Raw genomic sequence first — 230,686 nt, 5'->3', positions numbered from 1 at the left:
GGAAGAAGGTCGTGGAAATGAACCCGGAAAAGGAAGGCATGGAGCCGTGGGGTGATATGAATGCTACCTCGGACGGTTTTGAGCATCACTTTCCTTCCATTATTAAACGGCTGGAAAGCGAGTTTATCGAAGAAAGGCTGTTTGCCATTTTCCTTTTGAAGCACTCGGTCCATAAACAGAAGTTATTGAAAAACCAAGTGCTCAACCTTAACCAGAATTTCACTGATCTGGAACGGGATTATGCCGACCTTGTCCAGGCTCCTTCCAAAGATCGCCCATTGACGCACGTTGATTTTGCGGATCGAACGGCTGAGTTGTTATACCGGCATTTCCAGCCGATTCAATTGGATGAAGCTGGACTTTATCTTATGTGGTTTTCGGTCTTCATCGAAGCGGTGAAGTCCGAGCAAAAGCTCAACAATCCTGCAGGATGGGCGTCTGCGGTGGAATACGTATGGAATCAGCTTAAAAATGAGAAAGTTAGCAAACAGGCAATTGCAGACAAACATTTCATATCCGTGTCCACCTTGTCGAAGTACGTGAAGTTGGTGCAAACCCTTCTGGAATGAGCAGATATTTGGACGAAAAATTATTTGTTATATAGGATAATAGGTAGGGAACACTAACCGTAGTGAAGGTTCCATTCGTAATGGAATATGGAGGAGTGAGAACATGTCTGAAAAAATTTATGACGTTGTTATTATTGGAGCTGGTCCTGCCGGGATGACGGCTGCTGTCTATACATCACGTGCGAACCTATCAACCTTGATGTTGGAACGAGGCGTTCCGGGCGGGCAAATGGCCAATACGGAAGAAGTTGAAAATTATCCTGGATTCGACACAATCCTCGGACCTGAACTTTCAACGAAAATGTTTGACCATGCAAAGAAATTCGGTGCGGAGTATGCTTATGGCGATGTTAAAGAAATCATCGACGGTGAAGAGTATAAAACGATCATTGCCGGTTCCAAGGAATTCAAAGCGCGCTCAATCATCATTTCATCGGGTGCCGAATATAAAAAAATCGGCGTACCGGGCGAAAAGGAATTGGGCGGACGCGGGGTATCGTATTGTGCGGTTTGTGACGGAGCATTCTTCAAGCAAAAAGAACTGTTCGTTATCGGCGGGGGAGACTCTGCGGTGGAAGAGGGCGTGTACTTGACCCGCTTCGCTTCGAAGGTGACGATCGTTCACAGGCGTGAAGAGCTTCGTGCACAAAAAATTCTTCAGGATCGCGCTTTTGCCAATGAAAAAGTCGATTTCATCTGGAATCATACGTTGAAGGAAATCAATGAAGAGGGCGGCAAGGTTGGCGGAGTCACCCTCGTTTCGACAGTGAACGGTGAAGAAACGAAGCTCGATGCAGACGGTGTATTCATTTATATCGGAATGCTTCCGCTGACTAAACCATTTGAAAGCTTGAACATCTTGAATGCAACGGGCTATATTGAAACGAATGATCGGATGGAGACACGTGTCCCTGGTATCTTCGCTGCTGGTGACGTTCGTGAAAAAACATTGCGTCAAATCGTGACAGCGACCGGTGATGGAAGCATTGCCGCTCAATCTGCCCAGCATTATGTAGAAGAACTTCAGGAAAAATTGCAGCCAAAGGCATAATCGGATCGGTTACAAAAATTTACACATCGTAATTCCGTTTTAACCCGGCTGTAACACGCGTGAAATAATGATTCGGTATAGTTAGAGTAGAAGTTGACCCCCTTTAATTATAAACGTTGGAGGACACAGATTAAGCATCTGTGTCCTTTTTTTGTCTGTTCTTATATTCCAATTCAAGGGAAATGGGTAGGCCTGCATGCAATTCCGATGTTCCATCCCTTTGCATGCAGGCGGGAATTCTGGTGAAGAATAGGAGTGGAGCAGCAGTTGAATACTTGGTACGAGGATCATCAGGAATGAATATTCCCCCAATGCAGGAAGTTTACTTTATTGTTAGCTCATTTCAAAAATAGTATAATGATAAGATATACTAAACATACACATATATCTTTCATAAAAGGATGTAAAATACCATTTGTTTGAACTATCAGCATTTGTAAATCGTCAAATGGATATCGAACGGCGATTTATGGTGAAGGTTCCTATAGTCGAACAGAGGCCAAATCGAGGTGAAGAACATGCAACGTGTCACAAATTGTGTACTGATCAAGGATGGACAAATCCTCTTATTGAAAAAACCTAGACGCGGATGGTGGGTAGCCCCAGGTGGCAAGATGGAGCCCGGAGAGTCCATACGTGATGCCTGTATTAGGGAATATCGTGAAGAAACGGGCGTTTATTTAAAAAACCCTTCCATCAAAGGCATTTTCACTTTCATCATGAAGGACGGAGATAAAGTGCTTTCGGAATGGATGATGTTCACTTTCTTTGCAACGGATTCCGATGGCGTCAACTTGGATGTTTGTGAAGAAGGCGAACTTAGCTGGCATCCAGTCGATGATGTCAAGAAACTGGAAATGGCTGAAGGCGACTTTCACATCCTGGACTATATGGTTCATGGGCGTGGAATCATTTACGGAACCTTTACCTACACGCCTGAGTTTAAGTTACTTTCGTATCGTTTGGATCCAGGCTAATGGTTGCTATATAAAAAAGATTGTTAAACATGGGGGCGGAGAACAATGAATACAGGGCAGATGAATGAAACGCAATTGGTCATCATTACCGGAATGTCGGGAGCGGGGAAGACAGTGGCGGTTCAAAGTTTTGAAGACCTCGGCTTTTTTTGCGTCGATAATTTGCCGCCCACACTATTGCCGAAATTTTTGGAGTTAATGAAGGACTCGGGGAATAAGATGAATAAAGTGGCGCTTGTCATGGACTTGAGGGGGCGGGAGTTTTTTGATTCGTTATTTCTCGCACTTGATAACCTTACGGATACATCATCGGTATCTCCAAGGATCCTCTTCCTTGAGGCTGATGACGATTCCTTGGTGCGCAGATATAAAGAGACGAGGCGAACCCATCCGCTTGCACCATTGGGGCGGCCATTGGAAGGCATTAAAATGGAACGGGAACTTCTGGATGAATTGAAGGGCAGGGCGCAGCTGATTTTCAATACGTCACAACTGAAACCGCGCGAATTGAGGGAGAAAATCGCTTCGGAATTTTCTTCCGATAAAAGGGTCGGATTCACGGTCAACGTGATGTCCTTTGGTTTCAAGCACGGCCTGCCGATAGACGCTGACCTTGTGTTTGATGTGCGGTTCCTGCCAAACCCATATTATATCGACCACATGAGGCCGAAGACTGGCTTGGAACAGGAAGTGTCCAGTTACGTTTTGAAATGGAGCGAGACCCAGAAGTTCTTGGAAAAGGTCACCGATTTACTAGCTTTCATGCTTCCCTACTATAAACGGGAGGGGAAAGCGCAGCTTGTGGTTGCGATTGGATGTACAGGCGGTCAGCATCGTTCCGTCGCTTTGACGGAGTATATCTCGAATCACTTCCAAAATGATTATCGGGTTCAAGTGTCACATCGGGATATCGAAAAAAGTAAGGGGAAAGCAGATGTTAAATAATAAGAAACAGCCTAAGGTCGTGATCATTGGCGGGGGAACGGGCCTTCCCGTTTTATTAAGGGGCCTGAAGAAGCATCCGGTCGATATAACGGCGATCGTTACGGTGGCCGATGATGGCGGAAGCTCGGGCCGCCTTCGTGAGGACATGGATATTCCCGCTCCAGGAGATATTCGGAACGTGCTTGCTGCGTTATCGGATGTGGAACCTCTCGTTGAACAAATGTTTCAGCACCGCTTTCAGAGTCAAAATGAGCTGTCCGGGCATTCGCTGGGGAATTTGATCCTGGCGGCAATGACCTCGTTGACCGGGGACTTTGTCCATGCAATCCAGGAAATGAGCAAATTCCTGAATGTCCGCGGCAAGGTGCTGCCGGCAGCCAACCAAAGCGTGGTCCTCCATGCGGAAATGGATGACGGAACGATCGTTACAGGAGAATCCAAGATCCCCTTCTCAGGAAAGAAGATAAAAAAAGTGTTCTTATCTCCTCGACATATCAAGCCGCTCAGTGAAACCCTTCAGGAAATCAAGCAGGCTGATCTTATTGTCATCGGACCGGGAAGCTTATATACTAGCATTCTGCCTAATTTACTTGTCCCTGGACTGGGGGAAGAGGTCGGCCGTTCCAAGGCTAAGAAGGTGTACATTTGCAACTTGATGACACAAGCAGGCGAGACGCTGGATTATAGCGCAAGCGATCATATTAAAGCGATATATGACCATATGGGCAATGCCTATATTGACAGGATACTTGTGAATAATGAGGAAATACCGGCCGAGATCCAGCAGCGGTACCAAGCTGAATATGCCAAGCCTGTCATGTATGATGTCGAGAGTTTAAAAAGGATGGGCCTTGAGATCATCCAGGAGCGCATTTTCAGCTATGAAGGGAATGTCATCCGGCATGATACAGAAAAAGTGGCCGATTTGCTTTACAATATGCTAATAAATGAAACGAAAAGCCATATAATTCCGTAGATATAGGCAGGGGCGTTTTTTTACTGATAAAAATAGATTACCTGCGTTCGATTGGGGGTGGAATGGATGTCTTTTGCTTCAGAAACGAAAAAAGAGCTTACTACATTAGAGGGAAAGGATTGTTGCGGAAAAGCGGAATTGTGTGCGCTGATCCGGATGAACGGATCCCTTTCATTTTCTAATCGGAAGCTTGTTGTGGATATTCAAACTGAAAATGCAGCGATTGCCAGACGGATTTATACGCTGCTGAAGAAAAGTTATGAGGTCCAAGTCGAGCTTTTGGTCCGTAAAAAGATGAAGCTTAAAAAGAATAACGTCTATATTGTCAGGATGTCATCTGGGGGACAGCGGGTTTTGACCGATTTGGAAATTTTGGGTGACGGATTTGAAATCCTCCATGCGATATCGGATAAGATCGTTGGAAAGAAATGCTGTAAGCGCTCCTATCTAAGAGGGGCATTTCTTGCGGGAGGTTCAGTGAATAATCCGGAAACGTCCTCGTATCACCTGGAAATTTTCTCGCTTTATAAAGAGCATAATGATGCGCTTTGTGAGTTGATGAATAAGTTCGACCTGAAGGCCAAAACGCTTGAGCGCAAAAAAGGATACATCATTTACTTGAAGGAAGCCGAGAAGATTGCCGAGTTTTTAAGTATCGTTGGGGCCCATTCCGCACTATTGAGGTTCGAGGATGTCCGGATTGTCCGTGATATGCGCAATTCTGTGAATCGGCTTGTGAATTGTGAAACGGCTAACTTGAACAAAACGATCGGTGCCTCATTGCGGCAGGTGGAAAATATCCATTACATCGAGGATACGGTCGGATTGAACATTTTGCCGGATAAACTTCGTGAAATTGCCGAACTGAGAATAGCCTTCCAGGATATAACCTTAAAGGAACTTGGCGAAATGGTATCCGGGGGAAGCATCAGTAAATCCGGAATTAATCACCGGCTACGGAAGATTGACGAAATAGCTGACAGGCTCCGTGGGGGAGAGGCTATTGCTGCGAAAAAATAAAGCTTACAGGGGAGATCATGATGGTGGAGAAACAAGTTAAAGTAAAACTGAAAACAGGTTTACAAGCCCGGCCGGCGGCCCTGTTTGTACAAGAAGCTAACCGCTTTCATTCGGATGTATTTCTTGAAAAAGAAGGAAAGAAAGTGAATGCAAAAAGCATCATGGGATTAATGAGCCTCGCCATCAGTTCAGGCGTATCCGTGAAGCTGATCGTTGAGGGGCGCGATGAGAAGGAAGCGCTGGAAGCATTGGAAGAATTCGTTCAGCAAGAGAGTTAAAGAAAGAGGATGCTAAAAGCGCATCCTTTTTTTCATGGCATGCTAAAAGGCCGCGAAGCTCTCGCGGCCTTTTGCTGTGCTGCATTATTTATCTTTTTTATCCTCAAGGATGCTGCGAGTGATGACTTTGTCAATCAAGCCGTATTCAAGGGCTCTTTCGGATGTCATGAAGTTATCGCGTTCCGTATCTCTTTGAAGGACTTCAAGAGGCTGGCCAGTGCGTTCTGCCAAAATCTGATTCAATTTATCTTTCAAGTGAAGGATACGGCGGGCAGCGATTTCGATTTCCGTAGCTTGTCCTTGCGCCCCTCCAAGTGGTTGGTGAATCATGACTTCACTGTTCGGCAACGCATAGCGCTTGCCCTTTTCGCCAGCAGCCAATAGGAAGGCTCCCATGGAAGCGGCCATACCAATGCATACAGTGGATACATCAGGTTTGATATATTGCATCGTATCGTAAATGGCCATACCGGAAGTGATGCTTCCGCCCGGGCTGTTGATGTATAATGTGATATCTTTTTCAGGGTTTTCCGCTTCTAAAAATAGTAATTGAGCAACAATGGAATTGGAAACATTATCGTCGATTCCGCTTCCCAGCATAATGATCCTGTCTTTTAATAAACGGGAGTAAATATCGTAGGCACGCTCCCCACGACTTGTTTGTTCGATAACTGTAGGAATTAAATTCATGTTCATTTCCTCCTTCGATTAAGAGAATCATTTTAAATTCTTTATGTATGTATGATACACTTTTTGGTCAATTTAGGTCAAACAAAACAAATCCTATAAGTGATAATTTGTTCGACAATTTTCTGGTCAAGTCTCCTTCCTCTTTGAATTCATTTGTAATTATGCCGATCAGGGATGAATTTCCACATTATCCATAATACCCAAAAGACAAACTTTTAAACCTGATAACCCTTGCAAAGGAGGGCATTCTATCATATAATGAAGTCTGTCGAATAGATATGAACATTGATTTTTCCAATTCGCCCTCGTAGTGCAACGGATAGAACGCAAGCCTCCGAAGCTTGAAATGCAGGTTCGATTCCTGCCGAGGGCACTGCCAAATCTCCCGCTTAAATTATTTAAGTGGGGGATTTTTTTATGAAAGATGATTTTTGTTGGAATTTCGCGATTTCCATCGAAATCTGTTTGATGGGGACATCCATCGAAAATAAGGGCTTCAGTCTTGAAAAATGGGGATTTTTCAATAAAAGTAGTTGTGAAAATGGCATTCATGACATATAGTATGGAAAACAAATAAACCATTCAGAAAAAAACGTAAGCGTTTTCATGGGTTTTTGTGTAGAATTTTCTCCTGATAATGTAAAATGGAGTGGGGAGGGATGAATCGATGAGTATGAATATGAAAGCAGGATTATTTCAACAGCAAACTTTAAAGATGGCAATGACCCAGGAGCTCATGCAGGCTATTACCTTGCTGCAATACTCCACCCAGGAGCTTTCCGCTTTCTTGGAAAACAAAATGGCCGAAAATCCATTACTGTCCCTAGATCAGCCAACATCTGCATTATTTCAGCCGACCTTTGACCGGAAAAAAGGTAAACGGACCCTTAAAAATACGTATGATGCCAACTATTGGATCGAACAAATCAGTGAAGACACCGTCTCGCTTGAACAGCACGTCATGTCCCAGGTCAATCACCAGCAGCTAACAGGTGAGCAGTATAAGGCGATGCTGCTCTTAATTCATAATCTTGATGAAAACGGTTACTTGCGGATAAATCTGGACGATATTTGCATTGCAGGCATCTCTCCAGCCGTTTTGGAGGAGAGCCTCTCCATTCTACAGCAGCTCGAGCCGCATGGACTTGCAGCGAGAAATCTGCAAGAGTGCCTCTTGCTCCAAGTGATAGCGGAGGGGATCAACCCCCTGGCGGAAAGCATCATAGAAAATCATTTTCTCGACTTTGCCGAAAAGCGTTGGAAAGATCTAAGTAAGAAAATCGGCGCTACAATGAAGGAAATACAAGAGGTATTCGATTATGTGCAAACGCTGAATCCGCGGCCAGCTTCATTGTTCTTCCTGGAAAAACCATCATATATAGTGCCTGATGTCGTTGTCGAGGTCCGTGAAGGGATGCTTCTTGTCGGGAATTACGATGGCAACACACCGAACCTTAATGTCGATAAAGGGTACTTAAACCGGATGAAGAGCCATGGAGATAAAGGAGTACAACGGTTCATTCAGGATAAGTGGCAGGAATACCAATGGATTTCAAGAGGGATTCAACAGAGAAAAGAAACGATATTGAAAGTTATCCAGTGTATCGTCGATAAACAGCCAGCGTGCTTTCATCACGGGCTGAATTACTTGAAGCCGATGACGATGAAGGAAGTGGCCGATGAACTTGGAATACATGAATCGACGGTAAGCCGCGCCGTTAAAGGTAAATATGTGCAGACCCCTTTCGGTACGATCGAGATGCGGATCTTCTTCACAACATCTTTACAATCAGTAGGCCTTGAAGAGGATATGTCCGGCATGCAAGCTAAAAAGGGACTCAAGGCCGCGATCGATGGCGAAAATAAACAAAAGCCGCTATCGGATCAGGATTTGGCTGAACGGCTGAAAGAGGAGCATGGAATCATCCTTGCACGTCGAACGGTTGCCAAATACCGGGAGCAGCTAGGGATACCGTCTTCATCTAAACGAAAAAGATATGACTGAAAAGGGTTGGGTATTTTGGAAACGAATCAGTTTGTTTTATATAGCAGGGCAAGATGTCCGTTATGTGATGAGGCCAAGGTGATACTTGAAGAGGTGAAACGGGAATCAGGCATAGGTTTTAAGGAAATCGATATTCATTCCGATGATGTGCTGCTTGAGAAATTTGCTTTGATGATCCCTGTGATTGAATGGAAAGAAGAAATCGTTCAGTATGGAAAAGTTGATAAATCAGCTCTAAATGGGCTTTTGCAAAAATAATTTTTCAAATCATTTGAAGAAACAATCCGTTCCTGCTAGAATAAAATATGTAGCAGGAATATTTTTTTTATTTCAGGTGGGACATAAAATGACTACGCGGGACATATAGTGTCCAATCAGACTTTTTAGGAGTTTTATCTATGCGTACATTACTCGAGGTACAAAGAAAATTATTACCTGATTTCCTTATGGTTATGCAAAAAAGATATGATATCCTGCGTTATATCAAAATGATGCAGCCGGTGGGAAGGCGAAGCCTGGCCGTGAGTCTTAATTTGACGGAGCGGACGCTTAGAGGCGAGGTCGATTTTCTGAAAAGTCAGAACCTGGTTAATATTTTCAGTTCTGGTATGACACTGACGGATGAAGGGATGGAAATCCTGGAGAAGTTAGAAGGAATAATGCGTGAAGTTATGGGTATAGACATAATGGAACGGCAATTGCAGGAATTGTTGCAAGTGGATGAAGTCATCATTGTATCGGGAAATTGCGATGAAACCCCATGGGTAAAAAAAGAATTGGGCAAAGCTTGTGCAAACCGTATGAAACTCGAGTGGAAATCAAAGAATATCATTGCGGTAACTGGTGGATCGACAATGGCTGAAGTGGCCAATTCGCTGTCGCCTGATGAAGCATCGAAGAAATTGATATTCGTTCCAGCCCGCGGTGGAATTGGTGAAGCGGTGCAGAACCAGGCCAATACGATCGTCGAAAAAATGGCACAGAAGGCGCACGCCTCATACAGAGTGCTATATGTACCCGATCAATTGAGCGATGAAGTTTACGCTTCCTTTCAGAAGGAGCCTGCAATCAAAGAAGTCATTTCACAAATCAAATCTGCCGATATGATCATTCATGGAATTGGTGATGCCATGGCGATGGCAGAGAGAAGGAATTCTCCGCCGGAAATGTTAAAGAAGCTGTTAGATGGTAAAGCTGTAGGAGAAGCATTCGGTTATTACTACGATGAAAACGGAAAAGTTGTCCATAAGGTTTTGACTGTCGGCATCCAGTTAGATGATCTCAGCCCTGAAAAGCGAGTGATAACTGTCGCAGGTGGGAAAACTAAGGCCAAGGCTATCCGTTCTTATATGAAAGGCGCTCCTTCGTCAACCGTATTGATTACGGATGAAGCGGCAGCACTGGAGTTAATTCAGGGGAATTACACCCCTTAATATATTTGCGAACTTTAAAGGAGGAATTTTTCATGGCAGTAAAAGTTGGTATTAATGGTTTTGGACGTATTGGACGTAATGTATTTCGTGCAGCATTGAATAACCCTGAGGTGGAAATTGTTGCTATTAACGACCTAACGGATGCTAATATGCTAGCGCACCTTCTTCAATATGATACAATTCATGGTTCTCTTAATGAAAAAGTAGCGGTTGATGGTGATTTCTTGGTAGTTGACGGCCATAAAGTAAAAGTATTGGCTGAACGTGACCCTGCACAATTAGGCTGGGGAGATTTAGGTGTTGAAGTGGTTGTTGAATCTACAGGACGTTTCACGAAACGTTCAGATGCAGCCAAACATTTAGAAGCTGGCGCGAAAAAAGTAATCATCTCTGCTCCTGCATCCGATGAGGATATCACAATCGTCATGGGTGTAAATGAAGAGAAATATGATGCGGCGAACCACCATGTAATCTCGAATGCTTCATGTACAACGAACTGCTTGGCTCCATTCGCTAAAGTTCTTCATGAACAATTCGGAATCAAGCGCGGTATGATGACGACTGTTCACTCGTATACAAACGATCAACAAATCCTTGATTTACCTCATAAAGATTACCGTCGTGCTCGTGCAGCGGCTGAAAACATCATTCCTACAACAACTGGGGCGGCAAAAGCTGTTGCACTTGTTCTTCCTGAGCTTAAAGGGAAATTGAATGGTATGGCAATGCGTGTACCGACTCCAAACGTATCTGTAGTCGATCTTGTTGCAGAACTAGAAAAAGACGTAACAGCTGAAGAAGTGAATGCAGCATTCAAAAACGCTTCAGAAGGGGACCTAAAAGGAATTCTTGAGTACAGCGAACTTCCGCTAGTATCAACGGACTATAACGGCAACCCATCTTCTTCTACAATCGATGCCCTTTCCACAATGGTAATGGAAGGAAACATGGTTAAAGTATTATCTTGGTATGATAATGAAACAGGATATTCTAACCGTGTAGTTGATTTAATCGACTATTTGGCTAAAAAAGGATTGTAATTAGAATAATAAAAAAACCTCACCAAGGTGAGGTTTTTTTAATCATACTCTAATAAAACCTGGCAGATGATGATATTATTAGTAAGTCATTAAGCATATGAGGCGCTTCCATTCCTTGTTTTTGGATAATTTTCTGGAAACCGACTATAATGAAGTAGAGTAAAGGGGAGATGGGATATGTACCCTCTCCCTTTTTGACTAAAAGAATCAAAAATGTGATAACAATATCTAAGGAGGTTCTTTGGATTATGAATAAAAAGTCGATTAGAGATATTGAATTAAAGGGGAAACGTGTATTTTGCCGTGTTGATTTCAACGTACCGATGCAGGACGGAAAGATTTCGGACGATACAAGAATCAAAGCTGCATTGCCGACGATTTCCTACCTGACGGAACAAGGCGCAAAAGTCATCTTGGCGAGCCATCTTGGCCGTCCTAAAGGACAAGTTGTGGAAGAATTACGTTTAGCTCCTGTTGCCGAACGACTAAGCGAGCTTAGCGGCAAGGATGTGCAAAAGGCTGAGGAAGCATATGGCGAGTCCGTTCAATCCATGATCGACAATATGGAGAGTGGCGAGATCTTGTTATTGGAAAACGTCCGCTTCTATCCAGGCGAAGAAAAGAACGATCCAGAATTGGCGAAGTCATTCGCTGCACTTGCCGATGTTTATGTGAATGATGCATTCGGGGCTGCCCATCGTGCCCATGCTTCGACGGAAGGGATTGCCCACCACCTTCCAGCCGTTTCCGGATTGCTGATGGAAAAAGAGCTTGCCGTGCTCGGAAAAGCTTTATCAAACCCGGAACGTCCTTTTACAGCTATAATTGGCGGCGCAAAAGTAAAGGATAAAATAGGTGTCATCAAAAATCTTTTGGAAAACGTCGATCATTTGATCATTGGCGGCGGCCTTGGTTATACATTCATTAAAGCGCAAGGTCATGAAATCGGTAACTCGCTATTGGAAGAAGACAAGATTGAACTGGCCAAATCCTTCATCGAAAGCGCAAAAGAAAAAGGCGTGAAGCTGCATTTGCCGATTGATGCCGTCGTTACGGCTGAATTTTCACCTGATGCAGAGACTGAAATCGTCAATATCGATTCGATACCAAAAGAGAAAATGGCTCTTGATATCGGTCCGAAAACAAGTGAATTATATGCGGATATCATCAAAGGCTCCAAGCTTGTCATTTGGAATGGGCCTATGGGCGTGTTTGAATTCGATAAATTTGCGAATGGTACAAAAACCGTTGCCCAAGCCTTGGCTGATGCAAAAGATACTTACAGCATCGTCGGCGGTGGAGATTCTGCTGCGGCTGCCGAAAAGTTTGGGTTGGCGGAAAAAATGTCCCATATTTCAACGGGCGGCGGTGCATCTCTTGAGTTCATGGAAGGCAAGGAATTGCCGGGCGTTGTAGCATTGAACGACAAATAGGCGTGAACCGTCAAAAATTTTTCAACTTTAGAAGGGATGAGAAACCATATGCGTAAACCGATTATTGCAGGTAACTGGAAAATGAATAAGACACTATCTGAGGCAACTGCCTTTTTAGAAGAAGTGAGCAATTTAATTCCTAAGCAAGATGTAATCGATACGGTTGTATGTGCTCCTGCTTTGTTTCTGGATCAATTAGTTCAAGCTGCAAAGGGGACCGATGTAAAAATCGGGGCACAGAACATGCACTTTGAAGATAATGGAGCCTTCACAGGAGAAGTCAGCCCGATCGCATTAGCTGATCTTGGTGTCTCTTATGTCATCCTAGGCCATTCCGAACGTCGCGAAATGTTCAATGAAACGGATGAAGCCGTTAATAAAAAAGCTCATGCCGCTTTCGCTAACCAATTAACCCCGATCGTTTGCTGCGGTGAAACGCTTGAGCAGCGTGAAGCTGGCGAAACGAATGATTTTGTTGCCTGTCAGATCGAAAAAGGCCTAGCGGGCTTATCCGACGAGCAGTTGAAACAAGCTGTCATTGCCTATGAACCGATTTGGGCGATTGGCACTGGTAAATCATCATCTGCACAAGATGCGAATGAAGTATGTGCACATATCCGTTCAGTAGTTGCTGACAAGTTTTCTAACGAAGCGGCAGCGGCCATCCGTATCCAGTACGGCGGCAGCGTAAAACCTGAGAATATCAAAGAGTACATGGCGCAACCTGATATTGACGGTGCATTGGTAGGCGGGGCAAGCTTGAAGCCGGATAGTTTCTTACAATTGCTGGAGGCTGGTCACTATGAGTAAGTCGCCTGTGGCACTTATCATCTTGGACGGTTTTGGCTGCCGCAGCGAGGAAAAAGGAAATGCTGTTTATCATGCGAAAAAACCGAATTTTGACCGTTATTGGGAGCAGTACCCGCACTCCCATCTAACTGCAAGCGGCGAAGCAGTCGGCTTGCCTGCAGGACAAATGGGGAACTCGGAAGTGGGCCATTTGAATATCGGTGCCGGACGCATCGTTTATCAAAGCCTGACCCGTGTGAACCTGGCAATCCGCGAAGGCGAGTTTGCAGAAAACCCGACCTTGGTCGAGGCTATGAAGCATACCAAGAAAAAAGGTACAGACCTTCATCTATTTGGGCTTCTTTCGGATGGCGGCGTGCATAGCCATATTGAACATATGTATGCCTTGCTGAGATTGGCAGCCAAAGAAGGAGTCAAGAATGTGTATGTCCATGCGTTCCTCGATGGGCGTGATGTCGGACCAAAAACGGCTCAGGGCTATATCAAGGATGCCGAGGCGAAAATGAAGGAAATCGGTGTAGGCCGCTTTGCAACCATTTCGGGAAGATATTATTCCATGGACCGTGACAAACGCTGGGAGCGTGTCGAAAAATCCTACCGTTCAATGGTATATGGAGATGGCCCAGCTTATCCTTCTGCACTGGAATGTGTCGAGGATTCATATGAACATGGTATTTTTGACGAGTTCGTGATTCCTTCGGTCATTACGGCGGAGGATGGCAAGCCGGTGGCGACGATTAAGGATGAGGATGCCGTTATCTTTTATAACTTCCGTCCCGACCGGGCGATCCAGATTTCGAATACATTCACGAATGAGGACTTTCGCTCATTTGACCGCGGTCCCGGACATCCGAAACACCTTCATTTTGTCTGCCTGACGCATTTTTCGGAAACGGTTGATGGATATGTTGCATTCAAGCCGACAAATCTCGATAATACATTAGGGGAAGTGCTTTCTCAAAACAAGCTTACTCAGCTTCGCATTGCTGAAACGGAAAAATATCCGCATGTGACGTTTTTCATGAGCGGTGGCCGAGAAGAGAAGTTTCCTGGTGAAGAGAGGATTTTAATTAATTCTCCGAAAGTCGCTACATACGATCTAAAACCGGAAATGAGTGCTTATGAAGTGACGGATGCGTTGGTGGAACAAATCGAGGCCGATAACTTCGATGCGATCCTTTTGAATTTTGCCAACCCGGATATGGTTGGGCACTCAGGGATGCTTGAGCCGACCATAAAAGCGATTGAAACCGTTGATGAATGCCTAGGCAGGATCGTCGATTTGATCGTCTCTAAAGGCGGCACGGCAATCATCACGGCAGACCATGGGAATGCCGATGAAGTCGTTACGCTTGAAGGAAATCCGATGACGGCCCACACAACGAACCCTGTGCCTGTCATTATCACCAAAAATCAGGTAACATTAAGAACAGATGGTATATTAGGCGATTTAGCTCCAACGATGCTTGATCTGCTTGGAGTCGAAAAACCTGTTGAAATGACAGGGAAATCCCTATTATCTAAATAAAATTGTGAATTGGAAAAGGAGAGATTTAAATGCCGTACATTGAACATGTATATGCACGCGAAGTGCTTGATTCCCGTGGTAATCCAACAATAGAAGTAGAAATCCAAACTGAGTCCGGATACTTCGGACGCGCCATCGTTCCATCAGGTGCTTCAACAGGAGAACATGAAGCAGTTGAGCTTCGTGACGGGGATAAATCTCGCTACCTGGGTAAAGGGGTACAAAAAGCGGTTGATAACGTAAATGAAATCATTGCTGAAGCTGTCATTGGCTTGGATGTAACGAACCAAGCTGGCCTTGACCTTACGATGATCGAATTGGATGGTACGGAAAACAAAGGAAACCTTGGAGCGAATGCAATCCTTGGCGTATCCATGGCTGCTGCCCATGCTGCTGCTGAATTTTCCGGTTTACCATTGTACCGTTACCTTGGAGGGTTCAATGCAAAACAACTTCCAACTCCAATGATGAACATCATCAACGGCGGATCACATGCCGATAACAACGTCGACTTCCAGGAATTCATGATCCTTCCTGTCGGTGCGCCAAGCTTCAAGGAAGCCGTTCGTATGGGTGCTGAAGTATTCCATGCATTGAAATCGGTTCTTTCTGCTAAAGGCTTGAACACGGCTGTTGGCGACGAAGGCGGCTTTGCGCCAAACCTAGGTTCGAACCGTGAAGCACTTCAAGTCATCATCGAGGCGATTGAAAAAGCAGGCTATAAAGCAGGCGAAGATATCTACCTTGGTATGGACGTAGCTTCATCTGAATTCTATAACAAAGAAACAGGCAAATACGATCTTGCAGGCGAAGGCCGCAATGGCGTTACATCTGAAGAAATGGTTGCTTTCTATGAAGAGCTAGTGAATGAATTCCCGATTCTTTCCATCGAAGACGGCTTGGATGAAAATGACTGGGATGGCCACAAACTTCTAACTGAACGCATCGGTTCTAGAGTTCAATTGGTTGGTGACGATTTATTCGTAACGAACACGAAAAAATTGGCTGAAGGCATTGAAAAAGGCATCGGTAACTCGATCCTGATCAAAGTGAACCAAATCGGTACACTGACTGAAACGTTTGACGCAATCGAAATGGCTAAGCGCGCTGGCTACACGGCTGTCGTTTCCCACCGCTCAGGTGAAACGGAAGATGCAACAATCGCTGACATCGCCGTTGCAACGAACGCAGGACAAATCAAAACAGGTTCGATGTCACGTACGGACCGTATCGCTAAATACAACCAACTTCTTCGCATCGAAGACCAGCTTGGCGACTTGGCTGTTTACGGCGGCTTGAAATCTTTCTATAACTTGAAGAAATAATTACCGTGACACCCTCTTCCGACGAGAAGGGGTGGAGATGATTATCTCTCACCTCCCATTCCATGTGAATGGGGGGTTTTTATGTTTATTTTTTCAAAATATATTTAATAAGTGCTTTTTTGTAAATGTATTTTTGTATAAAATAAAAAGAGAATACAAAATAGAAAAGGAGGAATTATGGAAGAGAACACAGAGGTACCAGACGCATCCAAAGAGTTGATTTCGAGTAAAATAAACTTACTTAAAACCGATTTACAGCCGATTTTCTCAAAGATTCGGACTGGACTTGGGAAAGAAGATTGGGATAAGTATTGGTTGAAATTATATGTTCAGCAACCTAGCTCTAAGAGCATAAAGACACTCCAAAACAATAAAATTATTGCATTTGTTACATTGGCTGCAGGCACATTCCTTGCCTCAAAATTTGCGTCCGGAAACACCTATTAGTAATCCATCATATTGATACAATAATGAATTAATTCAGTAGGGGAGGAATTATAATGCATGGAGCGCGTAATAAAATACGTAGATCGCATAGTATATTACGTTTGAATAAAGATAAAAAGCATAAAGTAGTGTTGGTTTCTGAATGTTCTGTAAATTCGGGAAATAAAGCGGCCAGCGGGCATGTCTTAACCATTAAAATCAGCAATGAGTTAAGCCAAAGAGGTAAAGCGGTAAAATTATATGTAGAAAACGAGAAGGAAGAAATTCTGAAGAAAGCACAATTTATGAATCAAAAGTTTTCTGAATTTCTTCAACTTGTTAATAGTAAATAAATAACAAGAATGGTCCTTCTTTTATAAGGAAGCTCATTTATCTTTTTCTGAATTTGCTCTATGAGCTTGTCCATTTTTTGATTTAGACTTTTAATTCCATGATTCATCTTATCTGATTTATTTTTCATTATTTCTCTTATGCTCTTCATATCCCGATAATTTTTATAATCTTTTACCACATAGAAACCTCCCCGTCCAGATTCCTTCTCTGATAAGTATGTGCCAGAACTAGCTACATTACTATCTTTGACTAATTGTTCACTAATTATCATCTTGAGTAAAAATACTGTTGAGTTAAGTTTTTATGGAAGTAACTGCGCATAACATATTCCATGTCACGTACGGACCGTATCGTTAAATACAACCAACTTCTTCGCATCTGTGAAGGGCTTGGCGACTTGAACTTGAAGAAATAATTACGGTAAAATCTTTTTTCTTTCACCTCCAATTACACCTGAATGGAAGGTTTTTTTATGTTTCATGAGGGTGAGGGTGTGCAACCATTATGGGATGAGAGTATAGCCTTCTATTATGGTTTACTTGTATAGATAAAACATTAATGTTTCTAAATTATTAAGTTTTCATTGAAATATATAGGTAATTTGGTATATAATATATTTATTGGTAGATATTTCATTTATAAAACATAGGATAATGAAACTACTATTACATATTAAAGGAGATAAAAAATAATTATGCTTAAGAAATTATTTGTTTTCGGTACGATTTTTACTAGTTTATCAATTGGAAACAGTACAATTGCAGCAGAAATAGAATCAGAAACAACCGTCACTAACATCTCAAGTTTATCTGAAGTCAGTAGCCTAACCTCAGGTATTGCAGGGGAAACATTTGGTAAGAAAATCAAGTGCAGTTCCAAAGTGAAGGCGAGCAATCCAATATTTGGTTCTCCAAGTGCAACCGCTACTTCATCAGCAGCAGTAAAAGAAGATACTATCGCTGCTAAAGTTAGAGTATATAGCAGTAAGGGAGGGTTAAAAGGACAAAAAACAGATTCTCAGAAAAATTCAACATATGCTGGAGCTACTTTTACTGATAAATCTAATAATATTCCTGCAACTGCTTTTGGCAATCATACTTATGTAAAGAAGAGTTATAAAACAGTAGTACATGAAACTAAAGATAAATTTTAAATATAAGAAAAGTTAAGGCTAACTGATGTTAGCCTTAACTTTATTGTAGGAGCCAGGATAATATGAAAAAAAAGCTTTTGATAGTGACCTCACTTATATTGATTGGAATCTCAGGGTGGATCTTTTACAATAAAACGGAAAATACAAAAGGTGTACAGCCCGGTTTTAAGGCAGGCTCCAATACCATCTCCTACGGCTTGTTAGATGACGATGGAAAAGTAATGAATAATGGAAGTACACTGGAGCCGAAAAATAATAAGCTTGAGTATACGTTTTCGCTCTCGAATTTTATAGAAGTGGAAAGGGAATATGCCGTAATAGTCCTTCGTAATTTTGAACAAACACCCTTTACAGTGGAAGGAAAACCATACAGTGTTTATACCTTCAATGCCAAGCCAAATAAAAGTAACGAGTTTAATCTTAGTGTTGCCACTAACGATCGAACAAGAGAAATAGATTATCTTATATTTAAAAAACCAAATTATCTAATAGATAATTTGGATATATCAAAAATGAGTGCTTTGCAAGAAGTGTTACCTATGCGTTTTAAGGTTAAGAGCAACGGCGAGAAACCAAAGGCAGCTGCTGGTTTTATTCCTGATGACACAATTAAAAAAGGACCCAACGATACTATATTTGTCAGCAAACAAAAAGAGGAACTAAGTATCCTGCCTACAGCAAGAAGTGGTGAGCATGTTTTCATTTCAGTTGGAAATGTTGGCGAGAAAGAGGAAAATTACCATATTATTGCATTAAATCATTGGCAGCAGATCCCATTGGAAAATAATCAATTAGTAGGAAATGTGGCAGTTAAGCCTGGAGAAAGAAAAGTGTTTGAATATAAGCTTCCACAGGTACAGCATGATTCGAATTTCCAGGTTATTGCTTTACCCAAGCCTTATGAAGTCAGTGAAAGTGACTATGAAAGTACAGTCGTTTCAGGTTCATTTCGAACGGTTATCAAACCTTAAGGTGGCATCAATGCTCTTTTAGAAAAGATGGGGCAGCATATTTAATCAAACGTTTGATTAATAGAATTCCAAACAAAAAAAGGTGCCGCATATGGGCACCTTTTACTTATTTATCTACAGCTTCTACTGGAACGGCATTATAGTATTCTTCCAAAGTGCTTTTCGTTTTGAAGATTTCAGTTGCGGCATCGGCGCCAATATAGCGGATGTGCCACGGTTCGTATTTATAGCCTGTAATGTTTTCCTTGCCTTCCGGATAGCGGATGATAAATCCGTATTCATGGGCATGCTCTGCAAGCCAGGACGCTTCATTCGTGTCTCCGAAGCAATCTTGGGCAGCACATGCACCGTCATGGGTCGTGACATCGATGGCCAGACCTGTTTCGTGCTCGCTCGTCCCAGGCATTGCACTGTAGGTTTTCGCTTTTTCTTCCCCGTCCTTGGCCACATAGTTATTAAAGACCGTGATTTGCGTTTGATGTGAACGGTAGGCGGATACGCCGGCGAAGTGCATATTGTCTTTTTCGGCAGCTTGGAATAGCCGTTCAAGCGCTTCTGCCGCTTCTTTGCGCATCATTCTTTTTTCAATTTTATCCTGAAAGATGAAATCCACTTTTGGGTAAACAAGATCTTCAGGTTTGTAATCTTCCGGCAAGCTGTATTGTTTGTTGACAAGTACAGGGATGCTTTCTGGGTTGGCTAAAGTCTGCAGGCCAGCCTGCGCGGGCTTGACCGTTTCATCCACTTCCACCTGGCGTTGGGCCGATTCTTTTGAATCATCTTGCTTATCATCAGTTTCTGTCTCCGTATGGTGGGAGCTCGGGTGTTCTTCTTTTTGCTCTTTTTTTTCATCGCTTGATTGGTCGAATGAACATCCGGACAATAAAATGAACGATGACAGAGCAGTTGCAGTAAATATAGGTTTTAACATATGAAAGGCCCCTTGCTTTTAATATAAGATTTCCTGCGATAGGCGTTTTGAAAGATTATCGTGACAAGTAATCCCTCGTCAATTCACTTTGGTACTTATCGAGGAATAAGCCGATCCAGACCACCATCAATAAAAATGGATAATCATTGCGGACTGCGGCTTCCACGACGGGTGCAGACCAAAAGTGAGATAGGAAACCGCCTGACATCCTGATCGTCTCGAAGGTGACCAGGGCGTGCAGCGATAGCCAGAGAATCGTAAGGGTGTTGGTGCCGAAACCAATGACGGCCGCTATGATGCTCAGCAGGATGGCGGCTGCACCGATCAGCAGCACATGGTAACTTGATTGGAAAAAGTCGATGCCGCTATTGGAAAGTCCATTATAAATAATAGCAGTAAAATAGACGGTTGTCGTGGTATATGCAGCAAATAATAAATATCGATTGCCATGATATTTTGCAAGCAGCAGCAAAAGCGGCGAGAGAATGATCAATAAGACACTGATGAGATTGCTGCCGCCTATCCATAAAGAATAGCCTGCAACCGCCGAGAACAGGATGGTCAATAAATCAAGAATCCGGAGAATGGGCTTGAACATGGTGACACCTCTTTCTTCCCTTTTTGTGAATTATCTCAAACTTTGATTCAAAAAGAAAATGATGAAGCTGCTGTTTAGGAATTCTTACCATTAAATGATAACAAAGATTGTGGATATCTTATGGGTGTGGTAAAGTTAAAGTAATTGTTTATTGGTACTTCAGGAGGTGTGATTGCATGCATGCATTTCTCATAACGCTTTTGGTGATCGTCAGTATCGCCCTTATTGTGACGGTATTGCTTCAATCGGGTAAAAGTGCAGGTTTATCAGGTGCGATTGCCGGCGGTGCTGAGCAGCTATTCGGAAAGCAAAAAGCTCGCGGCTTGGATTTGATTTTACATCGTGCAACGGTAGTATTAGCCATTTTATTCTTTGCTTTAACTTTACTTGTTGCATTCTTTGATGTGTAATCGATCAAAAATGAGTCTAGCTAAATAGCTAGGCTTTTTTCTTTGCACGATAGTTGCATGAATAGATATAGTAATTTTAGTACTTAATGATAGATAGGGAATTTTTTTGGATGCTATTTACTAATGAAGGAGCTAATTATCATGAAAATCAAGCTGCAGCAGCCCTTTACTTTTGAAGGCGGAAAAAGAGCTGTCTTACTATTGCATGGATTCACGGGGAATTCCGCAGATGTGCGGATGCTTGGACGTCACTTGGAGAAGCACGGTTACACCTGCCATGCCCCGCACTATAAGGGACATGGGGTTCCGCCAGAGGAGCTGGTGAAAACGGGCCCTGTTGATTGGTGGAAGGACGTCATGATGGCATTCGATTTCCTGAAGAGCAAGGGCCATGAGGAAATAGCTGTTGCCGGACTCTCTTTGGGAGGCGTATTTTCTCTTAAATTAGGTTACACTGTACCTATAAAGGGTATCGTATCAATGTGTGCGCCCATGTATATCAAAAGTGAAGAGATGATGTATAAAGGAGTATTGGAGTACGCTAGAGAATTTAAGAAGTATGAAGGAAAAACGCAAGAGCAAATAGAGCATGAAATGGACCTCCTGGCCGATAAACCGATGAATACATTGAAAGCCCTTCAGGAATTGATAACGGATGTACGGGAGCATGTCGATTTGATTTATGCACCGACATATGTCGTGCAGGGGCGGCATGATGACGTCATCAATCCGAAAAGTGCCGATATCATTTTTGATTCCATCGAGTCACCTGTCAAGAAACTGAAGTGGTATGAAGAATCCGGTCATGTCATCACGCTGGATAAAGAAAAAGAACAGCTGCATGAAGATGTATTGGAATTTTTAGAAAGTCTGGATTGGTCCGAATAACAAATTTATTATACCCTGAATAGGAGGGGTTTTATGGAAGATAACATTCAAGAACACATGAATAGGCTTTTGACGTACATGACCGACGAAGCATATAAGCCATTGACGGTACAGGAGCTTGAAGAGGCTTTGAAGATCGAAGACTCGGCAGACTTCAAGAATTTCGTCAAGGCGCTAGTGAAGCTGGAAGAAAAGGGATTGGTGGTCAGAACGAGAAGCAATCGTTACGGCCTGCCGCAAAAAATGAATTTGTTCCGCGGAAAATTAACGGGTCATGCAAAGGGCTTCGCATTTGTAACGCCTGAAGATAACCCAGGAATGGATGATATTTTCATCCCGCCAAATGAAACGGGTACAGCGATGCACGGAGATATCGTCATGGTACGAGTATCCTCGGAAACGTCCGGATCAAGGCAAGAAGGCACGGTCATCAGGATCCTTGAACGCGGAATAACGCAAGTGGTAGGTACATACTCCGAAAGCAAAAGCTTTGGTTTCGTCATCCCTGATGATAAAAAGATCGCAAACGACATCTTCATCCCGCAGCATGCTTCCCATGGAGCGGTGGAGGGCCATAAGGTTGTCGTCAAGCTGACTTCTTACCCAGAAGGACGTGTAAGTGCAGAAGGAGAAATCATCGAAATTCTAGGGCATAAAAATGACCCTGGCGTCGATATCCTTTCCGTCATCCATAAATATGGTTTGCCGATGGAATTCCCGGAAGAAGTCATGAAGCAAGCCAATGCCGTTTCCGATACGATTTCTGAAAGTGAAATCGGCAGCCGCAGGGATTTGCGCCATGATGTTTTGGTCACGATTGATGGGGCCGATGCGAAGGACCTCGATGATGCCGTTTCGGTTACCAAGCTAGAAAATGGCCATTACAAGCTAGGTGTCCATATTGCCGATGTCAGCCATTATGTTACGGAAGGTTCGCCAATCGATAAGGAAGCCCTTGAAAGGGGTACGAGCGTTTATTTGGTGGACAGGGTCATTCCGATGATTCCGCATCGTTTATCGAACGGGATTTGCTCCTTGAACCCGCAGGTCGATCGGTTTACACTTTCTTGTGAGATGGAAATCACACCAGACGGGCATGTCATCAATCACGAGATTTTTGAAAGTGTCATCAAGACGACGGAGCGGATGACATATGGCAATGTGAACAAGATTTTGGTGGATAAAGATGAAGAACAGCTGGAGCGCTATGAAGCGTTGGTGCCGATGTTCGAGGACATGGAGAAGTTGGCGGCCATCCTTCGTAAAAATCGGATGAACCGCGGTGCGATCGATTTTGATTTCAATGAAGCGAGGGTTATCGTTGACGAAGAGGGACATCCGACTGATGTCGTTTTACGTGAAAGGTCGGTTGCCGAGAAGCTGATTGAAGAATTCATGCTCGCGGCCAACGAAACCGTTGCCGAGCATTTCAACCGTCTTGACGTTCCGTTCATTTACCGTATCCACGAAGATCCGAAGCCGGAAAAACTGCAGCGCTTCTTCGAATTCATTACGAACTTCGGCTACATCGTGCGCGGGTCGGCCAATGACGTCCATCCAAAGGCATTACAGGAAATCATCGAGGCAGTGGCAGGCAAGCCGGAAGAAACGGTCATATCCACCGTCATGCTCCGTTCGATGCAGCAAGCGAAATATGATCCGGAAAGCCTGGGCCATTTTGGATTATCAGCTGAATTTTATACACATTTCACTTCACCGATCCGCCGTTACCCGGATTTGATCGTGCATAGGCTGATCCGGACTTATTTGGTGGAAGGTAAAACGGATGAAGCTACGAAAGAGAAATGGAATGCGATTTTACCCGAGATTGCCGATCATACCTCGAAGCGGGAACGTCGCTCCGTCGATGCGGAGCGCGAAACCGATGATTTGAAGAAAGCCGAATATATGCTTGATAAAATCGGCGAGGAATATACCGGCATCATTGGTTCCGTTACGAATTTCGGAATGTTCGTCGAGCTGCCGAACACCATTGAGGGGCTTGTTCATGTCAGCTTCATGACGGATGACTATTACCGCTTCGATGAGCGCCAGCTGGCCATGATCGGGGAACGTACAGGGAATGTATTCCGGATTGGGGACGAAATCGACGTACGTGTTTCCAACGTCAATAAAGAGGAACGCGCCATCGATTTTGAAATCATCGGCATGAAGGTGAGCCGTCCGCGTCCATCCGGAGAGAAGAAAATATTCAAAGCCAATTCAGGTGACCGTAAACGCGGCCGCGGCGGGAATGGCGGAAGAAACGAAGGAAAAGGCGGCGGCCGTGGCGGCAATCGCAAGGGAGATTCGCCTTCTTCCGATAAAAAGCCGAAAAAGAAGAAAAAATTCTTTGAAAATGCGCCCGCTGCCAAGCGCAAGAGGAAGCCTAAAAAGAGATAAGATTGATGTGAGGGGATGATCGATTCATCCTCTCACCGCGATCGGATGTAAAAAGGGGAGAGTTAGATGCCAAAAGGCTCAGGTAAACAACTAGCACAAAATAAAAAAGCGTATCATGATTTCTTCATTGAACAAACATTTGAAGCAGGCATCGTTTTGAAAGGGACCGAAATCAAGGCAATCCGTGCGGCCCGAGTGAATTTGAGAGATGCCTTCGCTAAAATTGAAAATGGCGAAATCTATCTTTATAATATGCATGTCAGTCCTTACGAGCAGGGGAATCAGTTTAACCATGACCCGTTGCGGACACGGAAGCTCCTTTTGCATAAGAAAGAAATCAGTAAACTGATCGGTGAAACGAAAGAAGCGGGCTACACCATCGTTCCATTGAAAATGTATTTGAAAAATGGTTTTGCCAAGGTTTTAATCGGGCTTGGAAAAGGGAAGAAGCAATATGACAAGCGAGATGACCTGAAGAAGAAGGAAGCGAAACGTGATATTGAACGTGCTTTCCGTGATCGTCAGAAGATGTAACACTGCCAAGACCTTACAATTGATTTTTCGTTTCAATCTGTTATAATTAATCCTGTACCGATGACAATTGAATATCAGCCAACTTGCTGACTATTCTTCTCTCGTACGCTCCATTTCAATCATGGGGACGTTACGGATTCGACAGGGATAGTTCGAGCTTAAGTTGCGAGTCGAGGGGATCGGCCTCGTTAAAACGTCAACGCCTATAACTGGCAAACAAAACAACAACCTAGCTTTCGCTGCGTAACAACAGTCGTTAGCTGTTCCTCCCTCCATGGCCCACGTGGTAGGGTAAGGGACTCACTCTAAGTGGGATACGCCGGAATCCACCGTCTGAGGATGAAGGAAGAGACCAATCAGACTAGCTGCTCTGCCGCCTGTCGATAGGCTAATGAGTTCGCGAAATGCGAATATATCGACTACACTCGTAGAAGCTTAAGTGCCGTTATGTCTGGACGTGGGTTCGACTCCCACCGTCTCCACCAATACATATATTGGTGGTTTTTTATTTGCCTTTTTTCCTTTCAAGAAGGAATATGAGGATGAACAGGGAATGTAGGAAGAGAGCATTTAATGAAAGCGCATACATATGGAGACGGGGGCATGTTGATGGGATTTGATGTAATTGTGGTCGGAGCGGGTCTCGCCGGGTTGGTGGCTGCGGCAGAGCTTGCGGATGCCGGGAAGAAAGTATTGCTGCTGGATCAAGAACCGGAAGCTTCTCTTGGCGGGCAGGCATGGTGGTCTTTTGGCGGTTTATTTCTTGTCGACTCACCTGAACAGCGGAGATTGGGCATTAAGGATTCACGGGAGCTTGCCTGGCAGGATTGGTTAGGTACGGCTGGTTTTGATCGGGAGGATGATGAAGATCATTGGGGGAAAAAGTGGGCGGAAGCTTACGTCCACTTTGCATCAGGGGAAAAACGGGAATGGCTGACAGCCCAGGGCATCCGTTTTTTTCCGGTAGTTGGCTGGGCGGAGCGAGGGGGTTACCTCGCTGAAGGGCATGGTAACTCGGTTCCGCGTTTTCATATTGTATGGGGAACGGGCCCGGGGATCGTAAAGCCGTTCGAGGATCGGGTCCGTAAAGCGATCGGGAAAGGTCTGGTCGATTATCGTCCCCGTCATCGCGTGAATGAATTGTTAACGGAAGACGACTCTGTCATTGGTGTACGTGGATCGGTGCTTGTGCCGAGCTCGGCAGCTCGCGGCGAGGCTAGCTCCCGGGAAGTGATCGGGGACTTTTCGTTTCATGCTCAAGCTGTGCTTGTGACAAGCGGCGGAATCGGGGCCAATCATGAATTGATAAGAAAGAATTGGCCTGCGCGACTAGGTGAAGCCCCGAAAAATATGATTTCCGGCGTTCCTGAGCATGTGGATGGGAGGATGCTTGCCATTACGGAAAAGGCCGGAGGAAGAATCGTCAATCGCGACCGGATGTGGCACTATACGGAAGGAATCAAGAATCATGATCCCGTTTGGGCCAAGCATGGAATCCGTATCCTGCCCGGGCCTTCATCTCTTTGGCTCGATGCAACGGGCCAGCGATTCCCTGCTCCGAATTTTCCGGGATTCGATACGCTGGGGACGCTTGATGCCATCATGGCGACAGGGTACGACCATTCATGGTTCATTTTGACGCAGAAAATCATCGAAAAAGAATTTGCTTTATCGGGCTCTGAGCAAAATCCCGATTTGACAGGTAAAAGCATTCGGAAGGTGTTATCCCGGGTCCTGCCTGGCGCATCGTCTCCCGTGCAGGCTTTCATGGACAAGGGCGAGGATTTTGTCATAGCGGATTCACTCCCGGAACTTGTGGACGGGATGAATAAGCTCACGGAAGAGAACTTGCTTGTCCTTGCCGATATCGAGCGGCAAATAATCGCGAGGGATAGGGAAATGGATCATAAATTCACGAAAGACCTGCAAATCACCGCAATGCGTGGAGCACGCCATTATATCGGGGATCGGTTAATAAGAGTTGCAGCACCGCATAAAATCCTCGATCAAAAGAATGGTCCGTTGATAGCGGTACGGTTGAATATCGTCAGCAGAAAAACTCTGGGAGGATTGCAAACCGATCTTTCCTGTCGCGTCCTGAATGCTTCCGGACATCCAGTGAATGGCCTGTATGCAGCGGGTGAGGTAGCTGGATTCGGCGGGGGCGGGGTTCACGGTTATCGTTCATTGGAAGGAACATTCGTCGGCGGCTGCCTTTTCTCCGGACGACAGGCGGGCAGGGCGCTTGCAGATTTATGACGAGGACCTGCTTTTGGGGTCCTTTTTTTGTCGGAAAATCGAAATATCGCCGAAATCGCAGATAAATGGACCAGAATCGCAGATAAAATGCCGGAATCGCAGATAAAATGCCGAAATTGCAGAAAAAAAGATCAGTTTCGCAAATAAAATGCCGGAATTGTAGAAAAATCCTCGAATTTCGCAGATAAAAGGGACAAGCGCATTCATTTGAAGGAATATTCGTTATTTTTGTCGAATCCTTTGGGAGAAACCCAAGATAGGAGTGAGGAATATTGATTGTAAAACAGCGAAAAGTCCCGCTTACGATCCTCAAATTACGTGCATTGGTGCGCAGGCTTCCGCCACATCATCCAAAGATGCCTTCAATTATGCAGGATCTCAATAAAAGGGAGGCTGGCTATAAAGGGGAAACCTCCATTGACTTTCCATTAAGTAAGCTTTTTGGAACCGAAAAGTCATTTCATCTTCCACGATATACGGTTGTAGGACCCATCCCTTTTTTTTCAGATGGATACTTTAATCGTGACTTTTGCAATATAACATTCCAGTAATTCCGATCCATTCATTCATTGTCATCAGCAATCCCCAAACCATCATCCGTACCTCTCCTGAAAACCGTACGCTCCAGTATAAAGTCATTCATCGCGAGGCGCTTCCCGCTATAATTAATCAACTCGAAAATTCCATGAAAGAATCGATTTTAGATGATAAAGCTTTAAAGAAAGCTATTCGCGTCATCAATAAACAGCATATCGATGCCGATTTTTCCATTCTTGAACGGTACAAACTTACCGAAAGTGATCTACTAAAAGGGATGATTTGCGAGAATTGTAACTGTCACCAGTTACTTAGGAGATATGGTACATGGATTTGCAAGCCATGCGGACTAGCCAGTAAGGATGCACATGTCCAAGCTTTACGAGATTATTTTTATTTAATCGGCCCGACTATCACGAATCGGCAGCTGCGGGATTTTTTGAATATTTCCTCTGCATCCACTGCAACGCGAATCCTGCAATCATTGAACCTGACAAGCCGTGGCGTGAATAAGGGGAGGGAGTATAGCCTGTTTTTTGATGAGTGAAAAAAGAGGCTGACCCTAAAAAGAGTCAACCTTCCTTCCTATTCCTTCAATTCCTTGCCCATTCCCTTCAGGAAGTGGACGCCGAAACCGATCGCCCGGTTTATGTCGGGATCATTCAACGTTTTCATTAGATCGAGTACGCCGATTTTCTTTTCGCTTTGGAGGAATTTGTTTCCTTCGTCGATTCCGGCGAGTGCACTGTTCAGCAGTTTCGTCGATTGTGCGGCATCGGCTTTCATCAAGGCCCCTGTTGCCCCCATAACGGTATTGATCAGGTTTGTGACAGGTTGTCTTGTGACTTGTTCAAGGGCGATTTTGGCAATCTGTTCTTTTCCTTGAAGCATCGAGGTCGCAGCTTCGAATACTCCGGCGCCATTCAGTTCATTGACGATTTTAAACATATGGTTTAAGGCATCTTCATTATTGGCGATCAGTGTTTTTAGTTCTTCTAGTTTTTGGAGCTTTTCTTCTTCCTCCGTAAGCGGATTATGGATTTCCGTAATGGGAGCTGCCATGAACATCACCTTCCTTGTTATTTTTCCGTTAAATGAACATACCCTGGACGTGCCCACTTCCGCTCAACCTCGACTCCATTTTGGGGATGTCGTTTTTTATTCCGTGGATTTGTATCGGGCAGCGGAGTATCGCCGCTTGCGCATAACACTTCCATGCGGACCATCGTCTGTTTGTATGCCGGCGTGCTTGTGCGCTGATCGTAAATGGGACCGGTCAGGAAGTTAATGGCAGAGTCTTTATCAACGGAATTCATCGGTAAAAATAGCTCGTTGTTTTTTACTCGATCCGTGATCAGCACCTTTAATTTAACGGCTCCGAATGGTGACACCAAGCGGACGAGCCCGCCATCGCCGACTTTGCGCTCACTAGCCAGCTTAGGCGAAATCTCAACGAAAATATCCGGAACCTTTGCTTGGATTCCAATAGATTTATTCGTCATGTTTCCTTCATGGAAATGCTCCAGCATCCGCCCGTTGTTGATGTGAAGATCGAATTCCGCTGGGAACTGAGCCGGCTCGACCCAATCAGATAGTGCAAAACGGGCTTTCTTATCGGGAAAGTTAAAACCATCTACATAAAGGAGCGGCGTGCTTGCTCCGTCATGGCTGCCCCAGAGGAAGCTGTTCCAGCCTTCGAGCACACCATAATTGGCTTGGCTGAAAATCGGTGAAAGGCTTGCCATTTCATCATAGATTTCACCAGGATGTGTGTAATTCCAATCCGCTCCCAACCGTTTGGCGATCTCTTGGGTGATCCACCAATCCGCTCTAGCGTCTCCTAGAGCAGGCAGAGCCTGGTATAGACGCTGTACCCGACGCTCCGTATTGGTGAACGTCCCCTCTTTTTCAAGCGAGGGCACGCCAGGTAACACGACGTCTGCATATTGAGCGGTCCTGGAAAGGAAAATATCTTGTACCACGAAGAAATCCAAGCTGGATAATACGTCATGAACGTGGTTGGCATCCGAGTCGACAAGTGCCATATCTTCACCGACTAGGTACATCGCTTTCATGTCGCCTTTTTCAATGGCGTGAAGCATGTCGATATTGTTCATGCCTGGTTTGCCATCGATTTTTACACCGTAAGCCCTTTCGAATTTGGCGCGTGCCGCATCATCGGAAATATGCTGGTATCCGGGAAGCCATGTCGGGAGGGTACCCATATCGCAAGCGCCTTGGACATTGTTATGGCCGCGAAGCGGATAGGCACCTGCTCCAGCGCGGCGGTAATTTCCTGTAGCCAGCAAAAGGTTGGAAATGGCGGCCGACGTGTCGGAGCCTCCAGTGTTTTGGGTTACACCCATCCCCCATAGGATGCAGGTCCCATCGGCATCACGGATCAATGCAGCAATTTGGATCAATGCTTCTTTTGCAAGGCCTGTGTGCATTTCAGCATATTCAAGGGTGTATTTCTCAAGTACTTCCATATAATCGTCGAAGAAGTTCACATTCTCATCAATGAATTCCTGATCATGCCAGCCTTGGTCGATCATATATTTGGTAACCGCCATCAACCAGACCTGGTCCGTGCCCTGTTTAGGGCTGATGTGAATATCGGAACGCTCCGCCATTTCATTTTTCCTGATATCGGCTACAATCAGTTTTTGGCCGTGAAGCTTATGGGCCCGCTTCACGCGTGTCGCCAGTACAGGATGCCCTTCAGCCGGATTCGCCCCGATGATGATGACCAAACCAGCCGCGGCGATATCCTTGATCGTTCCGGCATCTCCGCCCATTCCGACTGTACGGAACAATCCGTCTGTAGCAGGCGATTGGCAATAACGAGAGCAATTGTCGACGTTATTCGTCTCGAATACTTGTCGTGCCAGTTTTTGAATGACATAGTTTTCTTCATTCGTGATCTTGGAGGAAGAAATGAAGCCTACGGAGTTGCCGCCATGCTGTTGTTTGATCGAACCGAGTCTTGAGGCGACCAGGTCCAATGTTTCATTCCAACTCGATTCGATGAATTTGCCATTTTTCCGAATGAGCGGCTTGGATAATCGTTTCTCGGAGTTTACGAAATCCCAGCCGAATTTCCCTTTGACACATGTGGAAATCGCATTGACGGGAGCTTCATGAGTCGGTTGGATTTTAAGGATTTTCCGGCCCTTAGTCCAGACCTCGAATGAGCAGCCAACCCCGCAAAACGTACAGACCGTTTTTGTCTTCTTCGTCCGTTTCTCACGCATGGCCGCCTCGATTTCCGAAAGGGCGAAAATCCCGCTGTACCCAGGCTCCACTTCTTTGACAAGGTCAATCATGGGTTCGAGCAAATCGTTTTTGATACCTGACATGAACCCAGCCTCACCGAGCATTGACTTCTCCATTAATGCATTGCAGGGACAAATGGTTACACACTGTCCGCAGCCGACACATGATGAGCTGTTGATTTCGGAGCCTTCATCCCAGATGACCCTTGGGCGATCGGCTTCCCAATCGATGGATAGTGTCTCGTTGACCTGAAGGTTCTGGCAGACCTCGACGCATTGCCCGCATGCAATGCATTGATTGGCATCATAGCGGTAAAATGGATGCGACATATCGACATCGGCCAATTTCACTTTCGGTGTGTAAGGGTATTTTTGGTGTTCAATTTCCATTAATTCTGCCGTGTTGTGAAGCGTGCAATTGCCGTTATTATTATCACACACTGTACAGTATAAGGAGTGGTTTTCCAGGATCCGATCCATTGCTTCGGTTTGGGCTTCTTTTGCTTTGCTCGAGTTCATGGCAATATCCATCCCGCTCACGGCCACGGTCGAACAGGAGCGGACGAGTTTCCCATCGACTTCGATAATGCAGGTGTCACAGGTCTGGATCGGATCGACCTCGGGGACATAGCAAATTTGCGGGTGGGCTAGCCCATTTTGGTTGATAACCTCAAGTATCGTCAATCCGGCTTTTGCCGTATAATCCAAACCATTGATTTTAAACGTGCTCGTCGAATTGCTCATAGTAGTTCCCCCTTTTTAGCAAAAACACAACAAAAAACCACCATGAGCACACCTCCGCCTCTAAAACGTTGGTGTAGGTCATGGTGGAATAGTTTAGTAGCAAAACTTGCCAATATACCAATCATACCATTATGTATGGGCGATGAAAAAGAAAGAGACGCAACAACCCATTATTGCATGACCAACTTTCATCCCTGATATTATACCTTTATTTACAAAAAGATACAATACTGCCCAGCAGCGGACGTTCGCCAAATCCCTTTCGTTTTTGAGTTTCGTGATTTATGATAAGGAAAAAAGAAGGCGATTTGGAGTGAGTGCATGATGTCAAAGGTGATTCACGAATTCAATGATATGATCCGTAAGCTGCGCAAGGAACTTTTCGGGAAGGGGCCGGAACGGATCCATACTGTTTTCGTTGAGAATATGGCCGTCACCACATTGCATGGGAATTTAACCCCGACGGAAATATTCATATCCAGCACAGAGGAAGGCAGGGATATGGTCCATTCTGCACGAACAAAAATGATTCAGGATGTATACTCCGTAAATCCTCCGGATGGAATGGAAGAACTGGTGGGAGCCAAGCTTGTTCATCTGTTTTCCGATTTTAAAGTGGAAGAAAATATAGCGATCTCCGTATTCGTTTTCGACAAGGAAATAGCGGGGAAGCATAACGGGCAGTGATCACGGCATGTTCCATGCATGATCACTGGACAAAGTCCTTTGTATTTGTAGGGAATATACCTACTTGAAAAAAGCGATCGGGGGAAGGTCCATGAATGAAAGGGATTGGCATATTTTAAAGATATTGCATGAACATAAGAATATCACTAAAACGGCGCAAAGCTTATATATCTCGCAGCCTTCTTTAACGAAAAGGATCCAGCAGATGGAGAAGGAGTTCAATTTGAAAATTGTCGAGCGGGGAACAAGGGGAGTGCAGTTCACCCCTCAAGGGGAATATTTGGCGATCTGTGCTGATGAGATGCTGATCAGGCTGAGGCAAATCAAAGAGACGGCGTTCAATATGGGACAGGAGATCAGTGGCACATTACGGCTGGGCGTCTCCAATTATATTACGCTGCATAAGCTGCCAGGATTGCTGAAAAAATTTCGTGAACGATACCCGCAGGTGGATTTCCATGTGACTACAGGCTGGAGCAAGGAAGTACTGAACCTCATTTACAAGGAAGAAGTTCACGTCGGGATCGTCCGGGGCGATTATCAGTGGTCAGGAGCTAAGCATCATCTTTTTGAGGAGACGATTTGCATTGCTTCCAAGGAAAAAGTCGAAGTCGGGGACCTGGCTTCATTGCCGAGAATCGATTACAAGACCGATGCACTCCTGAAAACGATGATCGATGATTGGTGGAGGAATAATTTTCAAGGCCCGCCGTTAGTTGGGATGGAGGTGGACAAAGGGGATACATGCAAGGAAATGGTCAAAAATGGCCTCGGGTATGGAATCCTTCCCAGTGTTTTATTGGAGCACGACCCAGCCCTGAGGCAGTTGGACCTGAGGGATGAGCAAGGAAACCCGCTTATCCGGAATACGTGGATGTTATATCATGAAAAGTCCCTCGAACTAAAGCTGGTCAAAGAGTTTGTCGAATTTGTCGAGGGCGTTGATTTCATGAGGGATCTATAGGAGGAGCGCAGAAACTTCTGTGCTTTTTTGTCATTCCGTTTTTGAATGGTTATCGATAATTTATTGGTATTTTGATTATGGTACACACAGGATTATGATGGAAGGAAGGTAGCAATCAACAGGAATCAGCCTAAGAAATGGAGAGGAAGTCAAGTGAGTGTCCTGTTTTTGATCGTATTGAATGTCATTGTGCCGGTCTTTTTCCTGATAGGGGCTGGAGCCATTCTTCATCGTAAATTCAAGCTCGATATGAATACATTATCTAAATTGAATCACTTCCTGCTCATGCCGGCCATCAGCTTTGTCAATATTTATCAAAGCGATATCGGCGGGGGGATGGTTGTCCAAATATTTAGCTTCCTCGCCCTGCAAGCGGTAAGCCTCATCATCGTGAGTACCGTGGTTGCCAAGCTTGCCAGGTTCGATCAAAGTCTCTCTGCCACGTTTAAAAATAGTGTGGTTCTGAATAATTCAGCCAATTTCGGACTGCCCGTCAGCCAGATGGTTTTTCATGGGAATCCACTTGGCCTGTCGATCCAGGTCATCGTGATCATATTTCAAAACCTGTTGAGCTATACCTACGGTTTGATGAATTCCGTTTCCGTCCATACAAAAAGTGTAAAGGGGGCCATTCGGGAATTTTTGAAAAACCCAATCATTTATGCTCTCTTACTCGGGTTTCTTTTACAGGCTGCGTCCTTTGATATCCCTTTGTTTTTATGGACCCCGATCGATAATATCGCCAGTGCATTCATCGCCATTGCCCTGATCACCTTGGGTGCACAGAGCGCCTACTTGAAAATAACGCATTTCCCGCTTCCGCTTATCCTTAGCTTGATTGGACGGTTGATCCTTTCTCCATCCATCGCGTTCCTGATCCTTCTCATGCTGGGCTTGGAGGGGACTGTCGCCCAAGGGTTATTTATCGCAAGCTCATTTCCGACCTCAAGAAACAGCGCATTATTCGCCTTGGAATATGACAACCACCCGGAGTATGCGGCACAGGCCGTCCTGATGTCCACCGTATTCAGCTGCATCACGGTAACATTGGTCGTATATCTATCGAAAATATTATTCTAGCAAGGCCTGCTTTTCACGAAAAAGTCCCTGAATTCAAAATCAAGTGCCTTTGCAGCAGGAAACGACATTCATCCTCGGATCGAGCTTGAAATCGCTTCGTGTTTGACTGCATGATGGAGAAAGCAAGACGTTTGTTAGCTTTAATGAAGTCAAGCAGCGTTCAAGAAAATTAAATCGTACGCAAAAAACCATTGGAATTCCATTGGATGGTTTTTTGCTGATACTTCTTAGTATATACTAGGAATAAAAGAATTAGAGGCGGCGCCATGCAAAGTTGGTATCATATCTTTCCGAAGAATACGGGGCTAAGCCCGTATGTCTGGATCATTTTTTGTATCCTCCCTTTTTATTTCATTTTCAAATCTTCATCGATGCTGGAGATTGTCTTTGGGATCGTCATGATCATTTTATTCTTCATTTCTTACGGTCTCTCTTTCGTGTCTAAGGGATGGCCCGTATACATGTGGACGGCGATACAAATCATCATCTCGATATCGATGACCATCTTTTTCGGCTATATTTACTTTTCCCTTTTTTTGGCATTCTTCATTGGCAATGTTCAAAATAAGGTTGGATTTTTCGTTTTATATTCCATCCAGCTTTTAGCTACCATCGTTTCCGTCAATATTGGCTTCATCATGAAGGACCCTACCTTCTTTTCGCAGTTTCCCTTCATGCTGATTTGTGTAGTGGGCGTGATCCTTCTTCCATTCAACACGTATAATCGCAATAAACGGGATAGACTGGAAGAACAATTGGAAGATGCGCATAAAAGAATATCAGAGCTGGGCAAGATGGAGGAACGTCAGCGGATTGCCAGGGACTTACATGATACACTTGGACAAAAGCTTTCCTTAATTGGCTTGAAAAGCGACCTCGCAGGTAAATTGATTGATTTAAAACCGGACTCTGCCAAGAAAGAAATCAGGGATATCCGCCAAACGGCTAGGACGGCTCTCAAGGAAGTAAGGGAAATGGTATCAGAAATGCGCGGGGCCAAGCTAAGCGATGAAATCATCCGGGTCAAGCAAATACTGAAAGCGGCAGAAATAGAATTCAGTTTGGAAGGGACCACGGAACTGCAAGATACGCCATTGCTTGTTGAAACGGTTTTAAGCATGTGCTTGAAAGAAGCCGTGACCAATATCGTCAAACATAGCCGTGCCGACTCCTGTCATATCGTGATAGAGGAATTGCATACAGGCGTGACGATCAAAGTCGAAGATAATGGCGTGGGCCTTTCACATAAATCGGAATTTTATAAAGGCAATGGCCTTCAAGGGATGAAGGAAAGGCTTGAATTCGTGAACGGCAGTCTGGATATTCGTTCCACTGATGGAACGACACTGTATATCAGGGTTCCGAATGCCATAAAAAATAATGGATAGGTGGGGTTAGCATTGATTTCAATCGTAATTGCCGAAGACCAGCGGATGCTGCTCGGCGCGCTAGGCTCTATCCTCGATCTGGAAGAGGATATGGAAGTTGTCGGAAAAGCGAGCAACGGGGAAGAAGCAATGGAACTCGTCAAACGTTTGCAGCCGGATATATGCATTACCGATATTGAGATGCCTGTAAAAACCGGACTGGATGTTGCAGAAGAAATCAAGAATGAGGGCAATCAGTGCAAAGTCATCATCTTGACGACTTTTGCGCGGCCTGGGTACTTTGAAAGGGCGAGGAAGGCAGAGGTAGGTGGATACCTACTAAAGGATAGCCCAAGTGAGGAGCTGGCGAACTCGATCCGGGTCATCATGGATGGCAGGCGCATTTATGCCCCTGAGCTGGTGGATATGGCATTTGAGGAGGAAAACCCACTCACTGAACGGGAGTGTCAGGTGCTCAAATTGATCGCCGATGGCAAGAATACGAAGGAAATCGCCAGCCAGCTATATTTAACGAATGGAACGGTCCGAAATTATATCTCGATCATACTCGACAAGCTAGATGTAAGCAATCGTGTTGAAGCGATCGTAAGGTTCAAGGAAAAAGGCTGGTCAAAAGATTGACTTTGGGAACACCGAAACATACAGCGGCAGGATTGAAGTATGGTATATTGATTCTTATTACATAAGGGAAAGGAGATGACCAACATGCATAAAGCCACATTTGCTGGGGGCTGTTTTTGGTGCATGGTTACACCATTCGAGGAACAACCGGGGATTGGAGGGATCGTATCCGGATATACGGGAGGACATGTTGATAATCCGACTTACGAGGAAGTGAAGACGGGAACCTCAGGACATTATGAGGTCGTGGAAATTACGTTCGATCCCCAATTATTTCCCTATGAACGGCTGTTGGAATTGTATTGGCAGCAAATTGATCCAACCGACGACGGCGGTCAATTCCATGACAGGGGGAGCCAGTATCGGACGGCCATCTTCTTTCATGATGAGGCTCAAGAGAAACTGGCCAGTGAAGCGAAGGAGAAGGTGGCAGCGAGCGGGAAGTTCGCTAAACCGATCGTGACCGAAATCCTTCCGGCCCAAACCTTCTATCCGGCCGAGGACTATCATCAAGGCTACCATAAGAAAAATAAAGAAGAGTACAAGGCGGATCGAGCGAAATCGGGACGTGATGAATTCATTGACCAGCACTGGGTTGGCAAATAAACCGGATCGGATGTGTTTCGCATCCGGTCCTTTTTATTTGCCATATCATGAGATTTCTCATGATATTTTCATTTTTCTTCAGTACACTAAGGGGGAGGTGGTCGTAACGATGAATAAAAGGATTTTAATAATAGAAGATGAAGAAAAAATTGCAAGGGTGCTGCAGCTTGAACTTAATCATGAAGGCTATCGGACGGAAGCCGCTTATAACGGGAAAACAGGCTTGGAGAAAGCGGAAAGTGAAGAGTGGGATTTAATCTTATTGGATGTGATGCTGCCCGAGCTGAATGGCATAGAAGTGCTTAGGCGTTATCGGAAGAAGAATGCCTTCACGCCAGTCATCCTTTTAACGGCAAGGGATGCCGTTCCTGACAAGGTGAATGGGCTTGATCATGGAGCGAATGATTACGTGACGAAGCCGTTTGAAATCGAAGAGCTGCTGGCACGGATCCGTGCTTGTTTTAGGGCCAATGTCCAGACGGGCCAGCCTGAAGGAAGTGCGGATGAACTTACGGTCCATGATCTGAAATTGAATCTTGGCACAAGGGATATCCTGAGGCAGGGGAAAAGGATCGAGCTGACTTCCCGCGAATTCGACTTGCTTGTGTACCTGTTGCAAAATAAAAATCAAGTGCTGACAAGGGAGCAAATCCTTACCCATGTTTGGGGATATGACTTCGTAGGCGATACGAATGTGGTTGACGTATATATCCGGTATTTACGCAAAAAGGTGGATTACCCCTTTGAATTACAGCTCATACATACGTATCGCGGTGTGGGCTATAGCTTGAAGGAGCCTTTATGAAGATTTCCGCAAAAATTCAATTGTATTCCAGCCTTTTTTTAAGCATCATGCTGGTTTTGTTGAGTGTCATCGTTTTATGTGCTTTCCTTTGGATATCCGTGGAAAGGGAAGAGGATGTGCTGGAAGATCAAGCTTCGTTGATTGGAGAAAACATCGTCGATAGTGATTTGACAGCAGGTGATGCCGGTTTACTGGAGGCTTATACACCTGACGATGCCATGGTGCGCATATTCGGCACGGATGGAAGCTTGATCAAGTCGTTTGCGGATGACGAGGACCTCCAGGGGTTGGCGGTACCGTCCATAAGCAAGAAAGGATATGATTTTACCAAGGTCGACGGGGAATATGTCCTGACCTACCGCTATCCTTATCCGGATGAAGGGAAGAAATTGGGGATGATCGAAATCACCCAGCCGCAGGACACCCTCCTTGATCATTTATCGACCCTCGCACTCGTATTGGGTGGTTCCTCCCTTTTTGTCGTTTTGTTATCGGTCCTTGCAGGCAAGTGGCTGGCCAAGCTTATCCTTAAACCGATATCGATCATGAGCGGAACCATGTTGGAGATCGAGAAGAGCGGTGAATTCAAACGGATCCCGCTAGCGGGTCGATCCAAGGATGAGCTGCAGGTAATGGGGGAATCATTCAACAAGATGATCGGAAGGCTGGAGCGAAATTATGACCAACAGCAGCAATTCCTCTCGGATGCTTCCCATGAATTGAAAACGCCGATCACGGTCATTGAAAGCTACTCCTCCTTATTGAAACGCTGGGGAATGAAGGATGCGGCGATTCAGGAAGAGGCGGTGGAGGCGATCCATCATGAAGCCCTCCGGATGAAACAGCTGACGGAGCATTTGCTGCAGGCGGCTTCCCAATCGGACCCTACTGTCGATACGGAGGAAGAAATCGAGCTTATTTCGTTTTGTGATCAGATTGCCCAAACGTTTAGACGGACGGGCCATCGTGAAATAAAGCTGCAATCCGAGGTTAAGGAAATCCAGGCAATGACCATTCCCGGTAAGCTTGAACAGGTACTGGTCATTCTCCTCGACAATGCAATCAAATATAGTGATTCCGGTATAGAAATCATGATAAAACGGGAGATGGATGATATCTTCATCAGCGTGAAAGACCAAGGTCCAGGGATATCACCAGAACATCTGCCTCATGTATTCGAACGTTTCTATCGAGTCGATTCGTCGAGAGCAAGGAAAACTGGAGGGAATGGTCTAGGGCTTTCCATCGCCCGATCGCTTGTCGAGTCATTCCATGGTAAGTTGGGCATCGAAAGCGAGGTCGGAGAGGGAACAGTGGTGACTATCATCCTTTCTCATCGAATTCTAATCTAACCCTCATGCTCGTTTCATGAAGGATGGTTATTCTTAAGGTAACAAATTAAAGGAGGAACTCATTCATGAAAAAGCATTGGAGTACGATAAAAGAAGGTATCATTCAACGGAAAAAGATGATCGTGACGGTGTCCGCAGCCACGGTATTGCTGTTTGGAGGTGCCGCAGGAACGGCGGTATATGCAGTCAATAAAGGGGCCCTATCCGAGGATGAGGCTGTCAAAATGATTTCGGATAAACTAGGCGGGGAGGTTACTCAATTCGAGAAGGATTGGGATCAGCCAACGACCTATGAAATGACCGTTAAAACGAAAGAAGGCTATCAGGACGTGGACGTCGATGCTGAAAAAGGAGAGATTCTTTCTCAGGAGCCGGAAGATGCCGACGATGAAGATATGAGCACGGAGCAAGCGGTGGAAAAAGCAAAGGTCAGCATGGATGAAGCTGAAAAGATTGCCTTGAAAAAGGTGGATGGGCAAGTGACGGACGCCGAATTGGATTCGGAAGATGGCGGTCTTGTTTATGAATTGGAAATCAAGCAAGGTAAAAAAGAATATGATGTAGAAGTCGATGCAATGACGGGAAAAGTATTGAAAACCGAGTTGGATGATTAAACAATAAAATGATTCCTGCCGTTTGCAGGATCAAAGCTTCGGAATGATTTCATTCCGAGGCTTTTTTTTCATTGGCTGATTTTTTTGCGTCGGTTGCTCAGGGTTCTGGAGGATTTGAACATTGACCGTTCCATTTCAATGCGGTCGCTCGCTTTCCGCGGGCGGTCCGGAAGCCTCCTCGGCGCTTGTGCACCTGTGGTGTAGGACTCGCACTGCCGCAGGAGTCTCGCGCCCTCCGTTCCAATCCACTGTGCTTGAAATTAAACTAGACTCCATTACCCATCGCCGTAAAAGGATTATGTATCATGGTTAAGTTTTATAATTTTATTCACATTTATGATGGAGCGGCATAATGTAAAGGTAAGGTCATATCATTTATTATTTCTATATTGATACGGCGGCATAGCCAAGTGGTAAGGCACAGGTCTGCAAAACCTCTATCATCGGTTCAATCCCGATTGCCGCCTTAAAAAGACATCTCCTATCGTTCTGGAGATGTCTTTTACTTTTTATTGTTTTCTACTTCCAACTTAGGAAGGTGTGAAAAATATCGCTTAGAAGATACGCGTCCTACGGAGACCTGGCTTGCGTAATTGACCGAAGATCGGACCGCCTCTGGAAAGCTTAGTGCGTTCAGCGGAATAAGACGGACAATGTGCACTCAAAATGATGAGGAATGGAAATCTTATTCCGTTTTCACGCGGAGTGGAATGAAACGGAAGGTGCGAGACTCCTGCGGGAAATGCGGTCAAGGTGAGACCCGCAGGCGCATGCGCCGAGGAGGCTCGCCGACCGCCTCTGGATAAGGGAGCACCTGCAGTGCAATGAAACGGTCTTAGGTATAAACCAGCCTAAACTGTGGGCACTCGGAATTCCATATTGTTGTTCGCGCAGAGATCATCGAAACGTAAAGCGAGTGCCGAAGCAGCGATTAAAGTGGGAAATCTTTTAAGAATGATTGTGGAATGTTTTCTATCAACCCTTTCTTCCTTTTTAGAAGAATGAAGCAGGAAATGGTGGTGTGCCTACCGAAAGAGGGGGATGTAAGTACTTTCATTCAATGGAGGAATGTCGGATGGAGAGTTTAGCGAGGGCACTGTCCTTAAGAGCAAACAAAGAATATGAACAATCGAGTCAGGTATTGCAGGAGTTGGCGAAGCGAGATCCCGGCGATGCAATCATCCGGTATCACTGTGCCTGGAGCTTGGATATCCTGGGACTTGAGGCGGAAGCGGTTCCGCACTATGAAGCGGCCATCGGACTGGGATTGCCTGATGAGGAAGCAAAGGGTGCCTACCTAGGATTGGGAAGTACATATCGCACCATCGGGAAATATGCGCAAGCAATACGGGCATTGGAGGCGGGTCTGGAGAAATTTCCTGGCGACAGGGCTCTAGTGGTATTCAGGGCGATGGCCCATTATAATTTGGGGCAGCATGATTTGGCCATGGAATCTTTATTGAAAGTGATAACGGAAACCTCGAATGATCGCGAAATTCAATCATATGCAAGGGCGATTGAATTTTATAGCGATAAACTGGATATCGTTTTCACGGAAAAATGATCAGCCATCCCCAAATTATCCACATAGGGTATAAAAAACAAGATGTGAATGACGTTACGCACAAATTTTATATGGATTAATCAACAAAATGGCACGTTTAGTCAAGGTATCGGGCAAATAGATGTGGATAACCCGGGATTGTGGATAACATTTCTGTTTCATTCCGTCCTTTTCCACAGGTAATCCACATATTCACCATTTTTGCTAAAAAAACAGCAGGGAAGGTTAAGCATTCAGGAATTTGTTTTTGTAATGGCTTAAGGCCAAAAGCGGATAGATATAGCGATAGCTGTGATAGTGGATATATAAAAAATCCGCCATTGCCTGCCCAACAGGATAATCATCGGTCCAGCTGCCGGCTTGACCGGAGCGGATCAGATAGGCGACGCCCTTCTCTATTTCCGCTGTCGGTTCTTCGGATACCGATATCAACGCATCCACCGCCCAGGCTGTATGGGTCAGGGTACTGGCACCTAGCGGAATATACCGTTCCTTGATGTCACTGTAGCAGGACTCACCCCAGCCGCCATCTTTATTTTGGATTTTCTTCAACCAAGCGGCTGCTTTTCGGATGGAATGATGTTCACTTGATTGCCCTGCTGCCTTCAGGCCAGTGAGGGCAGACCATGTGCCATATAGATAGCAGATTCCCCAGCGCCCATACCACGAGCCATCACGCTTCTGGTCGTGCAACAGCCAGTCGATCGCTCTTTTGCTTGCTTCCTCAGGCTTCTTCATGTTTGTATAATTCCCTAGGAATTCAAGCGTCCTTCCGGTCAAGTCAGCGGTCGAAGGGTCTGTCAGGAGATACTTGGAACCTTCCAGAGGCAGTAGCTGGAGCCATGTATGGTCGTTGTTCCGCTCGAAGGCAGGAAATCCGCCATCGTCATTTTGCATGGAAACGGTAAAGGAAACGCCGCGCTGCCAACTATCCCGTTTATCCGTCGCTTCACGGATTTGGTTAGAGAGCGCCCGGAGCGTGGCTGTCGTATCATCGACATCCGGGTTCATCGTATTCAAATCGGAAAATCCCCAGCCACCCGGGATTGCGTCAGGATTATGAATCAACCAATCTCCATACATATAATGCTGGCGTGACAGTAAATATTGATTGGCGGCGTGAACAGCCTCGTCTTCAAATGAGATGCCTGCTTCTTGAAGTGCGTAGCTGATCAATGAGGTATTCCAAACATCTGCATTCGTAAATTGGATATGCGTCTGACCATCAATGGAACAAGCCATCCCCTTCAATCCTTCCACTGCCTTGACGATCACCGGATCATTTTTCGAATATCCAATGGAAAGGAGTGCAAAGATCATGAAGAAGGTGGAACCGAAATAATTATAAAGCGTTCCGTCCGGTTCAAGTCTATCGAGCATATACCGCTTCGTTGAATCCAAGGCCAAGGAATGCAAGTAATCGGGAAACCCGATCAATGCTTTGACGCCGGATTGAATGGTGGAGAAGAATGAGCGATATTCTTCCGTCCGATATTCCTCCCATACGTGCTCCTCGGATCGTTCCTCCCTCGACAGGAACAAATCTTTTAAACTGGGAGCGTTGGAGCTCTTGATCTGAAACCGTTCATGACCAAGTAATAGGATGGGGATCATATTGACGCGCCCATATACGGAAAGATCATAGATGTTGACGAAAAAGGTTGGCGGCAGTAAGACAGCTTCAAGAGGAATCGGGAAAAAGCGCGGCCAGTTATATTGCCCGGTGACCGTGAGCATCATTTTGGTCAATGCTTTGGCCTGCTTGATCCCGCCCTTGGAAAGAATGAATTGTTTCGCTTTTCTCATATGGGGATCATGTTTAGTTCGGATGCCGCTATAGAGCAGACCATAGTAAGCCTCGATCGTTACCGTAACATTCCCATCCAGTTCGTCCGGGAAGAGCTTCCATGATCCGTTTTCGGTTTGCCTGCTTTCGATTCGTCTTACTAGAGCTTCTATAAGAGGAGGATCTTCCATATCCAGGATTTTTAATATGATGATCATATAGGCATCTGCAGTTATCCCGGTATCAAATGGATAATTCCACGAACCATCAGCGGATTGGTCCTGCTTCAAGCATTGAATAAGGCGGTCGATTTCCACTTGTACTTTTTGGCTCAAAGATGTTCCCCCTTAAACACTTTTTAATTAATATATATATTCGGAAGTCGCCGGTGCATTCGGGAAATCGGATCGTTTAAAGCATTTCAGGATGGGGGAACAGAAAACGCCTTGGCGATATAATCAGCCAAAGCGTTTTTTTTTATGAACCAAGATCGATCATTTAGCGGGTAACGAGGATTGGTGCATATAGCGGTAAACCGGAAGTTCCTTCCCTTTTACAGCAGGGATGAAATTGAAGGTCACATAACTGTCTATCCCTTCAGGCTCGAGCGCCAGGGAGATGAAATTGGCATCGGCCTGGGCCATATCGAATACATAGCTCCCTTTTGGGAAATCACGTTTCTTCTTTGTTATGTCGGTGGTGACTGCCCTTGTCGCATGTCCGCTTTCCAGTTCCGGAGATACCTTTATATCCCTGACTTTGTAGCCTTCAACAGATATTTCCATCGGTTTTTTTAATTTTTTCACGTCTACACCCAATAGCTGAAGTTTGTTGGCGATTTCTTTATATTCAGGCGGAAGGATGTAGGCTGTCGGGCGATCCCTGACAAGGGTAGGGTAGGCATCGGTAGAATCGAGCCAATCGATTGGGGTATTGACCAATTTTGCCTTCGCTAGATCGACTACTGCCAGCCGTTGATTCTTGACTAACTTATTCTCGCTGGCAATGACAATCTTGTCCTTATCATTAGCCTTTCTGCCTTTTTCGACGACTTCATGCTCTGCCTGTTTGACCACTTTTTTTACGGTACGTGCCTGATCGGCGGCCGTTTTAATGAATGCTGCCTGCGCGGTGGCCTGGGCAAAAACCCGCCGTTTAAAATCGGTCCGGGCAATATTGATGCCCCTTGTTTCAATTAAATAGGTCATCGTATTTTTCAAACCGAGGGCGTTTCTGCCGATGCGGGCCTCGGTGCTCCCTTCAGTAGCGGTAAGGACGCCGGCATTAGAAGTATCGAGTGTATAGTAATCATGATAGGAGAGCTTTTCCTTTTTCAACGTTTTAAAAACATTCGGTAAAAGCAGCTCATCCGAAGCTTTTCGAAGCGGCTCCGGTATATTCAGATTCTTGGCTGAGGAGATGAGTAGATCATAGGAAGAGATCGATCCATTTGCGCCTACCTTTTTAAGGGGAGCCGGATTGACGGTATATTCATGTACATCAAGAATGACTTCAGGCTCATAATCATCGATCGCCTGATGGATCTTCTGTACTTCAGGATATTCCACTTTTAAATAATCGCGATTCGCATCCATATCATTGGCCGTATATCGTTTGAAATAATAAGAGCCATCTGGATTGACGCGCGGAACGATGGCTACATTCACTTTCTCGAGGACATCGCCAAGCGTACCATCTGCCAGCCATTGGGCAAGGACTAATGTTGATTCACCAGCTGCGGGTTCATTCCCATGAATTTGGCCTTGGATCCAAATCAATGGTTTGTGGCTATCCTTCCGCGGATTTTTTGAATCCTTACTGAAAAGCAGCATCGGGATATCGCGTCCCTCCGTGGATTTTCCTATCGTCTTGAGATGGATGTTCTTATTTTTACGGGTGAGGGATTTGATATAACCAATCAATTCTTCTTGGCTTGTAAAGGCGATCTTGTCTTGCTTAAAGGCAGGGGTCTTGAAAGATACGGCAGGTTCTGGGAAAAGATAAGAGAGATCATCAGGTTGAATATAGCTTGGGCCATTTCCGTAATAAGGGGTGAATTCTTCTGCCTTGGCGACTGGACTCTGGCCAGGCAATCCAGTGACAAGACCTAGTGTGACCGCTGATAAGATGGTTGGAATGATTTTTTTCACGAAGCTCCTCCTTGTTTATCTTTTTCCATAAATTATCATATTTTTCACTAGGTATACAGTATAAAAGAAAGATATGGTAAAAAACAGGGAGAATCTACTAGATTGATAAGGATATTGCGTGGCTTCTGGCCCGGTAGGGGTACTCAGCTTCCAGGCCATTCCCCCCCTTATGGAATGGCTGAATAGCAAGCCCGCAAGTGAAGATTGATTTTGTTCACCCAGCTGAAAATGAAGAAAATGCGAATCAGCCTTTGGCTTGACCCGCATTTATTTTAAAGCTTCTTGCAATTGGTCCAATAGATCATGTGAATCCTTTCCACGCATGATCTGGCCGTTCACTTTTGCATAAGATGTTTCCTTACATAACTTGCATTCACTTAAGCATTCATATTCCTTATATTGAATCCGTGGATTGGCTAGAAACTTACCATATTCAGCGATCGTTTGGTCGGTAGTGAAGCGGTCCAGGTTATTTTGGCAAAATTCAATCTGGATTTTTTCTTTTTTGGTGAACATTTTGGAAAGGAAGGTTTTCATCATATCGCTTCTTTCGTTAGAAGAGTAAATATTTGTTAGTTTGATTTTATCATTTCCAGGAGATAAATGCATGGATGGATTATCCAACTTCATTACAATATGACTAGCTTTAATTAATAAAAGTAATTCCTTTGTATATATTGACACATATCTAAGAAGTGTTAGAATAAGGGTGACCTTGATAATGATAATGAATCTCATTATCAAAAAAATAACATTTGTAGTAGGAATAAGAACATAAGACAGATAAATAGTCTTAATTCATATATTCTTAATTAAAAATAGTATCGCTGTATTTACTGAGATAGGAAGAGTAGGGAATGTAGATGAAGATAAGATATTTAGTTATTGCTTTAGTCATTTTATCCTTTACTTCATTGTTCATTGGCGTAAAGGATATTACCCCCCTCGATTTATTGGACTTAACCGATGATAAAGTGCAGATCATGCTGCAAAGCCGTCTCCCCAGAATGGTTACGATCATCATTGCCGGAGTGGTGATGAGCATAAGCGGACTGATCATGCAGCAATTGAGCCGCAATAAGTTTGTTTCGCCCACCACTGCAGGTACGATGGATTCTGCAAGGCTTGGCCTCCTGCTTGCCCTTATCATCTTTCCATCAGCCGCCCTTATCGAGAAAATGGTATTCGCTTTCATATTCGCTTTGGCAGGTACCTTCTTGTTCATGAAGATTCTTGATCAAGTCAAATATAAGGATACGATCTTCATTCCATTGGTTGGGATGATGTTTGGCAATATCGTCGGTTCCATCTCGACCTTCTTTGCTTACAAATATGATTTGATCCAAAGCCTCAATACCTGGATGAATGGCGATTTTTCGATGATCATGTCGGGAAGGTACGAGCTTATATATGTTAGTATCCCGTTAGTCATTCTCGCCTATTTCTTTGCCAATAAATTCACTGTGGCAGGCATGGGCGAGGAGTTCGCCATCAACCTGGGGCTCAATTATAAATTCGTCGTCAACTTCGGCTTGGTTATCGTGGCCTTATCCTCGACAGTCGTTTTGCTGACGGTGGGGACCATACCTTTCATAGGATTGATCGTACCGAATATTGTATCCCTTTACCTTGGTGATAATTTGAAAAACAGCCTTTCTCATACAGCGTTGCTAGGGGCCGTGTTCCTATTGTTCTGCGATATTCTGGGCAGGATCATCATTTATCCATTTGAAATCCCGATCGGTCTCGTGGTGGGTGTGATAGGAAGCGTCGTATTCATCTATCTGATAATGAGGAGAAAGGCATATGAATAATAAAAGTAAGATCATCATCTTAGCCGTTCTTGCAGCGGTCCTGACGGCAGGTTATATCTTTTGGGATCTTGGTCCGAACTGGGATTATGCACTTCCGAGAAGGGTCATGAAAATTCTCGCCATCATTGTGGTAGGCTGCGCAATAGCCTTTTCAACCGTGATTTTCCAGACGGTCACGAATAATAAAATCCTGACACCAAGCATTTTGGGATTGGACTCCATGTATATGCTGATCCAGACCGGAGTGATTTTCCTCTTTGGTTCTACGCACATCCTGATCATGAATAAAACACTTAATTTCCTGATTACGCTGACTGCGATGCTCATTTTTTCCAGTTTGCTGTTCAAATTCATGTTCAAGAAAGACCGCAATATTTACTTCTTGTTGCTTATCGGGATCATCTTCGGGACACTATTTGGCAGCATGTCTTCATTCATGCAAGTGTTAATAGACCCGAATGAATTTCAGATCATCCAAAATAAAATGTTTGCCAGCTTCAATAATGTCAATACAGATCTATTAACCTTGGCCATCATCCTCATGATAGCGGCAATGATCTATTTCATGAGATTTTTGAAGTATTTGGATGTCATGTCCCTCGGGAGGGACCAAGCCGTAAACCTGGGTGTCGATTATGATTTTGTCACGAAACGGGTCTTGATCGTCGTGACGATCCTGATATCCATTTCTACTGCCCTGATCGGCCCCATCACATTCCTCGGGTTACTTGTTGCCAATGTGGCTTACCAATTCATTAAATCCTATCGCCATAAACACATCATCCCGGGGGCGATGCTGATCAGTGTGATTGCCTTGGTCGGCGGTCAATTCATTGTAGAGAGGATCTTCACATTCTCTACTACCCTAAGTGTGATCATTAACTTCATTGGCGGAGTGTATTTCATCTATCTTCTATTAAAGGAGAATAAATCATGGTAGAAGTGAGAAATTTATTCAAAAAATATCATAATAAGACGGTGGTCGAGGACGTTTCCCTTGAAATCAAGAAAGGGAAAATCACTTCCTTCATCGGTCCCAATGGGGCGGGGAAAAGTACCGTCCTTTCGATGATCAGCCGGCTCATCACCCGTGATTCGGGGGAAGTCCTGATTGATGGGAAGGATATGGGGACATTCACTAGCAAGGAGCTTGCCAAAAAAATCGCCATTTTAAAGCAGGCGAACCATATCAATATCCGGTTGACGATTCGTGAACTCGTCGCATTTGGCCGGTTCCCATATTCACAAGGTAAACTGACTAAAGAGGATTGGAAGTATGTCGATGAAGCGATTGACTATATGGAGCTTGCCGACATGCAGGAGAAATACCTCGACCAGCTAAGCGGCGGGCAGCAGCAACGGGCATTCATTGCCATGGTCATTGCCCAGAATACGGAGTATGTCCTTCTTGACGAACCTTTGAACAATCTGGATATGAAGCATTCCGTTCAAATCATGAAGGTATTAAGGCGATTGGCAGATGAACTTGGGAAGACGGTCATCATCGTCATCCATGATATTAATTTTGCCTCCTGCTATTCCGATTATATCGTGGCATTGAAGGACGGCAAGGTCGCCCATAATGGGCCTACCGAGCAAGTCATTAATTCCGATGTATTGAAGGAAATCTACGATATGGATATTGAAATCCAAAATATCAACAACAATAAGATTTGTGTGTACTTCACATAAGCACCAAACCAATCGGTTTTTAATTACTTCAGTAATCGTAGCCGTTCCATAAGCACTTCGCACATTCAGTTGGCTGTAAAGAGTTGGCGGGCGCCCAAGATTATAGCCGCCTCCTGTTTCAGGGAGAAGTGGCGAAGGTGATTGTGTGATGGTGAGGATGCGTAAAGTGATTTTAAATAAAAAATATTTTTCGAGGTGACCAAAATGATAAAGAAAATATCTATATTGCTTTTAATTGCAATGCTGGCTGTAGTGGCTGTGGCTTGTGGATCAGATAAAGATAAAGAAGAAACAGGTACGAAAAAAGAAAGTGCCAAAAGCGAAGAAATGACCGTTAAGCACCAATTAGGCGAAACGAAAGTGAAAACGAATCCTAAAAAAGTTGTGGTATTCGATATGGGTGCCCTTGATACTCTTGATAAATTTGGTGTGGAAGTGGCGGCCGTCCCTCATGATGGACTTCCGAAATACCTTTCTAGTTATAAAGATACAACAGAGAATGCAGGCGGGTTAAAAGAACCTGACTTCGAAAAAATCAACGAGCTGGCTCCGGACCTAATCCTGATATCTGGCCGTCAATCTGAAGCATATGAAGAATTAAGCAAAATTGCGCCAACAGTTTTTGTAGGTGTCGATACGACAAAGTATATGGAATCCTTTAAAGAAAATGTAACGCTTTTAGGTAAAATCTTCGGTAAAGAAGACGAAGCAGCTAAAGAATTGGCAACTGTTGAAGAACACATTAATGCATTGAAAGAAAAAGTTCCAGCTGATAAAAAAGGCTTAATCGTTCTTGCAAACGGCGGTAAAATAAGTGCATACGGTCCTGATTCAAGGTTCGGAATCATCCATGATGTATTCGGAGTGCCTGCTGTCGATGATAAATTGGAAGTGTCTACACATGGTCAAAGCGTTTCTTTCGAATACATTGCGGAAAAGAATCCAGATTATCTATTCGTTGTCGATAGAGATGCGGTTGTCGGTGATGGCGCAGCAGCAAAAGAAACAGTGGAAAACGATATCGTGAAAAATACTAAAGCATTTAAAGACGGTAACATCATTTATCTTGACCCTAACTACTGGTACCTATCCGGAGGCGGACTTGAATCCGTTGATGAGATGGTGAATGAAATTTCTAAAGGCATCAAGTAAGGGAAACATAAGCAAAGCCTGTCCTCGATTGAGGGCAGGTCAGACTGTAGACAAACTCGATGAAAATCGAGTTTGTCTATTTTTATGGCCTGTACAATTTAGACGTTGATTTCCACTCCAGGCACTCGCTTTCCGCGGGCGGTCGGGGAGCCTCCTCGGCTTTGCCTGCGGGGTCTCCCCTAGACGCGCTTTTCCCGCAGGAGTCTCGTACCTTCCGTTCCAATCAACTTTGTCTTACCTTTTAGATAGAACACTTTTGACTGGAGTCATTTTTGTTTTAAAATTGAAGTATTAAAACTTGAGGTGATGAGGATGCTTTCTAAACATGATTCTATTCAGCGAGATCAACTTGAAATGATTACTTTAGATCAACTGGTGCCACCGAACCATTTGGTTCGTAAAATGGAGGCTGCCATTGACTTCACTTTCATTTATGACTTGGTGAAAGATATGTACTCAGAGGTAGGACGCCCAAGTATTGATCCAGTTATTTTAGTTAAACTGACTTTCATTCAATATACCTTCGGTATTCGTTCCATGCGTAAAACGATTGAAGAAGTTGAAACCAATATGGCTTACCGTTGGTTCTTAGGCTATGGTTTCCATGATAAAGTACCTCATTTCTCTACGTTCGGAAAAAATTATGAGCGACGCTTTAAAGATACAGACCTGTTTGAACAGATTTTCTGTCGCATTTTAATGACAGCTGCTAATAAAAAGTTAATAAGTGTAGAACACGTTTTCGTGGATTCCACACATGTGAAAGCCAGTGCGAATAAACGGAAATTTGAAAAGAAAATCGTTCGTAAAGAAACACGAGCGTATCAAGGACGTCTTCAAGAAGAAATCAATCAAGATCGTGAAAACCATGGAAAGAAGCCTTTTCCACCAGATAAATTTGATAAGGAAGAAACCAAAGCAATTAAAGAAAGTACTACGGATCCTGAGAGTGGCTACTATGTGAAAGATGAACGAACAAAACAGTTTGCCTATTCATTCCATGCGGCCGCAGACGGCAACGGTTTTGTATTGGGAACGATTGTAACACCTGGTAATACACATGACAGTCATATTTTGGAGCCACTTGTTGAGCAAGTGATTGAGAAAGTTGGAAAACCAGAAGCAGTTGCCGCAGATGCAGCTTATAAAACACCAGCGATTACAAGCTACCTATTTAACAAAGAAATCACACCTGCTTTACCCTATACACGTCCTCGTACAAAAGAAGGATTCTTTCGCAAACATGACTATGTTTACGATGAACACTTTGATTGTTACCTTTGCCCTTCGGGAGAAACTTTAAAGTACTCAACAACAAATAAAGAGGGCTATCGCGAGTACAAATCGCCCAAACAAATTTGTGCAACATGCTCATTTTTATCACGGTGTACGGAAAGCAAAGACCATCAAAAAGTAGTGACACGGCATATCTGGCAAGCATATGTGGAAGAAGCAGATCATCTGCGTCATCATCAAGAGGTAAAACCTATATATGCGAAACGCAAAGAAACGATTGAGCGTGTATTCGCAGATGCAAAAGAAAAGCATGGTATGCGTTGGACTACTTTAAGGGGACTTAAAAAATTGTCGATGCAGGCGATGCTTACTTTCGCTGCCATGAATGTAAAGAAGATGGCCACTTGGACATGGCAAGGTCCTAAAATGGCTTAACATAGTGGCTCGAAGAGCCCAAATCTCGTAACCTTTGATCAAAATTTCAAAGGAATTTCAAAAGGGGTTCGGAATTTTTTAATTCCGAACCCCTTTTGTCTACAAACTGGCCTGTCCTCGGTTGAGGGCAGGTTTTTTGGTTTTTATAATAAATTTTAATGAAATTAGATATATGTAACGAAGAGAATCAGGAATCATTGAAAATGTAAAAGGGGATTATAAAAAGGGCCGGGCATGGGTGTAAGGTACGTATCCGGCAGTCGATATGGACTGGGTGCCAATGGGCTAAAAATCGTCCAAATTAGCCGCAAAAAAATAGTTTCTTCCTATTATAATGGAAACAGCCGAAAGGATCGATGTTTGTACGTGAATATGTTCCATCGCAAACGCTTATTGGCAATCCGTTTGGAAATTCCACCCTGGGATGGATTGAAAAATTCCTTCGTGAAATTTTCGTGACATTTTCGGTTTGTTAAAAAGTAAGGAAAAGCAAATAGGATCATTGGATTTATCCTGGAATGATGTCGAAAAAAGGCGGCAGGGGAAAAAAACATGCCGTTATTATTTTGTTAGATTATGGAAGTTGTGAAGAGCGCTGACATATACGAATATAAGGGGGAGTAACTGTTGTGAAGAAATGGAAAATCGGGTGCCGCTGAATGGCCAGGCGAATTTTTACTTGTCGAAATATCTGGAAAGAAAGCGCGGACAATCCAATTGCATGCAAAAGAAACGAAGATTTATATCTTTACATATTTTGTAATGTACTGGTGTTTTTATTAAGAGTCGTTTATAATGGTAAAAGCCTGAAGGAAGTGAACGTAAATTGTTACAGTCATCCATCGTCCCTGAAAAAGTTACGGTTATATTTATTGGAATAAGATCAGGGAATCTTATATATTTGTTATAGTTGTGTTGAACATTCAAGACGGATCCTGTTATTTTTTCGAAGGCTTGTTCATAAGCTAAAGAAGTGTTACATGAGGATAAGCAAATGAGTGACAAAAAGTGGTTTGTCATAATCTTGACTATCCGAGCGAAAGAATGCTATCATAAGTTCTGCGATTTTCCGTCTAATCCTTATGCAAAAGTTTATATAAATAAACCACTAGATTAATAGAGGTGAAAGCATGAATAATTTTCTTAAAAAAAGCCGGCATTTATTTGCAAATAACATACTAGGCTTTTTCTTTATTGCAGTAGTATTGTTTTGGATAAAAACTTATATTGGATATCGAGTCGAATTTAACTTAGGCCTTGAAAACGGCCTCCAGCAGTTCCTGCTGTTCATAAACCCGATTAGTTCAGCCATTTTATTCTTTGGCTTGGCACTATTGGCGAAAGGCAAAAAGTCGTTTAAATGGATTATCAGGCTGAACTTATTGATGTCTTTATGGTTGTTCTTCAATATCGTTTATTACCGTTCATTTACCGATTTCATCACATTGCCGACTTTGACACAAGTGCAGAATGCCGGGGATTTAGGGCCGAGTATTCTGGAATTATTTAAAGGACATGATGTATTTTATTTCCTTGATACGGTCCTGTTGATCGTGTTGTACCGATTCAGAAACTTTAAAATAGAAGAATTCAGAGTAAAACGCCGTACGATTGGATTGGTTTACTTGGCGGGACTTGCGATCTTTGCGATTAATTTGGGACTTGCCGAAAAGGATCGTCCGCAATTGCTATCAAGGACTTTCGACCGCAACTATATCGTCAAGTACTTGGGAATGTTCAACTATACGGTTTACGATGCTGTTCAAAATACAAAAACGTATGCGCAGCGGGCAACTGCAAATAGTACGGATATCGCAGAAGTGGTCAACTATACGAAGGCAACAAGCGCTGAACCGAATCCTAAGTATTTTGGAAAAGCTGAAGGCAAGAACGTCATTTACTTGCATTTGGAATCCATGCAGAATTTCATGATCGATTATAAATTGAATGGAGAAGAAGTAACTCCATTCTTAAACTCACTTGCACATGATAATTCAGATTTCATGTATTTTGATAACTTCTTCCATCAAGTGGGCCAGGGTAAAACAGCAGATGCCGAATTCATGCTTGAAAATTCCCTATTCGGTTTACCGCAGGGGGCAGCATTCACAAACAGATCGCAAAACACGTATCAAGCTGCACCAGCGATTTTAGGGCAAAAAGGGTATACCTCTGCCGTTTTCCATGGTAATTATAAATCCTTCTGGAACCGGGATAAGATGTATAAGTCCCTAGGCTTCAATCAGTTTTTCGATGCTAACCATTATAATATGGAAAACAAAGAAGAAGTGCTTAGTTATGGTTTGATGGATAAACCGTTCTTCAAAGAATCGATTCCGATGTTAGAAACGCTTAAACAGCCTTTCTATACAAAATTCATAACTGTATCTCATCATTTCCCATATGCGATGGATCAGGAAAAAGCAACAATCGGTAAACAAACGACCGGCGATGCTTCGGTCGATAATTACTTCCAAACAGCACGCTATGCCGATGAAGCATTAAGGGAGTTCTTCGATTATCTGAAAAAATCAGGTCTATATGACAACTCGGTAATCGTTATGTATGGTGATCATTATGGTATTTCCGAAAACCATAAAGAAGCCATGTCAAAAGTGCTTGGCAAGGATGTTGGCGCATTTGAAAATGCCCAATTGCAACGTGTACCATTATTGATTCATGCACCGGGTGTTAAAGGTGGGGAAATGCATCAGTACGGAGGACAGATTGACCTCCTTCCGACCTTATTGCATCTGTTAGGTGTTGAATCCAAGGATTATGTACAATTCGGTTCGGATTTATTGTCAAAAGATCATAATGAAGTAGTGCCTTTCAGGAATGGTGATTTTGTAACACCAGATGTCACCTCCATTAAAGGGAAATACTACGATACGAAAACAGGCGAATTGGTCGAGGAAAATGATGACATCCTCAATTATAAAAAGAGAGCTGAAACGATGCTCAATTTATCCGACCAAGTCGTGAACGGGGACTTACTCCGTTTCTACACGCCGAATGGCTTTAAACCAATAGACCCTACTGATTATGATTACACGTATGAAGAAGATGGTTCAAAGGAAGCCGAAACAGGCAAATAAAGCAAAACAAACGAAACAGGCAGGAAGCCATTGCTTCCTGCCTGTTTTTTTTTGTTTGCGATCATGCTTTATTGGTCATCAAGGCGATATATTTTCTAATTTCTGCAGGCTTTCCTGCGTACTTTTCGGCCCGTTCCTCATCCTTTTTGATTTTATCTTTTGCGTGTACCAGGATTTCTTCTCCCCTTGCTTGAGGAATGACCACGACCCCATCTGCGTCCCCGACGATGATGTCCCCCGGGAATACGGCAACTCCGCCACAGGATATGGGGATATTCGTTTCTCCAACGCCTGACTTGCCGCTTGAGGCAATGGTGCTCCCTTTGCAGAACACAGGGAATTTCAGGTCTTTGATCGCCTCAAGATCACGAATGACCCCGTCGACTACGAGCGCACCGATTTCCATCGTCTGCATCATGCCGACGACAAAATCTCCCGCTATCGCCCGGTATGTATCGCCTTTACTATCTACCACGATTATATCTCCAGGCCTTGCCTCAGCGATCGCTTTTAAGACCGCTGAATTATCACCGACAGGCACCTGTACCGTCAAAGCCCGTCCAGCAAAACGATAATCCCCATCCAACGGTTTGATAGCCGAATCCAGATTACTCATGCCCCCCATCGCATCCGAAATGGCCGTAGTGGGTAAATCCCTGAACTGTTGAATTAGCGCATCCATGAATAAGACTCCTCCTTGAAAATGCATGATATAGCTTCATTATACACAATTTTTATAATTTTCCATTTTATTATTTTATCAGCATTTCAAGTGGAATTAGGAAGAGGACTTTGGGACAAAATGGAATGTTTCTTACCTACGTCGGTAATGGGTCAATAAAAGGAACGTTTTTTCTTTTAGATGAGGCGAATATTAAAGCTCCTTAACCTTCAAATGACGGGGTGCTTTCCATCTAGATGAGAGAACGAATGGGGAAATGGTTGGGGAGAAAGGTACTACTGTGCAGGGCTAATCTTTGTTTAATCAATCGTTTGATTAACCTTTTTTTGCGTGGATATCCATTGGCTCCTAAGCTTTTAACTGGCTGAAGGTCGTTATGTTACTGACGGCAGCCAGTGGAGTGGAGTTTTCCTGACAGAGGTTTGTCGAGCGCGTCAAAGCAAGATCAATACAAGGACGGAGGCTGCGAGTGTGATCCAAAGCGGGCTGAAGATTTCTGGATGAATGATCAAAAAAATGATTCCTGCTATAACGGCAGCCTGTTGTATGGTGATATGCCTGATGAAGTGCATCCCAGCCTTGAAGCAGGCTTTGAGTAGCGGCATCTGATTCATGTTCATTCCTCCTTTTTCTTTTAATAATATGACCAGGCATAGAAGAAAATACATGGGGATTCGTTTTACGCCTAGGATTAAGGGTATAGTAAAGATAAAACAAGAAGGAGGAATTTAGGTGATCATTGTCTACATCAGTCTTGCCCTCTTTATCGGAGCTCTTATTTATTTAGCTTTTTTTGCTTTCAAAACATTCAAGGATTCCAAGCCGACAATCGAGAATGTGAATGAAACGGTAACGCGCATCCAGGCAAAAACGGATCAGATCAAATCCGAAACCGATCAGCTCTCCATGACACAGAAGGAGATCACTGAAGATGTTCAATATAAAAAAGAGGCTGTCCAATATACGGTGGATGCAGCCAAACAATCACCAGAACCATTCAAGAATATTTGGTATACGATAAAAGGCGATAAGCTGAGCATCAGAAAAAGAAGTGATGGGTAATCCGTTAGCACTTTCAAGAGTGGAAGGAAAGCCTGGGAAAAGCAACTTAAAGGAGATACTGTCTGTATTTTGCAGACGGTATTTTTTTGTGTTCCCATTTAAGGGGATATCGAAGGCTAAGTGCCTGCAGTGCAATGAAACGGTCAAATTTTAACGCCGTACGAATGTATCGCACTTGATGATATCGATTTTTTCGAATAATTCACCTCCTCCATGCAAATAGTAACGTTAAACCATTAGAGAGGGGTGTAAGGATGAATTATAAAGCGATAATATCAAGTGCGATGGTGGCATTGGTGATAACAGGCTGTAATTCCAATACTAAAGAAGGAGCAAGTGAGAATCTTGGTCTGAATCGCACGAACCAAAATAATTATGAAAATCCAATGAATGTTAGTGACACGAGGCAAAATGTTAATAACATGCAAAATAATGCTAATGACGTAAGCGATATGAGGGTTTCCGATGATATCTCCAACCGTGTCGAGGCTCTAAAGGAAATAAAGAGCGCCAGGGTCATTGTGACGGATCATCATGCATATGTAGGAGCTGTACTCAATGACAATAGTGGAGCTAAAGATATCTCGAAGGACTTGAAGAATAAAGTGGCAGATGCAGTAAGAGGAGCCGATTCATCGGTGGATAAAGTATATGTATCGACGAATCCTGACTTTGTTCAAAGGATGGATGGGTATGCGAATGACATACAAAATGGAAAACCTGTTGCAGGATTCGCTGATGAATTCCGTGAGCTTGTAACCCGCATTTTTCCAAGTTCAAGGTAAGTAAATCGAGTGCAAGGGCCTATCCGTGATTCATGCTTTTAAAAAGGCATGAAATCCGGGAGGCCTTTTCCTTTTTTAGGCAGCTTTGAGTAACTTTAAAGAGAGTGGTTACACTAACAGAAAACTGGAGGATCTGTCATTAGGGGGTGGGAGTGTGAGATTTTTTAAGGTCAAAAAAGAAAATGAGGTAGCCGCTTTTCAGGAAACACCCAAGGATTTTCAGCGATTGCGTAAGCTGTTTGAAGCATCCAATGATTTTCTAACCTTCCAATTCCCCGATGAGGATGGCTATACGATTTCTTTTTTCGATTCACTGGTCAGTGATCAAAAGCTGCATGAACATATACTGGCTGTTATCAATAATCAGCCAATGAAGAGTCTTCAGCAATTAAAAAGCGACATTCCAATGGAAAATATGAAAGTGACCTCGGATATCGTCATCATCCAACGAATGGTCATGGCAGGATCAGTCATGATTCAATCAAGAAAGGCTGATGATTCGTGTTTGCTCATTCCTTGCGTTCAAAGTGTGAAGAGGCAAACCTCGATACCCGAGTCTGAGTATACGGTGGCTGGACCGAAGGAAGCCTTTGTTGAATCGCTCGATACGAATTTGAATCTGATTCGTAATCGGTTACCCTCTCCCGAACTGCGCTCCAGGGAATTTCGGGTGGGGAGCATCTCGCAAACAAAGTTAGTTGTGCTCTATATGGACGGCATCGTTAATCAACAGATTGTAGAAACGGTGATGCAAAGAATCGCTGATATAGATTATGACACGATCGTCGACATTTCGTTTGTGAGCCAGATGATCACGGATAATCGGAATTCCATGTTTCCGCAGCTGATAGATACGGAGCGGCCGGATCATCTCGCCACCGTATTATCGGAAGGGAAAATAGGGATCATGCTTGATGGGTCGCCTCATGCATTGGTCGGTCCCAATACGATCATTTCGTTTTTTTCGTCATTCGAAGATTACTTGCAAATTTGGAACCTCGGCACTTCCTTTCGTTTGATCCGCCTATTTGCCGTTCTCTTTTCCATTTTTTCATCGTCCCTGTATGTTGCCGTCATCACCTATCATTATCAGGTGATACCAACTGATCTTTTGCCGATTTTAATATCGTCAAGGGGAGTGATTCCATTTCCTCCGATCTTGGAGGCGATCGTACTTGAAGGAACGATCGAGCTTCTCAGGGAAGCGGCGGTCAGGCTTCCTGCAAAGGTCGGTTCGACGATCGGCATTGTCGGCGGTATCGTCATTGGCACAGCTGCTGTGGAAGCAGGATTTGTCAGTAACGTCTTGTTGATGCTCGTTGCTTTGGCGGCCCTTGCATCCTTTACGGTACCGATATATCAAATCAGCAATACGATTCGCCTCATCCGCTTCCCTTTCCTGCTTGCAGCCCAGTTATATGGACTGTTCGGCCTGGTTTTATGCAGTGCCTTCATTTTAAGCCATTTGTTGAAATTGACTTCGCTTGGCAGCCCCTATTTAGAGCCGCTTTACCCGATGCGATTTCATGACTTTAAAGATAGTTTAATTCGCCTGCCTTTTTCAAAGCAGAAAAAACGCCCGCAATTTCTGCGAACGGAAGATCGAGTCAGGATAAGGAAGAAGGTTGAATCCAAAAGTTCACAGAGGGATATTGATGAATAAGGTCCGGAAAGCGGTGAGAGGGTATGGAAATCAAACCAAATGAAACGAAGCTGATATCAACATTTTTTGTTTTCTTCCTTATGCCAGGCATGCAGATTGGCGTAGGGGTTTTGGGATTCGAACGGTTCATCGCGAAAGAGGCTGGCCAGGACGCATGGATTTCGATCATCATTTCAGGATTGACCATCAATATCCTGGTTTGGATGTGCTATAAGATGCTGGGCAGAGGTACACAAACGCTAGATTTGGTTGCCATCCATCACGATTTGTTTGGGAAGTGGGCAGGAAATGCCTTCAATATTATTTTCATCCTCTACTTTACCGCCATTACCATCATCATTGTCAGGACGTATTTGGAGGTGATTCAGGTTTGGATGTTCCCAGGGGTGAATATCCTCATGCTTTTAAGCATCATCCTGATACTCGTGTATAGCTTTGTTGTGGGAGGGTTCAGGGTCATTACCGGTTTATGTTTGATCGGACTCGTAATCACTTCGCCCTTAATCCTTTTGAACTATTTTCCGTTAAAACACGCCCATATTGAAAATTTGGGTCCCGTTTTTGATCATTCCTTTTTGGAAATCATGAAGGCCTGCAAGAATATGACGTTGAATTATCTTGGGTTTGAATTACTCCTGATTTATTATCCATTCATCAAAAAGCGTGACCATTCGCAAAAGTGGGCGCATTTAGGGGTGCTGTTCACCATGGCGGTATATCTAAACTCCTTTATCGTTTCCATTGCCTACTACCATCGGGATCAGCTGAAGGATGTCATTTGGGCAACCTTGACCTTATGGAAAATCGCCGACCTTCCGTTCATTGAGAGGTTTGAATACATCGGCGTTTCTCTATGGCTGTTCATGGTGCTGCCGAATATTTGCCTAGGAATCTGGGCAGCAAGCAGGACGGCAAAAAGGGCATTCGGGGTTAGGCAGAGGAAGTTGTTGGTTATGTTTTTGCTCGTCATTTTAGTTGCCTGCCTTTTCTTGGATAACCGTCATAAGATCGACTTGTTCAACACGATCAGTTCACGTATAGGATTTTATATCATTTATGTGTATCTTCCGCTTTTATTCTTATCACAGACGATCGTTTATAAAGTAAGGGGCCATAAACCATGAACTTCAAATTGCTCTTGATTGCATCATGCTGCATCATACTGTCGGCGTGCGGAGTGGAAAAGCAAATATTGGAGGATATTTTAATCGCTGAAATCGTCGGCTATGACGATGCTGGTGAGGATAAAATCAAAAGTACAGTCGTTGTCAGTGTGCCCCAGCCAGGAGAGGAAGCGGATCTAGGGAAAGAGGTATATGAAGCGATTTCCCATGATATAAACGCCACTCGGCAGCAAGAAAATGCCAAAACGCCATTTCCCATCGTCGGCGGGAGACTGACAGTCATCCTGTACGGTGATGAATTGGCTAGAAGAGGGCTGAATGATTATGTAGATACATATCGGCGTGACCCGATGGTGGGAAGGGACCTGTTTTTGGCGATCGTTGATGGCAAAGCGGAGGATGTCGTAAGGATGGAGCCGAAAATGGTCAGGACTCCAGGCGTTCAAGTAAAAGAGTTGATCGAACAGAATATGAGGACGAATTTGACTGATGTAGATTTACATAAGTATTTATATGCAAGTCATGGTAACGGCATCGATCCGGTCATGCCCTTATTGGAAAAGGCGGACGACCAAATAATCGTGAAAGGGATCGCCCTGTTTAAAAGGGATCAATATATTGGCAAATACATTCCTTATGAGGACGGTTTTTTATTCAAGATCCTTAGTGAAAATTTTAAATTGGGGAGTTATGAAATTAAATGGAAGGAAAATGATTATACAACTATCGATAATGTGGAATCACGTGTCCGTTATCGCATCACGAATGCCAATCGGAACCCGAAGGCCAGGATTGAAGTGGAATTGAAAGCAAATCTGCTGGAGGTTCAAGGCTTCGACTTGAACAAACCCGTCGACGTGAACAAGATAGAAGCCAAAGCGGAACGTATCCTCGGTAAGAAACTGAATGAGATGGTGACCATGTTTCAAAGGTATAATATAGATCCGCTGGCACTCGGTGATCATGCTAAAAGTAAAACGAGGAATTTCAATCGTAAACATTGGGAAGAGGTGTACCCTCATATTCCGATCGAAGTGGATTTGAATATCGAAATGATTCAAACGGGAATCTCGGAATGAACGAAGAATATCCGGAAGTTCCCCCTTTTAATAAGGTATTGCTGGATGGGGTGGGCAATTTTAATCGCTGGAGGGAAGCGGAATCGGCCAATGAAATGAGAAAAGGACCCGGCTTCCCCCTAAATGGCGGAGACCGGGTCCTTTATATGGATCATTTCGTTTTAAGATCGCATTCCTCAAGGGGAATGACTTTCGTTTTATGCTTCCATTTATAACCCAACCATAGGGCGAAGAATAAAAACAAGCCGATGTAGGATACGAACATGGAATTCCAGTCGATCCCGTCGCTTGTGAAGGCTTGGTAGCCTTGTCCAATGATAATGATGATGCATAGAACAAGTGCAAAGATGGGACCGAATGGGAATCCTTTGGCCCTATACGGCAATGCATTCAAGTCAAGCCCTTGGGCTGAATATGCTTTGCGGAACCGATAGTGGGCAATCGCGATCCCTACCCAGGTAACGAAGCCGGCCATGCCGGAAGCATTCAATAACCAGATATACACGACGCCATCCCCGAAAAATGAAGCAAGGAATGCAAGGCAGCCAACTAAAGCAGTGACGATAAGTGCATTGACCGGAACTCCCCGTTTATCCAGCTTGCCAAGGAATTTCGGCGCTTTCCCGTCACGTGCCAAGTCCCAGAGCATACGGGTTGAGGCATACATGCCAGAGTTACCGGCAGAAAGTACGGATGATAAGATGATCGCGTTCATGATGGAGGCTGCAAAGGCAAGACCGGCACGCTCGAAGACTAGCGTGAAAGGACTGACGGCAACATCTTCACTAAGCAGACGTGAATCCGTAAACGGAATGATCATGCCAATGACGAAAATGGCAAGGATGTAGAATAAGATAATCCGCCAGAAAACGGATCTGATCGCTTTGGGAATGTTTTTTTCCGGATCTTCGCTTTCTCCCGCCGTCACTCCAAGCAATTCCGTGCCCTGGAATGAAAAACCGGCAGCCATGAAAACGCCTAAAATCGTGAAAAAGCCTCCATTAAAGGGCCCCTCGCCCATCGTGAAGTTGGAGAAACCGATGGGGTCCTTGCCGCCCATGATTCCAAGAATGATCAGAACACCTGTGATCAGGAAGATGATCACTGTTACGACTTTGATCATGGCAAACCAGAATTCGGCTTCGCCAAAACCTTTAACGGACATGTAGTTGATAAGGAACATCATGATCAGGGCAATGGCACTCCAGATAAACGAAGGCGTATCAGGAAACCAGAACTTCATGATCAGGACAACGGCTGCCAATTCGGCAGCAATGGTGATTGCCCAGTTATACCAATAGTTCCAACCGATTGCAAAACCGAAGGAAGGATCGACGAATTTGGATGCATAGACACGGAACGAACCGGCCACTGGCATGTATGCTGCCATTTCTGCAAGACTTGTCATTAAGTAATAAACCATGATGCCGATGACTGCATATGCCACAAGGGCACCGCCGGGACCGGCCGAATGGATGGCGCCGCCGCTTGCTAAGAATAAACCTGTTCCAATCGTGCCACCTAATGAAATCATCATTAAGTGCCGCGCTTTCAGGCTCCTTTTCAATTCAGTGGGGCTTGATGTTGGCTGAGAATTTGACAATTGATGTTACACTCCTTTTTTATTGGAAGGATACGGAAAAAACAAAAAACAGCAGTCGAAAAAGATCGACGGCTGTTTATAATAAACCCGTTTATCCTTCCGAAGATAGCTCCCCACGCTTTTAAAAAACGTGACAGTGATGTTCCTGTTCGGCAACACCGCCAGCGAGAATATACATGGAATATACCCTAACTTCGGCAACTTACCCTTTTTAACGGAGTCTTCAATTTTCCTGAATCTCGTCCGTTATACTCTTGTAAGCTGCAGCCTCTAACTCATCGGTAAATGAGGAAGTATTCAATTATGATGAATCGTTGCGTCTCTTTAATAGAAAACGTCGTACGATTTTTACTCATGCAATCGTTGATAGATTGCTAATGCTTGAGTAAACTTTACTATATTGAAATTATAAAATAATCTCAAAGATATAGCAATGGTTAATTTTAGTGGTTATTTTTTCCTAGGCGGGCAGAATCATCTCCCTACTGCCGACATTACACGGTCTTTCTTTTAATAAGGGCGTAGTCCAGTTTCACATGTTTAATGATACCGGGATTCTCGAATAAATCCACCGCCATTTTTCCGATCCACTCCAGGGGTAAGGAAATGGTCGAGATATCGAGCATCTCACTGAGGCTATCATTATTGAAGCCGAGGATGGCTACATCTTCAGGCACCCTTATGCCGGATTTATTGGCGGTAAGGATGAATCCGGCCGCCGTGTCATCATTCGTGATGATGATGGCCTCCGGCTTGTTTGGCAGCGAACTCCATTGCTGGAACAGCTGGACCCCGTCCTTGATATGGTAACTGCCCTCGAATAGCCACTCTTGATTGTTCATAAGCTGGTGCTTGGTCATGATGTCGTTGAAGGCCTTTGTCCGAAGATAACTGTTCCTGCTTTTTTTACGGCCGAGACTGTAGCCGATCTTCGTATATCCTTTAGCGATCACGTATTCAAGTGCACAGGAAAAGGCTGCATAATGGTCGATGCTGATGGATGACAATTCAGCCTGAGCCGTATCTTCGCATAAGATAATCGGTCCGTATTTTTGATAACTTAGGAGGACTTTCATTTCCGAAATCCGGGAGCAGATGATAATACCATCAAGTTGCTTCATTTGCAGCATATTCAAGGCTTGAATTTCCTTCTCTCTTTCATAATGGGTTTGAAAGATGACGATATGGTATCCGATTGCATTCGCCTGCTTCGTGATTCCATTCACGATAGCCCCGTAATACGGATGATTGGTGAAGGGGAGAATGATGCCCAAAAGGTTCGTTTTCCCCTTTGAAAGATGAATGGCATTGATATTTCGCGTATAATTCAATCGTTCAATCGCTTGTAAGACACTTTCTCTTTTATCTGGGCTAACATACGGATGATTATTCAATACACGAGATACCGTTGAGACGGATACACCGGCAAATTGGGCAATTTCTTTTATATTTGTCATGGGATCACCGTTTTTCTTTTATGATATTGTACCTTATGAAACCCATTTCAGGGCAAGATTGCAGTTGTTTCCGCTGGATATATTTTGGCATGGGGGGTTGTTATGATATGGGTTTCATCCTTTAAGATTGATTTAGGTCTTGAGGGAGGAGGAAATCGAAATGATTCAAACATTAATCACCCTGATCGCGCTTTGCGGAATCGAATTGGGATTGGCGTACTTGGCAATATCCTTGAAACCGGAAAAATGATGATCTTCAAATGCACAGCGCACCTCGGATAATCGGTTTTGAAAAAAGTCCTCTGCTTTATATTCACCTTTCACGCCCCGTTATATAACCCTGTCTCCATCGTTTCGTAAAAACACCATCTTTACTGCTGGGAATGAAGCATTCCGAGCAGTATTTGTGTTGGGGAAAATCATTGGAAAGTAAAAAAGTTGCACTCTTTTCGAATATTTGTGTATAGTATAAAATAAGTTGTGTGAAGGAAACTTTTTAGTATATAGGACAATATAAAAAAATTTACATTAAAATTTGCATTAGGTAAAAAATTTTAGAATGATAAAAAAGGGAGGGTATTTGGATGGGGTTTCTAAAAACGATCGGAGGGGTGCTTGCTGCAGTGCTGATCTTAACAGGATGCGGCAATGACACGGCCAAACAGGATAAAGGCAATGGCAAGTTGAAGGTCGTCGCCACAACAGGAATGATTGGGGACTTGGCTGAGAATATCGGCGGCAAACATGTTGAGGTCACTAGTTTAATGGGACCAGGTGTCGATCCCCATCTATATAAGGCGACTCAAGGTGATGTGAAGACTCTGGATTCGGCCGATATGATTTTTTATAACGGAGTCCATCTGGAGGGGAAGATGACCGATATTTTTGAAATGATGGGCAAGAATAAACCGACGATCGCCGTAACGGAGGATTTTAAGGAAAACCAGCTTCGTAAAGTAAGTGCAACGGAACATGATCCCCATGTTTGGTTTGATGTGAAGCTATGGATCGTTGCTGCAGGGGCGGTGAAGAAGGAATTGATTGCCAATGACCCAGATCATGAAGCGGACTATCTCTCGCATTATGAAAAATATGTTTCGCAGTTGGAGGAGCTGGATCGGTACGTTCAGGACGAAATAAATAAAATTCCGGAAGACCAACGGGTGCTTGTTACAGCGCATGATGCCTTCGGTTACTTCGGGCAGTCATATGGTTTGGACGTAAGGGGGCTTCAGGGAATCAACACATTGTCGGAATATGGATCAAAAGATGTGACGGATATGCGGAATTACCTGGTGAAGAACGAAATAAAAGCGATTTTCATAGAGTCCAGCGTTCCGAGGAAGGCGATAGAGGCTGTCATTCAAGGAGCTGCCAAGCAGGGCCATAGCGTGAAAATCGGCGGTGAATTATTCTCGGATGCGATGGGTGAAAAAGGTACGGAGGAAGGAACCTATATAGGAATGGTCCGTCATAATACAGACACGATCGTCCATGCTTTGAAATAAGGGGGAGAAAAAATGGAGCAAGCGGCTTTGAAGGTTGAGAATTTAACGATCGCTTATCATAAAAAACCGGTTGTGGAGGATGTCTCATTCGAGGTGCCGGAAGGGAATTTAATCGGTATCATCGGCCCTAACGGAGCAGGGAAATCGACTTTGATCAAGGGGATACTCGAATTGGTTCCGAAATTATCCGGAGACATCACAATCAAGGGCTCTACGTATAAGTCGATGAGAAAGAGCATCGGCTATGTACCGCAGCGGGAATCAGTGGATTGGGATTTTCCGACCAATGCCCTCGATGTCGTGATGATGGGGAGATATGGCCACCTTGGCTGGCTGAAGCGTCCTGGCAAGGCTGAACGGCAAAAGGCGATGGAATGCCTCGATAAGGTGGGTATGACCGAATATGCCAACCGTCAGATCAGCCAGCTCTCGGGCGGACAGCAGCAGCGGATTTTCCTGGCTCGTGCGTTGGCCCAGGAAGCGGATATCTACTTTATGGATGAACCGTTCGTGGGGGTCGATGCAGCAACCGAGAAAGCAATCATCCAATTGCTGATGGAATTGAAGGAAAAAGGAAAAACGGTTCTAGTCGTGCACCATGATCTATCGACAGTCAAGGAATATTTCGACTGGACGATGCTATTGAATAAAAGATTGATGAAAATTGGCCCGACTGGAGAAGTGTTCATTCCCGAATATTTGCAGGAAACCTATGGAGGCCGCTTAGCGATATTGCCAGATGCAAAGTCAGGCTTGTTATTGAAATGAGGTGTTCACGATGAATGTACTGGATATCATCACTGATCCAAATACGAGATGGATTTTGCTTGGCACGATGTTCCTCGGGTTAAGCAGTGGGGTCATCGGAAGCTTTGCATATCTCAGAAAGCAGTCTTTGCTTGGAGACACGCTGGCGCATGCAGCGTTGCCCGGCATCTGCGTCGCTTTTCTGCTGACTGGGGTGAAATCGACTTCCTTCTTTCTTATTGGTGCGGCATTGGCAGGTTTAGTGGCTGTTTTTTTGATAAGTGTACTCACGAGGTACAGTAAGATTAAGCAGGATGCGGCTTTGGGAATCGTGTTATCCTCCTTCTTTGGCTTTGGGATCGTCATGCTCACGCAAATCCAGCAGAGCGAGTATGGAAACCAGAGCGGGCTGGATACGTTCCTGTTCGGGCAGACGGCCTCGATGGTCATGTCCGATGTATATATGATGATGACGGTTTCCTTTATACTAATTGTCACTTGTACGTTGTTTTTTAAAGAATTCAAATTACTATCCTTTGACCCAGGGTTTGCCAAAGGAATGGGATTACCGGTCGTTTTCCTTGATTATTTCATCATGATGCTGATTGTGGCAGCTGTCGTGATCGGCATCCAAGCCGTCGGTGTCGTATTGATGGCATCCTTACTGATCACACCTGCAGTTTCCGCCAGATATTGGACCGAGCGCCTGCATATCATGGTCATCCTGTCCGGAATATTCGGAATGCTGAGCGGTGTGTCAGGCACGCTTATCAGCACGTCCGTCAATAATTTGCCGACAGGCCCGTTGATCGTCTTATCGGCGACTGCATGGTTTTTCTTTTCCATGCTTTTTGCACCTAAACGTGGAGTGCTTTCATCTGTATGGAGAAGGGTATCCTTGAAAAAGAATTATTCCCTCGAACAGGATAGAAGGAAAGGGAGACATACATCATGAATGATTTTTGGATTATCTTAGTTGGAGCATTGGTGGCGAGCTCCTGCAGTGTTCTAGGTTGTTTTTTAATCGTGAGGAAAATGACTTTGATAGGTGATGCCATCAGTCATTCCGTGTTACCGGGAATCGTATTGGCCTTTTTGATAACCGGGACCCGTGACTCCATTCCGATGCTGATCGGGGCAGCGGCGCTAGGTTTGCTTACAGTATTCTTGATCCAGCTTTTCCAATCTTCCGGCGTTCAATCCGACGCGGCGATCGGCATCGTCTTCACTTCACTCTTCGCAGCGGGAATCGTACTGGTGAGCTTGTATACACAACAAATAGATTTTGACCTTGAGCACGTCCTGTATGGGGAAATCGCCTATACTCCGTGGAACACGATGACAATTGGCGGAATGGAGGCCGGGCCGAAAGCCGTTTGGATTGTGGGAAGCTGCTTTATCCTGAACCTCATCTTGATTTTCGTTTTCTTCAAACAGTTCAAGCTTGTATCCTTCGATCCTGCACTTGCCGCCGCCATGGGGATTCCGGTTCTGCTGTTTCATTATTTATTGATGAGCCTCATTTCTATGACTACCGTAGCTTCTTTTGATAGTGTAGGTTCGATTTTAGTGGTTGGAATGCTCATCATTCCCGCTGCGACGGCATATTTATTGTCAGAGTGTTTAAGCGGGATGATCAAAGTCAGTATCGTGATCGGCGTGTTAAGCTCCGTCATCGGTTACTACTCAGCTACCATTTTGGATGCCTCGATATCCGGATGTATGGTGGGCGCAGCCGCTTCCTTATTCGGATTGGCCTTTCTCTTTTCCCCTAGCCATGGATTGGTGAGCAGACTCCTGAAACGAAGGAAATCGAAGGGAATTCATGCTTAATTTTCCTGTCTGAAAGGCTTCATGCGGATTGGCCCGTAAACTATTCTTCGATATAGTTGTGATTTTATTTGTTTAAAGTATAATGAATAAGTGTATTTGAAGATGTATCGCAGGAGCCTTTTTAAGGGAGAGTTAAGTATGGAAGAACAAAATAAATTTTCATCACGAATAGATTTTTCTTTAGTCACGATATTGCTGTTATTATGCGTTGGAAGCTGCTTAGCGATCTACAGTGCCCAAACGACTGGACAGTACGCGGAAAACTTTTTAATTAAACAAATTTTTTGGTATATAGTAGGAATTGGAATCGTTTTGGGTTTTATCACGCTTGATTCAGATCAGTTAAAAAAGATATCCTGGTATGCCTACGGCTTCGGATTGTTTTTGCTGTTTTTGCTGATCCTTATGCCAACCACCATCGTACCTAATATAAATGGTGCAAGAAGCTGGTTCGTCATTCCAGGAATCGGCTCGATTCAGCCCTCGGAATTCATGAAGGTTTTCCTGATTTTAGCCTTGGCGAATGTCATCTCGAACCATCATCTAAAAAACACGCTGAAAACCATTCAAACGGACTTTTGGCTGCTCATCAAGATTGGCATTGTCACCGGTGCCCCGCTCATGTTAATCATGCAACAGCCGGATTTGGGCACTGGACTTGTCATCCTGTCCATCATGATCGGCATGATTTTCATATCAGGGATATCCTGGAAAATCCTGCTGCCAATCATTTCAGGCGGGATCGTCGTCGCTTCGACCATCCTCTACTTTGTCCTTTGGAAGCCGGAGATCCTGGAAAAATACCTAGGGGTAAAAACCTATCAGTTTGGCCGGATCTATTCCTGGCTCGACCCATACAACTATGCGAGCGCGGAAGGGTATCACTTAACCAAGTCCTTATTGGCCATCGGCTCAGGCCAGACAACTGGAAAAGGCATCGGCTCAAGGGAAGTGTATCTGCCCGAGAGTCATTCCGATTTCATTTTCAGTATCATCGGTGAAGAATTTGGCTTCATCGGCTCAAGTATCATAATCTCCTTGTTCTTCCTATTGATATATCACATCACCAAGACGGGGATGGATACGAAAAATAACTTCTATACATATCTCTGTGTTGGAGTCATAAGCATGCTGACGTTCCACGTCTTTCAAAATATCGGCATGACGGTCGGCCTTTTACCGATTACCGGCATCCCGCTTCCATTCATCAGCTACGGAGGAAGCTCGCTAATGGGTAATATGATGGCCATGGGCTTGATATTCAGCATCCGGTATCACTATAAGAAGTACATGTTCTCAACCGACATTTAAAGAAAAAACGGACCATCTTGTGATGCACCCCTTTATAAGGGGTGTTTTTTTTTGAACAGAAGAAAAACTTCGCAAAAAGGTTTTGGGGCGTATCTGGGTTAGTGTGGGTGTTGCCTATATTTTAGAGCGTCTTCTTCTGGACGAAAAAGGAGAGTTTACTCGCGGGTTTGGCGGTTTTATTCGCGAAAATGGGGAGCTTATTCGTGAGTTTAGTGGTTTTATTCGCGAAATCGAGGAGTTTACTCGCAAATTCAGAGCTTACCGAAAAAATGCGGCGTTTTCTCAAGGAAAATCAAGCGTTCTGGCCGAAAAAGGAGGGAAACCTGGCGAAGATGGGGAGTTTACTCGCGAGTTTGACGGTTTTACTCGCGAATTTGGAGTATTTATTCGCGAAATCGAGGAGTTTACTCGTAAATTTAGAGTTAACCGAAAAAATGTCGCATTTTCTCAAGGAAATCAAGCGTTCTGGCCGAAAAAGGGGGGAAACCTGGCGAAGATGGCGTGCTTACTCGCGGGTTTGGCGGTTTTTCTCGCGAAAATGGGGAGTTTATTCGCGAATTTGGAGTGTTTATTCGCGAGATTAGTGGTTTTATTCGCGAAATCGAGGAGTTTACTCGCAAATTCAGAGCTTACCGAAAAAATGCGGCGTTTTCCTCGTGCATTATTGCGGGCCGGCTTTGTTTGCAGAAAGGAAAAAGGAGCTGAAAGCCAGCTCCTGCAGTGATCTTTATTGAATGTTCGAGCCGTATGGGAATTGGCTTTTGTATCCTGAAAATTGCTGATAGGATTGGCTTAAGCTGTCAGGCTGCGCTTTTTCTAAGCCGTACCAGCCTTTTTCGAACATGATGTTATAGAGTTCCCGTTGCATTTCCTGGTTTTCTTTCGAAATGGAGAAAATGTCTTGGAATAACATTTGGTTGCTCATTTCATGCAAGGAAACAGATAAGGAGTTACAGAAGTATTTCTCGGTAGTGAGCATATCATTTATAAAGTCCCTGTCGTTCATTTGCGGGGTTTTTGCCACGGGAGTTTCTGGGTTTTGGACTTTGTTTTGATTGGGCATCAAGAACCCTCCTTTATTGGAATTGTTGTTGACTTTGAGTTTGGTTTGGGTCCAGATGGTTCAAAATCGTATCGTAATGACGCTGATGCATGAGTCCACAGCGATTTAATGCGTCAATGATTTGAGGATCTTTGCATTGTGTGGCAAAGAAATGAGCTTTTTTGATCGCATTGAGATTCCATGAAAGCATATCGCTCAGGTATAAGCTGTCTTTTACCGATACCATTTCCGGCGGCTGCTTCATATAGCCTGTGGACTGCTGTTGGCTGTTAAAAGAATTTTGCTGTTCCATTCATCCTGCCTCCTTTGAGTGTTCATTAAACGCCTTTAATTTTCCCCGGATGAAACTTTTTATTCTCGCTTCTGAATATTTGAAAATTGAATTAAATGGTAAAATGATCTTGTGCATCGATTTTCCGAAAAATCATTTGGAGGGGAATGCAGATGGAGCGAATGATGAAGAGACTTTTCTTGTTTTTGTCCAAAAATAAAAGCATGACGAGGGCAGCCAAGAAATATGGGCTGCGGTTCGGGGCATCTCGTTTCGTTGCTGGGGAGTCATTGGAATTGGCCTTGGCTGTCATTGCCGATTTAAACCGGAAGGGGCTTGCTGTAACCATCGATTATTTAGGGGAATTCATCGAGGACGAACAAGAGGCAAGGCAGATGGCAGATCAGTGTATTGAAGCCATTCGCATGATCGGCAGAGAGAAGTTGGATTCACAGCTTTCTTTGAAGTTGACATCGATGGGCTTGGATGTGTCCGAACGAGTGGTCATGGATAATATGAGGAGGATTTTGGAAGAAGCCAAGGACAATCATGTTTTCGTCACTCTAGATATGGAAGATTTTCCGCGCTGTCAGCCGACTTTGGATGTATTCAAAAGCTTAAAGGCTGAATATAATGAATTAGGGACTGTCATACAGGCTTATTTATATCGGACGGAAAAGGATATTGCCGAGCTGAATGCCTATCATCCGAATCTAAGGCTTGTTAAGGGAGCTTATAAAGAATCTAGGGAAGTGGCGTTTGCCGAGAAAAAAGCTGTCGATGAAAATTTCAAGAAAATCATCAAGCAGCATGTATTGAATGGAAATTACACAGCGGTTGCCACACATGACGATAAGATCATTGATTATACGAAGGAACTGGTAAAGACTCACGGAATCGCGAGTGATTCATTTGAATTTCAAATGTTGTATGGCATCCGTAATGAAAAGCAGCTTGAGCTCGTCGAAGAAGGATACAAGGTAAGGGTTTATGTTCCATATGGAACGGATTGGTATGGATATTTCATGCGCCGTCTTGCGGAGAGACCGGCGAATATGGTTTTCGTTTTAAAGGGGTTATTCAGGAGATAGCAATTGGGAGCCGCCCCGGATGTGGGCCGGCTCCCGTGAAGGACGTTTATTTTTTGAACTGATTGTTCTGGCTGTTCACTTTGTTGATCCCATGCTGACGTTCGCCGCCAGGGCCAGCATTGCCTTTGACGCTTGCTGCACTAACAGCCGCTTTGGAAGGATTATTTTTACGTTTCATTTTATAGGTCACCTCCTGCTCGTTATTTTCTACTGAATAGTGAAGAAATAACCAAAGGAAGATGGATAAAAAAATATTTTTTTCCTGTTTAATCATTGCGGAATTTCCAAATATATTCTATATTAGTAATAAGAAAAAATATTCAAAATTTTTTTGGATTAAAAATGAATGAGCATTCATTCAATACATTGCGTAAGGGGGATATGAACTTGGTTCGACAAATACGAAAGGCTGCTGTTCTAGGGTCAGGAGTTATGGGATCAGGGATTGCTGCACACCTTGCTAACATCGGCATTCCGACTTTATTATTGGATATTGTACCTCGTGAACTTACAGAGGATGAAAAGAAAAAGGGACTAACATTAGAACATAAACAAGTACGTAACCGCATCAGTCAAACTGCGATTACTAAGCTTTTAAAACAAAAGCCGGCACCGCTATCGGCAAAGGGAAATCTTGCGTTGATCGAGGCGGGAAACCTGGAAGATGATATTAGCCGTTTAAAGGATGTCGATTGGGTCATCGAAGTGGTCGTCGAGAAGCTGGAAGTGAAGAAAAGTGTCTTTGCCCAAGTTGATGAGCATCGTAAGCCTGGAAGCATTATTTCGTCGAATACATCCGGAATTTCAATCGAGGCGATGAAGGAAGGCCGTTCAGAGGATTTCCAAAAGCATTTCCTGGGAACACACTTCTTCAATCCGCCGCGCTACCTAAAATTGCTGGAAATCATACCTACTAAAGCAACTTCTCCAGAAGTGCTTGAATATATGAAACAATTTGGCGAGGATGTACTCGGAAAAGGGGTCGTCGAAGCCAAGGATACACCAAACTTCATCGCAAACCGGATTGGCACCTACGGCTTGTTGGTCACTCTCCGGGAAATGCAAAAAGGCGGCTACAGTGTTGGTGAAGTCGATTCCGTAACCGGCCCGCTGATCGGAAGGGCCACTAGCGCGACTTTCCGTACACTCGATGTAGTTGGCTTGGATACTTTCGCCCATGTTGCGAAAAACGTTTATGACCAAGTGGACGGGGAAGAAAAAGAAGTTTTCAGCATTCCTGCTTTCATGAAAGAAATGCTAGAGAAGGGATGGCTTGGAAGCAAGTCAGGCCAAGGCTTCTTCTTGAAAAAAGGCAAGGAGATCCTTGAATTGAATCCCGAGACTCTTGAGTATGAAGCACGAAAGAAACTAAAAACGCCTTCCATTGAAAGTGCTAAACAGGCCAAGGGCTTGGCAAACAAAATGAAAGCGCTTGTTTATAGTGATGACCGAACCGGCCAATTGCTGTGGAACGTGCTGAATCCGGTGCTTGTGTACTCTGCCCAACTGCTTGGCGACATCGCCGATGATATCGTGGCAATCGATCAAGCGATGAAATGGGGCTTCGGATGGTCCACGGGTCCTTTTGAAACTTGGGATGCCATCGGTGTAGAGAAATCTGTGGCAAGGATGGAATCCGAGGGTGTCATGGTCCCTCAATGGGTGAAGGAAATGCTCGCCAAAGGAATCACTTCATTCTATAAAGAGGAAAATGGCGTCAATCATTACTATGATAATGGTGAATATAAAGAGCTTGTCGAAAACCCTAAAGTGATCAATCTTAAAGCGATCAAGAAGCAAAAGGGCGTCATCAAGAAAAACAGCGGTGCAAGCTTGATCGATATCGGCGATGGGGTTGCTCTGCTGGAATTCACATCTCCGAATAATGCAATCGGTCTTGATATCATGCAAATGATCAATGCGGCAGTCGATGAAGCGGAAGCGAATTTCAAAGGCTTGGTAATCGGAAATCAAGGCAAAAACTTCTGCGTAGGTGCCAATATTGCGATGATGCTGATGGAAGCGCAGGATGACAATATTTTCGAACTGGATATGGTCATCAGCCAATTCCAAAAGGCCATGCTGAAAATTAAGTACAGTGCCGTTCCTGTAGTGGTGGCTCCGTTCAATATGACTCTTGGCGGCGGTGCCGAAGTATCGCTTCCTGCTGCACGCATCCAGGCGACGACAGAAACCTATATGGGCCTTGTCGAAGCTGGTGTCGGGTTGATCCCAGGCGGTGGCGGAACGAAGGAGCTTTACGTGAAAACGTTGAAGAATATGCCAAAGGGCGTCGACTTTGACTTGCAGAAAGTCGCCAACCAAGTTTTTGAAACGGTCGCGATGGCAAAAGTTTCGACATCCGCCGAGGAGGCACGCGGGAATAATTTCCTCAATTCCACTGATGGAATCAGCGTGAATGCGGACCATCAGCTGTATGATGCGAAGCAGGCAGTACTTTCCATGCATGAACAAGGGTATACCGCTCCAGTCCGGACGAAGATTCCTGTCGTGGGCGAAACGGGATATGCCGCACTTCTATTGGGGGCGGAATCGATGCGCCTTTCCGGATTCTTATCCGAACATGATCTTGTGATAGCGAAAGAGCTTGCATACGTCCTCTCCGGGGGCAAACTTCCATATGGTACGGAAGTGGATGAACAGTATATCTTGAACCTTGAGAAACAAGCGTTCCTGAAACTGATTTCGACTCCGAAATCCCAAGCAAGGATGCAGCACATGCTCGTTAAAGGAAAACCACTTCGCAACTGATGTTTGGCTGGAATAGATGGTGAAAACAAAAAAGAAGCTTAATGGATTGATAGCTTAAAAATGAGTTAGGGGGATCCTCATGAAAGAAGCGGTAATAGTTGCTGGAGCAAGGACTCCGGTAGGAAGAGCGAAGAAAGGTTCTCTTGCTAATGTTCGTCCAGATGACCTAGGAGCATTGGTTGTAAAGGAAACGTTAAAACGTGCAGGAAATTATGAAGGGAACATTGATGATCTGATTATCGGCTGTGCGATGCCCGAGGCGGAGCAAGGACTGAACATGGCGCGCAACATCGGCGCATTGGCAGGATTGCCTTACACAGTACCGGCCATAACCATCAATCGTTATTGCTCAAGCGGGCTTCAAAGCATTGCGTATGGAGCGGAGAGAATCATGCTCGGCCAAAGCGATACGGTCATTGCCGGCGGTGCAGAGTCGATGAGCCTTGTACCGATGATGGGACATGTGACACGTCCGAATGCGCAGCTTGCGGAAACCGCCCCTGAATATTATATGGGGATGGGCCACACGGCTGAGGCTGTTGCAAAAAAATATGGCATCTCCCGTGACGATCAAGATGCCTTTGCCGTAAGAAGCCACCAAAGGGCGGCCAAGGCCATTGCCGAAGGGAAATTTAACGACGAAATCGTACCGGTTGATGTAACCCTTCGCTCGGTTGGGCCAGATCTTAAATTGAAGGAACAGTCATTCACATTTGCACAAGATGAAGGTGTGCGTGCAGGAACGACGACGGACGTATTAAAAAAACTGAGACCAGCATTCTCCGTTACCGGATCCGTCACGGCAGGGAATTCATCGCAAACGAGTGATGGAGCTGCCGCGGTCATGGTCATGGATGGGGAGAAGGCATCTTCATTGGGAATGAAGCCGATTGGAAAGTTCCGTTCCTTTGCAGTGGCTGGTGTACCGCCAGAGATTATGGGGATCGGTCCGATCGCTGCCATTCCGAAAGCTTTAAAACTAGCAGGTCTTGAACTATCCGATATTGGTTTGTTTGAATTGAATGAAGCCTTCGCTTCTCAATCGATCCAGATCATTCGTGAGCTCGGATTGAATGAAGAGATTGTCAATGTGAATGGCGGAGCGATTGCCTTAGGACATCCGCTTGGCTGTTCGGGAGCCAAATTGACATTGAGCCTTTTACATGAAATGAAGCGGAGAAACCAGCAATTCGGAGTCGTGACAATGTGTATCGGCGGCGGTATGGGTGCTGCTGGAGTCTTTGAATTATTAGCATAATTCCATCCTCCCGGAAGCCTTCAGCTGCTTCCGGGGGATTCAATGATCATTATTCATTTAGGAGGAAATAATATGTCCAATCAAACAACAGAAAACCTCATTAAAGGTGGAGCCTTTTTAGTAGAAGATATTACGTATGATCAAGTATTCACACCGGAAGATTATACAGATGAACATAAAATGATCGCCAAAACTACTGAAGATTTCGTTTTGAATGAAATTTTGCCGCAAGTTGAACATATAGAAAACCACGAATTCGACCGTTCGGTAAAATTACTGAAAGATGCAGGAGAAATTGGTTTATTGGGTGCTGATGTTCCTGAGGAATATAGCGGGTTGGGACTTGATAAAATCAGCTCTGCGTTAATAACGGAAAAAATGGCTCTTTCAGGCGGCTTCGGCATTACGCACGGTGCACATGTAGGGATCGGCTCATTGCCAATCGTATTATTCGGTAATGAAGAACAAAAGAAAAAATATCTCCCTTTATTGGCAACTGGTGAGAAAATCGCGGCTTATGCTTTAACGGAGCCAAGCTCTGGATCTGATGCTCTAGGAGCGAAAACGACAGCGAAATTGAATGCCGAAGGCACACACTATATTTTAAATGGAGAAAAACAATGGATCACTAATGCAGGCTTTGCAGATGTCTTCGTTGTATACGCCAAAATCGATGGCGAACAATTCTCTGCCTTCATTGTCGAGCGTGAATATAAGGGTGTATCCACTGGTGCGGAAGAGAAGAAAATGGGCATCAAAAGCTCTTCTACCCGTACTTTAATCCTTGAAGATGTTCAGGTGCCGGTTGAAAATCTTTTGGGTGTAGCCGGTAAAGGACACGTCATCGCCTTCAATATCTTGAATATCGGCCGTTATAAATTAGGTGTGGGTGCTGTCGGCGGATCTAAACGCGCTCTTGAAATTACAGCAGCTTATACGAATCAACGCCAACAGTTCAAAACGAAAATTTCCGATTTTAATTTGACTAAGGAGAAGCTTGCAACGATGGCTGCAAAAATATATGCAGCGGAAAGCTCGGTATACCGTACTGTCGGTCTTTACGAACAAAGGCAAAGCAAGCTGACGGACGAACAAGTGAAAGATGGCAAATCAATGGCGGCTGCGGTTGCAGAATATGCGATTGAGTGTTCATTGAATAAATTCTTCGCTTCCGAAGTATTGGATTACGTAACGGACGAAGGCGTACAGCTACATGGCGGTTATGGTTTCATGCAGGAATACGAAATTGAAAAAGCGTATCGTGATTCCCGCATTAACCGGATTTTTGAAGGTACGAATGAAATCAATCGCCTGCTTGTTCCGGGGACATTCCTGAAGAAGGCTCTTAAAGGGGAGTTGCCGCTTCTTCAAAAGGCTCAAGGATTGCAGGAAGAATTAATGATGATGATGCCGGAAGAGCCTGGCGACGAGCCTTTGGCACAAGAAAAAATGCTTGTTAGAAACGCCAAGAAAATCGGTATTTTGGCAGCTGGCCTCGCTGCGCAAAAGTTCGGCAAAAAACTTGATCAAGAGCAAGAAATCCTTTCCAACATTGCGGACATCGTATCGCTTGCGTATGCTGCGGAATCGGTCGTATTACGTACGGAAAAAGCGATTGCGGCTACTGGTTTGGAGAAGAACAAACAAAAGGTGCTTTACACTGAAATTTTCGTTCAAGAAGCATTCAATGAACTTGAACAGCATGCAAAGGAAACCTTGATTGCCGTAGAAACGGGTGATACTTTACGCATCATGCTTTCTTCGCTTCGCAAGTTGACAAGACATACCCCAATCAATGTCATTGCGAAAAAACGTGAAGCGTCCGTCAAGGTAATCGAAACGGAAAAATACGCGCTATAAGCAATGAAATGGTTCAATGAAGGGAATGTCCGCAATGGGCATTCCCTTTATTTCCTTTGTTCAAATCCGGTGCATTTCGTTGTATTGCTTGGTGAAAACGGGTATTCTATTGATAGGTGGTGAAACGATGGGCTTAATATTATACTGGTACCCAAAATGCGGCACATGCCGCAATGCGAAGAAGTGGCTGGATCATCATGAACTGCAATATGAAGCGATCCATATAGCGGAAAATCCGCCTTCCCGAACCGAAATCGAACAATTGTATAAAACGAGCGGGTTGGAGTTGAAGAAGTTTTTCAATACTAGCGGACAAAAATATCGCGAGCTGGGCTTGAAGGATAAGCTTAAGGAAGCTACCGAAGCCGAAATGCTTGATATATTGGCGACTGATGGGATGCTTCTGAAAAGGCCGATTGTTACGGATGGTACGAAAGTGACAGTAGGTTTCAAAGAAGAGCAATTCGAACAGGTATGGAACTAAAATTATACAAAAATTTGGTTAATTCCTTACTTAAATAATATTTCTACCTTATAATGTAATAGAAAAATAAGCTATACATATGGAGGGAATTAATAATGACAACAACACCAAAAGAACTTCGTTACACGAAAGAACATGAATGGGTCAAAACGGAAGATGGTACTGTGCGTATCGGGATAACGGCTTTTGCCCAATCAGAGCTAGGGGACATCGTTTTCGTCGAGCTTCCTGAAGTTGGAGACGAGCTTAAAGCCAACGAGCCATTCGGAAGCGTTGAATCGGTAAAGACCGTTTCTGAGCTGTATGCTCCGATCAGCGGCAAGGTTGTCGAAGTGAACGATGAGTTAAGTGACAACCCTGAATATGTGAATGAATCTCCTTTTGAAAAAGCATGGATGATCGTCGTTGAACCAACGAACAGCAGTGATGTTGAAGGACTTATGAGCGCGGAAGAATATGAAAGCTTGATCAACGGGTAAAACGAAGGAGAGGGGGCCCTTAAGAGGGTCTGCTCTCTTTTTCCTTTCGTGCTTGGCGGTTGTCCACATAATTCGTGAAATGGAGTGATGACATGGAATGCGGCGATTTCGATAAGGTGATCATTGTAGAGGGCAGTTCCGACAGAAAAAAGGTTGCCTCCGTTTTAAATGAAGATGTGGAAATAAGATGTACGAATGGAACCATTTCCATCACTAAACTGGATGAATTGGTGGAGGAATTGATGGACCGGGATGTGTATCTCCTTTTTGATGCAGATGAATCGGGAGAAAAACTGCGCAAGCAATTTCGAAGGGAAATGCCGGAGGCGAACCACCTGTACATTCATAAAATGTACAAAGAAGTGGAAAGCTCACCGGAACATCATATTGCAACTGTACTTCTGGCTGCCAACATGAATGTTAAAATGAAATTTTTAAGTTAAAGGGTGAACGACTTAGTGATGCAGGAATGGAATGAGGAAGAATGCCGGGTTGCTATTGAAAGCGGGGAAAACTTTTGCCTATATTTATACACGCCTTTATGTGGCACGTGTCAGGTGGCGTCGAAAATGCTGACGATATCTTTGCAATTATTCCCGGAAATGATGGCAGGCAAAATGAATATGAACTATGTCCAAGGGATGGCCGAAACATATGAAATCGAAAGTGTGCCCTGTTTATTGCTGTTCAAGGAAGGACAACTGTACAAAAAGATATATGCCTTTCAATCCGTTCCGTATCTGTATGGATTGCTTAAGGAAATCAGCTGAGAAACCCAAACGGAAACCGGATTGGGTTTTTGGCTTTATAGCAACTAGGTAGAGAGGCAGAATAAAAAAACAAAGAATATTCTAACAATTGATTGACTGGATAATGGTAAAATGCTATATTTTGAATGTGGAAAACTGTTGCATGTAAAGGTCAAAATTTAATAGTTCTTATCAAGAGTGGCGGAGGGACTGGCCCGACGAAGCCCGGCAACCGGTATACATATATACGGTGCTAATTCCAGCAGAGTGTTGACTCTGGAAGATGAGGTGTGTATGAAAGCCTCTTCTTGTGGAAGTGGTTTTTTTTGTTTAAGTGAAGAACCGTTCCCAAGGCCGCTTATATTTTCAATGAAATCCATATAGGAAGAGGAGAAGGCGTATGTCAGATAAAAAATTGCGTTTCGAAACATTGAGTGTTCATGGTGGCCTGCAAGCAGATGAGACTGGAGCACGTGCCGTTCCGATTTATCAAAGCAATGCATACTTGTTCAAAGATACCGATCATGCAGCCAATTTATTTGGTCTAAAGGAAACGGGATATATATATACACGTCTCCATAATCCAACTGTCAGCGTTTTTGAGGAGAGAATGGCATTATTGGAAGGCGGAATCGGCGGATTGGCCACTGCAAGCGGAATGGCTGCCATTTCACTGTCAATCCTCAATATTGCCGGTGCAGGGGATGAAATCGTTTCGGCCTCCACCTTGTATGGGGGAACATATAACCTTTTCGAAAACACCCTTCCTAAATACGGAATTAAGGTGAAATTCGTTTCTCCTGATGATCCTGAGAATTTTAAAAGGGCAATTACGCCAAGAACAAAGGCCATATTTGCAGAAACGATTGGAAATCCAAGTTTGCGGGTCCTCGATATTGAAGCGGTGGCAAAGATCGCCCACGAAGCCCACATCCCATTGATCATCGATAACACCTTCGCTACTCCGTATCTTTGCAGACCGATCGATTTTGGAGCGGATATCGTCATCCATTCCGCAACGAAGTGGCTTTTGGGTAATGGAACGACTTTAGGCGGTGTCATCGTGGATGGAGGCAATTTCAACTGGAACTCGCCGAACTTCCCCGGTTTCACGGAGCCTGACCCAAGCTACGATGGCTTGGTTTATGCCGATGCAGTGGGCCCTGCGGCCTTCATTACCAAAGCCCGGGTGCAATTGCTCCGCGATTTAGGACCTGCGTTAAGCGCCCAAAGTGCTTTCCAATTTACGCTTGGTCTTGAAACGCTTCATGTAAGGATGAAAGAGCATCTTGCTAACACCAAGACCGTCATACAATACTTGAAAAACCACCCTGCCGTGAAATGGGTATCCTATCCGGCCAATGAGGATCATCCAGATAAAGCGCTTGCGAATAAATACCTGCCTAAGGGTGCGGGAGCCGTGGTGACCTTTGGGATTCAAGGAGACCGTGAAGCAGGGGCCAGGCTCATCAATTCGGTGGAGTTATGGTCACATGTGGCGAATGTGGGAGATGCGAAGAGTTTAATCATCCACCCCGCCAGCACCACCCATCAACAGCTGAATGATGCAGGCTTGGCAAAATCCGGAGTGAGCGCCGATCAAGTCCGTCTATCCATCGGAATAGAAAATGTAGATGACTTGATAGAAGATTTGGAGCAGGCAATACAGAAAGCGACGGATATCGTTTCGGTGACATCCCAATCGATTTAAGAAAGTAGTCCTAAACTTTTTTGTGTTAGAAATAATATACATTGCACTCCTTTTTTATCTGTGATAGAATTTCTCCATACTAATGAACGTAATGATGTACAAATATTCTATATATTAGCTCTTATCAAGAGAGGTGGAGGGATGTGCCCGATGAAGCCCGGCAACCGACAAGGAGGTTTTTCCTTGGAAAGGTGCCAATTCACACAAAGTGTAAACACTTTGGAAGATGAGGGGAAGGCCAGCTTTTTTACCTGCCTTTCTGCTCATGCAGAAAGGTTTTTTTATTTTTAAAATTTAGGAAACCATAAGCATGTGCAAGCTTGGTAAAAGATTAAAAGCTGGATAATGTAGATAAATCAACTAAGTTCATAGGTTTTATTGGATAAAAGAGGTGAGCATGAATGATTACATTGACCAACGTCAGTAAGCTGTTTCGAACAGGAAAAGGAAACGGCGGGACGATCAAGGCTGTAAATAACGTGAACGTTGACATAAATAAAGGCGAGATTTTCGGCATCATTGGATACAGTGGGGCAGGGAAAAGTACGCTGATAAGAATGCTCAATGGCTTGGAGGCACCGAGCGAGGGGACGGTTGTCGTAGCGGATAAGGAAATTTCCAAAATTAAAGGGGCTAACCTTCGTAAGGCCCGCCAGGAAATCAGCATGATATTCCAGCATTTCAATTTATTATGGTCCAGAACCGTTCAGGATAATATTTCCTTCCCGTTGGAAATTGCAGGGGTTTCAAAATCGGAACGGATGAAGCGAGTCAATGAATTGATCAAACTGGTCGGACTTGAAGGCAGGGAAAAGGCGTATCCCTCGCAGCTAAGCGGCGGACAAAAGCAAAGGGTCGGAATCGCAAGGGCCCTTGCCAATGATCCGAAAGTTCTATTGTGTGATGAAGCGACTTCCGCTTTGGACCCACAGACCACTGACTCCATCCTTGAATTGCTCGTGGATATCAATCAGCGACTGGGATTAACGATCGTCTTGATCACACATGAAATGCATGTAATCCGTAAAATCTGTCATCGTGTGGCCGTGATGGAAAACGGGCAGGTCGTTGAGCAAGGTCCAGTCCTCGATGTGTTCAGGGACCCGCGGGAAGAGATGACGAAGCGTTTCGTGCAGCAGGTGACGGAACCAGAAGAAACGAAAGAAACGATGGACCATTTGTTCGAACGCTATCCTGCAGGTAAAGTGATTCAATTGACTTTCGTCGGTGACCATGCCGAAAGCCCGTTGATAACCAAGCTCGTACGCAACTTCGAGTTGGATGTCAACATCGTTCAAGGTAAAATATCCCAAACAAGAAGCGGCTCATATGGAACATTGTTCATTCACCTTGATGGCACAGAGGATGAAATGCTCCGCGCAATCGAATTCGTTAAAGCACAGCAGGTAGGCGTGGAGGTGATCACTCATGCTTGAAGAATTATTGCCGAATGTGGATTGGGAAAAAATGATTGAGGCAACAAAAGAAACACTGTATATGACAAGCATCTCTGTAGTGGCAACCTTCTTTATCGGGATACTATTGGGGTTGGTCCTGTTCCTGACAGGGAAGGGCAATATGTGGCAAAACCGGGCCGCTAACGGGATCATCAGTGCTCTCGTTAATATTTTCCGTTCGATTCCATTCATTATTTTGATCGTACTGCTCATTCCTTTCACCAAAGCGCTAGTCGGTTCCATGATTGGCGAGAATGCGGCACTGCCGGCACTCATTATCGGAGCAGCCCCGTTTTATGCACGGATGGTGGAAATCGGTCTCCGTGAAATCGATAAAGGTGTGATCGAAGCCGCTAAATCGATGGGGGCCAAAACGAGCACCATCATCTGGAAGGTCCTTCTTCCAGAGTCGATGCCCGCCCTCGTTTCAGGGATCACGGTAACATCGATTGCATTAGTCGGCTATACCGCAATGGCTGGGGTCATCGGTGCAGGCGGGCTTGGTAACCTGGCCTATTTGGAAGGCTACCAAAGAAGTCAAAATGACGTTACGCTCGTAGCGACAATCGTTATTCTAATTATCGTCTTCGTAATTCAAATTATTGGAGATGTGATTACATCCAAATTGGACAAAAGATAAAGGGAGATGAAGAGGATGAAGAAATTTTTAGGATTTGCGTTAATCTTAGTGTTATCGATTGCTTTGGCAGCTTGCGGAAGTGATAAGGATAAAAAAAGCGGCAGCGAGACCGAGAAATTGGTCGTAGGGGCATCCAATATTCCGCATGCCGAAATCCTTGAAAAAGCCAAACCGATCCTTAAAGAAAAAGGCATCGACTTGGAAATCAAAACATTCCAGGACTATGTTTTACCGAATAAGGCGCTGAACGATAAAGAATTGGATGCGAACTATTTTCAGCACTTACCTTTCTTAGAGTCGGCAATTAAAGAAAATGGCTATGATTTCGTCAATGCGGGCGGTATTCATATCGAGCCTATCGGTTTATATTCACAAAAATACAAAAGCATCGATAAACTTCCTGAAGGAGCAACGATCATTTTAAGCAGCTCCGTCGCTGACCATGGGCGTGCTTTATCCATGTTGGAAAAGAATGGCCTCATCAAGTTGAAAGAGGGCGTTGATAAAACGACAGCTACAACGAAAGATATCATCGAAAATAAGAAAAACCTTAAATTCGATGCTGAATACGAAGCGGCATTACTTCCGAAAATCTATGAAAGCGGCGAAGGCGATGCGGTTTTGATCAACTCCAACTATGCAATTGATGCAGGCTTGAATCCATTGAAGGATTCGATTGCGATTGAAGATTCCGAATCACCATATGTGAATGTCATTGCTGTAAACAAAGGCGATGAAAATAAAAAAGCGATCAAGACGTTAGTGGAAGTATTGCATTCCAAAGAAATTAAAGATTTCATCCTTAAAGAATACAAAGGTGCAGTTGTACCAGCGGATAAATAATTCAACAAAAAGGTTCCCGAATGATTTCATTCCGGAACCTTTTTTGATTAGGCGAAGTTTTACTCGCGAATTTAGACTTTGCATCGAATTTGAGGCCGTTTCTCGTCAATTTCGTGCTTTTACTCTTCAATTCTGACCGGGTTCTTCGTATAATTGTTGAATTTATTCGTGAGTTTCGGGCTTTTACTCGTGAATTTAGCCGTTTTATTCGTGAGTTTGGTTTTTGCATCGAATTTGATGTACAACTCCTCCAAAACTATTTACTTTTCATGTTTAATGATGAAAGTGAAGGGTAAAGGAATAATGAAGGCAATAAATTGATTCACAAATTTGAAAGGATGGTTCACTATCAATACTCTAGATTTGAATGTAACAAGCGAAATGGAAAAGGCGATGCAGTCTTCACATGGGATTGGCTACAGTGAGTACAGTAGAAACTTAGACCTCCGTATCGAGGTTGAGAAAGAACGAGATAGGGAACATGAAAAGTGCAACAAAATGGTCCTGGACCTACAACGCAAAATTCACGGCTAAGCATATAAAAAGAACTCTTTAAAAGATCGGTCTGTAGAGGTAAAATGGTAAGTGGTCCAGAAAATAAGGGTATTCCTTATTTGGTAACTTACATAATGCCTGACAGCCCGATTTTTTTCTTTTTCGAAGCGGAGCGATCATGCCTTACAATCGTAACCTTCCGTTCATATATTAGTAAGGACGAAGATTTCCCGAATAATAAGATAATTTTAACAAAGGATAAAATAAGTCTTATTTTGCTGGAAATGGGCTATAACTGTTAGTATCCTGTCAATAGGACAGGTTTTCACCATGCAAGAAGTGGAAACCCTCTCTATATTAGTTGATTCCAAATTGGATTTGTTATAAAATTGGAATGAGAATAAAGTGAGAATGTTTTTTACGATAATTATAGTTGAGAAAGTAAATTTTACTTTCTGGTAATAAAATAGGAATTAGTTCACGGAGGTATTATTATGTCAGCTTCTACATTAACGGTTAAAGATCTTCACGTATCAATTGAGGGCAAAGAGATTTTAAAAGGGGTAAACCTTGAAGTTAAGGGTGGGGAAATCCATGCAATCATGGGACCTAACGGAACTGGTAAATCCACTTTATCATCAGCAATCATGGGTCACCCAAAATATGAAGTAACAAGCGGAAGCATCACATTTGATGGTGAAGATGTTTTGGAAATGGAAGTCGACGAGCGTGCTCGTGTCGGGCTATTCCTTGCCATGCAATATCCAAGTGAAATCAGCGGGGTTACCAATGCTGACTTCTTACGTTCTTCCATCAACGCTCGCCGTGAAGAAGGCGACGAAATTTCATTGATGAAATTCATCCGTCAAATGGATCAAAAAATGGAATTCCTTGAAATGGATGAAGATATGGCTCAACGTTATTTAAACGAAGGATTCTCCGGCGGAGAGAAAAAACGCAATGAAATTCTTCAATTAATGATGATTCAGCCTAAAATCGCCATTTTGGATGAGATTGACTCAGGGCTTGATATCGATGCACTTAAAGTCGTTTCAAAAGGGATCAACGAAATGCGTGGGGAAGACTTTGGCTGCTTGATCATCACTCATTACCAACGTCTATTAAATTACATCACTCCTGATTTTGTCCATGTCATGATGCAAGGACGCGTCGTGAAATCAGGTGGTCCAGAGCTAGCTGCCCGCTTGGAAGCGGAAGGTTATGATTGGATTAAACAAGAATTGGGCATCGAAGACGAAACTGTTGGCGAAGAAGCGTAAGTAGGAGGATTTGCAATGACTACAGAAACGAAATTACCGTTTGAACAAGAGGATATCAGCTCTTATTCAGCTAAAAATAATGAGCCAGCCTGGCTTTCGGAGCTTCGGATTCAAGCTTTTTCGGAATTGGAAAAGCTGCCGATGCCAAAGCCGGATAAAACGAAAATCGACAAATGGAACTTTACTTCCTTCAAGACTCATGCGGTTCAAAGTGAAGCTTTTGCTTCTTTGGAAGAGCTTCCGGAAGAAATCAAGTCCATCATTGAAGAAAATGGAAACTTATACATTCAACGCAACAACACGCCGGCACATATCAACCTATCTGCCAGCGTGAAGGAACAAGGCGTCATTTTCACGGATATTTTCACGGCGGCTCGTGATCATTCTGACCTCGTGCAAAAATATTTCATGAAGGACGGCGTCAAAGTAGATGAGCATCGTCTAACGGCGCTGCATGCTGCATTAGTCAATGGGGGAGCATTCCTTTATGTCCCGAAAAATGTGGAAATCAAGGAACCGATCCAATCGGTATTCCTGCTGGATGATCCGGATGCTACACTTTTCAACCATGTATTGATCGTAGCGGAAGATAATAGCTCGGTGACATATGTAGAGAACTATTTCTCGACTGTTGAATCTAATGAAGGAATCGCCAATATCGTAACCGAAGTATTTGCCAATGCAAATGCGAAGGTGGAATACGGAGCGGTCGATACGTTATCAAAAGGCTTTACGACCTATGTTAACCGCCGTGGTGTGGCAGCACGTGATGCTCATATCGAATTTGCCCTTGGTCTCATGAATGACGGTAATACGATATCGGATAATATAACGTACCTGATGGGCGATGGCTCACATGGGGATACTAAATCCGTTGTAGTCGGCCGCGGGGAGCAAAAGCAAAACTTCACGACTGCCATCATCCATTATGGCAAGCGTTCCGAGGGACATATCCTTAAGCATGGTGTTGTGAAGGACAGTGCCTCCACGATCTTCAATGGAATCGGGAAAATAGAGTATGGTGCTACTAAAGCCAATGCCGAACAAGAATCACGCGTGCTTATGCTGAGTGATAAAGCACGTGGCGATGCCAATCCGATCCTATTGATTGATGAGGATGACGTAACGGCTGGTCACGCCGCTTCTGTCGGCCGTGTTGATCCGCTTCAACTGTATTATCTAATGAGCCGTGGGATTACGAAGAAAGAAGCCGAACGGCTTGTCATTCACGGATTCTTGGCCCCTGTTGTCAACCAGCTTCCAATTGAGGGAGTTAAAAAGCAATTAGTCGCGGTCATTGAAAGGAAAGTACAGTAATGAACCCATACGAAATTCGTAAGCTTTTTCCAATATTAGATCAAGAAGTCAACGGTCAGCCATTAGTTTATTTGGATAGTGCTGCAACCTCTCAAAAACCGGCTGCAGTGATTGAAGCGATTGAGCAATATTACCGCGGCTACAACTCGAATGTTCACCGCGGAGTGCATACACTAGGAACAAAAGCTACGGATGCGTATGAAGGTGCACGTGAAAAGGTGCGTAAATTCATTAACGCTTCTTCTACTGAAGAAATCATCTTCACGAGAGGTACGACGACTTCTTTAAATACGGTAGCAAGAAGTTACGGTGGAGCCAATGTAAGGGAGGGTGACGAAATCGTCATCTCTTACATGGAGCATCATAGTAATATCATCCCGTGGCAGCAGCTTGCAAAAGAAAAAGGTGCCGTACTGAAGTACCTTCCGCTTCAAGAGGATGGTACGATTTCCATTGATGATGCAAGGGCCACCATTACCGATGCAACGAAAATCGTTTCCATCATGCAGGTTTCGAATGTACTTGGCGTGATCAACCCTGTGAAGGAAATCGCGAAAATTGCCCATGAACACGGTGCAATCATGGTCGTCGACGGGGCACAAAGCACACCTCACTTAAAAGTGGATGTCCGCGATTTGGATTGTGATTTCTTCGCCTTCTCAGGCCATAAAATGGTCGGACCGACGGGCATCGGCGTATTATATGGTAAAAAAGATCTTCTTGAAAAAATGGAGCCGGTCGAATTCGGCGGAGAGATGATCGATTTTGTAGGGCTTCATGAGTCTACATGGAAAGAACTCCCGTGGAAATTCGAAGGCGGTACTCCTATCATTGCCGGTGCCATCGGTCTCGGGGCTGCCATCGATTTCTTGGAAGAAATCGGCTTGGATCATATAGAACGTCATGAACACAAACTGGCGGCATATGCGATCGAGAAAATGTCTGCAGTTGAAGGCTTGACCATTTACGGTCCAAAGGATGCAGAAAAGCGTGCGGGGGTAGTGACCTTCAATATTGCTGACGTACATCCACATGACGTCGCCACCGTTCTTGATGCAGATGGAATAGCTGTCCGGGCCGGTCATCATTGTGCACAGCCATTAATGAAATGGCTCGACGTGTCATCGACAGCAAGGGCTAGCTTCTATCTCTATAACACGGAAGAAGATATTGATAAGCTTGTATCCGGGCTTGTTAAAACGAAGGAGTATTTCAGCAATGTCTTTTGAAAACTTAGATACACTTTACCGTCAGGTCATCATGGATCACTATAAGAAACCACGTAATAAGGGTATGCTTGAAGATGGAAGCATGACAATCGATATGAACAATCCAACTTGCGGCGATCGGATCCGTTTAACGATGAAGATCGAAGATGGAAAAGTCAGCGATGTTAAATTCGACGGTGACGGCTGTTCCATATCCATGAGTTCAGCTTCCATGATGACACAAGCCATTAAGGGCAAAGATATAGATACGGCTTTGGCCATGTCCGACACTTTTTCTTTAATGATACAAGGAAAAGAATACGATGATGAGATAGACCTTGGGGACATTGAAGCCCTTCAGGGTGTTTCTAAATTCCCTGCCAGAATCAAGTGTGCCACTTTAGCTTGGAAGGCCATGGAAAAGGGATTGAAGGAATAATTAATTGGAAAATGAGCTGTTGTAATTCAGCCATTTGAAATGGAGGAATACGAGCTATGGCAAAGAAAATGCCTGATATTGGCGATTATAAATATGGCTTTGCGGATAAAGATATTTCCATCTTCCGTTCAAAGCGTGGTCTTACAGAAGATATCGTGAAAGAAATCTCGCGAATGAAGGATGAACCGCAATGGATGCTTGATTTCCGCTTGAAATCATTGAAGCACTTCTATAACATGCCTATGCCTCAGTGGGGCGGAGATTTGAATAGCCTGAACTTTGATGAGATCACATACTATGTGAAGCCATCAGAGAAATCAGAAAAATCATGGGATGAAGTTCCTGATGAAATCAAGCAGACTTTTGATAAATTGGGAATCCCTGAAGCGGAACAGAAATATCTTGCAGGGGTATCCGCCCAATATGAATCCGAAGTGGTTTACCACAGCATGAAAGTGGAATTGGAGGATATGGGTATCGTATTTAAAGATACCGATTCAGCACTTCGTGAAAACGAAGATATCTTCCGTGAACATTTCGGCAAAACGATTCCTCCGACTGACAATAAGTTCGCGGCATTGAACTCGGCTGTTTGGTCTGGCGGATCTTTCATCTATGTACCAAAAGGCGTTAAAGTGGATACTCCGCTTCAAGCGTACTTCCGGATTAACTCTGAAAACATGGGTCAATTCGAACGTACACTGATCATCGTGGATGAAGGCGCATCCGTTCACTATGTGGAAGGTTGTACAGCACCTGTCTATACGACGAACTCCCTTCACAGTGCGGTCGTTGAAATCGTCATTAAAAAAGATGCTTACTGCCGTTACACAACGATTCAAAACTGGGCAAACAATGTGTTCAACCTGGTTACGAAACGTGCGGTATGTGATGCCAATGCTACAATGGAATGGATCGATGGCAACATTGGCTCCAAATTGACAATGAAATACCCTGCTGTCATCCTAAAAGGTGAAGGCGCTCGCGGAATGACATTATCGATTGCCATCGCTGGTAAAGGGCAGCACCAAGATGCAGGAGCAAAAATGACGCATCTTGCGCCTAATACATCATCAACGATCGTTTCCAAATCAATATCCAAACAAGGCGGAAAAGTAACCTACCGTGGTATTGTCCACTTCGGACGTAAAGCGGACGGAGCTCGTTCGAATATTGAATGTGATACGCTCATCATGGATAATCAGTCTACATCTGATACAATCCCTTACAATGAAATCCTGAACGATAACATCTCCCTTGAGCATGAAGCGAAGGTATCCAAAGTATCGGAAGAGCAATTGTTCTACCTGATGAGCCGCGGAATCTCTGAGCAAGAAGCAACGGAAATGATCGTAATGGGCTTCATCGAGCCATTTACAAAAGAACTTCCAATGGAATATGCGGTTGAAATGAACCGTCTGATCAAGTTCGAAATGGAAGGCTCCATCGGGTAAATTAAATACAACGATCTTGAAACGTGCTATTTTGTGGCGGTTCAGATTACCTTTAGTGAGGAGACGGACTTTATAGTTCGTCTCCTTTTTATTTGTTATGATTTTTGATGGAATGGTGCAATCCGGACCTTGATTCATAAAACTTGATGCGATTTGAAAAGAGTATTATCATTAGACTAAAAAATAAGGACTTAAAAGGTTGTCAGCTTCAATCGATCAAGTTCGAAATGGAAGGCTCCAACGGAGAATGATCGGATGCCTGTAAGGCGATAGAGCATATCCATTCATACGAAAGCCTGCCGGGGAGACTGGCAGGTTCTTTCTTTTTTAAGTGGGATGAGGTTGGCGTTACACCAAGATTAAATGCGCCTTCTCAGGGTAAAAATATAGTAAGCGAAGCCTGTGTAAAGGGGAGGGATGGTACAGATGATTTATGTGGGTGTGACTGGCTGGGGCGATCATGATCGTTTGTATGAGGGCGGTGTGTCCCAGCGTGATAAACTGAAGGAGTACGGGGCCCATTTTCCTGTTGTGGAGGTGGATGCTTCGTTTTATGCGGTTCAGCCAAAGCGGAACAGTGAAAAGTGGGTAGCCGAGACGCCTGCCTCCTTTCAATTTGTCGTTAAAGCTTATCAGGGGATGACAGGACATCAGCGCGGGGAAATTCCATTTGAAAGTAAAAAGGATATGTTCAAAGCCTTTCGTGATTCCCTTGAGGCTTATGATACGGCAGGTAAGCTCGCGATGGTCCTGTTTCAATTTCCACCATGGTTTGACTGTAAGCGGGAGAATGTCGATTATTTACGGTGGTGCAAGCTTGAGATGGGCGACACGCCAGTTGCTATAGAGTTCCGGAATCAAAGCTGGTACAGACCGGGCATGATCCAGCAAACCTTGGAATTCCTCGAAAAGGAAGGCTGGATTCATACGATATGTGATGAACCGCAGGCTGGGGAGGGCTCGGTTCCTATCGTCCTCCAGGCCACGGATCGCGATAAAACCTTGATACGCTTCCATGGCCGAAACCTGCATGGTTGGCAGAAGAAGCATGCGGGGGACAATTGGCGGGAGGTCAGGTATTTATACCGTTATAATCATCGTGAATTGACTGAATGGGTGGCGAATATAAGGAAGTTGGAAGATCAGTGCAAGGATTTATATGTCCTTTTCAATAATAACTCAGGCGGAGACGCCTCCGATAATGCCAAGCAATTGATCGAGCTGCTTGACATCGAATATGAGGGGCTTGCTCCTAAGCAGCTTGGTTTGTTTTAAGCGGCGATATATAATTAATGAAGATGATAGACAAGCTAGCTAAGGAGCGCTTGACTGACAACAAGGTAAAGGCGGATTTGTACATGGTTTGGTTGATATTGATAAGTATTGGTTTGATAGCGGGAACAATCGGCTCTCTTGTCGGTCTGGGAGGCGGCATCATCATTGTGCCTTCCCTTTTGTATTTTGGTACATCGACGCATATGATCGATGAATTGACACCACAAGTGGCGGTAGGCGTTTCTACCGTGATCATGATTTTCACCGGTTTATCCTCCACTTTAGCCTATGTAAAGCATAAGGTGGTCGATTATAAGGCAGGCTTGATTTTCTTCATTGGCAGCGCCCCTGGCGGCATAATTGGGGCCTATGTAAATAAAAGCCTGAATATCGAAGCCTTCTCCTTATATTTTGGAATGTTCATGGTATTCATGGCCATTGTTTTATTGGTGAAGGACCGCTTGAAGCCGATGGTTTTCAAGCCCGGAAAAGGGAAAATCGTTAAAACGCATAAAACGGAAAGTGGACAGGCGTTTACATATGGATACCATCCGTTGGCAGCGGTATTGATTTCATTTGTCGTTGGATTTTGCTCAGGATTATTTGGAATAGGCGGTGGTGCATTGATGGTTCCCGTGATGATGCTGCTTTTCTTCTTCCCGCCGCATATGGCGGTGGCAACTTCCATGTTCATGGTATTTCTATCGTCCATCACGAATTCGATCACCCATATTTCACTTGGGAATATCAATTGGCCCTATGCTTTAGCCCTGATACCGGGAGCGTGGTTCGGAGCGAAATGGGGGGCATGGATCAATACGCGGCTAAAGAGCGCGTCATTGGAAAATATGTTGAAAATAGTTCTGATAATCATTGGTTTACGTCTTATTTACCAAGGGATTACCGGATAAGCGAGGAGGAAGGAAATGATGTCGGAAATCATTCATTTATATCACACCAATGATCTTCATAGTCATTTTGAGAATTGGCCTCGTATCGAGAAGTTTCTTAAGGAAAGAAGGGAACTTCATCAAGAAACGGGTGAAGAAGCGATCATATTCGATATAGGTGATCATGTGGACCGCTGGCATCCTTATACTGAAGGCACCTTAGGTAAGGGGAATATTGAATTGCTCAATGAAGCGGGCTACCAATATGTGACCATCGGCAATAATGAAGGAATCACTTTGCCTCATGAAGGGTTGGATTCCTTATACGATCATGCAAGGTTCAAGGTCTTGGCAGCGAACATCTATTACCGGAATCATCAGAGGCCGGAATGGGCGCTGCCCTATTGGATACATACAACGGCGAAAGGCACGAGGATTGCACTGATTGGTTTGACTGCCTTTTTTCAAAAGTTCTACTCCGCGATGGACTGGGAACTGACTGAACCATTCGAGGAATTAAAAGAACAGCTTGAAGAGATTAAGGCCAAGGCGGATGTCATCATCATCCTTTCACACTTGGGCATCCATGACGATGAAAGGATGGCAGCGGACTTTCCGCAGATTGATGTCATCCTTGGCGCGCATACCCATCATATCCTTCATCAAGGGAAACTGGTCAATGATGTGCTCCTATGCGGTGCAGGAAAATATGGGTTTTACGTAGGGCAGGTCGAAATGACCATTGATCAGGATAAACGAATTTCCAAGAAGAAAGCGATTCTTTATGACACCAATGATTTCTTGGAATTGGAGGATGAACGTTCTTGGGTTGAAGCCATGTACTTGGCAGGCGGGGAAACGCTGGACGAGGTCGTGGTAGACCTGCCGGAAGCGCTGGAAAATGATTGGTTCAGAGTGAGCCCCCTCACGAAAATCCTCGGTGAGGCGCTTAGGGAATGGAGTAAGGCTGATTGTACCTTTTTGAATGCCGGTCTGCTGCTTGATGGATTGCTAAAGGGTCCAGTAACCAAAGGGGATATTCACCGGATCTGTCCGCATCCCATCAATCCTTGTATCGTTGAAGTCAATGGGAATGAATTAAAAGAAATACTCATGCAATCCAGGGATGAGGAATGGCCTGATCTTCAGGTGAAAGGCTTTGGTTTTCGGGGGAAAATCATGGGAGTCATGCATTATGAGCGAATTGAATTCGATGAAATCGAGAACGGGATCGTCAAGACGATCCTGATAGATGGAGAGAAGCTGCGGCCAGATGCATCCTATAAATTGGCCATACCGGATATGTTCACATTCGGGCATTTCTTTCCGAGTATCCAGCGCTCCAATCGCAAGGAGTATCTGTTGCCTGAATTCCTAAGGGATATCCTCGCGTGGAAGCTGAAAAAAATATATACAGAAGCCTAATGCCAAATCACGGTTTCGCCCTTTTTTTCATATTGTATGAGGAAGAAAGGGGCGAAACCATTTTGATTAACATGATACCAATAATACTTGATAGTCATACCTTCTTAGCCATTTCTGTCCGGCTTCCCAAAACGAACTTGCTTGCTGTGGCTTCCGAAAAAGGGTATATAATGTGCGGTGCGTTGGATGTGGGGCTGTTAAATGAAAAATTAAGTGATCGTAAAATCCTAGCAGGCAGGGCCACCGGTGTAAAGTCGATTGAAGAGCTTTTGGATGCACCGCTTGAATCGGTAACGTGGGAAGCGGAGGCTATGGGCATCTATCCCGGAATGATCGGTAAAGAAGCATTAATCAAAATGATCTAAAAAGGCGGGCTTTCTTTTATCCAGAAGGGGGCCTTTATTTTATTTCACCAAGTTTTTCGGATATTTATCAATAAATATTTTTAAACGGATTCATTTATGAAAATATTTTCCGATAATCCTTATAAAGGAAAGAAACGGTTCGATACCAAATCTTGAATGGGGAAATGGAGTACAAGTATGAGGCTAGCTATTACAAAGTCTTTAAGCCCTGGAGCCAGGCTCGGAAAAAACATCCATAATGAGCGGGGCCATATCCTATTGTGCGAGGGTTTGACATTAACACAGAAAATGATCGATCGACTGGTTTCCTTGAATATTCCCTTTGTCTACATTCAAGATCCAAGGACGGATGACATTATTCCAATGCCACCAGTTTCCGGGAAGCTTAGGAGAGAAGCCATTAATACGATTGAAACCACGTTCCAGGATATGAAGGATAAAATCAACCTCGATGCATCTTTCACGATTGAGCAGGCTAGCGTCAAGTTCACCCAAATAGTCCGCAGCATCATGAAAGAGCTGAAAAGCAATAAAGAATTAATGACGTTACTGGCGGATGTTTATACATACGATGATTATATCTTTACTCATTCCTTTAATGTGACCTTATATACGCTGGCGATTGGGATGGAATTGAATATAAATGAAAAGAACTTGGAGATACTCGGTTTGGGAGCGATCTTGCATGATGTCGGTAAAATGCTTGTCCCCTTGGATATCCTTCGTAAGCCCGGTAAGCTGACGGAACAGGAATTTGAACAAATCCAGAAGCATGCCGATTACGGATTCCATCTAATTAAGAATATTCATACGGTTTCGCTTATCGTTGCCAATTGTGCCTACCAGCACCATGAAAGGTTGGATGGCTCTGGATATCCACGCGGGATAAAAGGGGACGAAATCCACTATTTCTGTAAGATCATTGCCGTTGCGGACGTGTTTGATGCCGTAACTTCCAATCGGGTTTACCGTAAAGCGATGCTGCCTCATGAGGGGTTGGAGGTCCTTTATGCCGGAGTCGGCAAAAAGTTCGATAATACGATCATTGAAGCTTTCCGCAGAGCTGTCGCCATCTACCCGAACGGCCTAACGGTAGAATTGAATGATGGGAGAAAAGGGGTCGTTTCCGCTCAAAATGAAGGAATAGGGGACCGGCCCCTGATAAGGATCCTTGAGGAAAATGGGGAACAGATCAAAGAACCCTATGAGGTGGACATGAATAAGAACCTGCATTTGCTGATCATGAAATGCTTGAATATACAAGAACCAGCCTAACCCTATAAAATATACCCTTTGGTAAGTAAGACATGCTGCCTGCATTTTGCAGACGGCATTTTTTTAGGTGCAGTGAAATGGAAGGTCCGAGACTACTCCTGCGGGACATGCGCGTCTACGTGAGACCTCGCAGGCTGAAAGCAGAGGGCGGACCGCGATTCACCTGCAGTGGATTTGAACGGTCTAAGGTACCGTTACTCGCGAGTTTGAGCTTTGCATCCAATGAGGCGGGTTCTTCAAATTGGCTACTCTATAGGCTTACATTTTACTTTAGGGCAGGCTCGTTTTTTCATTGCTTGTTTTCCTTCATGATGGCTGGCGCGACCGCCCCGTTGCCATTACTGAAATAACTTGGTACATCGCCTTCGATCAATAAGCTGCCGACTGTCACTTCCTGGCTTACCTTGGTCTCTTTGGTGAAAGAAGGGATGACGATTTGGATGTTGACATCAAAATCCACGATCAATTCATAATAGACATTATTAATGCCCGCGTTCGTCAGTTTTGTTCTTAGGTCCGATTCAACATTGCCGATCACTGACATTTTCACTGGAATTTCAGGTCCATAGTTGGAGAGGAGGTTATTTCCGGTAACGACGCCTAAAGGTATATAATAGACCACGCTTTTATATTGTTCGTCATTTATTTTAGCTGAACCCGTTTTAAAAGGGTTTCCCTGTTTGATGCCAAGCTTCCTTTGAATGTCTTTCGTGATGTTGGCGCGCAACTCACTGTATATGACTGGATTGAAGCTATAGGAAGAACTGGTACCCTCAGTCCCCTTATTGTTGGTGATGATTTCCTTCATATCAATCTTGGAGATATTCTCATCGACCGATTCATGGATCGTTTCCGTGGCAATCCGTTTGATTTCATTTTCGGCGACATTCATGATTACAGGTTCGATGGTTTTATCGACGTACCAAAGTGTCATGATGCTTGATAGGATGAAAAGGATGAAGGAATAAAGAAAAACTTTACGGGTGGGGAGAGGCCCCTTTTTTCGGAATTTCATTGGGCGAAATCTTTTTCGGAACACGCTTTAGCCCCCTTTACTAATACCTATGCGTCAGCTTCAGGGGAATATGTTGAAATCGAAAAAAAGCAGCGCAAAATTCCTCGCTGCTTAGTTTTGCTTTTTGGCTAAATCTTTCCTTTCCCACATTTTTAAGTATGGGTAAGGGTCAAAGCTCCATTCCGTGCGGCCGTTATCTTTGTACATTCCATAATGGAGATGCGGTGGGAATTTACCTGATGTTCCTGGAGGGCCATAACCTGTACTGCCCACTCCTCCGATGACTTGTCCTGGCTCGACAATATGTCCAACCTTCAGTCCTTCGGTAAACCCGCTTAAATGGGCAAAATAATGATACGTATTATTTAAATCCCGTATCCCTATCCGCCATCCGCCGAATTTGTTCCAGCCTTTCATTTCAATGATTCCATAACTGGTCGATCGAACCGGCAGGCTATAATCAGCAAAGATGTCAGTGCCCTCGTGGATCCTCCTGCCTCCCCAGCCGCGAGCGCTCCCCCATGTATTCAAATACGTATAATGAGTCCGAACAGGGACCGGGAAGGCTTTTTCCTGTAAATCCAGTCGGCCATATTTCTTGTAGATTTCTGCATTGCCCATGATGATGCTGACGGCTTTGTCCCGTTTATAATAATCCCAAAGGGCGATCCTGATATTATCTTCATCGGTGCCATAATTCCGGAGGTGCTTGGAAAACGCATATAAACGGTCCGTATCATTCATGATATCCGCCTTGCCATCACCATTTCCATCCACGCCCAAACCATCAAAAAAGGTGATCGTGAGCGGGTTTACATCATTTAAGTTCGGGTTAAGGATGCCTCTCCATTTTGAAGGCTCGATATTGAGGCCAATCAACCCTTTCGCCGGCTCCAGATCCGGCCGTGCAAGCCGTATGCTATGTTCATATTGATCGGCTCCAGCGAGATAATACCATGGAATCTGGAGTGTCGCCTCCATATTTTTATATAGCTCCATCCTCCCTGCATATGCTTCAGGGATATCGACAGCAGCATTAGCCACTTGGCTTGGACCTTTCAAAATGAACAAACAAGCAAGGGTAAGGAAGAATAATCTTTTCAACGGGGCAGCTCCTTTCATGACACTATCCGTATTTATAAAAACATCAGTCCGTCCATCTTTTATAGTTTTGCTGATTTAGCTTCAAACATGAAAAATAAATAATGGGAATCCAACTATAACTTGTATAAATGTATTTTTATTGTTAAAGTAGGGTGTGTTAATTTCTATAGAATGGAGTGACATTTCCGTGTCTTCTACAAATAAAGAAATTCTTCGAAAACCAGATTGGTTAAAAATAAAGCTTAATACTAATGAAAATTACCTTGGTTTGAAAAATATGATGCGAGAGAAAAATCTCCATACGGTATGTGAGGAAGCGAAATGCCCGAATATCCACGAATGCTGGGCAGTAAGAAGAACGGCGACCTTCATGATCTTAGGGGAAATATGTACAAGGGCTTGCCGTTTCTGTGCGGTTACAACCGGACGTCCCAATGAACTGGACTGGGCTGAACCTGAGCGCGTAGCTGATTCCGTTGTGTTAATGAATTTAAAACATGTGGTCATTACGGCTGTCGCCCGTGATGATTTAAAGGATGGAGGCGCCGAGGTGTTTGCTGAAACGGTTCGTGCCATCCGCCGTAAAAATCCATTCACTTCCATTGAGGTATTGCCATCTGATATGGGCGGGGTGCATGAAAACATCAAAATTTTGATGGATGCCAAGCCAGACATCCTCAACCATAATATAGAGACCGTCAGAAGCTTATCTGACCGTGTGCGGGCGCAGGCGAAATACGAGCGTTCATTGGAGCTGTTAAGAAGGGCCAAGGAGCTGTATCCGGAAATCCCGACGAAATCCAGCTTGATGGTCGGTCTAGGCGAAACTCGGGAGGAAATCCTTGAAACGATGGATGACCTAAGGGCGAATAACGTCGATATCATGACGATCGGCCAGTATCTGCAGCCGACCAAAAAGCATTTAAAGGTTCTTAAATACTACACGCCCGAGGAGTTTTCTGAATTAAAAGACCGCGCTTTGGAAAAAGGCTTCAGCCACTGCGAATCCGGTCCGCTTGTCCGTTCTTCCTATCATGCGGATGAACAGGTCAATGCAGCGGCAAAACATAAGCAAAGCAAAGGCGAAGAACTATTGAAATAGAACGAACGAAAGGACCGAAATATTTTCGGTCCTTTCGTTTTATTGCCGATTAGAGATTGTCCATCTTTTGCTTGATGTTATCATGATGATCTCTTTTATCGTTGATCATTTCCCCGTTTTCATTTTCCACGTCACTCATTTTGTATCCTTGTGGTGACTTGAGCATGCTTTTGATGGTCTGTTCAATCGTATAGTCAATGCCTCTGCTGCCTGATTTCAAGGTAGCGAAATTCTCGACATTTTGGGCAAGGGTGGGATCATCACTAACATATACATGATAATAACGAGGGACGACGGACATGGCAGTGCGCTTCACTTGGTCGGCGGTATCCGTTCTATCCTTGGTATCCGTATCATAAACGACGAGAACCTCCTCATCGGTCACAAGGGTGGATACATCATTGACATTCGGAATCTGTACACTGAGCTTGGAAATGACATCAGAAAGTTGTTCACGATCAATGGAAGCGGTTTTGTTGGAAACATTGCGCCCATTAATGGTCGTCTTATTTGTCCGGGTAAAGCCAAAATCATCGCTTTTATTATCATGGTTCCGATAATCCTCGTCATAGTACTGAGTGGGATTATTTACATTTGTCGGGTTGCCTGCATGGTTCTTTGCACCGAGTCCCTGCTCTTGTTTATCGGAGCATCCCGTCAGTGCAATGATCGAGCTTAAACCTAACGTCATGATTGTCTTTTTCATCAATAACACCCCCGTAACCTTAGGATGGACATATTTCTCTATTTTTCGCTTAGTAATTGATGGGGAATCAGTTATAATTTAAAGAAAGAATGTATGAATGAGAGGTGAAAGCAATGATTACCATCAATAACCTGACCTATGAAATAATCGAGGATGAAAGGGAAGGCTATAACGAAGAAGCCTTTAAAGCCAGGTACAGTGAGATTTTAACGAAGTATGATTATATTGTGGGGGACTGGGGCTATGGTCAATTAAGGCTGCGGGGCTTTTTTGATGATACGAATCAGAAAGCGACCTTTGACACGAAAATCAGCACACTTAGTGAATATTTATATGAATACTGTAATTTTGGCTGCCCGTATTTCGTCGCGAAGAAAATCAAGAAATAAAAAAGGCCAGAAATGCTCTGGCCTTCCAAGTCATGAGCTTCCGTACCCTTTATAGGGCGGCTGTTCATCTTTTTCAGGATCATCATGTGTCGGATGAGCACCAGGGTATTTTCGTGGCAGATCTTCATGCAGTGATTTGTTTTCATAATTGAAGGCACTTTGGTACCGTTGCCCTTCCTGCCATGGTGTGTTTTTATTCTCGACTGGTTCATCTTTTGCTATGGGTGATCCAAAAGGTCCTTCGGGAAATTCTTCAGGAATCAGATAATCCCGCTGCTTTTCGACATTGGAGAAGTCATGGTACTCTTCTTTGTCCAAAGTAATCCCCCCTCAAGTAATCGTACATTCAGTAGGTTTCCCCTTCGGGAAGAAAACTTCAGCTTTTTAGACAATTTCCATTAAAAAGTGACTTAGTTCTTCCGCCTCCGCTTCTGACAGCTGAAAGGCATGCTCAAGGTAGCCTTCCTCTTCTAAATCATCCGGTCCAATGATGGCGAAACGGTTACTCTGCATATTCAGCACGAGTTTTTTTCCATAAAACCGATCGGTTGTCGTGATCGCCAAATCGTACCTTGATTCCTCTCCCATGAAACTGATGAACCGGGTTTTTGAATCAACGACATCGTTGTATAAATAAAAACGATCTTCCAATAGTATCATCCCCTTGTTATTTATTTGTAGTTACATCATAACAAAGCGACTTTAATAGGGGAACAGTCATTTTCAGATTGGGTTTCCTGCTGCCTTGCGTGGGACAAGGCGGGATCACCAGCATGGTTCAAGGGATTTATGTTAAGAATACAAAGGTACATCATGCGCATTATCCAGTGGTCCATCCATGAAAAGAGCACTCATCCGCCATACGTTGAAGGGAATGGGGCTGAAGGAATTGAGAGTGTGGGAGAAGCTATGGTATCATCAAGTAATGAGGCTGGTTTGGCATAGGAATATGATCAGGCTTGCCAATCAATTATAGCAATGATCCCCATATCACCTTAGATCAGAAAGGATCTGGAAAAAATGTACTTTGTAGACCGTCAAAAGATTGAACAAATATTGGTTTTTCTTGAAAAGCAGCTTGGACTTTTTGAAGGGCTGGATAATCGGAATGGAGACCATTCGGAGCTTATCGCAGAAAGGCTGGTACATACTTCCATCGATTCGGTGCTTGATGCAGGAAATGCGATAATCGATGGTTTCATCATGCGCGACCCAGGCAGCTATGATGATATTATCGATATCCTCCATGATGAAAAAGTCATTTCGGAGGATAAAGCGCTGCAATTTAAAAAAGCGCTGCCATTAAGGAAAATGCTGGTGCAGGATTTCATCGAAGTCGATCACCTAGAACTGCATTCCGTATTCAAGGAAAACATCGAGGCATTCAAGTCATTCCCTGATTCAGTGAGGGACTATTTAACGAATGAATTGGGACCTGTATCAGCTTTTAAAAACTAGCAGTGTTAGGAAGGCGAACGAAATGAAGGCGTATAAAGGATATTTAATTGACTTAGATGGCACGATGTATCGCGGGACCGAACAAATTGCGGAGGCGGCCGGGTTCATCAATGACCTAAGGAAAAGGGAGATCCCTTACCTATTCGTAACGAACAACTCGTCCCGGACCCCGGCACAGGTTGCTGATAAATTGAGGAGCATCGGGATTGCAACGGAAGATGATCAAGTTTTCACGACAAGCATGGCGACTGCGAATTACATAGCCCAACAAAAAAAAGACGCTTCCGTGTATGTGGTGGGTGAAGAAGGGATCATCGAGGCCATCAAGGAAAAAGGAATGGAGCTGGTCGATGACAACCCGGACTTCCTCGTGATGGGCATCGACCGCGGCGTCAACTATGAGAAGCTCTCAAAGGCCTGCCTGGCAGTCCGGAATGGCGCTGTCTTCATCTCGACCAATGGGGATATCGCCATTCCTACCGAACAAGGCCTCTTACCCGGGAATGGTGCGTTGACATCCGTTGTTTCCGTTTCGACCCAGGTACAGCCGATTTTCATCGGTAAGCCTGAATCGGTCATCGTCGAGCAAGCGCTTCAAGTTTTAGGGGTACCTAAAGAAGATACGATCATGGTCGGAGATAATTATGATACGGATATCATGGCCGGCATCAATGCTGGCATCGATACCTTGCTTGTCCATACTGGCGTGACGAATGCTGAACGCCTGAAGGAATATGAGCAGCAGCCAACCTATGTGGTCAACACCCTCGACCTTTGGCACTTCGAATGAAAAAAAACCAGGTCTGCCTTGGCAGCCCTGGTTTTTTTTGTCCTTGTTGCCTGATCATTCTACATTCTTGGTTCGATGGGCAAGCCGGCTCGAAGCGGCAGCGGCGATGGCCCCGACGATATCATCTAAAAAGGTGTTGACCTTGCCTGTGCTTTTATCATTTAAATATTTTAGGATACCCGGTTTTTGTTTATCGATGAAACCATAATTGGTAAAGCCGATCGATCCGTAAACATTGACGATCGATAAGGCCAATATCTCGTCGACTCCATATAGCCCTTCATCTATTTCAATGATGCTCTGTAAAGGTTCCTCAAGTAATTTTTTCTCAGCCAGTATATCCAGCTGGATGCCGGTCAGGATGGCATTCTGGACCTCTCGTTTTGAAAGGACCCGTTCGACATTGTGAAGGCAATCGGACATTTGGAGATTTTCATGATAGCTAGATTGTAAATACATGACAAGTTCCGCGATATCCTCCATTTTAACTCCTCGTTCACTTAGCCATCTGCGAGCTGTTTTTTCAGACATTGATTGTTCGATATTAGCCATGTCATCACCCATTTCTCTATAGTATTAGGGATAAGTTCTAGTGTGAATCCAGGAAGTGCTTCGTTTTTCCAAAAGGTTTCGATAATCATTCAGAAAACGGGTTATTCCACATATATATATAAGTATATGATGTCCACTATTTCTATTATATCCATTCAATGAAGGGGGCCATTCCATGATAGAAGAAATCATTTTCAATAATTACGGAATCCAAGTGGAGCGGGAAGAGGCTAATAGCCGGTTTCCGAGCTTTCGGTCAGGGAACATGTTTTACAGCATCGTTCCAATAGAGAATATGGAGCAGGAGGAATTGGTCGAACGCCATAAAATGTCACAACATATGATTTCCCAAGGCGATCGTCACGTTTCGGCGTTCGTCTTGGCCAATCATGGCAGTTATGTTTCGGAAGCCGATGAACAATTATTCATCCTTCTGGGCAACCAGGCGTTGGATGGTCCGAAAAATTTCAATCCAGGAAGACGACTGGCAAGATTCCATCAGCGTGGGAGAGGGATTAATGAAACGATTTCCGCCTGCTCGAGAATCGGTAAATGGAAACAGCTCTGGGAGAAAAGGATCGATCAACTGGAACGGATTTGGAGGGATAAGCTGACAGCCCATCCCGATAACCAGTTTGAAAAATTATTTATAGAAACCTTTCCCTATTATATGGTGCTAGGGGAAAATGCGATTCAATATTTGGTCGACACGGAAATTGATGATACGCCACAAATTGTCGATAGCGGCACGGTTTGTTACGAACGTTTTTTGCACGATACTTGGAAAAGTAATAAATGGGTGAAAAATCCGTTTGATTGGGTATTCGATCACGGTACGAGGGATGTGGCAGAATGGGTGAGGGAACACTACTTTACGAATGTGCATACGCACCAGCGCGGCATCGGCCGCTTTTTTCACGAATATCAAACCATTGAACCGTTCTCTAGTTTTTCGGCACGATTGTTATATTCGAGAATGCTATTTCCGATTCATTATTTCGAAACGGTAGAAGAATATTTCTCCAAGACAACGGAAGCAAGATCGAATGAGTTGGAAGATAAAATCGCACAAATCACGAAATCATCCCAGCAATATGAATCCTTCCTTAAACACTTTTATGATTTGGCCGAAGTTCCGGCCAAACAATATGATTTGCCTAAAATTGATTGGATTTAACTGAAAACTGGAAAGAAATATGATTCATCCAGATTGACTATGTTATGATGATAACAAGATTTTTTTGAATAGTTTGATTTTATCCGCGAATTCAACCAAGATGGGAAAGGAAGAGTCGATGAAAAAAGTGATGATGGCAGGCCTTTTACTTCTGTTGGGCCTTCAAGTGACCTTGCCTGCGCAGGCTGAAACGAAAACGGGCTGTGAAGCGCCACGATTCAAAATCGTCATGAAGACGGCTGCTGATGTGAAAGAAAAGGCTTCTGCTTCAAGTAAAACCTTAAAAACGTACAAGAAAAATGATGAATTATCGGTCAGTGGCAGAAGCGGAAGCTGGTATAAAGTTTGTCACGCGAAAAAGACCGCCTATATTAGCATGAAGCATGCAAGGGAGGTTTTCAGCACCGGTGAAAAATCCCTGCTGAAGAAGATCGATACGAGAAAAGGCGTCAACCAGGTTGTATCCGTGACGGCTAAATCGATGGGTGATGTGAGGGTTTCGATCCAGCCATATGAAAAGAAAGACGGCGAGTGGCGACGGGCCTTGAATAAGATGAAGGGCGTCATCGGGAAAAAAGGCTTCACGAAGAGCAAGAAGGAGGGAGATGGGAAATCCCCGGTAGGAATCTACTCATTCGGGACGGCGTTCGGAAGCGAAACGAAGCCGGACGGCCTAAAAATGGACTATAGGAAAACGACGAAATACGACTATTGGATTGATGATCAATCATCCCAGGATTATAACAAGTGGAAGACCTATAAGGGGGACCCTGATCAAAAGTGGAAGTCCTTTGAAAAGATGAATCATGAACTTTATAAGTATGGGGCGGTCATCAATTATAATACGAATCCCATCGTGAAAGGAAAAGGCAGTGCAATCTTCCTTCATGTTTGGCGAGGGGAAACGAAGCCGACTGCTGGCTGCGTGGCAACTGCGGAAAAGAACGTCCTCGATTTGCTGAAATGGCTGGACCCCGCGCAAAAGCCACACATCATCATGGGTACGGAGGAATCATTGAAACCCGTTAAGTAGCAATGGGGGAAAGGGTTTTCCGTTAAAAATATTCACCATATCCGTGCTTACTGCATCAAGGGTTGAATCCTAAAAGTTCGGTAATGCTTTTTTTCTAACTATTGATAATTATGAGAATTGAACTTATAATGTCTACTATACAAATACAAATGTTTTCTGTAGATAAACAGTTTCTAAGGGGGAGCCAAATATGAAAGTCATCTCGATCGGTTTATTGGGGTTAGGTACAGTCGGATCAGGAGTCGTGCAAATCATTGAAAGCCATCAGGACAAGCTGATGCATCAAGTGGGCTGTTCCATATCCATCAAGAAGATACTAGTCAAAGATACGACCAAGGAGCGGCTTGTCGAGATTGATAAAGGCATGCTAACGGAAAATCCCGAGGATATCCTTTCCAATCCCGAAATCGATGTCGTGATCGAGGTTATGGGTGGAATTGAGGAAACACGCGGTTATCTGACAAAAGCGATAAAAAATAAAAAGCATATCGTCACGGCCAATAAGGACTTAATGGCCTTATACGGACCGGAACTGCTGGAATTGGCCACTGAGAATCAATGTGATTTATTCTATGAAGCAAGCGTTGCCGGGGGAATCCCGATTTTACGAGGACTTGTAGACGGGTTATCTTCGGACAGGATCACGAAAATGATGGGGATCGTCAATGGAACGACGAACTTCATCTTAACGAAAATGAGCAAAGAAGGCAGAGCTTATGATGACGTATTGAAGGAAGCCCAGGAGCTCGGATTTGCCGAAGCCGATCCGACAGCTGATGTAGGGGGACTGGATGCCGCCCGTAAAATGGCGATACTATCCACACTCGGATTCTCGATGAACATCGGCTTGAATGATGTGGAGGTACAGGGAATCACCGAGATATCCGAAGAGGATTTGAAATATAGCAAAAAGCTTGGATATACAATGAAATTGATCGGTGTAGCCTCAAGGGCTGGGGAAAGGGTGGAAGTGAGTGTCCAACCGGCACTGCTTCCGGAAGCACACCCATTGGCCTCGGTAAACAACGAATATAATGCAGTCTATGTGTATGGCGAGGCTGTAGGGGAGACGATGTTTTACGGACCAGGAGCGGGGAGTCTCCCGACTGCCACTGCCGTCGTCTCGGATATGGTGACGGTCATCAAGAATATGAGGCTTGGGGTGAATGGGCGCAGTGCCGTTTCACCACAGTACCCGAAGCAATTAAAAGATGCCACGGAGATTTTCGCGAAGTTCTTCCTTCGATTACATGTCCAGGATGAAGTGGGCGTATTAGCCAGAATTACGAATTTATTCGCAGAGCATGGGGTGGGGTTCGACAAAATCCTTCAATTGCCGCTTGATGAAAAGGAATCCTCTGAAATCGTATTGGTGACGCATACGGCCACTTTGGCCGCATTTGAGCAAATAAAACAGAAACTGCATGACTACAATATGGTACGTGAAGTGAAAAGCACATATAGAGTTGAAGGAGAGGACAGTAAATGAGCTGGCAAGGACTGATAAGCACGTATAAGGATTTTTTACCTGTTAATGAAAACACACCCGCACTATCCCTTTTGGAAGGCAATACGCCTTTAATAAGACTGGATCGCTTATCCGAAGAGTGGGGCATCGACCTGCATGTTAAATATGAAGGAGCGAATCCCACGGGTTCGTTTAAGGACCGCGGAATGGTGATGGCTGTCGCCAAAGCCATCGAGGCTGGCAGCGATACGATCATCTGCGCCTCGACTGGCAATACGTCAGCCGCTGCAGCCGCCTATGCCGCCCGCGCCAACCTTCGCTGCATCGTGGTCATCCCCGAGGGGAAAATAGCCATGGGCAAGCTTGCCCAAGCCGTTATGTACGGAGCGGAAATCATCTCAATTGAAGGAAACTTCGACCACGCTTTGAAAATCGTCCGTTCGCTTAGTGAGAGCTCACCGATAACGCTTGTGAATTCGGTCAACCCGTTCCGGATCGAAGGGCAGAAGACGGCAGCCTTTGAAATTTGTGACGCGCTTGGCTCAGCGCCGGATATATTGGCGCTTCCAGTCGGAAATGCAGGGAATATAACGGCGTACTGGAAAGGCTTTAAGGAGTATAATGAAGCGAAACAAACGGGCCTTCCTGAAATGAGGGGCTTCGAAGCGGAAGGAGCAGCTGCGATTGTCAGGGATAGCATCATCGAGAACCCCGAAACGATTGCAACGGCGATTAGAATCGGTAATCCTGCAAGCTGGGACTTTGCGGTCGAAGCTGCAGAAGAATCCAAAGGTAAAATCGATGAGGTGACGGACGAAGAAATTCTCGAAGCCTATCATTTCCTGGCCAAAAAAGAAGGTGTCTTTGCAGAACCGGCGTCGTGCGCTTCCATCGCTGGGATCTATAAACAGTTAAAAAGCGGTGAAATCAAAAAAGGAAGTAAAATCGTTGCGGTACTGACAGGGAATGGGCTGAAGGATCCGAATGTGGCAGTCGATACAAGCACGATTCAACCGACGTTGCTGCCAATGGATGAAGAAGTCATTTTAGAGCATTTGCAAGGTGTGAAGCAGGCATGAGCGCAGAATCAGAGATGTTCTTGATCCGTGTACCGGCAAGTACGGCCAACTTGGGACCGGGATTCGATTCCATCGGTCTGGCGCTGGGGCTTTACTTGGAAATACACGGATCTTCATCAGATCATTGGGAAATCATCCCGCTTTCAGAAGAGATGTCTGTTTTTCCAAGGGACGAACGAAATTATATCATTCAAATTGCCAAGAAAACGGCTGCCGCATATGGGAAGGAGCTATCTCCATGCCGGCTTTTCGTCTCCAGCGAAATCCCATTGGCAAGAGGTCTGGGGAGCAGTGCCTCTGCCATTGTGGCCGGCATCGAATTGGCAAACATCGTAGGTGAACTCCAATTGACCGATGATGAAAAGAATCGACATGCCTCCCTTTTTGAAGGGCATCCCGATAATGCCGGAGCATCCGTATATGGCGGCTTGGTTGTCGGCCTGCATACACAGCAAAAGACGGATGTCGTTTCGTTTCCAATTGAGGGAGTTAAGGTAATTGCTGTCATTCCCGATTTCGAATTGCTGACTGAGGATTCTAGAAATGTCCTTCCCGCATCTCTGCCTTATAAAGATGCGATAGCCGGAAGTGCGGCTGCCAATGTGTTCCTTGCCGGCGTCATGACGAAGGATTGGAAGCTTGTTGGCGAAATGATGCAAAGCGATCGTTTCCATCAGCCCTATAGAGCAGAGTTGGTTCCTCATCTAGCCCATATCGAAGAGGTTGTTCTTCAGGAAGGCGGATTTGGGACAGCACTAAGCGGTGCAGGACCGACCGTTTTAAGCTTAACTTCCAAAGAAAATTCAGCAGCAGTGCTCACGGCATTGAAGCTGGAGTTCCCGGAATATGTCGTGAAAGAGTTGGAAATCGATAATGATGGCAGTCATACGGCAATCCTCTCGGAACAGGAAAAAAAAGGATTGGAATTTTTGTAACCGTAAGCGATTGAATGATGTGACAAAAAAAAGCTGACCCGTGTCGAGCCGTATCAATCCATTGATAAGGCATAAGCCGAGTCAGCTTTATTTTTCTATAACAGTCCAGGCAAAGTGCCTGTCTGCATGAATTTAATTGGATTCTTCAATCCATACGTGGCATGTTATTTAAAGGGATATTAGAATACCTGTTCAACTTCCACTACACCTGGAACTTCTTCAAGAAGGGCGCGTTCAATCCCCGCTTTTAGCGTAATGGTCGAACTTGGACAGCTTCCGCAGGCTCCCAGTAATCGTAATTTTACAATTCCATCTTCTACGTCGACTAGTTCACAGTCACCGCCATCGCGAAGAAGAAACGGACGAAGCTTATCTAGAACATCTTGAACTTGGACTTCCATTGTTTGGTTAGACATTGCAATCGACTCCTTTCCTAATCATATTATAATGCGAAGGTAGTAAAAAATCCAACTGTAACTTTGCGGAAATATAATCTATATTATATATGTACGATGGAAAAAGGTGAATGTTCTTATAATGTAATCAAGATGCAGCAAATATACTGGAAAGAAGGAGGAAGAGTATGGTAAAGAAAGACATTGAAATAGAGGTGTATGGTGCGGAGCAAATTTGTGCGAGCTGTGTCAATCTGCCCTCTTCAAAAGATACATGTGAATGGCTTGAAGCCGCTTTAACGAGGAAGTTTCCAGACCAAGACTTCAAGATCTCCTATATCGATCTGTATAATCCTCCTGAAGAGCTGAAACAAAAGAGCTTTGCCGCAAAAATGATCGAAGAAGATTTATTCTATCCGCTTGTCCTCATCGAAGATGAAATCATCGCGGAAGGAAATGTACGTCTAAAAAAAGTGGTGGAAGCGATGGAGAAATATGGATATAAGGTGCAATTGTGATATATAATGGAAGCAATGAAAAAACTGACCCATGAGGCGAGCTGTACGCAGCTCTTGGGCCAGTTTTTGATAAGATTAACCGTTATGATATTTATACATCCAGAGGATGCCTGATTTCATGAGGCGCGCCACTCTTCCGGTGATCGGGCGATTCGCTACAAGGCCGAACCCTTGTTTTTTCCCAAGAGAACCTAATGTCCCTTTTAGCTTCATGGCAGGGAAACTTTCAGGAAGCGGTTCATTTGCCCATTTCTTCACAAGGACTTGGGCGATTTGCTCAGCTTGGGACTCCGCTAATTGAGCACTTGGTGCATGCGGCAGGCTTGCACAGTCGCCGACGACAAAGATGCTATCATTAGTTGGAAGGAAATGCTGAGGAGTAAGGACGGCTCTACCTTGACGATCCTTTTCAATATCCATATCACGGATGATCTTGCTTGGCTGAATTCCAGCAGTCCAGACGATGACGTCACTTTGGACAGCTTCGTCGCCATTATAAAGCAGGTTTGGTTCAACTTTGGTGATATTAGAATGATGAACGATTTCGATTGTATGTTTATCAAACCAAGATTCGACAAACGTGCTTAATCTTTCTGGGAAAGCTGAAAGAATATGCGGTCCGCGGTCGAATAGCTTAACGTTCAGATCCGAACGACTTTCGATCAATTCACTGGCCAGCTCGACACCGCTGAGTCCGCCGCCCACGATGGACACGGTTGCACCAGCACCTAAATTATTCAAAGCTGAATATGTGCGGCGTGATTTATCAATCGTTTGGATACTATACGTATGTGTGTCTGCACCAGGAATATCGTGGTATTTATCTTCACAGCCAAGGCCAATGACTAAATCATCATAAACGACAGGTTCTTGATTTTCTATTATGACTTGTTTGTTTTCCATATCGATGGAAAGTACTTCTCCGTATACGTTCTTCAAGCGAGGATGTTCAGGAAATGCAACACGGATGTGCTGATCAGGAATGGTGCCTGCTGCTAAAGCGTAATATTCCGTTTTTAAGCAGTGGTAAGGATTGCGGTCGATAAGCGTGATGCTTACATTTTCAGGAAGCTGATTAGGCAGCAATCTTTGCAGCATACGCATACCACCATACCCACCACCAAGTATGACTAAATTCTTCATATGATTTTCCCCTTTATAAGATCTCTTTGAAAAATTTGATAATCGTTCCACTTGTAGAAAACAACTATTCCACTCTAGGATTCTCCCAAATGAACCTTTGAAATTTTTACTGAATATATATACCCCATTAGTAGTAAGAATAAAAAATTTTTAATCATTTTCTTTTTACATACCCCGACAAAAGTATAACGAATATATAAGGAAATCACAACCGATATCTTGAAATCGGCTGCTTTTTTATGCGTAAATATTGACTGTAAATGGGAAAAGTAATAAGATGGATTGTTAGTAACGGTGAGGTGAAGCAATGTATCCGATCATTGAATTTTGTGTAAGCAATCTGGCCAGTGGCGCGCAAGAGGCTCTGGAAAGATTGGAACGGGATCCGAATTTGGATATCATCGAGTACGGATGCCTGGGTTATTGTGGGAAATGCTCCAGTAACTTATACGCTCTTGTGAACGGCGAAGTGGTTACTGGTGACACAACGGATGAATTAGTTGAAAATATATATAAGTTCATTGATGAATTCGAAATCTGAAAACAGGACGCATCAATGGAACAGCCGGACAGGCTGCAGACAAACTCTTGATGGATAATGGAGTTTGTCTGCAGTTTTTTAGCGTTTTAAATGTAGGAGGAAGCCGATTGCTCGCCGCAGTTTTTAGGGAATTGGACTTATAGCAGGCATTCCCTTTTCCAAAGGCGGACCGCCCTCGGCTTTATGGCGCCTGCGTGGTCTTATGTGGACTTTCCCCTTCCTCTCTGCATTAGCACGAAAATTAGCATCCAATAACTACAGCCTAGCGATTGAATGATGCGGCGATTGTATGGTTTCCTTGTTCGTGCTTGATTTCCTGAAACCGGTCTCTGGCCATTTGGATGAGAGAGGTTTCCCGGGCATTTTTTTGTCTTTCGAATACTAATGAAAAATACTTTATCGCTGCCATGTCATTTCCTATTCTTTTTGAGATGTCGCCGGCAAGATATAAGATCTTGGCTTCTGAGGCCCGGGTACCAATGAAATCCCCTGTCGAATAGGAGGCTTCATATTCCGTAAGTGCGAATTTCAAAAATCTTTCCTCTTGTTTCGAGTTTTGGGTAATCCGGTATAGCCAGGCAATTCGTAAATGGATGCCTGCCAGGATAATGTGTTTTTCCTTTTTTAGTGCACCGCAATAACTCGCCAGCTTGTATGTATTGATTGCGTCCTTGATCGATCGTTCATTGCTGAAATGTTGCGGGACCCACCTTGAACTGACTTTTTCCTCAATGACCTCCTTGGTGGCGGGAGGGAAGTATCGGGAAAAATCCTCGGAATAGGAAAATCCGCAGTGAGGGCAAACAAAAATGGTATAATAAAGTGCATTAATGGATGAATCTGTGTAAATGGGACAAAAGTCCGTGTCGTACTTAGTTACTTTGGCAAAACGTGACCGAACCTTTTTGGTGGTTGATTTTTGTTTGCACAGCAGACATTCCATGCTTTTGTTGTATAGAGGCTGTATATGTTGGATGGAGCATCCCTCCTTGCATCAAGTTTTAATGAGTCCAAATGCTTGATTCTTTATGCCTATTATAAACTATATTAGTCGTCATGTTGGTAAAATGGATGTGGTCATGCCGAATTTTTTCAAGCTGGAAGATTGAGCGCAGGAAATTCTTTGGTATATACTATAAGGAGAAATGGTCTATCTCACATAACATAAGAAGGAGGGATTTATTGTGAGTGAAGTTGTTAATATAACGGAAGCTGCCGCTTTTCAGATAAAAGAAATGATGAAACAAAATGGTGAAGAAGGTTCCTTTTTAAGGGTGGCCGTTAAAGGCGGAGGCTGCAGTGGATTATCCTATGGGATGGGTTTTGAGGAAGAGGCAGGAGAAAAAGATGCCCAACTTGAACAGTTTGAAATTAAGATCCTTGTGGATAATGGGGACGCTGATATATTGAAAGGAACAGTCATTGATTATAAACAGACGATGATGGGCGGAGGATTCACGATCGAAAACCCGAATGCGATTGCGTCATGCGGATGCGGATCTTCCTTCAAAACGGCCAAAAACGCGGGAACGCCGGAGAATTGCTAAGAAACCTTAATAGTTCAGAACAGGAGGGCACTTTAACAAGTGCCCTCCTTCGTTTTGAGTGAAAGGAGTTTCGGAACGTTCTCATACTGAAAGGCCGAAAAAAATGAGGGGAAGGTCGGAAAAAGTAATCGGAAGGTCGGAAAAGTGAGGGGAAGGCCGAAAAACTGCGCGGAAGGTCGGAAAAACTGCGCAAACGGACGGAAAAAGTGAAGGGAAGGTCGGAAAAACTGCGCAAACGGACGGAAAAAGTGAAGGGAAGGCCGGAAAAACTGCGCAAATGGTCGGAAAAGTGAGGGGAAGGCCGAAAAACTACGCAAACGGACGGAAAAGTGAGGGGAAGGCCGGAATACCTACGCAACGGACGGAAAAAGTGATTGAAAGGTCGGAAAAACTGCGAGAAAGGACGAAAAAATACTCGGGCTGAAAACGATTGGAGCTTTTTTAATGAAATCAACAGTGGACAATTTCGATTTGTCCACTGTTGATCACTATTCCTGCTTGATTTCGGCCTTAAATATCGGTCAGAGCTTCCTTGATTGGCAAGTCACCGCTTAAAATTTCGAATGTTTTATTGAACGTGCTTTCCTTTGTGACCGCCTGTGCCAGAACGGAGGCGACATCAGCTCTTGGAATCGATTTATTGGTATGGTCCACTTTTTGTTCTGCAAAGATTTTGCCTAAAGCTTGGTCATTGGTCAAGGCAACTGGGCGGACAATTGTGTATGTCAGTCCGCTTGCTTTTAAATGTTCATCGGCATCGTGTTTTGCTTCAAGATAATGGCGCATCCCGCCTTGCGCTTGCTCCGGAGTATCAGATCCGACGGAGCTCAGCATGATAAAGCGATCGATTCCTTTCTTCTTGGCGGCATCGACCAGTTTAATCGCACCCAGCTTATCCACAGCCGTCGTTTTGTCTGGCCCCGTTTTTGGTCCGGAACCTGCCGCGAAGATGATCGCTTCCATGTTATCCACTGCTTTATCCACATTTTCCTCTAAATCGGCAAGGATGGGATGGCCGCCGAGTTCTTTTATCGTTTGAGCCTGTTCTTCTTTCCGGATCATTCCGTAAACATTCATTTCCGGATTTTTTGATAATTCTTCAATGATCATCCTTCCGGTCGTCCCGTTAGCTCCTGCAATTAAAATATTCATATATGTGCATGCTCCTTTCTGATCTTCTTTTATTCTTTACCCTTTATAGTTTGAGGTTAAGCACTTGTGGACAACTAACGGAAAGAATGTTATCCACAAGGCCGTAATTGGGGATAACATGCGGGATTTAGGAGGAAAGCTAAAGCTTCCTGATTGCCCGCCGTGTTGTGGTGGAGTATTTCGGACGTTGCATTTCACTGCAGGCACTCCCTTTCCGCGGGCGGTCCTTGAGCCTCCTCGGCTTTCAGCCTGCGGTGTCTCACGTAGACGCGCATTTCCCGCAGGAGTGTCGCCGCCTTCCGTTGCATTCCACTTGGTGTGAAACCAAAGTTTGTGTTTTGATTGCCCGCCGTGTTGTGGTGGAGTATTTCGGACGTTGCATTTCACTGCAGGCACTCCCTTTCCGCGGGCGGTCCTTGAGCCTCCTCGGCTTTCAGCCTGCGGTGTCTCACGTAGACGCGCATTTCCCGCAGGAGTGTCGCCGCCTTCCGTTGCATTCCACTTGGTGTGAAACCAAAGTTTGTGTTTTGATTGCCCGCCGTGTTGTGGTGGAGTACTTCGGACGTTGCATTTCACTGCAGGCACTCCCTTTCCGCGGGCGGTCCTTGAGCCTCCTCGGCTTTCAGCCTGCGGTGTCTCACGTAGACGCGCATTTCCCGCAGGAGTGTCGCCGCCTTCCGTTGCATTCCACTTGGTGTGAAACCAAAGTTTGTATTTTGATTGCCCGCCGTGTTGTGGTGGAGTATTTCGGACGTTGCATTTCACTGCAGGCACTCCCTTTCCGCGGGCGGTCCTTGAGCCTCCTCGGCTTTCAGCCTGCGGTGTCTCACGTAGACGCGCATTTCCCGCAGGAGTGTCGCCGCCTTCCGTTGCATTCCACTTGGTGTGAAACCAAAGTTTGTATTTTGATTGCCCGCCGTTTTGTGGTGGAGTACTTTGGACGTTGCATTTCACTGCAGGCGCTCCCTTTCCGCGGGCGGTCCTTGAGCCTCCTCGGCTTTTAGCCTGCGGGGTGGGGTCTCCAAGTAGACGCGTATATCCCGCAGGAGTGTCGCTGCCTTCCGTTGCATTCCACTTTGCGTTTCAAACCAAAGATAGTGTTCTTGGAGAAAATGGAGTTCGGACTCATTTCACTTTGGACGAATACTTCCGAAGCGATTTTCTCCAGCCAATAAAAAAGGTTCCGGAAGGGAGACCAATCCGGAACCTTTTTTTGCTGTATTGCGCTTATCAAAACATCGAGGAGCTGTGCATGGGCTGGACCTTTGCTTTTGGGTCGATATATTGTTTGGCGTGATTGACGGCAGTGGGCGCCTCGCCGAAGCCGCTCGCGATCAATTTAACTTTGCCGTCATAGGTTGCGATATCGCCGGCAGCGTATATTCCGGGAATATTCGTTTCCATTTTGGTATTGACCAAGATGCTGTTCCTCTGGATTTCGAGCCCCCAGTTTTTGATGGGGCCGAGGGAGGATACGAATCCGTAATTGACGATGACTGCATCTACATCCAGCGTTTCTGTATCTTCACCCTTTGGGTCCTTGATGGCGACTGTATGGATCCGTCCTTCCGTTCCAATCAAATCTGCCGGTATGTAAGGGGTGAGTACTTCGACCTTGGAATTTTTAAGGGTTTCCACACTATGTTCGTGGGCACGGAATTTATCTCTTCTATGGATGATGCTCACCTTTTCGGCGATGGGCTCCAGCATGAGGGCCCAATCCACTGCGGAATCCCCGCCTCCGAAAACGGCGACCTTTTTGCCTGCGAAATGATTGAGATCGTCGATGAAATAATGAAGGTTGCTGCTTTCATATTCTTTTGCCTCATCAATTTCGATGCGGCGGGGTTGGAATGCACCATTGCCAGCTGTGATGATGATGGTTTTGGAATAATGGATTTCTTTATCGGTCGTTAACTTGAAGACCCCGTCGGCTTGTTTTTCCACGTCTTGCACGGCTTGCTCGAGGACAACGGTCTGTTCGAACTTTGCCATTTGTTCTTTCAGGTTATTCACTAGCTCCTGTGCGCGCACTTTAGGGAAACCAGCGATATCATAAATGTACTTTTCAGGATAAAGGGCAGATAATTGCCCGCCTAATTGTGGGAGGCTTTCGATGATTTTTACCGATGCCTGCCTCATGCCGCCGTAAAATGCGGTGAATAATCCAACCGGACCTCCGCCAATGATGGTGATATCATAAACCTTTTCGTTAACTTCCAACGTTATCCCTCCGATATACTAGGTTTGCTGAAATATATTCTCTTATTTTACCATAGATGAACTTTGAAAAAACGAGAAAAAAGTTAGAAAGTTTCGACTATTATTTCGGCGTATGGCAACAGCAGCCTCGTTCTCGTTGTTAGCGTCTGGAAATACTCGCGGCTAAGCCTATTAAAATGGGCTCGCTTCAAGGGGAATATGGTCTTGAAGAATCCGGTTTTTCACTTGAAAAAATTATTGAAAAAGACTAATATTTACTTATGATTCATTTATTACAAGTTTGAAGGGTTACGTGAAATGCGTCACATATGTATAAGCGTGCTTTTTATAATGGAGATTAATAATATAGAAAATAGATGTTAGTTATGGAAAGCACCACAAGAAAATATCGTAAAGGTGGACGAAATCTTTTGAAAAAGCCAACTATCGTTGTTTTAGGTGCAGGTTATGGTGGGTTGATGACCGTTACGCGCTTGCAGAAGGCACTGGGGCAAAATGAAGCAGAAATCGTATTAGTCAACAAAAATGATTACCACTATGAAACTACATGGCTGCATGAAGCATCTGCCGGGACTCTTCATCATGATCGTGTCCGCTACCCGATTAAAAGTGTCATTAACGGCAGCAAAGTTAAATTCATCCAGGATTCCGTTTTGGAAGTGAAGACGGACGATAAAAAAGTCGTTCTTGAAAATGGCGAACTCGCTTATGATTACCTTGTGATCGGGCTTGGACCTGAATCGGAAACATTCGGAATCCAAGGATTGAAGGAATATGCTTTCTCCATCTCCAACGTGAACACTGCACGCGAAATCCGTGATCATATTTCGTTGCAATTCGCTACCTACAGCTCTGAGGCAGAGAAGAATGAGGACCGCTTGACCATCGTTGTCGGGGGAGCCGGATTTACCGGGATCGAATTCCTTGGGGAACTGGCGAACCGGGTGCCGGATCTCTGCAAGGAATACGACATTGATTTCCAGAAGGTCCGCATGTACTGTGTGGAGGCCGCACCAGCCGTCCTTCCTGGTTTCGATCCGGAATTGGTGGACTATGCCGTTTCGTATCTTGAGAAAAAAGGTGTTGAATTCAAGATCGGGACTCCCATCAAGGGGGCGACGCCTGAAGGCATCATCGTTTCAAAAGGCGAAGATGAAGTGGAAGAAATCAAAGCGGGCACCGTGGTCTGGGCTGCTGGTGTACGAGGGAACTCCGTGATCGAGGCTTCCGGCTTCGAGGCTATGCGCGGCCGGATTAAAGTGAACCTTGACATGCGGGCACCAGGGCATGACGATATCTTCATCGTGGGTGATTGCGCCCTGATCATCAATGAAGAAATCAACCGTCCCTACCCTCCTACCGCCCAAATCGCCATGCAGCAGGGAGAGGTCATTGCGAAGAACCTGACTAAGCTGGTCCGTAATGAAAGTGCCCTTGAAACGTTCGCCTTCGAAAACAAAGGAACGGTATGTTCATTAGGTGATGACAATGCAATTGGCGTCGTATTCGGTAAGAAGGTGACGGGAAAGACCGCATCCTTCTTGAAGAAGATGGTCGATAACCGAGCATTGCTACTGATCGGCGGGCCTTCCCTGGTCGCAAAAAAAGGCAAGTTCAACATCCTTTGATTTTTTAGGGACATATTAACTGAGCCATTTGGGGAGATTCTCTGAATGGCTTTTTAATGGCATCCATCGCTGATCGGGGCATGAAGCTTGAGTCGAAGATCATAAGCGGGAAAGTGTTCGGCCATCAGCATCGAGTGATTGGTTAAAATGATTATAGGGGAAGTGGAGCTTGGTGGAACGGTGCAAAAATGTATGGCTGGCAGTGTCAGGCCTTGTGATTTCCGATAAGGGAGAATGGCTCGTGGTGAACAAAAGGTATGGCGGGTTGAAAGGGCAATGGTCGCTGCCTGCAGGTTTTGTCAAACATGATGAAACCGTTGATGAGGCTGTTATAAGGGAAGTGTTCGAGGAAACGGGCATCCATGCGGAAATCGAAGGCATGGTAGGTGTCAGAAGCGGAGTCATCAAAGGGGAGATCAGTGATAATATGTTGGTGTTTTTACTTAAACCGCTCAGCTTGGAGGTCACCGCCCAATTGGATGAATTATATGAAGCTAAGTTTTATGATCCTGATTCCTTGATGAAAGAGGGGAAGCAATCTCTATTATTGGAGCAGCTGTTAGCTTTTAAAAAGGAAAGAATGCAGACGATGCTTGATGGATTGAACCCAGGGGATCAATTCGGTTATACATCGTATAAATTATTCATGTGAATTGGGTAAATATATTTTCTTCGACATTATTTGGCATTAAGTCGTTGACGCGGCAATTATTTTTTCAGTAAACTAAAGGTGTCGCTTTTAAGGGGGTCAAGAATTATATGCCATTGCCCGTTTTAATTATCTCAATACTCTTATTTTTCATATTATTTTTTGGGATTGGCTTTTTGCTCAATATGCTTTTTCGTTCATCATGGATCATGGTCATTTTATTTCCCATCGTCTTCATTGTCATTGTCAATGAAACGAAGCTGATCGAATATTTCCGAAATCCGGGAATGTCCTTTTCAAGCCTTGGGTCGAACCTTACATCCTTGCATTCGGCAGATATCATTATTTTATCAAGCGGGCTGCTTGGTGCCGTTTTAGCTGGTGTGGTTATTAAAACGTTAAGAAAAAAAGGATATCAGATGTTTTGATCAAGGTGGATCGTCTTCATGGACGGTCCTTTTTTGTTTGGGAAAAAGGTTGTTTTGCCTGTTTATGAATACTTTCTCTCTGGAAAGGGAACAAATATCCTTGTGAGAGGAGTGGAATGAATACATATGAAGGTCTGTAAGGCATTATTTTTGAGGGTTGCTATTATCATATTGTTTATCTTGGCCATCGACTCGACCTTAAATCATGTTTTTGGGGCTACAACTGAGGTTGACCCATTCGAAGAGACGATGAGACAACATCGATTGCTTGGGCTCGAATACAAAACCATCCATAGGGGGGATCAGGTGGCAACACTAGTTGCATCCGCTTCCAGGAGCAATGGTCCGGCGACGATAGAGGAAGGCATCGAGCTTTTGAAATATCCTAAGCATGAAGTGCTCGCTACAGGGTACACAGCCGGATATGAATCAACCGGAAAATATCCGGAAAGCCCTTCCTACGGCATTACCTATTCAGGAGTGAAGGTGAAGCGGGATGTGTTTTCCACGATTGCCGCCGATCTAGCCGTCTTCCCGCTCGGAACCATCCTATGGATTCCAGGCTATGGTTATGGAGTGGTAGCCGACAAGGGGGGCGCAATCAAAGGGAATCACCTTGACCTCTATTATGAAACGGTGCAGGATGTGTATGATAATTGGGGTAAGAAAACCCTTGAGGTATATGTTGTGCAAAAAGGGAGCGGCGCGTTGTCCGAGGAACAGTTAAGTAGGTTGAATGAGACCAAGATCAGGCAGGTATTCAAGCATAAAATGAACGAACGGGCGTTGAACGAGCATGTATCATCCTTTGCCTTTTAATCATTCAAATGAGTGAATTCCATTTTCAACCAATTTGCCCAAAGCGTAAGGCTGCCCCTAGGGGCAGCCTTTTCATGTCAATGCTTTATGTGATTGTAGGCGTTTGGATGCAGGGTCCTCGCCAATTTTGACAATCCATCCAATAAACGAGGGGATGGACGGCAAAATAATGGTTCTTCCATGATGTGGATAGTATGATGGCGAACTGCTTTCATATCGCTCCAACCATTTCGCTTCTTGACAAGCCCCGGGTTCACTTTGCGTAAAGGAACCCCGACCCATGCTAAGCAAATGTGGTCGGGATCCTTTTCGATGACCTCTTCGGAAGTGACTTGGATGCTGGCCATGTTCACTTCTTCAAAAAGATTATATCCTCCGGCCAGTCGGCTGATTTCGGATAACCAATTGACCCCGCCTGGGCTGAATAAGGGGTTTGGCCACCACTCCCAATAAAGGGAAGGCTTCGTTTCGATTGTATCGGCGACGTCCTGATAGCGGAGGATCGTGTCCCTGAATTTGGCAGCCTGCTTCTCTGCTTCGTTCTTAAGATTTGTCGCCTCCCCCAAGGTAATCAAATCCTGGGCGATATCTTCAAGCGATTGCGGATTGAAGATGATATGGGGAAGGTTCCGCTTTTTTAATGCTTCAATATTTTTTTCCATGCCGGGTACACTTAATGAAGCCAATATCAAATCAGGTTTCAATGCTTCCACTTGATCGATATCGATCGATAAATCTGGCCCGACTTTAGGAAGGTGCTGAATGGATTCAGGCCAATCCGAGTAGTCGTCGATGGCGATCAGCTGATCCTCGATTCCTAGATAGGTGCATAGTTCCGTATTGCTGGGGCATAGCGAGATTATTTTCAACTGTATCACCTACCCTTGAAAAATGAAAAAGTGAAGCACAAGTGCAATGAATACACCGGTCAAGGCTCCGAAAAACACCTCGATCGGCTTATGGCCCAACAGTTCCTTTAATTGTTGTTGTTTTTGCTTCTCCTCTTTTTTTTGCCAATTTTTCGCTTGCTCGACAAATGTATTGAAATCGGTAACGAGGCGGTTCAAGACGGCAGCCTGTTCCCCTGCCTGCCTCCTTACGCCTGTGGCATCGAACATCGTGATGACGGCAAAGATTGCGGCAACCGCGAATACAGGTGAATCCATGCCAGTTTCAATCCCTACGGCAACGGTGAGAGCTGACACGGCTGCCGAGTGGGAGCTGGGCATCCCGCCCGTCGAGTTAAGAAGTGCCCAGTTCACTTTACGAAAAGCGATGAAATGGATGGGCACTTTGATGAATTGAGCAAAGAAAATGGCAATCAATGCTGCAATCAAAGGGAAGTTGAGAAAAAAATCCAAAAGTATCAGCCTTCTTTCCGATTATGAGTAACGTTGAAACCATATAAGGATAAGTAAGAAATCCTGCTTTTGCATGAGCAAACTTATCCGGCATTTATAATTAGTTCCATCAAATCCTGTCGATTCCCTGCTGGATAAGGATAAAATATGATCTTTCTTATACTATTACTCTAAAGTCACCTTTTCTAAACAATATCCTTGATAATATTAATTTCAAATGCCTTTATCGAAAACTTTGGAAGATTTCGTTATAATGAAGGTAATCGAATGGAGGAGATGGCATATGTTCACAGTTAAAGATTCCTTGAATATAGATTTGATCGACGAATGCTTGGTCCTGGGTGTGTTTGACAGACCGATCAAGTTCACTGGCATAGGGGAGGAAGCCGATGAGCAATTGGGCGGGCAGCTAACAGAGTTAGTGAAAGCTGGAGAAATCTCTTCCAAGAAAAAATCAGTGGTTAAAATACATACATTAGGCAAGTTAGGTGTAAAGCGATTGGTATTTGTAGGCCTGGGGAAGGAAAGAGAGCTTACTTTCGAAACGCTCCGCGAAGCATTGGGGAAAGCGCGTAAAACGATTGCGGAATCCAAGCTGACGACGCTGTCGATCGCCTTGGATACATTCACGACTGAAAACCTGGATGCCCTGGACGCTGCGCATGCTTGCTCCGAGGCGTTCGAACTTGCTTCCTATAAGTTTGAAGGCTACAAGCAAAAATCGAACCAGGTCGAAAAAAGCATCGAAGCAATTACGGTTTATAGTGATGCCGATAGTGGTGAGATAGGGGCGGCGCTTCATGTAGGCAGAATTTTCGGCAGGGCCACCAATTCGGCGAGGACATTGGTCAATACACCTGGGAATTTGCTGACTTCCACGGATTTGGCTGACTATTCAGCCGCTTTGGGTGAACGTTATGGCTTTGAAGTGGAGATTCTTGAGAAGGAAGATATGCTCAAGTTGGGAATGGGTGCCCTCCTTGCCGTCAATCAGGGCTCGGTCGAACCACCGAAAATGATCGTGTTGAAGTATCAAGGAAAAGAGGAATGGAAAGATGTTATCGGTTTGGTAGGTAAAGGCATCACATTCGATACTGGCGGATATTCCTTGAAAACGAAGGCAGGCATCGTCGGAATGAAGACGGATATGGGGGGGGCTGCAGCCGTATTGGGGGCAATGGAAATTATCGGTGAATTGGGGCCGGACCAAAATGTAGTTGCCGTCATTCCTTCCACTGATAATATGATCAGCGGCGAAGCCTTCAAGCCGGATGATGTGATCACTGCCATGAGCGGAAAAACGATCGAGGTATTGAATACCGATGCTGAAGGACGGCTCGTCTTGGCAGATGCCATGACCTACGCTAAACATCATGGTGCAGAATACCTGATTGACGTAGCAACGTTAACGGGCGGTGTCATAACGGCGCTGGGCATGGATATGACTGGTGCCATGACCAATGACGTTGAATTCTACGAGCAAGTCCAAAAAGCTTCCGAGGAGGCCGGCGAGCCTATGTGGCGGCTGCCCATTACCGAAAAGGACAAGGAGCGCGTACGCAATAGTAAGATAGCAGATTTGAACAATTCACCTGGCGGGGCCGGGCATGCCATCATGGGCGGGGCTTTCATCGGTGAATTTGCTGAAGCGACCCCGTGGGTCCACCTGGATATTGCCGGGACATCGACAACCTCCAGCAGCTCGGCATTATGCACCGCAGGAGCGACGGGTGTCATGGCTCGGACGCTTGCCTTATTGGTTGAAACCTTTGAAGCGAAATGAACAAAAAAAACCGAAGCCAAGCATAGGCTTCGGTTTTTTGTCATATATCCCTCCATTTTAGACTGATGATGATATGGCAATTAACCTCCCCGGCTTTCGGATGGAAATCAAAACGGATCCCATCTGGGTTATACATGATATCAGGTTCGTTTTTAATGCCGATCTTCCGGATCATTTCCGTCACGAGGCTTTTTTCCGATGATTGGGCAGCGGTCATCAATCCGTTTGCGAAAGGCTTGGATGTCGCTAAAGTGTTCATGACTTTTTGCACATCGATCAATAAGGACTGCGAGGCCTTTGCCGATTTAACCAACAAATCGGGATTGGTAGCCGAGTAGGGACGGATGCTTCCAGCCAGCCCGTCATACATATGAGGGGGATGCAGGCCGAAGGGGAAATAAGGGTGATTTTCCATTAAGATTCCTTCCTTTCCTTCAGGCTTTCTTTAGACCTGTTTTCTTTATACGTTAAACTATGTAAGAACGCCTTGCGATATGATAGCGGCTCGACGACAGCCCTTTCCTGAAACCCAATCCAGGGAATTATAGCGAAAGACACACTATTATTTGTAAACCGCTTCATTGACAGGTATAGTGGATAGTAATATACTTACTTACCTAAAGTAAGGAGTATGCACACTATAAATTAAAAAATAGGTGATGTTATCATGAAAATAAACGAGCAAACAAAAAGCATTCTAATAGATAAAATGACGATCCTGAAAACCCCTGGAAAAGCGGATATATGCTTAGTGGGGCCCGTTAAGCTCCCTGTGGAACAAGGCGATTTCTCCGCCGTTTTCCAATGGTATACATGGCTTGAGCTGGATGGTGCGAATCATGACAAGGAAGCGGTGCTTGAATCGCTTTCGGATGCAAACCTGGCTTTTGGACAACAGTCCTCCGTATTGGTATATGGTGATTTTAAAGAGTCCGAAAATGCACTCGTCCGGATGCATAGCATCTGCCATACAGGTGATATTTTTGGCAGTAAACGATGTGATTGCGGCTATCAGCTCCACCAATCGATGAAGATGATTGCCGAGCATGGCTGCGGCGCGATTTTTTACCTTGCTGACCATGAAGGAAGAGGAATCGGCCTATTCTCCAAGTCCCTTGCTTATTTACTGCAGCAGGAAGGCTATGACACGGTCGAGGCGAACCAGGCATTAGGGTTTGAAGACGATACTCGTTCCTACGAAGGGGCAATACGCGTATTACGGGAATTGCGCGAGAATCCGGTGACATTAATTACGAATAACCCGAAGAAACTGGATGCCCTGATGAAGCATGGTCTCGCGGCAAAGGATCATATACCGCTTTGGGGCGGGCTAACGGAAGATAATAGCTTCTATTTGGACACAAAGGTTAAGAAGTCTGGACATATTCCCCTGCAGAAGCCAACTTTTATCGTATAAGGAGAGCTTAACGTATGAATGATGATCAATATTACATGAAGCTGGCACTAGATCTAGCAGCCAGTGCCAAAGGAAAGACGAATCCGAATCCAGTGGTCGGGGCAGTCATCGTCAAGGACGGCGTGATTGCCGGTACAGGAATCCATCGGAAGGCGGGTGAGCCGCATGCAGAAGTCCATGCGTTCAAAATGGCTGGTGAGTATGCAGAAGGTGCAACCCTATACGTAACGCTAGAGCCGTGCTCCCATTATGGAAAGACTCCTCCTTGTGCAAATTTAGTCAAGGAATCGGGCGTCCATCGGGTTGTCGTGGCTACGCAAGATCCAAACCCGGAAGTTGCAGGAAGAGGGATAGCGATCCTGAAGGATGCAGGCATTGAAGTGGAAGTTGGCGTTTTGGAAAAAGAAGCGCAAAGACTGAATGAACGATTTATCCACAATATGACGAAGAATCGTCCATTCATCATCTCGAAGCTTGCGATGACGCTCGATGGAAAACTTGCGACACATACAGGGCATTCGAAATGGATAACTGGAGAAGAATCCCGTCATTCCGTACATGTGCTGCGTAATGAGGTGGATGCCATCCTCGTCGGAATCGGGACTGTACTGGCCGATGATCCATCATTGACGACCAGACTTCCCGAAGGCGGAGGCAAAAATCCGATCCGGATCATTTTGGACAGTGAACTTCGTGTTCCTTTGGATGCTAATGTTGTTGACGCCTCGGAAGCCAAAACGATAATCGTAACGCAGGAACATGCACCTAAGGAAAAAATCGCCTTTCTGAGCGAAAAAGGGATCGAATTCATTTTTGTCAAAAAAAATGAGGGCGGTCTTGATTTGGGCGCGCTGATGGAAGAATTGTATAAAAAGGGCATTACGGATGTTTTGCTAGAGGGCGGAAGTGAAGTCAATGCCTCTTTCCTAAGGGCAGGGCTCATCGATAAATTCTTGATTTACGTTGCTCCTAAACTATTGGGTGGGAGAAACTCGCTGACGCCGTTTACGGGAGTGAATATAGATACGATGGATGAAGCGCTGGATGTAGCCTTCTCTAGTGTGGACATGTTTGGAGAAGACATCCGCATCACCGCTTATCCGAAATTATAATGGACAACAGGTGAAGAATGATGGTGGTTAAAACTGATGTATGCATAGTGGGGTCTGGTCCTGGAGGAGCACTGTTAGCCTATCTTTTGGCCAAGCGGGGCATATCGGTCGTCCTGCTTGAAAGGCATTCTGACGTGTCAAGGGAGTTCAGGGGGGAGTTCCTGAACGAGGAAGGAGAGGACATCCTTAAAAAGCATGGTTTATTCGAGACTGTGGAAAGGCTCGGCTTGCTAAGGATGGACCGAATCGAATATTGGCAAGGTGGCCGCTTATTTAAACGGATTTTTCCTGAATGGCCGGTAGATCATGTTGGGATACATGTACCTCAAAATCATTTGCTTACAGCGATATTGGAAGAAGCGAAAAAGCTGGATACCTTTCAATTGATGCTCAATAGCCGGGTTACGGACTTGATTCAGAATGACCGGGGCCGGTTTACGGGTGTCAAGGTCCGAAAAGAGGGAAAGGACATGATCGTCGAAAGTCCATTGATCATCGGGGCGGACGGCAGGTTTTCCACGGTCCGGAAAAAAGCGGGGATAAAAGCCGTGATTAAAAATCATGGCTACGATCTGTTGTGGGCAAAAATCCCGGCCCCTAAGGGATGGCAGCCCTCAATCAAGATGGCTCTGGTCAATGACTCCCAAGTCGCCCTCTTCACTCAAACGGGGGGGTCGATCCAAATTGGCTGGAATATAGAGCACGACTCCTTTCCCCAGCTGCGAAAACAGCCTTTTGAGCCCTTCATCGAAAAATTGTTGCTGGCCTTTCCTGAATTGATCGAAAGTGCGCGGGAAAATATCCGCTCCTGGCAGGACTTCATATTATTGGACGTTCACAGCAGCTATTGCGAAACGTGGACGAAGGATGGAGTTGCTTTAATGGGCGACGCGGCCCATACGATGACGCCTACAGGCGCTTTCGGGTTGAATTGCGCCATGAAAGATGCCGATTTATTGGCCGATCTTATCCGGGAATGCATCTTGGATGAGGATGCTGAATTCCTTGGGCTAAAAGCCGCCGAGCCGGAAAGAAAGTCCGAAATTGAAAGATTGCAAGCCATTCAAGTGGACAAGGAGATATCCTTCGCATCACAGTTTGCCGCTTATGTTTGAATAGGAGTGAATGATATGAAATTTGGGTTCGATATTGATGATACCCTGATTAATTTGAGGGAATTCGCGTTCCATCTTTATAATGAAAAGCTGAATAAAAACGTGGAACTGGCGGTATTCAAAGCGTTAAAGACGATAGAAATCCATGAAGCATTCGGGCTTGATAAAGAGGCGGGCGGCAAGATGTGGAATAGTCTTGTCGAGGAAGTGTATTATTCATCGTGTCCCGCTTTCGAGGGCGCAGTGGAAACGCTCCAGGAGCTTGAATTGGCAGGGCATGAGATTTATTACATCACTGCCAGAAAGCCGGAGCATGGTGAACGGACGAAAAAATGGATGATCGAAAACGGCTTTCCGGTTAAGGATGACCATTTTTTCTGCGGCATGAAGGATCATGAAAAAATCGATACGATCAATCAGCTTGAGCTTGATTATTATTTCGATGATAAACCGGCTGTCCTCGAAACCTTATTGGATATTCCAACGAAGGTGTATGCGATCGACAATTCCTATAACAGGGAATTGGATATACCGAGACTTGCAAGCTGGTCCGAATTAAAGGAACTGATCTCCAAATGAACGGATGAGGATGACTTGATCGATTCGGGTCATCCTTTTTAGATGCCGTATTATGAACCGTGATTCATTTTTTTGTCTCTAAATGTTATGATTTACCTGAAGGAAATAAAAAGGTGGGGGGATTGGAATGGAAATCAATATGGATAACTCGTTGATAGGCACGCTTGGAATCGAAATGAAAGAATACGGGGATGGGAAAATCATAGCCACGATGCCGGTGGATGAACGAACGAGGCAGCCTTATGGTTTATTGCACGGGGGAGCATCTGTTGCACTTGCCGAATCCGTTGCAAGTGCCGGGGGAATGCAGCTTGTGGATCAGACGAAACAGGCTGTGGTCGGACTTGAAATCAATGCCAATCATGTAAGGGGAGTTCGCTCTGGGTTTGTTACCGCGGAAGGGAATATCATCCATCGCGGGAGGACTACGATGGTATGGGACGTGAAGATCCGGGACGAAGAGGATCATCTGATCTGCATTTCCCGCTGTACGTTAGCCATCATTGACTTACCAAAGTGACGGAGAAAAAACAGCTTAGCATGGTGAACGCTCCGGGCTGATCCCCGGGCGGCTGATTGAATGGTATACAAATGGTTGCAAAGGAGTTTTTTTATGCTTGTTGGCTCTATACAAGAAATCACCCGGCATCCGGTTAAATCATTCGCTGGTGAACAGGTACAGGCAACGAAGGTGATGGATTATGGGTTATATGGAGATCGCAGTCATGCCTTTAAGGACAAGCAGGGGAAATTCATCACGATAACCCAGGTTCCTGAAATGGTTCGCTATCAAGCTTTCTTTTCAGGTGAGGAAACGTTGAAGGCTTATCCTGAATTGAAAGTGAAGGCACCGGACGGAAACATACTGACATGGGGGGAGAAAGCCTTCCTGGAGGAAATGGACCTGTTGCTGATGCGGGAGGCAGAAGCCGTTGTGTATCCTCCTTCGCATATTCCGTTCGGGGCCATCGAGGAAGAAAATATATTGCTTGTGAGTGATGCTTCCATAGCTGAATTGACGAAGCTTTGGGGAAATGAAGTGGATGGCAGAAGATTCAGGCATAATGTAGTGCTGTCTTTAGTGAACAAAACGCCCTTTCTGGAAGAAAGTTGGTTCGGAAAGCGGATTATCATTGGCAATGACGTCGAACTGGAAATCAAAAGGCATTGCGAACGCTGCATGATCATAACGGTCGACCCTGGAGATTCCCATAAAGATCCTTCCCTGTTAAAAACCGTCGTCAAGGAAAGGAACAATCATTTTGGCGTCTATGCTTCCGTCTTGCGGACAGGTGAAATCAGATTGGGCGATCAAGTGTTTTTAATGGATTAAGCTTGCGTTTCAATTATAAAAATCAGAAAGGCTGCTCCTGTACCCAGGGCAGCCTTTCTTCACTTGATAAGGAAATCACCGGTTCTTCTTCAAATCGTCCTGGACACTTTGATCCCACATTTTAACACCTGTATGGTAAGCGGAGCGGTTGATCAAATGTCCAGCGACGGGACTGGTCATGAAGATAAAGATGATGGCGAGCACGATCCGGAAATCGACATGGCCATGTTGATGATAAAAGTATAACAACGTGCCAATCAGGATGAACATGATTCCAAGCGTCGAGCTTTTTGAAGCAGCGTGATTCCTTGTATAGACATCAGGCAAGCGGATGATGCCGAAAGCGGATACTAGAAAGAGGAAGACACCCATTAAAAGGAATAGGCCGGAAAGGATTTCAACGATTACGGTCATCTTCAATGATCTCTCCTTTCTCGAGGAATTTGGCAAAAGCGACCGTTCCGATGAAGGAGAGGACTCCGAGCAGCAGAATGGCTTCCAGATAGGCGCTAGTGTCCATGACAATGGAGGCAAGCGCCACGATTGCGATCAGATTGATTCCCATTGCATCGAGTGCGATGACCCGATCCGGTACGGATGGCCCTATGATTAAACGGTAGAGGAACCCAGCCATGGAAAGGGATGCACCGAGCAAGGCTATTTTCAGCACTAAATCGAACATGATTTGCTCACCTCCATGATCGCCTTTTCGAATGTATGTTTAATACTGTCCACAGCCTCAGCCTTGTCGGCAATATCCATCGCATGGATATAAAGAATCCGATTATCCTCCGAAACTTCGACGACTAGCGTCCCTGGTGTCAGGGTAATTAAATTCGCGAGGATCGTTATTTCCCAATCCTTCGTCAGCACGGTTTCGAAGGCGAATATGCCAGGCCGCATATCCAGCTTCGGCTTTAAAACGACCTTGAGGACGCTAATGTTGGAAGAGACGAGTTCCTTTGCGAATATGAGCAGCAAGCGGATGACGGCGTTCACCCGGTTCAGGTAGAAGCGGTCCTTGAAAAAATGGCGGAAGACGAACATGATGCAAAGCCCCAATGCATATCCGATGATAAAGGTGCTCCCATCAAACTCATTTTTTAAAAACATCCAAGTAACCGCAAGGACCAGATTCAGTAAAATTTGGAATGACATCAGGCACTACTCCTTTAAAACCGCTTTGATATAAATATCCGGATTCAATAATGTTTCGACTGCTTGAGAAATGAAAGGGTATATCGCTTCCGTTCCAACTCCGTATAAGACGGAAATGGCAACGAGGATTACGGCCGGAATAAGCATCTTATTAACCGGAACGGCTGCCGGGCGATAATCAGCCCTCGGTGTTCCCCAGAAGCCGTAGATGAAGATTTTCATCACGGAATACAGGACCATCAAGCTTGATAGCAGGACAATGGCCATTCCAAGGTAGTCGCCTGATTTTCCAGCTCCCAGGAGAATAAGAAGCTTGCCGGCAAAGCCGCTGAATGGCGGGATCCCAGCCAAGGATATGGCAGCTATGAAAAAGGTCCAGGCAAGGGTGGGATACTGCTTGATCAAGCCCCCCATTTTCCTTAAATCAGCCGAGCCGGTGAGTTTGATCATGATGCCGATCAGCAGGAAGAGTGAAGCCTTGATCAGCATGTCATGGATGATATATAAAATCGAGCCTGATAATGCCTGTTCGTTCATCACGGAGATGCCGAAAACGATGACACCGACAGCGATGATGATGTTGTAAATGATGATTTTCTTTACATCCCAATAGGCGAGCGCCCCGATGACGCCGATGAGGATGGTCAAGATGGAAAGCCACGCCAGGAAGGTATGGGTGAAGCCTTGATCATGATAAAACATCAGCGTATAGGTGCGGAAAATCGAGTATATCCCGACCTTGGTGAGCAAGGCTCCGAATAGTGCCATCACGGGAATCGGCGGAGCATGATAAGACCCAGGCAGCCACTGGAAGAGCGGGAAAATGGCGCCTTTCAAGCCGAAAACGATCAAGAAACCGATGGCTATCACCGAGAGGATCGCAGGCTGATTGACCTCTGCTATCCTTTGGCTGATCTGCGCCATATTCAATGTGCCCAGTACAGAGTAGAGATACGCGACCATGATGACGAAAAAGGACGAGGAGAGCACGTTGACAATGATATACTTCAACGATTCCCTCAGCTGGATTTTCGTCCCGCCGAGTACCAGCAGCACATAAGAAGCCATCAGCATCACTTCGAAGAAGACAAATAGATTGAAAAGGTCCCCCGTAAGGAAGGCCCCATTCACGCCAATCAATAAAAATTGAAAAACGGGATAATAATAGTGTGCTTCACGTTCCTCCCCTATCGAGTGGAACGAATAAAGCAAGATGGCCAGCCCGATGATATTCGTAGTCAGGACAAGCAGTGAGGCAAGCATGTCTGCGACAATCACGATCCCGAAAGGCGCCTCCCAGCTGCCGACACCCAAGGTCAAGATACCCTGGGAATGTACCGAGAATACAAGAAAGCTGGATATTACGATGCCAATAAGTGACGAAAAAAGTGAAACCCATCGTTGGAGCTTGATTTTTTTTGCAATGAAAATGAGAAAGATGCCTGTGAAAAGCGGCCATAAAACAGGCAGGAAGGTTAAGTTACTCATTCGTTTTTGTACCTCTCATTTCTTCCATATCATCCGTTCCGAGCTCCTGATAGGAACGGTAAGCCAGTACCAGCAGGAAGGACGTCACACCGAAACTGATGACGATTGCCGTTAAGATGAGTGCTTGCGGAAGCGGATCGGCATAGACAGCAGCTTCTTCACTCAGTAACGGGACGGAGCCGGCTTTTAGACCGCCCATCGTCAAAATCAACAGATGGGCGCCGTGACTGAGCAGCCCGGTACCGATTATGATTCTGATCATGCTTTTTGAAAGCATTAAGTACGTCGCGCACATGAATAAAATTCCAATGACAATGGCCATTAATAGTTCCATTATTCACTCTCCCCTATCGTTTGAATAATGGTCATCGTGACACCAACAACCACAAGATAAACACCGAGATCAAAAAGCACGGCGGTATGAAGTGAGATATGCCCAAGGAGGGGCAAATCGACATAACGGTAGGCATGGGTCATGAGCGGTACGCCGAACAACAGCCCGCCTGCAACCGTCAGGCTTGAAATGAGCAAGCCTGCACCGATCATCAACTTATAATCGATCGGCAGGATCGCGGTGACGGTCTTTAAATCGAAGGCGAGCAGCAGCAGCACAATGGCAGCCGAAGTCATCAAGCCTCCGACAAACCCGCCGCCTGGCGAATAATGACCGCCCAGGAAGATGGCCACCGCAAAAAGGAGGATGACGAAGGCGGCGACCTTCGTAACCGTTTGAAGAATCAGGTCGTTTTGCTTCATGATTTAGCTTTCCCCCTTGTCAGACGCAATTTGATCATCGCGAAGATCCCGAGCGCGGCGATGGAAAGGACCGTGATTTCAAACATCGTATCAAGTCCGCGGAAGTCGACGAGAATGACATTTACGACGTTTTTCCCGCCGGCCTCTTTATACGCGTTTTCAAGGTAATAGCTTGAGATGGAATCAAATAGTTTATTGCTGTGTGCCGATAAGGCGATCAACGTCACGATGACGCCTACACCAATGGATATCAAGGCGTTATTCAACCTGAATGTCATCCGTTCTTCCTTTCTGCTGGCCATCAATGGCAGGTGGAAGAAGCAAAGCAAGAACAGCGATACGGATATCGTTTCAATGACTAGCTGGGTCAGTGCTAAATCCGGAGCCCGCAGCAAGACGAAAAACAGGGAAATCGCATAACCGACTGCTCCCAAGATGATGATCGAGGTTAAACGTGACTTGGCAAACAAAATCGCAATCGCCGCGACGACGATGACGCCCGCTAGTAGCAGCTCGTAAAAACCGATCGGGGCAAAATGTCCTGTATCCAATGTAAAGGCATCCTTCCAATAAATCGTAAAGCCCAATGAAAGAATGAAAAATAGGAATATGGATAGCAGATAGGTCCGCAATGAACCTGTCATTAATAATTTCATCACGGAGGAGGACGAACGTTCAAGGCCCTTTAATCCGTTATCATACAAAGAATTCAAGGATAAACGTTCTGGAACCACCTGAGTGATCCTCTGCCACTTCGGAAGCGTTTTGTATAAAAGAATTCCCAATGCGATGATGCCGATCGTCATCCATACTTCAGGTGTGAACCCATGCCAGAAAGCAATATGGACATGGAAATCTTCGGTTGCCAAGCTAGGCTGTATGCCAGCTACTGCAGGCTTGATGATCGAAGTAGCAAGCAGGTTTGGGAAAATGCCGAAAACGATGACCAGCAAGGCAAGGATGATGGGAGAAACCAGCATCCCGATCGGTGCCTCATGTGGCTTCCTATCCAATAGGTTTGCCTGAAGGTTGCCTGTAAAGGGTTTGAGCACGACAATCATGCTATAGATAAAAGTGAACACACTCGCAATCCAGGCTATAACAGGGAACAGAACTCCCCATGTGTCCATATTGAAGATATCCAGCTCCAATACATTCACCATGCTGGCCAAGAACATTTCCTTACTTAAGAAACCGTTGAATGGCGGAAGGCCTGCCATTGAAAAGGCGCCGATGATGGCGACGGTGAAGGTGATCGGCATCACCTGCATCAATCCGCCAAGCTTTTTGATATCACGGGTCCCGGTTTCATGGTCAATGATGCCTGCAACCATGAAAAGGCTGCCCTTGAAGGTCGCGTGATTAATCAAATGGAATACAGCTGCAACCGTGGCTGCCAAGTAAATATTTCCCCCCATTGAATCATAATGGAGTGCTGCCGCGCCCAGACCCAGCAACGACATGATCAATCCAAGCTGACTGATGGTGGAAAAGGCGAGGATGCCTTTTAAATCGGTCTGCTTGATTGCCGAGCACGAGCCCCAGAAAAGGGTGATCAATCCGGTAATCGAAACGAGCCAGAGCCATAACCCGGATTCTGCAAAAACAGGGCTTAATCGGGCCACTATATAAATCCCGGCCTTGACCATCGTTGCCGAATGAAGATAGGCACTGACGGGCGTCGGAGCCTCCATCGCATCAGGAAGCCAGATATGGAAGGGAAATTGGGCCGATTTAGTGAATGCCCCAAGCAGGACGAGCAATAGTGCCGGAGTGAAGAGCGAGTGATCCATCAGCTGCCCACTTTGTGCTATCAATTCACGTATGCTGAAGGTGTTGCCCATGATGGAAAGGAGAATGATCCCCCCAAGCAGGCTTAGTCCTCCAAGGACGGTAATCAGCAGGGATTTCTGTGCCCCGTAACGTGAACGCTCCCGTTCATTCCAATATCCAATCAATAAAAACGAGGAGAGACTGGTGAATTCCCAAAATGTATAAAGGACAATCAGGTTATCCGAAAGGACCACACCGAGCATCGCCCCCATGAAGAGCAAAAGAAAGACGTAAAACTGATTCAGCCTTTCCTTCTCCTTCGATAAATAGAAAACGGAGTAAAGAACGACGAGTGAACCTATTCCGGTAATGAGCAAGGCGAACAGAAGCCCTAGTCCATCAACATAGAAATCAACATGGATACCGAGAGAAGGGATCCATGCAGCCCTTTCCGTCATGACATCGCCCTGTTTGGTCAAGGGGATGAACCTTGAAAAATAGGTGAAAAGGAGAATGGGTAATATGAGTACAAACCATCCTGTATGTATGTGTCGAAATAGTTTGTATAAGAGTGGAACAATAAGAGCTAATAAAAACGGTGATAATACCGCCAGATGAAGCAATGACATAAACTTCCCCCCCTTTTTACGAAGTCTTTCGTCTTATTATGCTTTTATTTACGCAATACTAGACGCCAGCAAATCTTCGTTGCTGATGCCATTTTTTTTTATTAATTACATGTCACGATTAAAAGTATAACGCAATTTTTGGGGGTTTGCATGGCTTTAGGAACACGGAAGGTCCACTAAAATGAAGATTTATATATAGGTAGAAAAGGAGCCTCCACCGCTCTGAAAATATTTATTTCAAACGTTTATTTGCGGGGAATTCGTATAGTATCCATTGTGAAATCGTGGTTTATCTTGCATAATATAGGATAAAAGAAGCATGGATGGAGAAAACATGAAAAACACCTATTTACTAAGCTACTTTCCGATCATATCAATCCTATTATTCAGCCTATCCTTTTCCATTTATGGGGAAATGCAAATGCTCAAGTTATTCGGGAATTTGGGCATCTACCAAGGGATGCTGGAGTTTTTTTCTGAAACGGGCATAAAGCTGGCGCTGCTGATCGTATTGCTTCTCCTATTTTTCATGGTTTTTGCCGCCTTGAAATTGATCTCTGACACTGTAATGGAGCTATCTTTGTTATTCTTTTCCAAGGATTCGGAAGGGAAAGCCTTGAACAGTGTAAGAAGGGGCTCGGTCATATATGTCATTGGCGCTGCGTGTTCCTTGTTCAGTGTTCAATACATCATTGGGCTAGGAGTGATCTTCATCGCAACGAATATCGTGGCCTTGATTTATTTCGTCAATAAATTGAGCCCGAACCTGAATTTGGCGAGGTTGGTCGGACTGGTTTTCTTTCCGATCTTCGTTTGGACGGCCTTGATTTCCATCGTCTCCTTTGCCGGCTTGAAGCTTTACAACAGCGTGATTGCAAGCCTGCCCATCTAACCATAAAAAAAGAAGGTGCCAATGAAGGCACCTTCTCAGTTTGTAGACAAAAGGGGTTCGGAATTAAAAAATTCCGAACCCCTTTTGAAATTCCTTTGAAATTTTGACCAAAGGTTACGAGATTTGGGCTCTTCGAGCCACTATGTTAAGCCATTTTAGGACCTTGCCATGTCCAAGTGGCCATCTTCTTTACATTCATGGCAGCGAAAGTAAGCATCGCCTGCTTTTTAAGTCCCCTTAAAGTAGTCCAACGCATACCATGCTTTTCTTTTGCATCTGCGAATACACGCTCAATCGTTTCTTTGCGTTTCGCATATATAGGTTTTACCTCTTGATGATGACGCAGATGATCTGCTTCTTCCACATATGCTTGCCAGATATGCCGTGTCACTACTTTTTGATGGTCTTTGCTTTCCGTACACCGTGATAAAAATGAGCATGTTGCACAAATTTGTTTGGGCGATTTGTACTCGCGATAGCCCTCTTTATTTGTTGTTGAGTACTTTAAAGTTTCTCCCGAAGGGCAAAGGTAACAATCAAAGTGTTCATCGTAAACATAGTCATGTTTGCGAAAGAATCCTTCTTTTGTACGAGGACGTGTATAGGGTAAAGCAGGTGTGATTTCTTTGTTAAATAGGTAGCTTGTAATCGCTGGTGTTTTATAAGCGGCATCTGCGGCAGCATGGAATGAATAGGCAAACTGTTTTGTTCGTTCATCTTTCACATAGTAGCCACTCTCAGGATCCGTAGTACTTTCTTTAATTGCTTTGGTTTCTTCCTTATCAAATTTATCTGGTGGAAAAGGCTTCTTTCCATGGTTTTCACGATCTTGATTGATTTCTTCTTGAAGACGTCCTTGATACGCTCGTGTTTCTTTACGAACGATTTTCTTTTCAAATTTCCGTTTATTCGCACTGGCTTTCACATGGGTGGAATCCACGAAAACGTGTTCTACACTTATTAACTTTTTATTAGCAGCTGTCATTAAAATGCGACAGAAAATCTGTTCAAACAGGTCTGTATCTTTAAAGCGTCGCTCATAATTTTTTCCGAACGTAGAGAAATGAGGTACTTTATCATGGAAACCATAGCCTAAGAACCAACGGTAAGCCATATTGGTTTCAACTTCTTCAATCGTTTTACGCATGGAACGAATACCGAAGGTATATTGAATGAAAGTCAGTTTAACTAAAATAACTGGATCAATACTTGGGCGTCCTACCTCTGAGTACATATCTTTCACCAAGTCATAAATGAAAGTGAAGTCAATGGCAGCCTCCATTTTACGAACCAAATGGTTCGGTGGCACCAGTTGATCTAAAGTAATCATTTCAAGTTGATCTCGCTGAATAGAATCATGTTTAGAAAGCATCCTCATCACCTCAAGTTTTAATCCTTCAATTTTAAAACAAAAATGACTCCAGTCAAAAGTGTTCTATCTAAAAGGTAAGACAAAGTTGATTGGAACGGAAGGTACGAGACTCCTGCGGGAAAAGCGCGTCTAGGGGAGACCCCGCAGGCAAAGCCGAGGAGGCTCCCCGACCGCCCGCGGAAAGCGAGTGCCTGGAGTGGAAATCAACGTCTAAATTGTACAGGCCATAAAAATAGACAAACTCGATTTTCATCGAGTTTGTCTACAGTCTGAGAAGGTGCTAATGAAGGCACCTTCTTTTTTCTTAAAACAAGATGGAGCCCCGAATGCCCGGCGTTCAGGAGAATCAGTACTAAGACCGTTGCATTCCGCTCAGCGTAAAACCCTTTAAGCATTCTTCCTCAGGCTTCCTATTCACTTTTTTTCAGCTAAAAAGCCAAACCCCCGGTACGGATGGATTTGGCTCTTAGTCTTTTTGTCGTTAGTCAACCTTGATATTCGTTAGCTTATTTTTATTGCTCGGCCGTTTGGCTGATGTCTTTCCATATCAGTGTATGCGGTGAGCGTGAATAAATGGCCTGTAGGTTGGCTGGTTTGTCCTTGCCGATCCAGACGCCTGTCGTGTAGTTTGCGGTCAGGCCGACAAACCACATGTCTTTTACATCATTGGTCGTACCGGTTTTGCCGCCGACATATTCCGCAGGGAAGTAGGCTTTGCGGCCCGTACCGGTCATGGTTACTTCATGGAGAAGCGTCCTCATTTTGCTGACGGTGTTTTTGCTCCATACCTCCTTGGGTTTATCCTTCCAGCTATAAACGGTTTTACCTTGTTTGTCGGTGACTTTAATGATCGCGCGCGCTGGCTGGTAGTTGCCATCTTGGAAGGAGGTATAGGCATTCGTCAATTCGAGGGGACTCATGCCGTATTCGAAGCCGCCTATGGCCGAACTGATATGGTGATCCTTCATGGTGATTCTTTTGAAATCGAAGGCGTCGAGATACGAAAAGCTCTTTTTTATACCCGTCTTTTCAAAAAGGCGGATGGCGGGTGTGTTATAGGATTGAGCGAAGGCGGTCCTTAACGTGACCATCCCGTAGCTATCACCGCTATAGTTCTTTGGGCAGTAGCTATTGCTGCAATAGCTCGCTCCGCTTACAAGCTGATTGATGTCAGCCCCGGTTTCCTCAAGGTAGGGAGCATAGTCAAGCAGGGGCTTGATGGCCGATCCCGGCTGCCTATAGCTTTGGTATGAACGATTGAAAGAATTTTTTTTATAATCTTTTCCCCCAATCAAAGAGACAAGCTCGTGCGTATGATGCTGTATAACCACTATCGCTCCCTCGATATCATTGACACCGATTTTCGATTGCAGGGCAGTCTTGGACTGGGTTTGCAGTTTCGTATCGAGTGCGGTATGAATGGTTACACCGGAATGTAAAAGCTTTTCGACTTTGTTAGCAAGCTCGGCTTCCGCTTTTTGACGGACAGACTCATCAGAACTTTGCAGAGGTTTCGAGAGACCTTCAGAGGTTGCCACCAGATTTTTCAATTCCTGATGAACATACGTCACATAATCGGGATATAGCTCGACCGAGGTGGACAAGTTCAATCTAATCGTACTTTTGATAAGCCTATCATACTCCATCTGTTCCAAATCGCCTTCGGCTACCATTTGTTTCAGCAACCTCTCTTGTCGCTTTTTCGTTGCATCAAAATGTTGAAGGGGATTATAGTGTTCCGGATTATTAGGGATCGCGGCCAAGAAGGCCAGCTCAGCCTTGGACAACTCCCGAGTCGGTTTGCTGAAGTAAAACTGGGAAGCGGCTTCGATCCCATAGGCGCCATTACTGAAATAGATGGCATTCAAATATAGCTCCATGATTTCCTGTTTGGATTTCTTGCGCTCCAATTGATAGGCATAGAGGAGTTCACTGAGTTTCCGGTTATAAGTCCGATCATGGGTAAGGAAAACATTCCGGGCCAGTTGCTGGGTGATGGTGCTGCCGCCTTGTTCGATCGCATCATTTTGGGAATTGATAAGAAGTGCCCTGCTGATCCCCGACAGGTCGACGCCGCCATGCTCATAGAATTTTTGATCTTCGGAAACGATGAACAGATTTTCCAGGAATAGAGGGATATCATCAAGTTTTAGGTAGGTCCTTTTTCCGCCATCGGATACCTCGCTGATCACTTTTCCATTTGCGGCCGTCATGTAACTTGTCTGGGCCAATTCAATCGAATCAATGGGAATGCGCTCATCGAGCACATGATAGGGAGATTGGGCCAATGACCATTCTTGATAGGAAAGAAAGATGAATAAGGCCAGAACAGGAACTAACAAGAAAATCGTGATATAACCAAGATACGTGCGCATAGTTCAACTTCCTAACTAATATATTTTTAGTATGTTCTTGGACAAAATAAGGAGTGGAATGGTACTTTTGGTTCATCCATCCATCATAATCCAATTAAGGAAGACAATAAAGACTTTTGGGGAATTTAGGACTGCCCTCCGGTAAGGGTGTTGAAGGTGAGGGCAATTCGAAGAAGAACTTTCTAAATCTTCTGTTATAATATTCTCATGAGAAAAGAAAACTAATATATGGTCATAAATAAACGTCAGGACTAAGAAGGGGGTCATAAAAATGGACGAACAACAGCAATATGTATTCATAGATTTTGAATTTACGATGCCGGAGGGGAAAGCGAATCCAGTAGGCTTTTATCCGGAAATCATTGAGGTCGGCTTCGTCACCGTCATGAATGAGACGATTCAGGAGCAATTTTCTTCTTTTGTCAACCCATTGAAATTTCCAGACTTAACGGGAAGGTGCAAGAAATTCTTGAATATAACCCAAGACCAGGTGGACCGGGGGATTTCATTTGAAGAGCTGGTTTCTTTATTGAGGAAGATAGATGAGCAGCATCCAACGACAATTGTGACTTGGGGGAATATGGACATGAAGGTGCTCCGCCAAAACTGTCAGAAAGCAGGGTTGAAGTTCCCGTTTTCAGGAAAACAGACGGATCTTTGTTTGGAGTATAAACGCTTTTTCGGGGATCAAAATCAAACCGGCCTTTGGAAGGCTGTACAGGCCTATGGGAAAGAAGGGACAGGCAAGCATCATAGGGCGCTGGATGACGCAATCACGACATACAATATCTTTAAGCTGGTAGAGAAGGATAAGAGCTATATGCAAAATCATGAACCGACCACGATTGGCGATCGCATTGATTTATCGAAGGTGCTGAATCATTTAGCGTTATAAAAGCCAAATCATCTACTACTGATTTGGCTTTTATCATGCTTTATTTGAAATAATCCACCGCTAGATCTTCGAGGAGCCGCAAGCTTTTTTCATTCCACTCCGTATCGTCTTCGCTTAAGGTTTGTTTCATTTTCGCAACAGCCTCGTTTAAGGATTCCCGATACTCAGGAATTTCCCCATCAAAGACCCTGACCATATTCTTAGGCACATTGGTTTGCTCCCGGAATGCAAGGGCACGCCGTTGATGGAACATGGACACTTCCGTTTGCTTCGGGTTATGAAGATCTCCCTGCATGGGATGCTTCATGACAGCCAACACTTTAACAAGATATGCAGCAGGCCGGATATCGGTGACTTCGCCGATGTATTTTCCTGTTTTATATATCGCGGTAACCTTATCGCCGATTTTAAAATCTTGTTCTGACATTTCCCTACCACCTTTCTTTAACTTCCTTCATGATACATAAGAACACCGATTTTTCACAGCGATTTTGTTCAATTTTGCAAAGATGCTTTTTTTATGAAAATCGTGTAAAGTGTACAAATGAAGATGAGGCCATTTTATAAAAAAGAAAGAGGGTATGACAATGACAAACTTTCCGCAATTAACAAGTGAAGTATTGGAAAATGAAAAAGCGGTCATCATGCAAACGACGATTGGCGATATTAAAATCAAGCTATTCCCTGAGCTTGCTCCAAAGACAGTGGAAAATTTCTTGACACATGCTGAAAACGGTTACTACGAAGGGATCATTTTCCACCGTGTCATCAAGGATTTCATGCTGCAAGGCGGAGATCCAACAGGAACTGGAATGGGTGGAGAAAGCATTTGGGGAGCGCCATTCGAGGACGAATTCTCGATGCAATTATTCAATTTGCGAGGAGCGCTTTCCATGGCAAATGCAGGACCGGGAACGAACGGCAGCCAATTCTTCGTCGTACAAGCCCAGCACGTGGACAGCAGGATGGGCGGGCAAATGAAGCAAGCCGGTTATCCTGAGGAAATCATCAGTGCTTATATGGAACAAGGCGGCACACCATGGCTTGACCATAAGCATTCCGTTTTTGGACAAGTCATCGAAGGCATGGACGTCGTGGATGCGATTGCTGACGTGGAAACCGTGGCAGGAGACAAGCCAGCCGAAGATGTAGTCATTAAAGGAATCACCATTTTATAAACCATCAAAAGTGAGGGGCCGAGTGTCTCTCGCTTTTTTATGTGCAAGGATGTGCCTGAAGTTATTTGATGCAAGTCCGGAGCCATGAACGCAGTCCACAGTGATGCGGAAACCGGAAAAAGCAGCGGCAAACCGTGCTAGGGGAACACGAAATCCTACTATAATTGAAAAATTCGTCCTACACTTCGTATAATTCGACCTAACTCCGCTTAATCCGTCCTAGTCTCCGTTTATTCGACCTAACTCCGTTTAATCCGTCCCAGTCTCCGTTTATTCGACCTAACTCCGCTTAATCCGTCCTAATCTCCGTTTATTCGACCTAACTCCCGCTTATTCCATTCCGTCCTACACCCAAAAATCCGCCCTGAATCTGGAAATTCCGTCCTACACTTCATCATTCCGCAGTATGATTATGTATGAGCGTGGAAGATCTGGTATATGTTCAATCTAGAAATTCTTCCAATAACGATATTCATAAAACCAAATATGATACTTTGGAATTCAAAATAGAAACGCCCTACTAAAATTTATATGATCTAATGGAATAATTGATAAATGTAACGAAGTGAGTGTTTAAAAGTTTTATCAGCCCATTGATAGAATTTTTTTCTCTCGTCATAAGTCCTTCTACTGTTTGCGATGTCTGAAAACAATCTTCACTATATCGAAACAAAAAGGAATAGAACCACTTTTAACATGGAAACTGTAATGGCAATTTATCATTTGAAGGGAGATGCAAATATGCCTGATTATAAATATGTAGTCCTTCACCCGTTATTTTGTTTGTTTTGTCTCTTTTTCTTATTGGGCATTCTGTTTGTAATGACGGCTGACACCCTTTATATATTGATTGGACAATTAGCAGCCATCCTCGTCATCGCGATAGGATTCCACGAACTGGGTCATTGGCTGCTGGGTACCTTGTTGAACATGAAATTTAAATTCCTTGCGTTTTTCTGTATCTTGCTAACGAAAGAAGAGGGGAAGATTAGATGTGAGTTAAATAATAGCCTGCCGCTCTCTTTTGGAGTGACGAAAATGTATTTTGATGACAGTCTGTCTGAAAGTAATATTAGGCAAAGAAAAATTTGGTATTATGCTGGTGGCCCGTTAGCGAATTTTTTCTTGCTTACCGTAGCCTCTCTGGTACATTTCATGTTGGACTGGGATAAAGGGAGTTTTAGTGATGTATTGCCTTACTTCATCGTTTTGAATCTTGTGATCATGGTTGCCACTATGGTTCCTATTGAAGGAACAGATGGGTGGAGTATTATGGAAATTATTAAGAGGACAGAAGAGCAGGTTAAGGGCGATAGTCAGCTAGAATCATTCTACTTTCGCCCCGTCCAACAGCTGACAACTCATGACATTAGTTGGCTGAAAGCAAAAATGAATGAGGCAGCCAAATCTGACGATGTCTTTAGTATAACGCTTCTGCTACTCCATCATTATCTGGCAGCCCATCGTCCTGAGGAGGGGAATGAAATCCTTCAGGCTGGTCTTGACAAGATTGAGCTAGCGCAGGAACAGACGGTGCTAAGGCAAATTCTGATTTTTTATAAAACATTAGTGGCATTCTACATGAACGATACGCTCTCAAATGATGGCTATCAAGAACTGCAGAAGATAACCTTTTGGTATGGTGAGGCTTTTTATACGATAGCCCAGGCAATCATACAAGAACCAAATAATAAGAGTGGACGAATGGTAGCGGAGCTTGAAAAGGGCTTATCGAAAACAGGTGAGTTAATGGATCCAAATCAACAAGGAATTCTTAGGATGGTTCTACCTTCAATCGGTAAAGGGGGTTGAGTAACAAATGGAATTCCAATATCACTCTTTGTTTTAGCCAATTCGGTCCACTAGTGGATTGTTCTGGGAATTGATATAATAATAGAAAGCAGTGCATATCTCTATCAAGGAGGAAGTATCGGATGGATTTTCTCGATCATGCTTTACTAGGTTTGTTTCTTTATTTTCCGGAAGACAAGTCTGAGTATATTCCGGCTGGCATCACTTGTTTCATCTTTTTGGTTGCCGCCGTTTTTACGATGAGGGCCATTATCAGATATTCAAAAAAAGAAGAGATGAAGACGAAGCAATTCGAGGATGAAGTGACGAAGAGGAACCAGCGTTTAAAGGATGACAGGCTCACTTGACCTAGGATAAAATTAGAATGAATAATAAAAAGTTCCCTTATCAGCATAAGCAATTTATACTATAAATCATAGAGATAGAAATTTTGGGGGCGTAAGTTGTTATGCAAATCGTAGCGAAAAGGATGATTGCGGCAGATACGGTTAAGCGTTTTTTCATAGACCACTGGGAGACGAGCCAAGTCGTTTTTTCAAGGGGCTTATTTCATTATGCCGAACTTGAGGGTTTCGGGGTGATGGATGAGGATGGAGAAATCTCTGGATTGGGCACGTACAAGGTGTCCGATCAAGTATGCCAGATCATTTCTTTGAATAGTGTGCATGGTAATCAAGGTGTGGGCTCATCGTTGCTTTATGTGATGGAGAATATCGCTAAGGAGAAAAACTGCCATACAATTAAAGCGATTACGACGAATGATAATCTACAGGCATTGAAGTTCTTTCAAAAGAGAGGGTATGCCATTTCGGAAATCGTCAAAAATGCAGTGGAACATTCACGGGAAATCAAGCCTGAAATTCCTTTTTACAGCAGAGATGGCATCCCGATCCGAGATGAGATCATATTGGAGAAAAACGTCTAAAAGGGTGTAGTTCACCTGGAATCATGATAGGAGGAATGGAGAAATGTTCAAGAAAATAGCGGCTGATGCCCTTGGTCTAAGTGATATTGGAAGTGTGATAAGTCCTGCCGATTATGACAAGGTCGATGCAGATGATTATATCATGCACGAAGATGGGGAAAAAATTTATTTCCTGATCAAATCGAAAACGGATGAGTATTGCTTCACCAATCAAGCTTTCATCCATTTGGATGGGACAAGTGCAATCAGCAAGAAGCGTACACTTATGAGGTACAGCTACAGCCAGAATACTATTTCCAACGTGACTCTTGAGACGGCGGGTACCGTGGATTTGGATGCGGAGATCAAATTTTCGATCGGTGCAAGGACCTTTTCCATCGATGTCCATAAAAAATTCATCGAAGAATTGAAGGACCTGTTCAAGTCACTCGTGAAAATATCGGAAATTTGCCATGAGAACGAGTATGCCCTGCAATTTGCGCAGCAAAGCGTAAATCTGGCTTCTTCGACCTTGAACCAAGTTCGCACCGAAGGAAATCAAATGGCGGCAAGCTTCAAGGAAATCAATGCCGCAGCGTTTGAATGGTTGATGGATAGCCGGACAAAATACCATGTGAAAGATTTCGGATACGTTTTTGAAAAATATATCAATAATTAAAAGGGAGGCGGGCACAGGTTCATGTGTCCGCCTTCACTTTTTTAACTGTTCAAGTCATACAAACCAGGGCTATGCTCATTTGGCATATCCGGCATTTCAGGAACGGGGTAGCCATTCGGAGGCTCCGTGACAGTAAGCTGTCCGCCATTGCGGCTAGGCGTTTCACCTTGGAAAACCTCACTGATCCGGGTTTGGTCGAGCCTGAAGTTGAACTGGGCATTGTGATAGCCTAAATCCACATATTTGCGGCATTCAGGGTATTTATTCAAATCATAATTCGGTACAGGAAAGATCTTGCCCCAACTGACCCCGAGTGTTTCCAAGGCTTTGGCAAAAGCGTTTTGGTGAGCATTGTCGCGAACCATCAAAAAGGCGATCGTTTCACGCAACGATTTATTGGAGCTCATTTCATAAATCCTCGACTTTTGCAGCACCCCAGTCGATTCAAGAACGACATTATTCAGAAGGTTGGCAACGAGATTTCCATGATCATAAACATATGCGCCAGTCCAAGGATTTCCTCCCGCATCGACGGGGAGGGATGCTTTTGCCCCCATGATGAAATGGTGGGGGTTTGCGCCGCCCTTGATGACATCATCCAATGGGGCGCCATCGATACCGGAATTTCCCGGCATATTCCCGCCTGCATCATTCAGCAATTGGTTGATCGTCGATTGGACCAGTTCAATATGGCTTAGCTCTTCCAAGAATACACCACGGATCAAATCACGATATTGTTTGGCTTTGCCGCGGAAGTTGGCGCTCTGGAATGAATATTGCATCATCGTCCGCATTTCACCGAATTGTCCTCCAAGCGCCTCCTGAAGAACTTTGGCCGCACTTGGATCAGGCTTATCAGGAACGATCATATTGATTAAATCTTCTTTATAAAAATACAATGAAAGGCCCCCTAGAAATTGATATTTCTCAATTAGCTTTTGTCAGCTGATTTATTTTATTCCTAAGGTAAAAAATACCTTTATGGAATGACTCGAAGAGAGAAATACTAGAGGGAGAACAACTTTGAAAGGATGTTGCACATGCTTTCCAATCAGCAGATAAAAGGCTTTCAACAGCAATTGCAGCAAACGAAGCAGGAGCTGAAGGAGCGATTACATGATTCGGGCGACTTCGATTTAAGAAGGAGCATGCACGATTCGACTGGTGAATTATCCAGTTATGATAATCACCCTGGCGATCAAGGAACCGAATTATATGAACGTGAAAAGGATTTGGCGCTTACAGAGCATTATCGCGATGAAATAAGTGATATCGATCGGGCCCTAACCGCCATCGAGGCAGGGGAGTATGGTAAATGCGAGGTTTGCTCAGCCGATATTCCGCTTGAACGGTTGAATGCCATCCCTACGACAACCTTTTGTGTCGAGCATACCCCATCAAGGGAAACCTCGGACAATCGTCCGATCGAGGAAGAAGTGCTGGGGCCATCATTCGGTAAATTCGATAACGAAGAACAAAACGAATCGGTCGCATTCGATGCCGAGGATTCATGGCAGGAAGTAGCATCCTTTGGAACATCCGAAACGCCTTCCGATTTCGCTTATCCGCCAAACGACTACGAAGATATGTACATCGATTCAGAAGAGAACATCGGGTATGTAGAGGATTATGAAAATTTCGTAGGTGTCGATATTTATGGGAAGGAAATAACGGTATACCCGAATTCCCAGTATGAAGAACTGAAGGAAGAGCTTTTTGAAGAAAATATCCAAACCTCCTTTGGGGATTTGCCTCGTTATGAGCATGATCCTTATGTGGAGGAAGATAAAGAATAAATGGCAAAAGGAGAGCGACTGCGATGTGCTCTCCTTTTAACATTTGAAAAACGAAAAGGGTTTCCCAATGAGATCATTCGGAAACCCTTTTGTAACACCTATCGAGACCATTTATGAAAAAGCTCGTTTTAACCGCTTTAGCCCTTCCAGGAGTGTAGCGCGTGAACAACCGATGTTCATTCGGACGAAGCCTTCCCCGCCTGGGCCATATTTGGACCCTGGCTCCAATGCAAGCTTCCCGTGATGGATCAGCCGTTCCTTGATTTCCTCATCGGACAGACCAAGGTCACGGCAGTCTATCCATAATAGGTACGAAGCATCAGGATGCATCACATGCAGTGCAGGAAGTTCTTCAGCCATGAATTTCTCTGCCAGCTTAATATTTTCCTCGATGTAGTCCATCATTTCCGTCAGCCATTCCAAGCCTTCCCGGTAGGCGGCTTCCATGGCTGTCAAGGCCAAGATGTTGAGGCCGTGGAAAGCTAATTTCATTTGAACCTTCTGCAATTGCTGCTGCAATTTCTTGTTGCTGGTGATCAGGAAGGAAGCCTGCATGCCGGCAATATTGAAAGTTTTGCTTGGGGCCATTAATGTCACGGTCATCGCCGCTAATTCTTTTGAAAGCGAGGCAATCGGGTAATGTGTCGATCCCTTGTGGAACAAGTCAGCATGAATTTCATCACTGACTATGATGACATCGTACTTTTGACAAAGTTCCCCGATTCGCAGCAGTTCGTCCTTTGTCCAGACACGTCCGCCCGGGTTATGAGGGCTGCAAAAAAGGAATACCTTCACTCCGTTTTTCAGCTTGTCTTCAAAATCGGTGAAATCGATCGTAAAGCGGCCTTCCTCAAGGCTAAGGGGACTGTTGACCACTTCCCGGTCGTTGCTTTTGATCATATCAAAAAATGGTGTATACACAGGTGATTGAAGCAATATTTTATCACCGGGATTTGTAAAGGCTTGGATCGTCGTGCTGATGGCCGAAACGATACCGGAACTGAAAGAGATCCACTCTTTTTCGACTTTCCAGGAATGGCGATCTTTCAGCCAGTTTTGAATTGCGGTGAAAACTGTATCCGAAGGGGCGGTATAACCTAAAATGGGATGTTTCAAGCGCTCGAACAACGCTTTTTGAATGCCTTCGGGAGCCGGGAAATCCATATCGGCTATCCACATTGGCAGTACATCCTCGCTTCCAAACAATGTTTTAAGCGAGCTTTTATCCCATTTCACGGATCCCGTATTCTCCCTTTCATAATGTTCTTCAAAAATTGATTTATTCAAAATATCCACCACCGAAAAATTTTTTGTCGTTTTCGCTAAGAAGCAGTCAGTATGATACTATGATATCATGTTCTTTGAATTTATCGAGCAGGTGATGATTATATGGATACACAGCAAATGAATATCGCGTTGGTGGCCGTTTTACAAGAGTGGGACCCTTTCCGGATCGGAGGGGACTTATATGAGCCGGAAATTGCCGATACAGTCGTAGCCATCCGGGATATCGATAGCTCGCGGGAGCTCGCGGAAAAAATACAATCCATTTACGAGTTCGCTTTCGATGAATCCATCGATTTCGACAAATGCCTCGAAGTTGCACAGAAGCTGCTCATCATAAAAAATGATGCCAGCTGTTCCTTATAAAGGTCAAAAAAGGTGTCCCCAAATGCAGGGACGCTTTTTTTTATTGATTTTGCCCCATTACTCGTGAGCATGTTCCTTAGGTCCAAAGTCAAGGGCGGCTGTTCCGAGGAATTGTTTGATTAATTGGTAGATTTCCGCAGGCTTTTCCTCGGGAAGCAAATGGCCGGTATCTTCAAGCACAACTAGTTCGGAATTGGGCAGATCGCCATGAAGCCTTTGGCCGATTTCCAGCGGCACGACGCGGTCATGTCTTCCCCATACCAGCAGGCAGGGTGTCAGAATATCGCGAAGTTCATCCTTCAGCAAATCTACTTCCTTATCCCGGAGCATCCTCCCCAGGGCACGGAATATATCATGCTTTTCCATGAATGGCCTTATATATCCTTGGCGCATTTCATCATCGATCAGGGCTGGGTCATGGACAACATTTTTCAAGTTTTTTTCGATGCCCGAACGCTGGAGATACCCCTTTATCCCGAATGAAAAGAAAGGCAGGTAGCTGACCAGCTTCATCTTTTCCGAATAGCTGGGCTGGTAGCCTGATCCGGCAAGGAGAATCGCGTGTTCAACCAAATCAGGATGCGATTGGATGAGCTGCAAGGAAACCTGCCCACCCATGGAATGGCCGATGATGCTGAATTTGCCGATGTTTTTCCCCGCTAAAAAGCGGACAACGGATTTGGCGATGTTGCGGAATGAATACGTATATCGATAATCTTTTCCGCTTTGTCCGAATGGAGGAAGGTCCAATGAGATCACGTTGAATTCCTTGATTAAGTGGGGCACCAACTTACGGAAGCTGAAGCTGGATGACAAGAAGCCGTGAAGCAGTACAAGGGTGGGAAGGGAGTCATCCATTCGGTCATATTCGAAATAGATATCTATATTATCCACCCGTTCCCTGCCGATGATTGTTTGACGTTCCATATTGGTCCTCTTTCCTCGTCATTGGTCAGCGGATAAAATGCCATAATCACCAAATATAGGGATGGTCCTGCTGTTGCATAACAGTAAATGTAATAATCCCCAGTAAAAATGACAAATGCTATAACAGCTCGCCAATCAATTTTGATATAATAGTGTAAGTTTATCCTGACAGAATAGGACTTATTAATTTTTATTGTCATATAGGATTCCGAAAAAGTCTAATGAGATCATTCGTGAGACGATCTGCCAGCCAAAAACCATCACATCTACATTAGTGAATTCCAAAAGGGGGGTTTTCCAATGCACTTGAATGAAGAGGAATTGGAAGTCTTGAGAATCATTGAAAATAACAGCCGGATCGACCTGAATGATTTGGCTAAAATGACCGATTTATCAGAAGCGGACATTGAAATTACATTGAAAAAATTAGAAGATATGCGTGTCATCGTCCGTTATTTAACGGTCATCAATTGGGCTAAGGTGGATGAATACCACGGTGTCACGGCGATGATTGATGTGAAGGTTACACCAAAACGCGGCGTCGGTTTCGATGAGGTCGCAAAACGGATTTACAAATTCAAAGAAGTGCAATCTGTGTATTTAATGTCAGGCGCCTATGATCTTTCAGTCATTGTCGAGGGACGCTCGATGAATGAAGTGGCTAGCTTCGTTTCCGAAAAACTTTCGACGCTTGATTCCGTCATTTCGACGACGACGCACTTCATCATGAAAAAATACAAGCATGATGGCACCATTTTCGATCAAACTGAAGAAGATAAGCGGATCGTGGTGTCACCATGATCAAAACGAGTTATGTTTCAAGAACGATAGCAGAGCTTAGACCATCAGGCATCCGCCGCTTTTTCGACCTGGCAGCCAATTTGGAGGGGGTCATCTCCCTTGGCGTGGGTGAACCTGATTTCGTCACATCGTGGGCGGTAAGGGAGGCGGCGATCAATTCCCTGGAGGAAGGATTTACCTCTTATACGGCCAATGCCGGTTTATATGAGTTGAGGTCGGAAATCAGTCGATATATGGAAAAGCAGTTCCATGTATCTTACAGGCCAGAGGACCAAATCATCGTCACGGTTGGTGCAAGCCAAGCGCTGGACATTACTTTGAGGACCATCTTGAATCCTGGTGAAGAAGTCATCGTTGTCGAACCGTGCTTCGTTGCATATGCACCTTTGGTTACGATGGCGGGAGGGGTCCCGGTCACGGTCCAAACCTCGAGGGCCGATGACTTCAAATTGACGCCCGATCAACTCGAAGCGGCGATTACGCCCAAAACGAAGGCTGTTTTGATTTGCTCGCCGAATAATCCTACCGGTACCCAGCTTGGGCATGAAGAATTGGTGATGCTTGCTGAGATCGTCAAAAAGCACGACTTGCTGGTCATTTCCGATGAAATCTATGCCGAGCTTGCCTACGATGAGCAGTTCACTTCATTTGCCGCCATTGATGGCATGCTGGAGAGGACGATAGTCATCAATGGATTTTCGAAAGGGTTTGCGATGACAGGATGGCGGCTTGGTTTCGTTTGTGCTCCCAAGGAAATTTCCGAAGCGATGCTCAAGCTTCACCAATATGCGATGATGTGTGCGCCGACGATGGCGCAGCATGCTGCATTGGAAGCCTTGAAGCATGGAATGCAGGACGTAGAGGATATGCGTCGCAGCTATCGGAGAAGAAGGAACTATATCGTCAAATCATTTAACGAAATAGGGCTTGACTGCCATAATCCCGGCGGGGCGTTCTATGCCTTTCCATCCATCGAGAAGACCGGGATGACTTCAATGGAATTTGCCGAAAAACTATTGACCGAGGAACTTGTTGCGGTCGTTCCGGGAGATGTGTTCGGCAAAAGCGGAGAAGGTCATATCCGTTGTTCCTATGCATCCTCCATGGAGCAACTTCAGGAAGCGCTGAAGAGAATGGAACGTTTCATGGCCAACCATTGTAAATAAGCAAAAAAATAGGGATCCGGCCATTATGCAGCCGGATCCCTTTCCATAGGGGGAATTAGAAAAAAGAGTTAATCTAATGGATTAACATAGAAAGTGTTAATCATAGTATATCCAGCCTGTTGATAAAAAATACACATACCATGACCATTTTTTTGAATTAAGCTTGTGTATTATATAAAGTATGCATAACATTCAGAATTTGTTCTTCACTGAAATCCTTGGCCGCCCTTAAGATGAGTTCAGCCTTTTTGGTGCCGATTTCTTCAATTAGTTTTTTGATGTCCTCGTCCATGCCACCAGCATTCCCGGTAGGGGCATCCTTCAAAAATTCCGAGGCAGGAATGTCAAGAACGGTGGAAAGACGTAAAATGGTTTGTGTATCAGGGACCGATTCCCCTGATTCATACTTTTCGATTTTTTTGGTGCCGATTCTTAATTTCAAAGCCAGTTCCTGCTGCGTGAGGTTATGGTCTTCTCGATATTGCCGAATATTCTTCGCGACATTTGACATAGGGTAGGCACTCCTTTTTATGGAAAAAATTTAGTTAATGTCATTATTTTACCATATTATAACTTAAGAATAGGAAACTGAATATGTAGGTTTTGTGAAAAAAATCGCTTGCGAAACTTCGAAATGAGCATATCTTAATGAATCAGGCGGTAAAAAAATTCAGTAATGAGGATTTTATAGCTGGCAGACCCGATGTTAGAAGGCTGAAGTTTTGCCATGGAAAAGGAAATCCAGGTTATTTGCAAATTATTAGGATAAGTTATAAATAACGATTTCATCTATTTAATTATTATTTCCAAAAAACAAACATTTTTTATGAGTAAAATCCCAAAAAGTATGGTATACTTAACTTTGATTATTTACCAAATATGTGATATAATTTTTTATTGCGTGAAAAGACGAAAAAATATATATAAAATAGGAGTGTTACCATGTCTGAGAAATTCGAAATTGGTGCGGTAGTTACTGGTAAAGTAACTGGTATTCAACCATACGGTGCTTTTGTTGCTTTAGATGATTCAACTCAAGGTTTAGTTCATATTTCTGAAATCACTCACGGATTCGTTAAAGATATCAACGAACATTTAAAAGTGGGCGATGAAGTGAAAGTGAAAGTTCTTTCAATCGATTCAGCTGCTGGAAAAATCGGCTTATCGATCCGTGCTACAGAAGAAGCTCCTGAGCGTACTGAAGCTCCGAAAAAAGCTCCGAAAAAACGCCAAGCATCTGTTAAAGCAACATCTCACATCGAATCTACTGAAGGATTCAACACATTGAAAGACAAACTTCAAGAGTGGATCGAACAATCTCAACGCGAAGACCTTATCAAAAAATAATTTTTTAAAACCGGCAGATCTTTTGATCAGCCGGTTTTTTTGACTAATGAAATAAAGCCGGGTCAGGATAAACCATGCCCCGGCTTATTTGTTGTACATAAAAGATGTCCAGGAACTTACCCATTCTTTAACGAGTCGGTTTTGTTTCTGGCTCCCTGGATATTTCAGGACTTGGTTTGAAGAGAAGACCAAGATTGACCAAGCCAGCAATTCCAACCAATCCATAAACGATACGGGCCAATGCAGCATCCTGGCCTCCGAAGATCGATGCGACTAAATCAAATTGGAAAAACCCTATTAATCCCCAATTGATTGCACCGATTATTGTAAGAACAAGTGCCGTTCTTTGAATTCCACTCATTGTACAGCCTCCTTTTTAAAATAAGTTCGTTCTTTACTTATCATGCTTTTTCATCATGTAAATATACATCTTTACAAAAGTTCCGGACGGATTTTTTGTATTTATATGTCACATTGGTCATAATGAAGAAAAGAAAAAACTTGCCATTGCCCGCGTGGATGTTTACAAGGCTGCAAAAAAGGTGATGTGTCATAAAAAAGGAGAGAAATCCAATGGAAAATTACACGTTTAAAAATCCCACTAAAGTAATTTTCGGGAAAGATCAGCTTGAAAGCATAAAATCCGAAATTCCGGCTTATGGAAATAAAGTTTTACTCGTATACGGATCCGGCAGCATAAAGAAAAATGGCTTATATGAAAAAGTGATCAAAGCCTTGAAAGAAATCGATGCCGAGGTGCACGAACTATCCGGGGTTGAACCGAATCCGCGCATCTCCACCGTTCAAAAGGGTGTGGATCTTTGTAAGCAGCATCAGATCGACTTTATCCTTGCCGTTGGCGGCGGAAGCGTCATTGACGCTACAAAGGCCATTGCTGCAGGTGCTAAATATGACGGCAACCCATGGGAACTCGTCATCAAGAAGGCGCCGGTCGAGGCGGCATTGCCATTTGGGACGGTGCTGACGTTGGCTGCAACGGGCTCCGAAGCAAATTCGGGATCCGTCATAACAAACTGGGAGACAAAAGAGAAATACGGTTGGGGCAGCCCATTGGTTTTCCCTCAATTCTCCATTTTAGATCCCGAAAACACTTTTTCGGTACCTAAAAACCAAACGGTATACGGAATGGTCGATATGATGTCACATGTGTTCGAAACATACTTCCATCCCGAAACGCATGCACCGCTTCAGGATCGTTTCTGTGAATCGCTGTTATTGACCGTGATGGAAACGGCACCTGAACTATTGAAAGATCTCGAGAATTATGAGCACAGGGCTACGATCTTGTATGCCGGGCATATTGCCCTTAATGGTTCGCTCGGAGTCGGTTACAGTGGTGATTGGGCGACGCATAATATTGAACATGCCGTCTCGGCAGTGTATGACATCCCTCATGCCGGCGGATTGGCCATCCTGTTCCCGAATTGGATGAAACATGTACTTCATGAAAATGTCTCACGCTTCAAACAGGTTGCGATCCGGGTATTCGATGTCGATCCTGAAGGGAAAACGGATGAGGAAGCGGCACTTGAGGGAATTGACAGGCTTCGTGCATTTTGGAGCAGCTTAGGGGCGCCGACCACTCTTTCCGATTATGAAATTGATGACTCACAGCTGGAAGTCATCGCTGATAAAGCGATGAGCAGAGGCGATTTTGGCCGATTCAAGGTCCTGAACCGTGAAGATGTTCTTGCGATATTACGCGCTTCTTTATAATCAAGAAAAATATCCCCATTCCCACCTTTATGAGGTGGGAATGCAATTTATTTAATCGGGAAAATTCACCAATTACTTTATCCAGTTCTTGATTATCAGAAATACATCAGATAAAGTGAAAAGGAAAGTTACAATTGGAGGAGGAATTTGAATGGCCCATATACGTTTCGATTATTCAAAAGCCCTGCCGTTTTTCGGAGAGCATGAAATAACCTATTTGCAGGACGCCGTAAAAGTGGCACACCATTCCCTGCATGAACAAACGGGAGCAGGAAATGATTATCTTGGCTGGATCGATCTCCCTGCCAACTATGATAAAGAAGAATTCTCAAGAATCAAAAAGGCTGCAGCGAAAATCAAGGAAGATTCGGAAGTGTTGCTGGTTATCGGAATCGGCGGGTCCTACTTGGGAGCCCGGGCAGCGGTTGAGATGCTTCAACACAGCTTTTACAACATATTGCCTTCTGAAAAAAGAAAAACCCCGCAAGTTTTATTTGTAGGTAACAATATTAGCTCTACATATATGCAGGATTTAATGGATGTATTGGAAAATAGGGATTTCTCGATCAATGTAATCTCCAAATCCGGTACGACGACTGAACCTGCACTGGCTTTCAGGATCTTCCGGAAGCTTCTTGAACAAAAATATGGCGTGGAAGAAGCAAAAGGCAGGATTTATGCGACCACTGATAAAGAAAAAGGCGCATTAAAAACAGTGGCAACGGAGGAAGGCTTCGAAACTTTCGTCATTCCTGACGATGTGGGAGGACGCTACTCGGTGTTAACCGCAGTGGGCTTGCTTCCGATTGCAGTCAGCGGTGCGGACATCGATCAAATCATGGAAGGTGCCGAAAGTGCCAGAAACGATTTCAGTTCATCCGAGTTAGCCGATAATCAGGCATACCAATATGCCGCAGTTCGAAATGTCCTTTACAATAAAGGGAAAACGATTGAGATGCTGATCAACTATGAGCCGGGTCTGCAATATTTCTCTGAGTGGTGGAAGCAATTATTCGGAGAAAGTGAAGGCAAGGACCAAAAAGGGATTTTCCCTTCGTCGGCCAACTTTTCGACTGACCTGCATTCATTAGGGCAATATGTTCAGGAAGGTCGTCGCGATCTTTTTGAAACAGTCATTAAAGTCGATAATGCCCGTCATGAAATCTTGATCGAGGAAGCGGATAATGATTTGGATGGCCTGAACTATCTTTCAGGTGAAACGGTGCAGTTCGTCAATAATAAAGCATTCGAGGGCACGCTGTTAGCCCATACCGACGGCGGCGTTCCGAACCTTATCGTAACGGTTCCGAAGCTTGATGCGTATACGTTTGGCTACCTGGTCTACTTCTTCGAGAAGGCCTGTGCAATGAGCGGATACCTGCTTGGCGTCAATCCATTCGATCAGCCTGGTGTGGAAGCTTATAAGGTGAACATGTTTGCACTTTTGGGCAAGCCTGGCTTTGAAGAGAAAAAAGCGGAATTAGAGAAGCGCTTATAATAAAGAAAGGCATCAAGCTGGATGATCTCATCCTGGCTTGATGCCTTTTTAATAGGCTCAAAAAACGTCCATTAAGGCAAAGTTAATAATCCTATCCGATACTCATGAAGAACAAAACGAAAGTGAGGATCAGATATGCAAATTTCATCAACGACAAGCTCCGCTTATTCGAGAGCTGGAGCAGGCGATTCGGCATATGCAATCAAGGAGCTGGAGAACCGGAGAACGGAGCTGCAGGCAGATATCCAGGAAGTATACCAAACGGATGACGAAGCAAAAGAAAAGGAAGTGAAGCTCAAGCAGCTGGAGCAGGAGATGCGGCAAATCGAAAGGCAGCTTCAGCAATTGCAAAGGAGCGAATCCAGGGAGGCATCAAAGGGGGAAGAAACGTCGCAAAAGGCTGATGACCGCTTGGAAATCAGTGACGCGGCCAGGCTCCTCTATGTGCAATCGAAGGAAGAATAAGGCCATGCCAGGTTTTTTTAACGGCCATTTGGTTATGCTAATAGAAAAATAGCGAAAGAGGTTTTTTACAATGATCAAGATTTCTTCTGAGTTGGAAGGGAAGACATTCGGCTTGTTCGATCTGGAGACGAAGTTAAAACCGGAAGGCTATGTGATTGGCGGTGGGTGGGATTATGACCACGGATCCTTCGATTACAAAATGGATGACAGCGACGGATACCAATTCCTGCGGGTCCCGTTCAAGGCCATCGATGGCTCACTCGATAAAGATGGGGCGATGGTCGAGATATTACAGCCATTCTTATTGTCCCATAAGTACGAGGACGGCATTGATGATGAAGGGAATATCGGAAACCTTTCTGCGTCATTCAACCAATTTGCCGAGCCTGAAGATCCGGATGCGGAATTTCCGGAAAACTATATCTCTTATGGCAAATCGCTTGTCCGTGATCTGGAAAAGCTATTGCTCCCTTAATCATCAATGATGAGCAGGACGTCATTGCGATGGACGATTTCATCTGCAGGGGGCTTGATGAAGGTCTCGCCTCCTGATAGGATGCCGATGATTAATATGTTCTGTTCCAATAGCTCCGTGCTCAACTGCTTGAACGTCTTTTCTGCCCATTCCGCCTGAATGGGCAGCTGTTTGATTTTCAATCCGGCTCCTTCAACTTGCTCTTCTGCTTCCCCGACTATTCCCTTTGATAAGCAATCCTGCATAAATTCACTCGCGAATTTATTCGTTTCGACGATTCCGTCCGCCCCGGCGCGCAAGGCATTTTCCTTTTGTTCATGGGTCAAGATCTCGACAAGGCAATACACTTCAGGGTTCAGCCCCTTGACGGCCAGCAGCGTCAATATCGAGAACATATCCGTTTGCAGCTCGTCCTGCTTAAGGTCGGCCGTGATAAGAACACGTATCGCCTGGTTTATATTGGCCTTCTTCAGGACGGAATCCAATGTCGCTTTACCGTGAACGAAGTGGATATTCGTCCTCGGAAGCGGATGCTTTTGCAGCGTATCATCGATAAGGACGATGGATTGATGATGTTTGCGCTCATGAATGTTTTGGATGATCCGTTTAGAACGGCCATTCCAGCCCACGATGATAAAATGTCCGCCGCCGGTGAAGTCTTTCCTTCCTGTAAGGAATAGCTGTTCCGTGGAAATGGACATTTTTGCAATGTGTGCAAAATAAGAGGTAATCAATCCTACACCCGATAAAATGAGTATCATGCCGATGATTTTACCAAGGTTGGTCACAGGCGTGTAATCTCCGTAGCCCACGGTTGACATGGTCACGATGGCCCACCAGATGCCATCAAGCAGGGTGGGGAAGTTCTTGGGCTCGACAAGGTGAATCAATACCCCGAATGCTAGTAAGAATAAGGCGATAATCGAAAGTAATCTGATGAAACGCGGAAATCTAGGAACGGCGGTATTGAATGGACCGATTCTGATCATGTTTTTTCACACCCCTTAAGCTGTTCCTTTTAGTATGGACAAGAAAGACTTGGCTCATAAGGCATGGGCGGAAAACTTTGATTCACGATAAAAGCCTTCCGTAAAGCGCCGGAAGGCTTTTATACCTGAGTCACATATCCTGAAATACCTGGACTTCATGCTCGATAGTGGATTATATGCCTGGTCATATTCAATTATTCCCCTGTTTCTTTCCAAAAGGGACGTGCCGCACTCACACTCTTCTGCGTACGTTGAAGTTATCGCTGATGAGCAGCCAGTTTTGAGGGAAGGATAGGCCAAGCTTCCAATAACTCATCCCTCTGAGGTTCAATTCCTTGATTAAATCGAATTTTGCCTGTATCGAACGGGCATCCTCAAACCATACCTCATGCTGCCTATCCTCAATATCCGTATAGTTGAAGTGCGGGGCCTGTGCGGTTTCATCGTATTCGATGGAGACGTCATTGTCGGCAGCAATCTGGATCGCCTGCTGGGGGCTTACCGCCCGGGCTGTGGACCCCTGTACAAAGGGCAGGGTCCAATCATAGCCATATAGATTTTGCCCCATCAGGATTTTGTTGGATGGCATCTCCGTAATCGCATATTCAAGCACCTCGCGAACGGGTCCGATAGGTGAGACGGCCATGGCCGGCCCTCCGCTATATCCCCATTCATATGTCATGATGATCACGAAGTCGACAATCTCACCTTGGGCCCTGTAATCATGGGCCTCATACCAGCGTCCTTTTTGGTCCGCGCTTGTTTTCGGGGCAAGTGCCGTGGAAATGTACCAGCCTTCTTTTTTGAATCGCTCCTTGGCCTTCCGGAGAAATTGATTATAAGCTTCTTTATCGGCTGGCCGTAAATATTCGAAGTCGAAGTGAATATCCCTGAATCCATATTTCTTTGCGGTCGCAACGATGTTGTTGAGGAACTTATTTTGCACGGAAGTATTCGTCAGGATGATTTGCCCGAGCTCATCGCTGAATTGGTCATTTTCCTGATTGGTGATCACCATCATCAGGACGTTTTTATTTTCTCTGGCGATGGCTGGGAAATTATTGAGCAATGGCTCCTTTAAGGAGCCGTCACGAAGCGCCTGAAAGCTGAATGGAGCTAAATAGGTCAAATAGGGTGCCGCTTCCCTTGCTGCCGTTTCTAGGGCCGGCGCGACCGTCGTACCCCTGGGCTCGACATATCCATTGAATTCGGCAGTCCGCTTCCTGCGTGCCGGTATATAGAGCCGATATCCGACGGAGAGGGATTGACCTTCTGGAAGCCCGTTTATATTGGCCAATTCTTGATAAGGGACATCGACCTTTTGGGAAATGGAATAAAGACTATCACCCGGCTGCACGAAATAATAGCTGCCGACGATCGGAATGACAAGGGCCTGCCCCGAGACAAGATTATTTGGGTTAGGAATTTTATTCGATTCCACGAGCCGATCGACGGTTACGCTGTATGTCTGGGCGATGCCATATAACGTCTGGCCTGGCCTAACCACATGTATTTGCAATGCTTTTCCCTCCTACTGAAAGAAAGTTTCCTAACAGTTTATGAGCAGCCAAAGGAAATCATGATAAAGAGCTTTGGAATGAAGGTCCCCAAAGAAAAAATAATTCAATAAATTGGCAATAATAATTTAAGCTCAAAATGCTAATTAATATTAGTAGGAGGTGAAAACACATGGCAAACAACAACAGCAGCAATCAACTAGTAGTAGCTGGCGCAGAGCAAGCTCTACAACAAATGAAATATGAAATCGCAAGTGAATTTGGCGTGAATCTAGGTGCCGACACTACTGCTCGCGCTAACGGTTCCGTTGGTGGAGAAATCACGAAACGTTTGGTTCAAATGGCTGAACAACAACTAGGCGGATCAAACTATTCTCGCTAATTAACTGAATAACATGGCTAAGAAAGAGAAGGGGCATCGGCTCCTTCTCTTTCGCTTTGTTCAGCCGTTCGCCTGCCAGGACTTTAATGCCTTGAGGGCCATTTCCGGGAAATCCGTCATGATCACGTCAACGCCCATTTTGGCGAGCTTGATGATATCGGCCTCCTCATTGGCGACCCACGGCCTGACTTTATATCCGAGGGTTTTCGCGATTTCATTGGTCGCTTCCGTCAGGCTGTTTTTATCGGGATGAAAACCGGATTCTTGTTTATCACGCAAGATTTGCTCCAGGTTATCCGGAAGCCCCTCGAACAATAAGGCGCGTTCAAGCTCTGGAGCGAGCAGCTTCACCTTTTCGATCGATTGATGGTTAAAGGAGGAGAGGATCACCCGCTGCTCCATCTTATGATGGCGGATCGAATCGATAATCTTCTGTTCGATTCCATCATAGGCCAGTTTATCCGTTTTGATTTCGACGTTCATCAATAAGTCATTACCCTTGGCCCAGTCAAAAACCTCGCGCAGGAAAGGGATTCGCTCCCCGGTGAATTTCTTGGCGTACTTGACTCCGGCATCCCCCGTTTTCAGCTCTTGGGACGAATGATCTTTTACATACCCGGTAAGGGAGGTGGTCCGGTCGAGCGTTTCATCATGGATGATGACCAATTCCCCGTCAGCACTAAGATGGACATCGAATTCGATCCCGTCCGCTCCTGTTTCGGCAGCCTTTTGGAAGGCGGCAATGGTATTTTCCGGGTGCGTTCCTTTCGAGCCTCTATGGGCGAAAATTTTTATGTTTTGCAAAATCATCACATCCCCTTTAAACTGATCTAGAACCTATCATACCCTTACCCACAAAATGTTTCAGCAATGTTTAATAGACAATATTTTAAACAACGCGTAAAATACATATGGTATTTCCATAAATAGGTGTTCGAATTAAGAGGTGAATAAAATGAATATGTGGGAAATTTTTGTTGCAGTTGTCCTTGGTCTTGTAGAAGGATTAACTGAATTTGCGCCTGTTTCGTCTACAGGGCATATGATTATCGTCGACGATTTATGGCTGAAATCGACCGATATCTTCGGGAGTGAAGTGGCCAATGCTTTCAAGGTGGTCATCCAGCTTGGCTCGATACTCGCTGTAGTCGTGCTCTTCTGGGGACGGTTCATGGACTTGCTTGGGTTGAAGAAATTGAAAGATACAAGTGCCGTGAAGGGTCCTAGGCTTAACCTATTGCAGATATTCGTCGGGTTGCTGCCGGCGGGCATTTTTGGTCTATTATTCGAAGACTACATCGATGACAAGTTATTCAGGATAGAGACAGTCATCATCGGGTTATTCCTTGGCGCGTTCCTGATGATCGCTGCGGATAAATTCCGTCCGAAGTTGACTGCTGAAACGGTTGACCAGATCACGTACAAGCAAGCACTTGGGGTCGGGTTGATCCAATGTCTGTCACTATGGCCGGGGTTTTCCCGTTCAGGTTCGACGATTTCAGGCGGGGTGCTTTTAGGGATGAGCTATCGGGCCGCTTCCGATTTCACGTTCATCATGGCCGTGCCGATCATGGCAGGTGCCAGTCTGTTGAAGGTCGTCAAGTATTGGGATTCTTTCACTCCTGAAGTTCTGCCATTCTTCATTGCAGGTTTCATCAGTGCATTCATCTTTGCTTTATTCTGTATTCGCTTTTTCTTGATTTTAATCAATAAAGTGAAATTGACGCCTTTTGCCATCTACCGGATCGTTTTGGCAGTGATCTTATTATTCATTATCTGGTAATATGATTCAAAGCGCGAAAAGCTTCAGGAATCCACCCCGTTTGATTGGGGTGGATTTTTTTGCGTTCGAAAATATACAACGAATGATTTAGTTTATTATTAATTTTAAGTTCGCTTTTGTTACGGTAAATACTCAAAATTCTCTAATGGATAAAAAAATATTCGGTTTTTGGAGAAGTTGCGAACATAAATAGGAAAAAAATTTGTAAGAAAAAAAACGCTTTGAGCACAGTGATATCAAGGTATCATTCTTTTTGTAAAAAAATTCAAACTATTCCATAAACTATTCTCGTATAATTTTTATGATATAATTTTAGTATAAAATAAATACAAGTGTACACGCAGGGAGGACAAAATGGGAAATGATCAGTTGAAGAAAACGATTGGCTTTTGGGTCGGAACATCTATAGTAGTCGGCACGGTCATCGGTTCCGGTATTTTCATGAAACCTGGTGACGTGCTTGAGTTAAGCGGCAATTCAACCATGGCCTTATTAGCTTGGTTGATAGGCGGTCTCATTACCCTGGCAAGCGGCTTGACGATCGCTGAAGTGAGTACGCGCATCCCTAAAACGGGTGGCTTATATGTGTACCTTGAAGAAGTGTACGGAAAAGTTTGGGGCTTCCTCTGCGGCTGGGTGCAAACGTTGGTATATGGACCTGCTGTCATGGGAGCACTCAGTTTATATTTCGGGTTATTGGTGTCAGGAATTTTCAATATATCTTCTGATTACACGCTGGCCATTGGAATCATAACGATCGTTTTCTTGGCTGCGATGAACTTGCTCGGGACGAAGTACGGCGGGATCATCCAAACCTTATCGACCGTCGGCAAACTGATCCCGATCCTTTTCATCGCCGTATTCGGGATTGCCCAAGGTGATATGCCAGTTTTCAATGTAACGAGTGAAAGTTCAATGAAAATCAGCATGGCTGGAGCGATATTGGCTACACTGTGGGCGTATGATGGCTGGATGAACGTCGGCTTCATGGCCGGAGAGATGAAGAATCCCCAAAAAACGTTACCGCGCGCAATCATTACAGGCATCCTCGTGGTCATGGTCGCATACTTGGCCGTTAACCTTGCCATGCTTCATGTGTTGGGCGCAGAGGGTGTCGTCGCTCATGGCACGAATGCTGCGAATGTGGCGGCAACGATGCTATTTGGTGAATTGGGCGGGAAATTGATCGCGATCGGAATTTTGATTTCGATATTCGGTTGCTTGAACGGGAAGCTCCTGACCTTTCCGCGCATTACCCTGGCGATGGCGCACGATAAAATGATGCCGGGGCATAAACAAATCGGGAAAATATCGCCGAAGTTCAAAACGCCCATCAATGCGACGATCTTGCAAGTGATCATTGCAATCATCATGATGGTTGTGACAAACCCTGACAAACTTACGAATATGGCGATATTCTCTGTCTTCTGTTTTTATGGATTAGCTTTCTTTGCCGTCTTCATCCTGCGCAAGAGAGATCCGCACGCAAAAACATATAAAGTTCCGCTGTACCCGATCATTCCCATTGTAGCGATTGCTGGTGCCGTCTATATTGTGGCAAGCACATTGATCGATACCCCGCTGGATGCCTTGTATTCGTTAATCATCCTCGTTATCGGCATGCCCGTATACTGGCTGCTTAAAAAGAGCGAGCGGGTGGAAGGCTAAACGGAATATGGACTTAAAACCCTTCACTCCTTATGGTGAAGGGTTTTTTCATGATGCGGACAGCTTCATGCGGCAAAATAGACAACGGGGTCCGTTCGTATTAACATAGGGGGAAAGTTTAAATCGTGAAGGGTCTGAATGAAATTGAATTATATCGAGCCAGCTGGTAAATCATTCAAGATGACAATCTTGGCTTTGTTTCTTGGCAGCTTTGTAACGTTTGCCGATCTGTATAGTACGCAGCCTGTCATTCCGGTATTCGCCAAGCAATTCGGCGTTTCCCCTGCAACGGCAAGCCTGACATTATCCTTTGCGACAGGGGCGCTTGCGATTTGTTTATTGCTCGTTTCCTTTTTCTCTGAAAACATCGATCGAAAAAAAATAATGGGGACAGCGCTCACGCTATCTGCCTTATTATCCATATGCGTCAGCTTCATCCAGGATGATCTATACATCCTGATCGCCATACGGGCGATTCAAGGAGCAGTTCTTGCCGGCTTCCCGGCGATTGCCATGGCCTATATCAATGAAGAATTCCATCCAAAAAGCCTGGGGTATGTCATGGGGATTTATGTGAGCGGCTCAAGCATCGGAGGCTTGGCCGGCCGGCTGATTGTCGGCGTGCTGACCGATCATTTCTCATGGAATGTAGCGATTGGCAGCCTTGGGGCATTAAGCCTGATCATCAGTCTTTTCTTCTGGTGGATGCTTCCCCCTTCCCAGCATGCCATTCGCAATAAAGTGTCATTGTCGCGAATCAAAGCCTCGCTTATCAATAACTTAAGGAATGGCAGGCTCGTCCTCTTATTCAGTATGGCTTTCCTATTGATGGGGTCGTTTGTTACCGTATATAACTTTGTGGGTATACCATTAATGGGACCGCCCTATCATTTATCACAGACATTGATCGGCTTCATTTTCATCATTTATCTTGTCGGGACATTCAGTTCCACCTGGATGGGGAGGCTCGCCGATCAGTATGGCCGGAGGGGCGTCCTTCTCTCCGGGATTGCCATCATGCTGCTGGGCGCGCTAATGACCTTAATGGCACCGCTGCTGCTGAAAATCCTGGGGCTAGCATTGTTTACATTCGGTTTTTTTGGCGCTCACTCCATCGCAAGCAGCTGGATCGGACGATTAGCCGAAAAAAGCGAAAAAGCGCAAGCCTCCTCTTTATATTTGCTGTTTTACTATGCAGGGTCCAGTGTCGTGGGGGCATCTGGCGGTTTATTCCTGATGAAGTTCGGCTGGGGCGGGGTCATCTCGGTTGTGTCCATCCTCATCATCCTGGCTGCCTTTTGTGTCATTATGGTTGAAAAAGTGAAAATCGCTAAATAAATTGAGCTTTTCTATCATGATTTTCCGGATGCTGAATATAATCTAGTGAAAAAAGGATAGGGAAGAATAGATTGATAAGAGAAGAGGGTAATAGATAGAGTGAAACGGAAAGCTGTAATTCTCATTGGGTTGATAGCCGTATTAATTATATTGTTCATTGTCTACTTAACAAGTCCGGGCAGATTGGCAAAGGTGGAGATCGTTGAAAAGTACTATCCTCATTTCTCCGATGGCAAAGCGGTCGGGTTTAAGACGAACAAGGTCATTTCTGTGTCGAAAACCGATGAGGGCTCCAATTGTGCAATGAAATTCAACAATGGGGAAACGTTGGAAATTGATTGTGACCGTTATTTAACCTATAAGATCGGAGAAACGGTCTACATCACTACTGAAGGAAACCATGTGAAGGAAATTAGGAGAAAAAGATAGTCCTGAACCGGTGTACATTCATCCAAGCAAAAACCCAGGCCAAATTGGTCTGGGCTTTTTCATTTTTTATCTTTGTTTTTCGTTTTATCTTTTTTATTACGCCGAAGTACATCCAAGATTCTGCGGCTGTTATTTTTACTGTTTATCAGTTCGACTAAATCGCTCATGTTTTCGGATTCAAAGTCTTGTTGATTCTTTTTCATGGTTATCCCTCCAAGTCATATATCATAATACCCCTTTTGTGAATGGGGTAAACGTCTCTTATCATATTGGTAATAGAAGGATTTTATATCACAATCCATAATAAATTTGATAAAATGTGATAAAAGCCCTGTATGGGAGGTCGAAATGGAACAATTAAGATTGATCGGCGAAAAAATTGAAAAGTTTAAGTACATTTTAGTGGAGCATATCGAATTGTTTGATGAAGAGGATTCCCTCTATGACCTTGAAACGAGTAAACAGGTAAGGTCGCAGCTCATTCAAATTCATGCGGATGCGCTAATGCATGGTAAGGAACAAGCGATGGCAAGCATGAAAGCCGCAGGAATGGAAATCGGAAGGCGCATCGTGGATATGGGGATACCTTTAGATAAAAACATCGAGGAAGCCCAGCTGCTGCGCAATCTTTTTTGGAGTTTCATAGAAGAAGAGGTAAGCAACCGGTACTACTCCATCGAAATATTGCTGAAGGCTAGTGCGATAATCGATTCGATCCTTGACCAATACATTCACTGTATCAGTATAAGCTATGTCAACCATTACAAACAAATGGCCAAGGTGGCAACTGATTCGTTGCAGCAGATTAAGGAAAACCAAGCAGTCATGGAAGAGTTGGCGACTCCAATCGTCCAGACCGTATTAAAGGATGTGCTGCTCTTCCCGATGATCGGCCGCGTTGATGACTGGAGAATGGAGTCGATGCAATCGAAGATCCTGCAAAAATGTGCAGAGTTACAGGCGGAAGTATTGATTATCGATTTCTCCGGGATTACCTTTAGAGAAGAGAGCGATATGCTTTTTCTGCTAGAGCAATTGGTGGGAGCACTGTCGCTTATGGGAACGGAAACGATCGTTGTCGGCTTCACCCCTGATGTGGCGAAAAGGATTGTCAAACTTGACCTTGCCAATCAGGTAAAAGCCTTTCTATCATTCGCGCAGGCCATGAAATTCATCTTTAAGCAAAGAGGTCTGGCCCTTCAGCCGATATGATGGAGATATCCTTGATGGGGTATCTTTTTTTTAAAAGCAACGAAGAAAGGCGGATGAACAATGTTCTCCAAGAAAAATGAGAATCTCGATGAACCATTTCAAAAATGGTATTGTATCGGAATCATGACAGATCACGGATTGGAGGACGAAGAATATGAAGTGTTATCAAAACACATCTGCGACTCGCTCCAAAATGTAAAGGTCATATCCGACCTGATCCGGGTGGAATGGGACCGAGATAAATTACAAAGCCTGAATGAACGCTTTCAGCACCCGGCCCATTCCGACCCTTGCTTCATCATCAACGAATTCATCCCGGAAGATATAAAAAAGGCAAGAAAGCTACTCCAACAAAACCATAAATGGAAGCGGCTCTTCGGCTTCCTCTCTCCGGTGGAATACATGGAAGCAGAGACAAAGGCAGCCCATGACTTTGACAAAGCCCTCCTCCATACCGATGACGTAGATCAAGTAATTGAATACATATTGGCAAATAGCTAATAGACTAAGCACCGATACATCGTATCAGTGCTTTTTCATTTGTGGATGGAGGGCGGAATTCGCGAGTGAACGCCACGATGTTATGAGAAACGGCCCAAACTTACGAATAAATCACTCAAACTCACGAATAAACCGCGCAAATTCACGAATAAATCACTCAAACTCACGAATAAACCATCCAAACTCACGAGTAACCACTCAAATCCACAAGCAAAGACCCCAACCTGCGGGGGCAACTCCATAATTTCAAGAATACTGGCAAAATTCTCGGAGGTTGGTAGGAAAGATGGAGGGAGGCGCGGAATATCTTAAGTAGAAAGAATGAGAGTTTTCAATGGGAGAGGGAGATGAGTCGATGGAAGTTGCCGTACCTCAGCAAAGGCCGAGACGGAAGTGGCGAAGGCGGGCATTATGGAGTTTGGGGATTTTGATTGTGCTTTTGCTGTCTGTCCTGATTGCCGCAAATGTATTTCTTTCAAGGGCTTTGCCTGAAACGAAGGGGGAAGTTTCGCTGCCGGGCCTTTTGAAACCGGTTACGGTGGTGAGGGATTCAAGCGGGGTCCCGCATATCAATGCTGCGAATGAGCATGATTTGTATTTAGCTCAAGGGTATGTCCAGGCGCAGGACCGTCTATTTCAAATGGATTTGAGCAGGCGTCAGGCGTCAGGAAGATTGAGCGAGGTCATTGGCGAGAAAACGGTGAAAAATGATAAGTATTTCCGCACGCTTGGATTGAGACGGGCGGCAGAGGCCTCCTATGCTGCTTATACAAGTGAGGGCAAGGAAGCGTTGGATGTGTTTGCGGAGGGAGTCAATCTTTATATCGATGAGCTCAAGGAGAATGGAAAATGGCCGGTCGAGTTCACTTTACTTGGATATGAACCAGAGCGGTGGACAGCCGTCGATTCGCTGACGATCGGAAAATATATGGCCTTTGATTTAGGCGGAAACTGGGAGGACCAGGCGTTCAGGCAGTATTTGCTGCAAACGTTCCCGAAGGAAAAGGCGTATGATTTATTTCCGGATTATCCAAAGAGTGCTCCTTACATCATCAGTAAGGAGGAGCTGGATATTGAAAAAAGTTTCGCAGCGGCCGTCATTCCGTATGAATTCAACGGCAGCAATAATTGGGTCGTTTCGGGCAGTAAAACCGATTCGGGGAAACCTTTATTGGCGGATGATCCACATCTTGGGCTGGCTACACCGTCCGTTTGGTATCAAATGCATTTGCAAGCCCCGACAGTCAATGTGAGCGGTGTAATTTTTGCCGGAATTCCGGGGATCATCCTCGGCCATAATGAAAAGGTCGCATGGGGAGTGACCAATACGGGGCCGGATGTCCAGGATTTATTCATTGAGAAGAGAAATCCGGAAAACGAGAAGGAATTCGCCTTCAAGGATGAATGGGAAAAAGCTGAAATCGTGGACGAGCCGATCAAGGTGAAGGATGGGAAAACCCTGGATTATAAGGTGACCGTTACCCGTCATGGACCGGTCATCTCCGAGTTTGCCGGCAAAAGCGGCAAAGATACGGTCCTTGCCTTAAGGTGGACGGCACTTGATCCATCCGCGGAGCTTGAAGCGGTATTGAATATGAATAAAGCGGAAAACTGGAACGATTTCGAAAAGGCTCTCTTGAAATTCGAAACGCCGGCGCAGAATTTCGTCTTTGCGTCCAACGATGGGACCATTGCCTATAAGGCGAACGGGAAAATCCCGATCCGGAAAAAGGGCGATAGCATGCTGCCTGTTCCTGGCTGGACGGATGAATATGAGTGGAAGGGTTACATCCCGTTTGATGAGCTTCCTAAAACGATCAATCCAAAGGAAGGTTTCATATCGACAGCGAACAATAAAGTCATCTCGGATGAGTACCCTTACCACATCAGCAATAACTGGGCCCAGCCATACCGTCAGATGAGGATACAGGAGTTTTTGAAGGCCAATAAAAAGCTGACGGCCGAAGACATGCAAACGCTGCAGATGGATCAGGTGAATCTTCAAGCCAAGGAATTTGCCCCTCAGTTCCTGGAGGTATTGAAGGGTTCATCGGGCAAGCAGGAAGAACAGGCAATTAGGATTTTAAAGAAGTGGAATCATATTGATTCCGCGGATGAAGCGGCACCGATGATTTTTAATGCCTGGATGCGGAAAATAGGGGATGTTTTGCTTAAAGAAGAAATACCGGAGGAAACCCTCAACCTCTTTAATGGAAGGCGTTCTGCCATTGATGAACTGCTGCGCCGGGCTCTGGACGGTAAGCCGGGTCCGTGGATCGAAGAGGGCGGCGGATTGGAGCAGGTGCTTGCCAAGTCGCTGCAGCAGACGTTAAAGGAATTGGAAGAAACACAGGGGAACGATATAGCGGATTGGGAATGGGGGGACTACCATCAGGTAAGGTTCAACCATCCGCTATCGAGCGTCACGCCGTTAAATTATTTGTTTAACAGCGACGGCGGTGTGCCGGTAGGCGGCAGCAGCGTCACTGTGCAGGCAGCGGCATTTTTGGAGGACGGTACCGTCAATCATGGCGGATCCTGGAGATTCGTCATGGATCTATCCGACATGAGCAAGGCCTATCACCTCGTTGGACCTGGCCAATCAGGTAACGTCAAAAGCGAATGGTACCACGATCAGCTTGACGATTGGGCAGATGGGACATATCACCAAACGGTAATGAATGATCCAAAAGGTGATAAGCTGACCTTGAAGCCAGCTTATTGATTAAAAAAGCACCAAGTCCGGCATGATCCGGACTTGGTGCTTTTTCATTGTTTTTGCTTAGTCAAGAATTCGGCAAGGAACTCCTCGAAATTGGGTGCTTCGATGGCGGCGATCTTTTCATAGGATTCAATGATTTTGAGCTTGATCTCTTGCTCGAGGTCGCTCCGGTCTTGATAGTTTGTGTTTTTTAATGATTTTTTTATTTTTGGATTCAGAGAATTGATTAAGTTCATCAGCTCTTCTTTAGAAAGTTTACTATCCACAATGGCTTTTCTCCTTTCTATCATATACCTCATCCATATAGTGCTTTCGGAGCTTTTTGAGTGCTTGTTTGCGGATGCTGGAAATATTCTGGGGTGACTCATGGAAATAGGCAGCAATCTCTTTATTGGATAGTCCATAAGAAAAGATCATGGTCAGTACCAGGTTTTGTTTGGCCGTTAACTTCTGCAAGGCCTTTATCATCTCTTCATCACTGATATGTGAGGAGAGATCATTCGTTTCCCCCATTTTTTCAAGCTGACCGTCATAATTGCCGATTCGATCGATCATTCTCACGGCATCGCTCGGTGCGGCATCAAGTACCATTCGATAGCGTTCCCGCTGCTTGCGTACCCTTTTATCAAAATCAACGGAGAAAAAATAAATCAAGGAGCACATGTATTTATATACCTTAGCCCGGTAATAGAAAATTTGGAAAGTCTCGTTGAGATGACATATGTTGTGAGAAGAAGGGGAGTCAAGAGTCTCGGTGAGAATCTTCATATGCTCAGGGTTTTGTAAAAATACGTGAATGATCGGTTGTTCAAAGAAAGATGAGTACTGTTGCTGTAAGAACTCTAATGAATGAGAAAAAAAATGAGAAGTTGATGGGTTCATTGTTATCCCTCCTTTAATTATTAAAGTGATAGACAAGGGGAATAAATCAATTATATACGAACATTCGTTCTTTTTTCCATGAATCAATAGTGCTAGATTGATTTTTTTAAACAAGTTTCACTTTAGATATCAGATACATGAAATGGGGTGAAGAGGATGATGATTGAGGATGCTACTGTGTGGGTGTCATTAGTTAGCGAATTTGGCTATCCATTCGTCGTTTCTATGTTTTTGCTCTTCCGCTTCGGTAAACAATTAAAAGAACTGACAACGGACGTAGAGAACTTAAAAAAGTCCGCTCATAAAACGAAACGATAACCTCAGGACGTCATGTGCTAGGTGGTAAAACCGAGTTTCGGGTTCTTGTGAAAGGGAATCCGGAATTCGGGTATAAAGAAATGGGTCTAATGTGTCTCAATATCCCTCCTTATATAGTCAAATAAAAAAACTCAACCATTATTTGGAATATAACATAAAATAGGTAAAAAATAATCCTCAAATGGAATCATTTTACTACAATAATTCATCCGTCCATGGAATTAGATGTGAAATCCTCCTCTTGTACGATTTTAGTTTTATGAATTAAAGTGAAAATACTTTTAAAAAAACAACATTTTCAAAAAACTTACAAAAACTTTGCGGCATCCCATAAAGGGGTGCTGTTTTTCTTATTTTTTGTAATAAACTGATAGTATGGAAAAGGGGTGACAATCTTGAAAGAAAAACAGCTGGAAGATATTCGAATTCTCCAAGAGGAATGTGAAAGGAGTGAGTTCACATTAAAGCTGAACTGGGAAACTCTTCGCAGTCGTAATGGTGTTCATCAAAATGATTTTTTTCATTATGTTGGCTCGAACCTGGTAGGTTTTCTTGGCCTTTATGATTTTGGGAACAAAATCGAGATGTGCGGGATGGTGCATCCGGAGTTCCGGAGGCAGGGAATCTTCACAAATATGATGGAAGAGGCCATAGGAAGTGCAATGAAGCGGGAAAATAAGTTGATCATCTTGAATTCACCCGCCCAATCACCTTCCGGAAAAGGTTTTTTGGCACAGGTGCCATGTCAGCTTGCTTTTTCCGAATATCAAATGAAATGGGCCCAAATGGAGCTGGGTGAATATGAAGATGTCGTCATTCGCCCTTCCCGGAGAAACGATGAAGAAACGGAAATCCTGCTGGATATCCACTGCTTTCATTTTACGGAAAAAGAGGCACGGGATTATTATCAGCGCATTCTCTACGAGGATACGTTGAAAACGATGATGATTGAAAAGGATGGCCGGGCGGTCGGTAAGATCCGTGTTGATCACTCAGGCGGTGAAGCCTGGATTTATGGATTCTCCATCCTGCCGGAATATCAGGGAAGGGGACTTGGCAGAAAGGTATTGAAAAAGCTTGTGGCCGAACAATCCCAGCTCGGATATGATATTTTCCTCGAGGTCGAGGCAACGAATGATCATGCGTTGAAACTCTATGAATCTTGCGGATTCAAGACGATTCAACGCCAGGATTATTACCGATACGAAGGGCTGAAGTGAATGAGGGGGAGTGGAATGCTGACATTATTCACGTATAACTGGCAGGTGCGAAATGAGTGGATCGAATGGTGCCGGCCCTTGGCGAATGAGGAACTTAACCGGCAGCGAACGGGAGGGGTGGGCACCATTTTACGGACGCTGGCCCATATTATCGATGTCGAATGCAGCTGGATCCGGGCTATACAGGGGAAGGCGGATGTCGAAATAAACCTGGATGCTTATACTACCATCGAAAAAGTGGAGGAATTATCCAAGCGTTACCACCATGAAGTGATAGGTTATTTGAAATCTCCTTCATTCGATGATGGGCATGAAATGATTGAACCAGCTTGGATGGGCGGCCGGCTATATGATAAGAACAGAATATTGAACCATCTGATAGCGCATGAAATCCACCATATCGGACAGTTGTCCATCTGGTCGAGGGAGCTGGGGATCGAGCCGGTATCCGCAAGCTTGATCGAGCGGCATTTGCAGGTTCATTGAGTGTCAGGCTGCAGGAGTAATTTTCCTGCGGTTTTTTTGAGGTTGCAAGACTCGAATGGCAATCTGGTCAAATTATGCTTGAAAAGCTATTTGTCGCTTGGTTCGCCCATATTGAAGCGACTTTTTCCCCAAGTAATTCATGGATTCTGGCAAAAAATACCGGTAAAAGGTGCCAAAAATGTGAAAATAAATAGATAAATAGTACCAATTATCCAAGATTCTAAATATTACCGCAAAATGTGACGTTTTTTCGACAAAATCATGGTATATTATTCTAGCATTTTACAAAACTAGAAGGGTTGTGAAGTATGTCGTTCAAGATTCAAGTTAAAAAAATGCTCGCCCCTATGCTTGCTGTAAGTTTGATTACGGCTCCATTTGCCGTGCCGGGGGAGACATCGGCCAAAGAGGCATCCAAAAAGCCGGCGGCCAAACCATTCGTCATATCGGCTCCTGCCGTTAGTTACGCAAAAGGGACCAAGGCGACTGTAACCGTCACCCCGAAAAAAGGCAACAAAGGAAATGAAAGCGTTGTCTTCCAGCTGATGCATGGGACGAAGGTCGTTTCACAGTCAGCCATTGAGACGGATATTAAATCGGCCCAAAAATTCTCTGCATACTTCAACTCGTACCAATCGGGTGATTGGGTCAAGGTATCGGTGGTTTCCAAGTATAACGGCAATACGAGCAACTTCGGAAACAGTCTGGCAACCTCCGTTTCAGATGCACCATTCGAATTGAGGATCATGGAAACGACCGATATACACACGAACCTGATGGGCTATGATTATTACAAAGATGCCGCATCGGAATCGGTCGGCTTTGCCCGCACGGCGACCTTGATCAAGCAAGCACGAAAAGAAGTGAAGAATAGTGTGTTGGTGGATAATGGCGACCTTATTCAAGGCACGCCGCTAGGTACGTATAAAGCGAAGATAGCACCACTGAAAAAGGGCGAGGTCCACCCTGTCTATAAAGCGATGAACCTGCTTGATTATGATATGGCCACATTCGGCAATCACGAATTCAATTATGGTTTATCTTATTTGGACGAAGCCATCAACGATGCAAACTTCCCTTATGTCAATGCGAATATCTATAAAAAAGATAAAGACAAAGATCCGAAAAATGATAAAAATAAATATACGCCTTATAAAATCGTCACCAAGAAGGTAAAGGATATCAATGGGAATGAAAAAGCGGTAAAGATAGGCTATATCGGATTCGCTCCGCCGCAAATCATGGATTGGGATAAAGCGAATCTTGAAGGCAAGGTCATTACGAAAGAAATCATCGCGACTGCGAACAAGTATATTCCTGAAATGAAGAAAAAGGGTGCGGATGTGATCGTGGCGCTTACACACTCCGGATTCAATGGCGACACCAAGAATACCGAGGATGTCATCTATTCATTAAGCAAGGTTTCCGGTATCGATGCAATCACGTTCTCCCATACACATAAAGTCTTTCCGGCACAAGATGAAGCGTCGTTAGACAGTCTATTTAAGGATGGCCAAGGCAAGGTCCTCAAAGGTGTCGATAATAAAAAAGGGACCATAAATGGGGTGCCGGCCGTTCAAGCGGGATATGGCGGCAGTAATCTGGGCATCATCGACCTGGATATCCAGAATATCAAAGGAAAATGGAAAGTCGTTCATTCGGATTCATCAACACGCGCGATCAACGACAAAGTGACAGGGAAAAAAGCGGCTGAAGATCCGGCTGTCGTCAAAGCGGTCAAAAAGGATCACGAAGGTACGATCAAGTATGTCAATACACCGATTGGAACGACTACAGCACCGATCCATAGCTACTTCGCCCTTGTACAGGATGATCCTTCCGTACAAGTCGTGACAAGCGCCCAGAAATGGTATGTAGAGAAATACATCAAAAACAACCGTCCAGAATACAAAGACCTTCCGATCCTTTCTGTAGGGGCTCCTTTTAAAGCGGGACGCAATGGAGTCGAGGAATTCACGGATATCAAACAAGGCGGTCTGACCATTCGCAGCGCCGGTGATTTATATTTATATGACAATACGTTAAAGGCTATCAAAATCAAAGGTTCCGTCGTTAAGGAATGGCTTGAGATGTCGGCAGGGAAATATAATACGATCGATCCTGCCAAAACTGAGGAGCAGGAATTGCTCAATGGAAAGTTTGCCGTCTATAATTTTGACGTCATCGACGGAGTAACCTATCAAATCGATGTCACCAAGGCTCCGCGCTATGATGAAAAAGGAACGAAGGTGTCGGATTCAAGCAGGATTGCCGAGTTGAAATATAACGGTGAACCAATCGATCCGAACCAGGATTTCATCGTCGTGACGAATAACTACCGCGCTTCAGGCGGGGGTAACTTCCCAGGAGTGAAGGGAAGCGAGTATGTAGTCGATTCTGCGGACGAAAATCGCCAAATCTTGATGGATTACATCACGCAAGAGGGTGAAATCAATCCAACCGCTGATAATAACTGGTCGATTGCCCCGATTTCCGGCAAGGTGAATGTGACTTTCCCATCATCGCCAAAGGGTGCGGAATATTTAAATGAAAACAGCCCGATCTCTTATACAGGGAAAAAGGACGATAAAGGCTTCGGCATTTACAAATTCAATCTAGGAAAAGAAAATGTCAAAGTGCAATTGCTCGGTATTAATGATTTTCACGGCCAACTCGATATGACCTCCGATTTTGGCGGCATCAAGCAAGGGCGTGCGGATTATTTGGCAGCGCACCTGAAGCAGCGTAAAGCGGAAAACCCTGCGAATACTCTTTTACTATCGGCAGGCGATGCAGTCGGGGCAAGTTCCCCGGTATCTTCTTTGGTCCAGGATAAACCGACGCTTCAATTTTTGAATGATATGAAATTCGATGTCGGCACCGTCGGGAATCATGAGTTCGATAAAGGGGTGGAAACCTTGATGGCCCAGATCAATGGCGGCAAGTCACCTACCTCCGATGTCGTGTTTGATAAATTGAATTTTCCATATGTGGTTGCCAATGTTGTATATAAGGATACAAAAAAGCCCATTTTGGATCCTTATGTCATAAAAAAGGTCGGCGGAATTGATATTGGCTTCATCGGAGTGGTCACGAATGCGACACCTCAGAAAGTCAGCCCCGATGGCATTAAGAATGTGGAATTCATCGAACAGGCACCTGCCGTGAATAAGGCGGTTGCTGAATTGAAGGAAAAAGGCGTCAAATCGATCGTCATCATCTCGCATGACCCAGGCACTGAAAAAGACGGAGTCATCACAGGTGAAGTGGCTGAACTAGCTAAAGCCGTTGATGATGAAGTCGATGTGATCTTAGCCGGTGATAACCATGCCAAGGTCAACAACTATGTCGATAATAAATTGATTGTCCAAGCTTATTCCTATGGGACGGCTTTCGAAGATGTCGATTTGGAAATCGATCCAGCGACAAAGGATATTGTCAAAAAGTCCGCTGAAATCGTGACCGTCACACAAGATGGCATCACGGCTGATGCAGGGACGACAAAATTCATCAATGATTATTTGGATATGTTCCCAGAGCTGAAAGCACCGCTTGGGACAACGGAAGAGAAGATCTTAAGAACCAATGCCTACACAGAGGAAACGGCACTTGGAAATTTAATCGCCGATTCAATGAAGGCCGATTTGAATTCCGATTTCGCTTTCATGAATCCAGGCGGAATTCGTGCGGACATTCCGAAGGGTGAAGTCACTTTTTCTGATTTAGCGAAAATCCAGCCGTTCGGCAATGTCTTGGTTAAGCTTGAGCTTACAGGAGCGGAAGTGAAAACGTTGCTTCAACAGCAATGGATCGTGGAAGGAGCTCCGAAAACGCTGCAAATTTCAGGATTGAGCTATACAGCTGACTTCAGTAAGCCGGTCACGGAGCGTGTCACATTATTGAAGAAGGCGGACGGCACCCCGATCAAGGATGACGAAACCTACACAGTGACCGTCAATGACTTCATGGCAAGCGGCGGCGATAACTATACCGTCCTGAAAGGAAAAGAACGTGTATTTGGACACGCTGATCTAGAAGCCTTCGTTAACTATGTGAAAGAAACGTTCAAAGGCGGAAAAATCAAAGCGGAGATCGAGCACAGAATTACGAATATCAATAAGTAATGAAGAAAGGGGGAGCGTTCCGGCATACGTTGGACGCCCTCTTTTTTTGTGTTGGGAAAGCTCGAAGGCGCCGTTTTTTGGTTCAGGCAAAAACAGCTCTGCAAGCAGTGTAACTTTTTTCCATCATTCTCGTCGGTACTAGTAAGAAAAGGAGGAATGACGATGAACCGGAAAAAAATGATGCTTATATTCAGCTTGTTCCTTTTGCTTGCGGCATGCAGCAACAATGAAGGTGATAATTCAGTGTCCGAATCGGGAGATGATAAGGCGAGTAGTAAAATGGATGCTTCCTTTTCCGGCGATAAGGAGCCGAAAGAAGAAGTGGCGAAACAAGAAGATATCACGGCCGAGAGGAAGGTCATCCATCAAGCTCAGCTTGAATGGAAGGTAAAGGACCTGGAAAAGGTACAGCAGAGGATAGAGGAGATGGCGGAGGAATACGGAGGCTATGTCGTCGAGTCCAATGTGTACCGGGAAAATGAAGAAAAGATGGAGGGAACGATAACGGTACGAGTGCCGGAAGCCCGTTTTCAGGATTTTCTTGCCGTTAGCGAAGGGGAAGCTTCGAAAGTGGTCGGAAGAAATGTGACCGGCCAGGATGTAACGGAGCAATATGTGGATCTAAAAGCAAGACTGAAGTCAAAGAAGACTGTCGAGGAACGGCTGCTCGCTTTCATGCAGGAAGCCGAAAAGACGGAAGATCTGCTGAAAATATCCACTGATCTTGCCGCGGTTCAAGAAGAAATGGAGCAGCTGACCGGGCAAATGAAATATTTGGAAAACCAAACGTCCTATTCAACGGTCACGATTACGCTCGCACAGGATGGCATCATTGTACCGGGCATTGATAAAGCGGAATTGAATACTTGGGAGCGAACGAAGAAACAGCTTGCAACAAGTGCGAATCTTTTGCTTAAAGCCGGTTCAGGAATCATCGTATTTATCATCGGAAACTTGCCGATCCTCGTTATTTTAGGGATGGCGGGTCTGTTGGTCCACTGGGTGATGAGAAGAAGAAGGGAAAAATAAGCGTAAAAAAAAGAGAGTGCCCAAACTTGATAGGGCACTCTCCCTTTCTTTATCTTTTTCGTTTATGCAAGCCTGTCACATAATACAAGACTACCAGCAGTATGATCCAAATCGGACCGACGATCAGGGCGATTCTTGTATCTGCCGAAAAGCCGAGTATAACCATTACGAATACCAAGAAAGCAAGCGTTAAATAAGAAGTGAATGGGAAAAGGGGCATCTTATAGGATAAGCCTTGTTTTTCCCCCGGACTCATTTTCCGCCTTGAGATGATTTGCGTGATAAGTATGGTTCCCCATGTCCAAAGTGCACCGAATGTAGCGACACTTGTAACGTAACTGAAAACCTTATCCGCTTCCATGTAATTCAGGTAGACACCGAAAAGAAGCACGACAGCCGAAACGATAATGGCCACGCCAGGAACGCCCGATTTTGTCGTACGCTCGAAGCTTTTAGGTGATTCACCTTGCTGCGCCAGGTTGAACAACATTCTCCCGGTACTGAAGATACCGCTGTTACAGGATGATAGGGCCGCAGTCAGAACGACGAACTGAATGATTCCTGCTGCACCCGGTATGCCGATTTTGTCGAACATCATCACGAATGGACTGTCTTTACCATTCATTTGATCCCACGGAGTGATCGATAGAATGACCGTAAGAGCTAGGACGTAAAAAAGTAAAATACGATAAAAGACCGTATCGATGGCTCTTTTTAAAGATTTTTCAGGATTTTTGACTTCACCGGCGGTTACACCGAGCATTTCAATTCCCAAGTACGCGAACATGACCATTTGGAAAGAGAGCATGACACCGGAAATGCCATTAGGGAAAAATCCTCCGTGTTCCACAAGATTGCCGAATCCAACCGCGATTCCGCCGTTCCCCAATCCGAAGATGATCATTCCAAAGCCAAGAACGATCATAAGGATGATCGTAACGATTTTAACGAGGGCGAACCAAAACTCCAATTCACCGTATGCCTTTACAGCAAGAAAGTTGATGGTCGTCATGATGGCTAGAGCGGCTAAAGCCCATGCCCACTGCGGGGTTCCAGGGAACCAGAATTGCATGTAAATCCCGACCGCCGTAATTTCAGCCATACAGGTGGCTATCCAAACGAACCAATAGTTCCAACCGGTGATATAGCCGGCAAGAGGTCCGACAAATTCGCTCGCATAGCGGCTAAAAGAGCCTGCGACCGGATTTTTTATCGCCATTTCTCCCAGTGCCCGCATGATAAGATAGATCATGAGGCCGCCAATGGCATAGGAAATGATTATGGCAGGACCGGCCAATTTAATTGCTGATGCCGAGCCTAGAAATAGACCGACACCAATGGCTGCACCAAGAGACATTAATGCGATATGTCTTTCTTCCAATCCTCTGTGCAATTGAGATTCTTTGGAGTTTTGCATAGTTTTCCCCTTTTCTATGTTGGAGTTTCATCTTCCTATCTAGCATTTTATCACTAGTAGAGCCGCTTACGTATTATTTATTGATTTTTCACATAATATTACAACTAAATAATATATTTTAATAGATAGATTGTAAAGAAAAAAATGAAAACGCTTACCATTTAAGCAATCTAGTTTATTATTCGTCATGTAAATTTATTAATATCCAATTATATTGTTATTTAAACAAAGTTAAAATATGTGATTTTTCTAAAAATTAAGACTTCGTAAGTGGAAAGGGCTGTCCCATTTTCAAGGAACAGCCCTTTAACATGATTATTGCCAGATGGCGGAGGCCCATTCCGGATGATCGATGAATGGGTTTCGATTATGCTGATATTTATTATAAATGACCTCATTTCTGTTCCGCTCGAAGGCATCCACTGGATCCTGTGCATTCCATTGCAGCAGGACGGACAATTTCCCATGATAGGGGGCAGTGCCATTGTTCACTTGATTATTCAGCTCCAAATCTATTTCCCCGCCATCCCCCTCATAACGGACCGCCATATAAAATAGCATTCTGGCAACGTCGCCCTTGACGCTATCGCGCGGCTCCCATGAATCCGAGTCATAATAGTTCCCTTTCGCTTCCGAGTGTTCGGAACCGCCATTATCGAAATCAAGGTTGTTTCTGGTACTGTTGACCGAAACATCAGCTGGGCGAAGATGATGTAAATCGGTGCCTGGTCCTAAAGTGGTCCCGAAGTTTCCATGTGATTTTGCCCAAACATGCTCACGATTCCAATCATTGACGCCAGATCCATTCACCGTCTTTCCTTGAGAACGGCCTGTATATAGAAGAATGACATTATAGGGGTTATTCGGATCCTCATCGGTTTCCCGTAAAGCGCCCCATACATTATCGTACGATATTTCATCATGGTCATCGATGATTTCATGAAGTGCACTCTTTAGCGCAGAACCTGTTTTTCCAATCGCAGTGTCATAGTATGAGCCCGCCCCTGGTGTCCCTGGAACTGAAGCGTCACTTGATTGTATCGCAGTTACATTCTTTATGCCTGGATGGCTGAAATATGCACCAAGCACACCGGTAATCGTTACTTTTTTCCCTTTTAAAGCAGGGTTCGATTTTAATCCGAATTCAGGGCGAAAAGAGGCGGGAACCTGAATATACGCCATGTTGGTCATGTTTGTTTCCGAAGGGCTGTCAGCTAATGCCAAGGCATAATCGTTTGGGTAGCCGCTCGTTATGACTACATTGGCAGAAGTTGGCTGACCCACCACATACCCAGAGACCGTCTTGATTGCGCCGTCTTGATTGGAAATGGCCTGGGCGACGGAATAAGGAGAGGACAAAGAGCCAGCTCCAGCCGCTGCGGATGATGAGGCGCCGGTAAGAACGGGAATAAAGAAAGCAAGCACGAATAAAAGGGAAAGGATAAATCTTGGTTCATGTTTTCTGAACATGTTATTCCTCCATAAATCGATTCATGTTCATTTCCAGGGGAAATGGCATGTATATGTAAGATTATGGGTGGAACCCGTTTTTTCCTTCTGGTTTGTCAAAAATGAGAGAATACAGCTAGTGATGGCTGGCGGAATATAGGGGAATAGCCCGGGAAATATCGAAGCTTGTTAAGAAAGGTGATCGGATGCGAAAAAACCGCCAGCAGCCTACTGACGGTTTTTTTTATTCTTTTTTATGAGCAGGCTTTGAATGAAACTCAATAACAACGATCCGATTAAAGCTCCCCAAAAGGAATATATGTCAAAGCCACTGACTACGTAGGAAGTGATTTGGAATGTGAAGGCATTGATAATGAACGAAAACAATCCGAAGGTCAGGATGGTGATCGGCAATGTAATCAGCTGTAATATGGGTCTGACCAGCAAGTTCATGATGGATAATATGAAAACCGCCAGCAGGGCTGTACCGTAAGATTTGATCGTGATGGAGTCGAGAAGCCAGTCAATAACGAGCAATACTAACCCGTTGATAAGAAAACGCATGATTATATTCATGAAAAACTCCTCCTGAAGTCACTCTACTACAAGCCATTATACTAAAATTTCATGAAATCAGTTATATGTTTGCAGAATTGTCACAAAAAAAGAGAATCATGGTGCCGATTCCTTTGCCAAAAGCAAAAGACCCCATGATAGGAGTCTCCGTTTGCCGGCAAAAGGGGGATTAATCCTCTTTCGCTTCACCATTATCAAGCCAAGCTCACACGATACAGCTTCACTTCTCCTTAGCTATTGGCAACGATCTTTTCGAATGTACTCAATTCCTCCGTATCCTTAAGCTTTGGGTTGTTACTTAAAGACAGCAGGGCGCTTTCAATGAGAAAGATGCGCGGATCGGTGTTTTGTAGAAACTCCTCTTGGACAAAGTGGATTAATTTCAGGTTTTTTACACGTTCTGCTTCATCATCCTGACAAAGCTTGAAGATCATTTTTTTTAAGGCATTAGCAGAGTTCAGGAGTGCTGTATGAAAATCCTGCTGTGTATGGAACATTTCAGGCAGCCATTGCTTGATGACATCCGGTTCCAAAAGCTGTGCGTTGGCTCGGCTCACATCTTCGAAAATGGTTGTAATCCTATCGACACAATATCGGATGATTTCTGTAGGGTTGAAATCAGGCTCCTTAGCCATCGCGTTAAAATGGATCGTTTGGTGCATCATCCCTGAATAAAGGATGGCACAGTCCAGTATATATGGTTTTTTTTCGGCACCGAAAATTTCGAGAAACCGACTTGAGAGCCAATGTATATTTTGGAATTTAACATGTGTAATGAAGTTTTTCAGATCGGTGTCATTTGAAATCATGATCTCTTCATATAAAGTAAATAGTTTACTACTCTTATTGGAGTGGATTTGCAATTCGGATTGCTTAATGAATATTTCAATATCTGCAAGATTTTGTCCAATAAGCAGTTCATTTCGCTCCTTTTCGAATTTTTCCTGGGCAGAAACGAAGACTGCCTTAAGCAATTCACTTTTAGAAGAAAAATAGTTATAAAATGTTCCTTTCGAAATGCGGCTATAATCTAAAATATCCTGAATGGATGTTGCTTGATACCCCTTTTCAATAAATAATTCGTGTGCATATTTAACTACAAGTTGTTTCCGCTCATTCATCTATATCACCCTTAGTCTTATTGGCTGGACATTTTAACGTAATAGTATCTCATTTTCCGAGCGAACACAAACCAGTATATCCCCTATATCCCTAGTAGATTAAGGGGTGCGGCTGCTTTGTCACATATAAAAGAGTGGATGCCTAGTGAAAATGGCTGCGGTCCAATCATAAAACGAAAGGGGCTTCAGGATAGCCCCGTGGTTGGCCATCCTGTTTCTCGATTACTATGCCATTGGAAGGAGAATGGATAAAATCGATTTTCATGGAGGAATATCGCAGATAAGGGGCGTATACCATTATTAGGAATTCATTAGTGGCATTGGATTGAAAACCCTTGGAATGGATTGTTCAGGTACATGATCATCAATCTATTAATGAATTGATTATTATATTAAAATTATTATAAATAAGTATTGATTTTTTCTTGATAATCTTTATCATTATATACATAAATAATAATGAAAAGGTGGTTCAATTATGACGAATAAGAAAAACCTTACAACAAGCTGGGGCGCACCAGTCGGGGATAATCAAAACTCAATCACGGCTGGCCAACGCGGTCCTGTACTCATTCAAGACGTGCACTTATTGGAAAAACTGGCCCACTTCAATCGTGAGCGTGTGCCTGAACGTGTCGTTCATGCGAAAGGTGCCGGTGCATTCGGCACTTTCGAAGTGACGAACGACCTTTCTCAGTATACGAAAGCTAAACTTTTCAATGGTGTTGGCAAGAAGACGGATTTATTTATCCGTTTCTCAACGGTGGCCGGTGAATTGGGCTCCGCGGATACAGTACGTGATCCACGTGGATTCGCGGTTAAATTTTATACGGAAGAAGGAAATTACGATATCGTCGGCAATAATACGCCGGTATTCTTCATTCGCGATGCAATCAAATTCCCTGATTTCATCCATACACAAAAGCGAGATCCTAGAACACATTTGAAAAATCCAACGGCAGTTTGGGATTTCTGGTCACATTCGCCAGAATCTTTGCACCAAGTTACGATCTTGATGTCTGACAGGGGCATTCCGGCAACGCTTCGCCATACACATGGCTTCGGAAGCCATACATTCAAATGGGTGAATGATGAAGGAAAAGGCGTTTGGGTGAAATATCACTTCAAAACAGAACAGGGCATCAAGAACCTGGATGTTAATCTAGCTGCAAAACTAGCAGGCGAAAACCCTGATTATCATACGGAAGACCTTTTCAATGCCATCGAAAAAGGAGACTTCCCGGCATGGAAACTTTATGTTCAAATCATGCCTTTGGAAGATGCGGACACATACCGTTTCGATCCGTTCGATGTGACGAAGGTATGGTCGCAAAAAGATTATCCGTTAATTGAACTTGGCCGGATGGAATTGAACCGAAATCCGGAAAACTACTTTGCTGAAGTGGAGCAAGCCACGTTCTCACCGGGAACATTCGTCCCTGGAATTGAAGCCTCCCCAGATAAAATGCTTCAAGGACGTCTATTTGCCTATGGCGATGCCCACCGTTACCGTGTTGGCGCGAATCACAACCACCTTCCGGTAAATCGTCCGAAGGTGGAGGCGAACAACTACCAGCGTGATGGATTCATGCGGGCAGATGACAATGGCAAGGGCTCGGTTTATTATGAACCGAATAGCTTTGGCGGTCCTGTGGAATCAACGGAAAATAAAGTCGCTCCTTTTGAAGTGACTGGGCAAGCTGCCCAAGTCGGCCATAATTCCGATGATCACTACACACAAGCGGGCGACTTATACCGGTTATTGAGTGCCGAAGAGAAAACCCGCCTCGTGGAAACGATCGTCGGCGCAATGAAGCCTGTCGAATTGGAAGAAATCAAGCTTCGTCAAATCGGCCACTTCTACAAAGCCGATCCAGAATACGGAACACGCGTCGCCGAAGGTTTAGGCTTGGCGGTCCCGCAAGAAGCGTAATATGTAACCCGTTTAAGCAGGCATCCATTGGATGCCTGCTTTGTTTTTGTGAAGTCAGGATGGGGCGGCACTGCCGGGTTTTGGTGCATTAGCCATAATTCATTAAAATGAGCATACACATATGGGTAAGGGGAGGTGCAATATGGACGTTTATGTGAGGCAGAATGACTCTATATGGTATTATAGCCAATTATTCAAGGTCAACTACCAACTGATCATTGATTCCAATCGGGGAATCGATCCACAGGGCCTCATGATAGGACAGCGAATCAAAATTCCCGGCTTTACGTCGACGGCTTATAAGATTAAGCGGGGGGATTCATTATGGGCAATTGCCAAATCACGTAATCTTTCATTGGATGCCTTATTTGCGGTTAATCCTGGCCTCAACCCGAATGCCCTGCAAGTCGGCCAGACGATTGATGTGCCAGTAAGGATTACGTGGAGGCTCACACAAGGGAATCAGAACTATGACTATGAGACATTGCTTGCCGATATTGGACGGCTGAAAAACATTTACCCTTTTATTCAAACATCCCCGATTGGCGACTCGGTGTTAAATAGGGATATCCCCGAAATCCTCATCGGGCAGGGGGATAAACGCATTCATTATAATGGATCGTTTCATGCGAATGAATGGATTACGACCCCAGTGATCATGACCTTTTTAAATGATTATGTGTTGGCAATCACGAATCAAACGGATATCCGCGGTCTTTCCATGTTGCCCTATTATCAACAGACGCTTCTGTCGATCGTCCCGATGGTGAACCCGGATGGAGTGGAATTGGTGCAAAACGGCCCGCCGGCAGATGAGACATTGAGAGCGAGGCTCGTGGGATGGAATAGTGGCAGCGAGGACTTTTCCGGATGGAAGGCGAATATCAATGGCGTCGATCTGAACGATCAATTCCCCGCAAAATGGGAGCTGGAGCAGGCCCGCAACATGGTAAATGAACCAGGCCCGGCCAATTATTCGGGAACAGGGCCGCTTACACAGCCAGAAGCGATTGCGATGGCAAATCTAACGAGAAAGCGCGACTTTGCGAGAGTCCTCGCATTCCATACTCAAGGAGAGGTCATTTTTTGGGGGTTTGAAGATATGGAGCCGCCAGAGTCTGAAACGATAGTCAATGAGTTTGCGAGGGTAAGTGGCTATGAGCCCGTCAAGTCGGCCAATAGTTACGCAGGGTATAAGGATTGGTACATTCAGGACTGGCGGAGGCCGGGATTTACCGTTGAGCTTGGTAAAGGAACCAACCCGCTTCCTATATCCCAGTTCGATGAAATTTATCAAAAGTCACTTGGGATCTTCTTGGCAGGCTTGTATATGTAAACGCTGAACATGCAAAAACGCTCTGCTCCCAGTCGATGGGGGAAGAGCTTTTTATCTTATCGATTATTGAGATAAAACGATGAGGGCTGCTGCAAAAAATAAGTAAAGGTACGCTTTACTTATCGATTGCAAAAATAAGTCGCTATTAAGCCTAAAAAATAACGGTCATCCGCCATTATTGGTCCAGGATATTGCAGCCCCTGAATGATAGGTACTCTAATCGTTTTGCGGTAAAGAAGTTTACCCTCTTTAGCGCCTGTATCGGCCCCGCCTACGCCAGATACTTTGACGGCCACGCATGCCATCCAACCTATATTCATTATAATAGAAAGCGCTTACATTTACAAAAATATTCGTAGTGCAAATTTCGACATTCCAAGCTTTCATTGAAGGAAAGCTTGAAGTCAGTTTACATTTCCATGAAATCCTGAAGCTTTTTCGTTAGCCCTCCCTTGCCGAATTTTATCGGTTTTGCCCGCCCTATCGTTTGTTCCGAATCAGATGCGTATTCGAGAAAGGCTAAAAGATTGATCCGCCGGTATAGAATATCGATGATGCCATAAGCATGGAACCAATTATCGATCGTATTGTAAACCCCTCTATTCAGGGCATATTGCTGCTGGCACCAATGGAAGAACATTCTGTCTGGAAGGTTAAGGTGCTCCATCTCTTCCAATCGGCCATGATTCTTCCGTTCTTTTTCAGGTAATTTGCAGCCCAGCCTTTCCTTTTGCATAGTGTCTGGCCCCCTTCTTTTTTTGAAAGCGAAAAGCCCCCTATTCAGGTGAATAGAGAGCCTCCAGTTAACTGGTCAGCGTATTTATTTTTCTTATAAGGAAAAGGATAAATCGATTAATCTTAGTTGTCAAGTTGGTATTGTAAATCCGTCACTTTTTAATTATTTGAGTCATATTTTCAGAGTGAGTTACTATAAATACGAATGAAAATTATATTTTTTATGTTATAGTTCGTATATAATTGGTTTGAAGGGGGAGAGGCTGAATGTATAAATCAAAAAAGATTCTATTATTGGGCTCAGGTGAATTGGGGAAAGAAATCCTGCTTGAGGCACAGCGTCTTGGGGTGGAGACAGTGGCAGTCGACCGTTATGAACATGCCCCTGCCATGCAGGTCGCCCACCGCAGCCATGTCATCAATATGCTGGATGCAGCACAGCTTCGGGGAGTCGTGGAAAAAGAACAGCCTGATTTGATCGTCCCGGAAATCGAAGCCATCGCTACTGCAGCATTGGTGGAATTGGAAGAAGAGGGCTTTCCCGTCATTCCGTCCGCGAGGGCAGCAAAATTAACGATGGACCGTGAAGGAATCAGGAGACTGGCTTCCGAATCCTTGAACATTCCGACTGCCGCCTACAAATTCGCTGATACATATGAAGAATTTGTCCAAGCTGCCAAAGAAATCGGCTTTCCGAATGTCATTAAACCGCTGATGAGCTCCTCTGGGAAAGGGCAAAGTGTGTGCCGCACGGAAGCTGACCTAAAAGAGTGCTGGAAAATCGCCATGGAAGGCGGCCGGGTTCAAAATGCGCGTGTGATCATTGAAGAATTCATCCATTTTGATTCGGAAATCACATTGCTGACAGTCCGAGCCGTAAACGGGACCCTGTATTGTGCGCCCATCGGCCATATTCAACAGGGCGGGGATTATATAGAATCGTGGCAGCCGCATGATATGACGGAAGCCCAGATAAACGAAGCGAAGCGGATTGCCCTAGCCATTACGGATGAACTTGGAGGATACGGATTATTCGGAGTCGAGCTTTTCCTTTCAGGGGATAAAGTCTATTTCAGCGAAGTATCTCCCCGTCCGCATGATACGGGACTGGTGACATTAGTGACACAGAATTTATCCGAGTTTGCCCTGCATGTTCGAGCGATCTTGGGATTCCCCATCCCGGAAATCCATTTGATCACCCCAGGCGCTAGCCGCCCATTAAAGGCGTCCGAGGAGTTGGCGGAATATTCGATCGTTGGTGTTGATAAAGCTTTGGCTTTACCGAATACGGAGGTGCGCCTCTTCGGAAAACCAGTCACCAAGATTGGGAGAAGGGTGGCCGTTGCCCTCTCATCCGCTGCTTCAATCGAAGCAGCGAGGGAGAATGCGGCCCGGGCTTTGGAATGCTTAACGGTGAAGAAGTAAGAGGGAAAGGCGCTCCTGTAATGGAGCGCTTTTTTTTATGGCATGAATTTATCACCTCACCTTTAGTGCTTGCTTCTTATTGTCCTCATCAGAATATGCTGCCGGTGTAATGAGCTTCGCCATTAAGCGCTGGATTTACTTTGTCTTCACATTAATCCTACCGTATTTTTACATCCCCTTGACACTGTGTTCATTTTTGCCCTTTATAGTTTAATTAAATATTCAAACATTAAAGGGAGGTCATTCATTTGAATCGTACATGGAGTAAAAAGGTTTTGCCGCTTACGCTGGCATCGGCACTGACAGTTGGAAGTTTAACTTGGTCTGCATCAGAATCTGCATCGGCAAGGGGCAAGTCGAATGAAGATCCGGAAATCAGGAATGTCATCTTCATGATAGGTGACGGGATGGGTGTTTCCTATACGTCCGCTTACCGGTATTTAAAAAATAACCCGAATACCATGGTGGCGGAACGGACAGAGTTCGATAAATACCTGGTTGGTCAGCAGATGACATATCCGGAAGATGCTGCCCAAAATATTACGGATTCAGCTTCGGCCGCAACGGCAATGTCTTCCGGCGTGAAGACTTATAATGCCGCGATTGCGGTGGATAATGATAAATCCGAAGTCAAAACCGTCCTCGAAGCAGCGAAGCAAAAAGGAAAAGCGACTGGATTGGTCGCCACCTCCGAAATCACTCATGCGACACCTGCATCATTTGGCGCTCATGATGAAAACCGGAAAAACATGAATTCGATTGCCGACGATTATTATAAAGAGCTGATCAAGGGCAAGCATAAAATCGACGTCCTCTTAGGCGGCGGAAAATCCAATTTTGTCCGCCCGGACATCAATTTGGCGAAGGCCTTCAAAAAAGACGGATATAGTTATGTGACGGATAAGAAACAAATGCTCAAGGATAAAAATGAGCAGGTGCTAGGTTTGTTCGCTTCCGAAGGACTCCCGAAAATGATCGATCGCCCAAGTGAAACGCCTTCCTTGAAAGACATGACCAATTCGGCGATTAAGCGTCTGGATAAAAATAAGAAGGGGTTCTTCCTGATGGTCGAGGGCAGCCAAGTCGATTGGGCTGGACATGATAATGACATCGTTGGCGCCATGAGTGAAATGGAGGACTTTGAAAAGGCATATAAAGCGGCGATAGAATTTGCGAAGAAAGACAAACATACCTTGGTAGTGGCAACGGCAGACCATTCAACAGGAGGATTCTCGATCGGTGCCAAAGGTATATATAACTGGTACGGTGAACCGATCAAGGCGGCCAAACGCACCCCGGACTTCATGGCGGATGCAATCGTAAAAGGGGCCGATGCTGAAAAGACTTTAAAGCAATTCATCAATCAAAAGAAATTGAAGCTAACGAGCGAGGAAATCAAGTCGGTAACAGATGCGGCCGAAACAAAAAATGTCACGAACATCGATAACGCCATAGAAGCAATTTTCGATAACCGGACGAATACAGCATGGACCACCGGAGGACATACGGGTGAAGATGTACCGGTCTATGCTTATGGACCTTATAAAGAACGTTTTGCCGGGCAGGTCGATAACACGGATCATGCCAAGATCATCTTTGAGCTATTAAAGAAACAGAAATAACATTTCGGGGAGGGATTCCATGAACAGACTGATAATAGGTGCCTTTATATTGACCACATTCGGGGCTCTTAATACCCAACCTGCATTTGAAGAAAAGGCGGCTAAAGAAAAAACGGAGGAGATGGGCGCTCCACTGGTGAAGAAGGATGTCTATGTTCCGAATCCACAGCTGCCTGATGATAGGAAGCTAACCCAAATCGGCCAGGATGTCTCGGATGCAAAGGGCGAACTGACATTGAAGGCCTTTAAAAAAGTGAACGAAGCAATCAATGTTGGACCAATCGAGGTAACGGTCAAAGAAATGAAGGTAATGCACGTTACACCGGATTACAGCATGATTGATTTCTTTCATGGCTATACACATGCTGAGGATTTCGACATCGTAAAAGTGAAGGTTGATATCAAAAACAATAGCGATAAAAAGATCAAGTTCTCACCGGTCGCTTTTCTGGAAACCAATAACGGGGAACACCTTCCATGGGAGGATGATATCTACTTGGAGGAACTGAACGGCGAAATGGCCGGGAACGGTACGAAAAGCGGCAATGTAGGCTTCATTGTAAAAAAAGGGGATGTGACGGGAATTACCTTCATGACAAGTGATGCGGTCAATGGTGAAGGGAAGGTCCTGGCAAAGGGGAAGTCGGTTGAGTTGGAATTTTGAAGGAAATGTTGTATGAAAGAGATGCAAAAATCAAATACTAGAGCAAGTGATAGGGATTCTTATCACGGCTGAAATATCCAAATCCTAATGATGGGGTGACACAGAATGAGTTATAAAGATCATTTAGATCCACATTCTCAAAAGTTTCACCATAATTGGACAAGACCTAAGCGTTCGAAGTCTCAAGTTAATGGCCATACGGAAGTATCGCAAACAAACATTATCCTAAGAAGCAATGCAAAGGCTCACAGGTGGTAACGGATATTTCGACTAAGAAGGAGACTCTTATTGAGTCTTCTTCTTTATATTTCATGGTGATGTGTTAAGAAAAATGGCAAACAACCCCGAACCCATTACGGCATGCATGGCTTTTCGTTCGTAATTATGATACCATTTACCTTTAAGAAAAAAGCGATTGGGCTGTATCACAGGAATTTGAATGTGCTTAGCTTATACAAATAGAGGACGTGAATTGTAATGATAAATATTGAAATCCCTGCAGCGGATATTAGCATTAAACAAAGAAAACAAGTGATAGAGGGAGACGAAGCAGTCATTCCTGAAATATACGGATTTATCGATTTTCATTTGATTCCCCGCGATAAAGGCGGCATCATCTTGTTTTACAATGAACGCGAGGAACTGATTTTCGTCGGTAAAGCTCGTAAGCTGAGACCAAGGGTCAAAAAGCATTTCGAGGATAATGTGTCTCCGATTAAAGACCACCGTAATGAAGTGAAGAAAATCGACATCCTTATCGTCGAGGATCCCATGGAACGCGAAATTTACGAAACCTACATGATCAATACACTTCGAGCTAAATACAACGTCGATAAAGTGTTTTATAAATGAGGAAAAAAAAGCTGGCTGCATGTGCAATCAGCTTTTTTTGTGCGCAATTTCTCTTCTCCCTGATAGAATTTTTTTCATATGAACCGATAATAACAGAAAGGAAGCAAAAGCAAGATGTGGTTTATATAGAAAAGGGGGAAGGCTGGAATGAAATTTTCCATCAAGAAAAAATTGATCATGAGCTCTATGCTCATCTCTATCATATTTGGGGTTTCTGCATTCATTTCTTACACCAGCATGAAAGAAATGAATAGGGATTATGATTATATCATCGATAATATAACGGAAGTGAACACCAACGCACAAAGTATCCAGAACGAGGCCACTCGCCAGGTTTCTTACATAAGGGGATATCTCTTATACGGCACCTCCGAGATGAAAGAAAATGTGTACACTTCCAATGAAAAAATCAATCAGTTAATAGCGCAGGCAAAGGATATTTCGTCGGTGGCAGCAACGGATCGACAGCTGGAGGACATTCAGGAATCGAATGCAGCCTGGATAGCGGAGAACACAAAGCTCATCGAGGTTGCCGCTAAAGACGTAAATGAAGCAAAAAAGCTGGCCCAGGAAAAAGTGGTGCCGATCAGTACGAAATTGGGTGAACAAACCTATGCATTAAATGAATCAACCGAAGGCGTCATCAAGGCGAAGGTGAAAGAGGCGAAAGAGCAATCCGAGAAGGCGACGGACAAAATCATGATCATCAGCATATTTGCTTTTATCTTTGCGATTGCAGCTGGATGGCTGACAGCCAATCTGATTTCCAAGCCGCTTAAAAAGCTGGGGGCTGCTGCCAACCAGGTAGCGGAGGGCAATTTGATGGTCGAGAGAATAGAGTTGAAGAGCAGGGATGAATTATATGAGTTAAATCAATCCTTTGAAAAAATGACCAAGCATCTTCGCGATACACTTACGGCAATTTCAGCCAATGCCGGAATGGTAGCCGCTTCTGCCGAACAATTAAGTTCAAGTGTTAATCAATCGAGCATTGCCGCTGAAACGGTGGCCACATCGATTCAGGAAATTTCGGGGGCATCCGAGGAGACGACAAAACAGCTTGAAGGCAGTCTTGGAACGTTGAATGAAGTTGTCCAGGGAATCGTTCGGATATCGGACAGTACCTCCAGTGTAGCTGAATTATCAAGGGAATCTGCTATGCAAGCTGAAGAGGGCAGTCATTTTGTTGAGGAAAACTTGAATCAAATGCGATTCATCCATGAATCCGTCAATCAATCGAATCAGGTGATCGGCTCCTTGTCCGATCGATCTCATGAAATCGGAAAAATCATCGAGGTCATCACCGGAATTGCGGGACAGACGAATTTGCTGGCACTCAATGCAGCCATTGAAGCTGCTCGTGCTGGGGAACATGGTAAAGGCTTTGCCGTTGTGGCAGAGGAAGTGAGGAAATTGGCTGAGCAATCCCAAACCTCAACTAAGCTGATTGCCGATTTGATTAACGGCATGCAAAACGACACGAGAGATTCAGTGAACATAATGAAAAAAGTGATGGAAAATGCCGAGGAGGGTGTGAAGGTATCTGTCGAGACTTCCAATAAATTCTCGCAAATCCTGGACAGTACGAGAAGCATTACACCTAAAATCGAGGAAATCAAGGCCAGTGTCCAACAAATTTCTGCAAGCATAGATGAAGTGGCACAGGTTTCCAATGATATGACGGCGCACGCCCAGGAAAATGCCGCCAACTCAGAAGAAGTAGCGGCATCGACAGAAGAACAGCTGGCATCCATGGAGGAAGTCGATTCCTCCATCCGTTCGCTTTCATCCATGGCTGAAGAGCTTGAGGATATGGTCGGGAAATTCAATATCAAATAATAAAAATTCTAGACTGAAGACTAACTCGAAATGCATTGGGGTTGTCTTCGGTTTTTTATTGGTTCGGGAAAAATCAGATGCAAGGCCTGAAGGATTTTTCTGAATTTGAACGATAAAAAGAATAAAAAAAACTTGCAAATAGTAATCATTACGTTTTATTATGAAGAGGAGCTTTTTAAAGTGATGGAAATCAGGGGATTAAATCGTAATCATTACGTTTGGTGTTGTGATTAGAAGGAAAAAGGAGGAAAAGGAAATGAGAGTGAATATTACTTTAGCATGCACGGAAACAGGGGACCGTAACTATATTACAACGAAGAATAAGCGGAATCATCCGGATCGAATCGAATTGAAGAAATATTGTCCACGCTTAAAGAAACATACGATCCATCGGGAAACGAAATGATCGCTTTTAAATCGTAATGATTTTGTTTTATGTGAACCAGTTAACGTAAAGGAGATTGAAAAATGGCGAAAAAATCGAAGGTAGTGAAAGCACAAAAACAGTTGGCACTGGTTGAAAAGTATGCGGAGCGCAGGCGGGAATTGAAAGAAAAAGGGGACTATGCAGCATTGGCCAAACTCCCCCGGGATTCCTCCCCGACAAGGATCCATAATCGCTGCGGAGTAACGGGAAGGCCCCGTGGATATATGCGCAAATTCAACATGTCACGAATCGCTTTTCGCGAGCTTGCCCATAAGGGGCATGTACCGGGTGTCAAAAAGTCAAGCTGGTAACAGCCGGCTTTTATTTAATTGTGGTGATGAAATGAGATACCCCATCATTTAATGTCCGAAACTGCGCGAAAATCCATCCGATCCGTCAGATAAATCATCCGATTGGGGGATGAATCGTCCAAACGCGCGAGAAATCCGTCCGAGTCGGAGATAAATCGACCGAAAGTGGAAATAATCCGTCCGAGTCGGGGATAAATCGACCAAACGCGCGAGAAATCCGTCCGAGTCGGAGATGAACCGACCGAAAGTGGAAATAATCCGTCCGAGTTGGAGGTGAATCGTCCCGACGCGGAGTATATCGTCCGGATGAACCTAAACAGTCAGCGTACCAGGATGCAGCGTGGGTGAAGGGCAAAAAAGCAGAAGTCGACTGGACTCTGCTTTTTTAGCATGCGATTTATCTTTGGAAAAATTCAATCCATTCTTTTTCCGGTCCATATATGTAGAAGTAGCGGTAGCCATTTGGAAGGGTGACGATTTCCTCGTCGATCAGCTCGATGTCATTCAGTTTTTTGATTCGTGCATATTCTTTTTCGATATCATCAACGGTAATGGCAAAATGATGGATCGTCGCTTCAGATGGCAATGTATCGCTATACCCCTGAATCAATTCGATTTCCGTTTCTTCCGACTCCTCGTAACCCAGGAATGCCAGTTGGATGACACCATTGGTATGAGGAGTACGCGCTTTTAATTTTAAATCCAGCACGTCCTGATAAAAAGTGATGGACTTTTCAAGATCTCTTACGACAACTCCAATATGATCGATTCTTTTTGCGGGCAATGAAACAGCCTCCTTTATTAATAGTTCAATATATAACATTATTCGGAATTGGATTCCCTTTTTTAACTGTTTTTCAATATTTTTTCTATTGATCATAATGTTTGGAACGATAGGGGTCATCCTGTATAGGCCATTGGCTGGCATTGATTCTAAGTAGCGGAAAAAGAATTTCCCTAGTTTTCAGGGCAAAAGTTTGTTTCTGAAGGAAATAGCCGATATACTATGGAAACAACTCCATTATGAATGGATAAGAGAGGAGAGATAGGATGGGTAACATTCGTGAAGGTGAGGTTTTCACACTTACAGATGACAGTGATGAGGCTCATGAAGTTGAGGTTTTAGGCTCATTGGATGTAGAAGGAACGGAATATGTGGCAGTCGGTTTGCTTGAAGATATTGAACAAGATACAGAGGAAGACATCGATATTTTCTTCTTCAGGGTCGAGGGCGAAGGCGAACTGTTCGATATCGAATCGGACGAAGAATTCGAAAAGGTATCTTTGGCGTTTGAAGCTGCTTTTGAAGCGAAGGCATAATGGACAAGTCAAGGACACGACACACAAAAAGGTTTCGGAATGGCCTCATTCCGAAGCCTTTTTAATTACTTATTGGAATGGAAGCACTTGCGATGCAATCTATACCTGCACCGAAAATCAAAGCTCCAAACACAAAAACCATAAACAGCCTCGATGAATCTTGAGTTTGCCTACAGTTTGGTACGGCACGATCCGCGCCGTTGTCTATGTACAAAAAGTATTGGCCCCGCCTACGCCAAATACCATGATAGCCACGCGTGCCATCCAACCTTCCTTAAGTATAAGGTTGGATTGTTGATGGGACGTGTACGGCATATGAAGGTTTTATTAAAATCGGAGCATCTTTCCATCTCCTGGGCATAGGATAAAAAAAGTGGAGGTGATTGGATGACCGTCGTTAAGCACACTGATGCCGACATTGCTCTGTTGGCGAGATTGCTCAGAGCGGAAGGTGAAGGTGAAGGCGATCAAGGGATGTTGATGATCGGGAACGTTGGAGTCAACCGGATTAGATCGAATTGCTCCGACTTCAAAGGGCTGAGGACGATTCCGGATATGGTTTATCAGGAGCATGCCTTTGAGGCTGTGCAGAAAGGGTATTTTTACCAACGGGCAAGAGATAGGGAAAAAAGGCTTGCACGTCGAAGTGTAAGCGGGGAAAGATTATGGCCCTCGAAATTTAGCCTGTGGTATTTCAGGCCAGAGGGGGATTGCCCGCCTACCTGGTATAATCAGCCTCTAGTCGGCCGCTTTAAGCTTCATTGCTTTTATGAACCAACAGCTACTGAATGTGAAAATATTTATAATACCTATTAAAGAAGTGGCTGAACCTTATGGAGGTTTGGCCTTTTTGTGTATTTTCTGGATAAGCATAACGCAAATAAGCCGTTTAATGTCGTCAATCTTCCTAAAAAGGAGAACGCTGCAAGGGAGTTTGCAAGAAATCCGTTCGAACGCGGGTAAAATTCGTCCAAAAACGCGATAATTCGACCGAACATGCGGTAATCCGTCCGAACACGTGGTAATTCGTCCGAACATGCGGTAATTCGTCCGAACGCGAGTATAATCCGTCCTAACAGGCGGTATTCCTTCCCAACACGCGGTAATCCATCCCACCACGGGATCCTGGCTGTTTGAACAATGAAAAGTGACGGGGGCCTAGCCCGCGTCACTTTTTGGATTATAGTTTTACGATCGTTCTGCCTCTTGCTTCGCCTTTTAAGAGGGTCGGGAGAACGTCAGGCAATTCTTTAAGGGTGATTTCTTGCTGAATGAGCTGTTCCAGGTGATCGAATTTAAAGTCGGTCGCAAGTCGATGCCAGACTTTCAATCTTGTTTCCATCGGGCAATTGACCGAGTCGATTCCTAGTAAATTAACACCTCTTAGGATGAAAGGAAAGACAGTGGCCGGGAGGTTGGTGCCAGCCGTCAATCCGCTGACCGCTACAGATCCGCCGTACTTGATTTGGCTAAGGACAGATGCTAGAGGTTCACCGCCGACGGGATCTACCGCACCGCTCCACTTTTGTTTGCCAAGGGTGCGCAGGTTGCCGTCGTAGACCTCTTTACGAGCTACAATCGTCGTCGCCCCGATTTCCTTTAAATATCCATGCTCGGATTCTTTTCCTGTACTTGCTTCCACCGAGTAACCAAGCTTGGAAAGGATCGAGACGGCAAAGCTGCCGACTCCCCCAGTCGCACCGGTAACAAGAACGCTGCCTTGATCAGGGGCAAGGTTATTTTCTTCTAGGCGCAGAACCGAGAGGGCGGCAGTGAATCCCGCAGTTCCGATGATCATGGCTTCTTTCAATGATAGGCCATCAGGCAGCGGAACGATCCAATCCGCAGGAACACGGGCATATTGGCTGTAGCCGCCTGATTGGGATACGCCGATTCCGTAAGAGGTGGCAATGACCTCGTCCCCTTCCTGGAATCGTGAATCCTCAGATGAAACGACGACCCCTGCCATATCAATTCCTGGGCTGATCGGATACGTGCTGACAATGTTTCCGTTCGGAATGCTGGCTAGGCTATCTTTATAGTTGACCCCAGAATAATGGACACGGATGAGCACTTCGCCTTGCGGCAGGTCATCAAGTGATAGTTGCTGGATATTTACGGTAAACTGATCTCCTTGCTTGTTTACGACTAATGCTTCGAATCGTTGTGTCATGGTTCGTTCCTCCTTTTATCATCCATCTTCCTCATTATAAAAGAAATAACATCGATATGTATAATGAGACAGTTCGAAATAAGAAGCGCCCGCTTTTCATTCTTGTTCGAAAAATGGTACTATTAGAATTGATTCAGTTCATATTAAAGGAGATGTTCTACATGGCTAAAAAAGGATACATACTAATGGGAAATGGAGAAAAGATTGAATTCGATCTTTTCCCGAACGAAGCACCAAACACAGTAGCGAACTTCGAAAACCTGGCGAACACAGGCTTTTATAATGGTGTGGTCTTTCACCGTGTCATCCCTGGTTTCGTAAGCCAAGGCGGAGATCCAACAGGTACTGGTGCAGGCGGAAGCGGCACTCAAATTAAATGTGAAACAGCTGGAAACCCTCACAAGCATGAGGCGGGCAGCTTGTCGATGGCACATGCCGGAAAAGACACAGGTTCAAGCCAATTCTTCATCGTGCATGAGCCACAGCCTCATCTTAACGGTGTTCACACTGTTTTCGGTAAAGTGACTTCCGGGCTTGAAACGGCAAAAGCCATGAAAAATGGCGACAAAATGGAAAAAGTCGAAGTTTTCGACGCTGAATGATCGCAGTGAAAAGAGGGAGCATAGTGCTCCCTCTTTTTTTACATGAATCAGGGTCATTTCGGCATAACGCTCTTCGTGAAACGGTAGTTGACCTCAGTCATGGTTTCCGATATGTCCCATAATCTTTTCGATGTTTCTTCATTATATAGAGTATCGATGATATCGTCTTTCTTAGGGAAGCCCTTCCTGCTTTTCTTGCCATCGGGCCCAATATATTCGCCTCCTGTTAATGAAGGCTCCGTTGCGGCAAACAGGGTGGGAAGTGCGCCCATGCTTGCCGGCTGGGTCATGGATTTCGATAGATAATGAACGAATCGATTGATCGGTTTGCCAGATCCGCGTGACATGAGGTTCGTATGGGAAAGCCCCGGGTGACAGGCTACGCTAATCGAGCTTGCGCCATGCTGGTTGAATTTATGGTGGAGCTCGCGGGCGAATAGGAGGTTGGCGAGCTTGCTCTGTCCATAGTACTTCATTGGTTTATAGCCGTTTTCGCCATTTAGATTGTCAAAGTCGATGAATCCATTGATGGCGGCCAAGCTGCTCAATGTGACTACCCTTGAGCTGGGTGTAGACAGTATTCGCGGAAGAAGGAGTCCTGTCAAAGCGAAATGACCGAGGTGGTTGATACCGAATTGCAGTTCGAAGCCATCCTTCGTTTTGCTGTAAGGCGGGATCATCACGCCTGCATTATTGATGAGGACAGATAAGGAGTCATAGTTTTCCTTATAGGAGTCAGCAAAATGCCGGATGCTGCTAAGATCGCTCAAATCCAGCTGCATGACCCGTATATTCGCGTTAGGATAGACCGAAAAGATTCTATCGAGCGCTCTTTCCCCCTTTGAAGCATTCCGGACAGCAAGGATGATTTCTGCCCCCTTACCGGCCAGGGAAAAAGCCGTTTCAAAGCCAAGTCCGCTATTGGCTCCAGTAATTACAATGGTTTGCTTCGATACATCCGCCATTTCTTCGCCATTCCACTTATCAGTCATCCAACCACACCTTTCCACACATTCTTTACTATCATATACCCAATTTATTCCTATATGTCACATTGTGCGGGAGGATTTTCCGGTTTTATTTTATTTTCTGCATTCCCATCAATCGCCCATTAAGTAATCGACTACATTTTTTATGATCAAGATGACGGTGACGGCGATAAACAACACTCTTACGTAAGCCACGCCTTTCTTGAGGGCGAATTTGGAGCCGGCCAATGCGCCTGCAACCATGGAGATCCCCATCGGTATCCCATATGAAAAGTTGACGGCATCCAGAAATATGAACATGATCAATGCCGCCAGATTACTGCCGAAGTTTAAAAATTTCGCATTCCCGGCCGAATGCAAAAAATCAAAGCCGATCATCAAAAAGGCAAATAAAATGAACGATCCCGTCCCAGCCCCTAAAAACCCATCATAAAAGCCAATAACGAATATAGCGACAACGAATAATGCTGCCTTTTGCAGCGTGAGCTTGGTGTAGGTGGATTTCTGTCCCCAGTCCTTTTTTAAAAAGGTATATATCGCGATTGCGATCAACAGAAGCAAGATCAGCGGCTTCAGCAAATCCGATGAAACAAAGTTAACCACCCATGCCCCTAAAAGCGAGCCTATGAAAATAAGGGGGAAGAGCTTGGAAACCAATCGGAAATCGACCTTTCCCGAGCGGATGAAGGCAATGGTGCTCGTTAAAGATCCCATGGAGCTTGCTAGCTTATTCGTTGCAATCGCAGCAGCGGGGGAGAGTCCTGAAAATAATAAGGCAGGAATGGAAATCAGGCCACCGCCGCCAACTACAGAATCAATGAATGCGGCAAGAAAACCGAAAAACATTAGCAGTAAAAGTGTGGAAATTTGTATATCTTCCATCGTATAGGCCTCCGTATCAATGGCATTAAGAATGAATCGCTTGCTTTCGTTGTCCTTAACCCATAATGTTATATTAGTCACTATTAAGATAGTAACTAAAAAAGCATCGTCTGTAAATAAGAAAATGAAGGCCTATCCTCCCCTCACTTTTGAATTCGAATGGCATTCAACATGAGATTTGGTATGATGGATATAACTTACGGGATGTAAAAAGGAGGTCCTATGCAAGATATCATTGAAAAACTTCAGTCTCTCGGATTCAGCCAATATGAAGCTAAGGCCTATGTTTCTTTAGTTCGTCAGGGCCCAGCAAGCGCCTATCAAGTTAGCAAGGAATCGGGTATTCCGAGGGCGCGTATCTATGAAATTCTCAATGGGCTCCAGGAAGAGGGCGTCGTAATCAAAGAGGAAATCAATGACTCGATCCAATATTCCCCGCTGCCGGTCGATGTGTTCTTGGAATCCGTCCGATCGAGGTGGGACAACACCTACCAATCCATCAGCGATACACTAAAGCAATTCGAGAAGATCGGACCCGTGTCCGACAATCGGGTAATGACTCTCAAAGGAGAAGAACATATCCTATCGTTTTGCCGCACCTTAATTCAAAAAGCCGAGAAAAGGGTCGTCGTTTCCTTATGGAGCAACATGTACGAAAAACTCGCGCCGGAGCTTAAAGAAGCAGCTGAACATTGCACACTTAAGGGAATCGCCTTTCAGGTTGAAAGCCCGTTATCAGGGATAGAAATTCATCGCCAAACGAGTTATGTGGACAATATTGGCGAAAACGAATGGTTCATCTTATCGATCGATGGTACGGAGACGATTTACGGTCCTGCATCGGAAACGAGGGAAACGGCGTTTTACACGGATGATCCGATCCATATCAATTTTCTCGAAAATTACATTTGGCATGATATTCTCGTTAACCGGCTGGTTAAAAAGGATGAAGCGGATGTAGATGAATGGATATCGAGGGAAAGAAATCAGTTTTTCTCCCTGTAGAGGAAAGGGCCAGAAGCAAAATAAAAAAGCTGGTACCCGCCTAAGTATGGGGGGTGTCAGCTTTGGGACTGTAGACAAACTCGATTATAAATGAGACTTGTCTACATTTTTTTTTGCTTTTTTACGAAGTCGCTTCCCGAACTTTATCGAAAGCGAACGGGTCTAGAAGATGGGGACTTGGAGACGCGACTTCGTATGTCTATAAAAGGGTTTTCGGAAATTTAACTGACGCGGGCAGGTCTGACTTATCTCGATAAGATCGATACGACACGATGGTATGGTCATGTGCTTGTACATCCAGCTGTAAAATTTGTGAGTTTCTCATTTCCAGATAATAAGTAACATCTTCTTTTTGCAAATGATAAAAAGAGAAGGGGATTCCTAAAAGGTTTTTCTTGATTAGTATCGTTTCAGGCTGATTGATGATATGTTGGCTCAATTCCGCGATGGTAACAGAGGTTGACCCCGTAATGGCAGATATTTTTTCTTTTGCATAATCGACTGCATGACTGAAGGTATCGGCTAAATTCCTCAAAATTCCGTCCATGGGTGCATCTCCTTTGCATGAGTGTATGTAAGTAGTATGGTACGCCGCCAATGCTTTATGCAAAAAAATACCTTGGCTTGATATAGAATGCCCGGTTTATGAACAAGATGAAGAGTAGTGGATCGAATCCAGGCAGACAGGAGTTTTGAGGTAAATGAATGGTAAAGGCAATGAAGGAAGGGATTTTATAATGGTGGACCGTCAATCGCGAGGCAGGGCATGAAAGGAAAAATATATATGGGTGCGCTTTTCTTCGTGCTCCTTTCGTTTATGGCCATCATGTTCATCCAAAAAGAAGATCATTCCGAAACCGATAAGGAGAAAAGAATGGATGCCATTGCGGAAAACCAAGAGAAAATAGACAAAATGCTTGAAAGCATGACGCTTGAAGAAAAAGTCGGTCAGCTAATGATGATCGGCTTCAAGGGTACAGAAGCGGGCCGTGAAATTAACGAGCTCATCGAAAAAAACCATATAGGAGGCGTCATTTATTTTGATCGCAATATGAAATCGCCAAAACAGGTGGCGATGTTATCCAATTCGCTTCAGCAAACGGCTAAGCAAAGTTCCCTTTCGCTTCCGCTCATGGTGGCGGTCGATCAGGAAGGCGGGGACATCATCCGGATGAGGGAAAGCGTATCGCCGCTCCCTGCACAGCAGGATCTTGGGCAGCATGCATCCGCTGAAGACATGTATAAGGTGGCAAAACTGAATGGGGAAGAACTGAGCTCGATGGGCATCCATATTAATTTCGCTCCTGTGCTTGATTTATCGGAAACCGACAAGCGTTCAGTGGGGAAAGATCCTAAAAAGGTCTATCGGTATGGCAAGAAAACGATTCAAGGCTTGAATGATGCTTCCGTGACGGGCGCCTTGAAACACTTTCCAGGCAACGGACGCAGCGAAGTCGATCCGCATCTTGAAACATCCTCCGTGGAAGCAAACCAGCTCGATCTCGAGAATTCGGATATTTATCCGTTCAAGAGGATCATAAGGGAAATGGATGATCGAAGCTTTTTCGTGATGGTGACCCACATCAAATATCCCGCCTATGATCAAGAAAAACCAGCAAGCCTTTCCAAGGTCATCATCGAAGACCTGCTGCGGGGCAAACTTAACTATGGGGGACTTGTAATTACGGACGATTTGGAAATGGGTGCCGTGAACAAGTACTTCTCCTATGAAGAGATGGGGATGGAAGCGATACTTGCCGGAGCCGATATATTGCTTGTCTGCCATGAATATGCTCATGAGCTTGAGGTTTATGAAGGCTTACTGGGAGCTGTAAAAGCGGGGAAGGTTCCTATGGAGCGGATTGATCAATCGGTCAAAAGAGTCCTGACCTATAAGCTCCACGCATTGGACCGTACGAGGGTTGACCCGGATCAGGCCGAAAAAGTGGTGAAAAGTCCTGAGAGCATAAAATATTTGGAAATCCTGAAATAGGCAAAATAATAGCGGAGGCTTGCATGTTTTTGTTTAAATCCGCTAGTAGAGGGAATGCTATATATAACCAACATGAAGGAGGAAACTCAAATGCCATCAAACAAAATGATTGGAACTGTCGTGATAGGAGCTGCCGCATTTTTAATGCGCAATAAGAAAACTCGTGAAAAAACCATGAGTCAAATCAAATCCTTAGCCACACCAGAAATGATTGAAAAGGTTAAGAGCCAACTCCATTCGATAACAAAATCAAAATCAAGTAACCCATCTGCCCATTAAGGGCCAAAAGCCCCCTTGAGGAATGAATGCCTCAAGGGGGCTTTTTTCATCGGATACAAGCACTTCCGAAGGGAAAATGAAAAGCACCAGTTTCTTGAAACCCTCGTTGGGGAATCAAGAAACTGGTGCTTTCATGGATGATCATTCAGCTTCATCTTCCCCATCGTTTTCCTTGTTGAACCAAAGCGGATCTTCGTTATCGACCTCGCCATTATAATTAATGAGGATTTCTTCTCCTGCTTTTATATCGGTGTAAGCAAAGAAATCAAATGTGTGATTCTTAAAGTTTATATCATAAGTTGCATTGGGTGTATAAGAGTGATTAAACAGCATGCCGTAGCCTAAAAGCATGGCGGTATGGTTGATTCCATACTCGAATGCATAATCGGCCAGCAACGTTTTCTCTATGAAAACATGCTCCTCGTTAGGGTAAGCTATGACAGGTGCTTCATGCAAAAGCTCCCCTTTTTTAATGTCCTGTGTCGCGAATACGCCTCTATTGAACTCCCCATCACTGAGTGTGGAAGTTTTAACTTCAATCATGTTCGTCACCTACTTGTTCTATTCAATATAGTCGAGATTATCTTAGCTTGACAGTTAATAGGAAGAAAAGCAACTATTTTATGGAATTAATCATATTCTACCTGCTTTGTTAGCTTTAATTCACATGCATGGGCACAGAACCATGAACGAACGATCTTGGAGAAGGCCGGAATATTGCAAGGAATAGTCGGAAAAAAGTGAGGATCGGCCGGAATAACGCGCTGAACGGTCGGATCCCGCGTCGAATGTCCGGAAAAACGCGCAGAAAGGCCGGAATATTGTTCCCGACATAGGAAAAAACCTCCCGCTAAAGCTAGGGAGGTTTTGGGTAGGTTGATAGATTGTGTTTTTTAATTCACACCGACTGCCGTAAAGGCATTTTTGACAGTGGTCGTTTCTGCGCTGGTTGCACCATACAAATCAGATGCGGCTTGTACGACTGCAGCCCTGGCTTGAGAGAAGGTGGACGAAGACGTTAGGTAGGTCGTGTTAGCCCGGTAAAAGATCGTCCCCAGTTTATCAATGCCGATTCCTGACACGGTCACTCCATGATGGGTGCCGCCTGCAGAGATCAAATAAGCCGCTTTGTTGATGATTCCGCTATTCGTATGGACACCGCCATTGTCAGCCGATCCAGTATACCGGTTCGAATAATGGTCAGGATCACCATTCAATGTTGGATTTGCCATCGAACGGAGTGCATCGCCGGAAATGTTAGGTGTGTAAATGTCCTCGCCGATCAGGTAATCCGCTTTGGAGCTTTGTGTCTTGAATTCTACGACTGTACCAAAAATATCGGAAATGGCTTCATTCAAAGCGCCGGACTCATTTTGATACGTTAAATTGGATTCGCTGGAAGTCACGGCATGAGTCAGCTCATGTGCAACGACATCCAAGCCGCCTGACAATGGGATGAACGTCGTGCCGTCTCCATCACCATAAACCATTTGCGTGCCGTCCCAGAAGGCATTATTGTATTTGGAGCCGTAATGGACGGTCGATTTCAGGCTTGTGCCATATCCATCATAGGAGTTGCGGCCAAAAGTCGACTTGTAATAATCATAGGTTTTGCCAGCATAAAAATGAGCATCCACGGCCGCTTTGTCAGTGGACGTCGTGAAAGCGTTTGTCGTATTGGACATAAGTGTGCCAGGTAAGCTCGATTTGTTATTGGCATTATAAGTGAAGATGCCCTGACCGCGAGTGTTGTCCTGTAAATAGTATTTGCCGCTCGATAAGGTCGTGTTCAAAGGAGATACCGTATTATTCAAAACGCCTGTTCCTGTACCGACGGAATTAGTCCCTGTCACTTCATCCAGGGTATTATATTTATTCAGGATTTCACCTGTTTTGACTGATATGAAATAGTTATGATTGCCTGGTTCCGGGCTCAAGAAATTCAAATTGACTTTGTAAACATAATCGGCCTTATCGCCGCTTGCGTATACAAACAGTTCCGATTCTGGGGCGTGGTCGTAGGTAGGCTTGAATCCAAGATCTTTTTCAGCAATTTTGATGGCTTCTGTTTTACTGATCCCTTTTTTAGCCTTTTTCCCCAATTTAGTGTTTAGGTTGGCTTCAACCGTACCGGAGACGACGGATAAAACACCTTTTGCGTCAATCAATACAGCTTGTGTGGAATTCCAGACAGGAACGCCTTTATAAGTTTGCTGCAATCTTACGACGGTATTGCCAAGTTCATCCTTGTTTTCTTTCTGGATAATGAAGGAGTCTTTCGCCTTTTGATTTTCTAGCTTGTAAGATTTTGTGTTTTTATCAAAAAAGGTAAGAATGATATCTTCCGCCGTTTGCTTCGATGGATCTGTAAGCTTACCAGACTTGAATTCTAGCGAATCTTTGTGCTTATTATACTTCTCGACACTCAACACATTTTTTGCCGCCAAAGCTTCTTGATGGGGAATAGCAGAAAATAAAAGACCAACGGATAAAGCAGTTCCTAAAAATACCTTACCTTTCATAACACTCAACTCCTTCATAAGAATACCTTATTTTTGCATCATTTGCGTTTATTATCAAATGGTGAAAAAGTGCGAAAAAGATGACATTTTAAGGATAAAAATGGTGAAAAATGGTTTTTTATAGAGAAATTATTTCTAGATATTCCTCTAGTAATAATTCCCGTAGGTCCGAATCGGAGATTGGGAGGGAAACGATCCATCGTTTCCCCGTACTTTCCGCCTGCAAAAATAATTGGCGTAAAGTGCAAAGGATCATGGCATCAAGTGCAAAAAAATTCGTCTTTAAAACGGGCTTATTTTTATGCAAGGGTTGATTGGCGGGCTTGCTATTTTTGGCATGGGAATTGCATATATATTCAGAAAAGGAATATTCGATTGTAAATTGGGTCTATTTGCAGGTTCATGAAATAGGAAAATTTATTAAATGGATTTCCCCATATATGTAAGCGCTTGTATAGAAAGGGATGAAAGCTTATGCTACCAAAACATGAAAATGACATCTTGCAACATCCTCCGCAGCACGAAGAAGAACAGGGATTGAAGCGCGGTTTGAAATCGCGGCATTTGACGATGATCTCGATTGGAGGGGCTATCGGGACCGGGTTATTTCTTAGCAGCGGGGCAGCCATCCATACGGCTGGGCCCGGCGGCGCCTTGCTTGCTTATGCCTTGGTCGGGGCGATGGTGTACTTCGTGATGACCAGCTTGGGAGAACTGGCGGCCTTCATGCCGACAAGCGGTTCTTTCAGTACCTATGGGTCGAAATTCGTCGATCCGGCATTTGGTTTTGCGTTGGGCTGGACGTATTGGTTCAATTGGTCGATGACGATAGCCGCGGAACTGGCAGCCTCGACGATGATCATGAAATTCTGGTTTCCGAATAGTCCATCCTTGTTATGGAGCTCATCATTCCTGGTGCTCATTTTCCTATTGAACTATTTATCCGTTAAAGGGTATGGCGAAGGGGAATATTGGTTTTCGTTCATAAAAGTAACAGCCATCGTCATTTTCATCATCGTGGGAATTTTGATGATTGTCGGCATTATGGGTGGAGAAGCAGTAGGTTTCAAGAACTTCACGATCGATGACGCGCCTTTCCCTGGTGGTTTCATGGGTGTCTTCATCGTCTTCATCGCAGCCGGCTTTTCTTTTCAAGGAACCGAAATCGTCGGTGTGGCTGCCGGTGAAAGTGAGGATCCGGCACGGAATATACCGAAGGCGATTAAAAGCGTTTTTTGGAGAATCCTTCTCTTTTACGTCTTGGCAATCTTTGTGATAGGACTGATCATCCCGTATACGAACCCGAGTTTACAAGGGGACAACGTTATGGTAAGTCCATTCACGCTCATATTTGAAAAGGCTGGGATCGCCTTTGCCGCTTCACTCATGAATGCAGTCATTTTGACGGCTGTGCTGTCAGCGGGTAACTCCAGTTTATATGCCTCGACACGGATGTTATATTCAATGGCAAAGGATGGACAGGCACCGCGCATTTTTGCCAAACTGAATAAACGGGGAGTGCCGGTTGCGGGAATGGTTTTAACCTGTGCCATCGGTATGCTTGCCTTCTTAGCCTCGATATTCGGAGATGGCAAGGTGTACATCTGGTTAATGAATGCGATTGGAATCACCGGTTTCATCTTTTGGCTTGGGATTTCCATCAGCCATTACCGCTTTAGAAAGGCCTACATCTCTCAAGGGCACTCCTTGGATAAATTGCCATATAAAGCCCTTTGGTTCCCGATAGGACCTATTTTTGCCATACTGATTGGCTTGATCGTCATTCTGTCGCAAAATATCCAAGCCTTTTTTTCAGACCACATCGATTGGGGCAGTGTCGTCGCTGCTTATTTGGGAATTCCGCTGTTCCTTGGCTTGTGGTTTGGTTACAAACTGGTAAGGAAAACGAAATTCGTTAAACTTGATGAAGTCGAGTTTGACTTTGACAAAAAATACGAATGAATCCCGTATAGTGAAATTTGCCGGACAATGCTCATACGTTGTCCGGCTTTTTATGTAAGTTGATGGAAATTTATTCAAAATTCATATAAGATGAGCATACACTTTATGGATAAGAACAGGGCAGCAGGAAATGGAAGGTATCCAACCGGTAGAAAAGGATGTGCACGGCAGATGACCTTATTGTCTCATTTGAAAGTATTGGATTTTTCAACGTTGCTGCCAGGACCTTTTGCGACTTTGATGCTGGCAGATTTGGGAGCGGACGTTGTGAAAGTGGAAAGGCCGGCAGCGAGCGATGTATGGGGAGTCGATCAGTACCTTAACAGATCAAAGAAGTCGATCACCCTTGATTTAAAACTGCCAGAGTCCATCGAATCCGTCAAAAATCTGGTGAAGGAATACGATATCGTCGTCGAGCAATTCCGGCCAGGTGTCATGGAACGTTTAGGTCTAGGTTATGAGGCCTTAAAACGAATCAACCCGAAGGTCATTTACTGTTCAATCACGGGATATGGCCAGACTGGTCCCTATAAAGACCGCGCGGGCCATGACATCAATTATCTTTCGATTGCCGGCTTATCTAGCTATTCCGGTACGAAAAAGGAAGGGCCCGCGAAAAACGGAACCCAAATTGCCGACCTTGCGGGGGGATCACTGCATGCAGTGATCGGCCTATTATCCGCTGTCATCTATAGGGACAGAACAGGTCTCGGCCAAGCCCTCGACATTAGCATGACCGATTGCAGTTTCGCATTGAATGCGATATCGGCACCGCTTCATTTCCAACGCGGGCTGGAGCTTGAACCGGAGGAATTGATGTTGAATGGCGGGTCGTTTTATGACTTTTACCAAACGAAGGACGGGCGTTATTTTTCGATAGGAAGCCTGGAATCGCCATTCAGAAAAGCATTATGCGATGCCATCGGAAAACCGGAATTGCATGAAATGAGCAAGGACAGTGACAAAGCGAGCGGCACCGCCTTTAAAGAAGCCGTCCAACAAGCTATCCTGACAAAGGACTTTCATCAATGGCAGGAGATATTCGCTGAGTACGATGCCTGCGCAGAACCAGTGCTGACCTTTGCCGAGGCGGCCGATCACCCGCAATTGAAGCAGCGGGGGATGATCGTGGAGGTACCCGATGGACAGGGAAATCTACAAAAACAAATTGCCTGCCCGATCAAAACATCCGTTTTCACTCCTGAATATAAACATGCAGGTCATAAGCCAGGACAAAACAACGCGGAAATCCTTCGGTCCCCCAATCAAAAATCTCGTTAAATCATCAAAAAGAGGGTCAACATTCTCCATGGATTTTTGGAGCGTGCGGGCCTCCTTTTCCTCTCTTGCTGTGATAAATGACTCGATTATCAGGAATCTTGCAGGGGTATCTTTGTAAAAGGATTCTAGGGGGGATGTATTATTTTAGGTCTATATGACATCATGAAATTTCTTTGAGCGGGCATATTTTCTTCGTTACGATTTTTGGCTGAAAAGAAAATTGTGATCGGTTGCGGCAATAAGCTATTCTCCTTATTGAATAAGAGGTACGGAAATATTATTTTTGGAATGGAGCAAGCGAGTTTAAGGGACTGAAACATGATAATCGCTTGACGAATATGCTCATTTATTTAGGTGGATCGATTTTTAATCTGGTCAGTATGCTTACCGTATATAGCCTGGTGTACCAAAATATTTTGGAAAGCTCGGTAATATGGTATCAATTCATCTATTTCTCTTTCTACATCATGTTTTTCTCTTTATTTCCGATGTATTTTTCAGACGGGTCGCCCAGTGATGGAAAGGCTGCCGAATTGGCCTTACGGAATAAGCTGGAGGACAAGGTGACGGATGACATATTCGTGAAGAAAATCGAAAATGAAGATAGCTGCAAGTAGGACAAGGACGTGCATGATGCTCGTTCTTTTTTTTTTTTTTGAATGTATTTTCCCCCTTACGTTACCATCCGCCAATTTCCGCTTGAAGCCTTGGTCATTCATCCGAACTACGAAAAAAATGAATAACGAGGATAATAATTATGGGTTGTATTTCAAGAGGAAAAATGTATAATAAAAAAAGCACTTTAATTAAAGTACTAAAATTAAAGCATAGGATGGTTTATATGAAATTTATAGAATTTTTGAAGACTAGAGGAGCTATAGGAGCCATCTTTATGGGGATTTTTTATCAAATCGCAATGCTTGGCTCATTTATGCCTGGCTATTCGGCAATGCCAGCGAATATCGATCAATTGCCAGTTGCAATCGTTAATGAGGATACAGGCGAAATTGGTGCGACGATTGCAGCCCAATTAGGGGAAAAGCTTCCTTTCGAAGATATAAAAACGGATTTAACGAATAAACAGGCATTAAAAAAATTGGATAAGAATGATGTGAAATTAGTTGTTCATATTCCGAAATCTTTTTCCGAAAATGTCGAGAGTGGCAAAGGGGCATCAAGCATCGATTTTACAATCAATGAAGCCGGGCCAACGATCGTCACGTCTACAATGAATTCTGTTGTAACGGAAATCGAGTCGACGTTAAATGAACAGTTTTCAGTTCAATATGCGAAAGGCCTATTAATGAATTTAAACGTTCCGGAAGAACAAGCGAAGGAAATGGCCTCAGCGATGCAGCATCAATTTAGTGCAAACACTGTGAAAATCAATGAAATCCCAGCAGGCATGCATAATGGGATGGCGCCGATGTTCTTAACGATGGCGGCATATGTAGGAGCAATGATTGGGGCGATGCAATTAGGGGCCGCGTTCAATGAAAGCAAAGGGAAGGCAGGCAAGTGGAGGCTGTTTGGCTACATGCAGCTTGCGGCGCTTCTGATTGCGGTCGTAGCACCGGCAGTAGGTCTAGGAATCACCTATGCCGTACAAGGACATGGACTTGAAACATTCTTTACATTATGGGGACATCATGCACTTGGCTATTATGCATGCTGGCAATTTACATCCATCTTCATCCTGTTGGTCGGGGAAGGGGGCATGATCTTGAATATGCCAATCCTACTTATGCAAACCATTGCCAATGGGGCTGCAATCACACGGGAAATGATGTATGCACCATATCAGTGGCTAAGCTATATTTCCCCCATGTATTATTCGATACAAGCGGACTTCGCGATCATGTATGGTGGTGGAGATCCGTTACATGCTCACGTAATGATGTTGATGGTGGGGGCAGCTGCGTTGCTCATCAATATCATGATCGTGGCAGTGCGCCATAAGGAATTACCGCTAAAGACGGAAGAGACGGATCGCCTTGCAGCTGAAATGAAGGCTTTAGTTTGATAAAATAAAGACAGGTGACGATTGAAGGGAGTTTTAACCGTGTCGATCCAAATTTATATCCTGGGTATTTTAGCTGAAGAAAAAAGCTATCCATATATGTTGAAAAAGCGATTATCCGAACCGATTCCAATTGATAAATTTACCGGAATTACCGAAAGTAAATTGTATTACCATTTTGACAAGCTGGCTGCCAATCGGTTTATCGAGCCGGTCGAAACGATAAAGGAAGAGAATCGGCCAGATAAACATGTCTATCAAATTACGGAAAAGGGAAGGGGAGAATTGGTAAAACGGATTTATCAAACGTTCGAAAAAGCCTCCCAAATCACGGATATGTACATTGCTCTCACGAATATTAAGCATGTGGATAGCGAAAAAGTAATAGCGATCTTAGAGCGCAAAATTGAAGAGCATCGATTGGCATGGGAAACATATTTAAGTTTTGACCAGCCGGTTGATGAGGAATCTGATCAATATTTGGGATATAAATTCATTAAGGAGCATTCATACAGCCGGGCACAGCATACAGCCGAATGGCTCGAGGAGCTTGTTTCACGTATAAAAGAAAATGCCCCCCAATAGCAGATGCACCGAAAAGGCCATTTCCCAATAAGGGGAATGGCCTTTTCGGGATGAATCATCCCCACACTTCTTTTGCTACTTCAACGACGAATTTCAGCTTTTCCCATTGTTGTTCTTCCGTAAGCTTGTTGCCATGATGGGTGGAAGCGAATCCGCATTGAGGGCTTAAGCATAATTGCTCGAGCGGAACGAACTGAGCGGCTTCTTTAATGCGGGCCTTGATGGCTTCCTTGTCTTCGATTTCTCCATTTTTTGACGTGACGACTCCAAGTACGACCTTCGCCCCGCCAGTAGGGATGTGTTCCAATGGCTTGAAATCGCCAGAGCGATTATCGTCATATTCGAGGAAGAATCCATCCACTTTTTCTTTTGCCAATAATGTCGGGGCTATGCGGGCATAGCTGCCTTCGAATGCCCAGGTCGACTGGTAGTTTCCGCGGCATAGATGTGTCGTGATGATCAAATCGTCTGGTTTGCCTTCCAATGATCCATTGATGACACGCAAAGCCAAATCGATTAATTGTTCGCGCGTATATTTTCCATCCTTGAACTGGAAATCAGGAGCTGAAAGTCTGGCAATGTATACATCATCCAGTTGAAGGTAACGCACACCTGCCTCATAAAAGGCTTTTAAAGCATCCTGGTACGTTTGGATGATATCATTTGCATAATCCTCCATATCAGGGTAGATGTCTTCATTATGAACCCCGGCAGCAAATAATTGATTGGGGCTGGGAATCGTTTGTTTGGCGACGGCACGCCCGCCGACGATTTTGTTCAATTCGATAAAATCGTTAAGGAAGGGGTGCTTAGGGTTGAATGAAACCTTCCCGATATTGCGAACGTTGTATCGCTCGGTTTCGACACCATCGAATGTGAGTCCTTTTTCAGTCACGTACCCCTCGATGCCATTTAAATGCTCAAGGAAGTCGAAGTGCCACCATGTGCGTCTGAATTCCCCGTCGGTCACGACCTCCAAGCCGACTTCGATTTGCTTATCGACGATCCGTTTAATTTCTTCGGTTTCAACCTCGCGGAGTCTCTCAGCAGAGAGGGCGCCTTCCTTAAATTGCTTTCTGGCCTGATGGATACGATCCGGTCTTAATAAACTTCCGACGTGATCCGCCCTGAAGGGGGCCTTTGTTAAAGTGATTGACATGTTGCATTCCTTCTTTCCCTGTATAAAATAAAGGCACGTTTCGTAAGGATTGTTGTTTTTAATACGAGCGTTGAAAAGGCAATCAACCACACGGCATGACTTGGTGAATAGCAACAAAATAGGCGAAAACGGCCAAAATAAAAAACCTCTTCTTAAAGATAAGAAGAGGGGTAGGCAACAAGGTCATGTACTCTTCTTATCTTCAAGCTTTTACACTTCTGGAATTAGCACAGTACATCGAAAGTCTGTTGCTGAGGTATCAAAGGGCCAGTCCCTCCACCTCTCTTGATAAGAGTTGTCTATTAAATTACTTACGACTATACAGGGAGTTGTTCCAAAGGTCAAGGTCTGAAACCGAAACATTTAGAATATAGCGATTATTGGGAGGCCTGATGCAATGAACAAGAAATCCGACCTCACATATGCTATAACCGATGTTCCATATTGTGAGGAAATAGGTAGGAAGGGATGGGAGCAGGGTGAGTGCATTCGATGCATCGACTATTTTTGGGAAGGGATTGCCGATCACGCTAAGGGCAGCCATGCTGGAGAGAATGATAAAAACGCGATTATATGAACATGATATCCAAGTCGAGATTACGCCAGAGCATATTGTCCTTTGGGGAACGACCGAAGTGAAGAAAATGATGTTCAAGAAAAAGGTATCATTCCGAATGGCATTAAAGCCGGTCCATACGGAAAAAAGAACGATAACATTCGAATTGATCGAGTTGAAGCCAATAGATCGGGATTTCATAAATCAAAAGCTTTTTAACAGACCGCCCATATTTGAATATGATAACAGAAGGATCAAAATGAATATGAATGCCTGGAACATCGTCAGGAAAATCCCGATAGGCACGATCCAATCTTGTGAGCTGGTCGATGGCGGATTGAAAATGACCCTTTCCTTATGACGGGTACATACATTTTCGCGCGCGTCCATTTATCGGGGGTAGAAAAATGTGTTTGATAAATCAAGTTCTTTAAAATATACTAAGTTCCTGAAAGTTTGGATTTTTTCCGGAAGATAAGGGGGGGAAATGAATGGATCAGAAGATTTTGCCTGCCTCGGCAAGCATGAAAGATTTCGAAAGATTCCTGGATAGCCCGTATGAAATAGGGGTATTTCTTGATCTTCATATCTCTCAATTGAAAAATGTCAGTATGATGGCAAAGCAGCATAATAAGAAAATGATTTACCATGTCGATTTGATCCATGGCATCAGAAGTGATGAATACGCGGCGGAATTCATTTGTCAGGAATATAATCCCTTTGGGCTGATTTCCACCAAAACAAGCGTTATTCTGAAAGCGAAGCAAAAGGGTGTCATTGCCATCCAGCGAATTTTTTTAATAGATACACATGCGCTGGAGAAAAGCTACAAGCTGGTGCAGAAAACCAAGCCAGATTACATTGAGGTTTTGCCGGGGGCCATGCCCTGGATGATAAAAGAAGTGAAGGAGCGGTTACAAACACCGATTTTTGCAGGAGGTCTTATCCGGACTTCGGATGAAGTCTTGAACGCCCTAGAGGCAGGCGCATCGGCCATTACCACTTCCAAAACCGAGTTATGGGATATCATTTGAACCGTTCGGGCATGAAAGAAAAAAATGCAAAAATAATAGATTGATTTTTCACAAAGTGTTTGACAGCGTTTTCACAACCTAGTATATTGTAAATTACAAGTTAATATATGTGACGGAGACTAGGAGATTCACAACAGAGCCATTCATGTTTTTTATGAGGATGGTTCTGCTGTGAATCTCCTTTTATTTGTTGTCAAAGATTTACAATTCATTAGGGGAGAGGTTTTATTCATGACACCATTTTGGGGAGAATTGGTAGGCACGATGATTTTGATAGTATTCGGTGCAGGTATCGGGGCAGGTTCAAGTTTGAAGGGTTCCTATGCTAAAGACGCGGGATGGATCGTTATTACGATTGCATGGGGACTGGCGGTTACGATGGGCATTTTTGCAGTAGGCTCGATAAGCGGTGCCCACTTGAATCCGGCCGTTACAATCGGATTCGCCATCATTGGAAAGTTTCCTTGGAGTGATGTGCCGGTTTATATCGCTGCTCAACTGATAGGAGCGATCCTGGGGGCAGCCCTCGTATTCTTTCATTATTTGCCACACTGGAAGGCTACTGAGGATCCAGGTGCGAAGCTTGGTGTGTTCGCCACGGCTCCTGCCATCCCGCATACATTTTCCAATCTATTAAGTGAAATGATCGGGACATTCATCCTTATCCTTGGCTTATTATTCATCGGGGCCAATAATTTCACGGAAGGTTTGAACCCATTCGCTGTCGGCCTATTGATCGTCGTGATCGGGATGTCCCTTGGGGGCACGACAGGATATGCGATCAATCCGGCCCGGGATCTGGGACCGCGCATCGCGCACTTTTTGCTGCCGATACCGGGTAAAGGAAACTCGAATTGGGGCTACTCGTGGATTCCGGTCGTTGGACCGATCGTTGGAGGTTCACTTGGTGCCGTTTGTTATAAAGCCTTCTTTTTGGGGGATATAACAGTAGGGTTTTGGTCTGTTTTGGGAGTAAGCGTGATACTATTGGCACTAGCATATGTTTTTGGAAAAAAGCAGGCGCATGAATTGGAAAGCAGGAATATCGCTAGTTAATTTAAAGGAGGGCATTGACCATGGAAACATATATTTTATCTTTAGACCAAGGAACGACAAGTTCACGGGCGATCTTATTTAACCAAAAGGGCGAAATCGTCCATTCTTCGCAAAAGGAATTCACTCAGCACTTTCCTAAGCCGGGCTGGGTCGAGCATAATGCCAATGAAATTTGGGGATCGATTCTAGCGGTAATCGCCGGGGTGCTTTCGGAATCGGGTGTCAAGCCAGAGCAAGTTGCCGGCATCGGGATCACCAATCAGCGTGAAACGGCAGTCGTTTGGGATAAGGAGACAGGGGTCCCCGTTTATAATGCAATTGTCTGGCAGTCCAGGCAAACAAGCGAAATCTGCGATGAATTGAAGGAAAAGGGATTGAATGACCTATTCCGGGATAAGACGGGATTGCTGATCGATGCCTATTTTTCCGGTACCAAGGTGAAATGGATCCTCGATAATGTGGAAGGCGCACGGCAAAGGGCGGATGAAGGCAAGCTATTATTCGGCACCATCGATACTTGGCTGATTTGGAAGCTTTCAGGAGGCAAGGCTCACGTCACGGACTATTCCAATGCCTCCCGGACATTGATGTACAACATCCATGAACTGAAATGGGATGAAGAACTTCTGGAAATATTGACCGTTCCAAAATCGATGCTCCCGGAAGTTAGGCCTTCCTCCGAAGAGTACGCACGTACGATCGAGTATCATTTCTTCGGACAATCGATTCCGATTGCAGGCGCGGCCGGTGACCAGCAGGCAGCCCTGTTTGGCCAAGCCTGCTTCAGTGAAGGAATGGCCAAAAACACGTATGGTACTGGCTGCTTCATGCTCATGAATACAGGAACCAAGGCTGTCAGTTCCGAACATGGACTATTGACGACGCTTGCTTGGGGATTGAACGGGAAGGTGGAATATGCCCTGGAAGGCAGTATATTCGTAGCCGGTTCAGCCATCCAATGGCTGCGTGATGGACTGCGGATGCTGAATGATGCCAAGGACAGCGAGGCCTATGCAAAACGAGTCGAAAGCACGGACGGCGTATATGTAGTGCCGGCATTTGTAGGGCTCGGGACTCCATATTGGGACAGCGAGGTTCGGGGAGCCGTTTTCGGATTGACACGCGGTACCTCAAAGGAACATTTCATCCGGGCCACGCTTGAATCATTGGCCTATCAAGCGAAAGATGTCCTTGACGCCATGGAGGCCGATTCCGGCATCGAGCTTCAGACATTGAGAGTGGATGGCGGGGCCGTCAAAAATGACTTCTTAATGCAATTCCAAAGTGATTTACTGCAAGTGCCTGTCGAAAGACCGACGATAAACGAAACGACTGCACTAGGCGCTGCCTATCTAGCCGGACTTGCCGTTGGCTATTGGAAGGATCAAGAAGAAATTTCCCGGCAATGGGCGATAGATAAAACCTTCAAACCAGCCATGGAACAGCAAGCAAGCGAAGAATTATATGGAGGCTGGAAAAAAGCCGTACATGCAGCGATGGCCTTTAAATAAAAAAAACAAGGCAATTCCTTTCTAAAATCGATTGGAGTATGGTATACTGAAATCAAGTTAATAACTCGGCCGGAGAACAGGAGAGACCATGAATGCGTTATCGTGCAGACGATAATGTGCATTTATGGTCTCTTTTTTGTATTCCTTTCCAGATTATGGATAGTAAGGGCCATAACCAAGATAAACGAACCAATTAACAATAAAAGCAAAAGCTCACGAGTGCAGCGCCAATTCGCGAGTAACGAACGCAAATTAACGAGTAATGGCACAAACTGACGTGTAAACGTCTAAATATACTAGTAAAACAAGCTGATGAAGGGGGAGTTAAGGATGAAGTTTTCGAATAAATATCGGGAAGAAACGATCGGACTGCTGAAAAAAGATAAATATGATGTTTTGGTGATTGGTGGGGGAATTACCGGCGCAGGCATTGCCTTGGATGCGACGACTCGTGGAATGAAGGTGGCATTGGTGGAGATGCAGGATTTTGCTGCAGGTACTTCGAGCCGTTCGACGAAGCTTGTCCATGGGGGGCTGCGGTATTTGAAGCAATTTGAAATAAAAATGGTGGCTGAGGTCGGGAAAGAGCGGGAGATCGTTTATGAAAATGGGCCGCATGTGACCACGCCGGAATGGATGCTGCTGCCGATGCACAAAGGAGGCACTTTTGGGAAGTTCAGTACCTCCATTGGGCTGCGCGTCTATGATTTCCTGGCAGGCGTTAAAAAAGCCGAACGCCGGAAGATGCTTTCAATAGATGAAACGCTCGCCCGGGAGCCGCTTGTGAAGAAAGAGGGACTGAAGGGCGGAGGCTATTATGTGGAATATCGCACAGATGATGCCCGGCTAACGATCGAAGTCATGAAGGCAGCCGTCGATAAAGGGGCGACACCGATTAATTATACGCGAGTGGATAAGTTGTTATATGAAAACGGAAAGGTATCTGGGGTCCAGGTTGCCGATTTACTATCTGGGGGCGCGTATGAAATTCATGCAGACAAAATCATCAATGCAGCAGGACCTTGGGTGGATTCAATTCGCGAAAAGGACCAATCGAAGCAGGGAAAAACGCTGAAGCTTTCAAAGGGTGTTCATGTGGTCATCGACCAAGCGAAATTCCCCTTGAAGCAGGCGATTTACTTTGATACGCCCGATGGACGGATGATCTTTGCCATCCCAAGAGCAGGTAAGGCTTATGTGGGCACAACGGATACGTTTTATGATGGCAATCCGGCCATTCCGAAGGTTACATCGGCAGATCGAACTTACTTATTGAAGGCGATTGACTATATGTTCCCGCAGGTGAAGATTTCCGAGGATGATATCGAATCAAGCTGGGCCGGAGTACGACCATTGATTCTGGAGGAAGGGAAGGACCCTTCGGAAATTTCCCGGAAAGATGAAATTTGGGAGTCCGATTCGGGACTGATCACGATAGCGGGCGGGAAATTGACCGGCTATCGCAAAATGGCGAAAACGACGGTCGACCTTGTGGCAGGGAAGTCCAATAAGTCGTACCCCGCGAGCCAGACGAAGGGCATGCCGATTTCCGGAGGCGATGTAGGGGGATCGAGAAACTTTTCAAGCTATATTAAGCAACATAGGCAAGCGGGAGTGGACTCGGGGCTATCTGTCAAGGATTCCGAGGATCTGTTGGCCATGTATGGGTCAAACGCACCTCTGTTATTCGATATCGCCAAAAGCGATCGTGACGAAGCAACAAGTCTGCCGCAGAAATTGTATGTACAGTTGAGATATGCCCTGGATCATGAAATGGCGGCAACACCGGTCGACTTCTTTTTCCGCAGGACGGGGACCCTTTTATTCGATATCGATTTAGTCCAAACCCATAAAAGTGCCGTGATTGACTATATGGCTGGATATTTTAGCTGGTCCGAGTCGACGAAAGAGGAAAGAACAAAACAACTGGAACAGGAAATACTCGGTGCAATTAGAGTATCGTAACTTATAATGAAAAACAGGGCGCCAGCGATATTGCTGGTGCCTTGCTTTTCGGGTGATGAATCCAGCGAAAGGAAGATGCCGACATCAGCCTATCTACGAATGGAATATTTTTGATACACTCAACGTATTAGTTAATTGTCAATTGGTTTTGCGGGAGGAGTTCGTCCTAAGATGAAAATGACCAAGGTAGGTACCGTATATCAACTATCCTTCATGCCGCGTGTTTTTCCTGTGAATTGTTATTTTGTAGAAGAAGAGGATAGCCTAACGTTAATCGATGCTGCCTTACCTTACAGCACAAAAAAGATAGTGAAGGCAGCGCAGGCGATTGGAAAACCGATCAAACGAATCATCATCACTCACGCGCATGAGGATCATGTCGGTGCACTTGACGGGCTAAAAGCGTTGCTTCCCGATATGCACGTGAGCATTTCAATCAGGGAAGCAGCTTTACTTGCTGGAGATTCTGCACGACTGGAAAGTGAAGATTCCCCGATCCGCGGGGGAATTCCAAAAAATATACAAACCGAGCCTGACTCCTTCCTAAAAGAGGGGGACCGGATTGGTTCTTTGGAAGTTATTCTTTCTCCCGGGCATACACCTGGCTCGATTTCGCTGATCGACACACGGAATCATAGTTTGATTGCCGGCGATGCCCTGCAAACGAGAGGGGGAACGGCGGTGAATGGTGTGATCAAGCCATTATTTCCTTTCCCATCCCTTGCCACCTGGGATAAGCGAATTGCTCTTGAAAGTGCTAAGAAATTACTAAGCTATAAACCGCGTTTGCTAGCTGTAGGCCATGGGAAGATGCTGGAACAGCCCGGAAATTCGATGAACAGGGCAATCGTTGAAGCGGAGTCGAAGCTTCAGCCATGAAAAGTGGAGTGTAAATGAGCTAACATAATGCCATTGAAGCGTGCGCCCGTCGCGAAGCATGAAAAAAACCCTTGTGCCGCAAGGGTTTTGGAGTATGGGACATGGCAAGGGGATGCCCATTCATTTTTTCTGCTTCATGAGCTGTAAGTCGATGTAGTACTGTATTCGCGAATGCATGTCGTCAAAATCGATGGATGTAAGCTCGGCTATTTGATTCAATCTATATTTCAAGGTGTTCGTATGAATGTATAGCTGCTCAGCTGTCGGCTTGATCCGGCAATTATTCAGCAAATATACCTCCAGCGTCTGGAGGAGCTTCGTCTGGCTTTCTTGGTCCTTCTTTTCAAGAATCTGTAAATATTTGTTGGCGTAATTCGTTTTTGTGTGATGATTGGAGATCATTTCGAGGTAACGGAAAATACCTAGTTTGCTGTATTCAAAGGGAAGCTGTTCAGGCTGCCCGATGAACTTGGCGGCGTTGATCACTTCCAATGCTTCGAGATAAGATTTCCGCAATTGAAGGATCGATGAATACTCATTACCGATTCCAGGGAAGATCCTATGATCATGAAACTGGGAGAGCACCGTATTCGTGAAATCATGGGCGCTATCAGCCAGCATGCCTTTCCCTTTCCCATTGCTGCCAATGATGACGACGACCTTCATCTGGTTTGTGAATACATGGGAAAAATGATTCAAGGCATTGGCAAATAAGCTGACTGTATCCGTCAATTCATCAAGAAGCTCCGCATCGGATTGGGCGATGGTGAAGACGTTCACGACAAAGGTTTCCGGTATGAGGATGCCCATGTTGGCCGCTTCCCATTTTATTTGATTTTCAGTTTGATAGACTTCGTCAATGATCTTTTGATAGAACTCGTTCTTTTCTTCGTCTTTTTTCATGTTCAATTGTTTTTTTTGATGGAGGAGCTTGCCGATATGATGGGACACCTCATGTAAAAATTCCAAATCGGCATCCTGCATCCTTTCCGTTTCCTGGACCCAAATGAACCCAAAAACCTGTCCTTTATGGACAGCGCTTACAACGACCCTTTGATTTAAGCCGATTTCCTCGATTTGCTTTACCCGGAATGGATGCTGCACCGTTTTAAGCTGCTCGACAATGCCCTCATCCATGAATTTCTCCAAAATCGGGATCGGCCAATGCTTCGTGAAGATCGTTTGCCGGTTGGCTTGGTCGAAGTGCTCGATATAATACGAACTATATGCCAGCAATAAAAATTGTTCATTTTCAATGACGACAGGTTTTTTTAAGTATGTGCTGACCATATCGGTTATATCGTTGATGTTTGTGAGAGTAAGGATTTTTTCTAATGACATATATGGCCCCCAGTTTTTTGAAGTGGATTACACCTTAATAATACTGATAAACGAAAGATGTGTATAGGGGCAAGCGCAAAGAAGGACCGAGTCCATGAAAAAGTTATCATGGACCGGTCCTTACAGGAGATTTATTTTTCTTCCAATGCTCTTTCGAATTGTTCGAATTGCAGTTCGACTTCTTTAGATGGCTTAGCTGTAAGCAGACTGACGACGATGATGGCAATCAAGCTTGCGGCAAAACCGGGAATCATTTCATAAAGCGTATCGGACAGGCCTGCCATCGACCAGAAAATCACGGTCGCGGCACCAACGACCATCCCAGCTAAAGCACCCCATTTCGTCATGCGCTTCCAGCAGAGACTTAGCAGCACAAGCGGACCGAATGAAGATCCGAAACCAGCCCATGCATAACCGACAAGTCCAAGAATCGTGTCATTTTTCTCCCAAGAGAGTATGAGCGCGATGATGGATATGATCAAAACGGAAAGCCTTCCTAGGAAGACAAGCTCTTTATCGGAAGCGGAGCGACGGAAGAAGGTTTTGTATATATCCTCCGTCAAAGAGCTGGCAGTAACCAAAAGCTGCGATGAAATCGTGCTCATGACGGCAGCCAGGATCGCTGAGATCAAGAAGCCAGTAATGAATGGATGGAAAAGGATTTCCCCTAACTCTATGAAAATCGTTTCGGGATCAGCTAATTTGAGACCGTTCTGGGAATAATATGTTATTCCGATGAATCCCGTCAGCATCGCACCTATTGTGGAAAAGATCATCCAGCTCATGCCGATGGTACGGGCTTTCTTTATTTCCTTGACGGAACTGATCGCCATAAAGCGGACAATGATATGGGGCTGTCCGAAATAACCCAGTCCCCAGGCGAATAATGAGATGATCCCCAAAAGGCTCGTTCCGGTAAAAATATTTAAAAGGGCAGGATCAATGGAACGCGGTGTTTCTATGGAAGGGCCGAAGCCGCCAACATGGAAAAGGGTAACGATCGGTACAAGAACAAGGGCGACGACCATGATGATCCCTTGAACAAAGTCTGTCCAGCTTACCGCCAGGAATCCGCCGAATAACGTATAGGCCACGACCACGCCTGTTAAGATCCATAGCCCAGCATGGTAATCAAGGCCAAATGTACTTTGGAATAAAACGCCGCCGGATACCATTCCGGAAGAAACGTAAAACGTGAAGAATATCAGGATGACCAATGCCGAGATGAGCCTTAGGATCCGTGATCCTTCGCCAAAACGATTTTCCAGGAAAGCGGGAATCGTAATGGAATTATTGGCGACCTCCGTATACGTTCTCAGTCTAGGTGCCACGTATAACCAGTTGGCATAAGCACCAAGCGTCAGGCCGATTACAATCCATATCGAGCTGAGCCCTGTTGCGAACATGGCGCCCGGCATCCCCATTAGGAGCCAGCCGCTCATATCGGCAGCACCGGCGCTTAATGCAGTGACAGCAGGACCAAGACCCCTGTCTCCCAGCATGTAGTCATTTAGATTGGACGTTCTTTTGTAGGCGAAATATCCGATTAACAGCATGCCCGCCATATAAATGCTAATGGAAAGTATTAATGAAAAATCGATCATAGGAAGACTCCCTTCAGGATGAAATAGTTAATTTTTTGTTTAAAAAGAGGAAGCAACCTAGTTGTCACTTCCTCCAATTTACATCGTTTTGTATTGTATCATATAGTTGAAGATACATCACCAAAACGAGGGCATTTCCTTTTCAATAGCTTTTTGAAACAGTTATCAGAACGTTTCGGATGTTGTTTTGGCTTGCATATGAAGCTGCAAGTAGTCCGGTCCGCCTGCTTTAGAATCGGTTCCAGACATATTGAATCCGCCGAATGGCTGGTAGCCTACGATTGCGCCCGTACAGCCACGGTTGAAATACAGGTTCCCTACATGGAATTCTTCGCGTGCTTTTTCCATGTTCAGACGATTTGTCGTAATGACGGCACCAGTTAAACCGTATTCCGTGTTATTGGCAATCTCAAGCGCTTCGGTAAAGTCTTTCGCTTTGGCAAACGCGACGACAGGTCCGAAGATTTCCTCTTGCATCAGTCTTGCTTGCGGATCGACATCTGCCACGATCGTCGGCTGAACGAAGTAGCCTTTTGAGCTATCTCCTTCTCCGCCGGCAAGAATGCGTCCTTCTTCTTTACCGATTTCAACATAGCTCATGATTTTGTCAAAGGCTGCCTGATCGATGACCGGGCCCATGAAATGATTCTCGGTAGGATTCCCGACTGTCAGCTGCTTGGTTAACTCGACAGCGCGATCCAAAACCTGGTCATAGACATCTTCCACGATGACGGCACGGGAGCAAGCAGAGCATTTTTGTCCGGCGAAGCCAAATGCCGATTTGACGATCGATTGTGCCGCCAATTCAAGATCCGCCTCTTTGTCGACGACGATTGTATCTTTTCCGCCCATTTCAGCAATGACGCGCTTCAGCCAAATTTGGCCTTCATTCAATTCCGAAGCACGTTTATAAATGCGCAGACCTACATCACGTGAGCCAGTGAAGGAAATGAAACGTGTTTTTGGGTGATCCACTAGATAGTCCCCGACTTCGGCTCCGCTTCCTGGGACGAAATTCAATACACCTGCTGGAAGACCGGCTTCATGCATCACTTCAACGAATTTCGCTGCGACGATAGGAGTGGTCGAAGCTGGTTTTAATAGAATGGTGTTCCCAGTGACGATAGCTGCAACGGCGGTGCCTGCCATGATTGCAAATGGGAAGTTCCAAGGAGAAATGATGATGCCGACCCCGAGTGGAATGTAATCATAACGGTTATATTCTCCCGGACGGCTTTGAACAGGCACACCATCTTTAAGCGTTAGCATTTGACGGGCATAAAATTCAAGGAAATCGATCGCTTCCGCAGTATCTGCATCCGCTTCGTTCCAAGGTTTACCTGCTTCTTTTGTCAATAATGCCGAGAATTCATGCTTGCGTCTGCGAATGATGGCTGCGGCTTTGAATAAAACGTCAGCACGGATTTCCGGCTTCACTTTTTTCCAGCTTTCAAAAGCGGTGACGGCTTCCTGCATCGCCTTTTCAGCAAGGTCTTTGTTCGCTTTTGATACGCGGCCGATGACTTCCTCTTTATCCGCAGGATTATAGGAAACGATTTTCTCGTCAGTCGTCACTTTTTCGGCACCGATGTAGAGGGGGTAGTCTTGGCCTAGGTAGCCTTCTACTGTTTGAAGGGCTGCCTCATACGCTTTTTTATTTTCCTCGTTTGTAAAATCGACAAATGGTTCGTGTTTATATGAAATCATTGATGATCACACCTTTTCATGGATTTTTTTGAAGCGTTTTAAATGTATTGATGTATCGTTTAGCTTCTGACCATCCCTTTGAAAGCGAAGGAAATGTTCGATGGCCGCTCAGCAAGCCTTCTCATGAAATACCCATACCAGTCGAGGCCATAAGGAACATAGACACGCATCTTGTAACCTTGCTTGACCAGTTCGTGCTGGGTTTTGTTTCTCATGCCGTAAAGCATTTGAAATTCAAATTGTGTATTTGGGATATTGTGCTTTTTCGCCAGCTCTTTTGTATATTCGATGATTTTGTCATCATGGGAAGCGATGGCTGTGTAATTGCCGTTAAGCAGACTTTGTTTAATCAGCTTTTTATAGTTTTCATCCACATCTGCCTTTTCGGGAAATGCCACTTCGGGAGATTCCTTGTAGGCACCCTTAACGAGACGAAGAAATGGCTTATATTGACCAAGGTCATCCAAATCTTTCTCTGTGCGGAATAAGTATGCTTGGAGTACAGTACTTATGCAGTTGTATTTTTCTTTGAACTGCCTAAAAATATCGATGGTTGCCTGACAGCGAACCTCATCCTCCATATCAATCGTGACCATGACACCATGCTTTTCAGCTGTATCGAGAATTTTCGTCATGTTCTCGATGACCAGTGCATGATCGATATCGAGACCTAGGGAAGTCATCTTCAAGGAAACTTGTGAATCGAGCTTTTCCCTGCTGATCATCTCAATGGTTTCGATGCATTCAGCCGTCCGCTCCTGAGTCACTTCCTTTGAATCAACGAACTCCCCAAGATGGTCGACGGTCACCGATAAGCCACTATCGTTAAGCTGTTTAATGAATTTAATCGAGCTTTGGAAATCCGTTCCCCCAATGATCTTACCGGCGGCGAAGCTTCCTCCGCGTTTCTTGGCAATATTATTTAGCATGTTATTTTTAGATAAAAACAAGAAAAAGTCCCTTGTAATGGCTTCCATATAAAGCGCACCCCCTAAGAAGATGTATTCATGAATTAAGCTTACGGTTTTTCGACAATATTCACAATGTTCGAAAAAACCAATAATTCTGTCTCGTATTTGTCGGTTTTGGACAAAAGAAAGGGTTTTCATTTTATTGGTGAAGGGGAAGCTGTTTATTTTCATGTAAAGTGAAACGCTTTCGGGAGGTGATAGAAGTGGCAACTCGACCATATTCAGCCAATACGTTATAATGAACCATATTTAATAAGAATGGGTATCTATAATAGATGAAGAGGTAAAATAAGTCATACCGGATAGCGGGGGAGGATAAGGAATGGCTGCTGTATTTGAAGAACTTAGAGAAACGACCGGATTGATCATAGGGTTAATATTGGTTTTGATATTGATGGGGCTGATCGGCTACACCCTCACGAATTTACGTGAAACCATCATGACACCTATGGTCAAATTCATTAAGAAAATGTTCAGCCGGAAATAGCTGCGGCGGATACATAAGCACTTGTCCCGGACCGACAATGGAAACCTGCTTGAAGATGTGCTGCGATGTTAATGGGATGAAAGATCAAAAAACCCTAGAATGGATTTCAGGGTTTTTTTCGTTATGGAGTATAGCTGGATTGGACTGCAGAGCCTGCGTTTTCTTCATCCTTAAATATCAAAATAATCATCCGACTTTGCATGGGGATCCAGACTCCGAATGGCCTTCATCATTTTCTTTAATACTCCGGCTGATGGCACGTACTTCGGATCGCTGCAAATTCTGCTTATCGTATTCCGTGATATGCCAGAAGCACTTACAAACTCCTCTTGTGAATATCCATGCTTATCGATTAATTTGCCTACCTTACTGCGATGCTTTCCTTTCCCGAATCGGAACATTTTGATAACCTCCTAGATTTTATTTACTAGCAGTCTCGTCTACCTTTCGCAAAAATATACGCATAGTTTCGCAAAGATTTGGTATACCGGTGACATGGCCACGGAGGAGGCGGAAGAAATATACAACCATAAACGGCAGGGCATCAGCGATGAACCGGTAACTGACTTGCTCCAAAGCTATGGGCGTATATATAAAAGATTATATTTATCTGATAATTGAATTTATTAACATATCTATTATAATGATAAATAAGACATATTATTTTTTGTGAAAGTAGGAGGGGAACATGGGAAGGTTAGTTCATTTCGAAATTCATGTGAATGATATGGAACGTGCAAAGAAGTTCTATGGAGAGGTATTCGGATGGTCCTTTCAGGATTGGAGTGACTATGCAGGAATGCCCTACTTTGGAGCTGTCACTGGCGATGAAAACGAGCCTGGGGTCAATGGAGCCCTGATGCAGCGTCAAACGGCTCCACCGGAAACGAATCAAGCGTTAAATGCATTTGCATGTACAATGGGTGTGGAAAATTATGATGCAACGGAAGCGAAGATCATTGCGGGTGGCGGCCAAGTGTCGATGCCTAAATATGCCCTTCCTGGAATGGCATGGCAAGGATACTATACGGATACCGAGGGCAATATATTCGGAATCCATCAACCCGATTTGAATGCAAAATAGATCCGATAATTGGTGATAGGTGACAGGAAGCGGTTCGTAAAAGGTGAAGGAAGGCGGATGAACTGCCTTCCTTTATTTTTGCAATATGAAAAAGGCGTTGCTGTCTCCATAAGCGGAGATGATGTAAAACGGATGGTTATCCGCAAAATGTTGAAGAAAGTAGTAATCTATTCAAATTGACGGAAGGTTGTGTGGCCGAAGTGAAGGTTGGATCTTATTTTTCGGAAAATAGTAAAGCGGCATTTAAGAATGATCCGCCTGGTGCCTGGATGCCGAATTTGCCGGATGGTTGCATTCGCTTGAGTTCAGGTTATCCGGATCCAGCCTTGATTCCTGCCGAGGAGATTAAAGCAGCGGTAGCCAGACTTCTCGATGAAGAGCACGATTTGCCTCTTCATTATCTCGGAAGCCCGAGAGTAACGAGATTAAAACAGCAAATCCAGAGAAGGCTGGCAGAGCGTGGAGTTTTCGTTGTGGAGGAACAGCTTTTGATTACTTCAGGTGCTTGTCAGGCAATCGATCTGATTGCCCGCATTCTCCTCGATGATCAAGCGGTCGTAGCTGTAGAATCTCCCACCTATATGGAGGCTTTGGAGATTTTTCAAAACTATACGAAGCAGATCATAAGTATCCCTATAGATGAGCAAGGAATCCGAACGGACCGATTGAAGGAAATGCTGGTTGAAAGGAAACGTAGCGGTCTGACTCTCCCGCGTTTTCTATATACCATCCCAACCTATCAAAATCCAACCGGGACGACGACGAGCACTAAGCGCCGGAAACATTTATTGGAACTTTCCAGCGAGTTCGATTTCCTCATACTTGAGGATGATGCGTACGGGGAGTTATCCTTCGATAAAAATCCTCCGCCCATAAAATCCTTTGATGAATGCGGCCGCGTCCTCCACGTTGGTTCATTATCCAAGGTGGTGGCGCCTGGAATGAGGATTGGCTGGATAGCGGGAGATAGTGAGTTCATCAAGGCATCAGAGTGGTTTAAAAAAGATTTAGATCATCCATTTTCACAAAGTACAATGGCTGTCTACCTGGAAAATACGAATTTCGAGAAACGGCTGCACCTTCTAAAGGATGTGTATCGTGCCAAATGTGCCGTGTTACTCCGTGCGATGGAACAATTTCTTCCTGACCCCGTTTCCTGGTATGTGCCAGCTGGCGGTTATTTTGTATGGGTGAGGATTCCCGGCGTTGATACGTCTGAATTATTACCACAGGCTCTGGCTGAGGGGGTTTCATATGTTCCGGGTAAATACTTCTTCGTGAATCAAAGTGATGGAACCGAGTTTCTGCGGCTCTCCTTCAGTTATGCCAATGAGAAAGAAATAATCGATGGAATACAAAGACTGGGAAGGGTGATCGCACCTTTTCTTAACGGACTGCCAGATCGCGAAGTAAATGATACGAATGCGCCTACTCCTTAAACAGGGTAGGTTTTTTGTTCATGGAGGTAACATTCGACGAAATACCGGGGAAAAGCTGCACTTCGTTTGAACACTTTGAAAGAAGAGATGACCAGCTTTCGGTTCCTGAAGCTTCAAAATATATCATTATAGCAAGGTGGTGTTGAAAAAATGAAGGTAAACCAGGACATGTTGAAGCTTAGATATACGTCCCGAGTTGTACAAGAGGTTCAAAGAAGGGCGAACATTTCGGAGAGGGAAGCAGGGGATCGCCTACAGAATACCGCCTATAATAAATTAATGGATAGTGACCCGGAATTCGTCATGCATTATCCAGCTAGAGTCTGGGTAGATAAACTTTTTAAAGTTGAATTTGCTCATAATCATTAAGCTCATATAATCTTGAGCTATCATTCTTATTGTAATGTTATTATCGATAAGGGATTACGATTATGGAAAATGAGAGAAAGAGGTAACGCCATTTGACTCCAGTCGCTTTCTACTTGATTCTAAGAGTTACTGGCATCGCTTCACGTTCCCGCAGCGACTTTTTTCGGGTACTCAGTGGTAAATGAACAGAAAAAAACCCTTGAATATCAAGGGTTTTTTAAGTATGGAGCATAGCGGGATCGAACCGCTGACCTCTACGCTGCCAGCGTAGCGCTCTCCCAGCTGAGCTAATGCCCCGGGTTAAGGTACAATAATTATTTTAGCGGATTTTCAGGAAAAGTCAATATAAGAATGAAAGTTTTTTTAAAAAAATGTTTGAGGGCAGGTAAACGGTTCAAATGGAATACGTTGAAATGAATAGAGTCGATGCCAACGTTGGCCCGTTACTTATCCTTATATTGATAGAAACAAGGTAAGGAGGCTTTATTATGAAAAATATGGCGGCAGGTCGGTCTTGTTTACCAATTAACTTCTCGTTTAGGAAATGCACGTCCACGTGAGACCCTGCAGGCGCAAGCGCCAGGAAGGCTCACGTACCGCGCGCCTAAAGCTAAAACGTATGATATGTAACTTCTCAATTTAGAATATTCCTCTAGGATTTGTATATATCTAAGGAAATGGCTGTAGAATGCTTAGATTAACTCAGACAAAATACGGTCGCAAAGAGACATTGTATGAACGTTGTCAGTTCCATTGGAAGTGGGTTTTCTTTTATTTTTGCAACAGTCTATAAAATGAATCATTTCTCCAACGAAGCCACGTAAATAAAGATCCCTGTAAGTTCCAGACATAGGGGATGCAGATGGAGTAAATACAGTGTCAGCCTCTTCAAGAGACTTCCATGGCAAATCACTGAATGTTTGTGATTTATGGATAGTAAGTGAATTCACTTCATCTGCAAAAGCAAATCCATTATCGAATGTAACAAGAATATTTTCACTTTCGCGAGACCAAGCGGTCATTCCAGTAAAGTAAAGGCTGCCGACAACACCATTTTCAAACTTTAGTGAGATGGTTTGAGAAATGAACTCATTATCACTATTCTTAAAACCTGATACGTATATAGCTTCTCCGAATAGGTGGCGTACTAAATCAACGATATGTATGGCAGCAAACTTAATGAACTGTTCATCATCTTTGCAAAATGGGGTGCTGTCTGCTGCAAACCTTGCTTGAAACGAACGGGCATTTCCTAGACTGCCATTTTCGATAATTTCTTTTAACTTAGTATAACAAGGAGCAAAACGTTTCATAAACCCTACCATTACCGTCACTCCAGCTTCATCAGCAGCATCTGCAATTTCGGCAGCTTCGTCAGCACTCATTCCTAGAGGTTTATCCACAAATACATTCTTTCCAGCCTTGATACAATCCATCACGAGAGAAGGTTGATCTTCTGGCTGAGCGACTACAACAACACCGTCACACTCTTCGGATTGCAGCATTTTTTTATAGTCTTCATAGGGTGTCCCTTCGCTTCCGAAACGCTGAAGGGCAGCTTTAGAGCGCTCAATATTCCTTGTGGCGACAGCCTGTATGGCTGCACCTGCTTCGATAGCGGAAGGATAAATATTAGTAGATGCATGAAATCCAGCACCAATAAAACAGAGATTCGCTTTTTTCACTTTCATCGCTCCTTACCTAAAGAGATTTTTGATTATAACTGCGATGCAATTGCAATTGTATCATAATGTTAGCCCTTTCACGGCGGTTTATGAGGATTATGCAGGTGCAGGTCTTTTCGGATCCTGGTTAACTCAAGGAATACTGCAGGGGGCTTATCCACAATCAAAGAAAAGCAAAGCACCTGGCCATATTGCTTAAACAAGAACGAAGGAAAAGGCCTATTTGAGCCGATAGTGGAAATCACAGCAAATCAGGGTGCGAAGTAAATAGGAAGAGTACGATAGCGGCTAATAAAAAAGGAGTGAATCTTCCATGATGGCTAACGGGGGGATCACCACAAAGTGAACTGCACCCCGATTTTTTTGAGAGACTAACAAATGTGTTGCAGTTTTTCTTGATTTTAAAGGCCGTTTCCCGAAATTGAAACACCATTTTCATAGTTATAAAGCTGAACGGTGTGGTTGTTACCTGGATATATAAAAAGGGGTCGAAATCTGTTGATTTCGACTCCCTTTTTTTATTACTATACATTACGCATTTTCGATTTCTACCCGCGCTATTTCCTTAAGGGTGGAGACGGTATAATATACATCCGAGGTCCTGACTTTATTGTCGACCAAAACCTTGAGCGTCAAAAGGTGGTGGCCTTCCGCAACATCCTTGATTCTCAGGTTTTTTATGAATATCTTTTCGTCTTTGATTTTTTTCAGGACGACGGCAATGTCTTCTTTATTTTGCACCACTAGCTGCAGGAAGATTTCCTTTTGCCGTAATTTCATCGGTCCGAGCCAAGTGACGATCGCAGGAACCAATTCAACGCTGATGATCAATAGGATGACACCGGCAATCGCTTCAAGAAAGAATCCGGCTCCAACGGCAATCCCGATACCGGCCGCTCCCCAAATGATGGCTGCGGTCGTTAACCCGGATATGCTGTTATTGTCTCGGCGGAGAATGACGCCTGCCCCGATGAAACCGACCCCGGATACTATCTGTGCGGCGAGCCGCAAAGGGTCCATCGTAATGTTTACGTGGTCACTCCCGGGGAACTTATAGGCGGATTCCATGGAAACGATCGTCAGTAAACAGCTGACGATGGAAATGACCAGGCTTGTTTTTAAGCCAACAGGCTTCCGTTTCATTTCTCGCTCAAGCCCGATAATGAGTCCAAGGAGAGCTGAAATCCCCAATTTGATAAGGATTTGCAGTTCTGATTGAGGATCGAATGTCCATTCCATGTAGTTTCACCACTTCCGAACTATTATCGAAGAATAAGATCAGTTGTTCCACCTGTTTCCATATACCCTTTTTTCAAAAAAGCTTACTCCCCTGATTTTAACATAGTAGAATAGAGTTCATCGAGAGATAATCCAAATTGAAAGGAGGAACGTGTATGCAAATGCCAAAGATCAATCCCTATGCAGCGTTGGCGATCGGGGTGGCATCTGTTTCGTTTTCTGCCATCCTGGTGAAATTAGCGACTGCTCCATCGGGTGTTATAGCATTTTACCGTTTATTATTTACCGTTCTGTTCATGCTGCCTGTTTTCTTGATGAAATATCGCCATGAGCTGGCATTCATTGAGAAAAAGGACTGGCTGTATTCGATTGCGTCAGGGGTGTTCCTGGCATTTCATTTTATTTTATGGTTCGAATCACTCAATTACACGTCGGTCGCGAGCTCCACGGTGCTTGTCACCCTACAGCCCTTATTCGCTTTTGTGGGGGCATACTTCTTTTTTAAAGAAAGATTCTCAATGAAGGCGATATTGAGCGGCATCATTGCGATAGCCGGCAGTCTCATCATCAGCTGGGGTGATTTGAGAATAAGCGGCATGGCGCTTTGGGGTGACATTCTTTCGCTTATCGCCTGTGCGCTTGTAACGGGTTATTTACTATTTGGACAAAATGTTAGAAAACGCATATCTTCTATAACATATACATTTGTCGTCTATGCTATCAGTGCGGTCACATTGTTCCTATATGTGATTTTCAAGGGGGAGCCGCTGGCGCCATATCCGGCTGCCGATTGG

General features: G+C 44.6%; 232 protein-coding genes, 3 tRNA genes, 1 other RNA gene and 4 riboswitches (2 of these 240 only partly in view). Of the genes, 163 read left to right on the top strand and 73 right to left on the bottom strand.

Features of this window, described 5'->3' with window-relative positions; genetic code table 11:
* The 7 genes from MHI53_RS23445 to MHI53_RS23415 all read left to right on the top strand — a co-directional run.
* Window positions 1-569: the 3' portion of a tetratricopeptide repeat protein gene (locus tag MHI53_RS23445; RefSeq protein WP_061141163.1), read on the top strand. 934 nt of this gene lie to the left of the window's left edge; only the last 569 of its 1,503 coding nucleotides appear in the window; its start codon lies beyond the left edge, outside the window; it ends in the stop codon at window positions 567-569.
* 103 nt (window positions 570-672) lie between these two features.
* Entirely contained in the window at window positions 673-1,620 is a 948-nt protein-coding gene (gene trxB / locus MHI53_RS23440; RefSeq protein ID WP_061141162.1) for a thioredoxin-disulfide reductase, read from the top strand.
* A 518-nt stretch (window positions 1,621-2,138) separates the two neighbouring features.
* Complete coding sequence (locus MHI53_RS23435) at window positions 2,139-2,597, top strand: 8-oxo-dGTP diphosphatase (protein WP_061141161.1); 459 nt, start codon at window positions 2,139-2,141, stop codon at window positions 2,595-2,597.
* Between the two features lie 45 nt (window positions 2,598-2,642).
* Window positions 2,643-3,542: an RNase adapter RapZ gene (gene rapZ, locus MHI53_RS23430; RefSeq protein WP_061141160.1), complete on the top strand. Its 900-nt coding sequence runs from the start codon at window positions 2,643-2,645 to the stop codon at window positions 3,540-3,542.
* Window positions 3,532-4,518, top strand: coding sequence for a YvcK family protein (locus MHI53_RS23425; RefSeq protein WP_340372415.1), 987 nt, complete (start codon window positions 3,532-3,534; stop codon window positions 4,516-4,518). Before rapZ ends, MHI53_RS23425 begins: the two co-directional genes overlap by 11 nt.
* Before the next feature lie 66 nt (window positions 4,519-4,584).
* On the top strand, window positions 4,585-5,538 hold the full coding sequence (gene whiA, locus MHI53_RS23420; RefSeq protein WP_061141158.1) for a DNA-binding protein WhiA: 954 nt from the start codon (window positions 4,585-4,587) through the stop codon (window positions 5,536-5,538).
* A 20-nt stretch (window positions 5,539-5,558) separates the two neighbouring features.
* On the top strand, window positions 5,559-5,816 hold the full coding sequence (locus tag MHI53_RS23415; RefSeq protein ID WP_061141157.1) for an HPr family phosphocarrier protein: 258 nt from the start codon (window positions 5,559-5,561) through the stop codon (window positions 5,814-5,816).
* 84 nt (window positions 5,817-5,900) lie between these two features.
* On the opposite strand, the gene clpP is transcribed toward MHI53_RS23415, so the two are convergent.
* Window positions 5,901-6,506: an ATP-dependent Clp endopeptidase proteolytic subunit ClpP gene (gene clpP, locus MHI53_RS23410; protein WP_061141156.1), complete on the bottom strand. Its 606-nt coding sequence runs from the start codon at window positions 6,504-6,506 to the stop codon at window positions 5,901-5,903.
* Between the two features lie 301 nt (window positions 6,507-6,807).
* On the opposite strand from clpP, the gene MHI53_RS23405 reads away from it, so the two are divergent.
* The 12 genes from MHI53_RS23405 to MHI53_RS23350 all read left to right on the top strand — a co-directional run bounded on the left by MHI53_RS23405 (window position 6,808) and on the right by MHI53_RS23350 (window position 16,859).
* Window positions 6,808-6,879 (top strand) — tRNA-Arg (locus tag MHI53_RS23405).
* A 44-nt stretch (window positions 6,880-6,923) separates the two neighbouring features.
* Complete coding sequence (locus MHI53_RS23400) at window positions 6,924-7,067, top strand: hypothetical protein (RefSeq protein ID WP_340372414.1); 144 nt, start codon at window positions 6,924-6,926, stop codon at window positions 7,065-7,067.
* Between the two features lie 106 nt (window positions 7,068-7,173).
* The gene (gene rpoN, locus MHI53_RS23395) at window positions 7,174-8,511 is read left to right on the top strand and encodes an RNA polymerase factor sigma-54 (RefSeq protein WP_340372413.1); all 1,338 of its coding nucleotides are present in this window, start codon (window positions 7,174-7,176) and stop codon (window positions 8,509-8,511) included.
* 15 nt (window positions 8,512-8,526) lie between these two features.
* Entirely contained in the window at window positions 8,527-8,769 is a 243-nt protein-coding gene (locus MHI53_RS23390) for a glutaredoxin family protein (protein WP_340372412.1), read from the top strand.
* Window positions 8,770-8,909: 140 nt separating this feature from the next.
* Window positions 8,910-9,944 carry a sugar-binding domain-containing protein gene (locus MHI53_RS23385; RefSeq protein ID WP_340372411.1) on the top strand — a complete coding sequence of 345 codons (1,035 nt, stop codon included), beginning with the start codon at window positions 8,910-8,912 and terminating at the stop codon, window positions 9,942-9,944.
* Between the two features lie 32 nt (window positions 9,945-9,976).
* Window positions 9,977-10,984 carry a type I glyceraldehyde-3-phosphate dehydrogenase gene (gap, locus tag MHI53_RS23380; protein ID WP_340372410.1) on the top strand — a complete coding sequence of 336 codons (1,008 nt, stop codon included), beginning with the start codon at window positions 9,977-9,979 and terminating at the stop codon, window positions 10,982-10,984.
* Between the two features lie 248 nt (window positions 10,985-11,232).
* Window positions 11,233-12,417 carry a phosphoglycerate kinase gene (locus MHI53_RS23375; RefSeq protein ID WP_340372409.1) on the top strand — a complete coding sequence of 395 codons (1,185 nt, stop codon included), beginning with the start codon at window positions 11,233-11,235 and terminating at the stop codon, window positions 12,415-12,417.
* A gap of 48 nt (window positions 12,418-12,465) precedes the next feature.
* The gene (gene tpiA / locus MHI53_RS23370) at window positions 12,466-13,227 is read left to right on the top strand and encodes a triose-phosphate isomerase (RefSeq protein WP_340372408.1); all 762 of its coding nucleotides are present in this window, start codon (window positions 12,466-12,468) and stop codon (window positions 13,225-13,227) included.
* Entirely contained in the window at window positions 13,220-14,755 is a 1,536-nt protein-coding gene (gene gpmI / locus MHI53_RS23365) for a 2,3-bisphosphoglycerate-independent phosphoglycerate mutase (protein ID WP_061141151.1), read from the top strand. Before tpiA ends, gpmI begins: the two co-directional genes overlap by 8 nt.
* 29 nt (window positions 14,756-14,784) lie before the next feature.
* On the top strand, window positions 14,785-16,080 hold the full coding sequence (gene eno / locus MHI53_RS23360; protein ID WP_061141150.1) for a phosphopyruvate hydratase: 1,296 nt from the start codon (window positions 14,785-14,787) through the stop codon (window positions 16,078-16,080).
* Between the two features lie 177 nt (window positions 16,081-16,257).
* Entirely contained in the window at window positions 16,258-16,527 is a 270-nt protein-coding gene (locus MHI53_RS23355) for a hypothetical protein (protein ID WP_340372407.1), read from the top strand.
* Between the two features lie 53 nt (window positions 16,528-16,580).
* Complete coding sequence (locus MHI53_RS23350; protein ID WP_340372406.1) at window positions 16,581-16,859, top strand: hypothetical protein; 279 nt, start codon at window positions 16,581-16,583, stop codon at window positions 16,857-16,859.
* On the opposite strand, the gene MHI53_RS23345 is transcribed toward MHI53_RS23350, so the two are convergent.
* A complete protein-coding gene (locus MHI53_RS23345) occupies window positions 16,838-17,038 on the bottom strand; it encodes a hypothetical protein (RefSeq protein WP_100534256.1) in 201 nt (66 codons plus the stop codon). The genes MHI53_RS23350 and MHI53_RS23345 overlap by 22 nt on opposite strands.
* Before the next feature lie 516 nt (window positions 17,039-17,554).
* Between MHI53_RS23345 and MHI53_RS23340 the strand changes: the two genes are divergently transcribed.
* Both MHI53_RS23340 and MHI53_RS23335 read left to right on the top strand, forming a co-directional pair.
* Window positions 17,555-18,013, top strand: a complete 459-nt coding sequence (locus tag MHI53_RS23340) for a hypothetical protein (RefSeq protein ID WP_100534255.1) — start codon at window positions 17,555-17,557, stop codon at window positions 18,011-18,013.
* A 62-nt stretch (window positions 18,014-18,075) separates the two neighbouring features.
* Entirely contained in the window at window positions 18,076-18,984 is a 909-nt protein-coding gene (locus MHI53_RS23335) for a hypothetical protein (RefSeq protein WP_340372405.1), read from the top strand.
* A 106-nt stretch (window positions 18,985-19,090) separates the two neighbouring features.
* Here the strand turns inward: MHI53_RS23335 and MHI53_RS23330 are convergent, their stop codons facing one another.
* A complete protein-coding gene (locus MHI53_RS23330; protein WP_061141149.1) occupies window positions 19,091-19,915 on the bottom strand; it encodes a M15 family metallopeptidase in 825 nt (274 codons plus the stop codon).
* A gap of 55 nt (window positions 19,916-19,970) precedes the next feature.
* A complete protein-coding gene (locus MHI53_RS23325) occupies window positions 19,971-20,513 on the bottom strand; it encodes a hypothetical protein (protein ID WP_340372404.1) in 543 nt (180 codons plus the stop codon).
* A 176-nt stretch (window positions 20,514-20,689) separates the two neighbouring features.
* On the opposite strand from MHI53_RS23325, the gene secG reads away from it, so the two are divergent.
* The 7 genes from secG (at window position 20,690) to MHI53_RS23290 (ending at window position 28,091) form a co-directional block, all read left to right on the top strand.
* The gene (gene secG, locus MHI53_RS23320; RefSeq protein ID WP_061141147.1) at window positions 20,690-20,923 is read left to right on the top strand and encodes a preprotein translocase subunit SecG; all 234 of its coding nucleotides are present in this window, start codon (window positions 20,690-20,692) and stop codon (window positions 20,921-20,923) included.
* Between the two features lie 141 nt (window positions 20,924-21,064).
* Window positions 21,065-21,811: a carboxylesterase gene (locus MHI53_RS23315; protein ID WP_100533117.1), complete on the top strand. Its 747-nt coding sequence runs from the start codon at window positions 21,065-21,067 to the stop codon at window positions 21,809-21,811.
* 33 nt (window positions 21,812-21,844) lie between these two features.
* Window positions 21,845-24,214 carry a ribonuclease R gene (gene rnr, locus MHI53_RS23310; RefSeq protein ID WP_340372403.1) on the top strand — a complete coding sequence of 790 codons (2,370 nt, stop codon included), beginning with the start codon at window positions 21,845-21,847 and terminating at the stop codon, window positions 24,212-24,214.
* A gap of 66 nt (window positions 24,215-24,280) precedes the next feature.
* The gene (gene smpB, locus MHI53_RS23305; RefSeq protein ID WP_061141144.1) at window positions 24,281-24,748 is read left to right on the top strand and encodes an SsrA-binding protein SmpB; all 468 of its coding nucleotides are present in this window, start codon (window positions 24,281-24,283) and stop codon (window positions 24,746-24,748) included.
* A 123-nt stretch (window positions 24,749-24,871) separates the two neighbouring features.
* Window positions 24,872-25,233, top strand: a transfer-messenger RNA (tmRNA) gene (gene ssrA / locus MHI53_RS23300).
* A 124-nt stretch (window positions 25,234-25,357) separates the two neighbouring features.
* Complete coding sequence (locus MHI53_RS23295; RefSeq protein WP_340373722.1) at window positions 25,358-27,007, top strand: FAD-binding dehydrogenase; 1,650 nt, start codon at window positions 25,358-25,360, stop codon at window positions 27,005-27,007.
* Between the two features lie 529 nt (window positions 27,008-27,536).
* Complete coding sequence (locus MHI53_RS23290; protein WP_340372402.1) at window positions 27,537-28,091, top strand: hypothetical protein; 555 nt, start codon at window positions 27,537-27,539, stop codon at window positions 28,089-28,091.
* 38 nt (window positions 28,092-28,129) lie between these two features.
* Here the strand turns inward: MHI53_RS23290 and MHI53_RS23285 are convergent, their stop codons facing one another.
* Both MHI53_RS23285 and fdhF read right to left on the bottom strand, forming a co-directional pair.
* Entirely contained in the window at window positions 28,130-28,606 is a 477-nt protein-coding gene (locus MHI53_RS23285) for a DUF1641 domain-containing protein (RefSeq protein ID WP_340372401.1), read from the bottom strand.
* Between the two features lie 17 nt (window positions 28,607-28,623).
* Window positions 28,624-31,563 (bottom strand): formate dehydrogenase subunit alpha, encoded by a 2,940-nt coding sequence (gene fdhF, locus MHI53_RS23280; protein ID WP_340372400.1) that lies wholly within the window; start codon window positions 31,561-31,563, stop codon window positions 28,624-28,626.
* 324 nt (window positions 31,564-31,887) lie between these two features.
* Between fdhF and MHI53_RS23275 the strand changes: the two genes are divergently transcribed.
* From MHI53_RS23275 to MHI53_RS23225, 11 genes are all read left to right on the top strand, one after another.
* On the top strand, window positions 31,888-32,250 hold the full coding sequence (locus MHI53_RS23275) for a DUF2294 domain-containing protein (RefSeq protein ID WP_061141139.1): 363 nt from the start codon (window positions 31,888-31,890) through the stop codon (window positions 32,248-32,250).
* A 91-nt stretch (window positions 32,251-32,341) separates the two neighbouring features.
* Complete coding sequence (locus MHI53_RS23270; RefSeq protein ID WP_340372399.1) at window positions 32,342-33,214, top strand: LysR family transcriptional regulator; 873 nt, start codon at window positions 32,342-32,344, stop codon at window positions 33,212-33,214.
* Between the two features lie 153 nt (window positions 33,215-33,367).
* On the top strand, window positions 33,368-34,294 hold the full coding sequence (locus MHI53_RS23265; RefSeq protein ID WP_061141138.1) for an AEC family transporter: 927 nt from the start codon (window positions 33,368-33,370) through the stop codon (window positions 34,292-34,294).
* 266 nt (window positions 34,295-34,560) lie between these two features.
* The gene (locus tag MHI53_RS23260) at window positions 34,561-35,682 is read left to right on the top strand and encodes a sensor histidine kinase (RefSeq protein WP_061141137.1); all 1,122 of its coding nucleotides are present in this window, start codon (window positions 34,561-34,563) and stop codon (window positions 35,680-35,682) included.
* 12 nt (window positions 35,683-35,694) lie between these two features.
* Window positions 35,695-36,303, top strand: coding sequence for a response regulator transcription factor (locus MHI53_RS23255; RefSeq protein WP_061141136.1), 609 nt, complete (start codon window positions 35,695-35,697; stop codon window positions 36,301-36,303).
* Window positions 36,304-36,387: 84 nt separating this feature from the next.
* Window positions 36,388-36,909 carry a peptide-methionine (S)-S-oxide reductase MsrA gene (gene msrA, locus MHI53_RS23250; protein WP_061141135.1) on the top strand — a complete coding sequence of 174 codons (522 nt, stop codon included), beginning with the start codon at window positions 36,388-36,390 and terminating at the stop codon, window positions 36,907-36,909.
* A gap of 109 nt (window positions 36,910-37,018) precedes the next feature.
* The gene (locus MHI53_RS23245) at window positions 37,019-37,714 is read left to right on the top strand and encodes a response regulator transcription factor (RefSeq protein ID WP_061141134.1); all 696 of its coding nucleotides are present in this window, start codon (window positions 37,019-37,021) and stop codon (window positions 37,712-37,714) included.
* Window positions 37,711-39,066 carry a HAMP domain-containing sensor histidine kinase gene (locus tag MHI53_RS23240; RefSeq protein WP_340372398.1) on the top strand — a complete coding sequence of 452 codons (1,356 nt, stop codon included), beginning with the start codon at window positions 37,711-37,713 and terminating at the stop codon, window positions 39,064-39,066. The genes MHI53_RS23245 and MHI53_RS23240 overlap by 4 nt, the downstream gene beginning before the upstream one ends.
* Before the next feature lie 65 nt (window positions 39,067-39,131).
* Window positions 39,132-39,680 (top strand): PepSY domain-containing protein, encoded by a 549-nt coding sequence (locus MHI53_RS23235; protein ID WP_340372397.1) that lies wholly within the window; start codon window positions 39,132-39,134, stop codon window positions 39,678-39,680.
* A gap of 396 nt (window positions 39,681-40,076) precedes the next feature.
* Window positions 40,077-40,147: transfer RNA gene (locus MHI53_RS23230), tRNA-Cys, on the top strand.
* Between the two features lie 608 nt (window positions 40,148-40,755).
* Entirely contained in the window at window positions 40,756-41,244 is a 489-nt protein-coding gene (locus tag MHI53_RS23225) for a tetratricopeptide repeat protein (protein WP_340372396.1), read from the top strand.
* 225 nt (window positions 41,245-41,469) lie between these two features.
* Here the strand turns inward: MHI53_RS23225 and shc are convergent, their stop codons facing one another.
* The 3 genes from shc to MHI53_RS23210 form a co-directional block, all read right to left on the bottom strand.
* On the bottom strand, window positions 41,470-43,365 hold the full coding sequence (gene shc, locus MHI53_RS23220) for a squalene--hopene cyclase (protein WP_340372395.1): 1,896 nt from the start codon (window positions 43,363-43,365) through the stop codon (window positions 41,470-41,472).
* A gap of 159 nt (window positions 43,366-43,524) precedes the next feature.
* On the bottom strand, window positions 43,525-45,180 hold the full coding sequence (locus MHI53_RS23215; RefSeq protein ID WP_340372394.1) for a M14 family metallocarboxypeptidase: 1,656 nt from the start codon (window positions 45,178-45,180) through the stop codon (window positions 43,525-43,527).
* 267 nt (window positions 45,181-45,447) lie between these two features.
* Window positions 45,448-45,717: a DUF1450 domain-containing protein gene (locus MHI53_RS23210; RefSeq protein WP_185113035.1), complete on the bottom strand. Its 270-nt coding sequence runs from the start codon at window positions 45,715-45,717 to the stop codon at window positions 45,448-45,450.
* 326 nt (window positions 45,718-46,043) lie between these two features.
* Between MHI53_RS23210 and MHI53_RS23205 the strand changes: the two genes are divergently transcribed.
* The 6 genes from MHI53_RS23205 (at window position 46,044) to MHI53_RS23180 (ending at window position 54,607) form a co-directional block, all read left to right on the top strand.
* The gene (locus MHI53_RS23205) at window positions 46,044-46,994 is read left to right on the top strand and encodes an ABC transporter permease (RefSeq protein ID WP_340372393.1); all 951 of its coding nucleotides are present in this window, start codon (window positions 46,044-46,046) and stop codon (window positions 46,992-46,994) included.
* A complete protein-coding gene (locus MHI53_RS23200; protein ID WP_100532970.1) occupies window positions 46,987-47,934 on the top strand; it encodes an iron chelate uptake ABC transporter family permease subunit in 948 nt (315 codons plus the stop codon). Before MHI53_RS23205 ends, MHI53_RS23200 begins: the two co-directional genes overlap by 8 nt.
* Complete coding sequence (locus MHI53_RS23195) at window positions 47,928-48,686, top strand: ABC transporter ATP-binding protein (RefSeq protein WP_340372392.1); 759 nt, start codon at window positions 47,928-47,930, stop codon at window positions 48,684-48,686. The genes MHI53_RS23200 and MHI53_RS23195 overlap by 7 nt, the downstream gene beginning before the upstream one ends.
* Window positions 48,687-48,890: 204 nt before the next feature.
* Entirely contained in the window at window positions 48,891-49,838 is a 948-nt protein-coding gene (locus MHI53_RS23190; protein ID WP_340372391.1) for a siderophore ABC transporter substrate-binding protein, read from the top strand.
* Between the two features lie 312 nt (window positions 49,839-50,150).
* The gene (locus MHI53_RS23185) at window positions 50,151-51,509 is read left to right on the top strand and encodes an IS1182 family transposase (RefSeq protein WP_340371729.1); all 1,359 of its coding nucleotides are present in this window, start codon (window positions 50,151-50,153) and stop codon (window positions 51,507-51,509) included.
* Window positions 51,510-52,639: 1,130 nt separating this feature from the next.
* Entirely contained in the window at window positions 52,640-54,607 is a 1,968-nt protein-coding gene (locus MHI53_RS23180; RefSeq protein ID WP_061142383.1) for an LTA synthase family protein, read from the top strand.
* A gap of 61 nt (window positions 54,608-54,668) precedes the next feature.
* On the opposite strand, the gene MHI53_RS23175 is transcribed toward MHI53_RS23180, so the two are convergent.
* Window positions 54,669-55,289, bottom strand: coding sequence for an RraA family protein (locus tag MHI53_RS23175; RefSeq protein WP_340372390.1), 621 nt, complete (start codon window positions 55,287-55,289; stop codon window positions 54,669-54,671).
* Window positions 55,290-55,723: 434 nt separating this feature from the next.
* Window positions 55,724-55,903, bottom strand: coding sequence for a hypothetical protein (locus MHI53_RS23170; protein WP_340372389.1), 180 nt, complete (start codon window positions 55,901-55,903; stop codon window positions 55,724-55,726).
* A gap of 118 nt (window positions 55,904-56,021) precedes the next feature.
* On the opposite strand from MHI53_RS23170, the gene MHI53_RS23165 reads away from it, so the two are divergent.
* From MHI53_RS23165 to MHI53_RS23145, 5 genes are all read left to right on the top strand, one after another.
* Window positions 56,022-56,351, top strand: coding sequence for a DUF948 domain-containing protein (locus tag MHI53_RS23165; RefSeq protein ID WP_340372388.1), 330 nt, complete (start codon window positions 56,022-56,024; stop codon window positions 56,349-56,351).
* A gap of 254 nt (window positions 56,352-56,605) precedes the next feature.
* Window positions 56,606-57,136, top strand: a complete 531-nt coding sequence (locus MHI53_RS23160) for a YhcN/YlaJ family sporulation lipoprotein (protein WP_061142387.1) — start codon at window positions 56,606-56,608, stop codon at window positions 57,134-57,136.
* Between the two features lie 154 nt (window positions 57,137-57,290).
* Entirely contained in the window at window positions 57,291-58,799 is a 1,509-nt protein-coding gene (locus MHI53_RS23155) for a spore germination protein (RefSeq protein WP_081092417.1), read from the top strand.
* 23 nt (window positions 58,800-58,822) lie between these two features.
* Entirely contained in the window at window positions 58,823-59,923 is a 1,101-nt protein-coding gene (locus MHI53_RS23150) for a GerAB/ArcD/ProY family transporter (RefSeq protein ID WP_061142388.1), read from the top strand.
* Window positions 59,920-61,002, top strand: coding sequence for a Ger(x)C family spore germination protein (locus MHI53_RS23145; protein WP_340372387.1), 1,083 nt, complete (start codon window positions 59,920-59,922; stop codon window positions 61,000-61,002). The genes MHI53_RS23150 and MHI53_RS23145 overlap by 4 nt, the downstream gene beginning before the upstream one ends.
* A 151-nt stretch (window positions 61,003-61,153) precedes the next feature.
* Here the strand turns inward: MHI53_RS23145 and MHI53_RS23140 are convergent, their stop codons facing one another.
* Entirely contained in the window at window positions 61,154-62,605 is a 1,452-nt protein-coding gene (locus tag MHI53_RS23140; RefSeq protein ID WP_061142390.1) for an amino acid permease, read from the bottom strand.
* Window positions 62,606-62,703: 98 nt separating this feature from the next.
* Window positions 62,704-62,886, bottom strand: a riboswitch (Lysine riboswitch).
* A 213-nt stretch (window positions 62,887-63,099) separates the two neighbouring features.
* Window positions 63,100-64,062 (bottom strand): LacI family DNA-binding transcriptional regulator, encoded by a 963-nt coding sequence (locus MHI53_RS23135; RefSeq protein ID WP_340372386.1) that lies wholly within the window; start codon window positions 64,060-64,062, stop codon window positions 63,100-63,102.
* 584 nt (window positions 64,063-64,646) lie between these two features.
* Between MHI53_RS23135 and MHI53_RS23130 the strand changes: the two genes are divergently transcribed.
* From MHI53_RS23130 to MHI53_RS23105, 6 genes are all read left to right on the top strand, one after another.
* Window positions 64,647-65,570 (top strand): zinc ABC transporter substrate-binding protein, encoded by a 924-nt coding sequence (locus tag MHI53_RS23130; RefSeq protein ID WP_340372385.1) that lies wholly within the window; start codon window positions 64,647-64,649, stop codon window positions 65,568-65,570.
* Between the two features lie 12 nt (window positions 65,571-65,582).
* Entirely contained in the window at window positions 65,583-66,338 is a 756-nt protein-coding gene (locus tag MHI53_RS23125; protein WP_340372384.1) for a metal ABC transporter ATP-binding protein, read from the top strand.
* A 10-nt stretch (window positions 66,339-66,348) separates the two neighbouring features.
* On the top strand, window positions 66,349-67,272 hold the full coding sequence (locus tag MHI53_RS23120) for a metal ABC transporter permease (protein WP_061142394.1): 924 nt from the start codon (window positions 66,349-66,351) through the stop codon (window positions 67,270-67,272).
* The gene (locus MHI53_RS23115) at window positions 67,269-68,150 is read left to right on the top strand and encodes a metal ABC transporter permease (RefSeq protein ID WP_340372383.1); all 882 of its coding nucleotides are present in this window, start codon (window positions 67,269-67,271) and stop codon (window positions 68,148-68,150) included. The genes MHI53_RS23120 and MHI53_RS23115 overlap by 4 nt, the downstream gene beginning before the upstream one ends.
* Window positions 68,151-68,288: 138 nt before the next feature.
* A complete protein-coding gene (locus tag MHI53_RS23110) occupies window positions 68,289-69,461 on the top strand; it encodes an FtsW/RodA/SpoVE family cell cycle protein (protein WP_061142396.1) in 1,173 nt (390 codons plus the stop codon).
* A gap of 103 nt (window positions 69,462-69,564) precedes the next feature.
* Window positions 69,565-70,185, top strand: coding sequence for a hypothetical protein (locus tag MHI53_RS23105; RefSeq protein WP_340372382.1), 621 nt, complete (start codon window positions 69,565-69,567; stop codon window positions 70,183-70,185).
* Window positions 70,186-70,188: 3 nt separating this feature from the next.
* Here MHI53_RS23105 and MHI53_RS23100 read toward each other — a convergent pair whose 3' ends face one another.
* Window positions 70,189-70,524: a spore coat protein gene (locus MHI53_RS23100; protein ID WP_061142398.1), complete on the bottom strand. Its 336-nt coding sequence runs from the start codon at window positions 70,522-70,524 to the stop codon at window positions 70,189-70,191.
* 13 nt (window positions 70,525-70,537) lie between these two features.
* Entirely contained in the window at window positions 70,538-70,816 is a 279-nt protein-coding gene (locus MHI53_RS23095) for a hypothetical protein (protein ID WP_198512606.1), read from the bottom strand.
* Window positions 70,817-70,968: 152 nt separating this feature from the next.
* Between MHI53_RS23095 and MHI53_RS23090 the strand changes: the two genes are divergently transcribed.
* Entirely contained in the window at window positions 70,969-71,886 is a 918-nt protein-coding gene (locus MHI53_RS23090) for a proline dehydrogenase (RefSeq protein ID WP_340372381.1), read from the top strand.
* Window positions 71,887-71,932: 46 nt separating this feature from the next.
* Here MHI53_RS23090 and MHI53_RS23085 read toward each other — a convergent pair whose 3' ends face one another.
* Window positions 71,933-72,064, bottom strand: coding sequence for a YuzL family protein (locus MHI53_RS23085; protein WP_100532820.1), 132 nt, complete (start codon window positions 72,062-72,064; stop codon window positions 71,933-71,935).
* 209 nt (window positions 72,065-72,273) lie between these two features.
* Here MHI53_RS23085 and MHI53_RS23080 point away from each other — a divergent pair, with 209 nt between their 5' ends.
* The 21 genes from MHI53_RS23080 to MHI53_RS22980 all read left to right on the top strand — a co-directional run bounded on the left by MHI53_RS23080 (window position 72,274) and on the right by MHI53_RS22980 (window position 95,562).
* A complete protein-coding gene (locus MHI53_RS23080; protein ID WP_340372380.1) occupies window positions 72,274-74,658 on the top strand; it encodes a 3-hydroxyacyl-CoA dehydrogenase NAD-binding domain-containing protein in 2,385 nt (794 codons plus the stop codon).
* A gap of 79 nt (window positions 74,659-74,737) precedes the next feature.
* The gene (locus MHI53_RS23075; protein ID WP_061142402.1) at window positions 74,738-75,916 is read left to right on the top strand and encodes an acetyl-CoA C-acetyltransferase; all 1,179 of its coding nucleotides are present in this window, start codon (window positions 74,738-74,740) and stop codon (window positions 75,914-75,916) included.
* 72 nt (window positions 75,917-75,988) lie between these two features.
* Entirely contained in the window at window positions 75,989-77,776 is a 1,788-nt protein-coding gene (locus tag MHI53_RS23070; RefSeq protein WP_340372379.1) for an acyl-CoA dehydrogenase family protein, read from the top strand.
* 127 nt (window positions 77,777-77,903) lie between these two features.
* Window positions 77,904-78,260, top strand: coding sequence for an arsenate reductase family protein (locus MHI53_RS23065; RefSeq protein WP_061142515.1), 357 nt, complete (start codon window positions 77,904-77,906; stop codon window positions 78,258-78,260).
* Between the two features lie 95 nt (window positions 78,261-78,355).
* Window positions 78,356-78,739, top strand: a complete 384-nt coding sequence (gene gcvH / locus MHI53_RS23060) for a glycine cleavage system protein GcvH (RefSeq protein WP_061142404.1) — start codon at window positions 78,356-78,358, stop codon at window positions 78,737-78,739.
* A 92-nt stretch (window positions 78,740-78,831) separates the two neighbouring features.
* Window positions 78,832-79,182: a toprim domain-containing protein gene (locus MHI53_RS23055; RefSeq protein ID WP_061142405.1), complete on the top strand. Its 351-nt coding sequence runs from the start codon at window positions 78,832-78,834 to the stop codon at window positions 79,180-79,182.
* Between the two features lie 18 nt (window positions 79,183-79,200).
* Window positions 79,201-79,509 carry a thioredoxin family protein gene (locus MHI53_RS23050; RefSeq protein WP_340373721.1) on the top strand — a complete coding sequence of 103 codons (309 nt, stop codon included), beginning with the start codon at window positions 79,201-79,203 and terminating at the stop codon, window positions 79,507-79,509.
* 165 nt (window positions 79,510-79,674) lie between these two features.
* A riboswitch (SAM riboswitch) is annotated at window positions 79,675-79,778 on the top strand.
* Window positions 79,779-79,888: 110 nt separating this feature from the next.
* A complete protein-coding gene (locus MHI53_RS23045; protein ID WP_340372378.1) occupies window positions 79,889-81,199 on the top strand; it encodes an O-acetylhomoserine aminocarboxypropyltransferase/cysteine synthase family protein in 1,311 nt (436 codons plus the stop codon).
* Window positions 81,200-81,317: 118 nt separating this feature from the next.
* A riboswitch (SAM riboswitch) is annotated at window positions 81,318-81,432 on the top strand.
* A gap of 168 nt (window positions 81,433-81,600) precedes the next feature.
* On the top strand, window positions 81,601-82,635 hold the full coding sequence (locus MHI53_RS23040; RefSeq protein WP_061142406.1) for a methionine ABC transporter ATP-binding protein: 1,035 nt from the start codon (window positions 81,601-81,603) through the stop codon (window positions 82,633-82,635).
* A complete protein-coding gene (locus tag MHI53_RS23035) occupies window positions 82,628-83,296 on the top strand; it encodes a methionine ABC transporter permease (RefSeq protein WP_061142407.1) in 669 nt (222 codons plus the stop codon). Before MHI53_RS23040 ends, MHI53_RS23035 begins: the two co-directional genes overlap by 8 nt.
* A gap of 15 nt (window positions 83,297-83,311) precedes the next feature.
* Window positions 83,312-84,139 carry a MetQ/NlpA family ABC transporter substrate-binding protein gene (locus MHI53_RS23030; protein WP_061142408.1) on the top strand — a complete coding sequence of 276 codons (828 nt, stop codon included), beginning with the start codon at window positions 83,312-83,314 and terminating at the stop codon, window positions 84,137-84,139.
* Between the two features lie 989 nt (window positions 84,140-85,128).
* Window positions 85,129-85,914 carry a Fe-S cluster assembly ATPase SufC gene (sufC, locus tag MHI53_RS23025; protein ID WP_034310141.1) on the top strand — a complete coding sequence of 262 codons (786 nt, stop codon included), beginning with the start codon at window positions 85,129-85,131 and terminating at the stop codon, window positions 85,912-85,914.
* Window positions 85,915-85,929: 15 nt separating this feature from the next.
* Window positions 85,930-87,231 carry a Fe-S cluster assembly protein SufD gene (gene sufD / locus MHI53_RS23020; protein WP_061142410.1) on the top strand — a complete coding sequence of 434 codons (1,302 nt, stop codon included), beginning with the start codon at window positions 85,930-85,932 and terminating at the stop codon, window positions 87,229-87,231.
* Window positions 87,231-88,460 (top strand): cysteine desulfurase, encoded by a 1,230-nt coding sequence (locus MHI53_RS23015; RefSeq protein WP_061142411.1) that lies wholly within the window; start codon window positions 87,231-87,233, stop codon window positions 88,458-88,460. Before sufD ends, MHI53_RS23015 begins: the two co-directional genes overlap by 1 nt.
* Window positions 88,450-88,878, top strand: a complete 429-nt coding sequence (gene sufU, locus MHI53_RS23010; protein WP_061142412.1) for a Fe-S cluster assembly sulfur transfer protein SufU — start codon at window positions 88,450-88,452, stop codon at window positions 88,876-88,878. Before MHI53_RS23015 ends, sufU begins: the two co-directional genes overlap by 11 nt.
* 56 nt (window positions 88,879-88,934) lie before the next feature.
* The gene (gene sufB, locus MHI53_RS23005) at window positions 88,935-90,332 is read left to right on the top strand and encodes a Fe-S cluster assembly protein SufB (protein WP_061142413.1); all 1,398 of its coding nucleotides are present in this window, start codon (window positions 88,935-88,937) and stop codon (window positions 90,330-90,332) included.
* A 426-nt stretch (window positions 90,333-90,758) separates the two neighbouring features.
* Window positions 90,759-91,607 carry a DUF72 domain-containing protein gene (locus tag MHI53_RS23000; RefSeq protein WP_061142414.1) on the top strand — a complete coding sequence of 283 codons (849 nt, stop codon included), beginning with the start codon at window positions 90,759-90,761 and terminating at the stop codon, window positions 91,605-91,607.
* Window positions 91,608-91,690: 83 nt separating this feature from the next.
* A complete protein-coding gene (locus tag MHI53_RS22995; RefSeq protein ID WP_340372377.1) occupies window positions 91,691-92,518 on the top strand; it encodes a sulfite exporter TauE/SafE family protein in 828 nt (275 codons plus the stop codon).
* An 18-nt stretch (window positions 92,519-92,536) separates the two neighbouring features.
* On the top strand, window positions 92,537-93,922 hold the full coding sequence (locus MHI53_RS22990; protein WP_340372376.1) for a bifunctional UDP-sugar hydrolase/5'-nucleotidase: 1,386 nt from the start codon (window positions 92,537-92,539) through the stop codon (window positions 93,920-93,922).
* A gap of 62 nt (window positions 93,923-93,984) precedes the next feature.
* On the top strand, window positions 93,985-94,287 hold the full coding sequence (locus MHI53_RS22985; protein ID WP_061142518.1) for a DUF1805 domain-containing protein: 303 nt from the start codon (window positions 93,985-93,987) through the stop codon (window positions 94,285-94,287).
* Between the two features lie 177 nt (window positions 94,288-94,464).
* Window positions 94,465-95,562, top strand: coding sequence for an HD-GYP domain-containing protein (locus MHI53_RS22980; RefSeq protein ID WP_340372375.1), 1,098 nt, complete (start codon window positions 94,465-94,467; stop codon window positions 95,560-95,562).
* A 289-nt stretch (window positions 95,563-95,851) separates the two neighbouring features.
* Here the strand turns inward: MHI53_RS22980 and yunB are convergent, their stop codons facing one another.
* Entirely contained in the window at window positions 95,852-96,601 is a 750-nt protein-coding gene (gene yunB / locus MHI53_RS22975; RefSeq protein WP_100533405.1) for a sporulation protein YunB, read from the bottom strand.
* Window positions 96,602-96,688: 87 nt separating this feature from the next.
* The gene (locus MHI53_RS22970) at window positions 96,689-97,639 is read right to left on the bottom strand and encodes a M23 family metallopeptidase (RefSeq protein WP_260320194.1); all 951 of its coding nucleotides are present in this window, start codon (window positions 97,637-97,639) and stop codon (window positions 96,689-96,691) included.
* 223 nt (window positions 97,640-97,862) lie between these two features.
* On the opposite strand from MHI53_RS22970, the gene lipA reads away from it, so the two are divergent.
* On the top strand, window positions 97,863-98,783 hold the full coding sequence (gene lipA, locus MHI53_RS22965) for a lipoyl synthase (protein ID WP_100533409.1): 921 nt from the start codon (window positions 97,863-97,865) through the stop codon (window positions 98,781-98,783).
* Between the two features lie 49 nt (window positions 98,784-98,832).
* Here lipA and MHI53_RS22960 read toward each other — a convergent pair whose 3' ends face one another.
* A complete protein-coding gene (locus MHI53_RS22960) occupies window positions 98,833-99,489 on the bottom strand; it encodes a YhcN/YlaJ family sporulation lipoprotein (RefSeq protein WP_061142421.1) in 657 nt (218 codons plus the stop codon).
* A 113-nt stretch (window positions 99,490-99,602) separates the two neighbouring features.
* On the opposite strand from MHI53_RS22960, the gene MHI53_RS22955 reads away from it, so the two are divergent.
* On the top strand, window positions 99,603-99,878 hold the full coding sequence (locus tag MHI53_RS22955) for a YutD family protein (protein WP_061142422.1): 276 nt from the start codon (window positions 99,603-99,605) through the stop codon (window positions 99,876-99,878).
* A gap of 30 nt (window positions 99,879-99,908) precedes the next feature.
* Here MHI53_RS22955 and MHI53_RS22950 read toward each other — a convergent pair whose 3' ends face one another.
* Together MHI53_RS22950 and MHI53_RS22945 are read right to left on the bottom strand one after the other, a co-directional pair.
* Complete coding sequence (locus MHI53_RS22950) at window positions 99,909-100,196, bottom strand: hypothetical protein (protein ID WP_061142423.1); 288 nt, start codon at window positions 100,194-100,196, stop codon at window positions 99,909-99,911.
* Window positions 100,197-100,262: 66 nt separating this feature from the next.
* Window positions 100,263-100,529: a DUF3055 domain-containing protein gene (locus MHI53_RS22945; protein ID WP_061142424.1), complete on the bottom strand. Its 267-nt coding sequence runs from the start codon at window positions 100,527-100,529 to the stop codon at window positions 100,263-100,265.
* Window positions 100,530-100,716: 187 nt separating this feature from the next.
* On the opposite strand from MHI53_RS22945, the gene MHI53_RS22940 reads away from it, so the two are divergent.
* From MHI53_RS22940 to MHI53_RS22930, 3 genes are read left to right on the top strand one after another with little or no spacing between them, the layout of a single operon-like run.
* Complete coding sequence (locus MHI53_RS22940; RefSeq protein ID WP_340372374.1) at window positions 100,717-100,854, top strand: hypothetical protein; 138 nt, start codon at window positions 100,717-100,719, stop codon at window positions 100,852-100,854.
* A gap of 44 nt (window positions 100,855-100,898) precedes the next feature.
* On the top strand, window positions 100,899-101,336 hold the full coding sequence (locus MHI53_RS22935) for a DUF86 domain-containing protein (protein WP_061142425.1): 438 nt from the start codon (window positions 100,899-100,901) through the stop codon (window positions 101,334-101,336).
* A gap of 22 nt (window positions 101,337-101,358) precedes the next feature.
* Complete coding sequence (locus MHI53_RS22930; protein ID WP_061142426.1) at window positions 101,359-102,126, top strand: TIGR01457 family HAD-type hydrolase; 768 nt, start codon at window positions 101,359-101,361, stop codon at window positions 102,124-102,126.
* A gap of 54 nt (window positions 102,127-102,180) precedes the next feature.
* Here the strand turns inward: MHI53_RS22930 and MHI53_RS22925 are convergent, their stop codons facing one another.
* Window positions 102,181-102,678: a phosphatidylglycerophosphatase A gene (locus tag MHI53_RS22925; RefSeq protein WP_340372373.1), complete on the bottom strand. Its 498-nt coding sequence runs from the start codon at window positions 102,676-102,678 to the stop codon at window positions 102,181-102,183.
* A 175-nt stretch (window positions 102,679-102,853) separates the two neighbouring features.
* On the opposite strand from MHI53_RS22925, the gene yutH reads away from it, so the two are divergent.
* The 5 genes from yutH to thrB all read left to right on the top strand — a co-directional run bounded on the left by yutH (window position 102,854) and on the right by thrB (window position 108,370).
* Complete coding sequence (gene yutH, locus MHI53_RS22920; protein ID WP_340372372.1) at window positions 102,854-103,855, top strand: spore coat putative kinase YutH; 1,002 nt, start codon at window positions 102,854-102,856, stop codon at window positions 103,853-103,855.
* A gap of 118 nt (window positions 103,856-103,973) precedes the next feature.
* On the top strand, window positions 103,974-104,888 hold the full coding sequence (locus tag MHI53_RS22915; RefSeq protein ID WP_340372371.1) for a L,D-transpeptidase family protein: 915 nt from the start codon (window positions 103,974-103,976) through the stop codon (window positions 104,886-104,888).
* A gap of 190 nt (window positions 104,889-105,078) precedes the next feature.
* Window positions 105,079-106,377, top strand: a complete 1,299-nt coding sequence (locus tag MHI53_RS22910) for a homoserine dehydrogenase (RefSeq protein WP_061142429.1) — start codon at window positions 105,079-105,081, stop codon at window positions 106,375-106,377.
* Window positions 106,374-107,435 (top strand): threonine synthase, encoded by a 1,062-nt coding sequence (thrC, locus tag MHI53_RS22905; RefSeq protein ID WP_100533401.1) that lies wholly within the window; start codon window positions 106,374-106,376, stop codon window positions 107,433-107,435. The genes MHI53_RS22910 and thrC overlap by 4 nt, the downstream gene beginning before the upstream one ends.
* Window positions 107,432-108,370, top strand: a complete 939-nt coding sequence (gene thrB / locus MHI53_RS22900; protein ID WP_061142431.1) for a homoserine kinase — start codon at window positions 107,432-107,434, stop codon at window positions 108,368-108,370. The genes thrC and thrB overlap by 4 nt, the downstream gene beginning before the upstream one ends.
* A 179-nt stretch (window positions 108,371-108,549) precedes the next feature.
* Here the strand turns inward: thrB and MHI53_RS22895 are convergent, their stop codons facing one another.
* The gene (locus tag MHI53_RS22895; RefSeq protein ID WP_061142432.1) at window positions 108,550-108,786 is read right to left on the bottom strand and encodes a NifU family protein; all 237 of its coding nucleotides are present in this window, start codon (window positions 108,784-108,786) and stop codon (window positions 108,550-108,552) included.
* Window positions 108,787-108,953: 167 nt separating this feature from the next.
* Here MHI53_RS22895 and MHI53_RS22890 point away from each other — a divergent pair, with 167 nt between their 5' ends.
* Window positions 108,954-109,283 (top strand): YuzD family protein, encoded by a 330-nt coding sequence (locus tag MHI53_RS22890; RefSeq protein ID WP_061142433.1) that lies wholly within the window; start codon window positions 108,954-108,956, stop codon window positions 109,281-109,283.
* Window positions 109,284-109,358: 75 nt separating this feature from the next.
* Here the strand turns inward: MHI53_RS22890 and MHI53_RS22885 are convergent, their stop codons facing one another.
* The gene (locus tag MHI53_RS22885) at window positions 109,359-110,426 is read right to left on the bottom strand and encodes an NAD(P)/FAD-dependent oxidoreductase (protein WP_340372370.1); all 1,068 of its coding nucleotides are present in this window, start codon (window positions 110,424-110,426) and stop codon (window positions 109,359-109,361) included.
* Window positions 110,427-110,733: 307 nt separating this feature from the next.
* Here MHI53_RS22885 and MHI53_RS22880 point away from each other — a divergent pair, with 307 nt between their 5' ends.
* The gene (locus MHI53_RS22880) at window positions 110,734-110,967 is read left to right on the top strand and encodes a YuzB family protein (protein ID WP_061142435.1); all 234 of its coding nucleotides are present in this window, start codon (window positions 110,734-110,736) and stop codon (window positions 110,965-110,967) included.
* Between the two features lie 262 nt (window positions 110,968-111,229).
* On the opposite strand, the gene MHI53_RS22875 is transcribed toward MHI53_RS22880, so the two are convergent.
* Window positions 111,230-111,934, bottom strand: coding sequence for a DUF2225 domain-containing protein (locus tag MHI53_RS22875; protein WP_340373720.1), 705 nt, complete (start codon window positions 111,932-111,934; stop codon window positions 111,230-111,232).
* A gap of 217 nt (window positions 111,935-112,151) precedes the next feature.
* Between MHI53_RS22875 and MHI53_RS22870 the strand changes: the two genes are divergently transcribed.
* Window positions 112,152-112,514 (top strand): iron-sulfur cluster assembly accessory protein, encoded by a 363-nt coding sequence (locus tag MHI53_RS22870; RefSeq protein WP_061142437.1) that lies wholly within the window; start codon window positions 112,152-112,154, stop codon window positions 112,512-112,514.
* 510 nt (window positions 112,515-113,024) lie between these two features.
* On the opposite strand, the gene MHI53_RS22865 is transcribed toward MHI53_RS22870, so the two are convergent.
* Together MHI53_RS22865 and MHI53_RS22860 are read right to left on the bottom strand one after the other, a co-directional pair.
* Window positions 113,025-113,666: an SDR family oxidoreductase gene (locus tag MHI53_RS22865; protein ID WP_061142439.1), complete on the bottom strand. Its 642-nt coding sequence runs from the start codon at window positions 113,664-113,666 to the stop codon at window positions 113,025-113,027.
* 1,230 nt (window positions 113,667-114,896) lie between these two features.
* Window positions 114,897-115,889 (bottom strand): NAD(P)/FAD-dependent oxidoreductase, encoded by a 993-nt coding sequence (locus MHI53_RS22860; RefSeq protein ID WP_061142440.1) that lies wholly within the window; start codon window positions 115,887-115,889, stop codon window positions 114,897-114,899.
* A 410-nt stretch (window positions 115,890-116,299) separates the two neighbouring features.
* On the opposite strand from MHI53_RS22860, the gene MHI53_RS22855 reads away from it, so the two are divergent.
* The 4 genes from MHI53_RS22855 to MHI53_RS22840 all read left to right on the top strand — a co-directional run bounded on the left by MHI53_RS22855 (window position 116,300) and on the right by MHI53_RS22840 (window position 119,413).
* A complete protein-coding gene (locus MHI53_RS22855) occupies window positions 116,300-117,517 on the top strand; it encodes an NAD(P)/FAD-dependent oxidoreductase (protein ID WP_340372369.1) in 1,218 nt (405 codons plus the stop codon).
* Window positions 117,518-117,686: 169 nt separating this feature from the next.
* On the top strand, window positions 117,687-118,169 hold the full coding sequence (locus MHI53_RS22850; RefSeq protein ID WP_340372368.1) for an NUDIX hydrolase: 483 nt from the start codon (window positions 117,687-117,689) through the stop codon (window positions 118,167-118,169).
* Between the two features lie 107 nt (window positions 118,170-118,276).
* Entirely contained in the window at window positions 118,277-118,594 is a 318-nt protein-coding gene (locus MHI53_RS22845; protein ID WP_100533050.1) for a YuiB family protein, read from the top strand.
* 126 nt (window positions 118,595-118,720) lie between these two features.
* Window positions 118,721-119,413 (top strand): 3D domain-containing protein, encoded by a 693-nt coding sequence (locus MHI53_RS22840; RefSeq protein WP_340372367.1) that lies wholly within the window; start codon window positions 118,721-118,723, stop codon window positions 119,411-119,413.
* Window positions 119,414-119,490: 77 nt separating this feature from the next.
* Here the strand turns inward: MHI53_RS22840 and MHI53_RS22835 are convergent, their stop codons facing one another.
* A complete protein-coding gene (locus MHI53_RS22835) occupies window positions 119,491-120,282 on the bottom strand; it encodes a cobalamin-binding protein (protein ID WP_340372366.1) in 792 nt (263 codons plus the stop codon).
* A gap of 9 nt (window positions 120,283-120,291) precedes the next feature.
* Window positions 120,292-120,774, bottom strand: coding sequence for a divergent PAP2 family protein (locus tag MHI53_RS22830; protein ID WP_100533053.1), 483 nt, complete (start codon window positions 120,772-120,774; stop codon window positions 120,292-120,294).
* A gap of 283 nt (window positions 120,775-121,057) precedes the next feature.
* Here MHI53_RS22830 and MHI53_RS22825 point away from each other — a divergent pair, with 283 nt between their 5' ends.
* On the top strand, window positions 121,058-122,557 hold the full coding sequence (locus MHI53_RS22825) for a leucyl aminopeptidase (RefSeq protein ID WP_340372365.1): 1,500 nt from the start codon (window positions 121,058-121,060) through the stop codon (window positions 122,555-122,557).
* 40 nt (window positions 122,558-122,597) lie between these two features.
* Here the strand turns inward: MHI53_RS22825 and MHI53_RS22820 are convergent, their stop codons facing one another.
* Window positions 122,598-122,972, bottom strand: a complete 375-nt coding sequence (locus MHI53_RS22820; RefSeq protein WP_100532832.1) for a hypothetical protein — start codon at window positions 122,970-122,972, stop codon at window positions 122,598-122,600.
* A 252-nt stretch (window positions 122,973-123,224) separates the two neighbouring features.
* On the opposite strand from MHI53_RS22820, the gene MHI53_RS22815 reads away from it, so the two are divergent.
* From MHI53_RS22815 to MHI53_RS22790, 6 genes are all read left to right on the top strand, one after another.
* The gene (locus tag MHI53_RS22815; RefSeq protein ID WP_061142448.1) at window positions 123,225-123,974 is read left to right on the top strand and encodes a GTP cyclohydrolase II; all 750 of its coding nucleotides are present in this window, start codon (window positions 123,225-123,227) and stop codon (window positions 123,972-123,974) included.
* A gap of 14 nt (window positions 123,975-123,988) precedes the next feature.
* Complete coding sequence (ribD, locus tag MHI53_RS22810; RefSeq protein ID WP_061142449.1) at window positions 123,989-125,086, top strand: bifunctional diaminohydroxyphosphoribosylaminopyrimidine deaminase/5-amino-6-(5-phosphoribosylamino)uracil reductase RibD; 1,098 nt, start codon at window positions 123,989-123,991, stop codon at window positions 125,084-125,086.
* A 20-nt stretch (window positions 125,087-125,106) separates the two neighbouring features.
* A complete protein-coding gene (locus MHI53_RS22805; protein ID WP_340372364.1) occupies window positions 125,107-126,201 on the top strand; it encodes an FAD-dependent monooxygenase in 1,095 nt (364 codons plus the stop codon).
* Between the two features lie 15 nt (window positions 126,202-126,216).
* A complete protein-coding gene (locus MHI53_RS22800; protein ID WP_340372363.1) occupies window positions 126,217-126,780 on the top strand; it encodes an HAD family acid phosphatase in 564 nt (187 codons plus the stop codon).
* 127 nt (window positions 126,781-126,907) lie between these two features.
* Window positions 126,908-127,300, top strand: coding sequence for a hotdog fold thioesterase (locus MHI53_RS22795; RefSeq protein WP_061142452.1), 393 nt, complete (start codon window positions 126,908-126,910; stop codon window positions 127,298-127,300).
* A gap of 93 nt (window positions 127,301-127,393) precedes the next feature.
* Complete coding sequence (locus MHI53_RS22790) at window positions 127,394-128,113, top strand: MOSC N-terminal beta barrel domain-containing protein (protein WP_340372362.1); 720 nt, start codon at window positions 127,394-127,396, stop codon at window positions 128,111-128,113.
* A gap of 75 nt (window positions 128,114-128,188) precedes the next feature.
* On the opposite strand, the gene mnhG is transcribed toward MHI53_RS22790, so the two are convergent.
* From mnhG to MHI53_RS22755, 7 genes are read right to left on the bottom strand one after another with little or no spacing between them, the layout of a single operon-like run.
* A complete protein-coding gene (gene mnhG / locus MHI53_RS22785; RefSeq protein ID WP_061142454.1) occupies window positions 128,189-128,527 on the bottom strand; it encodes a monovalent cation/H(+) antiporter subunit G in 339 nt (112 codons plus the stop codon).
* Window positions 128,511-128,795, bottom strand: a complete 285-nt coding sequence (locus MHI53_RS22780; RefSeq protein ID WP_061142455.1) for a Na(+)/H(+) antiporter subunit F1 — start codon at window positions 128,793-128,795, stop codon at window positions 128,511-128,513. The genes mnhG and MHI53_RS22780 overlap by 17 nt, the downstream gene beginning before the upstream one ends.
* Complete coding sequence (locus MHI53_RS22775) at window positions 128,783-129,271, bottom strand: Na+/H+ antiporter subunit E (RefSeq protein WP_340372361.1); 489 nt, start codon at window positions 129,269-129,271, stop codon at window positions 128,783-128,785. Before MHI53_RS22775 ends, MHI53_RS22780 begins: the two co-directional genes overlap by 13 nt.
* A 6-nt stretch (window positions 129,272-129,277) precedes the next feature.
* Entirely contained in the window at window positions 129,278-130,759 is a 1,482-nt protein-coding gene (locus MHI53_RS22770) for a Na+/H+ antiporter subunit D (RefSeq protein ID WP_340372360.1), read from the bottom strand.
* Window positions 130,752-131,093 carry a Na(+)/H(+) antiporter subunit C gene (locus MHI53_RS22765; protein ID WP_061142458.1) on the bottom strand — a complete coding sequence of 114 codons (342 nt, stop codon included), beginning with the start codon at window positions 131,091-131,093 and terminating at the stop codon, window positions 130,752-130,754. The genes MHI53_RS22770 and MHI53_RS22765 overlap by 8 nt, the downstream gene beginning before the upstream one ends.
* The gene (locus tag MHI53_RS22760; RefSeq protein WP_061142459.1) at window positions 131,093-131,515 is read right to left on the bottom strand and encodes a Na(+)/H(+) antiporter subunit B; all 423 of its coding nucleotides are present in this window, start codon (window positions 131,513-131,515) and stop codon (window positions 131,093-131,095) included. The genes MHI53_RS22765 and MHI53_RS22760 overlap by 1 nt, the downstream gene beginning before the upstream one ends.
* Window positions 131,512-133,917, bottom strand: a complete 2,406-nt coding sequence (locus MHI53_RS22755; RefSeq protein ID WP_340372359.1) for a Na+/H+ antiporter subunit A — start codon at window positions 133,915-133,917, stop codon at window positions 131,512-131,514. Before MHI53_RS22755 ends, MHI53_RS22760 begins: the two co-directional genes overlap by 4 nt.
* 334 nt (window positions 133,918-134,251) lie before the next feature.
* Here MHI53_RS22755 and MHI53_RS22750 point away from each other — a divergent pair, with 334 nt between their 5' ends.
* Window positions 134,252-134,809: a DUF5366 family protein gene (locus MHI53_RS22750; protein ID WP_061142521.1), complete on the top strand. Its 558-nt coding sequence runs from the start codon at window positions 134,252-134,254 to the stop codon at window positions 134,807-134,809.
* Window positions 134,810-134,954: 145 nt separating this feature from the next.
* On the opposite strand, the gene MHI53_RS22745 is transcribed toward MHI53_RS22750, so the two are convergent.
* Window positions 134,955-136,181, bottom strand: a complete 1,227-nt coding sequence (locus MHI53_RS22745; RefSeq protein ID WP_340372358.1) for an IS1182 family transposase — start codon at window positions 136,179-136,181, stop codon at window positions 134,955-134,957.
* 512 nt (window positions 136,182-136,693) lie between these two features.
* Window positions 136,694-138,556, bottom strand: coding sequence for a transglycosylase domain-containing protein (locus MHI53_RS22740; protein ID WP_061143878.1), 1,863 nt, complete (start codon window positions 138,554-138,556; stop codon window positions 136,694-136,696).
* 271 nt (window positions 138,557-138,827) lie between these two features.
* On the opposite strand from MHI53_RS22740, the gene kapD reads away from it, so the two are divergent.
* A complete protein-coding gene (kapD, locus tag MHI53_RS22735) occupies window positions 138,828-139,451 on the top strand; it encodes a 3'-5' exonuclease KapD (protein ID WP_061143879.1) in 624 nt (207 codons plus the stop codon).
* A gap of 40 nt (window positions 139,452-139,491) precedes the next feature.
* Here kapD and MHI53_RS22730 read toward each other — a convergent pair whose 3' ends face one another.
* A complete protein-coding gene (locus MHI53_RS22730) occupies window positions 139,492-139,878 on the bottom strand; it encodes a kinase-associated lipoprotein B (RefSeq protein WP_061143880.1) in 387 nt (128 codons plus the stop codon).
* A 154-nt stretch (window positions 139,879-140,032) separates the two neighbouring features.
* On the opposite strand from MHI53_RS22730, the gene MHI53_RS22725 reads away from it, so the two are divergent.
* The 5 genes from MHI53_RS22725 (at window position 140,033) to MHI53_RS22705 (ending at window position 144,024) form a co-directional block, all read left to right on the top strand.
* Window positions 140,033-140,629, top strand: a complete 597-nt coding sequence (locus MHI53_RS22725) for a peptidylprolyl isomerase (RefSeq protein ID WP_061143881.1) — start codon at window positions 140,033-140,035, stop codon at window positions 140,627-140,629.
* Between the two features lie 741 nt (window positions 140,630-141,370).
* Window positions 141,371-142,441 (top strand): M50 family metallopeptidase, encoded by a 1,071-nt coding sequence (locus tag MHI53_RS22720; RefSeq protein ID WP_340372357.1) that lies wholly within the window; start codon window positions 141,371-141,373, stop codon window positions 142,439-142,441.
* Between the two features lie 122 nt (window positions 142,442-142,563).
* Window positions 142,564-142,788 carry a hypothetical protein gene (locus tag MHI53_RS22715; protein ID WP_061143883.1) on the top strand — a complete coding sequence of 75 codons (225 nt, stop codon included), beginning with the start codon at window positions 142,564-142,566 and terminating at the stop codon, window positions 142,786-142,788.
* Window positions 142,789-142,889: 101 nt separating this feature from the next.
* Window positions 142,890-143,366: a GNAT family N-acetyltransferase gene (locus tag MHI53_RS22710; protein WP_340372356.1), complete on the top strand. Its 477-nt coding sequence runs from the start codon at window positions 142,890-142,892 to the stop codon at window positions 143,364-143,366.
* 43 nt (window positions 143,367-143,409) lie between these two features.
* Entirely contained in the window at window positions 143,410-144,024 is a 615-nt protein-coding gene (locus MHI53_RS22705; RefSeq protein ID WP_061143885.1) for a PH domain-containing protein, read from the top strand.
* A gap of 41 nt (window positions 144,025-144,065) precedes the next feature.
* Here the strand turns inward: MHI53_RS22705 and MHI53_RS22700 are convergent, their stop codons facing one another.
* On the bottom strand, window positions 144,066-144,923 hold the full coding sequence (locus MHI53_RS22700) for a manganese catalase family protein (RefSeq protein WP_061143886.1): 858 nt from the start codon (window positions 144,921-144,923) through the stop codon (window positions 144,066-144,068).
* A 141-nt stretch (window positions 144,924-145,064) separates the two neighbouring features.
* On the opposite strand from MHI53_RS22700, the gene MHI53_RS22695 reads away from it, so the two are divergent.
* Window positions 145,065-145,820: a TraR/DksA C4-type zinc finger protein gene (locus tag MHI53_RS22695; RefSeq protein ID WP_340372355.1), complete on the top strand. Its 756-nt coding sequence runs from the start codon at window positions 145,065-145,067 to the stop codon at window positions 145,818-145,820.
* A gap of 111 nt (window positions 145,821-145,931) precedes the next feature.
* Here the strand turns inward: MHI53_RS22695 and MHI53_RS22690 are convergent, their stop codons facing one another.
* On the bottom strand, window positions 145,932-147,107 hold the full coding sequence (locus tag MHI53_RS22690; RefSeq protein ID WP_061143888.1) for a PatB family C-S lyase: 1,176 nt from the start codon (window positions 147,105-147,107) through the stop codon (window positions 145,932-145,934).
* A 102-nt stretch (window positions 147,108-147,209) separates the two neighbouring features.
* Here MHI53_RS22690 and MHI53_RS22685 point away from each other — a divergent pair, with 102 nt between their 5' ends.
* On the top strand, window positions 147,210-147,470 hold the full coding sequence (locus MHI53_RS22685; protein ID WP_340372354.1) for a DUF1871 family protein: 261 nt from the start codon (window positions 147,210-147,212) through the stop codon (window positions 147,468-147,470).
* Window positions 147,471-147,527: 57 nt separating this feature from the next.
* Here the strand turns inward: MHI53_RS22685 and MHI53_RS22680 are convergent, their stop codons facing one another.
* Complete coding sequence (locus MHI53_RS22680; RefSeq protein WP_061143890.1) at window positions 147,528-148,397, bottom strand: alpha/beta hydrolase; 870 nt, start codon at window positions 148,395-148,397, stop codon at window positions 147,528-147,530.
* Between the two features lie 300 nt (window positions 148,398-148,697).
* Here MHI53_RS22680 and MHI53_RS22675 point away from each other — a divergent pair, with 300 nt between their 5' ends.
* Together MHI53_RS22675 and MHI53_RS22670 are read left to right on the top strand one after the other, a co-directional pair.
* A complete protein-coding gene (locus tag MHI53_RS22675; protein ID WP_061143891.1) occupies window positions 148,698-149,198 on the top strand; it encodes an Lrp/AsnC family transcriptional regulator in 501 nt (166 codons plus the stop codon).
* Window positions 149,195-150,364 (top strand): aminotransferase, encoded by a 1,170-nt coding sequence (locus MHI53_RS22670; protein WP_340372353.1) that lies wholly within the window; start codon window positions 149,195-149,197, stop codon window positions 150,362-150,364. Before MHI53_RS22675 ends, MHI53_RS22670 begins: the two co-directional genes overlap by 4 nt.
* Before the next feature lie 157 nt (window positions 150,365-150,521).
* On the opposite strand, the gene MHI53_RS22665 is transcribed toward MHI53_RS22670, so the two are convergent.
* On the bottom strand, window positions 150,522-150,875 hold the full coding sequence (locus MHI53_RS22665; protein WP_340372352.1) for a helix-turn-helix transcriptional regulator: 354 nt from the start codon (window positions 150,873-150,875) through the stop codon (window positions 150,522-150,524).
* Window positions 150,876-151,306: 431 nt separating this feature from the next.
* Here MHI53_RS22665 and yugI point away from each other — a divergent pair, with 431 nt between their 5' ends.
* Window positions 151,307-151,711 (top strand): S1 domain-containing post-transcriptional regulator GSP13, encoded by a 405-nt coding sequence (gene yugI, locus MHI53_RS22660; protein ID WP_061143894.1) that lies wholly within the window; start codon window positions 151,307-151,309, stop codon window positions 151,709-151,711.
* A 127-nt stretch (window positions 151,712-151,838) separates the two neighbouring features.
* Here yugI and MHI53_RS22655 read toward each other — a convergent pair whose 3' ends face one another.
* Window positions 151,839-152,072, bottom strand: a complete 234-nt coding sequence (locus MHI53_RS22655) for a DUF378 domain-containing protein (protein ID WP_061143895.1) — start codon at window positions 152,070-152,072, stop codon at window positions 151,839-151,841.
* A 212-nt stretch (window positions 152,073-152,284) separates the two neighbouring features.
* On the opposite strand from MHI53_RS22655, the gene MHI53_RS22650 reads away from it, so the two are divergent.
* From MHI53_RS22650 to MHI53_RS22635, 4 genes are all read left to right on the top strand, one after another.
* Window positions 152,285-153,448, top strand: a complete 1,164-nt coding sequence (locus MHI53_RS22650) for an iron-containing alcohol dehydrogenase (RefSeq protein WP_340372351.1) — start codon at window positions 152,285-152,287, stop codon at window positions 153,446-153,448.
* Window positions 153,449-153,599: 151 nt separating this feature from the next.
* Window positions 153,600-154,946, top strand: coding sequence for a glucose-6-phosphate isomerase (locus MHI53_RS22645; RefSeq protein WP_061143897.1), 1,347 nt, complete (start codon window positions 153,600-153,602; stop codon window positions 154,944-154,946).
* A 135-nt stretch (window positions 154,947-155,081) separates the two neighbouring features.
* Complete coding sequence (locus tag MHI53_RS22640; protein WP_061143898.1) at window positions 155,082-155,411, top strand: FlxA-like family protein; 330 nt, start codon at window positions 155,082-155,084, stop codon at window positions 155,409-155,411.
* 70 nt (window positions 155,412-155,481) lie between these two features.
* A complete protein-coding gene (locus MHI53_RS22635) occupies window positions 155,482-155,886 on the top strand; it encodes a YugN-like family protein (protein WP_061143899.1) in 405 nt (134 codons plus the stop codon).
* Here the strand turns inward: MHI53_RS22635 and MHI53_RS22630 are convergent.
* Both MHI53_RS22630 and MHI53_RS22625 read right to left on the bottom strand, forming a co-directional pair.
* The gene (locus MHI53_RS22630; protein ID WP_340372350.1) at window positions 155,883-156,875 is read right to left on the bottom strand and encodes a potassium channel family protein; all 993 of its coding nucleotides are present in this window, start codon (window positions 156,873-156,875) and stop codon (window positions 155,883-155,885) included. The two genes, MHI53_RS22635 and MHI53_RS22630, sit on opposite strands and share 4 nt — an antisense overlap.
* A gap of 232 nt (window positions 156,876-157,107) precedes the next feature.
* Entirely contained in the window at window positions 157,108-158,394 is a 1,287-nt protein-coding gene (locus tag MHI53_RS22625; RefSeq protein WP_340372349.1) for a glycoside hydrolase family 18 protein, read from the bottom strand.
* Window positions 158,395-158,564: 170 nt separating this feature from the next.
* Between MHI53_RS22625 and MHI53_RS22620 the strand changes: the two genes are divergently transcribed.
* Window positions 158,565-158,774, top strand: coding sequence for an alpha/beta-type small acid-soluble spore protein (locus tag MHI53_RS22620; protein WP_057912178.1), 210 nt, complete (start codon window positions 158,565-158,567; stop codon window positions 158,772-158,774).
* Window positions 158,775-158,834: 60 nt separating this feature from the next.
* Here MHI53_RS22620 and MHI53_RS22615 read toward each other — a convergent pair whose 3' ends face one another.
* Entirely contained in the window at window positions 158,835-159,578 is a 744-nt protein-coding gene (locus MHI53_RS22615) for a glycerophosphodiester phosphodiesterase (RefSeq protein ID WP_340372348.1), read from the bottom strand.
* Window positions 159,579-159,729: 151 nt separating this feature from the next.
* Here MHI53_RS22615 and MHI53_RS22610 point away from each other — a divergent pair, with 151 nt between their 5' ends.
* The 4 genes from MHI53_RS22610 to MHI53_RS22595 all read left to right on the top strand — a co-directional run bounded on the left by MHI53_RS22610 (window position 159,730) and on the right by MHI53_RS22595 (window position 163,992).
* Window positions 159,730-160,557 carry an undecaprenyl-diphosphate phosphatase gene (locus MHI53_RS22610; protein WP_311316493.1) on the top strand — a complete coding sequence of 276 codons (828 nt, stop codon included), beginning with the start codon at window positions 159,730-159,732 and terminating at the stop codon, window positions 160,555-160,557.
* A 354-nt stretch (window positions 160,558-160,911) separates the two neighbouring features.
* A complete protein-coding gene (locus tag MHI53_RS22605; RefSeq protein ID WP_340372347.1) occupies window positions 160,912-162,225 on the top strand; it encodes an amino acid permease in 1,314 nt (437 codons plus the stop codon).
* Window positions 162,226-162,363: 138 nt separating this feature from the next.
* Window positions 162,364-163,563, top strand: a complete 1,200-nt coding sequence (locus MHI53_RS22600; protein WP_340372346.1) for an MFS transporter — start codon at window positions 162,364-162,366, stop codon at window positions 163,561-163,563.
* A 99-nt stretch (window positions 163,564-163,662) separates the two neighbouring features.
* Entirely contained in the window at window positions 163,663-163,992 is a 330-nt protein-coding gene (locus MHI53_RS22595; RefSeq protein WP_061143904.1) for a hypothetical protein, read from the top strand.
* Between the two features lie 59 nt (window positions 163,993-164,051).
* Here MHI53_RS22595 and MHI53_RS22590 read toward each other — a convergent pair whose 3' ends face one another.
* On the bottom strand, window positions 164,052-164,195 hold the full coding sequence (locus tag MHI53_RS22590) for a hypothetical protein (protein WP_155645567.1): 144 nt from the start codon (window positions 164,193-164,195) through the stop codon (window positions 164,052-164,054).
* Window positions 164,196-164,340: 145 nt separating this feature from the next.
* Here MHI53_RS22590 and MHI53_RS22585 point away from each other — a divergent pair, with 145 nt between their 5' ends.
* The 3 genes from MHI53_RS22585 to MHI53_RS22575 all read left to right on the top strand — a co-directional run bounded on the left by MHI53_RS22585 (window position 164,341) and on the right by MHI53_RS22575 (window position 168,430).
* Complete coding sequence (locus MHI53_RS22585; RefSeq protein WP_340372345.1) at window positions 164,341-165,204, top strand: STAS domain-containing protein; 864 nt, start codon at window positions 164,341-164,343, stop codon at window positions 165,202-165,204.
* A 60-nt stretch (window positions 165,205-165,264) separates the two neighbouring features.
* A complete protein-coding gene (locus tag MHI53_RS22580) occupies window positions 165,265-165,705 on the top strand; it encodes a hypothetical protein (RefSeq protein ID WP_340372344.1) in 441 nt (146 codons plus the stop codon).
* A 355-nt stretch (window positions 165,706-166,060) separates the two neighbouring features.
* Window positions 166,061-168,430 carry a penicillin acylase family protein gene (locus tag MHI53_RS22575; RefSeq protein WP_340373719.1) on the top strand — a complete coding sequence of 790 codons (2,370 nt, stop codon included), beginning with the start codon at window positions 166,061-166,063 and terminating at the stop codon, window positions 168,428-168,430.
* 44 nt (window positions 168,431-168,474) lie between these two features.
* Here MHI53_RS22575 and MHI53_RS22570 read toward each other — a convergent pair whose 3' ends face one another.
* Together MHI53_RS22570 and MHI53_RS22565 are read right to left on the bottom strand one after the other, a co-directional pair.
* The gene (locus MHI53_RS22570) at window positions 168,475-168,693 is read right to left on the bottom strand and encodes a hypothetical protein (RefSeq protein WP_061143908.1); all 219 of its coding nucleotides are present in this window, start codon (window positions 168,691-168,693) and stop codon (window positions 168,475-168,477) included.
* Window positions 168,686-169,309, bottom strand: a complete 624-nt coding sequence (locus MHI53_RS22565; protein ID WP_061143909.1) for a sigma-70 family RNA polymerase sigma factor — start codon at window positions 169,307-169,309, stop codon at window positions 168,686-168,688. Before MHI53_RS22565 ends, MHI53_RS22570 begins: the two co-directional genes overlap by 8 nt.
* A 183-nt stretch (window positions 169,310-169,492) precedes the next feature.
* Between MHI53_RS22565 and MHI53_RS22560 the strand changes: the two genes are divergently transcribed.
* The 5 genes from MHI53_RS22560 (at window position 169,493) to MHI53_RS22540 (ending at window position 176,486) form a co-directional block, all read left to right on the top strand.
* The gene (locus MHI53_RS22560; RefSeq protein WP_232732473.1) at window positions 169,493-169,627 is read left to right on the top strand and encodes a YvrJ family protein; all 135 of its coding nucleotides are present in this window, start codon (window positions 169,493-169,495) and stop codon (window positions 169,625-169,627) included.
* A 386-nt stretch (window positions 169,628-170,013) separates the two neighbouring features.
* Window positions 170,014-170,847 carry a GNAT family N-acetyltransferase gene (locus MHI53_RS22555; protein ID WP_340372343.1) on the top strand — a complete coding sequence of 278 codons (834 nt, stop codon included), beginning with the start codon at window positions 170,014-170,016 and terminating at the stop codon, window positions 170,845-170,847.
* A 15-nt stretch (window positions 170,848-170,862) separates the two neighbouring features.
* The gene (locus MHI53_RS22550; RefSeq protein WP_340372342.1) at window positions 170,863-171,333 is read left to right on the top strand and encodes a DinB family protein; all 471 of its coding nucleotides are present in this window, start codon (window positions 170,863-170,865) and stop codon (window positions 171,331-171,333) included.
* 308 nt (window positions 171,334-171,641) lie between these two features.
* Complete coding sequence (locus MHI53_RS22545) at window positions 171,642-175,457, top strand: bifunctional 2',3'-cyclic-nucleotide 2'-phosphodiesterase/3'-nucleotidase (protein WP_340372341.1); 3,816 nt, start codon at window positions 171,642-171,644, stop codon at window positions 175,455-175,457.
* Window positions 175,458-175,619: 162 nt separating this feature from the next.
* Window positions 175,620-176,486: a DUF4349 domain-containing protein gene (locus MHI53_RS22540; protein WP_340372340.1), complete on the top strand. Its 867-nt coding sequence runs from the start codon at window positions 175,620-175,622 to the stop codon at window positions 176,484-176,486.
* A gap of 49 nt (window positions 176,487-176,535) precedes the next feature.
* Here MHI53_RS22540 and MHI53_RS22535 read toward each other — a convergent pair whose 3' ends face one another.
* The 4 genes from MHI53_RS22535 to MHI53_RS22520 form a co-directional block, all read right to left on the bottom strand.
* Window positions 176,536-177,903 carry an amino acid permease gene (locus tag MHI53_RS22535; RefSeq protein WP_100533544.1) on the bottom strand — a complete coding sequence of 456 codons (1,368 nt, stop codon included), beginning with the start codon at window positions 177,901-177,903 and terminating at the stop codon, window positions 176,536-176,538.
* 315 nt (window positions 177,904-178,218) lie between these two features.
* A complete protein-coding gene (locus tag MHI53_RS22530) occupies window positions 178,219-179,373 on the bottom strand; it encodes an endonuclease (protein ID WP_340372339.1) in 1,155 nt (384 codons plus the stop codon).
* A gap of 207 nt (window positions 179,374-179,580) precedes the next feature.
* Window positions 179,581-179,928, bottom strand: a complete 348-nt coding sequence (locus MHI53_RS22525) for a phage holin family protein (protein ID WP_061143915.1) — start codon at window positions 179,926-179,928, stop codon at window positions 179,581-179,583.
* Window positions 179,929-180,158: 230 nt separating this feature from the next.
* Window positions 180,159-181,049, bottom strand: a complete 891-nt coding sequence (locus MHI53_RS22520; protein ID WP_340372338.1) for a helix-turn-helix domain-containing protein — start codon at window positions 181,047-181,049, stop codon at window positions 180,159-180,161.
* 478 nt (window positions 181,050-181,527) lie between these two features.
* Between MHI53_RS22520 and katA the strand changes: the two genes are divergently transcribed.
* Together katA and MHI53_RS22510 are read left to right on the top strand one after the other, a co-directional pair.
* Window positions 181,528-182,982, top strand: coding sequence for a catalase KatA (gene katA, locus MHI53_RS22515; RefSeq protein WP_061143917.1), 1,455 nt, complete (start codon window positions 181,528-181,530; stop codon window positions 182,980-182,982).
* Window positions 182,983-183,124: 142 nt separating this feature from the next.
* Entirely contained in the window at window positions 183,125-184,318 is a 1,194-nt protein-coding gene (locus MHI53_RS22510; protein ID WP_340372337.1) for a M14 family metallopeptidase, read from the top strand.
* Window positions 184,319-184,437: 119 nt separating this feature from the next.
* Here the strand turns inward: MHI53_RS22510 and MHI53_RS22505 are convergent, their stop codons facing one another.
* Both MHI53_RS22505 and MHI53_RS22500 read right to left on the bottom strand, forming a co-directional pair.
* Entirely contained in the window at window positions 184,438-184,614 is a 177-nt protein-coding gene (locus tag MHI53_RS22505) for a hypothetical protein (RefSeq protein WP_185113140.1), read from the bottom strand.
* A gap of 113 nt (window positions 184,615-184,727) precedes the next feature.
* Window positions 184,728-185,054 carry a hypothetical protein gene (locus tag MHI53_RS22500; protein ID WP_340372336.1) on the bottom strand — a complete coding sequence of 109 codons (327 nt, stop codon included), beginning with the start codon at window positions 185,052-185,054 and terminating at the stop codon, window positions 184,728-184,730.
* 266 nt (window positions 185,055-185,320) lie between these two features.
* Between MHI53_RS22500 and purT the strand changes: the two genes are divergently transcribed.
* The 8 genes from purT to rpsN all read left to right on the top strand — a co-directional run bounded on the left by purT (window position 185,321) and on the right by rpsN (window position 192,193).
* Window positions 185,321-186,478 carry a phosphoribosylglycinamide formyltransferase 2 gene (purT, locus tag MHI53_RS22495; RefSeq protein ID WP_061143920.1) on the top strand — a complete coding sequence of 386 codons (1,158 nt, stop codon included), beginning with the start codon at window positions 185,321-185,323 and terminating at the stop codon, window positions 186,476-186,478.
* 248 nt (window positions 186,479-186,726) lie between these two features.
* Window positions 186,727-188,100: an alkaline phosphatase gene (locus MHI53_RS22490; RefSeq protein ID WP_340372335.1), complete on the top strand. Its 1,374-nt coding sequence runs from the start codon at window positions 186,727-186,729 to the stop codon at window positions 188,098-188,100.
* Between the two features lie 19 nt (window positions 188,101-188,119).
* Window positions 188,120-188,764 (top strand): DUF4352 domain-containing protein, encoded by a 645-nt coding sequence (locus tag MHI53_RS22485; RefSeq protein ID WP_061143922.1) that lies wholly within the window; start codon window positions 188,120-188,122, stop codon window positions 188,762-188,764.
* Between the two features lie 105 nt (window positions 188,765-188,869).
* A complete protein-coding gene (locus MHI53_RS22480) occupies window positions 188,870-189,022 on the top strand; it encodes a YpzG family protein (protein ID WP_081092541.1) in 153 nt (50 codons plus the stop codon).
* Between the two features lie 213 nt (window positions 189,023-189,235).
* Complete coding sequence (locus MHI53_RS22475) at window positions 189,236-189,616, top strand: nucleotide excision repair endonuclease (protein ID WP_185113145.1); 381 nt, start codon at window positions 189,236-189,238, stop codon at window positions 189,614-189,616.
* Window positions 189,617-189,763: 147 nt separating this feature from the next.
* A complete protein-coding gene (locus tag MHI53_RS22470; protein WP_340372334.1) occupies window positions 189,764-191,455 on the top strand; it encodes a HAMP domain-containing methyl-accepting chemotaxis protein in 1,692 nt (563 codons plus the stop codon).
* 256 nt (window positions 191,456-191,711) lie between these two features.
* A complete protein-coding gene (gene rpmG / locus MHI53_RS22465) occupies window positions 191,712-191,861 on the top strand; it encodes a 50S ribosomal protein L33 (protein WP_064462478.1) in 150 nt (49 codons plus the stop codon).
* A 62-nt stretch (window positions 191,862-191,923) separates the two neighbouring features.
* Complete coding sequence (gene rpsN / locus MHI53_RS22460) at window positions 191,924-192,193, top strand: 30S ribosomal protein S14 (protein WP_061143926.1); 270 nt, start codon at window positions 191,924-191,926, stop codon at window positions 192,191-192,193.
* A 397-nt stretch (window positions 192,194-192,590) separates the two neighbouring features.
* Here rpsN and MHI53_RS22455 read toward each other — a convergent pair whose 3' ends face one another.
* Entirely contained in the window at window positions 192,591-192,977 is a 387-nt protein-coding gene (locus tag MHI53_RS22455; protein WP_311316494.1) for a VOC family protein, read from the bottom strand.
* A gap of 266 nt (window positions 192,978-193,243) precedes the next feature.
* Between MHI53_RS22455 and MHI53_RS22450 the strand changes: the two genes are divergently transcribed.
* Both MHI53_RS22450 and MHI53_RS22445 read left to right on the top strand, forming a co-directional pair.
* Complete coding sequence (locus MHI53_RS22450) at window positions 193,244-193,513, top strand: DUF1292 domain-containing protein (RefSeq protein WP_061143927.1); 270 nt, start codon at window positions 193,244-193,246, stop codon at window positions 193,511-193,513.
* Between the two features lie 387 nt (window positions 193,514-193,900).
* A complete protein-coding gene (locus MHI53_RS22445) occupies window positions 193,901-194,329 on the top strand; it encodes a cell wall hydrolase (protein ID WP_340372333.1) in 429 nt (142 codons plus the stop codon).
* A 364-nt stretch (window positions 194,330-194,693) separates the two neighbouring features.
* Here MHI53_RS22445 and MHI53_RS22440 read toward each other — a convergent pair whose 3' ends face one another.
* Window positions 194,694-195,686: an acryloyl-CoA reductase gene (locus MHI53_RS22440; RefSeq protein WP_340372332.1), complete on the bottom strand. Its 993-nt coding sequence runs from the start codon at window positions 195,684-195,686 to the stop codon at window positions 194,694-194,696.
* 161 nt (window positions 195,687-195,847) lie between these two features.
* On the opposite strand from MHI53_RS22440, the gene MHI53_RS22435 reads away from it, so the two are divergent.
* Window positions 195,848-196,288: a peptidylprolyl isomerase gene (locus MHI53_RS22435; protein WP_061143930.1), complete on the top strand. Its 441-nt coding sequence runs from the start codon at window positions 195,848-195,850 to the stop codon at window positions 196,286-196,288.
* Between the two features lie 53 nt (window positions 196,289-196,341).
* Here MHI53_RS22435 and MHI53_RS22430 read toward each other — a convergent pair whose 3' ends face one another.
* Window positions 196,342-197,280, bottom strand: coding sequence for an oxidoreductase (locus MHI53_RS22430; protein ID WP_340372331.1), 939 nt, complete (start codon window positions 197,278-197,280; stop codon window positions 196,342-196,344).
* Window positions 197,281-197,388: 108 nt separating this feature from the next.
* On the bottom strand, window positions 197,389-198,159 hold the full coding sequence (locus MHI53_RS22425; RefSeq protein ID WP_340372330.1) for a TSUP family transporter: 771 nt from the start codon (window positions 198,157-198,159) through the stop codon (window positions 197,389-197,391).
* Window positions 198,160-198,381: 222 nt separating this feature from the next.
* Here MHI53_RS22425 and MHI53_RS22420 point away from each other — a divergent pair, with 222 nt between their 5' ends.
* Window positions 198,382-199,164, top strand: a complete 783-nt coding sequence (locus MHI53_RS22420; protein ID WP_061143933.1) for a helix-turn-helix domain-containing protein — start codon at window positions 198,382-198,384, stop codon at window positions 199,162-199,164.
* A 199-nt stretch (window positions 199,165-199,363) separates the two neighbouring features.
* On the opposite strand, the gene MHI53_RS22415 is transcribed toward MHI53_RS22420, so the two are convergent.
* Window positions 199,364-199,711: a hypothetical protein gene (locus MHI53_RS22415; RefSeq protein WP_061143934.1), complete on the bottom strand. Its 348-nt coding sequence runs from the start codon at window positions 199,709-199,711 to the stop codon at window positions 199,364-199,366.
* 219 nt (window positions 199,712-199,930) lie between these two features.
* Here MHI53_RS22415 and MHI53_RS22410 point away from each other — a divergent pair, with 219 nt between their 5' ends.
* A complete protein-coding gene (locus tag MHI53_RS22410) occupies window positions 199,931-201,157 on the top strand; it encodes a glycoside hydrolase family 3 N-terminal domain-containing protein (protein ID WP_340372329.1) in 1,227 nt (408 codons plus the stop codon).
* Window positions 201,158-201,247: 90 nt separating this feature from the next.
* Window positions 201,248-201,436: a hypothetical protein gene (locus MHI53_RS22405; RefSeq protein WP_061143935.1), complete on the top strand. Its 189-nt coding sequence runs from the start codon at window positions 201,248-201,250 to the stop codon at window positions 201,434-201,436.
* A gap of 141 nt (window positions 201,437-201,577) precedes the next feature.
* On the opposite strand, the gene MHI53_RS22400 is transcribed toward MHI53_RS22405, so the two are convergent.
* The gene (locus MHI53_RS22400) at window positions 201,578-201,979 is read right to left on the bottom strand and encodes an SET domain-containing protein (protein WP_061143936.1); all 402 of its coding nucleotides are present in this window, start codon (window positions 201,977-201,979) and stop codon (window positions 201,578-201,580) included.
* Window positions 201,980-202,329: 350 nt separating this feature from the next.
* Window positions 202,330-203,958: a M4 family metallopeptidase gene (locus MHI53_RS22395; RefSeq protein ID WP_061143938.1), complete on the bottom strand. Its 1,629-nt coding sequence runs from the start codon at window positions 203,956-203,958 to the stop codon at window positions 202,330-202,332.
* 474 nt (window positions 203,959-204,432) lie between these two features.
* Here MHI53_RS22395 and MHI53_RS22390 point away from each other — a divergent pair, with 474 nt between their 5' ends.
* From MHI53_RS22390 to MHI53_RS22370, 5 genes are all read left to right on the top strand, one after another.
* Complete coding sequence (locus MHI53_RS22390; RefSeq protein ID WP_061143939.1) at window positions 204,433-205,920, top strand: amino acid permease; 1,488 nt, start codon at window positions 204,433-204,435, stop codon at window positions 205,918-205,920.
* 105 nt (window positions 205,921-206,025) lie between these two features.
* Window positions 206,026-207,201, top strand: a complete 1,176-nt coding sequence (locus MHI53_RS22385; protein ID WP_340372328.1) for a CaiB/BaiF CoA-transferase family protein — start codon at window positions 206,026-206,028, stop codon at window positions 207,199-207,201.
* A 329-nt stretch (window positions 207,202-207,530) separates the two neighbouring features.
* On the top strand, window positions 207,531-207,818 hold the full coding sequence (locus MHI53_RS22380) for a hypothetical protein (RefSeq protein ID WP_340372327.1): 288 nt from the start codon (window positions 207,531-207,533) through the stop codon (window positions 207,816-207,818).
* Between the two features lie 224 nt (window positions 207,819-208,042).
* The gene (locus MHI53_RS22375) at window positions 208,043-209,224 is read left to right on the top strand and encodes an ABC transporter permease (protein ID WP_340372326.1); all 1,182 of its coding nucleotides are present in this window, start codon (window positions 208,043-208,045) and stop codon (window positions 209,222-209,224) included.
* A gap of 39 nt (window positions 209,225-209,263) precedes the next feature.
* A complete protein-coding gene (locus MHI53_RS22370) occupies window positions 209,264-209,806 on the top strand; it encodes a PadR family transcriptional regulator (RefSeq protein ID WP_340372325.1) in 543 nt (180 codons plus the stop codon).
* A gap of 55 nt (window positions 209,807-209,861) precedes the next feature.
* On the opposite strand, the gene MHI53_RS22365 is transcribed toward MHI53_RS22370, so the two are convergent.
* Window positions 209,862-210,965, bottom strand: coding sequence for a 5-methyltetrahydropteroyltriglutamate--homocysteine S-methyltransferase (locus MHI53_RS22365; RefSeq protein ID WP_340372324.1), 1,104 nt, complete (start codon window positions 210,963-210,965; stop codon window positions 209,862-209,864).
* 193 nt (window positions 210,966-211,158) lie between these two features.
* Window positions 211,159-211,260: riboswitch (SAM riboswitch) on the bottom strand.
* Between the two features lie 184 nt (window positions 211,261-211,444).
* On the opposite strand from MHI53_RS22365, the gene MHI53_RS22360 reads away from it, so the two are divergent.
* The 6 genes from MHI53_RS22360 (at window position 211,445) to MHI53_RS22335 (ending at window position 217,966) form a co-directional block, all read left to right on the top strand.
* Entirely contained in the window at window positions 211,445-211,882 is a 438-nt protein-coding gene (locus MHI53_RS22360; RefSeq protein WP_340372323.1) for a hypothetical protein, read from the top strand.
* A 130-nt stretch (window positions 211,883-212,012) separates the two neighbouring features.
* Window positions 212,013-212,555: a glycerol-3-phosphate responsive antiterminator gene (locus MHI53_RS22355; protein WP_061143945.1), complete on the top strand. Its 543-nt coding sequence runs from the start codon at window positions 212,013-212,015 to the stop codon at window positions 212,553-212,555.
* Window positions 212,556-212,786: 231 nt separating this feature from the next.
* A complete protein-coding gene (locus MHI53_RS22350) occupies window positions 212,787-213,611 on the top strand; it encodes an MIP/aquaporin family protein (RefSeq protein WP_061143988.1) in 825 nt (274 codons plus the stop codon).
* A 20-nt stretch (window positions 213,612-213,631) separates the two neighbouring features.
* Window positions 213,632-215,122, top strand: a complete 1,491-nt coding sequence (gene glpK / locus MHI53_RS22345) for a glycerol kinase GlpK (protein WP_100532774.1) — start codon at window positions 213,632-213,634, stop codon at window positions 215,120-215,122.
* 330 nt (window positions 215,123-215,452) lie between these two features.
* Window positions 215,453-217,087, top strand: coding sequence for a glycerol-3-phosphate dehydrogenase/oxidase (locus tag MHI53_RS22340; protein ID WP_340372322.1), 1,635 nt, complete (start codon window positions 215,453-215,455; stop codon window positions 217,085-217,087).
* Between the two features lie 171 nt (window positions 217,088-217,258).
* Window positions 217,259-217,966 (top strand): MBL fold metallo-hydrolase, encoded by a 708-nt coding sequence (locus MHI53_RS22335; protein WP_340372321.1) that lies wholly within the window; start codon window positions 217,259-217,261, stop codon window positions 217,964-217,966.
* A gap of 120 nt (window positions 217,967-218,086) precedes the next feature.
* On the opposite strand, the gene MHI53_RS22330 is transcribed toward MHI53_RS22335, so the two are convergent.
* From MHI53_RS22330 to MHI53_RS22315, 4 genes are all read right to left on the bottom strand, one after another.
* Window positions 218,087-219,307 (bottom strand): helix-turn-helix domain-containing protein, encoded by a 1,221-nt coding sequence (locus tag MHI53_RS22330; protein WP_340372320.1) that lies wholly within the window; start codon window positions 219,305-219,307, stop codon window positions 218,087-218,089.
* Window positions 219,308-219,438: 131 nt separating this feature from the next.
* The gene (gene putP / locus MHI53_RS22325) at window positions 219,439-220,911 is read right to left on the bottom strand and encodes a sodium/proline symporter PutP (RefSeq protein WP_340372319.1); all 1,473 of its coding nucleotides are present in this window, start codon (window positions 220,909-220,911) and stop codon (window positions 219,439-219,441) included.
* 165 nt (window positions 220,912-221,076) lie between these two features.
* On the bottom strand, window positions 221,077-222,618 hold the full coding sequence (gene pruA / locus MHI53_RS22320) for an L-glutamate gamma-semialdehyde dehydrogenase (protein WP_340372318.1): 1,542 nt from the start codon (window positions 222,616-222,618) through the stop codon (window positions 221,077-221,079).
* Window positions 222,619-222,677: 59 nt separating this feature from the next.
* Window positions 222,678-223,595, bottom strand: coding sequence for a proline dehydrogenase (locus tag MHI53_RS22315; protein ID WP_100530523.1), 918 nt, complete (start codon window positions 223,593-223,595; stop codon window positions 222,678-222,680).
* 316 nt (window positions 223,596-223,911) lie between these two features.
* Here MHI53_RS22315 and MHI53_RS22310 point away from each other — a divergent pair, with 316 nt between their 5' ends.
* A complete protein-coding gene (locus MHI53_RS22310; protein ID WP_157805541.1) occupies window positions 223,912-224,076 on the top strand; it encodes a hypothetical protein in 165 nt (54 codons plus the stop codon).
* 170 nt (window positions 224,077-224,246) lie between these two features.
* Here the strand turns inward: MHI53_RS22310 and MHI53_RS22305 are convergent, their stop codons facing one another.
* The gene (locus MHI53_RS22305) at window positions 224,247-224,477 is read right to left on the bottom strand and encodes a helix-turn-helix transcriptional regulator (RefSeq protein ID WP_061143952.1); all 231 of its coding nucleotides are present in this window, start codon (window positions 224,475-224,477) and stop codon (window positions 224,247-224,249) included.
* A 287-nt stretch (window positions 224,478-224,764) separates the two neighbouring features.
* Between MHI53_RS22305 and MHI53_RS22300 the strand changes: the two genes are divergently transcribed.
* The 3 genes from MHI53_RS22300 to MHI53_RS22290 all read left to right on the top strand — a co-directional run bounded on the left by MHI53_RS22300 (window position 224,765) and on the right by MHI53_RS22290 (window position 226,968).
* Window positions 224,765-225,160 carry a VOC family protein gene (locus tag MHI53_RS22300; protein WP_100530524.1) on the top strand — a complete coding sequence of 132 codons (396 nt, stop codon included), beginning with the start codon at window positions 224,765-224,767 and terminating at the stop codon, window positions 225,158-225,160.
* Window positions 225,161-225,360: 200 nt separating this feature from the next.
* Entirely contained in the window at window positions 225,361-226,599 is a 1,239-nt protein-coding gene (locus tag MHI53_RS22295; RefSeq protein ID WP_340373718.1) for a PLP-dependent aminotransferase family protein, read from the top strand.
* Window positions 226,600-226,749: 150 nt separating this feature from the next.
* Window positions 226,750-226,968: a hypothetical protein gene (locus MHI53_RS22290; protein ID WP_340372317.1), complete on the top strand. Its 219-nt coding sequence runs from the start codon at window positions 226,750-226,752 to the stop codon at window positions 226,966-226,968.
* A gap of 224 nt (window positions 226,969-227,192) precedes the next feature.
* Here the strand turns inward: MHI53_RS22290 and MHI53_RS22285 are convergent.
* The 3 genes from MHI53_RS22285 to MHI53_RS22275 form a co-directional block, all read right to left on the bottom strand.
* Window positions 227,193-227,265: transfer RNA gene (locus MHI53_RS22285), tRNA-Ala, on the bottom strand.
* Window positions 227,266-227,660: 395 nt separating this feature from the next.
* On the bottom strand, window positions 227,661-228,653 hold the full coding sequence (locus tag MHI53_RS22280; RefSeq protein WP_340372316.1) for a Gfo/Idh/MocA family oxidoreductase: 993 nt from the start codon (window positions 228,651-228,653) through the stop codon (window positions 227,661-227,663).
* Between the two features lie 531 nt (window positions 228,654-229,184).
* A complete protein-coding gene (locus MHI53_RS22275; protein WP_061143955.1) occupies window positions 229,185-229,892 on the bottom strand; it encodes an MgtC/SapB family protein in 708 nt (235 codons plus the stop codon).
* 155 nt (window positions 229,893-230,047) lie between these two features.
* Here MHI53_RS22275 and MHI53_RS22270 point away from each other — a divergent pair, with 155 nt between their 5' ends.
* Window positions 230,048-230,686: the 5' portion of a DMT family transporter gene (locus MHI53_RS22270; RefSeq protein ID WP_100531058.1), read on the top strand. 267 nt of this gene lie beyond the right edge of the window; only the first 639 of its 906 coding nucleotides appear in the window; the start codon lies at window positions 230,048-230,050; the stop codon falls past the right edge of the window.

The sequence above is a fragment of the Peribacillus sp. FSL E2-0218 genome (assembly GCF_037992945.1).
Classification (GTDB): Bacteria; Bacillota; Bacilli; order Bacillales; family DSM-1321; genus Peribacillus; species Peribacillus simplex_B.
Note: the sequence above shows the minus strand (reverse complement) of the source record. Positions and strands in the feature narration are given on the sequence as shown.

Bases quoted from the DNA above. Each gene is read 5' to 3' on its own strand.
- trxB (WP_061141162.1), top strand. From the start codon at position 673: ATGTCTGAAAAAATTTATGACGTTGTTATTATTGGAGCTGGTCCTGCC.
- MHI53_RS23435 (WP_061141161.1), top strand. From the start codon at position 2,139: ATGCAACGTGTCACAAATTGTGTACTGATCAAGGATGGACAAATCCTC.
- rapZ (WP_061141160.1), top strand. From the start codon at position 2,643: ATGAATACAGGGCAGATGAATGAAACGCAATTGGTCATCATTACCGGA.
- MHI53_RS23425 (WP_340372415.1), top strand. From the start codon at position 3,532: ATGTTAAATAATAAGAAACAGCCTAAGGTCGTGATCATTGGCGGGGGA.
- whiA (WP_061141158.1), top strand. From the start codon at position 4,585: ATGTCTTTTGCTTCAGAAACGAAAAAAGAGCTTACTACATTAGAGGGA.
- MHI53_RS23415 (WP_061141157.1), top strand. From the start codon at position 5,559: ATGGTGGAGAAACAAGTTAAAGTAAAACTGAAAACAGGTTTACAAGCC.
- clpP (WP_061141156.1), bottom strand. From the start codon at position 6,506: ATGAATTTAATTCCTACAGTTATCGAACAAACAAGTCGTGGGGAGCGT.
- MHI53_RS23400 (WP_340372414.1), top strand. From the start codon at position 6,924: ATGAAAGATGATTTTTGTTGGAATTTCGCGATTTCCATCGAAATCTGT.
- rpoN (WP_340372413.1), top strand. From the start codon at position 7,174: ATGAGTATGAATATGAAAGCAGGATTATTTCAACAGCAAACTTTAAAG.
- MHI53_RS23385 (WP_340372411.1), top strand. From the start codon at position 8,910: ATGCGTACATTACTCGAGGTACAAAGAAAATTATTACCTGATTTCCTT.
- gap (WP_340372410.1), top strand. From the start codon at position 9,977: ATGGCAGTAAAAGTTGGTATTAATGGTTTTGGACGTATTGGACGTAAT.
- MHI53_RS23375 (WP_340372409.1), top strand. From the start codon at position 11,233: ATGAATAAAAAGTCGATTAGAGATATTGAATTAAAGGGGAAACGTGTA.
- tpiA (WP_340372408.1), top strand. From the start codon at position 12,466: ATGCGTAAACCGATTATTGCAGGTAACTGGAAAATGAATAAGACACTA.
- gpmI (WP_061141151.1), top strand. From the start codon at position 13,220: ATGAGTAAGTCGCCTGTGGCACTTATCATCTTGGACGGTTTTGGCTGC.
- eno (WP_061141150.1), top strand. From the start codon at position 14,785: ATGCCGTACATTGAACATGTATATGCACGCGAAGTGCTTGATTCCCGT.
- MHI53_RS23355 (WP_340372407.1), top strand. From the start codon at position 16,258: ATGGAAGAGAACACAGAGGTACCAGACGCATCCAAAGAGTTGATTTCG.
- MHI53_RS23350 (WP_340372406.1), top strand. From the start codon at position 16,581: ATGCATGGAGCGCGTAATAAAATACGTAGATCGCATAGTATATTACGT.
- MHI53_RS23340 (WP_100534255.1), top strand. From the start codon at position 17,555: ATGCTTAAGAAATTATTTGTTTTCGGTACGATTTTTACTAGTTTATCA.
- MHI53_RS23335 (WP_340372405.1), top strand. From the start codon at position 18,076: ATGAAAAAAAAGCTTTTGATAGTGACCTCACTTATATTGATTGGAATC.
- MHI53_RS23330 (WP_061141149.1), bottom strand. From the start codon at position 19,915: ATGTTAAAACCTATATTTACTGCAACTGCTCTGTCATCGTTCATTTTA.
- MHI53_RS23325 (WP_340372404.1), bottom strand. From the start codon at position 20,513: ATGTTCAAGCCCATTCTCCGGATTCTTGATTTATTGACCATCCTGTTC.
- secG (WP_061141147.1), top strand. From the start codon at position 20,690: ATGCATGCATTTCTCATAACGCTTTTGGTGATCGTCAGTATCGCCCTT.
- MHI53_RS23315 (WP_100533117.1), top strand. From the start codon at position 21,065: ATGAAAATCAAGCTGCAGCAGCCCTTTACTTTTGAAGGCGGAAAAAGA.
- rnr (WP_340372403.1), top strand. From the start codon at position 21,845: ATGGAAGATAACATTCAAGAACACATGAATAGGCTTTTGACGTACATG.
- smpB (WP_061141144.1), top strand. From the start codon at position 24,281: ATGCCAAAAGGCTCAGGTAAACAACTAGCACAAAATAAAAAAGCGTAT.
- MHI53_RS23295 (WP_340373722.1), top strand. From the start codon at position 25,358: ATGGGATTTGATGTAATTGTGGTCGGAGCGGGTCTCGCCGGGTTGGTG.
- MHI53_RS23285 (WP_340372401.1), bottom strand. From the start codon at position 28,606: ATGGCAGCTCCCATTACGGAAATCCATAATCCGCTTACGGAGGAAGAA.
- fdhF (WP_340372400.1), bottom strand. From the start codon at position 31,563: ATGAGCAATTCGACGAGCACGTTTAAAATCAATGGTTTGGATTATACG.
- MHI53_RS23275 (WP_061141139.1), top strand. From the start codon at position 31,888: ATGTCAAAGGTGATTCACGAATTCAATGATATGATCCGTAAGCTGCGC.
- MHI53_RS23270 (WP_340372399.1), top strand. From the start codon at position 32,342: ATGAATGAAAGGGATTGGCATATTTTAAAGATATTGCATGAACATAAG.
- MHI53_RS23260 (WP_061141137.1), top strand. From the start codon at position 34,561: ATGCAAAGTTGGTATCATATCTTTCCGAAGAATACGGGGCTAAGCCCG.
- msrA (WP_061141135.1), top strand. From the start codon at position 36,388: ATGCATAAAGCCACATTTGCTGGGGGCTGTTTTTGGTGCATGGTTACA.
- MHI53_RS23245 (WP_061141134.1), top strand. From the start codon at position 37,019: ATGAATAAAAGGATTTTAATAATAGAAGATGAAGAAAAAATTGCAAGG.
- MHI53_RS23240 (WP_340372398.1), top strand. From the start codon at position 37,711: ATGAAGATTTCCGCAAAAATTCAATTGTATTCCAGCCTTTTTTTAAGC.
- MHI53_RS23235 (WP_340372397.1), top strand. From the start codon at position 39,132: ATGAAAAAGCATTGGAGTACGATAAAAGAAGGTATCATTCAACGGAAA.
- MHI53_RS23225 (WP_340372396.1), top strand. From the start codon at position 40,756: ATGGAGAGTTTAGCGAGGGCACTGTCCTTAAGAGCAAACAAAGAATAT.
- MHI53_RS23210 (WP_185113035.1), bottom strand. From the start codon at position 45,717: ATGAAAACCTTCCTTTCCAAAATGTTCACCAAAAAAGAAAAAATCCAG.
- MHI53_RS23205 (WP_340372393.1), top strand. From the start codon at position 46,044: ATGAAGATAAGATATTTAGTTATTGCTTTAGTCATTTTATCCTTTACT.
- MHI53_RS23200 (WP_100532970.1), top strand. From the start codon at position 46,987: ATGAATAATAAAAGTAAGATCATCATCTTAGCCGTTCTTGCAGCGGTC.
- MHI53_RS23195 (WP_340372392.1), top strand. From the start codon at position 47,928: ATGGTAGAAGTGAGAAATTTATTCAAAAAATATCATAATAAGACGGTG.
- MHI53_RS23190 (WP_340372391.1), top strand. From the start codon at position 48,891: ATGATAAAGAAAATATCTATATTGCTTTTAATTGCAATGCTGGCTGTA.
- MHI53_RS23185 (WP_340371729.1), top strand. From the start codon at position 50,151: ATGCTTTCTAAACATGATTCTATTCAGCGAGATCAACTTGAAATGATT.
- MHI53_RS23180 (WP_061142383.1), top strand. From the start codon at position 52,640: ATGAATAATTTTCTTAAAAAAAGCCGGCATTTATTTGCAAATAACATA.
- MHI53_RS23175 (WP_340372390.1), bottom strand. From the start codon at position 55,289: ATGGATGCGCTAATTCAACAGTTCAGGGATTTACCCACTACGGCCATT.
- MHI53_RS23170 (WP_340372389.1), bottom strand. From the start codon at position 55,903: ATGAATCAGATGCCGCTACTCAAAGCCTGCTTCAAGGCTGGGATGCAC.
- MHI53_RS23160 (WP_061142387.1), top strand. From the start codon at position 56,606: ATGAATTATAAAGCGATAATATCAAGTGCGATGGTGGCATTGGTGATA.
- MHI53_RS23150 (WP_061142388.1), top strand. From the start codon at position 58,823: ATGGAAATCAAACCAAATGAAACGAAGCTGATATCAACATTTTTTGTT.
- MHI53_RS23145 (WP_340372387.1), top strand. From the start codon at position 59,920: ATGAACTTCAAATTGCTCTTGATTGCATCATGCTGCATCATACTGTCG.
- MHI53_RS23135 (WP_340372386.1), bottom strand. From the start codon at position 64,062: ATGACAAATATAAAAGAAATTGCCCAATTTGCCGGTGTATCCGTCTCA.
- MHI53_RS23130 (WP_340372385.1), top strand. From the start codon at position 64,647: ATGGGGTTTCTAAAAACGATCGGAGGGGTGCTTGCTGCAGTGCTGATC.
- MHI53_RS23125 (WP_340372384.1), top strand. From the start codon at position 65,583: ATGGAGCAAGCGGCTTTGAAGGTTGAGAATTTAACGATCGCTTATCAT.
- MHI53_RS23120 (WP_061142394.1), top strand. From the start codon at position 66,349: ATGAATGTACTGGATATCATCACTGATCCAAATACGAGATGGATTTTG.
- MHI53_RS23115 (WP_340372383.1), top strand. From the start codon at position 67,269: ATGAATGATTTTTGGATTATCTTAGTTGGAGCATTGGTGGCGAGCTCC.
- MHI53_RS23110 (WP_061142396.1), top strand. From the start codon at position 68,289: ATGGAAGAACAAAATAAATTTTCATCACGAATAGATTTTTCTTTAGTC.
- MHI53_RS23100 (WP_061142398.1), bottom strand. From the start codon at position 70,524: ATGCCCAATCAAAACAAAGTCCAAAACCCAGAAACTCCCGTGGCAAAA.
- MHI53_RS23095 (WP_198512606.1), bottom strand. From the start codon at position 70,816: ATGGAACAGCAAAATTCTTTTAACAGCCAACAGCAGTCCACAGGCTAT.
- MHI53_RS23090 (WP_340372381.1), top strand. From the start codon at position 70,969: ATGGAGCGAATGATGAAGAGACTTTTCTTGTTTTTGTCCAAAAATAAA.
- MHI53_RS23085 (WP_100532820.1), bottom strand. From the start codon at position 72,064: ATGAAACGTAAAAATAATCCTTCCAAAGCGGCTGTTAGTGCAGCAAGC.
- MHI53_RS23075 (WP_061142402.1), top strand. From the start codon at position 74,738: ATGAAAGAAGCGGTAATAGTTGCTGGAGCAAGGACTCCGGTAGGAAGA.
- MHI53_RS23070 (WP_340372379.1), top strand. From the start codon at position 75,989: ATGTCCAATCAAACAACAGAAAACCTCATTAAAGGTGGAGCCTTTTTA.
- MHI53_RS23065 (WP_061142515.1), top strand. From the start codon at position 77,904: ATGGGCTTAATATTATACTGGTACCCAAAATGCGGCACATGCCGCAAT.
- gcvH (WP_061142404.1), top strand. From the start codon at position 78,356: ATGACAACAACACCAAAAGAACTTCGTTACACGAAAGAACATGAATGG.
- MHI53_RS23055 (WP_061142405.1), top strand. From the start codon at position 78,832: ATGGAATGCGGCGATTTCGATAAGGTGATCATTGTAGAGGGCAGTTCC.
- MHI53_RS23050 (WP_340373721.1), top strand. From the start codon at position 79,201: ATGCAGGAATGGAATGAGGAAGAATGCCGGGTTGCTATTGAAAGCGGG.
- MHI53_RS23045 (WP_340372378.1), top strand. From the start codon at position 79,889: ATGTCAGATAAAAAATTGCGTTTCGAAACATTGAGTGTTCATGGTGGC.
- MHI53_RS23040 (WP_061142406.1), top strand. From the start codon at position 81,601: ATGATTACATTGACCAACGTCAGTAAGCTGTTTCGAACAGGAAAAGGA.
- MHI53_RS23035 (WP_061142407.1), top strand. From the start codon at position 82,628: ATGCTTGAAGAATTATTGCCGAATGTGGATTGGGAAAAAATGATTGAG.
- MHI53_RS23030 (WP_061142408.1), top strand. From the start codon at position 83,312: ATGAAGAAATTTTTAGGATTTGCGTTAATCTTAGTGTTATCGATTGCT.
- sufC (WP_034310141.1), top strand. From the start codon at position 85,129: ATGTCAGCTTCTACATTAACGGTTAAAGATCTTCACGTATCAATTGAG.
- sufD (WP_061142410.1), top strand. From the start codon at position 85,930: ATGACTACAGAAACGAAATTACCGTTTGAACAAGAGGATATCAGCTCT.
- MHI53_RS23015 (WP_061142411.1), top strand. From the start codon at position 87,231: ATGAACCCATACGAAATTCGTAAGCTTTTTCCAATATTAGATCAAGAA.
- sufU (WP_061142412.1), top strand. From the start codon at position 88,450: ATGTCTTTTGAAAACTTAGATACACTTTACCGTCAGGTCATCATGGAT.
- sufB (WP_061142413.1), top strand. From the start codon at position 88,935: ATGGCAAAGAAAATGCCTGATATTGGCGATTATAAATATGGCTTTGCG.
- MHI53_RS23000 (WP_061142414.1), top strand. From the start codon at position 90,759: ATGATTTATGTGGGTGTGACTGGCTGGGGCGATCATGATCGTTTGTAT.
- MHI53_RS22995 (WP_340372377.1), top strand. From the start codon at position 91,691: ATGGTTTGGTTGATATTGATAAGTATTGGTTTGATAGCGGGAACAATC.
- MHI53_RS22990 (WP_340372376.1), top strand. From the start codon at position 92,537: ATGTCGGAAATCATTCATTTATATCACACCAATGATCTTCATAGTCAT.
- MHI53_RS22980 (WP_340372375.1), top strand. From the start codon at position 94,465: ATGAGGCTAGCTATTACAAAGTCTTTAAGCCCTGGAGCCAGGCTCGGA.
- MHI53_RS22960 (WP_061142421.1), bottom strand. From the start codon at position 99,489: ATGAAAAAGACAATCATGACGTTAGGTTTAAGCTCGATCATTGCACTG.
- MHI53_RS22955 (WP_061142422.1), top strand. From the start codon at position 99,603: ATGATTACCATCAATAACCTGACCTATGAAATAATCGAGGATGAAAGG.
- MHI53_RS22940 (WP_340372374.1), top strand. From the start codon at position 100,717: ATGAAAAGAGCACTCATCCGCCATACGTTGAAGGGAATGGGGCTGAAG.
- MHI53_RS22935 (WP_061142425.1), top strand. From the start codon at position 100,899: ATGTACTTTGTAGACCGTCAAAAGATTGAACAAATATTGGTTTTTCTT.
- MHI53_RS22930 (WP_061142426.1), top strand. From the start codon at position 101,359: ATGAAGGCGTATAAAGGATATTTAATTGACTTAGATGGCACGATGTAT.
- MHI53_RS22925 (WP_340372373.1), bottom strand. From the start codon at position 102,678: ATGGCTAATATCGAACAATCAATGTCTGAAAAAACAGCTCGCAGATGG.
- yutH (WP_340372372.1), top strand. From the start codon at position 102,854: ATGATAGAAGAAATCATTTTCAATAATTACGGAATCCAAGTGGAGCGG.
- MHI53_RS22915 (WP_340372371.1), top strand. From the start codon at position 103,974: ATGAAAAAAGTGATGATGGCAGGCCTTTTACTTCTGTTGGGCCTTCAA.
- MHI53_RS22910 (WP_061142429.1), top strand. From the start codon at position 105,079: ATGAAAGTCATCTCGATCGGTTTATTGGGGTTAGGTACAGTCGGATCA.
- thrC (WP_100533401.1), top strand. From the start codon at position 106,374: ATGAGCTGGCAAGGACTGATAAGCACGTATAAGGATTTTTTACCTGTT.
- thrB (WP_061142431.1), top strand. From the start codon at position 107,432: ATGAGCGCAGAATCAGAGATGTTCTTGATCCGTGTACCGGCAAGTACG.
- MHI53_RS22895 (WP_061142432.1), bottom strand. From the start codon at position 108,786: ATGTCTAACCAAACAATGGAAGTCCAAGTTCAAGATGTTCTAGATAAG.
- MHI53_RS22890 (WP_061142433.1), top strand. From the start codon at position 108,954: ATGGTAAAGAAAGACATTGAAATAGAGGTGTATGGTGCGGAGCAAATT.
- MHI53_RS22885 (WP_340372370.1), bottom strand. From the start codon at position 110,426: ATGAAGAATTTAGTCATACTTGGTGGTGGGTATGGTGGTATGCGTATG.
- MHI53_RS22880 (WP_061142435.1), top strand. From the start codon at position 110,734: ATGTATCCGATCATTGAATTTTGTGTAAGCAATCTGGCCAGTGGCGCG.
- MHI53_RS22865 (WP_061142439.1), bottom strand. From the start codon at position 113,666: ATGAATATTTTAATTGCAGGAGCTAACGGGACGACCGGAAGGATGATC.
- MHI53_RS22845 (WP_100533050.1), top strand. From the start codon at position 118,277: ATGCCATTGCCCGTTTTAATTATCTCAATACTCTTATTTTTCATATTA.
- MHI53_RS22840 (WP_340372367.1), top strand. From the start codon at position 118,721: ATGAAGGTCTGTAAGGCATTATTTTTGAGGGTTGCTATTATCATATTG.
- MHI53_RS22825 (WP_340372365.1), top strand. From the start codon at position 121,058: ATGTTCACAGTTAAAGATTCCTTGAATATAGATTTGATCGACGAATGC.
- MHI53_RS22820 (WP_100532832.1), bottom strand. From the start codon at position 122,972: ATGGAAAATCACCCTTATTTCCCCTTCGGCCTGCATCCCCCTCATATG.
- MHI53_RS22815 (WP_061142448.1), top strand. From the start codon at position 123,225: ATGAAAATAAACGAGCAAACAAAAAGCATTCTAATAGATAAAATGACG.
- ribD (WP_061142449.1), top strand. From the start codon at position 123,989: ATGAATGATGATCAATATTACATGAAGCTGGCACTAGATCTAGCAGCC.
- MHI53_RS22805 (WP_340372364.1), top strand. From the start codon at position 125,107: ATGGTGGTTAAAACTGATGTATGCATAGTGGGGTCTGGTCCTGGAGGA.
- MHI53_RS22800 (WP_340372363.1), top strand. From the start codon at position 126,217: ATGAAATTTGGGTTCGATATTGATGATACCCTGATTAATTTGAGGGAA.
- MHI53_RS22795 (WP_061142452.1), top strand. From the start codon at position 126,908: ATGGAAATCAATATGGATAACTCGTTGATAGGCACGCTTGGAATCGAA.
- MHI53_RS22790 (WP_340372362.1), top strand. From the start codon at position 127,394: ATGCTTGTTGGCTCTATACAAGAAATCACCCGGCATCCGGTTAAATCA.
- mnhG (WP_061142454.1), bottom strand. From the start codon at position 128,527: ATGACCGTAATCGTTGAAATCCTTTCCGGCCTATTCCTTTTAATGGGT.
- MHI53_RS22780 (WP_061142455.1), bottom strand. From the start codon at position 128,795: ATGTTCGATTTAGTGCTGAAAATAGCCTTGCTCGGTGCATCCCTTTCC.
- MHI53_RS22775 (WP_340372361.1), bottom strand. From the start codon at position 129,271: ATGTCATTCCAAATTTTACTGAATCTGGTCCTTGCGGTTACTTGGATG.
- MHI53_RS22770 (WP_340372360.1), bottom strand. From the start codon at position 130,759: ATGAGTAACTTAACCTTCCTGCCTGTTTTATGGCCGCTTTTCACAGGC.
- MHI53_RS22765 (WP_061142458.1), bottom strand. From the start codon at position 131,093: ATGGAACTATTAATGGCCATTGTCATTGGAATTTTATTCATGTGCGCG.
- MHI53_RS22760 (WP_061142459.1), bottom strand. From the start codon at position 131,515: ATGAAGCAAAACGACCTGATTCTTCAAACGGTTACGAAGGTCGCCGCC.
- MHI53_RS22755 (WP_340372359.1), bottom strand. From the start codon at position 133,917: ATGTCATTGCTTCATCTGGCGGTATTATCACCGTTTTTATTAGCTCTT.
- MHI53_RS22750 (WP_061142521.1), top strand. From the start codon at position 134,252: ATGAAAAACACCTATTTACTAAGCTACTTTCCGATCATATCAATCCTA.
- MHI53_RS22745 (WP_340372358.1), bottom strand. From the start codon at position 136,181: ATGCTTTCTAAACATGATTCTATTCAGCGAGATCAACTTGAAATGATT.
- MHI53_RS22740 (WP_061143878.1), bottom strand. From the start codon at position 138,556: ATGCGCACGTATCTTGGTTATATCACGATTTTCTTGTTAGTTCCTGTT.
- kapD (WP_061143879.1), top strand. From the start codon at position 138,828: ATGGACGAACAACAGCAATATGTATTCATAGATTTTGAATTTACGATG.
- MHI53_RS22730 (WP_061143880.1), bottom strand. From the start codon at position 139,878: ATGTCAGAACAAGATTTTAAAATCGGCGATAAGGTTACCGCGATATAT.
- MHI53_RS22725 (WP_061143881.1), top strand. From the start codon at position 140,033: ATGACAATGACAAACTTTCCGCAATTAACAAGTGAAGTATTGGAAAAT.
- MHI53_RS22720 (WP_340372357.1), top strand. From the start codon at position 141,371: ATGCCTGATTATAAATATGTAGTCCTTCACCCGTTATTTTGTTTGTTT.
- MHI53_RS22715 (WP_061143883.1), top strand. From the start codon at position 142,564: ATGGATTTTCTCGATCATGCTTTACTAGGTTTGTTTCTTTATTTTCCG.
- MHI53_RS22710 (WP_340372356.1), top strand. From the start codon at position 142,890: ATGCAAATCGTAGCGAAAAGGATGATTGCGGCAGATACGGTTAAGCGT.
- MHI53_RS22705 (WP_061143885.1), top strand. From the start codon at position 143,410: ATGTTCAAGAAAATAGCGGCTGATGCCCTTGGTCTAAGTGATATTGGA.
- MHI53_RS22695 (WP_340372355.1), top strand. From the start codon at position 145,065: ATGCTTTCCAATCAGCAGATAAAAGGCTTTCAACAGCAATTGCAGCAA.
- MHI53_RS22685 (WP_340372354.1), top strand. From the start codon at position 147,210: ATGGATACACAGCAAATGAATATCGCGTTGGTGGCCGTTTTACAAGAG.
- MHI53_RS22680 (WP_061143890.1), bottom strand. From the start codon at position 148,397: ATGGAACGTCAAACAATCATCGGCAGGGAACGGGTGGATAATATAGAT.
- MHI53_RS22675 (WP_061143891.1), top strand. From the start codon at position 148,698: ATGCACTTGAATGAAGAGGAATTGGAAGTCTTGAGAATCATTGAAAAT.
- MHI53_RS22670 (WP_340372353.1), top strand. From the start codon at position 149,195: ATGATCAAAACGAGTTATGTTTCAAGAACGATAGCAGAGCTTAGACCA.
- MHI53_RS22665 (WP_340372352.1), bottom strand. From the start codon at position 150,875: ATGTCAAATGTCGCGAAGAATATTCGGCAATATCGAGAAGACCATAAC.
- yugI (WP_061143894.1), top strand. From the start codon at position 151,307: ATGTCTGAGAAATTCGAAATTGGTGCGGTAGTTACTGGTAAAGTAACT.
- MHI53_RS22655 (WP_061143895.1), bottom strand. From the start codon at position 152,072: ATGAGTGGAATTCAAAGAACGGCACTTGTTCTTACAATAATCGGTGCA.
- MHI53_RS22650 (WP_340372351.1), top strand. From the start codon at position 152,285: ATGGAAAATTACACGTTTAAAAATCCCACTAAAGTAATTTTCGGGAAA.
- MHI53_RS22645 (WP_061143897.1), top strand. From the start codon at position 153,600: ATGGCCCATATACGTTTCGATTATTCAAAAGCCCTGCCGTTTTTCGGA.
- MHI53_RS22640 (WP_061143898.1), top strand. From the start codon at position 155,082: ATGCAAATTTCATCAACGACAAGCTCCGCTTATTCGAGAGCTGGAGCA.
- MHI53_RS22635 (WP_061143899.1), top strand. From the start codon at position 155,482: ATGATCAAGATTTCTTCTGAGTTGGAAGGGAAGACATTCGGCTTGTTC.
- MHI53_RS22630 (WP_340372350.1), bottom strand. From the start codon at position 156,875: ATGATCAGAATCGGTCCATTCAATACCGCCGTTCCTAGATTTCCGCGT.
- MHI53_RS22620 (WP_057912178.1), top strand. From the start codon at position 158,565: ATGGCAAACAACAACAGCAGCAATCAACTAGTAGTAGCTGGCGCAGAG.
- MHI53_RS22610 (WP_311316493.1), top strand. From the start codon at position 159,730: ATGAATATGTGGGAAATTTTTGTTGCAGTTGTCCTTGGTCTTGTAGAA.
- MHI53_RS22605 (WP_340372347.1), top strand. From the start codon at position 160,912: ATGGGAAATGATCAGTTGAAGAAAACGATTGGCTTTTGGGTCGGAACA.
- MHI53_RS22600 (WP_340372346.1), top strand. From the start codon at position 162,364: ATGAAATTGAATTATATCGAGCCAGCTGGTAAATCATTCAAGATGACA.
- MHI53_RS22590 (WP_155645567.1), bottom strand. From the start codon at position 164,195: ATGAAAAAGAATCAACAAGACTTTGAATCCGAAAACATGAGCGATTTA.
- MHI53_RS22585 (WP_340372345.1), top strand. From the start codon at position 164,341: ATGGAACAATTAAGATTGATCGGCGAAAAAATTGAAAAGTTTAAGTAC.
- MHI53_RS22580 (WP_340372344.1), top strand. From the start codon at position 165,265: ATGTTCTCCAAGAAAAATGAGAATCTCGATGAACCATTTCAAAAATGG.
- MHI53_RS22575 (WP_340373719.1), top strand. From the start codon at position 166,061: ATGGAAGTTGCCGTACCTCAGCAAAGGCCGAGACGGAAGTGGCGAAGG.
- MHI53_RS22565 (WP_061143909.1), bottom strand. From the start codon at position 169,309: ATGAACCCATCAACTTCTCATTTTTTTTCTCATTCATTAGAGTTCTTA.
- MHI53_RS22550 (WP_340372342.1), top strand. From the start codon at position 170,863: ATGCTGACATTATTCACGTATAACTGGCAGGTGCGAAATGAGTGGATC.
- MHI53_RS22545 (WP_340372341.1), top strand. From the start codon at position 171,642: ATGTCGTTCAAGATTCAAGTTAAAAAAATGCTCGCCCCTATGCTTGCT.
- MHI53_RS22540 (WP_340372340.1), top strand. From the start codon at position 175,620: ATGAACCGGAAAAAAATGATGCTTATATTCAGCTTGTTCCTTTTGCTT.
- MHI53_RS22535 (WP_100533544.1), bottom strand. From the start codon at position 177,903: ATGCAAAACTCCAAAGAATCTCAATTGCACAGAGGATTGGAAGAAAGA.
- MHI53_RS22530 (WP_340372339.1), bottom strand. From the start codon at position 179,373: ATGTTCAGAAAACATGAACCAAGATTTATCCTTTCCCTTTTATTCGTG.
- MHI53_RS22525 (WP_061143915.1), bottom strand. From the start codon at position 179,928: ATGAATATAATCATGCGTTTTCTTATCAACGGGTTAGTATTGCTCGTT.
- MHI53_RS22520 (WP_340372338.1), bottom strand. From the start codon at position 181,049: ATGAATGAGCGGAAACAACTTGTAGTTAAATATGCACACGAATTATTT.
- katA (WP_061143917.1), top strand. From the start codon at position 181,528: ATGACGAATAAGAAAAACCTTACAACAAGCTGGGGCGCACCAGTCGGG.
- MHI53_RS22510 (WP_340372337.1), top strand. From the start codon at position 183,125: ATGGACGTTTATGTGAGGCAGAATGACTCTATATGGTATTATAGCCAA.
- MHI53_RS22500 (WP_340372336.1), bottom strand. From the start codon at position 185,054: ATGCAAAAGGAAAGGCTGGGCTGCAAATTACCTGAAAAAGAACGGAAG.
- purT (WP_061143920.1), top strand. From the start codon at position 185,321: ATGTATAAATCAAAAAAGATTCTATTATTGGGCTCAGGTGAATTGGGG.
- MHI53_RS22485 (WP_061143922.1), top strand. From the start codon at position 188,120: ATGAACAGACTGATAATAGGTGCCTTTATATTGACCACATTCGGGGCT.
- MHI53_RS22480 (WP_081092541.1), top strand. From the start codon at position 188,870: ATGAGTTATAAAGATCATTTAGATCCACATTCTCAAAAGTTTCACCAT.
- MHI53_RS22470 (WP_340372334.1), top strand. From the start codon at position 189,764: ATGAAATTTTCCATCAAGAAAAAATTGATCATGAGCTCTATGCTCATC.
- rpmG (WP_064462478.1), top strand. From the start codon at position 191,712: ATGAGAGTGAATATTACTTTAGCATGCACGGAAACAGGGGACCGTAAC.
- rpsN (WP_061143926.1), top strand. From the start codon at position 191,924: ATGGCGAAAAAATCGAAGGTAGTGAAAGCACAAAAACAGTTGGCACTG.
- MHI53_RS22450 (WP_061143927.1), top strand. From the start codon at position 193,244: ATGGGTAACATTCGTGAAGGTGAGGTTTTCACACTTACAGATGACAGT.
- MHI53_RS22445 (WP_340372333.1), top strand. From the start codon at position 193,901: ATGACCGTCGTTAAGCACACTGATGCCGACATTGCTCTGTTGGCGAGA.
- MHI53_RS22440 (WP_340372332.1), bottom strand. From the start codon at position 195,686: ATGACACAACGATTCGAAGCATTAGTCGTAAACAAGCAAGGAGATCAG.
- MHI53_RS22435 (WP_061143930.1), top strand. From the start codon at position 195,848: ATGGCTAAAAAAGGATACATACTAATGGGAAATGGAGAAAAGATTGAA.
- MHI53_RS22430 (WP_340372331.1), bottom strand. From the start codon at position 197,280: ATGACTGATAAGTGGAATGGCGAAGAAATGGCGGATGTATCGAAGCAA.
- MHI53_RS22425 (WP_340372330.1), bottom strand. From the start codon at position 198,159: ATGGAAGATATACAAATTTCCACACTTTTACTGCTAATGTTTTTCGGT.
- MHI53_RS22420 (WP_061143933.1), top strand. From the start codon at position 198,382: ATGCAAGATATCATTGAAAAACTTCAGTCTCTCGGATTCAGCCAATAT.
- MHI53_RS22415 (WP_061143934.1), bottom strand. From the start codon at position 199,711: ATGGACGGAATTTTGAGGAATTTAGCCGATACCTTCAGTCATGCAGTC.
- MHI53_RS22410 (WP_340372329.1), top strand. From the start codon at position 199,931: ATGAAAGGAAAAATATATATGGGTGCGCTTTTCTTCGTGCTCCTTTCG.
- MHI53_RS22405 (WP_061143935.1), top strand. From the start codon at position 201,248: ATGCCATCAAACAAAATGATTGGAACTGTCGTGATAGGAGCTGCCGCA.
- MHI53_RS22400 (WP_061143936.1), bottom strand. From the start codon at position 201,979: ATGATTGAAGTTAAAACTTCCACACTCAGTGATGGGGAGTTCAATAGA.
- MHI53_RS22395 (WP_061143938.1), bottom strand. From the start codon at position 203,958: ATGAAAGGTAAGGTATTTTTAGGAACTGCTTTATCCGTTGGTCTTTTA.
- MHI53_RS22390 (WP_061143939.1), top strand. From the start codon at position 204,433: ATGCTACCAAAACATGAAAATGACATCTTGCAACATCCTCCGCAGCAC.
- MHI53_RS22385 (WP_340372328.1), top strand. From the start codon at position 206,026: ATGGATAAGAACAGGGCAGCAGGAAATGGAAGGTATCCAACCGGTAGA.
- MHI53_RS22375 (WP_340372326.1), top strand. From the start codon at position 208,043: ATGAAATTTATAGAATTTTTGAAGACTAGAGGAGCTATAGGAGCCATC.
- MHI53_RS22365 (WP_340372324.1), bottom strand. From the start codon at position 210,965: ATGTCAATCACTTTAACAAAGGCCCCCTTCAGGGCGGATCACGTCGGA.
- MHI53_RS22355 (WP_061143945.1), top strand. From the start codon at position 212,013: ATGGATCAGAAGATTTTGCCTGCCTCGGCAAGCATGAAAGATTTCGAA.
- MHI53_RS22350 (WP_061143988.1), top strand. From the start codon at position 212,787: ATGACACCATTTTGGGGAGAATTGGTAGGCACGATGATTTTGATAGTA.
- glpK (WP_100532774.1), top strand. From the start codon at position 213,632: ATGGAAACATATATTTTATCTTTAGACCAAGGAACGACAAGTTCACGG.
- MHI53_RS22340 (WP_340372322.1), top strand. From the start codon at position 215,453: ATGAAGTTTTCGAATAAATATCGGGAAGAAACGATCGGACTGCTGAAA.
- MHI53_RS22335 (WP_340372321.1), top strand. From the start codon at position 217,259: ATGAAAATGACCAAGGTAGGTACCGTATATCAACTATCCTTCATGCCG.
- MHI53_RS22330 (WP_340372320.1), bottom strand. From the start codon at position 219,307: ATGTCATTAGAAAAAATCCTTACTCTCACAAACATCAACGATATAACC.
- putP (WP_340372319.1), bottom strand. From the start codon at position 220,911: ATGATCGATTTTTCATTAATACTTTCCATTAGCATTTATATGGCGGGC.
- pruA (WP_340372318.1), bottom strand. From the start codon at position 222,618: ATGATTTCATATAAACACGAACCATTTGTCGATTTTACAAACGAGGAA.
- MHI53_RS22315 (WP_100530523.1), bottom strand. From the start codon at position 223,595: ATGGAAGCCATTACAAGGGACTTTTTCTTGTTTTTATCTAAAAATAAC.
- MHI53_RS22310 (WP_157805541.1), top strand. From the start codon at position 223,912: ATGGCTGCTGTATTTGAAGAACTTAGAGAAACGACCGGATTGATCATA.
- MHI53_RS22305 (WP_061143952.1), bottom strand. From the start codon at position 224,477: ATGTTCCGATTCGGGAAAGGAAAGCATCGCAGTAAGGTAGGCAAATTA.
- MHI53_RS22300 (WP_100530524.1), top strand. From the start codon at position 224,765: ATGGGAAGGTTAGTTCATTTCGAAATTCATGTGAATGATATGGAACGT.
- MHI53_RS22290 (WP_340372317.1), top strand. From the start codon at position 226,750: ATGAAGGTAAACCAGGACATGTTGAAGCTTAGATATACGTCCCGAGTT.
- MHI53_RS22275 (WP_061143955.1), bottom strand. From the start codon at position 229,892: ATGGAATGGACATTCGATCCTCAATCAGAACTGCAAATCCTTATCAAA.